Source organism: Endozoicomonas numazuensis, from assembly GCF_000722635.1.
GTDB lineage: Bacteria > Pseudomonadota > Gammaproteobacteria > Pseudomonadales > Endozoicomonadaceae > Endozoicomonas_A > Endozoicomonas_A numazuensis.
Genome location: NZ_JOKH01000004.1, coordinates 244280 through 474965 on the forward strand (window position 1 = coordinate 244280; position 230686 = coordinate 474965).

At 47.2% G+C, this 230686-nt stretch carries 195 protein-coding genes, 3 tRNA genes, 2 other RNA genes, 1 pseudogene and 2 riboswitches; of the genes and pseudogenes, 110 read left to right on the plus strand and 91 right to left on the minus strand.

From position 1 onward, the window contains the following. Window positions 1-78: 78 nt before the first annotated feature. The 10 genes from ltrA to GZ78_RS17895 form a co-directional block, all read right to left on the minus strand. Entirely contained in the window at window positions 79-1437 is a 1359-nt protein-coding gene (ltrA, locus tag GZ78_RS17850; RefSeq protein WP_034839018.1) for a group II intron reverse transcriptase/maturase, read from the minus strand. Between the two features lie 675 nt (window positions 1438-2112). Continuing rightward, a complete protein-coding gene (lnt, locus tag GZ78_RS17855; RefSeq protein WP_034839021.1) occupies window positions 2113-3675 on the minus strand; it encodes an apolipoprotein N-acyltransferase in 1563 nt (520 codons plus the stop codon). A 28-nt stretch (window positions 3676-3703) separates the two neighbouring features. Further along, window positions 3704-3925: a hypothetical protein gene (locus GZ78_RS17860; protein ID WP_034839023.1), complete on the minus strand. Its 222-nt coding sequence runs from the start codon at window positions 3923-3925 to the stop codon at window positions 3704-3706. A 264-nt stretch (window positions 3926-4189) separates the two neighbouring features. Then, the gene (locus tag GZ78_RS17865; protein WP_034839026.1) at window positions 4190-5029 is read right to left on the minus strand and encodes an HlyC/CorC family transporter; all 840 of its coding nucleotides are present in this window, start codon (window positions 5027-5029) and stop codon (window positions 4190-4192) included. 62 nt (window positions 5030-5091) lie between these two features. Continuing rightward, window positions 5092-5565 carry an rRNA maturation RNase YbeY gene (gene ybeY / locus GZ78_RS17870; RefSeq protein ID WP_034839033.1) on the minus strand — a complete coding sequence of 158 codons (474 nt, stop codon included), beginning with the start codon at window positions 5563-5565 and terminating at the stop codon, window positions 5092-5094. Continuing rightward, a complete protein-coding gene (locus GZ78_RS17875; protein WP_236631614.1) occupies window positions 5565-6587 on the minus strand; it encodes a PhoH family protein in 1023 nt (340 codons plus the stop codon). Before GZ78_RS17875 ends, ybeY begins: the two co-directional genes overlap by 1 nt. A gap of 278 nt (window positions 6588-6865) precedes the next feature. Beyond that, window positions 6866-7603 (minus strand): 4-hydroxy-tetrahydrodipicolinate reductase, encoded by a 738-nt coding sequence (gene dapB, locus GZ78_RS17880; RefSeq protein ID WP_034839035.1) that lies wholly within the window; start codon window positions 7601-7603, stop codon window positions 6866-6868. A gap of 76 nt (window positions 7604-7679) precedes the next feature. Further along, entirely contained in the window at window positions 7680-9263 is a 1584-nt protein-coding gene (locus GZ78_RS17885) for a hypothetical protein (protein ID WP_152558811.1), read from the minus strand. Window positions 9264-9534: 271 nt separating this feature from the next. Continuing rightward, a complete protein-coding gene (gene miaB, locus GZ78_RS17890) occupies window positions 9535-10890 on the minus strand; it encodes a tRNA (N6-isopentenyl adenosine(37)-C2)-methylthiotransferase MiaB (protein ID WP_034839587.1) in 1356 nt (451 codons plus the stop codon). Between the two features lie 270 nt (window positions 10891-11160). Further along, the gene (locus GZ78_RS17895; protein WP_034839039.1) at window positions 11161-12336 is read right to left on the minus strand and encodes a hypothetical protein; all 1176 of its coding nucleotides are present in this window, start codon (window positions 12334-12336) and stop codon (window positions 11161-11163) included. Between the two features lie 439 nt (window positions 12337-12775). Between GZ78_RS17895 and GZ78_RS17900 the strand changes: the two genes are divergently transcribed. Next, the gene (locus GZ78_RS17900) at window positions 12776-13087 is read left to right on the plus strand and encodes a DUF1820 family protein (protein WP_034839040.1); all 312 of its coding nucleotides are present in this window, start codon (window positions 12776-12778) and stop codon (window positions 13085-13087) included. A gap of 21 nt (window positions 13088-13108) precedes the next feature. Here GZ78_RS17900 and GZ78_RS17905 read toward each other — a convergent pair whose 3' ends face one another. The 5 genes from GZ78_RS17905 to thiE all read right to left on the minus strand — a co-directional run bounded on the left by GZ78_RS17905 (window position 13109) and on the right by thiE (window position 18388). Continuing rightward, window positions 13109-13675 carry a hypothetical protein gene (locus tag GZ78_RS17905; RefSeq protein WP_034839043.1) on the minus strand — a complete coding sequence of 189 codons (567 nt, stop codon included), beginning with the start codon at window positions 13673-13675 and terminating at the stop codon, window positions 13109-13111. A gap of 12 nt (window positions 13676-13687) precedes the next feature. Next, complete coding sequence (locus GZ78_RS17910; protein ID WP_034839046.1) at window positions 13688-15712, minus strand: hypothetical protein; 2025 nt, start codon at window positions 15710-15712, stop codon at window positions 13688-13690. Window positions 15713-15798: 86 nt separating this feature from the next. Continuing rightward, window positions 15799-16446 carry a hypothetical protein gene (locus GZ78_RS17915; protein ID WP_034839049.1) on the minus strand — a complete coding sequence of 216 codons (648 nt, stop codon included), beginning with the start codon at window positions 16444-16446 and terminating at the stop codon, window positions 15799-15801. Between the two features lie 13 nt (window positions 16447-16459). Next, entirely contained in the window at window positions 16460-17761 is a 1302-nt protein-coding gene (gene hemL / locus GZ78_RS17920) for a glutamate-1-semialdehyde 2,1-aminomutase (protein ID WP_034839052.1), read from the minus strand. A 3-nt stretch (window positions 17762-17764) separates the two neighbouring features. Then, the gene (gene thiE / locus GZ78_RS17925; RefSeq protein WP_034839054.1) at window positions 17765-18388 is read right to left on the minus strand and encodes a thiamine phosphate synthase; all 624 of its coding nucleotides are present in this window, start codon (window positions 18386-18388) and stop codon (window positions 17765-17767) included. Between the two features lie 312 nt (window positions 18389-18700). Here thiE and GZ78_RS17930 point away from each other — a divergent pair, with 312 nt between their 5' ends. Continuing rightward, the gene (locus GZ78_RS17930; protein WP_034839057.1) at window positions 18701-19609 is read left to right on the plus strand and encodes a hypothetical protein; all 909 of its coding nucleotides are present in this window, start codon (window positions 18701-18703) and stop codon (window positions 19607-19609) included. Here the strand turns inward: GZ78_RS17930 and radA are convergent. Continuing rightward, window positions 19602-20975 carry a DNA repair protein RadA gene (gene radA, locus GZ78_RS17935; RefSeq protein WP_034839059.1) on the minus strand — a complete coding sequence of 458 codons (1374 nt, stop codon included), beginning with the start codon at window positions 20973-20975 and terminating at the stop codon, window positions 19602-19604. The two genes, GZ78_RS17930 and radA, sit on opposite strands and share 8 nt — an antisense overlap. Before the next feature lie 840 nt (window positions 20976-21815). Here radA and GZ78_RS17940 point away from each other — a divergent pair. Then, entirely contained in the window at window positions 21816-23102 is a 1287-nt protein-coding gene (locus tag GZ78_RS17940) for a dicarboxylate/amino acid:cation symporter (protein WP_034839064.1), read from the plus strand. 581 nt (window positions 23103-23683) lie between these two features. On the opposite strand, the gene hmpA is transcribed toward GZ78_RS17940, so the two are convergent. Next, window positions 23684-24886, minus strand: a complete 1203-nt coding sequence (gene hmpA, locus GZ78_RS17950) for an NO-inducible flavohemoprotein (RefSeq protein WP_034839068.1) — start codon at window positions 24884-24886, stop codon at window positions 23684-23686. 100 nt (window positions 24887-24986) lie between these two features. Between hmpA and GZ78_RS17955 the strand changes: the two genes are divergently transcribed. Beyond that, a complete protein-coding gene (locus tag GZ78_RS17955) occupies window positions 24987-25415 on the plus strand; it encodes an Rrf2 family transcriptional regulator (RefSeq protein ID WP_034839070.1) in 429 nt (142 codons plus the stop codon). Window positions 25416-25418: 3 nt separating this feature from the next. Here the strand turns inward: GZ78_RS17955 and GZ78_RS17960 are convergent, their stop codons facing one another. Both GZ78_RS17960 and GZ78_RS17965 read right to left on the minus strand, forming a co-directional pair. Continuing rightward, window positions 25419-26180, minus strand: coding sequence for a class I SAM-dependent methyltransferase (locus tag GZ78_RS17960; protein WP_034839072.1), 762 nt, complete (start codon window positions 26178-26180; stop codon window positions 25419-25421). A 3-nt stretch (window positions 26181-26183) separates the two neighbouring features. After that, window positions 26184-26948: a class I SAM-dependent methyltransferase gene (locus GZ78_RS17965; protein WP_034839075.1), complete on the minus strand. Its 765-nt coding sequence runs from the start codon at window positions 26946-26948 to the stop codon at window positions 26184-26186. A gap of 425 nt (window positions 26949-27373) precedes the next feature. Between GZ78_RS17965 and GZ78_RS17970 the strand changes: the two genes are divergently transcribed. Continuing rightward, window positions 27374-28885, plus strand: a complete 1512-nt coding sequence (locus tag GZ78_RS17970) for a pyridoxal-dependent decarboxylase (RefSeq protein ID WP_034839078.1) — start codon at window positions 27374-27376, stop codon at window positions 28883-28885. 52 nt (window positions 28886-28937) lie between these two features. Here the strand turns inward: GZ78_RS17970 and ydiJ are convergent, their stop codons facing one another. Beyond that, the gene (gene ydiJ, locus GZ78_RS17975; protein WP_034839080.1) at window positions 28938-32018 is read right to left on the minus strand and encodes a D-2-hydroxyglutarate dehydrogenase YdiJ; all 3081 of its coding nucleotides are present in this window, start codon (window positions 32016-32018) and stop codon (window positions 28938-28940) included. A 503-nt stretch (window positions 32019-32521) separates the two neighbouring features. Continuing rightward, window positions 32522-34189 (minus strand): energy-dependent translational throttle protein EttA, encoded by a 1668-nt coding sequence (ettA, locus tag GZ78_RS17980; protein WP_034839081.1) that lies wholly within the window; start codon window positions 34187-34189, stop codon window positions 32522-32524. A 334-nt stretch (window positions 34190-34523) separates the two neighbouring features. Between ettA and glyA the strand changes: the two genes are divergently transcribed. Beyond that, a complete protein-coding gene (gene glyA / locus GZ78_RS17985) occupies window positions 34524-35777 on the plus strand; it encodes a serine hydroxymethyltransferase (protein ID WP_034839082.1) in 1254 nt (417 codons plus the stop codon). Between the two features lie 296 nt (window positions 35778-36073). Next, window positions 36074-36538: a transcriptional regulator NrdR gene (nrdR, locus tag GZ78_RS17990; RefSeq protein ID WP_034839083.1), complete on the plus strand. Its 465-nt coding sequence runs from the start codon at window positions 36074-36076 to the stop codon at window positions 36536-36538. Window positions 36539-36875: 337 nt separating this feature from the next. On the opposite strand, the gene GZ78_RS17995 is transcribed toward nrdR, so the two are convergent. Then, a complete protein-coding gene (locus GZ78_RS17995; protein ID WP_081869923.1) occupies window positions 36876-37919 on the minus strand; it encodes a calcium/sodium antiporter in 1044 nt (347 codons plus the stop codon). A 25-nt stretch (window positions 37920-37944) separates the two neighbouring features. Then, window positions 37945-38081, minus strand: a riboswitch (yybP-ykoY riboswitch). Window positions 38082-38191: 110 nt separating this feature from the next. On the opposite strand from GZ78_RS17995, the gene GZ78_RS18000 reads away from it, so the two are divergent. Both GZ78_RS18000 and GZ78_RS30385 read left to right on the plus strand, forming a co-directional pair. Continuing rightward, window positions 38192-38737: an acyl-CoA thioesterase gene (locus GZ78_RS18000; protein WP_034839094.1), complete on the plus strand. Its 546-nt coding sequence runs from the start codon at window positions 38192-38194 to the stop codon at window positions 38735-38737. Between the two features lie 85 nt (window positions 38738-38822). Beyond that, window positions 38823-39761 (plus strand): DUF1186 domain-containing protein, encoded by a 939-nt coding sequence (locus GZ78_RS30385; RefSeq protein WP_034839096.1) that lies wholly within the window; start codon window positions 38823-38825, stop codon window positions 39759-39761. 32 nt (window positions 39762-39793) lie between these two features. On the opposite strand, the gene GZ78_RS18010 is transcribed toward GZ78_RS30385, so the two are convergent. From GZ78_RS18010 to GZ78_RS30690, 3 genes are read right to left on the minus strand one after another with little or no spacing between them, the layout of a single operon-like run. Continuing rightward, window positions 39794-40486, minus strand: a complete 693-nt coding sequence (locus GZ78_RS18010) for a hypothetical protein (RefSeq protein ID WP_034839097.1) — start codon at window positions 40484-40486, stop codon at window positions 39794-39796. Between the two features lie 60 nt (window positions 40487-40546). After that, entirely contained in the window at window positions 40547-40786 is a 240-nt protein-coding gene (locus GZ78_RS18015) for a VOC family protein (RefSeq protein ID WP_201772751.1), read from the minus strand. Further along, the gene (locus GZ78_RS30690) at window positions 40787-40921 is read right to left on the minus strand and encodes a hypothetical protein (protein ID WP_269078777.1); all 135 of its coding nucleotides are present in this window, start codon (window positions 40919-40921) and stop codon (window positions 40787-40789) included. It abuts the gene before it with no gap. A gap of 61 nt (window positions 40922-40982) precedes the next feature. On the opposite strand from GZ78_RS30690, the gene GZ78_RS18020 reads away from it, so the two are divergent. The 8 genes from GZ78_RS18020 to GZ78_RS18055 all read left to right on the plus strand — a co-directional run bounded on the left by GZ78_RS18020 (window position 40983) and on the right by GZ78_RS18055 (window position 47731). Continuing rightward, window positions 40983-41537 (plus strand): RBBP9/YdeN family alpha/beta hydrolase, encoded by a 555-nt coding sequence (locus GZ78_RS18020; RefSeq protein ID WP_034839099.1) that lies wholly within the window; start codon window positions 40983-40985, stop codon window positions 41535-41537. Between the two features lie 90 nt (window positions 41538-41627). Beyond that, window positions 41628-42755: a bifunctional diaminohydroxyphosphoribosylaminopyrimidine deaminase/5-amino-6-(5-phosphoribosylamino)uracil reductase RibD gene (ribD, locus tag GZ78_RS18025; protein WP_034839100.1), complete on the plus strand. Its 1128-nt coding sequence runs from the start codon at window positions 41628-41630 to the stop codon at window positions 42753-42755. A gap of 23 nt (window positions 42756-42778) precedes the next feature. Continuing rightward, window positions 42779-43444: a riboflavin synthase gene (locus tag GZ78_RS18030; RefSeq protein WP_034839101.1), complete on the plus strand. Its 666-nt coding sequence runs from the start codon at window positions 42779-42781 to the stop codon at window positions 43442-43444. A gap of 80 nt (window positions 43445-43524) precedes the next feature. Next, window positions 43525-44637, plus strand: a complete 1113-nt coding sequence (gene ribBA, locus GZ78_RS18035) for a bifunctional 3,4-dihydroxy-2-butanone-4-phosphate synthase/GTP cyclohydrolase II (RefSeq protein ID WP_034839592.1) — start codon at window positions 43525-43527, stop codon at window positions 44635-44637. Window positions 44638-44841: 204 nt separating this feature from the next. Further along, window positions 44842-45315: a 6,7-dimethyl-8-ribityllumazine synthase gene (gene ribH / locus GZ78_RS18040; RefSeq protein WP_034839594.1), complete on the plus strand. Its 474-nt coding sequence runs from the start codon at window positions 44842-44844 to the stop codon at window positions 45313-45315. Between the two features lies 1 nt (window position 45316). Continuing rightward, window positions 45317-45799 (plus strand): transcription antitermination factor NusB, encoded by a 483-nt coding sequence (gene nusB / locus GZ78_RS18045; RefSeq protein ID WP_034839104.1) that lies wholly within the window; start codon window positions 45317-45319, stop codon window positions 45797-45799. A gap of 423 nt (window positions 45800-46222) precedes the next feature. Beyond that, window positions 46223-47191 carry a thiamine-phosphate kinase gene (gene thiL / locus GZ78_RS18050; protein WP_034839106.1) on the plus strand — a complete coding sequence of 323 codons (969 nt, stop codon included), beginning with the start codon at window positions 46223-46225 and terminating at the stop codon, window positions 47189-47191. A 51-nt stretch (window positions 47192-47242) separates the two neighbouring features. Beyond that, entirely contained in the window at window positions 47243-47731 is a 489-nt protein-coding gene (locus GZ78_RS18055; RefSeq protein WP_034839108.1) for a phosphatidylglycerophosphatase A family protein, read from the plus strand. Between the two features lie 367 nt (window positions 47732-48098). Here GZ78_RS18055 and GZ78_RS18060 read toward each other — a convergent pair whose 3' ends face one another. Continuing rightward, the gene (locus tag GZ78_RS18060; protein WP_034839110.1) at window positions 48099-48347 is read right to left on the minus strand and encodes a hypothetical protein; all 249 of its coding nucleotides are present in this window, start codon (window positions 48345-48347) and stop codon (window positions 48099-48101) included. A gap of 677 nt (window positions 48348-49024) precedes the next feature. On the opposite strand from GZ78_RS18060, the gene GZ78_RS18070 reads away from it, so the two are divergent. Together GZ78_RS18070 and ribA are read left to right on the plus strand one after the other, a co-directional pair. Further along, window positions 49025-49672 (plus strand): retropepsin-like aspartic protease family protein, encoded by a 648-nt coding sequence (locus tag GZ78_RS18070; protein ID WP_051786318.1) that lies wholly within the window; start codon window positions 49025-49027, stop codon window positions 49670-49672. A gap of 61 nt (window positions 49673-49733) precedes the next feature. Then, window positions 49734-50327, plus strand: coding sequence for a GTP cyclohydrolase II (gene ribA, locus GZ78_RS18075; protein WP_034839115.1), 594 nt, complete (start codon window positions 49734-49736; stop codon window positions 50325-50327). 328 nt (window positions 50328-50655) lie between these two features. Here ribA and dxs read toward each other — a convergent pair whose 3' ends face one another. From dxs to GZ78_RS18090, 3 genes are all read right to left on the minus strand, one after another. Continuing rightward, window positions 50656-52581: a 1-deoxy-D-xylulose-5-phosphate synthase gene (gene dxs / locus GZ78_RS18080; protein ID WP_034839123.1), complete on the minus strand. Its 1926-nt coding sequence runs from the start codon at window positions 52579-52581 to the stop codon at window positions 50656-50658. A 517-nt stretch (window positions 52582-53098) separates the two neighbouring features. Beyond that, a complete protein-coding gene (gene ispA / locus GZ78_RS18085) occupies window positions 53099-53986 on the minus strand; it encodes a (2E,6E)-farnesyl diphosphate synthase (protein WP_034839125.1) in 888 nt (295 codons plus the stop codon). 3 nt (window positions 53987-53989) lie between these two features. After that, window positions 53990-54232 (minus strand): exodeoxyribonuclease VII small subunit, encoded by a 243-nt coding sequence (locus tag GZ78_RS18090; protein WP_034839128.1) that lies wholly within the window; start codon window positions 54230-54232, stop codon window positions 53990-53992. A gap of 152 nt (window positions 54233-54384) precedes the next feature. Here GZ78_RS18090 and GZ78_RS18095 point away from each other — a divergent pair, with 152 nt between their 5' ends. Further along, the gene (locus GZ78_RS18095; protein ID WP_034839130.1) at window positions 54385-54993 is read left to right on the plus strand and encodes a hypothetical protein; all 609 of its coding nucleotides are present in this window, start codon (window positions 54385-54387) and stop codon (window positions 54991-54993) included. A 53-nt stretch (window positions 54994-55046) separates the two neighbouring features. On the opposite strand, the gene GZ78_RS18100 is transcribed toward GZ78_RS18095, so the two are convergent. Both GZ78_RS18100 and GZ78_RS18105 read right to left on the minus strand, forming a co-directional pair. Continuing rightward, a complete protein-coding gene (locus tag GZ78_RS18100; RefSeq protein WP_034839133.1) occupies window positions 55047-56519 on the minus strand; it encodes an alanine/glycine:cation symporter family protein in 1473 nt (490 codons plus the stop codon). A 332-nt stretch (window positions 56520-56851) separates the two neighbouring features. After that, window positions 56852-58342, minus strand: coding sequence for an alanine/glycine:cation symporter family protein (locus GZ78_RS18105; RefSeq protein ID WP_051786319.1), 1491 nt, complete (start codon window positions 58340-58342; stop codon window positions 56852-56854). 226 nt (window positions 58343-58568) lie between these two features. On the opposite strand from GZ78_RS18105, the gene GZ78_RS18110 reads away from it, so the two are divergent. The 10 genes from GZ78_RS18110 to GZ78_RS18155 all read left to right on the plus strand — a co-directional run bounded on the left by GZ78_RS18110 (window position 58569) and on the right by GZ78_RS18155 (window position 72256). After that, window positions 58569-59999, plus strand: a complete 1431-nt coding sequence (locus GZ78_RS18110) for a carbon starvation CstA family protein (protein ID WP_034839602.1) — start codon at window positions 58569-58571, stop codon at window positions 59997-59999. Window positions 60000-60169: 170 nt separating this feature from the next. Continuing rightward, entirely contained in the window at window positions 60170-61954 is a 1785-nt protein-coding gene (locus GZ78_RS18115) for a hypothetical protein (RefSeq protein ID WP_152558813.1), read from the plus strand. A 380-nt stretch (window positions 61955-62334) separates the two neighbouring features. Then, on the plus strand, window positions 62335-63765 hold the full coding sequence (locus GZ78_RS18120) for a carbon starvation CstA family protein (protein ID WP_034839604.1): 1431 nt from the start codon (window positions 62335-62337) through the stop codon (window positions 63763-63765). A 331-nt stretch (window positions 63766-64096) separates the two neighbouring features. Beyond that, entirely contained in the window at window positions 64097-65005 is a 909-nt protein-coding gene (locus tag GZ78_RS18125; protein WP_034839138.1) for a class I SAM-dependent methyltransferase, read from the plus strand. Window positions 65006-65284: 279 nt separating this feature from the next. Next, the gene (locus GZ78_RS18130) at window positions 65285-65884 is read left to right on the plus strand and encodes an ANTAR domain-containing response regulator (protein ID WP_051786320.1); all 600 of its coding nucleotides are present in this window, start codon (window positions 65285-65287) and stop codon (window positions 65882-65884) included. A gap of 384 nt (window positions 65885-66268) precedes the next feature. Beyond that, entirely contained in the window at window positions 66269-67612 is a 1344-nt protein-coding gene (locus GZ78_RS18135; RefSeq protein WP_407919812.1) for a CmpA/NrtA family ABC transporter substrate-binding protein, read from the plus strand. Between the two features lie 68 nt (window positions 67613-67680). Beyond that, window positions 67681-68679, plus strand: a complete 999-nt coding sequence (locus tag GZ78_RS18140) for an ABC transporter permease (protein WP_034839609.1) — start codon at window positions 67681-67683, stop codon at window positions 68677-68679. 21 nt (window positions 68680-68700) lie between these two features. Beyond that, window positions 68701-69552: an ABC transporter ATP-binding protein gene (locus tag GZ78_RS18145; RefSeq protein ID WP_034839143.1), complete on the plus strand. Its 852-nt coding sequence runs from the start codon at window positions 68701-68703 to the stop codon at window positions 69550-69552. Between the two features lie 57 nt (window positions 69553-69609). Continuing rightward, a complete protein-coding gene (locus GZ78_RS18150) occupies window positions 69610-70821 on the plus strand; it encodes an alginate export family protein (protein WP_201772752.1) in 1212 nt (403 codons plus the stop codon). A gap of 220 nt (window positions 70822-71041) precedes the next feature. Then, entirely contained in the window at window positions 71042-72256 is a 1215-nt protein-coding gene (locus GZ78_RS18155; protein WP_201772753.1) for an alginate export family protein, read from the plus strand. Window positions 72257-72471: 215 nt separating this feature from the next. Here the strand turns inward: GZ78_RS18155 and GZ78_RS29865 are convergent, their stop codons facing one another. The 3 genes from GZ78_RS29865 to GZ78_RS18160 form a co-directional block, all read right to left on the minus strand. After that, window positions 72472-72612: a hypothetical protein gene (locus GZ78_RS29865; RefSeq protein ID WP_169741424.1), complete on the minus strand. Its 141-nt coding sequence runs from the start codon at window positions 72610-72612 to the stop codon at window positions 72472-72474. Next, window positions 72591-72785 (minus strand): M15 family metallopeptidase, encoded by a 195-nt coding sequence (locus tag GZ78_RS31030; protein ID WP_081869924.1) that lies wholly within the window; start codon window positions 72783-72785, stop codon window positions 72591-72593. The genes GZ78_RS29865 and GZ78_RS31030 overlap by 22 nt, the downstream gene beginning before the upstream one ends. Window positions 72786-72986: 201 nt before the next feature. Then, entirely contained in the window at window positions 72987-73526 is a 540-nt protein-coding gene (locus GZ78_RS18160; protein ID WP_034839151.1) for a GNAT family N-acetyltransferase, read from the minus strand. Between the two features lie 109 nt (window positions 73527-73635). On the opposite strand from GZ78_RS18160, the gene GZ78_RS18165 reads away from it, so the two are divergent. Both GZ78_RS18165 and GZ78_RS18170 read left to right on the plus strand, forming a co-directional pair. Further along, window positions 73636-75276, plus strand: coding sequence for a hypothetical protein (locus GZ78_RS18165; protein WP_034839154.1), 1641 nt, complete (start codon window positions 73636-73638; stop codon window positions 75274-75276). A 103-nt stretch (window positions 75277-75379) separates the two neighbouring features. After that, window positions 75380-76225: a hypothetical protein gene (locus tag GZ78_RS18170; protein WP_034839156.1), complete on the plus strand. Its 846-nt coding sequence runs from the start codon at window positions 75380-75382 to the stop codon at window positions 76223-76225. Here the strand turns inward: GZ78_RS18170 and GZ78_RS18175 are convergent. The 5 genes from GZ78_RS18175 to GZ78_RS18195 all read right to left on the minus strand — a co-directional run bounded on the left by GZ78_RS18175 (window position 76204) and on the right by GZ78_RS18195 (window position 78752). Then, on the minus strand, window positions 76204-76659 hold the full coding sequence (locus GZ78_RS18175; protein WP_161787420.1) for a GNAT family N-acetyltransferase: 456 nt from the start codon (window positions 76657-76659) through the stop codon (window positions 76204-76206). The genes GZ78_RS18170 and GZ78_RS18175 overlap by 22 nt on opposite strands. A gap of 76 nt (window positions 76660-76735) precedes the next feature. Beyond that, window positions 76736-77197 (minus strand): GNAT family N-acetyltransferase, encoded by a 462-nt coding sequence (locus GZ78_RS18180; RefSeq protein WP_034839159.1) that lies wholly within the window; start codon window positions 77195-77197, stop codon window positions 76736-76738. Then, complete coding sequence (locus GZ78_RS18185; protein ID WP_201772762.1) at window positions 77169-77840, minus strand: nucleotidyltransferase family protein; 672 nt, start codon at window positions 77838-77840, stop codon at window positions 77169-77171. Before GZ78_RS18185 ends, GZ78_RS18180 begins: the two co-directional genes overlap by 29 nt. Before the next feature lie 15 nt (window positions 77841-77855). Continuing rightward, window positions 77856-78125, minus strand: coding sequence for a hypothetical protein (locus tag GZ78_RS30040; protein ID WP_034839161.1), 270 nt, complete (start codon window positions 78123-78125; stop codon window positions 77856-77858). Between the two features lie 30 nt (window positions 78126-78155). Further along, a complete protein-coding gene (locus GZ78_RS18195; RefSeq protein WP_034839163.1) occupies window positions 78156-78752 on the minus strand; it encodes a DJ-1/PfpI family protein in 597 nt (198 codons plus the stop codon). Between the two features lie 223 nt (window positions 78753-78975). Here GZ78_RS18195 and GZ78_RS18200 point away from each other — a divergent pair, with 223 nt between their 5' ends. The 3 genes from GZ78_RS18200 to GZ78_RS18210 all read left to right on the plus strand — a co-directional run bounded on the left by GZ78_RS18200 (window position 78976) and on the right by GZ78_RS18210 (window position 81458). Further along, window positions 78976-79704: a hypothetical protein gene (locus GZ78_RS18200; protein WP_034839165.1), complete on the plus strand. Its 729-nt coding sequence runs from the start codon at window positions 78976-78978 to the stop codon at window positions 79702-79704. Between the two features lie 168 nt (window positions 79705-79872). Further along, complete coding sequence (locus GZ78_RS18205; RefSeq protein ID WP_034839167.1) at window positions 79873-80196, plus strand: helix-turn-helix transcriptional regulator; 324 nt, start codon at window positions 79873-79875, stop codon at window positions 80194-80196. Next, a complete protein-coding gene (locus tag GZ78_RS18210) occupies window positions 80193-81458 on the plus strand; it encodes a type II toxin-antitoxin system HipA family toxin (protein WP_034839170.1) in 1266 nt (421 codons plus the stop codon). Before GZ78_RS18205 ends, GZ78_RS18210 begins: the two co-directional genes overlap by 4 nt. Window positions 81459-81680: 222 nt before the next feature. Here GZ78_RS18210 and GZ78_RS18215 read toward each other — a convergent pair whose 3' ends face one another. Then, complete coding sequence (locus GZ78_RS18215) at window positions 81681-82940, minus strand: DEAD/DEAH box helicase (protein WP_034839172.1); 1260 nt, start codon at window positions 82938-82940, stop codon at window positions 81681-81683. A 760-nt stretch (window positions 82941-83700) separates the two neighbouring features. Here GZ78_RS18215 and GZ78_RS18220 point away from each other — a divergent pair. Next, a complete protein-coding gene (locus GZ78_RS18220) occupies window positions 83701-83928 on the plus strand; it encodes a hypothetical protein (protein ID WP_236631616.1) in 228 nt (75 codons plus the stop codon). A 48-nt stretch (window positions 83929-83976) separates the two neighbouring features. Here the strand turns inward: GZ78_RS18220 and GZ78_RS27670 are convergent, their stop codons facing one another. From GZ78_RS27670 to GZ78_RS18235, 3 genes are all read right to left on the minus strand, one after another. Then, window positions 83977-84558, minus strand: a complete 582-nt coding sequence (locus tag GZ78_RS27670; RefSeq protein ID WP_051786323.1) for a hypothetical protein — start codon at window positions 84556-84558, stop codon at window positions 83977-83979. After that, window positions 84555-84944, minus strand: a complete 390-nt coding sequence (locus GZ78_RS31035; protein WP_051786324.1) for an AHH domain-containing protein — start codon at window positions 84942-84944, stop codon at window positions 84555-84557. Before GZ78_RS31035 ends, GZ78_RS27670 begins: the two co-directional genes overlap by 4 nt. Window positions 84945-85410: 466 nt before the next feature. Then, window positions 85411-86391, minus strand: coding sequence for a transposase (locus tag GZ78_RS18235; RefSeq protein WP_034839177.1), 981 nt, complete (start codon window positions 86389-86391; stop codon window positions 85411-85413). Between the two features lie 79 nt (window positions 86392-86470). On the opposite strand from GZ78_RS18235, the gene GZ78_RS30695 reads away from it, so the two are divergent. From GZ78_RS30695 to GZ78_RS18245, 4 genes are all read left to right on the plus strand, one after another. Then, complete coding sequence (locus tag GZ78_RS30695) at window positions 86471-86695, plus strand: efflux RND transporter permease subunit (RefSeq protein WP_081869929.1); 225 nt, start codon at window positions 86471-86473, stop codon at window positions 86693-86695. A gap of 78 nt (window positions 86696-86773) precedes the next feature. Next, complete coding sequence (locus tag GZ78_RS27675; protein WP_081869930.1) at window positions 86774-88342, plus strand: hypothetical protein; 1569 nt, start codon at window positions 86774-86776, stop codon at window positions 88340-88342. 90 nt (window positions 88343-88432) lie between these two features. Next, on the plus strand, window positions 88433-88774 hold the full coding sequence (locus GZ78_RS18240; RefSeq protein WP_034839180.1) for a helix-turn-helix domain-containing protein: 342 nt from the start codon (window positions 88433-88435) through the stop codon (window positions 88772-88774). 26 nt (window positions 88775-88800) lie between these two features. Beyond that, window positions 88801-89829, plus strand: a complete 1029-nt coding sequence (locus tag GZ78_RS18245; protein WP_051786326.1) for a phage integrase — start codon at window positions 88801-88803, stop codon at window positions 89827-89829. A 110-nt stretch (window positions 89830-89939) separates the two neighbouring features. On the opposite strand, the gene ssrA (GZ78_RS28450) is transcribed toward GZ78_RS18245, so the two are convergent. From ssrA (GZ78_RS28450) to GZ78_RS18255, 3 genes are all read right to left on the minus strand, one after another. After that, window positions 89940-90352, minus strand: a transfer-messenger RNA (tmRNA) gene (ssrA, locus tag GZ78_RS28450). Window positions 90353-90553: 201 nt separating this feature from the next. After that, window positions 90554-91156, minus strand: a complete 603-nt coding sequence (locus tag GZ78_RS18250; RefSeq protein ID WP_034839183.1) for a pentapeptide repeat-containing protein — start codon at window positions 91154-91156, stop codon at window positions 90554-90556. A 131-nt stretch (window positions 91157-91287) separates the two neighbouring features. Then, the gene (locus GZ78_RS18255; protein WP_034839185.1) at window positions 91288-92598 is read right to left on the minus strand and encodes an ATP-binding protein; all 1311 of its coding nucleotides are present in this window, start codon (window positions 92596-92598) and stop codon (window positions 91288-91290) included. 337 nt (window positions 92599-92935) lie between these two features. Between GZ78_RS18255 and GZ78_RS18260 the strand changes: the two genes are divergently transcribed. The 3 genes from GZ78_RS18260 to GZ78_RS18270 are packed head-to-tail and all read left to right on the plus strand — an operon-like array spanning window position 92936 to window position 94080. Next, on the plus strand, window positions 92936-93136 hold the full coding sequence (locus tag GZ78_RS18260; RefSeq protein WP_034839188.1) for a hypothetical protein: 201 nt from the start codon (window positions 92936-92938) through the stop codon (window positions 93134-93136). A gap of 42 nt (window positions 93137-93178) precedes the next feature. Beyond that, on the plus strand, window positions 93179-93547 hold the full coding sequence (locus tag GZ78_RS28455) for an AHH domain-containing protein (protein ID WP_081869931.1): 369 nt from the start codon (window positions 93179-93181) through the stop codon (window positions 93545-93547). Continuing rightward, entirely contained in the window at window positions 93532-94080 is a 549-nt protein-coding gene (locus tag GZ78_RS18270) for an imm11 family protein (protein WP_152558814.1), read from the plus strand. The genes GZ78_RS28455 and GZ78_RS18270 overlap by 16 nt, the downstream gene beginning before the upstream one ends. Before the next feature lie 19 nt (window positions 94081-94099). On the opposite strand, the gene GZ78_RS27680 is transcribed toward GZ78_RS18270, so the two are convergent. From GZ78_RS27680 to smpB, 5 genes are all read right to left on the minus strand, one after another. Further along, a complete protein-coding gene (locus GZ78_RS27680) occupies window positions 94100-94918 on the minus strand; it encodes an HNH endonuclease (RefSeq protein WP_161787422.1) in 819 nt (272 codons plus the stop codon). A 240-nt stretch (window positions 94919-95158) separates the two neighbouring features. Next, window positions 95159-96367, minus strand: a complete 1209-nt coding sequence (locus tag GZ78_RS27685; protein ID WP_152558815.1) for a restriction endonuclease — start codon at window positions 96365-96367, stop codon at window positions 95159-95161. Between the two features lie 571 nt (window positions 96368-96938). Then, window positions 96939-97304: a transfer-messenger RNA gene (ssrA, locus tag GZ78_RS28460) on the minus strand. Window positions 97305-97391: 87 nt separating this feature from the next. After that, window positions 97392-98474 (minus strand): hypothetical protein, encoded by a 1083-nt coding sequence (locus tag GZ78_RS18285; RefSeq protein WP_034839195.1) that lies wholly within the window; start codon window positions 98472-98474, stop codon window positions 97392-97394. A 130-nt stretch (window positions 98475-98604) separates the two neighbouring features. Then, window positions 98605-99084, minus strand: a complete 480-nt coding sequence (gene smpB / locus GZ78_RS18290; RefSeq protein ID WP_034839198.1) for an SsrA-binding protein SmpB — start codon at window positions 99082-99084, stop codon at window positions 98605-98607. Window positions 99085-99577: 493 nt separating this feature from the next. Here smpB and GZ78_RS18295 point away from each other — a divergent pair, with 493 nt between their 5' ends. From GZ78_RS18295 to GZ78_RS18310, 3 genes are all read left to right on the plus strand, one after another. Then, the gene (locus GZ78_RS18295; protein WP_034839200.1) at window positions 99578-100936 is read left to right on the plus strand and encodes a sodium-dependent transporter; all 1359 of its coding nucleotides are present in this window, start codon (window positions 99578-99580) and stop codon (window positions 100934-100936) included. 1161 nt (window positions 100937-102097) lie between these two features. Beyond that, entirely contained in the window at window positions 102098-102529 is a 432-nt protein-coding gene (locus GZ78_RS18305; RefSeq protein ID WP_034839627.1) for a type II toxin-antitoxin system RatA family toxin, read from the plus strand. Then, complete coding sequence (locus tag GZ78_RS18310) at window positions 102522-102869, plus strand: RnfH family protein (RefSeq protein ID WP_034839206.1); 348 nt, start codon at window positions 102522-102524, stop codon at window positions 102867-102869. The genes GZ78_RS18305 and GZ78_RS18310 overlap by 8 nt, the downstream gene beginning before the upstream one ends. A 34-nt stretch (window positions 102870-102903) precedes the next feature. Here the strand turns inward: GZ78_RS18310 and GZ78_RS18315 are convergent, their stop codons facing one another. Further along, window positions 102904-103281: an outer membrane protein assembly factor BamE gene (locus GZ78_RS18315; RefSeq protein ID WP_034839209.1), complete on the minus strand. Its 378-nt coding sequence runs from the start codon at window positions 103279-103281 to the stop codon at window positions 102904-102906. 102 nt (window positions 103282-103383) lie between these two features. Here GZ78_RS18315 and fur point away from each other — a divergent pair, with 102 nt between their 5' ends. Continuing rightward, window positions 103384-103791 carry a ferric iron uptake transcriptional regulator gene (fur, locus tag GZ78_RS18320; RefSeq protein ID WP_081869942.1) on the plus strand — a complete coding sequence of 136 codons (408 nt, stop codon included), beginning with the start codon at window positions 103384-103386 and terminating at the stop codon, window positions 103789-103791. A 305-nt stretch (window positions 103792-104096) separates the two neighbouring features. Here the strand turns inward: fur and recN are convergent, their stop codons facing one another. The 3 genes from recN to GZ78_RS18335 form a co-directional block, all read right to left on the minus strand. Further along, entirely contained in the window at window positions 104097-105782 is a 1686-nt protein-coding gene (gene recN, locus GZ78_RS18325) for a DNA repair protein RecN (RefSeq protein ID WP_034839214.1), read from the minus strand. Between the two features lie 139 nt (window positions 105783-105921). Continuing rightward, window positions 105922-106806, minus strand: coding sequence for a DMT family transporter (locus GZ78_RS18330; protein WP_034839216.1), 885 nt, complete (start codon window positions 106804-106806; stop codon window positions 105922-105924). A gap of 129 nt (window positions 106807-106935) precedes the next feature. Then, window positions 106936-108279, minus strand: coding sequence for an NAD(P)-binding domain-containing protein (locus GZ78_RS18335; protein ID WP_034839218.1), 1344 nt, complete (start codon window positions 108277-108279; stop codon window positions 106936-106938). Between the two features lie 272 nt (window positions 108280-108551). On the opposite strand from GZ78_RS18335, the gene grpE reads away from it, so the two are divergent. From grpE to greA, 11 genes are all read left to right on the plus strand, one after another. Beyond that, a complete protein-coding gene (gene grpE, locus GZ78_RS18340; protein WP_034839220.1) occupies window positions 108552-109133 on the plus strand; it encodes a nucleotide exchange factor GrpE in 582 nt (193 codons plus the stop codon). A 258-nt stretch (window positions 109134-109391) separates the two neighbouring features. After that, on the plus strand, window positions 109392-111311 hold the full coding sequence (gene dnaK, locus GZ78_RS18345) for a molecular chaperone DnaK (protein ID WP_034839222.1): 1920 nt from the start codon (window positions 109392-109394) through the stop codon (window positions 111309-111311). Window positions 111312-111594: 283 nt separating this feature from the next. After that, window positions 111595-112749 (plus strand): molecular chaperone DnaJ, encoded by a 1155-nt coding sequence (gene dnaJ / locus GZ78_RS18350; protein ID WP_034839225.1) that lies wholly within the window; start codon window positions 111595-111597, stop codon window positions 112747-112749. A gap of 234 nt (window positions 112750-112983) precedes the next feature. After that, window positions 112984-114078 (plus strand): calcium:proton antiporter, encoded by a 1095-nt coding sequence (locus GZ78_RS18355; protein WP_034839228.1) that lies wholly within the window; start codon window positions 112984-112986, stop codon window positions 114076-114078. Window positions 114079-114188: 110 nt separating this feature from the next. Then, on the plus strand, window positions 114189-114665 hold the full coding sequence (locus tag GZ78_RS18360) for a hypothetical protein (protein ID WP_034839229.1): 477 nt from the start codon (window positions 114189-114191) through the stop codon (window positions 114663-114665). A gap of 28 nt (window positions 114666-114693) precedes the next feature. After that, complete coding sequence (locus GZ78_RS18365; RefSeq protein ID WP_034839232.1) at window positions 114694-115134, plus strand: hypothetical protein; 441 nt, start codon at window positions 114694-114696, stop codon at window positions 115132-115134. Then, entirely contained in the window at window positions 115135-115596 is a 462-nt protein-coding gene (locus GZ78_RS18370; protein WP_034839234.1) for a hypothetical protein, read from the plus strand. It abuts the gene before it with no gap. A gap of 24 nt (window positions 115597-115620) precedes the next feature. Beyond that, window positions 115621-116364, plus strand: coding sequence for a hypothetical protein (locus tag GZ78_RS18375; RefSeq protein ID WP_152558816.1), 744 nt, complete (start codon window positions 115621-115623; stop codon window positions 116362-116364). A 370-nt stretch (window positions 116365-116734) separates the two neighbouring features. Beyond that, on the plus strand, window positions 116735-117889 hold the full coding sequence (carA, locus tag GZ78_RS18380) for a glutamine-hydrolyzing carbamoyl-phosphate synthase small subunit (protein WP_034839629.1): 1155 nt from the start codon (window positions 116735-116737) through the stop codon (window positions 117887-117889). A gap of 94 nt (window positions 117890-117983) precedes the next feature. After that, window positions 117984-121205 carry a carbamoyl-phosphate synthase large subunit gene (carB, locus tag GZ78_RS18385; protein ID WP_034839238.1) on the plus strand — a complete coding sequence of 1074 codons (3222 nt, stop codon included), beginning with the start codon at window positions 117984-117986 and terminating at the stop codon, window positions 121203-121205. After that, a complete protein-coding gene (gene greA / locus GZ78_RS18390) occupies window positions 121202-121678 on the plus strand; it encodes a transcription elongation factor GreA (RefSeq protein ID WP_034839240.1) in 477 nt (158 codons plus the stop codon). The genes carB and greA overlap by 4 nt, the downstream gene beginning before the upstream one ends. Window positions 121679-121724: 46 nt before the next feature. On the opposite strand, the gene GZ78_RS18395 is transcribed toward greA, so the two are convergent. Continuing rightward, window positions 121725-123137, minus strand: coding sequence for a hypothetical protein (locus GZ78_RS18395; protein WP_034839243.1), 1413 nt, complete (start codon window positions 123135-123137; stop codon window positions 121725-121727). Window positions 123138-123321: 184 nt separating this feature from the next. On the opposite strand from GZ78_RS18395, the gene GZ78_RS18400 reads away from it, so the two are divergent. Then, on the plus strand, window positions 123322-123660 hold the full coding sequence (locus GZ78_RS18400; protein WP_034839245.1) for a class I SAM-dependent methyltransferase: 339 nt from the start codon (window positions 123322-123324) through the stop codon (window positions 123658-123660). A 47-nt stretch (window positions 123661-123707) separates the two neighbouring features. On the opposite strand, the gene yhbY is transcribed toward GZ78_RS18400, so the two are convergent. Beyond that, window positions 123708-124013, minus strand: a complete 306-nt coding sequence (gene yhbY, locus GZ78_RS18405) for a ribosome assembly RNA-binding protein YhbY (RefSeq protein ID WP_034839631.1) — start codon at window positions 124011-124013, stop codon at window positions 123708-123710. Window positions 124014-124379: 366 nt separating this feature from the next. On the opposite strand from yhbY, the gene rlmE reads away from it, so the two are divergent. From rlmE to GZ78_RS18515, 21 genes and pseudogenes are all read left to right on the plus strand, one after another. Then, on the plus strand, window positions 124380-125000 hold the full coding sequence (gene rlmE / locus GZ78_RS18410; protein WP_034839247.1) for a 23S rRNA (uridine(2552)-2'-O)-methyltransferase RlmE: 621 nt from the start codon (window positions 124380-124382) through the stop codon (window positions 124998-125000). Between the two features lie 360 nt (window positions 125001-125360). Continuing rightward, complete coding sequence (ftsH, locus tag GZ78_RS18420) at window positions 125361-127334, plus strand: ATP-dependent zinc metalloprotease FtsH (protein ID WP_034839634.1); 1974 nt, start codon at window positions 125361-125363, stop codon at window positions 127332-127334. A 558-nt stretch (window positions 127335-127892) separates the two neighbouring features. Then, complete coding sequence (locus GZ78_RS18425) at window positions 127893-128846, plus strand: reverse transcriptase domain-containing protein (RefSeq protein WP_152558817.1); 954 nt, start codon at window positions 127893-127895, stop codon at window positions 128844-128846. Continuing rightward, window positions 128839-130194 (plus strand): AAA family ATPase, encoded by a 1356-nt coding sequence (locus GZ78_RS18430; RefSeq protein ID WP_034839253.1) that lies wholly within the window; start codon window positions 128839-128841, stop codon window positions 130192-130194. Before GZ78_RS18425 ends, GZ78_RS18430 begins: the two co-directional genes overlap by 8 nt. A gap of 58 nt (window positions 130195-130252) precedes the next feature. After that, window positions 130253-131095 carry a dihydropteroate synthase gene (folP, locus tag GZ78_RS18435; protein ID WP_034839255.1) on the plus strand — a complete coding sequence of 281 codons (843 nt, stop codon included), beginning with the start codon at window positions 130253-130255 and terminating at the stop codon, window positions 131093-131095. A 327-nt stretch (window positions 131096-131422) separates the two neighbouring features. Next, complete coding sequence (gene glmM / locus GZ78_RS18440) at window positions 131423-132760, plus strand: phosphoglucosamine mutase (protein ID WP_034839258.1); 1338 nt, start codon at window positions 131423-131425, stop codon at window positions 132758-132760. 287 nt (window positions 132761-133047) lie between these two features. Beyond that, complete coding sequence (locus GZ78_RS18450) at window positions 133048-133965, plus strand: TAXI family TRAP transporter solute-binding subunit (protein WP_034839261.1); 918 nt, start codon at window positions 133048-133050, stop codon at window positions 133963-133965. Between the two features lie 398 nt (window positions 133966-134363). Beyond that, a pseudogene (locus GZ78_RS30700) lies at window positions 134364-134726 on the plus strand (TRAP transporter large permease subunit); the annotation flags it as partial. A gap of 106 nt (window positions 134727-134832) precedes the next feature. Further along, complete coding sequence (locus GZ78_RS18455) at window positions 134833-135858, plus strand: TRAP transporter permease (RefSeq protein ID WP_269078778.1); 1026 nt, start codon at window positions 134833-134835, stop codon at window positions 135856-135858. A gap of 245 nt (window positions 135859-136103) precedes the next feature. After that, on the plus strand, window positions 136104-136850 hold the full coding sequence (gene tpiA / locus GZ78_RS18460) for a triose-phosphate isomerase (RefSeq protein ID WP_034839263.1): 747 nt from the start codon (window positions 136104-136106) through the stop codon (window positions 136848-136850). A 2-nt stretch (window positions 136851-136852) separates the two neighbouring features. Next, window positions 136853-137272 carry a preprotein translocase subunit SecG gene (secG, locus tag GZ78_RS18465; protein WP_051786330.1) on the plus strand — a complete coding sequence of 140 codons (420 nt, stop codon included), beginning with the start codon at window positions 136853-136855 and terminating at the stop codon, window positions 137270-137272. Window positions 137273-137307: 35 nt separating this feature from the next. Then, window positions 137308-137394: transfer RNA gene (locus GZ78_RS18470), tRNA-Leu, on the plus strand. A gap of 130 nt (window positions 137395-137524) precedes the next feature. Then, a tRNA-Met gene (locus tag GZ78_RS18475) sits at window positions 137525-137601 on the plus strand. Between the two features lie 220 nt (window positions 137602-137821). Beyond that, window positions 137822-138289, plus strand: a complete 468-nt coding sequence (gene rimP, locus GZ78_RS18480) for a ribosome maturation factor RimP (RefSeq protein WP_034839642.1) — start codon at window positions 137822-137824, stop codon at window positions 138287-138289. A 172-nt stretch (window positions 138290-138461) separates the two neighbouring features. Further along, window positions 138462-139955 carry a transcription termination factor NusA gene (gene nusA, locus GZ78_RS18485; protein ID WP_034839276.1) on the plus strand — a complete coding sequence of 498 codons (1494 nt, stop codon included), beginning with the start codon at window positions 138462-138464 and terminating at the stop codon, window positions 139953-139955. A gap of 26 nt (window positions 139956-139981) precedes the next feature. After that, complete coding sequence (gene infB / locus GZ78_RS18490; RefSeq protein ID WP_034839279.1) at window positions 139982-142633, plus strand: translation initiation factor IF-2; 2652 nt, start codon at window positions 139982-139984, stop codon at window positions 142631-142633. Window positions 142634-142858: 225 nt separating this feature from the next. Further along, window positions 142859-143239: a 30S ribosome-binding factor RbfA gene (rbfA, locus tag GZ78_RS18495; protein WP_034839282.1), complete on the plus strand. Its 381-nt coding sequence runs from the start codon at window positions 142859-142861 to the stop codon at window positions 143237-143239. Between the two features lie 51 nt (window positions 143240-143290). Continuing rightward, the gene (gene truB, locus GZ78_RS18500; protein WP_034839284.1) at window positions 143291-144247 is read left to right on the plus strand and encodes a tRNA pseudouridine(55) synthase TruB; all 957 of its coding nucleotides are present in this window, start codon (window positions 143291-143293) and stop codon (window positions 144245-144247) included. 176 nt (window positions 144248-144423) lie between these two features. Continuing rightward, entirely contained in the window at window positions 144424-144693 is a 270-nt protein-coding gene (gene rpsO, locus GZ78_RS18505; RefSeq protein ID WP_034839286.1) for a 30S ribosomal protein S15, read from the plus strand. A gap of 553 nt (window positions 144694-145246) precedes the next feature. Then, window positions 145247-147346 (plus strand): polyribonucleotide nucleotidyltransferase, encoded by a 2100-nt coding sequence (gene pnp, locus GZ78_RS18510; protein ID WP_034839288.1) that lies wholly within the window; start codon window positions 145247-145249, stop codon window positions 147344-147346. 211 nt (window positions 147347-147557) lie between these two features. Beyond that, window positions 147558-148982 carry a tetratricopeptide repeat protein gene (locus GZ78_RS18515; protein ID WP_152558818.1) on the plus strand — a complete coding sequence of 475 codons (1425 nt, stop codon included), beginning with the start codon at window positions 147558-147560 and terminating at the stop codon, window positions 148980-148982. Here GZ78_RS18515 and GZ78_RS18520 read toward each other — a convergent pair. From GZ78_RS18520 to rpsU, 5 genes are all read right to left on the minus strand, one after another. After that, the gene (locus GZ78_RS18520) at window positions 148948-150339 is read right to left on the minus strand and encodes a rhomboid family intramembrane serine protease (RefSeq protein ID WP_051786331.1); all 1392 of its coding nucleotides are present in this window, start codon (window positions 150337-150339) and stop codon (window positions 148948-148950) included. The genes GZ78_RS18515 and GZ78_RS18520 overlap by 35 nt on opposite strands. Before the next feature lie 236 nt (window positions 150340-150575). Further along, window positions 150576-152399: an RNA polymerase sigma factor RpoD gene (gene rpoD, locus GZ78_RS18525; RefSeq protein WP_034839293.1), complete on the minus strand. Its 1824-nt coding sequence runs from the start codon at window positions 152397-152399 to the stop codon at window positions 150576-150578. A 460-nt stretch (window positions 152400-152859) separates the two neighbouring features. Next, window positions 152860-154812: a DNA primase gene (gene dnaG / locus GZ78_RS18530; protein ID WP_034839295.1), complete on the minus strand. Its 1953-nt coding sequence runs from the start codon at window positions 154810-154812 to the stop codon at window positions 152860-152862. A 159-nt stretch (window positions 154813-154971) separates the two neighbouring features. Next, window positions 154972-155421, minus strand: a complete 450-nt coding sequence (locus GZ78_RS18535; RefSeq protein ID WP_034839297.1) for a GatB/YqeY domain-containing protein — start codon at window positions 155419-155421, stop codon at window positions 154972-154974. Window positions 155422-155507: 86 nt separating this feature from the next. Further along, window positions 155508-155723, minus strand: a complete 216-nt coding sequence (gene rpsU, locus GZ78_RS18540) for a 30S ribosomal protein S21 (RefSeq protein WP_034839300.1) — start codon at window positions 155721-155723, stop codon at window positions 155508-155510. A 651-nt stretch (window positions 155724-156374) separates the two neighbouring features. Here rpsU and tsaD point away from each other — a divergent pair. From tsaD to GZ78_RS18555, 3 genes are read left to right on the plus strand one after another with little or no spacing between them, the layout of a single operon-like run. Further along, window positions 156375-157430: a tRNA (adenosine(37)-N6)-threonylcarbamoyltransferase complex transferase subunit TsaD gene (gene tsaD, locus GZ78_RS18545; protein ID WP_034839303.1), complete on the plus strand. Its 1056-nt coding sequence runs from the start codon at window positions 156375-156377 to the stop codon at window positions 157428-157430. Further along, window positions 157423-157788 (plus strand): dihydroneopterin aldolase, encoded by a 366-nt coding sequence (gene folB / locus GZ78_RS18550; protein WP_034839305.1) that lies wholly within the window; start codon window positions 157423-157425, stop codon window positions 157786-157788. Before tsaD ends, folB begins: the two co-directional genes overlap by 8 nt. Further along, window positions 157785-158267, plus strand: coding sequence for a 2-amino-4-hydroxy-6-hydroxymethyldihydropteridine diphosphokinase (locus GZ78_RS18555; protein WP_034839308.1), 483 nt, complete (start codon window positions 157785-157787; stop codon window positions 158265-158267). The genes folB and GZ78_RS18555 overlap by 4 nt, the downstream gene beginning before the upstream one ends. Before the next feature lie 138 nt (window positions 158268-158405). Here the strand turns inward: GZ78_RS18555 and GZ78_RS18560 are convergent, their stop codons facing one another. Beyond that, window positions 158406-159539 (minus strand): multifunctional CCA addition/repair protein, encoded by a 1134-nt coding sequence (locus tag GZ78_RS18560; protein WP_034839309.1) that lies wholly within the window; start codon window positions 159537-159539, stop codon window positions 158406-158408. A gap of 774 nt (window positions 159540-160313) precedes the next feature. On the opposite strand from GZ78_RS18560, the gene putA reads away from it, so the two are divergent. Together putA and putP are read left to right on the plus strand one after the other, a co-directional pair. Continuing rightward, window positions 160314-163502: a bifunctional proline dehydrogenase/L-glutamate gamma-semialdehyde dehydrogenase PutA gene (gene putA, locus GZ78_RS18570; RefSeq protein WP_034839313.1), complete on the plus strand. Its 3189-nt coding sequence runs from the start codon at window positions 160314-160316 to the stop codon at window positions 163500-163502. 270 nt (window positions 163503-163772) lie between these two features. Further along, window positions 163773-165263, plus strand: a complete 1491-nt coding sequence (gene putP / locus GZ78_RS18575) for a sodium/proline symporter PutP (protein WP_201772755.1) — start codon at window positions 163773-163775, stop codon at window positions 165261-165263. A 125-nt stretch (window positions 165264-165388) separates the two neighbouring features. On the opposite strand, the gene GZ78_RS18580 is transcribed toward putP, so the two are convergent. From GZ78_RS18580 to GZ78_RS18605, 6 genes are all read right to left on the minus strand, one after another. Further along, window positions 165389-165464 (minus strand) — tRNA-Thr (locus GZ78_RS18580). Window positions 165465-165782: 318 nt separating this feature from the next. Beyond that, window positions 165783-167486 (minus strand): type IV-A pilus assembly ATPase PilB, encoded by a 1704-nt coding sequence (gene pilB, locus GZ78_RS18585; RefSeq protein WP_034839316.1) that lies wholly within the window; start codon window positions 167484-167486, stop codon window positions 165783-165785. A gap of 319 nt (window positions 167487-167805) precedes the next feature. Then, entirely contained in the window at window positions 167806-169419 is a 1614-nt protein-coding gene (locus GZ78_RS18590) for a hypothetical protein (RefSeq protein ID WP_152558819.1), read from the minus strand. Window positions 169420-169631: 212 nt separating this feature from the next. Further along, on the minus strand, window positions 169632-170525 hold the full coding sequence (locus GZ78_RS18595) for a DMT family transporter (RefSeq protein WP_034839321.1): 894 nt from the start codon (window positions 170523-170525) through the stop codon (window positions 169632-169634). A gap of 113 nt (window positions 170526-170638) precedes the next feature. Continuing rightward, window positions 170639-171310 (minus strand): hypothetical protein, encoded by a 672-nt coding sequence (locus GZ78_RS18600; protein WP_201772756.1) that lies wholly within the window; start codon window positions 171308-171310, stop codon window positions 170639-170641. Window positions 171311-171466: 156 nt separating this feature from the next. Then, window positions 171467-173515 carry an alkyl/aryl-sulfatase gene (locus tag GZ78_RS18605; RefSeq protein WP_051786340.1) on the minus strand — a complete coding sequence of 683 codons (2049 nt, stop codon included), beginning with the start codon at window positions 173513-173515 and terminating at the stop codon, window positions 171467-171469. A gap of 124 nt (window positions 173516-173639) precedes the next feature. Between GZ78_RS18605 and GZ78_RS18610 the strand changes: the two genes are divergently transcribed. Next, window positions 173640-174533, plus strand: coding sequence for a LysR family transcriptional regulator (locus tag GZ78_RS18610; protein ID WP_034839322.1), 894 nt, complete (start codon window positions 173640-173642; stop codon window positions 174531-174533). On the opposite strand, the gene GZ78_RS18615 is transcribed toward GZ78_RS18610, so the two are convergent. The 4 genes from GZ78_RS18615 to mobB all read right to left on the minus strand — a co-directional run bounded on the left by GZ78_RS18615 (window position 174530) and on the right by mobB (window position 178488). Next, on the minus strand, window positions 174530-175279 hold the full coding sequence (locus GZ78_RS18615) for a TonB family protein (RefSeq protein WP_081869933.1): 750 nt from the start codon (window positions 175277-175279) through the stop codon (window positions 174530-174532). The genes GZ78_RS18610 and GZ78_RS18615 overlap by 4 nt on opposite strands. Before the next feature lie 85 nt (window positions 175280-175364). Next, entirely contained in the window at window positions 175365-176534 is a 1170-nt protein-coding gene (locus tag GZ78_RS18620) for a Na/Pi symporter (RefSeq protein WP_034839657.1), read from the minus strand. 161 nt (window positions 176535-176695) lie between these two features. Continuing rightward, a complete protein-coding gene (moeA, locus tag GZ78_RS18625; protein WP_034839327.1) occupies window positions 176696-177934 on the minus strand; it encodes a molybdopterin molybdotransferase MoeA in 1239 nt (412 codons plus the stop codon). Further along, window positions 177931-178488, minus strand: a complete 558-nt coding sequence (mobB, locus tag GZ78_RS18630; RefSeq protein WP_034839331.1) for a molybdopterin-guanine dinucleotide biosynthesis protein B — start codon at window positions 178486-178488, stop codon at window positions 177931-177933. Before mobB ends, moeA begins: the two co-directional genes overlap by 4 nt. Before the next feature lie 232 nt (window positions 178489-178720). Further along, a riboswitch (molybdenum cofactor riboswitch) is annotated at window positions 178721-178886 on the plus strand. On the opposite strand from mobB, the gene moaA reads away from it, so the two are divergent. From moaA to GZ78_RS18660, 6 genes are all read left to right on the plus strand, one after another. Continuing rightward, a complete protein-coding gene (gene moaA, locus GZ78_RS18635; RefSeq protein ID WP_034839334.1) occupies window positions 178875-179855 on the plus strand; it encodes a GTP 3',8-cyclase MoaA in 981 nt (326 codons plus the stop codon). (Overlaps the previous riboswitch by 12 nt.) 221 nt (window positions 179856-180076) lie before the next feature. After that, window positions 180077-180652: a lysophospholipid acyltransferase family protein gene (locus tag GZ78_RS18640; protein ID WP_034839345.1), complete on the plus strand. Its 576-nt coding sequence runs from the start codon at window positions 180077-180079 to the stop codon at window positions 180650-180652. Window positions 180653-181335: 683 nt separating this feature from the next. Next, entirely contained in the window at window positions 181336-183165 is a 1830-nt protein-coding gene (locus GZ78_RS18645; RefSeq protein WP_051786342.1) for a DEAD/DEAH box helicase, read from the plus strand. A gap of 178 nt (window positions 183166-183343) precedes the next feature. Continuing rightward, window positions 183344-183724, plus strand: coding sequence for an SET domain-containing protein (locus tag GZ78_RS18650; protein WP_034839347.1), 381 nt, complete (start codon window positions 183344-183346; stop codon window positions 183722-183724). Window positions 183725-183921: 197 nt separating this feature from the next. Then, window positions 183922-185259: an IS1380 family transposase gene (locus GZ78_RS18655; RefSeq protein ID WP_034831824.1), complete on the plus strand. Its 1338-nt coding sequence runs from the start codon at window positions 183922-183924 to the stop codon at window positions 185257-185259. Between the two features lie 1000 nt (window positions 185260-186259). Further along, window positions 186260-187009 carry an META domain-containing protein gene (locus GZ78_RS18660; protein ID WP_034839350.1) on the plus strand — a complete coding sequence of 250 codons (750 nt, stop codon included), beginning with the start codon at window positions 186260-186262 and terminating at the stop codon, window positions 187007-187009. Here GZ78_RS18660 and GZ78_RS18665 read toward each other — a convergent pair whose 3' ends face one another. Continuing rightward, window positions 187010-187390 carry a phospholipase C/P1 nuclease family protein gene (locus tag GZ78_RS18665; RefSeq protein ID WP_034839353.1) on the minus strand — a complete coding sequence of 127 codons (381 nt, stop codon included), beginning with the start codon at window positions 187388-187390 and terminating at the stop codon, window positions 187010-187012. 216 nt (window positions 187391-187606) lie between these two features. On the opposite strand from GZ78_RS18665, the gene hisA reads away from it, so the two are divergent. Continuing rightward, window positions 187607-188365: a phosphoribosylformimino-5-aminoimidazole carboxamide ribotide isomerase gene (hisA, locus tag GZ78_RS18670; protein ID WP_034839355.1), complete on the plus strand. Its 759-nt coding sequence runs from the start codon at window positions 187607-187609 to the stop codon at window positions 188363-188365. Between the two features lie 367 nt (window positions 188366-188732). Here the strand turns inward: hisA and GZ78_RS18675 are convergent, their stop codons facing one another. Further along, the gene (locus GZ78_RS18675; RefSeq protein WP_034839358.1) at window positions 188733-189089 is read right to left on the minus strand and encodes a 5-carboxymethyl-2-hydroxymuconate Delta-isomerase; all 357 of its coding nucleotides are present in this window, start codon (window positions 189087-189089) and stop codon (window positions 188733-188735) included. A gap of 141 nt (window positions 189090-189230) precedes the next feature. Between GZ78_RS18675 and GZ78_RS18680 the strand changes: the two genes are divergently transcribed. Then, window positions 189231-190442: an aromatic amino acid transport family protein gene (locus tag GZ78_RS18680; protein ID WP_034839361.1), complete on the plus strand. Its 1212-nt coding sequence runs from the start codon at window positions 189231-189233 to the stop codon at window positions 190440-190442. Here the strand turns inward: GZ78_RS18680 and GZ78_RS18685 are convergent, their stop codons facing one another. Both GZ78_RS18685 and GZ78_RS18690 read right to left on the minus strand, forming a co-directional pair. Then, a complete protein-coding gene (locus GZ78_RS18685) occupies window positions 190443-191606 on the minus strand; it encodes a hypothetical protein (RefSeq protein WP_034839363.1) in 1164 nt (387 codons plus the stop codon). A 60-nt stretch (window positions 191607-191666) separates the two neighbouring features. Then, entirely contained in the window at window positions 191667-193637 is a 1971-nt protein-coding gene (locus tag GZ78_RS18690) for an NERD domain-containing protein (RefSeq protein ID WP_034839366.1), read from the minus strand. Window positions 193638-193830: 193 nt separating this feature from the next. On the opposite strand from GZ78_RS18690, the gene GZ78_RS18695 reads away from it, so the two are divergent. Next, a complete protein-coding gene (locus GZ78_RS18695; protein WP_034839368.1) occupies window positions 193831-194262 on the plus strand; it encodes a DUF2147 domain-containing protein in 432 nt (143 codons plus the stop codon). Window positions 194263-194303: 41 nt separating this feature from the next. On the opposite strand, the gene gntU is transcribed toward GZ78_RS18695, so the two are convergent. Then, entirely contained in the window at window positions 194304-195650 is a 1347-nt protein-coding gene (gntU, locus tag GZ78_RS18700; protein WP_034839371.1) for a gluconate transporter, read from the minus strand. Between the two features lie 130 nt (window positions 195651-195780). Between gntU and GZ78_RS18705 the strand changes: the two genes are divergently transcribed. Genes GZ78_RS18705 through GZ78_RS18715 form a run of 3 tightly spaced genes read left to right on the plus strand, consistent with a single transcriptional unit; the run spans window position 195781 to window position 198763 of the window. Then, entirely contained in the window at window positions 195781-196308 is a 528-nt protein-coding gene (locus GZ78_RS18705; protein WP_034839373.1) for a gluconokinase, read from the plus strand. After that, window positions 196305-198113 carry a phosphogluconate dehydratase gene (gene edd / locus GZ78_RS18710; protein ID WP_034839376.1) on the plus strand — a complete coding sequence of 603 codons (1809 nt, stop codon included), beginning with the start codon at window positions 196305-196307 and terminating at the stop codon, window positions 198111-198113. Before GZ78_RS18705 ends, edd begins: the two co-directional genes overlap by 4 nt. Continuing rightward, window positions 198110-198763 carry a bifunctional 4-hydroxy-2-oxoglutarate aldolase/2-dehydro-3-deoxy-phosphogluconate aldolase gene (locus tag GZ78_RS18715; protein ID WP_034839378.1) on the plus strand — a complete coding sequence of 218 codons (654 nt, stop codon included), beginning with the start codon at window positions 198110-198112 and terminating at the stop codon, window positions 198761-198763. The genes edd and GZ78_RS18715 overlap by 4 nt, the downstream gene beginning before the upstream one ends. Window positions 198764-198804: 41 nt before the next feature. Here GZ78_RS18715 and GZ78_RS18720 read toward each other — a convergent pair whose 3' ends face one another. Next, window positions 198805-199806, minus strand: a complete 1002-nt coding sequence (locus GZ78_RS18720; RefSeq protein WP_034839381.1) for a substrate-binding domain-containing protein — start codon at window positions 199804-199806, stop codon at window positions 198805-198807. A gap of 126 nt (window positions 199807-199932) precedes the next feature. Then, window positions 199933-201285 carry a hypothetical protein gene (locus GZ78_RS18725; protein WP_034839383.1) on the minus strand — a complete coding sequence of 451 codons (1353 nt, stop codon included), beginning with the start codon at window positions 201283-201285 and terminating at the stop codon, window positions 199933-199935. 188 nt (window positions 201286-201473) lie between these two features. Between GZ78_RS18725 and GZ78_RS18730 the strand changes: the two genes are divergently transcribed. The 4 genes from GZ78_RS18730 (at window position 201474) to GZ78_RS18745 (ending at window position 206825) form a co-directional block, all read left to right on the plus strand. Further along, a complete protein-coding gene (locus GZ78_RS18730) occupies window positions 201474-201854 on the plus strand; it encodes a YybH family protein (protein WP_034839386.1) in 381 nt (126 codons plus the stop codon). Window positions 201855-201985: 131 nt separating this feature from the next. Then, entirely contained in the window at window positions 201986-203968 is a 1983-nt protein-coding gene (locus GZ78_RS18735) for a hypothetical protein (RefSeq protein ID WP_034839389.1), read from the plus strand. Window positions 203969-204241: 273 nt separating this feature from the next. After that, entirely contained in the window at window positions 204242-205546 is a 1305-nt protein-coding gene (locus GZ78_RS18740; RefSeq protein WP_034839391.1) for a hypothetical protein, read from the plus strand. A 73-nt stretch (window positions 205547-205619) separates the two neighbouring features. Beyond that, window positions 205620-206825: a hypothetical protein gene (locus GZ78_RS18745; RefSeq protein WP_034839394.1), complete on the plus strand. Its 1206-nt coding sequence runs from the start codon at window positions 205620-205622 to the stop codon at window positions 206823-206825. A gap of 147 nt (window positions 206826-206972) precedes the next feature. Here the strand turns inward: GZ78_RS18745 and GZ78_RS18750 are convergent, their stop codons facing one another. From GZ78_RS18750 to GZ78_RS18765, 4 genes are all read right to left on the minus strand, one after another. Further along, window positions 206973-208409 (minus strand): aldehyde dehydrogenase family protein, encoded by a 1437-nt coding sequence (locus GZ78_RS18750; protein WP_051786332.1) that lies wholly within the window; start codon window positions 208407-208409, stop codon window positions 206973-206975. A gap of 95 nt (window positions 208410-208504) precedes the next feature. Beyond that, entirely contained in the window at window positions 208505-210154 is a 1650-nt protein-coding gene (locus tag GZ78_RS18755) for an acetolactate synthase large subunit (RefSeq protein WP_034839395.1), read from the minus strand. A gap of 204 nt (window positions 210155-210358) precedes the next feature. Next, window positions 210359-211714, minus strand: a complete 1356-nt coding sequence (pgtP, locus tag GZ78_RS18760; RefSeq protein ID WP_034839397.1) for a phosphoglycerate transporter protein PgtP — start codon at window positions 211712-211714, stop codon at window positions 210359-210361. Window positions 211715-212149: 435 nt separating this feature from the next. Then, a complete protein-coding gene (locus GZ78_RS18765; protein WP_034839400.1) occupies window positions 212150-212887 on the minus strand; it encodes a substrate-binding periplasmic protein in 738 nt (245 codons plus the stop codon). A gap of 461 nt (window positions 212888-213348) precedes the next feature. Here GZ78_RS18765 and GZ78_RS18770 point away from each other — a divergent pair, with 461 nt between their 5' ends. Together GZ78_RS18770 and GZ78_RS18775 are read left to right on the plus strand one after the other, a co-directional pair. Beyond that, window positions 213349-213795: a host attachment protein gene (locus GZ78_RS18770; protein ID WP_034839402.1), complete on the plus strand. Its 447-nt coding sequence runs from the start codon at window positions 213349-213351 to the stop codon at window positions 213793-213795. A gap of 110 nt (window positions 213796-213905) precedes the next feature. Beyond that, window positions 213906-214208, plus strand: coding sequence for a GIY-YIG nuclease family protein (locus GZ78_RS18775; RefSeq protein ID WP_034839405.1), 303 nt, complete (start codon window positions 213906-213908; stop codon window positions 214206-214208). Window positions 214209-214263: 55 nt separating this feature from the next. On the opposite strand, the gene GZ78_RS18780 is transcribed toward GZ78_RS18775, so the two are convergent. Both GZ78_RS18780 and GZ78_RS18785 read right to left on the minus strand, forming a co-directional pair. Beyond that, window positions 214264-215724, minus strand: coding sequence for an SMP-30/gluconolactonase/LRE family protein (locus tag GZ78_RS18780; RefSeq protein ID WP_034839407.1), 1461 nt, complete (start codon window positions 215722-215724; stop codon window positions 214264-214266). Between the two features lie 102 nt (window positions 215725-215826). Further along, window positions 215827-218025: a molybdopterin-dependent oxidoreductase gene (locus GZ78_RS18785; protein ID WP_034839410.1), complete on the minus strand. Its 2199-nt coding sequence runs from the start codon at window positions 218023-218025 to the stop codon at window positions 215827-215829. A gap of 144 nt (window positions 218026-218169) precedes the next feature. Between GZ78_RS18785 and GZ78_RS18790 the strand changes: the two genes are divergently transcribed. Beyond that, complete coding sequence (locus GZ78_RS18790) at window positions 218170-219666, plus strand: hypothetical protein (RefSeq protein WP_034839412.1); 1497 nt, start codon at window positions 218170-218172, stop codon at window positions 219664-219666. A 6-nt stretch (window positions 219667-219672) separates the two neighbouring features. On the opposite strand, the gene GZ78_RS18795 is transcribed toward GZ78_RS18790, so the two are convergent. Both GZ78_RS18795 and GZ78_RS18800 read right to left on the minus strand, forming a co-directional pair. After that, window positions 219673-220023 carry a hypothetical protein gene (locus GZ78_RS18795; protein WP_051786333.1) on the minus strand — a complete coding sequence of 117 codons (351 nt, stop codon included), beginning with the start codon at window positions 220021-220023 and terminating at the stop codon, window positions 219673-219675. Window positions 220024-220041: 18 nt separating this feature from the next. Further along, window positions 220042-220662, minus strand: coding sequence for a TetR/AcrR family transcriptional regulator (locus tag GZ78_RS18800; RefSeq protein WP_161787429.1), 621 nt, complete (start codon window positions 220660-220662; stop codon window positions 220042-220044). 187 nt (window positions 220663-220849) lie between these two features. Between GZ78_RS18800 and GZ78_RS27690 the strand changes: the two genes are divergently transcribed. The 5 genes from GZ78_RS27690 (at window position 220850) to GZ78_RS18825 (ending at window position 226119) form a co-directional block, all read left to right on the plus strand. Continuing rightward, window positions 220850-221509, plus strand: a complete 660-nt coding sequence (locus GZ78_RS27690) for a TetR/AcrR family transcriptional regulator (RefSeq protein WP_051786334.1) — start codon at window positions 220850-220852, stop codon at window positions 221507-221509. A 110-nt stretch (window positions 221510-221619) separates the two neighbouring features. Next, window positions 221620-222339 carry a hypothetical protein gene (locus GZ78_RS18810; protein WP_152558821.1) on the plus strand — a complete coding sequence of 240 codons (720 nt, stop codon included), beginning with the start codon at window positions 221620-221622 and terminating at the stop codon, window positions 222337-222339. Window positions 222340-222573: 234 nt separating this feature from the next. Then, complete coding sequence (locus tag GZ78_RS18815; protein WP_034839421.1) at window positions 222574-224286, plus strand: AMP-binding protein; 1713 nt, start codon at window positions 222574-222576, stop codon at window positions 224284-224286. Window positions 224287-224627: 341 nt separating this feature from the next. Then, window positions 224628-225320 carry an MBL fold metallo-hydrolase gene (locus tag GZ78_RS18820; RefSeq protein WP_034839424.1) on the plus strand — a complete coding sequence of 231 codons (693 nt, stop codon included), beginning with the start codon at window positions 224628-224630 and terminating at the stop codon, window positions 225318-225320. A 373-nt stretch (window positions 225321-225693) separates the two neighbouring features. Beyond that, a complete protein-coding gene (locus GZ78_RS18825) occupies window positions 225694-226119 on the plus strand; it encodes an H-NS family histone-like protein (RefSeq protein WP_034839427.1) in 426 nt (141 codons plus the stop codon). A gap of 373 nt (window positions 226120-226492) precedes the next feature. Here GZ78_RS18825 and GZ78_RS18830 read toward each other — a convergent pair whose 3' ends face one another. The 3 genes from GZ78_RS18830 to GZ78_RS18840 all read right to left on the minus strand — a co-directional run bounded on the left by GZ78_RS18830 (window position 226493) and on the right by GZ78_RS18840 (window position 230478). After that, on the minus strand, window positions 226493-227212 hold the full coding sequence (locus tag GZ78_RS18830) for a DsbA family protein (RefSeq protein WP_034839667.1): 720 nt from the start codon (window positions 227210-227212) through the stop codon (window positions 226493-226495). A gap of 313 nt (window positions 227213-227525) precedes the next feature. Then, window positions 227526-228254, minus strand: a complete 729-nt coding sequence (locus tag GZ78_RS18835; RefSeq protein WP_051786335.1) for a DsbA family protein — start codon at window positions 228252-228254, stop codon at window positions 227526-227528. A gap of 124 nt (window positions 228255-228378) precedes the next feature. After that, window positions 228379-230478: a protein-disulfide reductase DsbD family protein gene (locus tag GZ78_RS18840; RefSeq protein ID WP_051786336.1), complete on the minus strand. Its 2100-nt coding sequence runs from the start codon at window positions 230476-230478 to the stop codon at window positions 228379-228381. Window positions 230479-230686 lie beyond the last annotated feature (208 nt).

A 230686-nucleotide genomic window follows, 5' to 3' on the forward strand; every position in this document is an offset into this window, starting at 1 on the left:
AGGTGAGTAGACCGAGGGAACTTCCCCCTCAGCCTCTCGCAAAACGGAACGTGAACCTCTCGATTCATTCCGCTTCCATCAAGCAAACGTTCTTGCTGATCCGAATCGCCAATGGGCGAAGAGTCCGGGACATCGCAACGACAACTGATCAAACAGCCCTATCGCACGACTTTTGTGCCTCTTTAGCGTTTTGAATTTCCTTCTTGCCCAACGCACCAGAGTTTTATTGAAGTGCCTGAATACCGGATCAAGTGCTGAACGACGATACTGTCCATAATAACTTATCCACCCATGAAGGACCGGATTCAACCACCTTGCAAGTTCTTCCAAGCTATAGCCGGTCTTATGTCTAACCTTCAGCTCTCTAATTGTCCGCCTCATGTCTTTCATCGCAGCTTGGCTTACCGCAGGAGTAAAACTGACAAAGAATGTGTTATCCGACGCTCTTTTGCAGCGCCGTCGCCTGAAGGTATACCCCAGAAAATCAAAACTCATGTGAGCGGCATACTGCCCTTTTCTTTTGTCATCCTTGCAATACGCAATCTTTGTTTTCTCTGGATGTATTTCCAGTCCACATTCCTCAAAACGCCGTTTTATCTCTCTATGCAGATATTCTGCCTTGCCTTGGTTTCTAGCATGAATCAGACCATCATCAGCATATCGACACCATGGGTTCTCCGGAAACTGCTTTTGCATCCACTTATCGAACACGTAATGCAAAAACAGATTGGCCAATAACGGACTGACGACACCACCTTGTGGTGTCCCACGATTCCGCTCCAACACACTTCCGTTACCCTGCTGTAATGGCGCAACTAACCATCGCCTGATATAGAGTTTGATCCAGCTGAGATTCTGCCCAAGCACTTTCTCACCTATGGCAACATGCTTTTCAATAGCGATCATCAACAGGTCGTGTCGTATATTGTCAAACAGCCCTTTAATATCGAACTCCAGAACCCAGTCGTATTTCCAGCACCGCTGCCTTGTAACCCCAATGGCTTGAGTGGCTGATTTAGCCGGTCTGTAACCATAAGAGTCCTCAAGAAAACAAGGCTCTAACATAAGCTCCAGACGTTCTTTAACGACCATCTGTGCTATACGATCACTTATCGTTGGAATGCCCAGTATTCTCTCGCCGCCCGATTTCTTCGGTATACTGACTGCTTTCACCGGAGGTGGAAAATAAGAACCTGACGATAAGCGATTCCATATCTTGTATAGGTTGTTCTTCAGATCTTGCTCGAAGACCTCAATCGTTACACCATCAATACCAGCACCACCACGATTGGCTTTTACCTTCTCGTAAGCGGCATGCACATCCCATTTTGAAATCGCAAACTGTTTTGCCTGAGCGCATAACGTCCTCCTGTCACAAGGTGACAGTTGTGAAATGCCTTCAGGCTGCTTGACGCAACCCCTTCGCTCCACACTCATTACAAATGCTTCCTCACTACTACGAGTTGCTCCGCCCCAGTATCATGCATCGGTACTCTCAAGCTCATAATTTCAGTTATTCGCCTTTCTCCCTTAACATCATGATGACTGGTTCCCGTGGTTCCCGTGGTTCCCGTGGTTCCCGTGGTTCCCGTGGTTCCCATAAAGAGCCTAATACGCCGAACACCGCACACCCAGCATTCGGAATACGCCGGTGTACTTGTCCCGAGATAACGAAACGATCTCGGTTTTGATGTTAATGAAAGATTACGACGCGTCCACACAGGTTCGGAGTTACTCATCTCCTTACATCACACCTCGCCAGAATTTCATTCTGATTTTCCTTCAACGCTTCCGACCATCACTCTTAATAACAGCCGTTTGAAGGTGGTTTAAAACCGACTTCCGACAGCAGACTTTGGAGGACCTACCTCCATCTCTTCATGAGCTTATGCTCATTCACTGACTGTTTTCCTAACAGGCCAGCTTCAGTACCCACGGCACACTCTCATTAGACTTGCTATCGACTTTATACTGCCCGAGACTGATACCTGCTTCTGTGGACCANAAGCTGGAGCTTGGATATGTTTAACCGGACAGCAGTGACTGAATTTACTTAAATAGGTCAACTATTCGCACAAATTCAGTGAAAAAGCTGACTCGTTCTACTGAATTTTATGCTCGGACGCTATTCTCGGTCAGCCTCCTAGAGGCAGATCTTCTGGCGCTGAAACCTGCCACTACGATCATTAGCAGGCTCAAAAATATAACAGGCCAGGATCCAAGTAACATAAAGGGTGTATTGCCTTTCATCACTTCTGCGGTGCCTCTGAGAACGCCCGGCTTAAATCGTTCAATGCTTTCAATAACCTGACCTTTGTCGTCTATCAGGGCACTGATGCCGTCATTAGTAGCACGGATCATGTATCGACCTGTTTCCAGCGAACGCATACGAGCCATCTGAAAGTGCTGTTCTGGACCAATGGATTTGCCGAACCAGGTGTCATTACTGATGGTTATTAACAAACCACTGTCTTTTGCCTGGCGAGCAGCAAAATCAGGGTAAACTACTTCGTAACAAATATAGGTTGTGATCACTGCATTAGGGATGCGCAGTTTTTCCTGACTGCTATTTCCAGCGCTAAACGCAGACATGGGCAGATTAAAAAAGCTGATCAGGCCACGCAAAGTGGACTCAAGAGGCACATACTCGCCAAAAGGAACCAGTTTCTGCTTGTAGTAACGGCCCTCTCCCAGTCCCTTGGCTACTATGCCGTTGTAATATTTTTCGTCCACTAAAGAGTGAGTGCTTTTAGAACGTTCATCAATGGGTAACCCGAGAATCAGTGCGCTGTTATTTTCTGCGGCTTTTCTGTCAAGTCGGTTGAGAACTGATCTGGCCTGACTGTAGAAAAGAGGTATGGCATTCTCAGGCCAGATAATCAGTTCCTGACTCCACTCTTTTTCAGACAGGGTGTAGTAAGTGTTTAGCGTTTCCTGGACATAGTCAGGATCCCATTTCAAAAGCTGGGGAATATTACCCTGCACGGCACTGAAGCTGATTTCCCCAGTGGGTTGGGTCCACTGTATTTTTCCAAGCGGTACTGAGGCTATCCAAAACAACAAGGTGATGGAGAGGGCAATCAGTGGTGGGTTTCGTTTGGCTCTCTCTGTCACTATTGCTGCAGTCATTAATGCTGCGGTCGTCGCCATCAACAGGCTCAGTCCAAATACACCGACGACAGGTGCCCATGACTGAATGGGGGTGTCCAACAATGAATAGCCTTGAAGAAGCCATGGAAAGCCTGTCAAAAGCCAGCTGCGAACCCATTCAAAGAGAGTCCATAAGCCTGCGAAAAGGAGTGCCTGCTGCCAGGGAGTCTGAATGCTGAAGCGATTCTTTAATTTTGCATAAAGATAGAAAAGCGGCATGACCAACAGGCTGGCCAGGAGCATCACAAACAGAGCGGTCAGCAGACCTGCAAGAGGGACTGACGCTGCGCCAAAATTATGAATACTGACATAGACCCAGGAAGTCCCTGTGCCAAAGAGACCGAACCCAAATAACAGACCTCGAACTGTGGCTGTTTTTACGGTTTCACAGCGGGTAAGAGCAAAGCCTGCAGCAGTAGCAACAATCAGGGCAGGCCAGATGTTGAATGGGCTAAAGCCCAATGGAAACAGGCTTCCGGCCAACAGCGTAGCAAGGTGTCCATGGTAGAGCGTTTTTTTGTTCATAAAGTCATTACGCGAACGTCAGGTTTCCTCAGCGATGGCTGACCAGTGCAAGTCTGAGTCCAAAGCCGATCATCAATAATCCTCCCAGCCATTTCGCCAGACTCTGAACCATTGCGTTCTGACCTGCTTTTTTGGCAAGTTTTCCTGCCATAAAGACCAGTGAAACGTAATAGATGGCTGTCAGGATAGAGAAGGCGGTACCCAATACCAGTGAGGCGGTTAAATAAGCCAGCCATTGATCCAGAGTCATCAGGTTCTCACTATTCTAATACGGCATTCCAGAACAGGCAGAGCGGTACTGTGCACCGAATGGCGATGTCTGCTTTTGCTAAAAAATGGTCATGGAAGACAACACCTGTTTTCATGGCATATGAAGAAGGTGTTTGTAGAAGCCTGCCAGAGTTTATTTCGAAAAATTAGCCTGACAAGCCCCTGAAGGGTTAGAGTTTGAACCAGGAGCCCGCAGGACTCAAGACAATTTCATTCTCTAAATCTATGGTACAACCGTCGTCTTCTAGATTGAACTGACTCGCAGTAGCCTGATTCTTCGGCCATCGGAATTCAGAACATCAAAGCGGAACCCGTTAATTTCTACAAATTCATTTCGTTTGGGCATGTGTCCAAATTCTTGCAGGACAATACCGCCGATAGTATCGAACTCTTCATCACTGAACCGTGATTCAAAGTGTTCATTAAAGTCATCTATGGGAGTCAGGGCTTTGACAATAAAAGTCCGCGCCTGTTCCTCAACCGGTTTGATGAAACTGTCTTCATCAACATCGTGTTCGTCTTCTATATCGCCGACGATCTGTTCGAGAACGTCTTCGATAGTCACTAACCCTGCCACGCCACCAAACTCATCAATGACAATGGCCATATGATTTCGGTTGGTTCTGAATTCTTTAAGAAGAACATTCAGGCGTTTGCTCTCAGGAATAAAAGTGGCAGGACGAAGGTGATCCTTGATATTGAATTTGCCATTCTGAAGAATCAGGGGGAGGAGGTCCTTGGCCAGGAGAATACCGATAATCTCGTCTTTGGTATCGCCGATGACAGGAAAGCGGGAGTGGGCAGACTCAATAACTTTGGGTAGAAAATCCCTGGGCTCCTGGTCTTCATCTACACAGACCATTTGAGAGCGGGGGATCATAATTTCCCTGACTTGCATGTCAGCTACTTGAACAGCCCCTTCAATGATGCTGAGAGCTTCATGGTCAATAATACCCCTGAGCCCGGCATCGTTGAGCAGAGTCAGCAAGTCACTCCGGTTCTGAGGGTCCTGGCTGAAGAGGGCCGTCAGTTTGTCTTTCCAAGTGGATGCGGGCGAGTCGCCCGGCGCTGTGTCGTCGTTCATTACCTTGTATTACCGTGAGGGCCAGCTCATAGAAAACGTGAGTTGGCCAGTCTCTCCTGTGATTATGATCCGCTTTTTTCAGACTGGTACGGATCGGGAAAACCAAGATCTTGAAGAATCGTTGTTTCCAGCGATTCCATAGCCTCAGCTTCGTCATCTTCAATATGGTCATAACCCAGCAGGTGCAGTGTGCCATGAACCATCATGTGAGCCCAGTGCGCCTGAAGAGTTTTATCTTGCTCTCTGGCTTCACGTTCAACAACCGGAGCACAGATGACCAGGTCGCCAAGCAGTGGCAGATTCAGCGACTCAGGTAAATCAGATGGAAATGACAGAACGTTCGTTGGTCCTGTTTTCTGGCGCCATTGCTGGTTAAGCTCTGTCCCTTCTTCGATGTCAACAATTCGCAGACTGATCTCAGCTTCCTCACGGTGAGATCCTACGGCCGCCATGGCCCATTGCTGGAAATCTGTTTCCGAGGGGAGTGAAGAGCTCTCGCTGGCTATTTGTATGTCAACATACACGTCTGAAGACATTACTGACCCTCTGAAGACGACTTGTTTTGACCAGCCCGATCAAAACGATCATAGGCTTGAACAATTCTCTGGACAATCGGGTGTCGTACTACATCTTTAGCGCTGAACCAGGTAAAGCCAATGCCTTCAACACCTTTCAGGACATCAACGGAATGAGCCAGACCCGAACGGGTGCCTTTGGGCAAGTCGACCTGGGTAATATCCCCGGTAATCACCGCTGTTGATCCAAAGCCGATACGAGTCAGGAACATTTTCATCTGTTCGGGTGTGGTGTTCTGTGCTTCATCGAGAATAATGTATGAATTGTTCAGGGTGCGGCCACGCATATACGCCAGTGGTGCAACCTCAATGACATTTTTCTCGATCAGCTTGTCCACTCGCTCGAATCCAAGCATCTCATAAAGAGCATCGTAGAGCGGGCGCAGATAAGGGTCGATCTTCTGTGACAGGTCACCCGGAAGAAATCCCAGTTTTTCACCGGCTTCTACAGCGGGTCTGACCAGAAGGATTCGACGGATTTCTTCTTCTTCCAGAGCTTGAACCGCAGCAGCTACTGCCAGATAGGTTTTACCGGTACCTGCCGGGCCAATGCCAAAATTGATGTCATGGTCCAGTATGGAACGAACATATCTCTGCTGGTTCTCACCCCGTGGCGTAATTGTACCTTTTCGGGTACGCAGGGTAATCAGGTTGTCAGACTTGGGTTCGTGAACCCATTCAACGGCTGACTCCTGAAGGTAAAGGTGAACGATCTCAGCAGTCAGGTGATCTGTTTTACCCGTTTCCCTGTACAAGCGCTTGAGTATCTCAGTCGCAGCCTGAGCGTTTTTGTCTTCGCCCTTGACCGTGAACTGGTTACCACGATAACGGATATCAACGCCAAGGCGCTGTTCTATCTGTTTGAGATGCTGGTTGAATTGTCCGCAAAGCTCTGCGAATCGACGCGGGTCGTCCGGTTCCAGGAGGAATTGGCAGGTTTTGCCTGCATTTTTTGTCTGTGGTGCTTGGATCTGGGTATTCAAGTCGAGAGTTCAGCTCTTACTGCGATACATATAGTTAAGCATACACTGTAGTCTGATTCTTGCCGTACTTTATTGACTATGGACGACACTTAAAAAGTGTTCATAGATAGAAAATGAAGGGAGAATCAAACTAAAGCAGGCCTGATTTTACCGAAGGTTTTAACAATGTCATCTGTTAAATAACTTCAGCCTTTGTTAATGATGAAATGCAGTCCACGGGTTCTGCAGGTATTTTCATACTTCAGAGTGAACTGCAGTTTCAGATCATGGTTTTTTGATCAGAGTATATGCTCCAGACCGTAAACCAGTTCAGCCTTGTCATGGATGTATTCACTGGCCATCAGGATACCAGGCATATAGCTGGTACGTTCAATGGAGTCATGGCGGATTGTCATGTACTGGCCACTGTCACCCAGAATGACTTCCTGTGATGCAACAAAGCCGGGCATACGCACTGCGTGAAGTTTGATGCCTTTGTAGTCTCCGCCTCTGGAGCCTTCAATGTTGGCAACCTGATCATTAGTACCAATATTGAATTTTTCACGCTCTTCACTCATGAGTTCAGCGGTTTTTACTGCTGTACCAGAAGGGAAGTCGACTTTTTGCTGATGATGGTACTCAATGATTTCAGCGTATTCATAATAACGGGCGGCCTGCTTGGCAAATTGCTGCATCAGAACGTTACCCACAATAAAATTGGGGGCAATGAAGCAACCCTTGCCGGTCTCTTTGATCCAGCCTTTGATAGTGTCCAGATCTTCAGGGGTAAAGCCGGTTGTACCGACTACGGCAGATGCACCTGAGAACAGGGTGCTCTTTACCGTTTCCATGCGGACTTCCGGACGGGTGAAGTCGACCACAATATCGGCAGAGTTGTTTTTGACTTCTGCTGCCAGGTCGTCTCCCAGGTCAATAGCCGCGGCCAGTTCCAGGCTGCTGTGGTTTTGAACAAACTCGACGACTGTCTGTCCCATTTTGCCCTTGGCTCCGTTCACAGCGACTCTCAAAACTGACATGGTATGCTCCGTTGCAATTGGGTTATCAGGAGCTGACTCTAACGAATCTCATTGGGCTGTCAATAGTCAGTGTCTATCATGCAACGGGAGCTGAAAGGCAGTTGGTGGGTGGTTTAACGCCTTTGGGATAAATGATGTAGCCAGCATTTTCTTCATATTCTGAAATTTGAGTGATGAGTCTTAGTTTAGGTGTTTTAGTGGATAAATCCTGAATATAAACATCAAAGGGCTGGTGATTTTGAAGGTAATGAATGACGGTTGCTTTAGTCATTGTTTTTGATTGTTCATCCAGAATAAATTCTCCCCAGTGATGAGTTTTATCCAAGGAATAGAGGGCTTCCATCGTGGTTGATGATAATGTTTTTATATAGGTGTTTAGAGCATCAGCTGTTTGGTCACAGAGATTCCCGGTCGCTCCAAGAATTGCGTATTCAAGTGCTCTGATATTTAAAATGTGTTGATGTAAAGTTTCTTTATTGGACGTGGTATCAAGAGCGGAAAGATCAAGAGAATAAAGCAGATCAGAGGCGCTCTCCGGTGTCTTTAAGCCATTTACGAGCAGGGATGACATTAGGCCAAAAATCAGAAGAGTTTGAATAGTATTAGGATAACAGCCGTTGATCAATGTTTCATAGTCAATCATCGCGAGCTGTTCTGGTTTGTCAGATAACGTAATTGGACCATCAGGGTTGTCATTTGGAGAGAGGTCAAACGCAGCCCCCCACTGTTTATGAGTAATAATGGAGTCGAGCTCTTTTTTATTGAGTGAGTTTAACGACGCAGAAAGTAGCACCTGTATTTGGTGAGTAAATGGCCCGTGGGTAAGGTTCCCAGAGGCTGGGTGATCAAGGAACATGGTTTGTTTGAAAATTTCATCGGCAATTATTGGCTCAACATACCCAATAAATAGTGGTGTCTGGTTAAAATTAAAGGGCAGGTTGGCTGCTTTTGCACTAGCGGTAAAAGTAGATCGTAGTATGGGTAACCAATCTATGTCAGGGAGAGACTCTTCTCGACAGGGGATCGGATCACTGAATTTGCATACTGATTCGACTTTTTCTACAGAGTAGTCCTTTTTTTCTACCCATCCATGTTTATCCAGATAGTCAGTAAATGATTCAAATTGTGTGTCTTGTTTATCTTCCAGAATCTCAGACTTCTTTGCTGTAACCGGTAGTGGCTTCTGCAAAAAACAAGTATCAATACCAGAAGTTTCGAGGTGTTGTCTGATCAAAGATCCCAACTCTGAAAAGAACTTTGGTAATCGACGGAGATCTAATAAAGGTGAAGAAATTGCTTCAGTGACCTCAGGGTAGCTTGGGATTGTGGCGTTCATTGCTTTGGTTTTGGAGACATTTTCTTGCGTTGCCGAGTAGTAAGCAGATAGAGGTAACAGGATCTCCGGGCACCAGAACAGATCTCTTGTTTGCTTATCACAAACGACTTCTTTAAAGTTGAATACACGAAGAGAAGCCTTGGAATGTGCCGTTACTCGTTCTGCTATTTTTACGGATTTCTTGGCAAAATCAGCAATCAGAGAGTCTGGTAGCATCTTTTGGAATGAAGTAACGACGTCAGGCCTGATGCGAGAAGATACTTCGTCAGATTGGTAAAGGGCCTGAGTCTGAAACCCTGATGTGTGTTGCGTTGCGTCCAGCATTGAAAAGTCTCCAAAGTCCTTAGGAATAGTCTCGGAATAACTTCCGGGTTTCCGTCATTCCCGCGAAGGTGGGAATTCATCACTAACAGTGGATCCCCGTCTTCGCGGGAATGACGAGTTGGAACTGAAGAGTCGGGAAGTTATTTCGGGACTATTCCTTAGTCAACTTATAAAGAGAAAGGTTCCTTAATGGTTCAATCAGGCTGGTTAGTATGGTTAACAAAAAAACCAACTCATACGGTGGGCTTTTTGTTAACCAGAAAGGTGGGGATCAGATAACAACACCTAACTCGGAGTCTATCAGTGAGCCACGCAAGCTGTGAGGGAACGCCTCAACAACTTCGACATCGGCAAATCGACCAATGAGTCTCGGTTCTGCACACTTGAAGTTAACTACACGGTTGCATTCTGTTCTTCCGCTCAGCTCACCAGGGTCTTTCTTGGAGTAACCTGTCACCAAAATCTTCTGGGTGGTTCCCACCAGACGGCGGCTGATCTGCATGGCCTGCTGATTGATACGATCCTGCAGTATTTTAAGGCGCTGCTTTTTTGTTGAATCAGAAACATCATCTGGCATGTCAGAAGCGGGAGTTCCGGGACGCTTGCTGTATATGAAGCTGAAAGATGCATCGAAACCAATTTCGTTAATCAGGTTCATGGTGTCTTCAAAGTCTTCATCGGTTTCACCCGGAAAGCCAACGATAAAATCAGAGGACAAACTCAGGTTGGGGCGATGTTCTCTCAGTTGACGGATCTTTTCCCGATACATCTCCACTTCATGATTACGTTTCATCATGGAGAGAATACGGTTGGAGCCAGCCTGGACGGGCAAGTGCAGATGACTCACGAGCTCAGGAACTTCAGCGTACACATCGATCAGGCTCTGAGAGAACTCTTTCGGGTGGGAGGTCGTGAAACGAATACGATCAATACCATCAATAGCAGCAACAATAGTAATCAGTTCCGCCAGATCACAAAGAGTTCCATCGTCTTTATCACCCTGATAGGCGTTAACGTTTTGCCCAAGCAGGTTGATTTCACGTACCCCTTTTTCTGCCAGACCCACGCACTCTGCAATCACGTCATCCATAGGGCGGCTGACTTCCTCACCACGAGTGTAAGGGACAATACAGAATGTACAGTATTTGCTGCAGCCTTCCATGATGGAAACAAATGCCGTAGGGCCTTCTACAGAGGGCTCGGGAAGACGGTCGAATTTTTCAATCTCGGGGAATGTGACGTCTACGACAGGAATATGATTACTTTGGGTCGCGTCGATCATTTCTGGCAGTCGGTGCAGGGTTTGTGGTCCAAATACCACGTCTACCTGAGGAGCCCTTTTACGGATGGCTTCTCCTTCCTGGCTGGCGACACAGCCACCCACACCAATCACCAGGTCGGGATTGGCGTCTTTGAGTTTTTTCCAGCGGCCTAACTGGTGAAACAGCTTTTCCTGGGCTTTTTCCCTTACAGAACAGGTGTTCACCAACACAACATCGGCTTCTTCCGGGTTGTCTGTCAACTCCAGGGTATGGGTTTCTCCGAGCAGGTCAGCCATTCGAGCTGAGTCGTACTCGTTCATCTGGCAACCGTGGGTCTTGATATAAAGCTTTTTTGTTGGGCTCATGCTTTCGCTTTCTGGGCTCAAGTCTGTCTTGGTCATTTCAGACGGCAAAACCGGATTCCTGTCTGCTGTTTAACGGGTCTGAGGCTTAGAAGCCATGATATTCAGGCTTCAGGTGACTCAGAATAGCAAAACCAGTTAGGAGGCTGGCCGAGTCATGTGTTCGGTCAGTCTCCTGATGTAAAAGGTCGTCATTATAACGGCAGTGATCACCGGAAGGTAGTGAGCAATATTTCTGACCCTGTATGCAGGGATTACGTGATCTTAATAGGACTACAGTTCATTCTTTAGTCCAGTCTTGGGAGTGTAGTCATGCTTTAGTGTCATTTTTACAACCCCTTGTTTCATGGGAATGTAAGTGTCTGTGTGGGTTCTTTGGAGGCGAATAGTATCCAGCAGATCGTCGGCATTCATCCGTTCCAGAGCATCGTAGAAGTCTGGCTCCTCAGATGATGAACGGTTTCTGAGGTCACCAAGTGCTGTCTGGATTTGTCCTATTTCAGGGTGGCTGGCACTGGCCAGCTGTAATCCCAAACCGACAGCCTTGCTAAGAATCTTGCCAATCAACCTGAAAGGAATTTCCCAGTCATTTTCGAGCAGGGTCAGCTGCACAGAGTCTGCATTCAGCCAGATGATCAGCTCTGTTTTGCCTTGATTGAAGCCTTTTTCTTTTGCCCATGGAATTTCAATGGTGTCTTCGCGAATGGGCTGGTCTCCATTGTAATAAGTAATATGTGCATAGATTTCGGGTTTGCTGAAATATTCACCGACTTTTTGCAGATCCAGTTCCAATAAATAAGCCCGTTCGGGCAAACGTTTGGAAGCCGCCGTTTTTGGATCGAAGACAGGTTTGTAATGAATGACTGGAGTACTTAATCGAGCAGGACGATGAACCAGTAAAATGACATCTTTGTCGAGATCGTCCACATTGATCTCTGTGAATACGCATCTCTTGTCGTAGCAGGTATCCTTGCTGGTTACTTTTACTTTTCGGGGCTGGTCGGTTTTTTTTGGCAGGAGAAAGCCTATATAGGGGTTATCCGTTGCTTTCACTTTACGGTAGCGCAGCTTCATTAATGCGTCTTTGTTGCGTTTACCATGGTGAAAACAGTCTGCTATTCTGTCGAGCTTTTCTATCTGGTCAGTGAAACCGTGCAAAATGGTTTTAGGTACACTGGGATAACGTTTTTCTATGATGCCAGGAAAGCTTTGTAGGGGAAGGTCTCCTATCTCATCCAGCAGAGCAGGGTCGGTAGCCAGCTCGCGAATCTGATCAAGGTGCTCTGAAGGCTTCATGGTACCGATGAAGCTTTCTTTCATGTCCATAAACGTTTGTGTCTGCTTATCCATTGGCAGAGTGGAGATGTCCTGGCATTCTTTTACGGCATGTGCAGAAGGAAAAATGAAAAACAGCAATAGGGTGATGATCAGAGGAGGACGTATATTCATGGCGGGCCCGGGAATGTTTGCGGAACAAATATGCAATGAGTTGTAAGAACGGTAGGTGACATATACCCATCGCCTTTCAAGATGCTACGTTGTTGCCAGCGTTCGCTCACCCTGATCACCTACTACTTGTAGGCTCACAGGGCTTCGCTCACTCGTCGCCTGGTAGCATCTTGAAATCCAATGGGTATAGAGTAATTAGATAAAGTCGTCGAATCTGTCAAAGTCCGTTGTGAAATATCGGAATCAGTCGGTATCAACTGTGGTATGTCATCCCTCTATCCTCGTTTTTCGTTAGCTCATGGCCGTTCAGATTGTGGTATGCTAGCCGCCTTTTTTATTACATGCCCGAAACAGCCAGGGCGGCCAAACTCATGTTCGTCGCTATGGGCAATGAAAGGTTTTTCATTAAAAGTTACGGTGTTACAGGTGTTTGGAGTCAATGTCGAAATCCCAGGTTTTTCGCGTTATTTTTCAGAATGAATCTGAAGTCTTTGAAGTTTATGCTCGACAGATTTTTCAGAGTGAACTCTGGGGATTTATTGAAGTGGAAGAGTTTGCTTTTGGTGAGCGAAGTCAGCTGCTGGTGGATCCTAGTGAAGAAAAACTGAAAAGCACTTTTGAAGGAGTTAAACGAAGCTATATTCCACTGACGTCTATTATTCGCATTGATGAAGTAGAGAAAGAAGGGTCTGCCAAGGTTTCTGAAGCCAAGGGTAGTAACGTTAAGCCGTTCCCGATGCCTCCTGCATAAATCTTTCTGTCTGAGCCCTGATCAGTGCATTCTTTTTGCCAGCCAGTTGCTGGCATCCAACAGGGCGTCCTCAGCGTCTTTCCAGTCAATAGGATGCCCCGGCCTGGGCTGAATCCCCCAGAAGGGGTGTCGATAGGTGGGGCGCACAATAACCAGTCGACTCTCTTCAGCCATTTGACCTTTCTCTTTGGCTTGTGCTGTCGCCACCGCAATGATGGCCATCAGGTCATACTGGTCAGATAGACTTTCTTCCAGTTCCGGATTGGATGGACTGATCATCTGGCTCTGGTGGAAAAAGGCAATATCCTCTTCAACCAGGTAGAAGTGGGTGGCAGAGGATTCCTGGCCATGCCCATCAATGCCAATCATCACGTAACTTTGAGGGTTGCCGTATTCTACTTCTTCAAGGAACCAACCCAGACTCCAGGGGCCAGGTGTGTTGGTCCGGGATGTGAAGTAGTTGGTATCTTGTGGCCTGAAGAGTTTCTCTGAGATGCCTTTGGGTATGGGAGGCATTGGCAGGCCTGCATCCCGTATCAGATGTCTGGCAGCTTCAAACTGTTCGGGTGTGGTCATGGGTTCATTCATTACTGTCACCTTTTATAAGCTTGAAGGCGTTCTGGGCTTAGGTTTTTTGGGTGTCAGTTGAGATGCTGACTCAGTGGTTCGAAGGGCTGGAATGGCATTGAGATAGGCGCTCTGACTGCCGTGACGTTTTATGAAGTCAATAGCGCTCAGTGGCGGTTGGGTTTTGCTTTTCCAAGTCTCCCAGTCATCGACGACCAGTCCTTGTTCTTCCAGAACTTCAGCGTGCTCTTTGAGTTCTTCCAGACGGCTGATGGTGGCTTTAATTTCTGAGGGTTCAAGCAATCCGGTCAATCTTGCGGTTATGTCATCTACGGTTATGGCATTGAGTTTATTCAGGACTTCCCGGTCTATGAGAGCGGGCGGACCAGGCCACGGAGATAACCAGCCCGAGGCACCTGCTCTTACCTCGGAGCGGTCGATCGATGACTGTCCTGGATAAAATGAATGATCATTGTCGACCAGGGTGACCTGACCCGTTGAAGGATCTATCAGATAATTTCCGGTATTTCTGTCCTGCTGACCACAAAAACAATCCAACCACTCGGCACTGTTAAGGTTCTTGGCGATTTCTGCTGCTACTTTCGGATTTTCCTTTGAGTCAAAGGGAATATCTTTGGCACTACCATTTCTGGCGGTGAAAGGCTGCTTTCCCTTAGCAACATCCATCAGAAGCCCGACCTTGCCGTTGTGAACGGTCAATTCTGTTTTCGGTAACAGTTTCAGTCCAAGAGCATCCTGAAGGCTCTGGCTGGCGAGGTTTCTTGCGGCAAACCTGGGTCGCTGGCTATTCAGATAACTGCCTTTAGCGGTGTGGTCTTTAAAGTGACTGGTATCCACAGCGTCTTCAGATTTGAAGACCTTTTCTATTGTTTCTGAGCCTTCTTCAAAACTGAGTTTAGTGACAGTATGAGCTTTGCCTGATCCCAGAGCTTCTTCTGATTTGGCTGCTTTGCCCTGATATTCACTCAAATGCTGGGTCACATCATGAGTGAGGTCGTATCCGAGTCGCTTGAATTCAGTAGCGGCCTGCCAGTCCAGTTTTTCTCCAGCCGCACTGGCTCCGTCTTGTCTCAGAACCTGAAGTACCAGAGAGCGTTCACTGTTCAGTTGCTGGCGCATATCTTTCAGTATCTCTACTTCTTCCTCAGGAAAGTAGTGAACGCCGGTTTTGAAAATAGTATCTATTCTCTGCATACCTTCTTCGAGTGAATCGATCATTTTCTTGCCCTGCGCTTTGATTGAGGCATCGTCAGCAGGCAGTTTTTCAGTCAATTTTTCCTGGTGTCCTTTGACGATGTCATTCAGGCGCTGGTAATCAAAAGATTTACGTTTGGCAACGGCTGAGTCCAGAGTATTCGGGAAGCGTTCTGAGCGGCCAAGCTCTCGCTTAGAAAGAGTTTCCAGCTGGCCTACCTGGTCCTCTGACATATGAAATCGTTCGGTCACTCTGGACTGGTCAATCTGTTTGCAAACGGCCTCATCCTGATAAATATGGGCAAAAACCGGCTTGGCAGGCTGGGGAGGCGGTGCTGGAGGATGTTGGTATATCGGTGGGAAATTAAAGGGTGTCTGAGGAAAAGTCAGAGGTTGTTGTAGCTGCAATACCCCAAGGCCCGGTACCTGAAGTTGAAAAGGATTTCCTTGATAGGGCTGTGGCTGAAAATGTTGAACGCGGGTGTGCGGAGTATTGCTGGAGACTGTCGTGTTGGGGTTATTTGTCCAGACATTCAGGTTCGGACTGTTGGTGTATACCTGATAGTTTTGCCCGCCTGCTCGAACATTGGCATTGTATTGGTATTTGGGAGGAGTGGACTTGATTGAAAAGAAGTCTTTGAAGCTTTTTTTGACTTTGGCTTTACGACTTTCTTTTGACGGATCAGACAGTTTTTTTTCCACCTTATCGCCATCAAGAGCAGTGACTGCATGGCGGTCAAGCTTGCCTTTCTGTGGGTCTTTGAGCTGACTGAGCCCTGATGTATGAGATGGGGCTGGCTGAGAGGAGTTTACGACTCCAGTGGATGAAGGAGGATTGGCCACGTTTGCTTCCCTGCAAATGTTCTGAATACCAAGCAGTATAGAACCCGTATCCCTTGTGTATGCTGTGCAATGGGAGGTGTGGCCGTTTATTCCTGATTTGTGCCCGCTTGTTCAGTCATCTTGTTCTGATTCTTCAACAACATGAATAAACCGGTACCCAACAGCAGGCTTCCCAAGGCAATCATATATCGAAAAAGGTTAACTCTGAGGTACCCACCCAGGGTGCCTTCATTACCGATGACCAGCCCGCCAATAAAGAAGCTGATAAAAGCAATGAGCAATAATCCTTTGGGGCCCGATTCAACCTGAGCTTTGAGAACCCTGTAAAGAGCGATCAGCAGGCTGATTGCCAGCAGTGCATCTCTGTAGAGTGTTTCAACTCCGTACCAACGGGTGATTTCATAAGCCAGACACAGTCCAAGAATCATCCTCCCCCAAGCGGGTTTACTCCACTCTCTGTTGGACAGTAGCAGCGCAATCGCTGTGCCGATGAGAGGAGGTGAGAGATAAGTGGCGGCATTGTTTAAAAAGAGATAAACATCTGTCCAGATATCTGAAAACCCGAACTTCAAGGTGCCCGCTACCGCTGCCAGAGCAATCAGCAGAAAGCCCAGAAGTGCCCCCTTGGTGGCCGTTCTGTGAATTTGGGCGAATGCCTGTTGCTGGCAGAGCAGAAAGACAGCGAAGGCGCTGGCAGCTGCCAGCACCGCATCCGAAAGAGCCAATGAACTCATAGTGTAAAAAGTGTTACCTCATGGAAAGCTTTTGGAAAGCACGATCTGCAGCTTCTATGGTTTTCTGGATCTCCAGATCGCCATGGGCGTCAGAAATAAAGCCGGCTTCAAACGCAGACGGTGCCAGATAGATTCCTTCGTCCAGCATGGCATGGAAGAAACGGCCATAAAATTCGCCATCACAAGTCATCACCTGATCAAAACGGTCGACACGTGGCTGATCGGTAAAGAACAGGCCAAACATGGCTCCAACCTGAGAAGTTTGCAGGGAGATTCCGTGCTCTGACGCTTTCTCTTTAAAACCTGTCAGCAGTTTTGCTGCTTTTTCGGTGAGTTCTGCGTGGAAGCCGGGACGACTCAGATTCTTCAGGGTCGCCAGACCTGCCGCCATAGCCAGAGGGTTACCTGACAGGGTGCCTGCCTGATAAACCGGCCCCAGAGGAGCCAAGTGTTCCATGACGTCTTTTCGTCCACCAAAAGCACCTACTGGCAGGCCACCACCGATAATTTTGCCTAATGTGGTCAGATCAGGCTTAACGCCATAGTGAGCTTGTGCTCCGCCCAGAGAAACACGGAATCCAGTCATCACTTCATCAAAAATTAACAGAGCGCCGTGTTCGTCACACACCTCTCTCAGGCCTTCGAGGAAGCCTTTGACGGGAGGGATGCAGTTCATGTTACCTGCTACCGGCTCAACGATAATGCAGGCGACTTCATTGCCTACCTCTGAAAATGCCTGTTTGACGGATTCCAGATCATTGTAAGTCAGGGTGATGGTACTTTCTGCCAGAGCCTCAGGAACGCCTGGGGAGCTAGGAACACCCAGGGTCAGTGCGCCGGAGCCAGCTTTAACCAGCAATGAGTCAGAATGACCGTGGTAATTGCCTTCAAACTTCACAATCTTGTCACGGTGGGTAAAGCCACGCGCCAGACGAATAGCGCTCATGGTTGCTTCGGTACCCGAGTTCACCATTCTGAGCAGTTCCATGGATGGAAAAATCTCACGGACTTTCAGAGCCAGTTCCGTCTCCAGAGCGGTTGGCGCACCAAAACTCAGACCGTCCAGAGCTTGATCGCGAACGGCGCTGACGACGTCGGGGTGGTTATGACCAAGAATCATGGGTCCCCAGGAACCTACGTAGTCAATCAGGCTATTACCGTCGACATCCTGAACATAGGCCCCTTTGGCACTTTTAAAGAAGACCGGTTTGCCTCCTACCCCCTTGAATGCTCTTACCGGTGAGTTTACACCTCCCGGAATAACAGTCTGGGCTTCAGTAAACAGAGTGCTTGAGCGTTCATGGGATAGGGACATGATCTATTCCTGATTAAACAATTCAGTAAAGTGACGGGCACGACTCTGGATATCTGTGGAAGCAAACAGGCTATGGACCACTGCGACCATATCAACACCCGCTTCAATAAGTTGTGAGGCATTATCCACAGTAATCCCACCAATGGCTACAACAGGGACTTTGAAGGCCTCTTTGGCAGAAGGTAAAAGTGACAGTTCGGCGGGCTTGGCATCGGGTTTGGTGCGAGAAGGAAAGAATCGTCCAAAGGCAATGTAATTGGCTCCTTCATCCACAGCCATCTGAGCCTGATCGAGAGAGCCTTCACAGCTGACACCAATGATGGCGTATTCTCCCAGTCTTTTACGGGCGGATGCTACAGATTCATCCTGTTGCCCCAGGTGTACACCGTCCGCTTCTGATTCGGCTGCCAGTTCAATGTCGTCATTAATAAGAAAAAGAGCACCGTATTTATGGCAGAGTACTCGCAGAGTACTGGCCTGACGTAGCCGTTTGTTGTGATCCAGACTTTTGTCCCGGTACTGTAGTACTTTCATGCCTCCCATCAAAGCCTGTTCAACCGCTTCCATCAGAATACGATCGTCAGGGAGAAGCTGGCTGTCGGTTACACCGTAAAGACCTTTGAGCATGTTTTGACCTGATTTCAAAAGTAGCTATGAGCGAAGAAAAGCATTTTGCGTCACCCTTAAACATGAAAAACATGAAAAACATGAAAAACATGAAAAACATGAAAAACATGAAAAACATGAAAAACATGAAAAATGACTCAGCAAAGTGTTTTTCACAAACAACGTGGCCGCGAAGTATAACAGCATGAATGCTGACCCGGATAATTCATAAAAACTGCATCTATCTTTAAAGCAGGAAAACATAAAATTCTGTCTGGCTTTTGAGAGCCTGGAAGGGAATTCAGGAGAGTAAGAAGCAATGAGTGATTAGAAATGTGCAGACCTCTGGTTTATTTCATAACTTATCTATTCGGCATGCTGCTGACTTTCAAGGTTTTGGCACTGAATATTCTGAATAGTCAATTCAAAATGAAAGTCACTGAAAAGGAGCATTATTCGGTATCCCTGACTCAGGAAGCTGAAGGGTTTATGGTGGCTATTGTTCCAGAAAGTGGTAATGAGGGCTTTCAAGCTCCGTTTTCCGGTCATTTGAATTTTCTCAGTTCACACGGATTATCGCTTTCATACGGAGTATCAGGCAGGAAGCTGATCTACATATACAGGGTAATAGGGGGGGGCGTTGTGGCAAGGATCTCCTACAACCTTCCTGAGCAGGTATTGGCAGGAGGTTTTCATCTTCTGGTTCAAACAGAGATGATTGCAGGTCAGCAGATTCTTGATCCGCTTCAGCCCGATATACTAGTGGCAAATGCTGGAATGATTACCGGGACTTTACCTGCTCCTTATATCGTTACAGCAATGATAGATGTGTCGGGAGATTTCCAGCTGAATTTCCCAGAGCAACCTCTGGAGTCAGAAGAACTTGATGAAGGGGGGTTGATTGTACAGCAGATCCATCACGTAGAGCATATACACCTCACTCAAGGTCCTGGTGGCGGTTCTGCCATCACGGGTGTAACGATGAATCATGGACAACCCGGTCAGGCGGTCAGCACCGACTTAACGTTAGGTGATTTTGCGAATGAAAGCTTGCAGCATCATTTTCAGACAATAGTTCCCGGATTTGTTGCAATTCCGGCACAAAGAAACCATTGGCAGGATGCTCCAATGATTAGCAGGCACCTGCTTGATGCCTTGAGAGCAGCAGAAGTGCAGCTCTCATTTTCCATCGTGGTCACTGTATATATGCTGTGGTTGCTTTCTGTTGCAGGGCTTAAATAGCCTCAAGAGCCTCAGACAGTTTATGAACACCGACTACGGTTAAACCTTCAATAGGTTTTCTGGGCTTGTTTGCTGTAGGCACTATTGCTCTTCTGAAACCATGTTTAGCCGCTTCAATCAAACGCTCTTGCCCGTTGGCGACGGGTCTGATTTCGCCGGCAAGACCCACTTCTCCAAAGGCAAAGAGATCCTGAGGCAGGGCACTGTCACGCAGACTGGAGACAACCGCCAGCAGGCTTGCAAGGTCTGCACTGGTTTCTGTGACTTTGACTCCTCCCACCACATTAAGAAAGACATCCTGGTCACTGGTGAAAATACCGCCATGTCGAGTGAGTATTGCAAGCAGCATAGCCAGCCTGTTTTGGTCCAGACCCACTGTGACACGTCTTGGGTTGCCTAGCTGAGAATCCACGACCAGAGCCTGAATTTCGACCAGCAGAGGACGCGTACCCTCCCAGAGAACACTGATAATGCTGCCAGAAGTTGGTTCTGGGGTTCGGGACAGGAAAATGGCCGAAGGATTTTTGACTTCTTTCATCCCTCTCTCGGTCATGGCAAAAATGCCCAGCTCATTAACCTGACCAAATCGGTTCTTAGTCGCGCGCATCACTCTGAAACGAGAGTCGTCGGTGTTCCCAAGCATGATCTGAGTGTCGATAATATGCGACAGGGTCATGGGACCAGCCAGAGAATTATCTTTGGTGACATGACCTACCAGTAACAAAACGGTTCCCGTCTGTTTGGCATATCGGGTCAGGAAGGCTGCAGACTCCTTAACCTGGGCAACCCCTCCGGGCGCTGCATCCACTCCGTTCATATACATGACCTGAATGGAGTCGATAACAATAATCCCCGGTTTCTCCTGTTCAGCGACGGCCACAATATTTTCGGCGGATGTTTCTGCCAGCATTTTCAGGCGATCGGTAGGCAGACCAAGGCGTTTGGCTCGAGCGGCAATCTGTTGAAGAGATTCTTCTCCGGAGACATACAGGGCATTCATACTTTGGGCTACATGACACAGCACCTGAAGCAATATGGTGCTCTTACCTGCACCAGGATGGCCGCCAATGAGAACCGCACTGCCTTTAACAAACCCACCACCGAGAACACGATCGAATTCTGACGTACCACTGCTGAATCGGGGAGCCTCTGCAACATCGACTTCATTCAGGGTTTGAAGACCACTGAGCGTGCCAGCAAAACCGGACTTATTGGTAGCACCGATGGAAGGAGAAGCAGCAGGCCCCAGATTAACTTCTTTGAACGTATTCCAAGCTTTGCAGTCTGGGCATTGCCCCTGCCATTTGGCGGACTCGCTGCCACATTCTGTGCAGACATAGGCTTTTCTGGATTTTGCTTTGGCCATTAGAACGTTTCAGACAAAACCCTATGGTAGCTTGTAGGCGTGTGAGCTCCAAATGTTCTGCAAAAACTTAATCAACAAAAGAGGCTTTATAGTTTGTGTCGATGTTAGAAAGAAGGTGGTCGATGCAGGTCAACAGAGAGTTGTATAAATGGTTTCTTTGATCATGCGAAGCCATTTGGCAGCTCAAGGAAAATCAATAATAAATGACACTGCACTATTTAACAGAATTGAAGGGGACAAATTAACAGAATTGAAGGGGACAAAAAAAGCTTTGATCGTTCTAATGATTTATACATTTTAATTCAACGAAATTGCTTTGATTTTTAGTAGAATCCGAGAGGTTGTTTCGATAACTACCTGTTAGTGAAAATAGTATCTATTGTGTTCTTTGCTGATCAGGCCGTTAATTTGGAGTGTATAATGCATTCAGATTAAGTTTTGCTGAACGTCTCTACTTATAAGGTGTGTAGAAAAAAATAAGGAATTTTCACATTTCTTTAAAATTGACGCAGATCAACACTCTGTTTTTCGTTGATTGCAATGTTTCACAAATGTTGTCATTTTTCGCTCCGTCGTAAATAAGGGTAGTGGATCAATTTGATTCAGCAGTAGTTTGTTTCAAGTCTTTCTTACACGCTACCCATCAGTCAAGTCGATAATATTAATCAGCCAGTTATGTAATAACCACTAGTTGAGAGGGTGTTTAATATTGAAAACATTCCTGTCCAGGGTATTTGACGAATCATAACCCAGTTATCTCACAGGTTTTTATTTAGCGCCTGTTGGTTAAAGTCTGCCCCTCATTACTGACTGCATTAAAGCTTTCTATCTGGAGAGAATATGAGATCAAAGGATCAGAAAAACGGTCTTTATCAGAAGTGGAAGAATATTCCCCTCTGGAAGAAAATCATGACAGGCATGGTGCTGGGTCTGGCCACCGGTTTCACCATGGGCCCTGACGCAGTTATGTTCAAGCCTTTGGGCGACCTGTTTCTTAATGCCATCAAAATGCTTATTGTGCCTCTGGTCTTCTGCTCACTGGTGAGTGGTGTGACTTCGATGAACGACTCCAGCAAAATGGGGCGTGTAGCACTGAAGAGTATTGCTCTGTATCTGACTACCGGTGCAGTTGCGATCACTATTGGTCTGTTGATTGGTAATTTCTTTGCTCCGGGTGAAGGCTTGAATCTGGTGGCACCTGTTGTCAACGAAGTTAAAGATTCCCCTTCCATGATTGATACCCTGGTAGCGACGATTCCTGCTAACCCAATCATGTCTATGGCGAATGGCGAAATTCTGCAGATTATCGTATTTGCCCTGTTTGTCGGTATTGCTATCAGCACGCTGGGCAAGAAAGCCGAGCCCATGCAGAAGCTGATCGAGTCCGGTGCTGAAATCATGTACCAGCTGACCGGCATTGTTATGAGCTTTGCGCCATTCGGTATTTTTGGTTTGATGGCAGCTGTAGCCGGGCAGAACGGTATTGATGTATTGCTGCCATTGGCTAAGGTGATTGGATCGGTATACTTTGGTTGTGCTTTCCTGGTTTATGGCCTTTACAGCATCTTCCTGAAAGCCAATGGCCTGAGCCCACGCAAATTCCTGAAAGCGACCATGAACGTACAGACGGTTTCTTTCAGTACTTCAAGCAGCTCCGGTACTCTGCCTGTTAGCCTGCAGACCGGTGAGAAAAAACTGGGTTTGTCCAAGAGCATTTGCAGTTTTGTGATGCCTCTGGGAGCTACTGTCAATATGAATGGTACGGCTCTGTATCAGGGTGTGTGTGCCCTGTTTATTGCTCAGGCCTACGGTATTGACCTGACCATGGCTAACTATGCCACCATCATCTTCACATCTACTCTTGCTGCTGTGGGTACAGCCGGTGTGCCAGGCGCAGGTCTGATCATGCTGAGTCTGGTACTGACCAGTGTTGGGCTGCCTATTGAGGGTGTCGCGTTGATTGCTGCAATCGATCGTATTCTGGATATGGCCAGAACCTGGGTCAATGTGCAGGGTGATATGATGGTAACCAGCGTCATTGCCAAGAGTGAAGGCGAGCTGGATAAGACTATCTATGACGATGAAACAGCAGGCGAAGGCCTGAAACCTCAGGTAGCCACTGCCTGATTTTATTTACGACGCCGGGCTGCTCAGGCCCGGCGTTGTATAAGCATCCTGCTGAAGATGATGAACCCTGATATTCAGCTGACATTTACCATTTGTAAAAACAATACTGGTTTTTCTTAATACTGGCTTTTCTTAATAGTGGCCGGTTTCTATCATGTCCTTTTAACGTCTGGAGCATCTCCTCTTCCTGTTGGACCCGTTTCAAGAGCGGGGAGTCTGCAACTCTCTGTTCCAGCTCGGTTGTTAATTCCTGGGTAATATCCTTGTTCGTAGGCAGGTTGTGCAGCTCCATAAAAGCAAGTCGTCGCTTTATTTCCGGGTGTGGACTGTTTTTTATCAACCTGAGTCAGGTCGGAAAAAACCTTGAAACAGTTCCAACTTTTTCTTTTTTACCGTAAAAACGGCTTCAACAATATCCGACTGGGAGAAAATTGATCTTTTGCGTAGTCATCCTGTCAGGCGTCCAGAAGTGGCAAATCAATCGGCTTCCGATGGGCGTGGTTTGATAGCAGAGAGTAAAAGAAGGAGGCAACATAAAAGAGTCAAAAGGAGAGAGCCACGGGGGCTCTCTCCGGAAGGTTTTAGATGTCCTTATGAGGACCAAATACTTCGTAGTGAATATTTTCTGATGGCACACCCCAGCCCTGGAGTGTTTCGTTGACCATAGTCATGTAACCCAGAGGACCACAGAAATAATAATGAGCGCCAGGGATTTCGATTTCTTCACGAATCAGGCTCAAGTCTGTACGGCCAACGTGATCATAATCCTGATCGCTTTCTGCAGGCTTATCGTAGAAGACAACCTTTTCAACATTGTCACACTTTTCGGCCAGAGCATTTACATGATCTGAAAATGCATGAACACTGCCGTTCATCGCACTGTGAACAAAGCGGATAGGCTCTGATTTATTCAGGGCTGTCAGAGTATTCAGCATGCTGAGTACGGGAGTAACGCCCACTCCACCGCTGAGCAGTACTACAGGGCTATCATTGTTGGTATCCAGGAAGAAGTCACCGGCAGGAGGGCTCAGTTCTACCACATCACCTTCCTGTGCATGGTCATGTAGATAGTTAGAGATCATACCCAGAGTATCGCCAGCGCCTTCACGTTTTACAGAGATTCTGTAGCTGTTGCCGTTAGCTGCATCAGACAAACTGTACTGGCGGATACAACGGTTCTCACTGTTTTCAGGAGTAATGTAAATACCAATGTATTGTCCTGGCTTGAAATCAGCAACAGGTTTTCCGTCAACAGGTTCAAAATAGAAAGATGTAATCAGCTCACTCTCTTTTACTTTACTGGCTACCCTGAATTCACGGGTACCACGCCAGCCACCTTGATGGCTCTCGCTCTCTTTATAAATGCCTTCTTCTACTTCGATGAAGATGCTGGCCAGGAACTGATAGGCCTCTCCCCATGCATCAATAATCTCATCGGTCGCCGCATCACCCAAAACGTGAGCGACTGCTGCCAGCAAGTTTTCACCAACGATAGGGTAGTGTTCAGGTTTTACATTGAAACTGGCGTGTTTATGAGCGATACGCTGAACGGCCTCGCTCAACGCTCCGAGATCATCAATATGAGCAGCATAGCCATAAACAGCAGCTGCCAGAGCGGCCTGTTGACGCCCCGTCTTCTGATTGGTCGCATTAAAGATATTCAGCAGTTCAGGATTGTTGTTGAACATACGCTGGTAGAAGTAACGGGTGATCGCCTCACCATGTTCAGCCAACACTGGGGCAGTGGCTTTGACGATACTGATTGTCTTTTCACTCAGGCTCATGGGGGGATGACTCCAAATGGTTTTTTTATAAAGATGTATTTGTAATGCATCTTTGTTAGGTGCATCCTATATGCATCTTTAAAAGAAGTCTATAGCTCGCATGAAATTGACCAGGCACACCGATTACGCACTGAGGATATTGATCTATTCGGCTCTGCAACCACAGAGCCGCCTGATCTCTATCCAGGAGGTCACTGACGTATATGACCTCTCTCGAAATCACGTTATGAAAATTGTCCAGCGGCTTGGGCAGGAAGGTTACCTGTCAACGATTAGGGGAAAAGGTGGGGGTTTCCGGATCGGACTTTCAGCTGAGGACATTAATCTTGGTGTCGTGGTGAGAATGATGGAGTCTACAACGGTTCTGATAGATTGTGATGAGCCTGTATGTCGTATATCGCCGAGCTGTCGTCTTAAAGGCATACTGGCTGATGCCATGTCTGCCTTTATGGCGGTTCTGGACAGTTACACGCTGGCTGATCTGATTGAAAACAGGAAAGAATTGGCAGGCTTGCTGGCTGTGGGTTAGGTCTCATGTTGGTTTTCTTGCTAGCAGCCGGACCTGATCATGTGCTCCATGTTCCCAAACAGGGTAATAAGGAGCAGGGCCTGAGTCAGCCTTCTCGATAATAAATCCAGCTTTTTCAAACAACCCGGCCAGCTGCTCCGGGTTGAAGAAATTGATATTGGCTGGAACATGGACCCTGTGTAGTTCGATCAAGTGTTGAGTATTCGGGTCTGAGAATCGTGCAGCTGATTTTTCAAACCAGTCCAGGGGTTGCTGCAAAGCGATCAGGCGATCGGGTGATTCTTGTCTTTGTTTGATCTTCAGGTCTTTAAACCCCAGGGCCTGAAAAGGAGCAAAATCTTCGCAGACAGCGGTTACTGCTATTTTTCCTTCTGTGACCAGAGCCTGATACAGAGACTTCACAGATTGGACCAGCTCGTCATGATCAAGAAAATGAAGGATTTCTGAACAAAGAATGCCAGACAGGCTTTGTTTCGGAAAAGGCAGTGAGCATGGCAGCTTTAACTGTATGAAGCTCAAGTGTTCTTGTTGAGCGTGGGCGTGTTTTACCTTTTCCAGTGAATCCTCATACACTTCAGTGGCTACAACATTGGCCCCGGACTCAATACCCTTAATGGCGTTCAGGCAATTCCCGCAGCCGATATCCAGTAATGGATGAGCCCCATCCCAACAACGAATCCACTCATTAATCAGTGGGTTTACAGAGCCGAATGTAAACCCGGAAACGTGTCCTGCAGGCGCAAAATCTGGCTGTGAAGAGAGCATATATTATTCCTTAACTGCGATGAGACGAACCTGGTCGTGATCACCGTGTTCCCACAGTGGGTAATACGGAGCAGGCCCTGTTTCGGCTAATGTTATTGAGAAGCCTTTATCTCTGAAAGCTTCAGCCAACTGACCAGGGTGGAAAAAATTGAAGTAGTTATTGCGGTAAGTGTGCTGATGCAACTGAATCAGTTCCCAGGCAAAGTGATTCTCTGGTTTTAATTGGCAAGCTTGTTCCAGTAGTTCCAGATGGTGATGATAGGCTCTCAATAACTGAGGAAAAGCTTCTCTCTGTGAGCGTCTGATCTGTTTGAGTCCGACCTGACTCAGCATGGCAATGTCTTCGCTGGCACAGGTGAGGATAACTTTACCACCGACCTTCAGTACCCGATGAAACTCAAGGATAGAAGCAATGATTTCTTCATGATCCAGAAAATGAAAGACTTCAGAGCAGAGTAAGCCTGAAATACTCTCATTTTTACAGGGAATTTTGCCGGGAAGTTCAAGGTAGGCAAAGTGCAGACTTTGATGATGTGAATACTTTTCTTGTAACTGTTGAAGAGAATCTCTGTCCAGTTCAGTTGCTACCACTGCTGCTTCGGCCTGAATGCCCTTCAATGTGTTAATGCAATTACCACAGCCAATATCCAGCAGGGGTTCTGTGTCATTCCAGCAACGAATCCATTCTTCAATCAGTGGGTTACAGGCATGAAAAGCAAAGCCTGCTGTATGCGGCAGAGGTTCAAAAAGAAATTCTGATTGTGGCATAACATTTTGGTACGGTTTAAAGGTGTCTAGCCAGTATAGGACTCATTTTCCAACCTGCTGCCTATGGTCCGTGTAGTTGTTATTCGCGCTCGGCACTAGCTGAGGCATTCAGGTCCTGATGAAGGGGATCTGGGTTTAGATTATTTCAACAAGCAGGCTCTTGGAGTTTTCTAATGAGAGGCTGATTTAAGATTTTTATTAATGATGACTTTATTGCCTTTTTAGCGTTGGAGGTGGACGGGTCTGATTGATTCAACGAATCTTCTCTAAACTACCATGCTCTAAGAAGTATATTTATCGATACCTTTTAATAAGAGGCAGGACAGCTAAGCTAAATGCTCTCACAGTAATCAAAGAATCAATGTGAGTTTCATTTTTTCTTAGAGTTACACCGGTAACTCTTTTTTTTACATCAGGTGTCGTCAATGGATGCAAAAAAAGATGCAGGTGTCAGGTTGCTGGCCCCCCAAAAAGTAAAAAGTTTTGAATTTCTGAATCATTTTATCTCTGAAAACCCCGGCAGTATTCCAAAAGCCAGTTGCGATAGTAATTCTGTCAAAAAACTGATCAAAAACGACATACTGTTTGATGTGAAGCCTGAGCTTAATACTTCATCTTACGTCAATGTTTCGTATGAACGTGAAGAGGAAGAAATAGCGCTGATGGGGCTTAAGGTGAATCTGGCTGATCAGACCGTTTATCCGTACTCGTACAAGATGCACGACAAACTGATTAATATGATCGCCAGGCTCTGGAATTGTCCTGACAGCGATAATTTCCGTGAGACAGGCGTTCATGCCGGTGCGGGCACAGTAGGTTCCACCGAAGCCTGTCTGTTAGCAGGTCTGGCTTTGAAGTTTCGTTGGAGAGCGTGGTACAAAGCTCGAAGTGGATTAACTCAGAGCGAAGTGCTCAGGGAGTTACCCAATATCGTGATATCTACCTGCTATCAGGCGGCTTGGGAAAAGCTGATTAAGTATATGGATATAGACTGCAAGTTCATCAAGCCATCGGTGAATTCATTTACGTTAGAGCCAGAAGCGATTCGTGATGCCATTGATGATCATACCATTGGTGTTGTTTGTATCATGGGTAATCATTATGCAGGTCAATACGATCCTGTATGGGAAATCAATCAAACTGTTGAAGCAGTGAACAGAGAAAGAGGCTTTCAGGTAGGCATTCATGTGGATGCCGCATCGGGTGGGTTCATTGCTCCATTTCAAAAAGAAGTTAAGCCTTGGGACTTCAGGCTGAATAATGTTCTGTCTATTTCAGCCAGTGGTCACAAATACGGTGCGTCATCTTGCGGAACAGGCTGGGTGATCTGGAGAGAGAGGAAAGATTTGAGTGAGCATGTTGCCATTTCAGTGAGCTATCTGGGTGGGCAAGCTGATTCTTATACTTTGAACTTCTCACGTCCGGCTACGGGTATCTATGTGCAGTATTACAAGTTTCTGAGATACGGGATGGATGGTTATCAGTTCTGTTGTGATGAAATGATGGAACATGCCAGATTGCTCAGAGAAGGTCTTATGGCAATGACATACAACAGCATACCCAGATTTATATTGCTGGATGCGGGAAACAAAGGGTGTTTACCCGTTGTGGCAGCCAAACTCAATAAAACCTGTAATCTGATGTATAACGATACTGACCTTCAAAAAGTGTTGTCCCAGCATTCATGGTATGTCGGAGCTTACAAGATGCAGTTCCTGAATCCTGTTACAGAAGAGAAAACCGCTTTATTTTATGATCATGATCAAAATGAGACGATGTTCAGAGTCGTTATCAAAGGGAACATATCCCTGCTAATGGTTGAAAACTTATTACATGCCATCGAAGATTCCTTGAAATACCTTGATAATATTTCTGATATGAGAACGCTGACCCACCTGCGTGATATGGATCAGCATGTCATGAGTAATCACTGTTGATCACTTTGTTAGTGAGACTGCTGGTCGTTAAAAAAACAGCAGTCTCAACCCGTTACCCATTCATCAGAGCCAGGAGTTTTGAAACCGGGTGCGGAATTTGGGTATTGCCAAGGCGCTTAATCTGACTGCGACAGGAGTAACCAGTAGCGACGAGTTGTCCCTGATTCTCTGGATTCTCAATTACAGGTTTCCAGCTCATGTCGTATAGTTTTTTGGAGGTATCCTGATTGCGAGTTTCATGCCCATAGATGCCAGCCATGCCACAGCAACCAGTAGCCTGATAAGTCAGCTTTAGACCACAGGCAGAGAAGAGCTTTTGCCACTGTGCCGGTGCAGCAGGAGCATTGGTGGTCTCGGTGCAGTGCCCCAGCAGCTTGAAATCACCACTGAGATTTAACTGAAGTTCACGGATGGTATCAGCCTGACTGGCAAACCATTCCGAGAGTAAATGCACTTCAGGAGCCTCTTCTCCCATAATCTCTTTGTATTCATCCCGATACGTCAGGGTCACGGCTGCATCAATGCCCATCAGGGCGACGCCCTTGTCAGCCAGTTTTTTAAGCTCCAGGGCGTTGGTTTTTGCGACTTTTTCAAAGCGTCCAAGAAAGCCATAAACATGCAAAACTTTTCCGTTGGGTTTATAAGGCGCAACGAGAGGGCGATACCCGAGTCTGACCAGCAGTTCGACCAGGTCGGTCAGTACAGGGGTTTCAAAGAAACTGGTGAAGGCGTCCTGAACAATGACCACCGTGCGAGCCAGTTCCTTTTCTGTCATAGAAGCCAGCAGACTGTCAGAAGCCACTGATGCACCAGAACGACAGCTGTCTTCCAGGGGAGATGAGCTGGTAATCGATGGTAGATCCTGAAGTCCTGATGTTTTTGCAGAGACCTTGTTCATTAGGCTTGAACTGGCCACCAGGTTGTAGACCGACTTGGCTTTGGCCAGGCTGGGAAGCATCGGTTCCAGCATGGCTGCTGCATGATGTTTGGCAGGTCGCAGATAGCGAGTGTGATAGAGCTCGAAATACCGGGATCTCAAATCAGGAACATTGACTTGAATGGGGCATTGACCCGCACAGGACTTACAGCTCATACAGCTGTCCAGAGCTTCATAAACATCATGGCTGAAATCTTTTTTGCCACGCAGTTTGTCTATGGTATTGCGGGTTTTATCCATGGCGTTGTAAAAAAGCCCGGATTGTCGTGCCTTACCCATCTCCTCAGAAATATTGCTGCCCGCAGCACTTTGTAATCTCAACCATTCACGCACCAGGCCTGAACGGCCTTTTGGTGACTGAGTTCTGTCCAGGGTAGCTTTCCAGGTGGGGCACATGGCGCTGTTGGGGCTGTAGTTGAAGCAGGCACCGTTGCCGTTGCAATACATGCCACTGGTAAAGGCATCAAATGCCTTTCTTTCAATGGTTCTGTCGAGTTGACCACGGGTTTGAACCCCATCAATTTTCAACAGATTCTCTGATGCCAGGGTTGATGGTGTTGCTATTTTTCCAGGGTTAAGCTGGTTATGAGGATCGAAAGCGCTTTTGATGTTTTGCAGCACCGGGTAAAGGTCCTGGAAAAAGTCAGGTGCGTATTCAGAGCGTACCCCTTTGCCGTGTTCACCCCAAAGGACACCGCCGTATTCTTTGGCCAGAGCAGAAACCTCATCACTGATAGTTCTGACCAGCACTTCCTGCTGAACATCTTTCATATCAATTGCGGGACGAACATGGAGAACACCGGCATCGACATGACCAAACATGCCATAAGACAGATTATGGCTATCCAGTAGTGCCCTGAAGCGAGCGATGAAAGGAGCCAGGTTTTCTGGCGGCACGGCCACATCTTCTACAAATGGTATAGGGCGAGCGTCGCCTTCCATGTTGCCTAGCAGTCCGACAGACTGCTTGCGCATATTCCAGATTTTTTTAACGTTGGGGGTTCCGGGCACAATACTATGGCCCACCCGTTGGATTTCCGAAGGCTTGTCCAGCTCTGCTTGCAAACGCTCGATCCCCTCCTGAATTTCCGCTTCCGAGTGGCCGGTGTATTCAACAAAATTAATGCCGTCAATCAGATGAATATCGTCAGGGAAATAAGTTTTGACACTTTCCCAGACACTGTCTGCTTTGGCAAGAGACAGGACTTTGGAGTCGATGGTTTCGACGGAGCTGGGGGTCGCCTTCATAAGCGATTGAGCGTCTCGCAGTGACTCTTGAAAGCTGGAGTAGAACACCAGCACCAACGCAGAAGTTTCAGGTATAGGCAGCAGGTTGACCTTGATCTCACTGATCATGGCCAGTGTCCCTTCAGAGCCACAGAGAATGGCATTAAGGTCAAACTTGCCAATGTCTTCAGGGTTTACAGGATCTTTTCTGCGAATATTGGCCAGATCATAGCCCGTCAGATTGCGGTTGAGTTTGGGAAAAACTTCATTCACTCGATCTTTGTTTTGCTCATAAGATTCAACCACCGTCTTGTGAATCTGCCCTGCACGGTCTTCACGTTGACAGATCTCGGTCAACGCCTGTTCTTCCAGAGGTGATGAGTTCCATACGGTGCCATCAGCGAATACCGACGTTAGCTCAAGGACATGATGGCGGGTTTTGCCATAAACGACAGATCCCTGGCCACTGGCATCAGTGTTAACCATACCGCCTACGGTTGCCCGGTTACTGGTGGATAATTCCGGAGCGAAAAAGAGTCCATGTTTTGCCGCTAGTTCATTCAGGTAGTCTTTGACGGTGCCGCTCTGAACCTTTGCCCAGCGCTCTTCAGGGTTGATCTCCAGGACCCGGTTCATATGGCGGCTGGTGTCTACCATAAACCCTGACGTCAAAGACTGACCATTAGTGCCAGTCCCCCCTCCTCTGGGGGAAAGCACTACGGCTTGAAAGGAAGATTTATTAGCCAGTGAGAGAATTTTGCTCAAATCTTCAGTGCCTTTGGGGTACAAAACACCTTCCGGATAAACCTGATAGATCGAGTTGTCAGTGGCCAGCACGGTCCGCTCTGCATACCCCAGTTCTATATCTCCCTGGAATCCGGAGCTAGCCAGCCGATCTGCAAAATTTTGATACAGAGCCCCTCTTGCGCTATTGGCATGAGTAGCCTGTTGGTCCAGTTTACTGATCACTGTCCTTCTCCCGGGCTTTATCGTTTTATGGTTATGACTGCGAAGCGAAAGCGACGTCTTAGAGCTTGCGTATTGTACGTAATGAGGGCTCTGGAGTCAGCGGGGATTTCTGCTCTTTTAGTTCTTGGGTCATTTAAATACCAATGTAAGCTTCTTCCGCATTGAATGCTCAAACCCGGTAGGCCAGCGTCACTGAAAGAACTGACCCCGGCATTTTGATTCTTCACCATACAGTTCGAAGAATTGAGTCAGGTTCAACCTCTTCTGAAACTGGATCTTATTCCTGATCATGACGCGCATTGTAGAAGTATGTAGAAGTATGTAGAAGTATGTAGAAGTATGTAGAAGTATGTAGAAGTATGTAACCTCTGTCGTTAGTTTGGACGGTGATTTGTCTTTTGGCAGGCTTGGGTAAGATGGCAATCAGGTAGATTTTTGAATCAGAAAAATAGTTTAAAAGATTGAAAGAGAGAAACTCTCTTTCAATCTTTTAAACAAAAGCATTAAGCGTCAATACGCTTGTACTTGATACGGTGAGGGCCGGCGGCCTCTTCACCCAGGCGTTCTTTACGATCGGCCTCGTACTCGGTGTAGTTACCTTCAAAGAAGGTCACCTTGGAGTCGCCTTCGTAGGCCAGAATGTGTGTCGCCACACGATCCAGGAACCAACGGTCGTGGGAAATGACCATGGCACAGCCAGGGAACGCCAGCAGTGCATCTTCAAGCGCACGCAGGGTTTCAACATCGAGGTCGTTGGAAGGTTCGTCGAGCAGCAGTACGTTACCCCCTTCTTTTAGTGTGGCCGCCAGTTGTAGTCGTCCACGCTCACCACCAGAAAGTTCGCCAACGCGTTTCTGCTGATCACCGCCTTTGAAATTGAAGCGGCCGATGTATTTACGGGACTGCATTTCATAGCCGTTAATACGCAGAATTTCCTGGCCTTCTGAAATGGCTTCAAAGACGGTTTTGTCGTCTTTCAGTTCATCACGCATCTGCTGAACGTTGGAGATTTTGATACTCTCGCCACGCTCAATGGTACCGGAATCCGGCTGCTCATCACCCATGATCATTTTGAACAGTGTGGTTTTACCCGCACCGTTACCACCAATGATGCCGACAATCGCACCCTTTGGCACACTGAAACTCAGATCATCAATCAGCAGGCGGTCGCCAAAACCTTTAGTGACATTATTGAAGTCCAGTACTTTGTCGCCCAGGCGAGGACCGGGTGGGATGTAAATTTCGTTGGTTTCGTTACGAGTCTGGAATTCTTGAGACTGCATTTCTTCAAAGCGAGCCAGACGAGCCTTGGACTTGGACTGACGACCTTTGGCGTTAGAACGGGACCATTCCAGTTCCTGCTGCATTGCTTTGCGGTGAGCGTCCTGCTGTTTGCTCTCTTGCGCCAGACGGGCGTCTTTCTGTTCCAGCCAGTCACTGTAGTTGCCTTCCCATGGAATACCATGACCACGGTCCAGTTCCAGAATCCAGCCAGCGGCATTATCCAGGAAGTAACGATCGTGGGTAATCGCTACCACAGTACCAGGGTATTCAACCAGGAAACGTTCCAGCCAGGCAACGGACTCGGCATCCAGGTGGTTGGTCGGTTCGTCCAGCAAAAGCATTTCGGGACTGGAGAGTAACAGACGACACAGGGCTACACGACGGCGTTCACCACCGGACAGGTTATCCACTGTGGCATCCCATTCGGGCAGACGCAGGGCATCGGCAGCGACTTCAAGCTTGCGCTCCAGATTATGAGCGTCTGCCGCCTGAATAATGTTTTCGAGCTTGGCCTGTTCTGCGGCCAGGGCATCAAAATCGGCATCGGGTTCAGCGTAAGCCGCATACACTGCATCCAGTTTGACCTGGGCTTCTTTGATTTCACCCAGCGCTTCTTCCACGACTTCACGGACTGTTTTGCCCGCTGTCAGCTGAGGTTCCTGAGGCAGGTAACCGACATTCAGGTTAGGCTGTGGACGGGCTTCACCGTCAAACTCCTGGTCAACACCGGCCATGATACGCAACAGTGTGGATTTACCCGCACCGTTCAGACCCAGAACACCGATTTTGGCTCCAGGGAAAAAGGAGAGAGAGATATCTTTAAGAATCTGGCGTTTCGGGGGAACGACTTTGCTCACCCGGTTCATTGTGTACACATACTGTGACATTTTGAGGGTGTCTCTGTATCAGGTGGATTTAAACGCGCGAAGATACTTTAACCCTATAGGCTTGGCAATGGTTTGCAAAGACAAATTGGTGACAAGGCTTCAGTCAACCGCGTCGGGTGAATGATTGAATCGTTCAGGTTCGGTGAGAAGGGGTAGACGATAACCTATGAGTGACTGAATTTGGTGCAGTTTTTCTACGATTTGGCATTAAAGTCCAGGTTAATGAACGTCACTCAAACGAACATGAAGTTTTTTCGATACGAAATCCTGAACAGGTGTATTAGAATAGCCGCCGAAAAACCTCATTAACAGGCAACATCCCGAGGAATCATTAATGTTCAGAAAGGACATGTCCATCGCTGAGTTCGATCCGGAACTCAAGGCTGCCATCGATGCTGAGGCGGTTCGCCAGGAAGAGCACATTGAGCTGATTGCTTCCGAAAACTACACCAGTCCCAGGGTGATGGAAGCACAAGGGTCTGTCCTGACCAATAAATACGCTGAAGGTTACCCAGGCAAACGCTACTACGGTGGTTGCGAGCATGTTGACGTAACAGAGCAGCTGGCTATTGATCGTGCCAAAGCGCTTTTTGGTGCTGGCTATGCGAATGTTCAGCCGCATTCTGGTTCTCAGGCAAACGCTGCTGTTTATATGGCTCTGGTTAAGCCAGGAGACAAGGTTCTGGGTATGAGCCTGGCTCATGGTGGTCACCTGACTCACGGCGCCAAGGTCAGCTTTTCTGGTCGTATCTATGAAGCGATTCAATATGGTCTGAACCCTGAAACGGGCGAGATCGACTACGAAGAAGTTGAGCGTCTGGCTGATGAACACAAACCAAAAATGATTGTGGCTGGTTTCTCTGCTTATTCCCGTGTTGTGGACTGGCAGCGTTTCCGTGATATCGCTGACAAGATCGGTGCTTACCTGTTTGTCGACATGGCTCATGTGGCCGGACTGATTGCTGCAGGTGTTTACCCCTCTCCGGTTGGCATTGCTGATGTTGTTACCACTACGACTCACAAAACTCTGGGTGGCCCTCGTGGTGGTCTGATCCTGGCAAACGATGATGAAGAGCTGAACAAAAAGTTCAACTTTGCGGTATTCCCTGAATCCCAGGGTGGTCCTCTGTGTCACGTGATTGCTGCCAAGGCCGTTTGTTTCAAGGAAGCCATGTCTGGCGACTTCAAGACTTATCAGCAACAGGTAGTGAAGAACGCTCAGGCCATGACAGGTGTCATGCTTGAGCGCGGTATCAATGTTGTTTCTGGCGGTACTGACGATCACCTGTTCCTGATGGATCTGATCGGTAAAGAATACACCGGTAAAGACGCTGAAGCGGCACTGGGTGCAGCCAACATTACCGTAAACAAGAACGCTGTTCCCAATGACCCACGCTCTCCATTTGTGACCAGTGGTCTGCGTATCGGTACTCCAGCCATTACCCGTCGTGGTTTCAATGAAGAAGACTCTGCGGCTCTGGCGGGCTGGATCTGTGACGTACTGGAAAACATCGGTAACGAGCAGGTAGTAGCAGACGTGAAGGCGAAAGTTCTGGAAATCTGCAATCGTCTGCCTGTTTACAGCTGATGATATAAAACTACTTTCTTAATGAAGGTGGTGATAGACCGCTGACCTTGATCAGGTCAGCGGTTTTTATTTATAAGGACATTGAGTTTTTTTGGTTCTAGTGATCTTATCAATGTTCAATATAATCGATTTCGAATCCATTCAAATCCAATCTGTTTGAAACGGCTTGTAACGTCAGTATGACGAGCCCATTCCTTCCCTGGTGTCATATAAAGGTTTAATGCTGCAAAGTGTTGGTAATTGCACAAGGGTGAATTATGATGGAGGACTTACTCTGAAAAGCGTTTCTCTTACCCATGCACTGCCCTTTTTGCAACGCTATTGACACTAAAGTCATTGATTCCCGCCTGGTGGCAGATGGTAACCAGGTTCGCCGTCGTCGTGAATGTTTGACCTGCAGTGAACGGTTTACGACCTATGAAATGGCTGAGTTGCTGATACCCAGATTGGTCAAAAGGGACGGTTCCCGTGAGCCTTTCAATGAGGACAAACTCCGCGCCGGTATGACTCGTGCTCTGGAGAAGCGTCCCGTCAGTGTGGAACAGGTGGAAGAGTCCATTAACCGCATTAAGCATCGTTTACGAGCCACAGGTGAGCGGGAGGTTCAGTCTCTGATCTTGGGTGAAGAAGTGATGCGTGAATTACAGAGTCTGGATGAAATAGCCTATATACGTTTTGCATCGGTTTATCGTCATTTCACTGACTTGAATGAGTTCAGAGAAGAGATTGAGCGACTGGAAACGGTTGAGAAAGAGCCCTGAAGAGCAGACAGCAACGGCGACAGCATCTATAACCAGCTATGTTGCATGGATGCAGGAGGTAGGGCAACGCAGGAGCAGTTGTCGAGAGTGTCTGAGCAATGAGTCAGGAAATATGATTTCATAGGGTTGGGTACTTATACACCGCGGCAGCATGTGCAGTATATGTTGCTGACAAAATCCGCTAAAAGAGATGTTGCTGCATATCAGGCGGTCAAAGACGCTTTTTCTGTTTGGGGTATTTCTGCAGAAGAGCCCGACCTTATTAAGGACTTACTTCGCTAAGCCATCCTTTAATGTATCAATGCAGGAGAACTTGTCCCCTGCATTGATACAAGAGTCAGGCTAGAGCACTGATTCCCAAAATAGTCATGTACCCTGCAAAGCAGGCCAGCAGAATGGCACTCTTATAGCGAGGGATATAGCTGCAGGCAGCTCTTCGGAGGCTAAGAGTTGAGCCTGAAGCCTTGTCAGTATTACCCATAGATAAACTGCTCACCACAATGATGGCCAGTGCAGCGGTCAGCCCTGCCATGGCCAGTCCATCCCTTTGTATAACAAGGGAATCTATTTTCAAACCACCACTGAGAATCCCGGGGAAAGCCAGCACACCCAATAAATTAAATATATTGGAGCCAATGACGGTTGCCATCACCAGATCAAACAAGCCTTTTCGGGCGCTGGCCAAGGCTGCAGCCATTTCTGGAAGGCTGGTGCCAAAGGCAATGACGGTCAAGCCAATGATAACTTCACTGATACCGAAAGAACGTGCCAGTTCACTGGCTCCCCATACCAGCAACTTGGAGCTGCCCATAAGTAAGGCTAACAGCACCAGGCTTTCCACAACGGCGCGAGCGGTAGAGATGGAAAGAATAACCACCTCTTCGTCGTCTTCACTGTCACCGCCAGAATGTCTTGCCAGATAGTAGCAATAGGCAACCAGCGCTCCGGCCAGGATAAATCCATCTGTCTGGCTCAGGTCGCCATCCAGCATCAGGGCCAGCGAGAAAGCGACGACCAGCCCTAGCAGGGGGAGTTCACGAGTGATAATACGACGGCTGACTACCAGTGGGTAAATGACACCACACAGAGCAAGAACAAGGCCAATATTGATGATATTGGAGCCCAGAGCATTACCTATGGCGATACCGGCAGAGCCATCCAGAGCCGCTACAGAAGATACCAGTAGTTCTGGTGCTGAAGTACCGAAAGCTACAATGGTCATACCAATAGTGAGGATGGACATACCCAGCCGTGAGGCAAGAGTAGAAGCCACTTCGATCAATCGATCTGCGCTCCAGGACAATATTACAAAGCCCACGGCAATGGCGGCAACAAAGGAAAGGATTTCAATCATATCAACAGACGAGAGGGCTTTTGACACAGGTAACAGTCACCAGGCCCTCAATAACCAGTGCTATCACCCGAGTCTCGCCAAGAAGTGTATTCACTACACTGCCGTATACGCCACAGTCGAATGACCAATGATGTTGACGTATACACCTGTTGTTTACCAGGCAGGCTACTCCCCCGAATTGCCGTTAGTCTATTGACTTCGGTCTCTTATATCCAGAGGGATTACCGAAGCGGGAGTGTAGTTTCTTTCTCTTTTTTGAATGGCTATGATGCTCGCCAGTATTACAAGAAGATTTGAATATGTATCCTTTCATCCGACTTCTGTCGACGATTCGTAAAGCCAATAAAGCGCCTGCTATTCAGGCTCATGCCATCAGTGAAAACAGTTTTCGCTGCATGCCCTGGGATTTGGATCTATTCATGGAAATGAATAATGGTCGTGTTTTGACGCTTTATGACCTGGGTCGGTTTACTCTTTCTATTCAAACAGGGTTGGCCCGTGTCCTCAAAAGAGAAAACTGGGGGCTGGTGGTTGCTGGCAGCACTACCCGTTATCGTAAGCGGGTCAGAATGTTCGACACAGTGACTATGTATACTCAGGTGGCAGCAATGGATGAACGGTGGATTTATATTGTTCAGTCCATGTGGGTAAAAGGTGAACCCGCTTCTTCCGTTTTGTTAAGGACGGCCATTACGGAAAAAGGCAGGATGATTGCCACTGAGCGAGTCAGAAAAGCGATGGGGCGTGAAGATTGGCACCCCCAGCCAGAAGGCTGGGTAAAAGCCTGGATAGAGAGTGAAGAGACTCGTCCATGGCCTCCTTTGAATAGAGAACAGGCTGACTAATCTTGGTCTGTTGACTTCCCGTGATGAGGTCTGCTCAGTATTCATAATCATCATATTTAGATATTAAAAGGCAAGGGCCGTAAGTATGACTGACCTCAATCAGGCTATTGAAACCCTCTCTCATCATGAAGAGGGCGTATTTCCCAGGAAGGCTTTGGAAACACTGCTGGACAATCAGGAAGCAGTTAATCCACAGTTGCTGGATTATCTGGAGTCGGTCGCAATTGACCCCACAGGGACGATAGAGAGCTGGCAAACCGACTTTCTGGTGGTTGCTTTGTTTTTACTGGCCCAGTTTCGAGACGTTCGAGCTTATCAGCCGCTGATCAAGTTGTTGAACAAGCTGGATTCTGAGACTGACTGGATTCTGGGCGAAGAAGGTTTAAGTCGCATTCTGGCGTCTGTCTGTGATGGTGACGTGACACCGCTTCAGGCTTTGGCTGAAAACCCTGAAATCGCTGAATATATCCGTTCCGAAGCGTTCTATGCTCTGTTAACCCTGGTGTGTCGCGGACAGTGGGATAAATCTGCGCTCCATGATTACTGTCGTCGTATGTTAGAAGGTGGCCTGAATTATGAAGGGGGATACCTTCGTATCAGTCTGACACATATCTGCGAAATGATGATGTTCTCAGACCTTCTTGAAACCATCAGGAACTGTTATCAGAAATGGCCTGAGATGTCAGAATTCATCCGCTTTGATGAAGTGGAAGAAAGTCTGCAATCCGGGGAGGCGGATGAATTTGGTTTATCGTTTCACCGAGATTATATTACCGATGCAATAGCCGACCTGGAAAAACATGCCTGCTTTGTGGCCGGTGATGGGGCTGAGGGTGACGATCTTGATGGTTTTGATCTTAGCGAACTTTTTGGCTCACCTGATGATGTGGCAAGCGAAGTTGAAGGCTTCTTTGCAAACGCTGAAACACAAGAAACCTTTGTGAGAGACTTGCCTAAAGTGGGGCGTAATGACCCTTGCCCCTGTGGCAGTGGTAAAAAATTCAAGAAATGCTGTGGTAAGTGACTCTGGCTAAAATGAGTCTTCAAGGGTTGAGGTCAACACTCTCCATTTTTTTGTGCCCAGATTTCTGATGCCTTCAGGTAGCACTCATGGCCCTTGGTCATTTCAGCCTCGACCTCTAGCCGCTTTTGCTGACCATTAATGCATTCGATGTCGTCCAGTACATCGGTTTCTTTGATGTCACCCGCAAGAAGGGCAACAACGCCTTGGCTCTCTGTTAGCCATTGAGCCACTTCCGGTTGCTCAGCAACCACTTTTAGTCCTCGAACAAGGCAGGCTCGGACTTCTTGCTGGAGCTCGTCCAGGAGGTCAAGCCGTTCCCGGTCTGAGTGGGTAGTGCAGGTTTCATCATCGAGGCTGTAATAAATATCGTCCAGCAGGTATTCCACCTTGCTACGGTATTGATCCAGCGCTCCAAACTCTTCTTCTGCTTCGTGATAGGGCGAGTCACAGGGGCTCCATCGTAGAGAGAGTTTCTGTTCGTCTCGGCTAAGCACTGAGTCTTTCATGTAGTAATCGGTGACATGGTTCAGTCCTCTTTCAGTCGAAAAAGTAGAAAGAAGGTAACCGACGTATTCACCGTTGTGGTACACCCCCAGGCAGTAAAGTCCGTCTTTTTGATATCGCTGAATAATACGACTAAAAACAGGTAGTACTTCTCTGATCAGAGCCTGCTCCAGTTCCGTTACAGCTTGTTTGAATTGTTCGATCCTGTCCTGATATTGCATGACAACTTCCTTATAGGGTGCAGTGTCAGCTTAATGATTTTTATCGTATAAGTCAGTGCTCTAAATTCTGAATTTCTCGGGGTGCGGCCAAAGCTCGCTTTCTGGTCGATCAAACTGAATCAGTTCAACCAGAGTTCTGCCATCTTTTATGAAAGCGACAGTGACATGTTCTGCAGGACTCCGTGGTGACAGAACCACTTCTTTGCCCTCCAGTGCGGCTTCCAGGTCATCTACCTCAAAGGCGATGTGTGGGGTTGTTTTAATAATGTCTGGAAGCGTACTGTCTTCGTCAAAGTTCATTCATTCGACAGCGTAGGGTGTTTCAAAGTAACCCGTTGCGTGCAGCTTCAGTTTTTCGTTGTAACAGTCATCGGGAAGCTTTTCCCGGGTGGGGATACCGACGTGATGAAAGCGGAGTTCCTGCACTTTGGCCATGTCCTCTGATCTATAGTTCAAACGTTGCGTTTTTGCTGGACAGTATAGAGGGCACTGAAGAGTGAAGATTATCCTGATTCATGGCAACGGTGGTTGTACTGCCGACATGCACTGGTACTTTTATGTGGAAAAGGAACTAACTGCCCGAGGGTATCGGGTTGTGAGAAAAACGCTGCCTGATAATCAGGTGGCTCATGAGTCTATTTGGATTCCCTATATCAGAGATGTACTGGAAGCGGGTCAGGAAGATGTCCTGGTCGGCCATTCATCGGGCGCTATTGCAGCGATGCGTTTTGCAGAGCAATACTCTCTGGCAGGCATGGTGCTGGTCAGTGCTTATATTTCCGATCTGGGGAATGAGAATGAAAAAGCCGGTGGCTGGTTCGATCGTCCCTGGCAGTGGGAAAAAATATGCAATCATCTGCCTTGGGTGATTCAGTTTGCTTCAGTTGATGACCCTTGGATTCCCATTGATGAAGCTCGATGGGTTCGCTCCCATTTAAAGTCAGAATACTATGAGTATTCCGATCGGGGTCATTTTACCGGTGAGCCTGACACTACGGAGTTTCCTGAGTTGGTAGAAGCCCTGGATCGAAAGTTGTCGAATAGACCGTAAGCATTTATCGGGTTTGCTCACCAGTGAGTGATGAAAAACGTAAATCCATATAAACTAGCCCCTTTTCTGACTTGACCCGGAGCGCGTCCCATGGCGTCAGCCATCGATCATGAAATGATGTCCCGTGCCCTGCAACTGGCACGAAAAGGTTTATTCACCACAATGCCTAATCCCAGGGTAGGGTGCGTGATCATGAAAGATGGAGTTATTGTCGGCGAGGGCTTTCATGAGCGCTCAGGCGAGCCCCATGCTGAAGTGTATGCCCTGAAAATGGCGGGTGACAAGGCAGAGGGTGCGACGGCTTATGTCACCCTTGAGCCTTGCAGTCATTTCGGAAAAACACCTCCTTGTGCAGAAGCGTTGATCAAGGCAAAAGTAGCCCGGGTGGTGGCAGCCATGGAAGACCCCAATCCTCTGGTGTCTGGCCGTGGTATGAAAATGCTGAGTAAAGCTGGCATTGAGGTTGAGTCGGGTGTTCTTGAGGCCGAAGCCAGAGCATTAAATCCCGGATTCATCAAAAAGATGGTGAGCAATCAGCCTTATGTCCGGTTGAAGCTGGCCATGAGTCTGGACGGCAGAACTGCGATGGAAAGTGGTGAGTCCCAGTGGATCACCGGGCCCGATGCCCGCAGCGAAGTTCAAAAGTTGCGGGCTCAGAGCTGTGCGGTTATTTCTGGCGTGGGCTCGATTCTTCAGGATAATGCTTCGTTGACGGTCAGAGCCGAAGAGCTGGGTCTTCCTAATGCCCAGACACTGGCTCAGAGACAGCCACTAAGAGTGGTGCTGGATTCATCCCTGCAAACCCCTGTTGATGCAAAAGTCATAACCGGACCCGGACAAGTTCTGATGGTATGTACTGATCAGGCAGGGCAAGACAAGCAGGCAAAGCTGGAAGCTGCTGGGGCAGAAGTGGTGAAGCTGAATGGCAGCAATGGCCAGGTTGACCTGAAAGAGTTAATGACTCTTTTGTCCAGTAAAGGTTGCCAGGAAGTCTTGTTGGAAACGGGGGCCACTTTGGCCGGTGCTGCTGTCAATGAAGCGCTGGTGGATGAATTGATTGTATTTATGGCTCCGACGCTCATGGGGGCTGCTGCCAGGCCATTGCTAAAACTGCCCTTCCAGTCCATGTCAGAAAAGCTTGATCTTAATGTCTCTGATATCCGGGCTATCGGTAATGACTGGAAAATCACGGCGACTTTCAAAGATAAAACTGACTAATGATTACCGGGAATTGATCCTATATGTTTACAGGCATTATCGAGGCTGTTGGCAGCCTGCAGAAAGTAGAATCCCGCTCTGGTGATTTGAGATTGACGGTGAACACCGGTCAATTGGATCTTTCTGATGTCAAACTGGGCGACAGTATTGCCACCAATGGTGTTTGCCTGACCGTGGTCGAATTGACCGGGCAGGGCTATGTTGCCGACGTTTCGCTGGAAACTCTGGAGTACTCAACACTCTCGGGTCTGGCTGTTGGCTCTGCTCTGAATCTGGAAAAGGCGCTGACGCCTTCAAGCCGGCTGGGTGGACACCTGGTGAGTGGTCATGTTGATGGTGTGGGTAAAATTGTCTCCATTGAACCTTCAGGCCGGTCTACCGTCTACTGGGTCGAAGCACCTGCCAGTCTGGCCCGGTATATCGCTCATAAGGGGTCTGTCACCATTGATGGTGTCAGTCTTACCGTAAACAAGGTGGATGGTTGCCGGTTTGCTCTGAATATCGTGCCCCATACCCAGCAGGGAACCATTATTACCGGTTACCGGGCAGGGACAGAAATCAATCTGGAGGTGGATGTACTGGCCCGATATCTGGAAAGGTTGATGGACCCGAGTCTCAGAGAAGAGAGCGAATCAGCCCCTTCCAGCCTGACGGCCGGTTTTCTTGCCGAACATGGCTTTATGAAGTGATAGCTTCCAGCTTGGGAATGAAACCGTTAGAATAGGGCGGTTTCGCATGCCGGATGTATAAAAACACACACGGGGGTGTTATGCAGCTTAACTCCATCGAAGAGATTATTGAGGATATTCGCCTCGGAAAACCTGTCATTCTGATGGATGATGAGGATCGTGAAAACGAAGGTGACCTGATAATCGCTGCTGAGAAGATCACTCCTGAGATCGTGAATTTCATGGCCCGGGAAGCCAGAGGGCTGCTTTGCCTGACTCTGACCGGAGAGCGTTGTGACTTTTTGGGACTGCCTCCCATGGTAGGGGCGGAAGATAACTCATCGGGTTTTGGTACTCCTTTTACCGTTTCCATTGAAGCGGCGGAAGGTGTGACCACAGGTATTTCTGCCCATGACCGGGCCAGAACCATTCGGGCAGCAGTGGATCCACTGTCCCGTCCCGGTGATATTGTTCAGCCCGGTCATGTGTTCCCGCTGAGAGCTCAACCAGGCGGAGTGTTGAGTCGTGCCGGCCATACTGAAGCCGGTTGTGATCTGGCTCGTCTGGCAGGTCTGACACCTGCGGCAGCCATTATCGAAATCATGAATGAAGATGGCACCATGGCTCGCCGTCCCGATCTGGAAGTGTTTGCCAAAGAACATGACCTGAAAATCGGCACCATTGCTGATCTGATCAACTATCGGATCCTGAATGAAAAAACGGTCGAAAAGGTTGAACAGCGTAGGCTGGATACCGATTTTGGCCAGTTTGATATGACGGCCTATAAGGATTCTATCAGTGGTGCCACGCATATAGCGCTGACCAAGGGCTATATTACACCGAACTCGCCTGCCCTGGTTCGGGTTCATGCCATGGAGCCTTTCCGTGATCTGCTGTCAGCGCATCCGGAAAAAAGCAAACCCAGCTGGTCTTTGCATAAGGCTTTGGCCCGGGTGGCCAGCGAAGGGCGTGGTGTGATTGTGCTGCTGGACTCTGAATCGAGACTTGATCTGGGCGGAGCCCTGGAACGATTCTCGGAAGGTAAAAGTGGTAGCAGCGGTATGTCCGGAGCTTACCTGACCATAGGCACCGGCTCACAGATTCTGCGTGATCTGGGAGTGGGAAAAATGCGTCTGCTCAGCTCACCGGTTCGCTTTGGCGCCTTGTCCGGATTTGATCTGGAAATTGTTGAATACATCCCGTGTGATGACTGACCACACTTTATGACTGGAAAGCAGCCTGTTTCAGGCTGTTTTTTTTCAGTAACCAGTGCAGCTATTCGCTAAACAAAATTCTGTTCGCACTGAGCCTCAGGATGAACGGAATATGTATGAGCAATAACGCTTGGCTGCACAAGTCAGAGCACAGGCACTTCGTCTTAAGTGCATCAGACACAAAGATTTATTGAGGAAAATGCTATGTCTTTGAAAACCATCGAAGGCTCTTTGCAGGCTAATGGTGGCAAATACGCGATCGTGGTTGGTCGTTGGAATGCTTTTGTTGTCGAAAGTCTGCTCAATGGTGCTGTGGACAGTCTCACCCGTCACGGTGTTGCGGAAGAAGATATCACTATCGTTCGCTGCCCAGGCGCGTTCGAAATTCCACTGACTGTTAAGAAAGTTGCCAAAACCCAACGCTTCGACGCTATTATTGCTCTGGGTGCTGTCATTCGTGGTGGCACACCTCACTTTGAATTCGTAGCTAACGAATGTGTGAAGGGCTTGTCCCAGGTGAATCTGGACGAAGAGATCCCGGTGAGTTTCGGTGTTCTGACCGTAGACACCATCGAGCAGGCTATCGAGCGTTCCGGTACCAAGGCTGGTAACAAGGGTGAAGAGGCTGCTATGGCAGCTTTCGAAATGGTGTCCCTGCTCAAGAAACTGGAGGCCTGAGTTGTCCACTGAGAAGCAGGAAGCCGGGCAGAAATCTGCCCCGCGTCCAAAACCGTCTGCCCGTCGTCGTGCACGTCAACTGGCGCTCCAAGCGTTGTACCAGTGGCAGATGTCCCAGTCGTCTATCACCCAGATTGAAATGCAGTTCCGTGCGGACAACGATTTCAATAAGGTTGATGATGGCTATTTTCACGTACTGCTGACCGGGATTGCCCGTGAAGCCAGCCGACTGGATGATGCCATGTCGCCATTGCTGGATCGTCCAATTTCACAATTGGATCCCGTAGAAATGTCGGCTCTGCGCATTGGCTGTTATGAACTGATGAACCGTTCTGATGTTCCTTATCGAGTGGTCATCAACGAAGCTATTGAGCTCGTTAAGCGGTTTGGCGCTCAGGATTCTCACCGTTACATCAACGGTATCCTGGACAAGCTGGCACCGCGTGTTCGTCCGGACGAAGTGCGTAACTTCCGTAAAAAGTAAGTTGACAGATAACCGTTAACAGTAAGAAGTTTTCAGCTAACAGTAGTAAGTGGCCAGCGCTGCTTAGGGTTGTTTTTGAAATAACTTCCTGATTTACCTCTGATGCCGTTCACTCTGAGCTTGTCGAAGGGTGGTGGTATTGGGCTTCGACAGGCTCAGCCCAAACGGGTTTTGAGAGTGTTCGAGAAAGGGCATTAATTTCAGAGAACTCATAGCGTTAAATGCTAAACACACCCCGTTCATCACTTGTCTGTCGCAGGATGCTGTTGATGCACTTCGACAGGCTCAGTGCGAACGGTGTGGGTATTAACGCCTGGTAGAACCAGATCAGTAGATCTGTTTGCTTTCTTCCCGGAACGGCTAACTGTACTCTTTATACTGTTAACGTTATCCTCTGAACCAACCGTATCTGTGGGCTTGACTATGGCTCTTGGCGAATTTGACCTGATTCGCAGTTTCTTTGATCGTCCGGGTCTTCGATCTCATTTCGATGATGTCGTTGGTATAGGCGACGATTGTGCTCTTCTGTCCCTTCAATCGAATCAGCAACTGGCTCAGTCTCTGGATACGCTGGTTGAAGGTGTTCACTTCCCAAAAAACTGTGATCCTTGTCTTCTGGGTTACCGGGCTCTGGCTGTTAACCTCAGTGATCTTGCTGCTATGGGGGCAGAGCCACACAGTTTTACCCTTGGTCTGACCCTGCCTGATTCCGATGATGCCTGGCTTCAGTCATTTTCTGATGGTTTAGCAGAGCTGGCATCTGCTCATCAAATTGGGCTGATTGGCGGGGATACTACTCGCGGGCCTTTGACGATCTCAATACAAGTTCAGGGAACATTGCCCAAAGGCAGTGCACTGCGGCGAAATGGCGCCAACATTGGGGATTTGATTTATATCAGCGGTTATCTTGGCGATGCGGCTGGTGCATTACCCGATGTGCTTCGAGGTGAAAATCCGAAGAGTGTTAGCACCATAGAGCAGCGCTATTTACTCGACCGTTACTATCGACCGACACCCAGAATTGCGCTGGGTCAGTGGTTGCGGGAAAATGGTGCAACTGCTGCTCTGGATGTTTCGGATGGTTTGCTGGGCGACCTTGGGCATATTCTCAAAGCCAGCCAGGTCGGTGCTGAACTGAACATTTCATCGGTCCCCGTTTCCAAAGAACTGGAAAGTTTGCTGGGGTCAGAGAAAGCCAGGGAGCTGGCGCTGACCGGAGGTGATGATTATGAGCTGTGCTTTACCTGGCCTGTTCAAAAAAAGTTACAGCTTCCTGAGAGTTTGACGGAAGATCATCATATAACCTGTGTTGGTCGTATAGCTTCATCTCCTGGGCTGGTGGATGCAGAGACAGGTCAACCACTTTCTCCCCAGGCTTATCAGCACTTTTAGTGAGTTCTCTATTATGAAAAAACAATTTTTCATGGGCTATAGGCACGTTTTATGAGCCATAGGCATGTGAGCAAAACACCCTCAGTTTGGAAAAACCCGGTTCACTTTTTTGCCTTTGGTCTTGGCAGTGGCTTATCTCCTGTGGCACCAGGGACGTTTGGTACCCTGGCGGCTATTCCTTTTTATCTGGTTTTTCAGTATCTGCCGCTCTGGAACTACCTGTTGGTCCTGGCGGTCAGTATTGTTCTTGGTATCTGGCTCTGTGGTAAAACGTCCAAAGATCTTGGCGTGCATGACCACCCGGGTATTGTCTGGGATGAATTTGTTGGTTATTGGATTACTATGCTGGTGGCTCCCAGTGGCTGGGAGTGGGTACTGACAGGATTTATTTTGTTCCGAATATTCGATATCTGGAAGCCTTGGCCTATCGGATGGCTGGATCAGAAAGTGCATGGTGGTTTGGGTATTATGATAGACGACATAATAGCCGGTATTTTTGCACTTATTTCGCTTCAGGTTATTGCACACCTGCTCCTTTGAGCAGGTGTTGAGTTTCGTTTCTATTCCTCAATGTCTGACACTACTGATTCACACCGCACTTTATAGTCGTAGCAGCCACTGAGTCTGGCGTAAGAATCGCTGCCCAGAAGGCCAAACTTTACAAGCAGGGTTGATACTTTGTTTTGATGCAGATTGCTTTGCAGATCGGCCAATGTGCACTGATCTATTTTATGTCTTGGGGCTCTCTGACAATGTGGTAAACCAGTCATTATCATATTCCCTACATCCGTTGTTGTTGTTGTTGTTGTTGTTGTTGTTGCGTTTATAGCGCCCTCTTTGAGAGAGTGTATATCCAACTGACTGGAAATAGTTTGCCTAAGTACGGTCTCTTCTCCAAAAGAAAGACTTATCTCATTGCCCATGGGAATAGGGGGGCTATGAACTCGGCACTGATTCTGGACAGTGAAAACCGACAGTACTCAGGGCTTTCCATACATGAATACTCGGTTCTAATGGTTTTCAGGTCGGCTCTCGAATAGGCAGACCAGGCATGGCTGGGTTGCAGATGGAAAATGGCAAGACTGTCATTGGGAGTCAGTTCTATTTCAAAGTCACGGTAGCGATCATCGTTAATTCTATAGACACAGCTGATCATTTCCAGAGCATATACCCATCGCCTGTCAAGATGCTACGTTGTTGCCAGCGTTCGCTCACCCTGACCACCTACTACTTGTAGGCTTACAGGGCTTCGCTCACTTGTCGCCTAGTAGCATCTTGAAATCCAATGGGTATAGTTGGCCCAGAAAATGCGGGACTTATTCAGTGACTTGGTGATATGAGCACTTTCAAAAGTCAGCGGCAGATCCAGGTCAAACCGAGGGGTTATTTCAAGGGGGAGATCTGATTCTCCGGGCGGGTGTGCTTTTTGGCGATACTGGAATTTGAGGTGATTCCATACCTTTGGCATTCCGGGTTGCAACGGAATTATACCGGTTCTTGCGGCCTCTGCTGATGAAATGCTGTCTGGCTGAGGGCAGGTAAACGACTCAACTTTTTTGGTTCTCCAGCAAACAGAGCAGTGCTAAGCAAGCCCATTCCAAGCGTTAGAATTACTTCGGTTTTTTTAATCATGGGTCACCCAAGGTAAATCGTAAGTCCTTTTCTATTTATGTAAGTTGTTAAACAGCTCTTGAGTTTAGTCCACCGACTTGACCCTGATGCCTGCGGCACGGAAGATAGAACCCAAATGGAATCGAGTCATAATCAGCCATGGGTGATCAAGTGTTCTTGAGCCGCTTTTGCTGATGACAGACTTCTTACGGTATAAAAATAATGAATTCAGTTGTCCCTTTCGGGTTGTTTGCCAGCCTGTTGCTTTCCTTTTCTTCGTTGTCCCATGCTGTCAATGTCAGGGTGGTGGCTTTGTTTCCTGAAAAAGCTCTGGTCTTTATTGATGGTGAGCGACAATTTCTTGAGGTGGGTCAGCAGCCTGTAAAAGGTGTCAGATTGATCGATTCCAGTAGTCGAAAAGCCAGAGTTGAAGTGAATGGCGTGGTCAACGATTATTTTCTTAGCCGCGATATGGGTGACGGTATCCAATCTCCCGAGTTACTCTCATTTCGAATTAATAGAACGAATGAAGGTCAGTACCTGGCTCAGAGCGTTATCAACAATAGATCGGCACAGGTATTAGTGGACACTGGAGCTAATGTTGTAGCGATTAATGCAGCCACGGCTGAACGTCTTGGAATTAACTACAAAGATGGCGATACGGTAAGAGTAGAAACCGCCAGTGGCGTGGTCAGAGGGTTTCAGGTCATGTTGGATTTCGTGTCAGTGGGCGGCATACGTGTGCCTAATGTAGAAGCGACAGTGATTGAAGGCAATAGCCCTGAAACGGTATTGCTGGGTATGAGCTATCTGAAGAATATCCGATTCAGTGAGGAAGGCGGGGTAATGACACTGCAGGCTCGTTATTAACTCGCCTGTAACATCCTGTACTGTTACAATCTCACCGCACGACTGTCTTGAGGAGTAGTGAGTGTCTGTTCGTTACGTTGCAGAGTCTCGCTTGCCCACCCCTTTCGGTGAGTTCATTATGCATGGATTTGAAGAGAGTGGCACTGGCAAGGAGCACCTGGCTCTCACCATGGGGGATTTAAGCCAGGGTGGTCCCGTTCTGGCACGGGTTCATTCAGAGTGTCTGACCGGAGATGCTCTTTTCAGCATGCGCTGTGACTGTGGTCCTCAGCTTGAGGCCGCTATGCGCAAGATTGCCGAGGCCGGTCGCGGAGTCATCCTATATCTGCGTCAGGAAGGCCGTGGCATTGGCCTGTTGAATAAAGTCCGTGCTTACCAGCTTCAGGATACTGGCTTGGATACTGTTGAGGCTAATGAAGAGCTGGGCTTTGCCGCAGACTTGCGTAAATATGATATGTGCAAGACGATGCTGGATCATCTTGGGGTTCAGAAGTTGGTACTAATGACCAATAACCCTAAGAAAGTAGAAGCCTTGACCCGTCAGGGTATTGATGTGGTTCAACGTCAGCCCCATCAGACCGGACAGAATCCTCACAATGAGAAGTACCTGACCACCAAGGTCTGGAAGCTTGGGCACTTGTACGATACGGCCTGAGGCTATTGAGGGAGAGCCAGATGCAATCTGTTTCTGGCTCTTTATAGAAGGCTGCTAGGTTTCAGGCATTAAATCATCAAAATTGAGCTCTGTTTCCTTCTCCAGATCGTTTTCGAATGAGTTCAGTAAATACTCGAAATCGGCTTTGAATCCATCCTCATCTTTATAATTTCCAGTGAGCTTTTCTCGCCATTGAGTGCCTGCTTTGTAGTCCAGTCCGCAGCTTTCAAGGCCCGGATCAAATCGGAAGAATACATCAGGTTGTTCAGACGTTTTAGCTTGGGAGGAGGTTCAGCCTCCTTGGGGCAGGAGGCTGTTTTAAGTCGTATCAGGCTTGAGTGACCTGAGCGATTTTAATAGCACTTTTCAGGTTTCGGCCCATGCGTTTGATAATGGACTGCTTGATACCTTCTGAGTCCAGGCCACACTCAGCCAGTTGCTGCTTGTGGCTGGCCGCTTCTATGTATTCGTCCGGGATACCCAAATGCAGAACAGGCGTGTTTATGCCTTGTTCGCTCAGGAACTCGGAAACCGCTGAGCCTGCGCCACCGGCAATACAGCCTTCTTCCAATGTGACCAGAAGCTCATGCTCTTTGGCCAGTTGCAGAATAAGCTCTTTATCCAGCGGTTTAACAAAGCGCATATTAGCAACGGTTACATCCAGTTCATCACCTGCAGCCAAAGCATTCTGAAGCAATGTACCAAACGACAGAATGGCAACCTGTTGTCCCTGACGACGAATCTCGCCTTTTCCAATAGTCATGGTTTCCAGGTTTTCGCTGATCATTACTCCAGGTCCGGTTCCCCTGGGGTATCGGACAGATGCAGATCCCTGATAGTGATAACCTGTAGAGAGCATACGACGAGTTTCGTCTTCATCCGAGGGTGTCATGACCAGCATGTCCGGAACGCATCGCAAGTAGGCAATATCGTAGCAGCCACCGTGAGTGGGACCGTCTTCCCCGACCATTCCAGCTCTGTCGATGGCGAAAAGAACATCCAGTTTCTGTACGGCAACATCATGGATCAATTGATCGTAGGCTCTTTGTAGAAAGGTTGAGTATATCGCTACGACAGGCTTCATCCCTTCACAAGCCATGCCGGCAGCCAGGGTTACTGCATGTTGTTCTGCAATGGCAACATCAAAGTAGCGATCAGGATAATGATCGGCAAAGCGAATCAGGTCCGAGCCTTCACACATAGCTGGAGTGATGCCTACCAGCTTGCTGTCTTCTGTCGCCATATCGCAGAGCCATTGACCAAAAATATTGCAGTATTTGGGCTTTTTGGGAAGCTTGGGTTTTTCTTCCCCGGCTTTTGGATTGGGTTCCAGTTTGGTGACGGCGTGATAACCAATGGGGTCTTTTTCGGCAGGTATGAAGCCTTTACCTTTACGGGTAACAACGTGCAGAAACTGAGGGCCGTCCAGATCCTTAAGGTTCTCAAGAGTATGGAGCAGCATGGGCAAATCATGGCCATCGATAGGGCCAAAATAGTTGAAGCCCATTTCCTCGAACAATGTACCGGGAATAATCATTCCCTTCATGTGTTCTTCCGTTCTGCGAGCCAGCTCCCAGGCATGGGGGATGACGTTCAGGACTTTCTTACTGCCCTCGCGAATATGGTGATAGGTTTTACTGGATAATACCTTGGTCAGATAGTTGGACAGACCGCCAACGCTCTTGGAAATCGACATGTCGTTGTCGTTTAAAATGACCAGCATGTTAGCTTTAAGATCTGCCGCATGATTCATGGCTTCATAAGCCATGCCTGCGGTCATGGAACCATCACCTATCACTGCCACTGTGCGTCGTTTTTCACCTTTCAGGCGAGCGCTGGTCGCCATGCCGAGTGCGGCACTGATAGAAGTACTGGAGTGACCTACCCCAAAGGTATCAAACTCACTTTCATCCCTTTTGGGAAAAGCCGCCAGGCCATCTTTCTGGCGCAGGGTATCCATTCTGTCCTTACGACCGGTCAGAATTTTATGAGGATAGGTCTGATGACCAACATCCCAGACCAGCCGGTCATAGGGAGTTTCGAACAGATAGTGCAGGGCGATAGTCAGCTCAACAACACCCAGCCCGGCACCAAAATGCCCGCCTACCTGACCGACCGAGTAGAGCAGAAATTCTCTCAGCTCATGGGCCAGCTGGGGCAGGTCAGTTTTTTCAAATTGGCGAAGCTGGTCGGGTGTATCTACCCGGTCCAGCAAAGGGGTATCAGGCTTTGTCTTGGGTATTTCGTGAAACATGTTTGCTTGCGATCCAGGCCTCTCAGCCATAAAAAGCGACTCTTGAAGACAAACGCTCAATCAGTCGTTCAGTCTTCCAGAAATCAAGTCGAGCACTGCTCTCAGTTTGACTTCCAGTCCCAAGTCACTTTTCGAAAATTCGACGTAGTTCCTCATTCACCATAACCTGTATGGGATGGGAAGGGGAAGCTTTTGGGCTTCCGGCAGCATGATGCCTGACCTGTGAATAACAGATGTAAGGCGGACCTCTAGGAGCCTGACCGAGAATAGGCAGGTCGGCCTAAAATCCAGAAAGAACGGCCCATTTTTCCGATAAATTTGATTGAATAGGCCCACTATTCGCACAAATTTATCGAAAAAATGGCCTCGTTCTACTGAATTTTATGCTCGGACGCTATTCTCGGTCAGCCTCCTAGGGATTTGTAACCAGTAAACTATAGGATTGTACCTGAACAGGAGGTTTTTACTATGGAAATACTGTTTTTACTCCTGAATCAGGCACTTGCGTGGGTCTGCGTCAGTGCGAACGCTGAATCACGTACTCTGCCATCTGCCTGAGAATCTTAGCTCTGTCTCCAAAGCTTTCAAGGGAATGAATCGCCTGCTGGCAAAGAGAGCCTGCTAATTCTCTAGCGCCGTCTAAACCCATGAGAGAAACGTATGTTGGCTTATCCAGGGCAAGGTCAGCGCCTTGCTGCTTACCCAGCACTTCAGTATCGGCGGTGACATCCAGAATGTCATCCTGCACCTGAAAGGCCAGACCTATAGCATCAGCATACCGGGTCAGATGAGTCAGTTGTTTGCTCTCAACATGGCCACTTGAAAGTGCTCCCATGATGACACTGGCTCGGATCAGAGTTCCCGTCTTGTGGCTGTGCATTAACTGCAGTTGTTCCTGGTTCAGTGGGCTGCCTACTGAGTTCAGGTCCATGGATTGACCACCGCACATGCCGGCATAACCTGAAGCCTGTGCCAGTTCTCTAACCAGTTTCAGGCGGACAGGATCCGGCAAGTCATGATCAGCAGACGTCAATGCTTCAAAAGCCAAAGTTTGCAGGGCATCACCAGCGAGGATAGCGGTCGCTTCGTCAAAGGCCTTATGGCATGTAGGCTTGCCTCTGCGAAGGTCGTCGTCATCCATTGCCGGCAGGTCATCATGAACCAGAGAATAGGCGTGGATAAGTTCCACTGAACAGGCGGCAGGGTCAGCCTGGGCTGGCTGGCCACCTACGGCTTCAGAAGCGGCGTAGACCAGAATCGGTCGAATGCGTTTGCCACCGTTAAAGACGGAATAGGACATAGCCTCAACCAGTCTGACACTGACCTGGCTGTTGTCGGGGAGAATGCTTTTGAGCTGCTCATCAACGCGGTTTCGACAACCCTTGATGTATTCCAGCAGTGTCATGGACTATTCGCCTTCTGTCGGGTCGAACGGACGGGTTTCAAGCTGACCCTGATTTTCCAGCAATTGCTGGACTCTCTGTTCCGCTTCGGTCAGAGCCTTTTGACATTCGCGTGTCAGTTTCACACCTTGCTCAAAGGCTTTCAGGGACTCTTCCAGTGACATGTCACCAGATTCCAATTTCTGAACCAGTGTATCCAGGTCAGAAAGTGACTGTTCAAAGGCAAAGCCCTGCTTTTTTTCCGGCATGCTCAGAAACCTTTTCCATTTGCAGTAAGAAGGGGAATACCTGCCTTTGGGAAGACCGTGACAGCCAGAGTTTTTGGATCATGGCTGGGATTGGCCGATAACCAGACAAGGAGCCAGACTCCTGTACGAATGGCAAAAAGGACGGTACCCGCATGGATAATTTAAAACGGGCTCAAGCATATCACAAATCCAGATTAGGACAGATTCTGGTAATCCGGGGGTACGTCACAGAAGAAAAAATAAGAGAGGCTGTTCACATTCAGAAAAATACAGACGAGAAGTTAGGGGAGATACTTCTTCAGAAAAAATGGGTTTCACGCTGGCAGCTGAGAAGAGCTCTGTCTAACCAGACGCGAATGCGTTTCTCAGCTTCTCTTGCTGTCGTTTTATTAGGTTCTCTGGAATCTGTTTCTGAAGCCAGTGAGGCCAAGGAGGCCAGCATAAAAGATGAAAGAGTCAGGTTGTTGTCGACACTGAAAAGTTCTTTGCCTGAAGGGGAAAGTATTCATCAGTTCTCTTATGATGCAGAAAAGGCCCGGGCAGACATTAGAATCACTGGTGAGGTCAGTCTCAAAGTCCCCTGTTCTGCGGGAGAACTGCGTATTGATCATTTACTTCTGAAGCGAAGTGCTGCGGGAGATATGGAAACACTGGAGCTGGCAGATATCGATCTGAGTAATATGAAAGTCAGTATACGAAGTGTATTCAGGGGAAAAGAGGGCCAAGCGGATGACTCGGCCCTGGGAGCCTGCCGGACTTAAGGCTCGAAAGCTTAATCCGAAAGTTTCAGGCTCCAGTCCAACAGGTTGGAAGTTTATTCAGTCGCGAGTCTTGCTTTGACTTGCTCAACAGAGGCAGGCTGAGCGTCGCCTGTGTTGTGTTCCTGCCACACATCCTTATCCATGGTTCTATCCAGGAATGGGAACTTTTTGCGGTTAAACACCGGTATCACACCGTCAGCAATCTGCTCGTCAAAGTCTTTCAGAACCTGAACTACGATACCGGACAACAGCAGAATGGCTGCAATGTTGATCAGAGCCATAGTGCCCATGGAAAGATCTGCAAAAGCCCACACAGTTGGCAGGTTGCCAATAGCTCCCCAGAAAACCATGCCCAGCACTGCCAGACGATACACCATCAGCAGTGGTTTGCTGTTTTTGATGAACAGCAGGTTAGACTCACCGTAGTAGTAATTGGCAATGATGGAAGTGAAAGCAAACAGCAGGATGGCGAGGGCCACAAAGTGTCCACCTAGTGGGCCAATCTCGTTGGAGAGTGCAGCCTGAGTTAATTCGACACCGGTCAGACCACTGCCGGGCTCTAACATGCCTGACATCAGGATAATGGCCGCAGTTGCTGTGCATACGACGATGGTATCGAGGAATACACCCAGCATTCCCATCATGCCCTGATTAACCGGGTGAGTAGAGTGAGCCGTAGCAGCAGCATTTGGAGCACTACCCATACCGGCCTCATTGGAGAACAGACCACGCTTGATACCCTGCATCATAGCCTGAGAAACCATGTAACCAACGCCACCACCCATGGCCGTTTCAAGACCGAAAGCGCTCTTGAAAACCAGAGAGAATATGGCAGGCAATTCAGAAATGTTCATGGCTACAACCACGAGAGCTACAGCCAGATAGCTCAGTGCCATGATGGGCACGATCATTTCAGCAACTTTTGAAATGGAACGAATACCACCAAAAATGATGACACCGCTGACCAGAGCTAACCCAATACCAATATACTCAGGGGCGATACCGTAACCCGCGAATGCAGCCGCAATGGAGTTAGACTGCACGCTGTTGAACGCAAAACCGAAAGCAATAATCAGGGAAATAGAGAAGGCAATGCCCATCCAGCGCTGTCCCAATGCTTTCTGCATATAGTAAGCGGGGCCTCCACGGTAAGTTCCATCGCCATTATTAGTTTTGTAAATTTGGGCGAGAATGTTTTCTGCGAAGCTGGTGGCCATACCCAATAAGGCAATCAGCCACATCCAGAAGATAGCTCCGGGTCCACCCAGGTAGATTGCAACGGCAACACCTGCCATGTTGCCAGTACCGATACGGGCGGCGAGGCTGGTGCAGAAAGCCTGGAATGCAGAAATCTGGCGGTCAGACGTAGTGGCTCGGCTGCCCATCATGGTTTTGGCAGCCAGACCGAAACGGCGAAACTGGACGAATCGGGTACGAATAGTGAAGAAAATACCGGCTCCGAGAAGCAGGTAAATCAGGACGCTTCCCCAGAGAATATTGTTTGATGCAGCAATAAAGTCGTTCATAGCGCTTCCGGATTATTTATATGTCCGGAAGTTTGTTTGTAATCAGTTTTATATAATATAAGTGAATAAACTGTGGGTGGTAGGTGTATATACTCATCTCCTGGGTCAGTAAAAAGTAAAGGAGCATTTGCCAGTTAGTAGCTGCTATCCGTTGTAGGAGACTCTGAATGGTAATGGAGGGTAGTCTGGCTTTTAGGTATTGACGTCTTCCCTGTTAAGGGTTTTTATCTAGATAATCCATCCTCATTAATCTTGAATAATGGTTTTCATTATTTGTCTGGTGATTGTTTCCATGGCTGAAAACAATCACCAGACAATCAGCTGCAGTGGATTTATAACCTTTCAGCTTCAGGGAAGTCAGAAGCGGGTGCGCCATTTTCATCGTCGTCCGCATCATCAGGTTCAGCAGGCTGTACCCATACATTGGCGTCCATGGTCTGATTCAGGAAAGGGAATCGTTCACGGTAAAAAACAGGCGTTTTGCCCTTTCTCAATTGTCGGTCATAATCCTTCAAAACCATCAGTGCGGGTCCCGATAGCAGCACGATGACAATCAAGTTGATCAGAGCCATCAAACCCATAGCAAGATCAGCGACAATCCAGACAGCCTCAAGACTGCTGACAGCTCCCAGATAGACCAGCAAGATCACGACACATCGATAAATCAGCAGTAATTGCGAACTGTTTTTCATGAAAAGCAGGTTAGATTCGCCGTAATAATAATTAGCGACCACTGAAGTGAAACCAAAGAAAAGCACAGCGCCCATGATAAACCATTCACCCCAGGTACCAACCAGATCCCCGAGGGCTGCCTGAGTCAATTGAATACCGTTCAGAGTATTGGCACTTTCCAGTTGGCCTGAAAGAATGACGATGGCAGCTGTTGCGGTACAGATAATAATGGTGTCTATAAAGACACTGGTCATGGAGATTATGCCCTGAGCTGCAGGGTGGTGAGGCCAGGGGGTGGCCGTTGCTGCTGCATTAGGACCACTGCCCATACCGGCTTCGTTGGAAAAAAGGCCTCTCTTTACTCCTTGCATAATGGCCTGGGCTACCGAGTAGCCTATGCCCCCGCCTACAGCTTGTTCAAGACCAAAGGCATGATTAAAAATCAGGGCAATGACAGCGGGCATTTCATCAATTCGACTGATGACTACGTACAGGGCAATAACCAGATAAGTCAAAGCCATCAGAGGAACGACCATTTCAGCAAACCGGGTAATGGTCTTGATACCCCGGAATATGATCAGGCCAGTGATAATGGCCATAGCCAGACCAATTTGCTCAGGGCTTAAACTGGTGCTGGCGGTTAAGGAGGCAGAAACAGAGTTGGCGTGGACGGCATTGAAAACAAAGCCAAAAGCAATCAGCAGCAGGCTGGAGAAAATGACTCCAAGCCAGCGAAGGCCAAGTGCCTTCTCTATATAATACGCAGGTCCACCTCGAAAGGTACCGTCATTATTATTGGTTTTATAAAGCTGAGCCAGTGTGTTCTCTATGTAGCTGGACGACATACCCAGCACCGCAACCACCCACATCCAGAAAATAGCTCCGGGCCCACCAATGAAAATGGCGATAGCAACACCCGCGAGATTGCCCGTTCCTACATGAGCAGCCAGTGAAGTACACAGTGCCTGAAACGAGGAAATCTCATTTTTAGAGGTGTTCCTGGAACTGAACATGATTTTCCAGGCATGAAAGAAGTGGCGAATCTGGACAAATCGGCTGCGAATCGTGAAATAGACGCCTGCGCCCAGCAATAAATATATGAGTATGTACTCCCAAAGCACACGGGTAGCGAGATCAATCAGGCTGCTCATACGATGTTCCGAAGCGGTAATGTCCAGAAAGCTTAGCAGAAGGTATTTGAGTGCATGTTCAAATGTAGAGACTAATGAATTACCGAACCTCTTAAGTATTTGTTGCTTCAAGTCAATTTACAGAATCTTTAAGTTGTTAGAGTGGCCCGGACTCTGAACAATTTATGAACATTTAGGTCTCTTCCTGCTTATCCCAAAGCTGACAAAAGAGACTGAGGGTATGGGGATGACCAGCTTTATCACAGCACTTCTGGCTCTGGTGGCCGGATATTTTATTTATGGGCGGGTGGTTGACCGTCTTTTTGGTGTTGAGCCTGATCGCAAGACGCCCGCTTTGACCAAAACTGACGGCGTCGATTTTGTACCGTTACCATGGTACAAAATCTTCCTGATTCAGTTTCTGAATATTGCCGGCCTGGGCCCCATTTTTGGTGCGATTATGGGCGCTCTTTATGGTCCTTCTGCCTTTCTGTGGATTGTTTTTGGTTGCATCTTTGCCGGTGGTGTTCACGATTACCTGTCCGGTATGCTTTCCATTCGCCATGGTGGTCAGTCCATTCCTGAAATTGTGGGTATCTATCTGGGGGAAGGCTTTCGCAAGTTCATGCGAGGCTTTTCTGTCATCCTTCTGGTGCTGGTCGGCGTAGTCTTCATGATGGGACCTGCCGGTCTTCTGGCGAATCTTGGTGGCGAAGGTTTACTGGCGAAAAGTGGCTTCTGGCTGGCGGTTATTCTGGCTTATTACTTTATCGCGACCATCCTGCCGGTGGATAAACTCATCTCAAAAGTTTATCCGCTCTTCGGCGCCACCCTTTTGATTATGGCGGTGGGTGTAGGTGGTATGCTGATTGTAAATGGTATACCCATTCCTGAAATCGGAACTGAAACCTCTCATCCAGCAGGTTTGCCAATGTGGCCCATGCTGTTTGTAACCATCGCTTGTGGTGCAATCAGTGGATTCCACGCAACCCAGTCACCCATGATGGCTCGTTGTCTGCCTACTGAAACGTATGGCCGACGTGTCTTTTATGGGGCAATGATTGCTGAAGGTGTGGTTGCCCTGATCTGGGCTGCAGCAGCCATGGCGTTCTTCCCTAATGGTATTGAGGGACTGAATGACGTTCTGGCCCAGGGAGGCGCGGGTCTGGTCGTTAAGGAAATTTCTGTAGGTCTGATGGGAACCTTTGGCGGATTGTTGGCCATATTGGGTGTTATTGCCTGCCCTATTACTTCTGGCGATACGGCCTTTCGTAGTGTCAGATTAATCATCGCTGATGCTCTTGGTCTGGAGCAAACATCTACACGTAGTCGTCTTATTCTGGCTATTCCGGTATTTGCTATTGGTTTTGCTCTGACCTTTGTTGATTTCAATATCATCTGGCGCTACTTCGCTTTTTCTAACCAGCTATTGGCTACCATTGTTCTTTGGGCAGCTTCCATGTATCTGGTACAGAATGGCAAATGGCACTGGATGACCACAGTACCAGGGGTATTCATGACAGCCGTGTGTGCAACGTACATTGTCATGGCTCCCGAAGGTCTGGGGCTGTCAACCGCTGTGGCGTACCCGGCAGGTATCGTTGTGGCACTCTTAAGTTTTGCTCTCTTTATTGTTCGCGCTCGTCGTCTTTCTGTCAGCACAGCAGTGGCTGCCTGATCAGATAGATTATTTCAGTCATATATCCAGAGGGATATGTGACTGAAAACTCACGTTTGTTCTTTTCTTTGGCGAGCCCACAAGCTTTTAACTATCATCTCTTAGCACGCCTTCACAGATAAATGTGATCCCTCTTCCCCACAAGCTTTTTTCAGTTCATGGAGACCCCCATGAGAGATCTGACTCGTGCTGTTTTCTTTGTACTTATTTTCCTGCCGTCATCGCTTATTGCTGATGATTCGGAGTCAAGCCAGCTGGATCTTGGCATGGGCTATTCCTCAGATGAGGGTCGAGTGCTGGGAGTCAGCTGTTTGAAAGCCGGTACGATCAGCCATATTGGCAGTGATGTAGGAACTGTCCAATTTGGCAGGCAGGTTTCATCCAGTGATGTTCAGTTAAATTTAGGCGTCAATCTGGATGGTTCAGCCAGTTACGACATTTTCACGGGCAGTGCCAAGGTGAAATATGCACTGGAAACTGAAGAAGACAAGAGGGTAGAAACCTATACCTTTGTTGAGTCAGTGGTATCAGGTGCCAGCAGCATGAGCACTACCGGAGTGGCTGAAGATGCTCTGAACGAATTAGGGCAGTCTGCCTACGCAAAAGGGCCGGAGCAGTTTCGTGCCGCCTGTGGTGACCAGTTTGTAGAGTCAGCCAATACCGGAGGGAGATTGCTGGTGTCTTTCCGGGTCAAGTTCGACAGTGAATATCAAAAGCACAATTTTGAAGAAGAGTCTTCTGCAAAATTTACAGCTATCGGTAATCTGATGGACTCATTGAAAGTCGCTCATGAGAGAACCCGTGTGCACGGACATGTCGAAATTATGGCCATGCAATTGGGAGGGACACCTCAGTCGCTGGCAAAGTTGTTCATAGGCAAAGATAAGGATGAAAAATATTTTGTCACTTCCTGTCAGCTGAAAGATCTGGATAAGTGTAAAGAACTGGTGGGACAGATTCTGGAATATGCTGCTAATGACTTTTCTACCCAGATCACAGAAGCAGAAGCGAACGGCAGTAACCCTGTGCAGTACAGTTACCGTTCTTACAACGATGTTGGTCTGAAAGTGGGGCCGAGTCTGGTCACTGAAGATGTGCAGAATGCCAGGGTCGAGCTGGAAAAGCGCTATAAAGAAACCCGAAACGTATTACACAGAGCGAGTCGTACACTTAACGCACCTTATGAAAAACTTCTGGTGAGTACTGTTTCAGCGAAACTGCGTGAAGCAAAGGATGCAGCAGAATTCAATATGTCTCAGTTAATGAGTCTTAGAGGCGGCATAAAAACTTGTTTTATTGATATCTCAAGCTGTAAGGAAGCGTCCGAAGTCATACTGAAAAGCTGGAAGAAGGTTGACCCTGAACTGTTAAGTGATATGTCCGATGCCTGGTATTTCCACGACGAGAGTGGGGCTGATGTATATGCCTTGCCCATTGGTGATGATCTGTATGTATTAGGTTTTCCTGAAGAAACCCACAATAGCTACGTTTATATCGTTGAAGTAGAGAAAAATCAGGATGGCAGTCTGTCACTTAACAGCACGAGTGAGGAACTGTCTTTGAAGGGGGAGCTGGCATTGGGTAGTCATTCCGATGTTTATACCGGTCCCATTACATTTCTGGATAGAACGTATACCGTCAGCCTCCGTAAGGTAGAAAACCCTATTTATATTGGTGGTTCTGAAAACAGTTGTCACAGAGTTTTGGTGGAATCAGGTTCGATTGGTTGTGTGCTGCATGTCTATACCAAGGATAATCCCAGCATTTGTGGGGGAAATGAAGATGAAAGCCTGGTCATAGGCACCAGCAAAGCGCTGTCTATCAGTGAAGGCGTTAAATTAAACCTGGGTTGTAAGCTGATGCCAGGTCATAAGGAACTAAATGTCCTTCGAAGTGGTCATATCCATTGCTCAGGTGTTGATAAGCCTCATCCTGACTGCGACTGGGTGAAATAACCAAGTCTACTCATTCTCGGTCAGCCTTTTAGGAGGCTGACCGAGAATAGACAGCCCGGCCTAAAATCCAGAAAGAACGGCCATCTTTTCCACTGAATTTGCTTAAATAGGTCAACTATTCGCACAAATTCAGTGAAAAAGCTGACTCGTTCTACTGAATTTTATGCTCGGACGCTATTCTCGGTCAGCCTCCTAGGATGCTAGTTAAATAGCGATTTACATAATTAAATCGTATAAACGGTGGGCCGGGAATGACTATGATTTCTAGCTTGAAAGTTGAATAACTGCTCAAAATCATAAAAAAGAAATTGGATTTACCATAGAAGGGCCGGTATGAGCGTATCCGTGTCTTCAGCATTGTATCGATGGAGATATGGATTATGAACAGTTTTATACTGGCGCTGGTCGCACTGATTGCAGGTTACTTCCTTTACAGCCAATTTGTTGAGCGCTGTTTTGGTATCGATACCCAAAGGCCAACGCCTGCGATAGAAAGAGCCGATGGTGTCGATTATGTTGTCCTGCCCTGGTACAAGATTTTCCTCATCCAGTTTCTGAATATCGCCGGTCTCGGACCTATCTTTGGCGCAATTCTTGGCGCGCTTTATGGGCCGGTGGCCTTTGTCTGGATTGTTTTTGGCTGTATCTTCGCGGGCTCTGTGCACGATTATTTTTCCGGGATGATGTCAGTGAGACATCAGGGGCAGAGTATTCCTGAAATTGTGGGTTTTTACCTGGGGCCCCGTGTTTGCCAGTTTATGCGACTGTTGTCGATTGTTTTGTTATTGCTGGTGGGCACTGTCTTTATGGTTGGGCCTGCCTCGTTGCTCAGCAATCTTGGTTTTACCGGTGTGTTTGCTGACAAGACATTCTGGTTAATGATCATTCTTGCCTACTATTTTCTGGCCACCATTCTGCCTATCGATAAAGTGATTGCCCGTATATACCCTCTTTTTGCCGTTGCTCTGTTGTTCATGGCATTGGGTATTGGTGGCATGCTGATATTCAAAGGGCTTCCTGTTCCTGAAATCGGAACGCCCTCTGAGCATCCTGATGGTCTGGCTGTGTGGCCAATGCTTTGTATTACGATTGCCTGTGGAGCCATCAGTGGCTTTCATGCCACTCAGTCACCGTTGATGGCTCGCTGTATTCCCAATGAAGTTTATGGGCGTCGAGTATTTTATGGCGCTATGGTAGCCGAAGGTGTGGTGACTCTGATCTGGGCCGCTGCGGCCATGGCATTTTTCCCCAATGGGATAGAAGGACTGTCTGACGTGCTTGGTCAGGGCGGACCGTCGCTGGTGGTGAATGAAATCGCCATTGGTTTGATGGGGTCACTGGGGGGGATGTTAGCCATCCTTGGTGTCATCGCTTGTCCCATTACTTCAGGGGATACTGCGTTCAGAAGTCTGCGTCTTATTTTTGCCGATATGTTCGGAATCAAGCAGACCAGTATGGTGCGCAGATTGATGCTGGCGGTTCCGGTCTTTCTTGCAGGTTACCTGTTAACGCTGGTCGACTTCTCAATCATCTGGCGCTATTTTGCATTCTCAAATCAGGCTCTGGCCACCATTGTGCTTTGGACAGCTGCCGTTTATATGGCGAGCCAAATGCGTAACTTCTGGATAGTCCTGATTCCTGCAGGTTTTATGACGGGCGTGTGCTCCACGTATATTATGATGGCACCGGAAGGCTTTGCGCTTTCGCCTGATATAGCCTGGCCCACAGGCCTTGTTCTGGCGCTGTCCTCAATACTGGCTTTTGCGGTTAAAGCTACGATTAAAGATGAAAATGATGAAGAGCTGGTTTGATACGGAAAACCTATAAAGCCGCTATGACTGGCGAGAAGTTCAATATTTTCCGAAACAGGTGAGTTAAGAACTTTCAAATCAAAAACATCGAAGTTGGCCTCTGGTAATAGAAGATGGACCTCTCTATTATCAAGTGGCTGTTACAGAGTTATTGCAATGACAAGTGCATATCCCCATCGTCTTTCAGGATTCTACGTTGTTGTCAGCGTTCACTCACCCCGGTCACCTACTACTCGTAGGCTCACGGGGCTTCGCTCACTTGACGCCTGGTAGCATCTTGAAATCCAATGGGTATACAGACTTATCCAAGGGAAATAATAATTTTTTATCTATGACCATTTTCGCATTTCTTTCAGGCGTCCTGCTCACCTGGCTGGTGATGTCGGGTTTGTTATCCCAACTGATCAGTTTAATCATCAGTATCTGGTGGCCTTCTTCCAAAAGAGAGCGGGGTATGCTGGCTGATCAATGGCTCCTGAACAGTGGGGTTTCAACATCTTCCGGCTGGAGACTTATTGGTTATTGGCGTGATACCTCCGACTATGGTCAGGCTTGCTCAGAACTGGCGGGGCTTCTTGCAGACAAAGCCTGTCTCTCCAATCAGGATAAGGTTCTGGATGTTGGGTTCTCCAGTTATGACCAGCTTCTGGTTTGGCTGGATTACTATCAGGTCGAGTCATTGACCGCACTGGCAGAAACTGAGCAGCTACTGGCAGGTGCACAGGATCAGTGCGATCACTATGATCAGTTGAAACTGGAAAGAGGCAACGAACTGGAACTGGCTAAGTTCGATGCAGACTCTTTTGACAAACTGTTGGCTCTCGACTGTGCCTACCACTTTGAAAACAAACCTCAGTTCTTTCAGAACGCCAGAAAAGTAATAAAGACAGGTGGATGTCTTACCTTGACCGACATGGTTCTTAGCCGTCCCTACAAAGATCGTATGGAACAAAGGATGGTGAACCTGCTGGCACGCTCTTGTGGTATTTCTGTGAAAGGTTTAATGGTTCACCAAAAATATGAATCGACTCTGAAAGAAGCAGGCTATGAGAACGTAGAGTTTGTGGATATCAGTCAGGATGTCCTCTCCGGCTTCTGTTTCTGGTTCTCTCAGCACTACCGTCAACTGTCGCCTGTTACCCGATCTAAAGTCTGGATTCGGTTAAGGTTGCTGGTTTGGTTTATCCGCTGGATGCAGCATCGTGGATTACTAGAATACCACGTGATTTCAGCACGATGATGACAACTTTATTTCATTATCCACAATAACTGTGGATAACCTTGTGACTTCTTTTTGGATACATCTCAAACCCCCATTAAATGGGGGTTTTTTATGAACTGGTTAAAAAGTGATCAGTTCTTTTTGTGAGTGTTTTAAGGATGTCGTCTAGTTTCGGTTATCGAAAAGTAAATGGGTGTGGATAAGTATTTATTCTAGCGCTGCTGCTTCTTTCTTAATGCTCTGGTACAGGCTTTGCTTAAAAACAGCCTGTGAATAGTTTTCAGAAAAGGGAAGAGAGTGGCTCAGGTTATGAATTCAGTGTTGTTGATAGGAACCCGTTCATCTCGTATGTCAGTATTGAACCGGGCACTGAATGAGTTTGGTTATGAAGTGATGGATCGACAAGAGCTGGCTGAAGATCTGGTAACCGTTGTGACCAGTCTATCACCCGATATCCTCGTGATTGGTTTGGATAAACCAGCCCCCTCACTTCTGGAAAAGCTTTCATTGATCAGCAAGAGTGCTCCGCTCCCTGTTGTTATGTTTGTAGAACAAACGACCGACAACATTGTCCAGCAGGCCATAAGATCGGGTGTTAATGCTTATATTGTGGCTGACCTCCAACCCCAGCGACTCAAAACCATCATAGATATAGCCGTGGCACGTTTTCAGGAATACCAGTCATTGAGAGATGAGCTTGAGCAGACCCGCAATCGCCTGGAAGATCGAAAGCTACTGGACAAGGCCAAGGGCTTATTGATGTCCAGGCAGGGTATTAGTGAAGATCAGGCTTATAAAAAGCTGAGAAAGATGGCGATGGATAAAGGTGAAACTCTGGCGGCTGTGGCCAGGAATGTGATTGATGTTTTCAACATGCTGGAAGAAAAAGCGTCATGACCGGAAGAATGATCGCTGTTGGTGCATGTTTTCAGTGCGGTGCACCAAACTGAAATAAAATGAGAGAAAATTCACAAAATAAGCATAGTTAGATATAGGAAATAGTTGGCACGCAGAATGCTTTAGATATATCGAGACAGAGTTACAACATTAAAACTATTCCTGCCAAGGGCGGCAGGAATAGACATTCACAGCAAAGGCGCTGTGAAGACGAGCAAAGACGCTCATCGCTTTCGGGAAGTAATTCCAGGCAGCGGTGGGCGTTTTTTTTGTTCATGGAAAGACTGGCTGTTGCGAGCTCTTCCCCTCAAGAAAAGAGAGCAACAGAAATGGATAGATTGGGAGTGGTGAATGAAGTGGTTTAAACCCTTAAAGTCGGTTGCAATGAGCGCCCTGATTAGCGTCAGTGGTTTTGCATCGATGCAGGCACAGGCTGAGCTGGGTTATCCGGAAAAAGAAGAGCTGAAGTTTGGTTTCATCAAACTGACGGACATGGCTCCCATAGCCATCGCGTACGAAAAAGGCTACTTCGAAGATGAAGGTCTCTACGTCACGATAGAAGCTCAGGCAAACTGGAAAGTATTGCTGGATGGTGTGATCGATGGACGGCTCGATGGCGCGCACATGTTGGCAGGTCAGCCTATTGCAGCCACCATGGGCTATGGCACCAAAGCGGAAATAATCACTCCGTTTTCCATGGACTTAAACGGTAATGGTATTACTGTTTCCAACGAAATTTGGAAACAGATGAAGCCGAATATTCCCAAGCGGGCAGATGGCAAGCCACAACACCCCATTAAAGCCGATGCTCTGAAGCCTGTAGTGGAAAAGTACAAAGAGGATGGCAAGCCCTTCAAAATGGGCATGGTCTTCCCGGTTTCTACCCATAACTATGAATTAAGATACTGGCTCGCTGCGGGTGGTATTCACCCTGGTTACTATGCACCTCATAAAGGCGATACTTCAGGTCAGATTGATGCTGATGCACTGCTTTCCGTAACACCGCCACCACAGATGCCAGCCACAATGGAAGCAGGCACTATCTATGGCTATTGCGTGGGTGAGCCCTGGAATCAGCAGGCTGTTTTCAAAAACATTGGTGTTCCGGTAGTGACTGATTACGAAATCTGGAAAGACAACCCGGAGAAAGTATTCGGTATTACCAAAACCTTTGCTGAGAAATACCCCAATACCACGGTTCGTCTGACCCGTGCGCTGATCCGTGCTGCAAAATGGCTGGACGAAAACAACAACGCCAACCGTCCTGAAGCTGTGAAAATTCTTTCCCAGTCGAACTATGTAGGCGCTGACTACGAAGTGATTGCCAATAGCATGACCGGCACATTCGAGTACGAGAAAGGCGACAAGCGTGAAGTACCTGATTTCAATGTCTTCTTCCGCTACAACGCAACTTACCCCTATTACTCTGATGCCATCTGGTATTTGACGCAGATGCGTCGTTGGGGACAGATCTCTGAAGATAAACCGGATGCCTGGTACGTGGACATTGCGAAGAAAGTTTATCGTCCGGACATCTATGAAACAGCGGCCAAATCCTTGATTAAAGACAAGCTGGCAAAAGTCAGTGATTTTCCAGACTTTGCTCAGGAAGACGGATATAGAAGCCCGCAGACTCACTTTATTGACGGCATCGTCTACAACGGCAAAAAACCAAATGAATACATCAACAAGTTCAGTATCGGTCTGAAGCAGGGCGACAAGATTTGATTTTGTCGTGAATGGATCATCCAGGTGATCCATTCAATACTCAGATCTGTTTGGGGGAGAGAACAAACATGACAACTGAAACTGCGTTGGCCAATAACAATATTAATAAGCCAATTATTTCTGAAAGTCTTAAAACATTATTAACAACCACTTTTAAAACCCTGTTGATTCCTTTTGTAGGCATCCTGGTCTTTCTGATGCTCTGGTCAGGAGCCGCCAGCAAAATAGATACTTCACTGGGTAAATTTCCCGGACCATCAGCCGTCTGGGAGCAAATGGGGTCGCTCTATGAAGAACACAGCGCCGAACGAGTAAAAGAGCAGGCCTTCTACGAACGACAACAGAAGCGTAATGAAGCCAGACTGGCCAAGGACCCGGATTATGTACCCAAAATCCGCGCCTACACCGGTAAGGAAACGTTTCTGGACCAGATCTTCACCAGCCTAATCACGGTGCTGAGTGGATTTGTCCTGGCGGCGGTTATCGCCATACCCCTGGGGATCGCCATAGGACTCAATAAAACCCTGAATGCCGCAGTAAATCCTGTCATTCAGATTTTTAAACCGGTTTCTCCCCTGGCTTGGTTACCTTTGGTGACTATGGTTGTCAGTGCTGTTTATGCCAGCCCTGATCCTCTGGTAGCCAAGTCCTTTTTAAATTCCATGATTACCGTCACGCTCTGCTGTCTGTGGCCCATGGTAATCAACACTTCAGTGGGCGTTGCTTCTATTGAGAAAGATCTGGTGAATGTCAGTCGTGTGCTGAGACTGCCCGCTCTGAAGCATGTGCAGAAAATAGTATTGCCCGCTTCCATACCGATGATTTTTACGGGTATGAGGTTGTCCTTAGGTGTCGCCTGGATGGTTCTCATTGCTGCAGAAATGCTGGCCCAGAACCCCGGCCTTGGAAAGTTCGTCTGGGATGAGTTCCAGAATGGCAGCTCCAACTCTCTGGCCCGGATTATGGTCGCCATTATTGTTATCGGGTTTATCGGTTATTTGCTGGATCGAACCATGCTTCAGTTGCAACGCTTTGTCTCATGGGACAAAGCCGGCACAGCCAGTTAATTCAACACGGAGGTGAACGACATGAGCACAATATTAGACATCAGCCACATCGATATGGTGTTTGAAACCCCGAAAGGGCCTTTCACGGCGCTGAAAGGGGTGGATCTGAAAATCAGCAAAGGTGAATTTGTTTCGCTGATTGGCCACTCAGGTTGCGGTAAATCAACAGTGCTGAACATTGTTGCCGGGCTGTATCAGGCCACTACCGGAGGTGTGGTTCTCAATGGTAAGGAAGTGAGTGAACCCGGACCAGAAAGAGCGGTGGTGTTCCAGAACCATTCTCTACTGCCCTGGCTGACGTCTTATCAAAACGTTGAGCTGGCGGTAAAACAAGTATTTGGACGCTCAAAAAGCAAGTCTGAAACCAAAGAGTGGATAGAGCATAACCTTGAGCTGGTGCACATGGAGCACGCCATGCACAAACGCCCTGATGAGATCTCGGGGGGAATGAAGCAGCGTGTAGGGATTGCCAGAGCGCTCTCCATGCAACCGGAAATCCTGTTGATGGATGAACCTTTTGGCGCATTGGATGCCCTGACCCGGGCTCATATGCAGGACTCTTTGATGGAGATCCAGCAGGAACTGAACAACACCGTCATTATGATTACCCATGATGTAGATGAAGCGGTGTTGCTGTCAGATCGCATCGTCATGATGACCAATGGCCCGGAAGCCACAATTGGTGAAATTCTGGATATCAACCTTGAGCGTCCCAGAGATCGGCTGGCTCTGGCAGAAGATCCAGAGTACACCCACCTGCGTTCAGAAGTATTGAAGTTCCTCTACGAGAAACAGCGCAAGGTAGAAAGCATCAGTAAACATAAAACCAAGAAAGAATCTTCCAGCAGTAAGGAAAGCGTTCAGGCTGCGTAGTGTCTGGGGGGATAAAACGCAGCTAAATCAGCAAGAATAAAAACGGAGTTGAAGTCTTTGAAACACACAAAGGTAACAGTACTGGCAGCGGCAATTGCGGGGGCAGCCGCTGTCTCAACGACACAGGTTCATGCCGATGAGTTCATTGAAGCCCTTACCGGAGGGGAAGCGTTTGGTGATTTCAGACTGAGATACGAATCCGTTGATCAGGACAATGATCTGAAAGACGGAAAAGCTCTGATGCTGCGTTCGCGACTGGGCTACAAGACAGGGGACTACTACGGTTTTTCCGGTCTGCTGGAGTTTGAAGATTCCCGATCCATAGCCGGTATTGATAACTACAACGATACCGTGGGCAATGGCACAGATTATTCGGTCATTGCTGATCCGGAAGTCACAGAAATCGATCAGGCCTTTATTCAATATAAAATGGAAGGGCTGACAGCAAAACTCGGCAGACAGGTCATCGCTTATGATAATCAACGGTTTGTGGGGCATGTGGGCTGGCGACAGGATCGACAAACCTTTAACGCCCTTACCGCCGATTATCTGCCTGTTGAAGGACTGTCACTGAAATACGCTTACATCAACAAGCGCAATCGGATTTTTGCAGAAGAAAAAGATCTGAGATCCAAGGATCATCTACTCAATGCTTCCTATGCGACACCGATAGGAAAGCTGACCGGTTATGCGTACTTGCTTGAGCTGGATAATGATACCGACAACAGTTTGGACACTTATGGAGTGCGGCTCTCAGGTTCGACAGAAGCCAGTGATCTGAAGTTCCTCTACACCGGGGAGTACGCTACACAAAAGAATGAAGCAGGCTCAAATAAATACGATGCCGACTACTACTTTGTAGAAGGTGGCGTTGTGATCTCTGGCATTACCGCCAAAGTGGGTTATGAAGTGCTGGGTTCCGATGATGGCCAGTATGGCTTCTCAACACCTTTGGCCACTGCACACAAGTTCAATGGTTGGACCGATCAGTTCCTGGGAACGCCGGCTCAGGGTCTTAAAGATCTTTATGCCTCAGTAGGCGGTAAGCTCTTTGGAGGTAAGTGGTCGGTGACCTATCACGATTTCAGTGCTGATGAAGATACCCCGGCTATTGATGATCTGGGTAAAGAGGTCGATCTGGTCTACAGCAAGAAGTTTGGTAAGCACTACAACGCCGGTGTTAAATATGCGACTTACTCTGCAGGCGATAAGGCAGCGGGTAAGGTTGATACTGATAAGCTCTGGTTGTGGGTTGGATTAAGTTTCTGATAGTAAAAAAGGGAGGTTTCGGCTTCCCTTTTTCTAAAGAACTTCTGAACCCGTATTTGACCTGCAAAATACATTTCTACCTGTTAATACCGAAGCAAAGCCTTCTTTCATATTCATTCCTCGGATGCATAACTCAATAATTGCTTACATTAACCTGCTGGAGTCTGGTCTGGAGTCGTCTATTTTTTAATCGGTCAACTATTAAATGGAGCAGACGACTTTGAAGCACACAAAGGTAACATTATTGTCTGCGGCTATTTCGGGGATGGTCGCTGTCTCACCCATAATGACTCAGGCAGATGAGTTTATTGATGCTATCAAGGAAGGGGAGGTCTCGGGTGATTTTCGACTGAGGTATGAGACGGTAGATCAGGACAATAACCTGAAAGATGCCAAGGCCCTTACACTTCGCTCGCGTCTGGGTTATCAGACAGGAGACTTTTTTGGCTTTTCGGGAATGCTGGAGTTTGAGGATGTAAGGTCAGTGTTCGGTGTTAATAAATACAACGATTCTGTGGGGAATGGCACCGAGTATTCAATCATACCTGATCCGGCAGTCACTGAGCTCGACCAGGCTTTTCTTCAATTTAAAATGGAAGAGGAGGTGACAGCCAGGCTCGGCAGGCAAGTGATCAACTATGATAATCAACGGTTTATTGGCGACGTGGGATGGCGTCAGGATCGACAAACGTTCGATGCTTTTACAGTCGATTACATGCCGGTTAAAGGGCTGTCATTACAATACGGCTTCATCAATAAGCGCAACCGTGTTTTTGCTGAAGACAAGGATCTGGACTCCAAAGATCATCTGTTCAACGCATCTTATTTGACACCAGTAGGTAAGCTCACGGGCTATGCCTATTTGCTGGAAATGGATAACCATACAAACAACAGCCTGGATACTTACGGTATTCGTTTTGCCGGATCAACTGATGCCAGCGATCTTAAGTTCCTATACACAGCAGAATACGCCAGTCAGAAGAATAAGTCTGACATAGCTAAGTACGATGCCAGTTACTACTTTGCAGAAGGTGGAGTGGATATTTATGGCATTACCGTCAAGGTGGGTTATGAAGTGCTGGGTTCCGATGACGGTAAGTATGGTTTCTCAACACCTTTGGCAACAGCGCATAAATTCAATGGTTGGGCGGATCAGTTTCTGGACACCCCGGTACAGGGCTTGAAAGATCTGTATGGCTCACTGGGAGGCGATCTTTTCGCTGGGCAGTGGTCAGCGGTTTATCACGATTTCAAGGCCGATGAAGATACCCCGGCGATTAAAGATCTGGGTAAAGAAATTGATTTGCTGTATAGCAGAAAGTTTGGCAAGCACTATAACGCAGGTATTAAATATGCGCGTTATTCTGCAGGCGACAAAGCTTCCGGTAAGGTAGACACAAACAAGTTCTGGCTCTGGGTAGGGCTGACTTTTTGATGCGTTGAGCTGAGAGTGCAGGAGGCAGCCATTCTGCCTCTCTTGCACTCTTGAGGTATTGAAGAGTGTTCTGATTAGCACAATCGATATGTGCCCCTCGTTGGCAAGTTTCATCAGTATTTCCTCCACAACTGTGCCAAACAGTTGGGTGGCACGCGCCTTAAGTATTGGTATTAATAGTCAGTGAAATCAATAATTCGTCTTATGCTGCTATGTTATTGACATCCGATCGACTTTTCATCAAATCCCATATCTATTTGCTGACTAAGCATACTTGGGGAGGCTTGATAATAGCTTGAAAGTGTTTGTCCCCCTGCAAAAGAAAGCTTGGCTTTCAGGTAATCAACATAATCCATGTATTTCTTCTCACGCCATTGAGAAGGGCAGGTTTGTTTGAAACCTTGTATCCAGCCTGAGTTCCATTCGAGGGTTTATAGGAAGCTATACCGGGAGTGTTTTCATCAAAACTGACGTAGGGGGTTTGCATTGGATTAATATCAATGGCGGTACCGTAAGCATGAAGAGACAGTCATTTGTTACCTCCGGTCATTTTTCGATTGTTAAAGGCGAAGTATTGTTGTCGTCCATTGATTCGTCGTCGTTTCCCTTGTAATCATTCTTTGATACCGCTTCTATGGAAAGGACTCTACCAGATAGCGGGATACATTTTTGTTGTTGGCATTGCGAACGAGAGGTTCGATATCTGACTCAATAAACTCCCTGAGCTCAATCATTTTTCTTCTTTTCTCCATTGATAGCTAAAGCAATCTACCCATTGGTTGCCCTTGTTGGGGTTTTGATAATGACGTTTCAGTAGACCTGTTGACTGAAAGCCAACCTTTTCCAGTACTCTCTGGGCTGCTTTGTGGTTACAGTCACAATAGGTCATTAGTCGGTTGTTGTTTGCCAACTCTGATTCGACCAAACCTGCTAACAACTCTGATACATAGCCCTGACCTGAATAGTCATGGCTGATACCAAAATGAAATTCAAGGTGTTGAGGCTTGTTGAACAAGGTGAGCTGCCCGATGGCTTGTCGATTTTTCTTGTCTTCAATGACCAAAATTACCCGATTGTGCTCCACCCATGATTGTGGGTTAGACCATTCACTTAACTTCAATAGGGTTTCGGCTACAGATGAATGAGGGAGCCGAGCCAGGTACTGGGACTCTGCAATTCGCCCGGTATAAGATTCAAAAAGATTCTTGCTGTCGTTTGTTTTAAAAAAACTGGTTGCCAGTCGCAGGGTGTCCACTTCAAGTTTCTGCATGTGAGCTATTATTTGTCCTTTAGTAGTGATGGGGCATAAACGAATAAATATCTGGGCTGCATTTATTTCTGTTTAATTGAGTCAGCTCGGCCTAAAAAGAGGCTTTATTATGAAGGCTATAACCAGAGCGTTGTCGACTATATTGTTGGCTTGTTCTGCGATATCCTGGTCATACGGTCAGTTTAATCAGGTGATTGATTGCAGTTCGCTGTCGCAATTTTCTGACCAACGTCTGCGACAGACCTATACCGAGCTCAGCCAGAATAATCTCATTAATCATTGTGCTGTACTGGTACCAAACTGGCCACATGAGAACATCAGCAAGCTGTTTAATAGCTTGCCGGAAAATACCCTGATTCTGTTTTTCGATGGCGAGAGCAGTTTTGCATCATCATCCATTTTACCTTCCTCTTCCATCGCGGCTTCGGCCAGCACAGCTAATAATGCTACTACTACGCCAAAGGCGACGCCATGTCTAGAGGGTGTGTTGAATGATGATAATGGGACTAACTCAACCGATGGCTCTGGCTGTGCGCCCAGTAATGTTATACCTGTTGACCCCACACTGCCGCCTGACCCTTGTCTCGACTTGCTCAATCCGGGGGGCTTCTGCACCTCAGGTATTATGGGGTTGAAGCGGGGACAAATAATAGTGGGTATCGGCAATGGTACTGAAGAGGTGGTATTAAGAAGTTCACCCATAATAGATGGGGCTGCCAGTTTCAAGGGCGGACATATGCTGGAAGTGGGCAGCCGCAGTGGGTTTGTCAATCAGCAGACCAATATTATTCAGAATATGGCCTTTTATCCGGATATTGACCACAACAATAAAAGCATTGATTCCATTATTTTTGCTGCCTGTTTTGATGGCGATCTGATTATTTCAGGTAACCGATTCAAACTGGATACCCGGGCTGCGATGTACAGCTATTGTGAACGTGAGACCAGCGATAATGGCATTGCTCCCCATGTACAATTCAGAGGCAACCATGTGGAAGGCTCTTTGGGAGAGATTCCGCAGGAAGGCATCTTATTCAGTATGCCCTATGTCAGGAATATTCCGGGGCTGATTAATATCAGTGACAATACGTTTACCTGCCCTATGGAAGCGGCTATAGAATTGCGTCTGGGAGCCAACTCTACGTCGGTTGTTCGGAATAATCAGATCCAGCACGCCCGTATTCGCAGTGGCATTCTGTTGGAAGCGGAAGAGTCTGATGACGGTGTAAACCATCCTTATTACGAAGTAGAGGGTAATCTGATCAATGTAGAGGATGAGAATTATCTGAACGATGGCATTGTCTTTAGAGGCGGGATGGATGTGAAAATGTCCGATAATACTATTAACGGCCATCGAATTCTGGTTCAAAAAAGCATTTCTTCTGATAACTCAGATATTGGTCGTGTCGATTTCAGAGTGACCTCTGCCGAGAATAGTTCTTCTCACGGAGCGCCTTGCTCAGACCTGTTCTACTTTACCGGTTCTGTAACATTTACAGGAATAGAGCCTTGTGTTGGGCAACCCCTGACCACCGACTTGCCTGACACTACGATAGGGTCAACCACGACGGTATTACAGTCTCATAAAACCTTAGTGCCATATAAAACCTTGGTGCCAGCTCAAACCTCAGTGCCAGCTCAAACCTCAGTGCCAGCTCAATCACCGAATGAAAATTCCGCTACCGTGATAACCACCGTTAGCCTGATAACCATCCTATCTCTGGTTATGGGTAGCGCTGTACTACAATAGTTCTTTGCATTAAGGGCGCTGGCGGTTTGAAGTCGCTGCTCTGAAAGGATTCAGCCTTTACGGCAGGGACGTTTGAAACAAAATAACAATGTGTTCAGTTTGTATGTTTAAACACTTGCCTGACTACCTGCTGGTTTTTATTTTTGGTGTATTTTTTACCTCACTCTCTGGAGCGGCTGCTCTAGAGCGTGGCATGCTCTACTCTGGCCTTTATGATGACCATAAAGGTTTTATAAAAATTATATCCGGAGGAAACGGCAGGCCTTTTGTCAAAGGAGTTAAGCAAAATCATAAAGCCTATGCCTGTTTTCGAAATTATGCTTATCGATATTTCCCTATAAAAGGTTATGAGCAAGAGCTGGGTGAGTTGCGCCCACATTGGCTAAAAGTGTTGGTCATCAGAGAAGAGCTCAATTCGGGAACGCTTCAGGATGGCAGTTGGCTGATTTGGCTGGATGATGACCTCTTCATTAGAGATTTTGAAGGCCCCACCTCTATTTTTGAAAAATATATACAGACATTTTCCAATCTCGATACCGTGCTGATTGCAACAGGGGATTGTGACCCCTTCATCATGCTGAACTCCGGGATTCTGATCTTCAAGGTAGGAGATAGAAGTCGGGAAATGGTCGAAGAATGGTGGGATTCCAGACCCAGGCAGGGCAACTGTCACCATGATGACCAGAGCCGATTGATAGATTTGATACAGTCAGGGTATGAACCCTATGTAGCGGTTGTTCCCCAAAGGTTGGATAACCTTAGTCTTAATACCTTCTTACTCTTCTTTCCCTCAGGAGGGGAAGACAATGATTGCTATGCCCAGAAAGGAGATTTTGCCATGCAACCTGCTGGTGCAACGGAAGAAGATAAAGAACATATCCTCAAGCAGCTTTTGAATCAGATTTATTATTTTAAGATTCAGTATTTTCAAAGTGCCTGTAATTTATAGTAGCGACTTGGAGCAAGATCTTTCTTCATTAGCTGCCCACGCTGTTCCGTTGGTTCTCCCTCTTTAGCCCAGCCGTTCTTGAGGTAGAAAGCTTCAGCTCGATGATTGCCTGGAATATATCGCAGAAAAGCCTGTGTGCAGCTATTGTTTGCAAGCTGGCTGAGGGTGTAGTCGTGCAGTTTTTGCCCCATGCCTTTGCCACGCCAGTGTGGCACCAGGTAGAACAGGTTGATATAGCCTTCGATCTTTCCGGAGTCGGCTTGAAGCCGACTTCGAAACTCCAGTTGACCGATAATCTCACCTTGATAGAGCACCATTAGAAAACCTTCAGGCGCTTTTTCTGCCAGAAACTGAAACCATTCTCTGGTTTCAGAGGCGCTGAAACCTTCCAGATGACCATGACTGACCTGCCAGGCATCTTTACGAAACTGCATACAAAGCTTCATGTCTTGCTTAAGATTGACTGTCCGTACGGAAAAGGTCATTGATCGGCACCTAAATGCTTTGAATTCAGAGACTTTTGGCCATGGGTATGCAGTCCAGCTGGAGCCCTCTGGGTGAGTGATAAGTCGAAACTTTATCACCCACAAAGCCACAGCGACGGTAAAATGCAGCTGCATTCAGTGTAGAGTCCAGCTTCATTTGAGAGAGTCCCGCTGCTCTCGCAATTTGCTCCAGATGAGTCATCATCTTTCGGGCAACGCCTTTCCCCATAAACTGAGTATCAACAAAAATAGCATCAACCATACCGTTCTCGGTATTAATCATTCCCGTACCGGCCACTTCCCCTTCCAACATCACAACATGAAACTTTTGCTCAACGGTATCCATAAATTGTTCTGAGGCTTTACCGTCGGTCCACATAGTCAGGGCTTCATCACTGTAATGGCCTTTGCATTCAGAACGGATTGCCAGAGTACGAAGCTCAAAAGCTCTCTGAGCATCACTGCGTTGTGCTTTTCTTATTTTCATGGTTATCAGGGGTCTCCTGCTGTGTTTTTCTTCGCTCATAGCTGTCTGTAACATGCTCGGATAGAGCCGTTAAGGCAGCCAGATTTGTCGGCTGTTGATAGCAGTCCTTAAAAAGGTTGAAGCCTGTCCGGTCATTCTCACTTAACCAGCTGAGACTTTTCTTGGGGCCGAAATACCAGAGCCTTCTGAGTTGAAAGTAAATCTCCAGCAGATCGGTTTGCAGCCAGGTTCTTCGGTACATACCTTCCAGATCATCCTGTTCGATACGTTTGAGCATTTTCCGGATCCACTCTACGGTGTGTAGCTGGTCCTCACAGCTCATCGGTTCCGGCCCTTCATGAATACGTTGTCGAATCTGTTTCAGAAAGCGTCCACCCAGTTCACGAGTGTCCAGAGCGCAGAAACCATCGCCTAATTTCAGGAACTCATCCCTGTCGGCTTGCATGTCTTCTGTCTGATAAATCCAGGCATCCAAAAAAATACCCTGAAAATCTCGGGCATCTTTTGCCACCTCTGTTTCATCACAGAAACAGGCAATATCAATATCGCTGGTGGCCGTTGCATCATTCCTGGCCCGGGAGCCGTAAACGATAATGGTATGGGGTTGGTATTTTTCATCCAGCTCCCTGACTGCAGCCTCGATCTATTTGTCCATTATTCAATTCTTCTTTGCTATCACAAGTCCATGATTGCTGGAGCCCAGGAGAGACGGTTCCCTGCATACGGAAAAGTGATGCTCCAGCCAGTGCTGGTAGGTGACTTCGCCAAAACTACCCGTTGCTGCACCAACCTCGGTGATCTGTGTTCCCTGTGGAATGTACTTTTCCATCAGATGGATGGTGGTGTCGAATTCCATCCGGGCGATGTTCTGCCTGATTAATCGCAGATCTTCATCAGTATCAGTGTAATGAGCTATTAAATCGTCCATGGTGTTCGTACTTATTCTTTTATTCGTATTTCAGTCGCTTACCGGGCCTGACAATGACCAATCTCTTTGGTGAATGCCTTTGTAATACTGTTGCCATTGGGTTTTCTGGTTTTTATCCTCGAAAACTCCCATCAACCACCCAGTTTCAGCGGCGAAGTCGATATGGGCTTCTGGCAAAGCCGTGACAATATTCTGATCAATCACGACCTGCTCACGAACAAGTTGTGACTCATCCCAGACATGAGCCATCTCAGCGGGATAAAATGCCGCATTGGTCTGCTTTCGACCTTTCAGAATACCAGCTATAGCCAATAGCAATGGCCCTGCGCAGACGGCTCCAATAATGCTCCCAGATTGGCTGGCATTCTTGAGAAGTTGACTGAGAGCCTGATTTTCAACAACTGAGCCGGGATCCCCTCCAGGTACCAGCAGGCAATCGAAATTTTCTTTAAGAGCCTCTTCAAAGCTCATGTTGATCTGATACAGCAAGCCAGAAGAGCCATGCAGAGTGCCTTTTTCAGGGGCTACTGCATAGATTTCACATTGATTGGCAAGAAGTTCCAGTGCTGCTTTGATTTCGAATTCAATACAGCCAGGGTAAAGCAGTACCAGTACTTTTTTCTTCACTTCTATGCTTCCTGCACTTTTGACCGCTTTTAAAACGAATCAATGACTTCAGAAAAATGTTTTAAACGACAATTGATGTTTTTACAGCAACGATGCTCGTTTGTATATACAAGATCTATGGGCAATATGGGGCTTATGAGGTCTGCTAATTTGTACGTTAGCACCTTCTAATTTTGCGCTTTCTATACTTCGTTTCAGAATTTAAAAGCAAGAAGGCTAAAAGATGTATAAATATTCGATCATAGCAGGGGGTTGCTGGTTGCTGATGGTGTTGCTAAACCCAGCCCAGGCGCATGAATGCAGAGAGCTGGAGCCTCATGAATACCAGCAAACCATGTATCAACATATCTATCAGGGAATGAAAGGTATCAGTGAAGAGCTTATGGAGCGGTATGCCAAGTATACCTCTGGGCCATTAAGCACAGAGAAGTTCAGTGCGGCAGAGCTGAAACTGCTCAACTTGATGGGGTTAACCTATATTACCCACTATGAGCAGCCTGCTGGTGCAGAAAAAGAGAAGAGCTATTTCTCCCTCGGAGATACCTTGGAAAATGCCATCTACAAATTATCGGGAGAGGGGGATGAAAGTGACGAGGTCACCGGTTTGCTGGAAGACCTGTTGGCCTGCTATGAGCAGTTTGACGGCTTCAACCTGTTGCCAAGAATCTCCCCGTTAATCTACCTGAATACCTTTCGAATACAGGGAGATAGAATCTTCGACTTCTACAGAGACCTCTGTGATAGAAACCAGCTATGTGTCCTGGAAGTACTCTATCTGGTTAATTTGGGCATGATCAGCAGCGAAGAATTAAATCGTCAGATTGATAAAGGAAAAATGTCTGTATCGGTGAAGAGTCACTTTGGTCAGGCTAAAAAAGCGGTTAAGAAGATAGTGATTGGTGTTCAGGGTGGGAAGATTGCGCCCATTGGGGCTCGGGCTTTGATGGAGTGAGAGTTATTTCGATTGTTTCATCTGTGGATTTTTAAAAAGCAATATATATGTTGCTTTGTTGTTGAGACAGGTCAGTTATTACTGTAAAGCAACTTATAAATTGCTTTCTTTCAATAAAGCAACTAATATGTTTCATTATATGAAAAAGAAACTTATACGTTTACATTTATGAGATCATTACTCCAGCAGTTCAAAAAGCGACGTTTAGCTCTCGGCCTGAAGCAAAGCGATATGATGTTGCGGGTAGGGGTATCCCGGCAGCAGTATCAATTTATTGAGTCGAAAGGAAACCCCAGGCTCGACACGCTCGATCTTATTGCCAAAGGTTTGAACAGTGAAATTGTTCTGGTACCTAAAGATAAGCTGGATCAGGTCAGAGCTTTGCTTGAGAGCAAGGATATTGATCGGGAGAAAACGTCTGAGTCTGAAAATACGGCCAGCAAAGCTTTGTCTGATGACCCATGGAAAGGACTGCTGGAGGACAACGGTTGAGTATTCATCAGGTCGATGAGGTTGGCGTACTTAAGCTTTTGTTGCATGGCAGGCTTATAGGCTATCTCACCAGTCATCGTAGCGGAAGAAATGCCTTAAGTTTTGTTGATGAGTTTAAGGAAGATAGGAGCCGTCCCACCTTCACTTTAACGACACATCCAGACTTTCCCCGTTCAGATATTCTGTTAAACGAGTCTTGGACAAGAAGTCATCGTCTGCATCCTGTTCTGTCCAATCTTTTACCGGAGGGCGCATTAAGGGAATTGATTGCTCAGGGGCTGAAGGTTCATATAGATAATGAGTTTCAAGTTCTATCGTACCTGGGGGAGGACCTGCCGGGCGCATTAATTGTTCAACCCGTTGATCCTGAAGAGGTGCCCGAAAATATTTTATCGAGTCATGAAAAGGCTAAAGCTGTAAAGATAGAGAGCTCTGTCCGGGAAAATAAATTCTCTCTGGCAGGTGTGCAGATGAAGTTTTCCATGAAAGAGAAGGAAGGGCGTTATAACTTATCCAGAGGGGGGGCTCTGGGTGACTGGATAATCAAAACTCCGTCAACCATGCATCAATATGTCCCGCTGAATGAATTTACAGCTATGTCTCTGGCCTCGATAGTGGGTGTTGATATACCTGATATAAAGCTGGTGGAGCTGGACAGACTTGATAACCTGCCACAAGTTAACTTGCCAGATGAAAAAGTAGCATTTGCAATCAGGCGGTTTGATCGTCACGACGGCACCAGAGTCCATATGGAAGACTTTGCTCAGGTATTAGTGAAGTATCCCCATGAGAAATACCGATTCGGTAACTATGAGCAAATAGGGAAGATCCTTTATCAATACTCTGGCGATGGTATACACGACATTCAGCAATTAGCTCGACGCCTGCTGGTGAACATTCTTCTGGCAAATGGTGATGCACATTTGAAAAACTGGAGTCTGCTTTACTCCGATCAGGTAACTCCCAGGCTCTCACCAGCGTACGACATTCTTACGACCAGCGTTTATATAGAGGATGAAAAACAGTTTGCTCTCAATTTAGGGAAAACCAAAAACTGGTATGAAGTCTCTTATGAGCATTTCCAATTATGGTCCAAAAAAGCAGATATACCCTGGAGAGTCATTAAACCTCATCTTGATGATGTTCTGGATAAAGCAAGAACTCTATGGCCCGAAAAACTGCAGGAGTTACCCATGCTTGAAGAGCACAAAATCAAACTAAAAGAGCACTGGAAAAAACTGTCTAGAGACTTCCGGGTTTGAGATTAATGTTTTATTTGAAGAATGTTCCAGACGATTTGTGACCCCGTGTCTGCCGACTCTTAGCCTTCGGCTCTCCATGCTTAGATCCGCCTTTAGCTACGATTAACCTGCAAAGCGAGCTGACCGAAGTCAGCGTCGTTAGGAGCCCCTGGGAGCGGTATCGGTTTTTAGCGCATGCATGATCAGTTTTTCAGGGGCGATTCAGATATTTTTTGTCAGATATCAGGAAGGGCGTCGGCGGCGGTTACCGGTCTTCTTGCCAAAAGCTCGATCTTTTGCCCGTTGTTTCTGGGCCGTGCGTGAGTTCTTTTTATTACTGGGTATCGGTTTGGTCAGGTCGGGTTCATAGCCGGGGTACCAAGACTGAGGCAGACGATTATCCAGAATAGCCTCTATCTCTTCCAGTAAATACTCTTCGCCAAGACTGATCATGGATATAGCCAGACCATGACTGCCTGCCCGGCCGGTGCGTCCGATACGATGAATGTAGTCTTCGGCAATATAAGGCAGCTCATAGTTAACAACGTATTGCAGTTGTTGAATGTCCAGGCCCCGGGAAGCAACATCCGTGGCGATTAAAGCGCGGATCTTGCCTTCCTTGAATTCAGCCAGCCCTCGCTCTCTGGCTCCCTGTGACTTATCGCCATGAATGGCAACGGCTTCAATACCGTCTTTCTTCATCTCTTTTGCCAGAGCATCAGCACCTTGTTTGGTCCGGACAAATATGAGTACCTGATGCCAGTTTTTTGAGCCAATCATATACGAGAGAAGCTCTCGCTTTCGATCTTCGTCAACCACATACACCATTTGCTCGACACTAGTGGCAGCCGTGTTGCGGGCGTCCACCTCAATAAGTTCGGGCTGTTTCAACAGTGTTTTGCTGAGGCTGAACACTTCATCATTGAAGGTGGCTGAAAATAATAAGGTTTGGCGATCAGACGGGATTTTTTTCATGATGCGCTGAATGTCAGTGATGAACCCCATATCCAGCATTCGATCGGCTTCATCAAAAATGAGATGCTGAAGTGTCGAGAGATCAACGGCCTTTTTCTGCATTAAGTCCAGTAAACGCCCGGGTGTGGCTACAAGAATGTCTGCGCCAGACTGCAATGCCTTGAGCTGAGGGTTCAGGCTGACCCCACCATAAGCAAGAGCTGTCGTTAAAGAGGAATCTCCCCGGTAGGTTTCAAAGCTACGGTGCACTTGTTGAGCCAGCTCTCTGGTGGGAGTGAGTACAAGAGCCTTAACGGCTTTAACCGGAGATGTTTCTGAGTCAGGGTTTGTGCTGTTCATCAGTTGTTGTAAAACAGGCAGGGCAAAGGCCGCTGTTTTCCCGGTACCGGTTTGAGCGCCAGCCATAACGTCTTTTCCTGCCAACACAGCAGGAATAGCTGCCTGCTGAATAGGAGTGGGCTGTTCATAGCCGTGTTCATTCAATGCATGAATAAGAGAGGGAAGAAGACCCAGTGAAGAAAAGCCCATAACAGCACATGCCTATAAAGTAGTTGGCAGGATTTTATCGTAGTTGTCTTGGCAAAGGCAGCAAGAGTCTCAGAAAGGCAGGTCGTAGAGATCTGAAGAGCAGTATCCTGCCGTTACTGGCTCTTACGAAAGATTCTGAGTTTGATACCGTTCTGGTGAAGGATAAAAGCCACAGATTTTTTAATCCTTACGGATAGATGAAGGTGGGGAAAGTTCTGGACAGAGGTTCTGCTTCTTGGTTTGCCAATAAGTGTGATTAATGTGCGTGGTACTCTTTTAGACATTCCCATTCGACCAATAAAAAACCCCATATCTTGCGATATGAGGTTTTGTTTTGGTGGAGGCGGCGGGAATTGAATTCTATGGTTATGGGATTTTTATTATTTAAAATCAATAAGTTGTAGGTATATCAACAAGTTGCATGGGAATAAATGTGCCATTGATAGCAGCTGTTTGCGGCTGTATGCAGTTTTCTTCGACACCCCTTTCAGTCTGTATACGACAGGTGATTGTCAAAAAATGATCAAGACTCAGGCTATCCGCATTGCGCCTATGAGTGCTAAATGAGCGATATCTCTCTTGGTACTGATCTTATCCCGTATCTCACGAAGCAGAGCAGTTGTCATTGAGTAGCTTTCAGGCTTACCTCCCTCTGAACGAATGTAATTCTGAACAACCAGACTCTTCAGCGTCAACAGAGCTGTGGACGCAGATTCTGCCCGTTCCTGTACAAGTTACATTCATCAAGAGGTAAGCCGTTATGAAAAATTCAATGACAAACTCTATGCTTTGCACCCTGATCCATCTGATAAAGAATCAGTTGGAACTAAAGAGAAGCGAGATAGCCAACCTGTCTCAGTACACCACTAAAGTCATCAGGGAAACCTACAACGACGAAGTGGATGAACTGGTTGTCATCAAACATATGCTAGAGGCTGAGCTTAAAGGTGAGAGCCTTGAGCGGCAGTTACCACTCAAGTCGAAGTAAAGGGGTCTTCCCCTTTACTTCAATTGTATACAAGGTGGGTTTGACAGTTCAAAACTCTGAAACTAGGTCATCATTGAAAACGATGCCCTTGAACTGTTCTTTTTCAATGAGGATCTTCAGAGAGGCAAGACTAAAGAGACTAGAACACCGATTATATTCAGTCTTGAAAATGAGCTTTTCAGCGATATCAATTTCATTGAAAGCAAGCTTCTTTACTCCCATGAAAACACCGTCTTGAATGTCTTGCTGGCTGTTAATTTCGTCTGCCAGTCCAAGTGTAAGACAGTTAAAAATATAGTACTCCTGAGAACCATAATGAACAGGAAGAAATTCTCCAAAGGGCTCAAGCTTGCTAGACAAAATTTTGTGAGCGTCAGAGGAGAGAACTAGCGTAAAGCCCCTCCATAGACAGATATCGGGGATAGAAGCGTTTGAGAAACCTTCAGCAGCCCTAAACTGGACTCGAAGTGGTTTCCACCACGAAGACATAGGAAGGTTATTCGAGTGAAACTTCATCACGTCTTGGGTACTGACGGGCTCAGGTGCTGCATCTATCAAATCTGTTATTGGTAGGCAAAATTCCTGGAACTTAAATCCATCGTTCCGTACAGCATATACATTTGACATCATGCATTCCAAGAGTCGTTAGGAGGCATTGTTACTTCTGGTGGTTGATTACCATCTTGAAGAAGCTTACCTATAAGGTTGAGAGCCATCTCAGCCTCCCTTCTGTCATCAGCTAACACTAACCGATTAAATACCCACTTTTCATAGTTATGAGTGTGTATTTCTAGATGTGCATGAGAGTTTGGCATACTCCAGTGCGGCTTGTATTCCTTCTTACGGAGCATCCAGACTCCATTATAGGGATCATTTATCCGAATGCCATGTAGGTGCATCTCAATACGAGCATCGGCTGCAAACTGCGTTTTACCTTTCCCTGGAACTATGTGGTGAGCTGTGTGCTTTGGGCTAGGCTTTGGTTTTCCATGTGCTCTCAAGTGCTGTTCCAGCACATCGGTAGGATGATGCTTTTCTTTCAGTAATTCAGACTGGCTAAGTTTGGTTGCTCTATATTTGTCTAATCTTGCCTGTACACTGATTCGATTCTTAGCGGCTATTGCTTCATGCTTGAGATGAGTCAGTTCAGTTTGTCGATCAGCTAAACGAGCTTTCCTTTCTTCTTGAGTTTCAGAGCCTGAATTCTTGGCTTTTAAGTACTGATTTTGATGAAAAGCACGTGCTTTCTTTTGGAAACCATGGATGATTTTTTCGTACAGAGGACATCCATATATTGACTAAAACGGAAGTACCTTAAAGACAAAAAGCACAAGCTTTGATCATGCTGAACTCTCTGATTGTTGCAAACTCAATCAGTTTTCAGCCATAGAACGCACGTTATGGAAAACACCGCAGGCAGAACCCTTCTGGCAATCATGACAGAAGCTTCAAAATGTCAGAAAAATGAAAAGTGATAACACTCTATTGCAGATACAGGCTTTGGCTACCGCTCACTCCATGCACCCACTGTCTTCCAGTCTTTTCTGCATAGGCTTTCAAGGAGGCCAGCTTACCCACCGCCCTTCGAAATCGGTTATTCCAGCACATGGCTTTCAACCACTCATCAGGGTCAATCTTCAGCCTTTCGAGAATCGGCGGAATATCTGCCGGAATGCGGCCTTTCTTATCCTGCCGGACTATGCGACCCGACCAGTCTACCAGCTCAAGGTAGCTGCTCAGGGCAAAAGGAATCGCCTGATCCGGTTTTTGTCCTTGTGAGCGAAGCGATTTGAGACGGGGAACCTGCTTTGTGGCGGCATTGCCACGGGCTTGAATTGCTCGCTCTTTTACCGAGGTGTAGTCTGAAGTTTCAGGCGTTCTTGCCATTTTTGCCCTGACGGGGTTCAGGTCTACATACGCCATACAGGTCAGTAATGCCGCTTCATCCAGCAATGCCTGGCTTTTGTAACGGCCTTCCCAGAAGCGACCTTTGCAACCGTCTTCTTTGTTGGCCTCCCTCGCAAGATACTCATTCAGACAGCGCATAAACCAGCTGATGTCGAGAAGACGACGGCGGTATTCTTCAGCAAACGCTTCCACTCGCTGTAACTCTGCTTTCCCCAGCTTATCGTTGGCAAGAAACCGCTGTACCAGTAGATGGCCGGAGAATAGCCTTGTCCAGCGTTCAAGAACCTCCCGATCTCCCCACTGTTCGCACTGCTTACGGTTAATATGCAGCACCACATGATAATGATTCGACATGACCGCATAAGCACAGATTTCAATGGCAAACACTTCTGACAGTTCTTTCAAACGGTCAATAACCCACTGTCGGCGATGTTCATAATTTTTGCCGGAAAAGTCGTCTTTACCGCACAGAAACGCTCGACGGACACAGCGTGCCATACAGTGGTAGTAAGGCGTACTGGCTGGGTCAATGAGGTTTTTGCGGGCTGCGGTCATTATGGCTCCGGCGTTTTTTCGGAATGTGTTGTTGCCGACATAAAGGTAGATGAATTGGCCTGATGGTCAAATTTAATTTTTGGGTGTCCTATTTATATTTATTTATACTTTTTCTCTCTATTTATACTTTTTCTCTATTTATATATCTATTTATATAATTATTGGCGGGCTGTTGCCGTTAACATTGTCCGGTTCCGTTATGTGGGTACCTATGGGCTGGGCAATTATTGGCGGACTGGTCGCCTCGACGATTCTTACGTTGATTGTGGTGCCTGTGCTTTATGTCATATTGAGTAATGAGTGAGCGGAGCATCCAGATATTTTCAATGGCTGACGTCAAAACGATCTAGAATGGGATAACTAAATATTCGAGACGGCTAGAATGAGTATTTCAAGTCTCATAAAAATTGACTCAACACGGGTTAAAAACTGCCTGAGTAAAAACCGTTTCGACCGGAAGCTCTTGCATAGCATCGCAGTTCTCAAAGTTTCTTATTCCTTTTTCGTAACTTTATTTCTTTTCAGCTCTTCAGTTTTAAGCAACGAGCCACCCACCTATTCACTACCAGCTTATCTCGTAACGAGAGCAATGGAAAAACTCCAGATGCCTGACGATACCCAGAGACTGCTTGTTGCTGGTTATACCTTCGGAAGTGCTCATTTCGTTATGATGCGACTGCATACCAACGGAACATTTGATGAACAGTTCGGGCATCATGGACGACAGCATTCTCCTTTCAAAAGGCGCAGCCCTGTGTACGCTTTGTTAGTAGCCTCAATAGGAGAGAGCGATCAAAGGATATATGCCGCAGGAGAACTTGATGGGCAATTTATGGTAACTCGTCACTTTCTGAACGGAACTTTCGATACCGATTTTGGCAACAACGGTTACTTTAAAACTCAACCTGAGGATGGATGTGAATCAGCAAGAGCTATGATTTTAATTCCATCAAATACTAACGCCCCTGAAGATCAACGCATAGCCGTTGCTGGAAAGGGCAAGTACGATGCCCTCCGTATACTATTACTAAGCCCCGATGGTCTGGCATATGTAGTATCTAAGGGAGCAGTGCCCCAACCATCTACCTGGTTCTACAGCAAATCAACTATCTCCGGTCTTACACTGGTAGAGAATGAAGAAGGTGAAAAATACATATACGCAGGAGCACTGCGGGGGTTTATCTCCCGCTGTCACCTTAACGGCACCTTTGATGGTACATTTGGCAATCGATTTATCAAGGTTGACAAATCGACCGGCATCAAGTCACTAAGTATTAATGTTATCCATGCGATCAAGGATGAACAGGGATTATCATTGGTTATCACAGGCTATGTTGGTAAAGACACCAAAGCAGAGAAACCCGGCAACGATATCATGGTTGCAAAACTATATGAAAACACCACAGCTTTCCGCGATTTCGGGAGTAACGGGTTTTTCTTTCATGATTACAACAATGTTTGGAATTTTGCAGAAGATATAGAAGTCATTGAATTTGAAGTAGGTAACAAATTTTATATTCTGAGCCAGCAATGGGGTGATGCTTTATTATTAAGGCTGCTCCCCTCTGGTGAACTGGATGGCCAGTTCGGTGAGAATGGTCAGAAGCCCATAGATAAGTTAGTTGCTTTTTCTTCCATTGTCTTACCACCGGCAAGTGATTCCAGTCAAATCGTTCTTGGAGGGTATACCCGGTATCCCATACGCGGGCTTGGAATAGTTGCCGTTGATGAGAATGGAATGATTGATTACCAGTTTGGTATACAGCCATCTTCCCCTTCGTCTTCCCCTTCGTCTTCCCCTTCGTCTTCGCCTTCGTCTTCGCCTTCGTCTTCGCCTTCGTCTTCGCCTTCATCTTCTCCAACCCTCACCCAAAACTCTGGAGCAGAGCAATCAGGCTCTTGGCAGACTCTTCTTATCGTTACAGTATTTATCTTCTCTATTATTCTGTAAAAGCTATCTTTTGGGCTATGTTCGAGTAAACAGTTGGATGCCTGTAGCCCCTGTATTTACGCACGAATATAGAGAGTGTTTGGTTAAAAAATGGACAAAAAAGATAAAAATGGTTTGACCATCGCAGGAAGAATGGAGCTTGTAAGGCGCTTGCTTGACCTAACTCGCAAGCAATGGGCTGAAGCATTGGGAATTAATGCACACATAATTGCAAATATTGAATATGGAAAACAAAGGCCAACCAGTGAAATTCTTGAAGCTATTTCAGACCAATATCCTTTTATTCTGAATTACATTATTACTGGCGAAGCGGAAATAACTTTTACAAGAGAGGAGAAGAATTTCTTAAAAGAACTAGAACATTATGATGAAGATGAAGTAAAGGAAATACTCAATTCAAAACCCAAAAAAACGCTATTGAATAAGGGATAACTAAAATAAAAGACAAAGGTTATTTAATGAAAATTACGAAAAATAATAAAACAGGGAAATGGAAGCTAGATGTTGAAATAAGCAGAAATAGAAGATTTAGAAAAACCTGCAAAACAAAAACCGAGTGCATGGAATTTTACCAGCAGCTCAAAAAAGAAATAGAAGAACAGGAGGAAAGACCAGACGATGATGATCACCGCACATTAAGCGATATTATCAACCTCTGGTATGAGGGAACGGGTTGTGAACTGAGTGATCATGTTCGATTAAAAAGGATGCTGAACAGCATGGCTCAACAGATGGGCAATATTGAGGCTCGCAAGCTGACTATCGCCCACTTCAACAAGTATAAGAAGATCAAGAGGGAGGAGCAGTACCAAGGGCGTACCATATCGGATAACACCCTGAACAAGCATCTTGGTTACCTGACAACGGTCTACAACTATCTGATTGATATTGGTGAGATCAACTACCCTAATCCGCTCAAAAAAGCCAAGAAGATCAAGCTCGAAGAAAGAGAACTATCGTTCCTTACTCTGAAAGAGGTTGAGCTGCTTCTGAAGCAGATCAAGGCGACTTCAACTAATCCCCATGTTTTGCTGATGACCAAGCTTTGCCTGGCAACTGGTGCACGCTGGGGAGAGATTGAGAGCAGGAAAGCCAAGCATTTCCATAATAACCGTGTGGAGTTCACCCGAACTAAAGGAAAGAAAACTCGAAATGTTCCCATACCGGAAGAGCTTTACAGGGAAGTGAGGGAGCATTTCGCCATTCATGGTGGCTTTTCTCCTTCCATGTCAGCCTTTGGGCGGGCATTGAAAGCGTCGGGTATAGAGCTTCCTAGAGGCCAGAGAAGCCATGTACTCAGGCATACCTTCGCCAGCCACTTTATGATGAACAAGGGGAATATTTTGGTCTTGCAGCGTATTCTCGGACATTCTGATCTGAAGATGACCATGAAATACGCCAAGTTCGACCCTGATCACTTCAAGGAAGCAGCCCTGCTAAACCCTTTAACCAGTCTTACACGACAAAATGCGGATATTAGAATTTAATGAATATTCTGCACCGACATTTCACCGACACTTTTCCGACACCCTTGGATACTGGTTTCTTACAGGCATTAAAAAAGCCCTGTAAATCAATGATCTACAGGGCTTAGTATTGGTGGAGGCGGCGGGAATTGAACCCGCGTCCGCCGATTCTTAGCCTTCGGCTCTACATGCTTAGATCCGCCTTTAAATTTAACTCAATAACGACCCAGCGGTCGGGGTTCTATCAAGCGATCCTGTTAAGTTTTAGCTGGCCAGTCACAGGCATACTGGGCCTCGCGAGTCTACTTACGATGACAGTCCGAAAACCGGCCAGTAGACGAGCCGGACAGACTGGGAAACTCGTAGGGTTTAGCTACGATTAAGCTGCAAAAGCAAACTCTTCTTCGAAGAGTTCGTTAGGAGCGTCTCCAAGAGCTACCAAGTTGGCAACTATAAGGTTTGTAGTGTTTTGATTAACGAGAACCACTACGTCCTCGGCATGCACCTAAGGTTTCGATACCGTCGTCGAATCCAGATCGCCCCCGGTTCAAAACTTCTGGGATCATTTAGTTATAGGCTATCTAAGGAATTAAGACAATTTTTTATATAACTGTCTGAATGAAGGGGCACTAGTGCAGCCAAGTGTTAATTGCAATCCCCGTTCATCCTGAGCCTGTTGAAGGATGGTGTTGATGCACTTCGACAGGCTCAGCGCGACCGGAGCGGATAACAATGCTCAGCTGTACTAGTCAACCAGTTCAATGCCAAGGTAACTCAATAGTCTTGCTGCTTCATAACGTGTGAATTTCGCACCCTGAACTCGATTGTTGTTGATATCAATGTCATATTCGGTGGCTTCAGTGAAATCTGAGCTTTCCAAATTGGTTCGGGTAAAAGTGCTTCCGGTAAAATCTGAATAGCAGAATTCACCGTGGTTAAGGTCTGCGTCGGTGAAGTCGGCATTATAAATCTTGCATTCTTTCAGAAGAATCTCAGCCAGATGTAAGCCAAAGAAACTGGAGTCATTGAGTATGCATTGATCAAAACTGACAGGGGAGGCAAGAGCCAGGTTTGGCCAGTCTGCTTTCGTCCAGTCAATCCCTACGAGCTTACACTCTTTGAAAGAGACATCACTGAATCGACAGTAATTAAACTGAGCAAGGCTGAGATTGCACTTCTGGAACTGGCAATCGATAAATCGACATTTATCAAAGGCTGTTTCGCTGAAGTCGCATCCAGTGAAAGTACAGTCGTCGAATTCTGTACCCTGGAGTTGCTGGCTGGACAGATTTAGTCCGTCGAAGGTTTGGGAGAGGAACTCTTTGGTGTTGATATCGAATGGCGTCATTGAGAGTTCCTGATTTTTTACTGGATTGTTGGGATTGCTACTCAGGGTTAGTATAAAGGCAAGAAGATTTTTTGTATCCGCCTCTCATTGTTTCGGCAACACTTCGTGCGCAGAGAACTAGATCTCGAAAATCAACCCAGAACATCTTTGATTTTTGAAATGTAATAAAGAGGAAGTACCTTGGCAGCTGGGTCATCCAGTGAACCTGTTGATCCAATGAGCTTGAACGTTGCAGTTGGGCTATAGCGTTGAACATAAGTCTGCAGCGACTTTGCCCGAGTCCTTTTACCGCTTTTCACTTCTACAGGAATGATGTCTCCTGCTTCGGTCTTGTATAAAAATTCTATTTCACTTCGGGCGTATTCCCACGAATAAGTTGGTCTGCCAATCAGGGTGATGAGTTCGTTCTGTATGAAGTTCTCTGCGACAAAACCCTTGTAATGATACTTCTGGTCTCGATGCTCCTTGTAGCTGATCCCCAGCATATGTCCCAGTAAACCAACATCGAATAAAAACAGTTTAAAAATATTGTCTTTAGCCAGTGGTTTAAGTGGTGAGTCAGGTTTGCAGTCTATAGGGTGGCACTTGGAAATCAGTTTGCAATTTTCCAGCCAGTTGATGGGACCTGCCAGTTCTTTGTAGCGACTCTTTTTCTCTATGACGTCTTTGAATTTAAAGCGTTTAACAGAGTCGTCCATCATATTCGATAACTGAACAGGCACGTTTTCAAAGACTGCTTGTATATGTTGTGCAGAAAGCTTATCGGAATACTTTCCGAAATCGCGTTCATAACCTGAGATCAGTGCCGCATGTATTTGTTGAACTCTCCGGGTTCTTTCAATGATGTCTTGTTTGCTCTGAAACCAGGCTTTAACTGCTTCAGGCATTCCTCCGACAAAGTAATACTCAATGAGTAAACCGAAGAGCTTTTCATGGGCTACCTTGCCTAAGTTCATCTGCTCAAAAGCTTTAGCCAGAGGTGGTTGGTCAGAGGCCCAGAGGAATTCCTCAAATGTCAGTGGGTAGAGTTCCAGCCATTCCACTTTCCCAACGGGGAATGAATCCAGAAGACCAATATTGGACCCTGATGCGCAGACATGCATTTGGGAGCATTGTTCAGCAAAAAACTTAAGAGAGTGAAGGGCAGGCAAGCATTCGCCAACCTCATCGAAAATGATGAGATCCTGCTGCCTGTCGATGCTGATGTTCAGCTCCAGCTCAATATTGGTGATGATATCGTCTGGCTTGAGAGAGTCAGCGAACAGATTGCCTAAACTGGGTTGTTCTAGAAAATCGAGGCGTATTACCTGCTCATAGTGTGCACCGAACAGGGTCTCAAGTAGAAATGACTTGCCTGTTTGCCTTGCACCATCAAGCAGTACAGGCTTTCTTGATGGGCTCTGCTTCCAATCAAGCAGTTTTTGCAGCAACAATCTTTTCATGGGTTAAGCCAGTTTTTTGATCATTCTTGGGTAAAGTCTAGGCTTAAACACTTTTATGCGCAATAAAATGTATGTGTATTACAATTTTATGCGCATAAAAGTGTTGTTCTTTTGCTGTTTTTCATACGTGAAAAAGTTTCTTAATCTTTGAGGGCATGAGGGTAACGTGAGCAGTATGACTGATTTTCTTAAGCTTTTTCAGATGAAGAATTCATAAAGGTGAAAGTGATCGACAGATATAAAGTTCATTCTGTTTGAGCTGTGCAAATTACATGAGATAGAATTCAGAGGCCATTAGCTTTCAAGTTTGAATAAGTATAAAAATGGATTGGGATGTATGGATACACAAAGTGATATTGAAGTTGAACTGATTGAAGAGCATGAGTTGAGAATCGATCTTGAGTTTCTTCTCAGAGAGACGAAGAGCAGGCAAAGCATTGATCAACTCATAGAAGAAACCAAGACCAGAAGTCTATTTTTGGCTTTGTCTCAGTACCGCAAAGAGTCATTTTCTATGACACCAAGTCAGCTGAGATGAGAGAAACACAGCTCCTCTACTTTAGGTCAGCATCTTCGAGCTATTGGCCAAGACAAACCCTGTCAAGACTTTGAAGCGCACCATGTAATCGTAGGTGGTTCAAAGAGAGCACGAAGAGCAAGGAAACTCTTAGCTAATTTGGGGATAAGAATTGATGATCCAATCAATGGCGCTTGGCTTCCAAACTTCAGACGCAATACGCCCCACCCGAAAATGCCTGAAGCCTATGCCCACCGACCCATTCATACCAAGTGTTATTATCTGAATATTGAAAATATTTTGTCACAGACTATGAATAGAAAACAGGCACACTGGGTGTTGCAAAAGATAGCCAGAGAGCTCCAGCAAGGTATTTTTCCTGTGGATAAAACGATGTCAGCCCAAGAAGTTGAAATGTGGATGAGAGTGTAGAAATGAAGATGTATGTTTTATCAGCAGATACCAACCACTATGCCACTTTTGTCCCAGTCGATGAGGATTATGATGAAGTCTTCGGTGACCTATGGTGCAAAGGTGAGGAGCTATCAGCTAACTGGCCCAAACCATTGGAGATAGAGCTTGATGAAGAGGATGAAAATAAGCCAGTAGGCGACTTTGGATTTCTTTTTTCTGGGTCGTTAGTGTTGAGTAATCGTGCTAAGGAATTACTGTCAGGCATGTTGAGTGCTCAGGATGAACTGATGCAGTTGAGCTTGGCAGGTGAAGACTATTGGCTTCTAAATATTAGAAATATACTCAATGCACTTAATGCCGAAGCTACTGAATTCAATGAAGTGGGTCTTCTGGTGAAAAGAGTTTTTGACTCCCGGTTGGTGAGCTCTTCAGACTTTTTCAAGATAGAGGAAGATAACAAGACTTATATTTACTGCTCGGAAAGGGCTGTAGATGTGATGAAGGCTTCGGGCCTTACAGGTCTTGTCTTTGAGGAAGTTGATGTAGTTTGAGTTTAAAGTTTTGCTTGCTTCAAAAGTTACCTCTTTCCCTATGTCGGGCAAGTAACGATCTATTAGGCTCATACTGCTTTGGTAGCAGAATGGGCTGACCTTCCTTCCTCAAAAAGTATTCGGTCACACTCTGACTATTAAAATGCTCTTTGATGTCTTTTGAGAGGATGATTCTGTAGTCATCATCAAGGCTTATCAGATTTTTGTCGAAAGCGGCATCATAAGTGGCAGACAAGCATAAGCCGTTGCTTGGATTCATTCTGTTCGCTTTGTCTTCAGACCAGGGTACGATATGGCTTGCCCGGTTTACAGTGGGTATATTCAGTCCAGTAATACAGCAGCTCTGGTCGTATATCTCCAGAATTATCTTTCGAAAAACATTCTGGTTTCTCCTCACCGTGACAGATTGGACAACATCTGTACCTTCTAGGTTTCTGTAATCTAGCTGCAAGTATTCTGGGATGTGAACTTCTTGATCTAATCTTTCAGCTAAATCTGAACTACTTCCAGAGTGCTGATGAAATTCATTGAGAAGATGCTGTTCATGGAAATGTTCCACTAGAAATCGTTGGTAGCTTCTCAAAGCTGCAGAACAATAGCCACTGGTTAAGTAGCTTTTAGGGATGCCATGAAGATTCCAGACGCTGACTTTTCCTTTCTTCTGTTCTTCCAGTACCTTTAAGCGAAGCGCTTCCAATCGATCAGTAGATGATACATTCCAGATATCAGTGCAGTCAGCAAAGCCTTGAGGTTTCTCAAGTATCATCTGTCCAAGGAGATCAAGGGCTCTCACATAGGATGAAGCTTTACCACTCCCATCAATGTTTGAGTCATTCATGTGGTTTTCGTAGGCGCTTCTATTCATCATTTGTTCGAGATGCATTGCAATGATTAGCGGATATTACTGATTACAGCTGTTTCGTACAATTTTGAGGCTCTCTATCATCAGCCTCTTCCTCAAAGATCTTTTTAGGATCTCCAACTGATTGAGGCTCATCTTCATGGGGTCCGTCTGAAAACAGTTCTTTAGATCGCTCTCTGATTCTTTTCAAACGTTCTTTCAGTGTTTCGTTCATAATTACTCATTCTGTTGATTGGAAAATTTACCTTCAGCCCAGAGCTTTTCAAACTCTTCTTTGGCTCTCATCCGTCGATTTACGCACTCAACCATATTTTCATTAGCTCGTATGCCTTCGCATTCCCAGGGAGTGTGGTACCAGGTATCAAAAGCGGTATCTTTTCTCTGCTCTTCTTGCTGCTGCCTGCGTATCTCTTCAAGAATGCGCCTATTTTCTGCCGCTTCGGCTTTAGCTTTTTGCAGAGCTTTCTCCTGTTGCGTATGAATATCTGGAGCTTTTGGAAGGGGCTTAAGGCTGATCACACTATGCTCTTGGGCTTGTTCTGAATTCTGATCAGGCTTCCCTTGAGACAGGATTGATTTCTCCAGATAAGAGAATGTCCAAGAGGTAGCAGTCTTGATTGTGAATATCGTGAATAGGACAAAAACTACTATAAGCGATAACTTCAGAGCAAAGAGCTTCAGAGGGTTGGCTGTGTTGCTTTTATGATTTGACCTCTTTCTTGCTCTAAGGACATCTTCTACATAAGGGTCTTCGTTGTTTAGATTCGATCTTTTGGCAGACAGTGCCGAATAAATTCTCTGTTTTTCTGTTTCTTTACCTTTGTTAGAGGATGGCTTGAGGTGGAGCACTTGGCGACACTTCGGGTAGTTCATGCAGCCCCAGAACTTTTCTCCCTTGTTTTTACCTTTGGAGCTTGTTCGAAGTGTCATTTTTCTATCACATGAAGGGCAGGTGGGTGTTTTGAAGTCTCCAGAAAGAGCTTTTTGATAGATGTGAAGGCGATTTTCTTCTGGAAGCTGTTCGATAAGCCTCAGAAGTTTTGTGCCCGATATGAGAAGAATTTTATTGTTGTTTGCGAAAGCTTTAGCGTCATCCGTGAAGTCAGTTGAAGCTATAAATACGCCCTTCTGAACTTTATCAGCGGTGACTACGCCATAGAACTCTCGAATAGCTTTAACGCCTATTTTTTGATTTGACCAAGCCTTACACTGGACATAGACACTTGCTTTGGTAACAGCATCTGGTCGACTGATGATGATATCTACACCACCGTCAGAACCAATATCGGTTAGCTTTGCGTCAAAACCTTTTGCTTGAAAGTAGTCTATGCATAAGATTTCAAACCGCTTCCAGTCCATCTCCTTGAGATGAGATAGATTCAGATTATTAGCGCTTGAGCTTCCTGCTGAATGAGATGGTTCCAAAACTCCTCCCTAAGAATCAGATTTGCTGAACATATATTATTCAGCTGATTCTCTGACCAACTTTCCTTGATGTATGCGACATTGTTCTTATTCTTCTCTCTAATCCTACCTATGGGTGCTTTTAAGTGCCATCAATTCCTTTATCAGATCCTATAGATAGCTCTGCGAGGTTGCTGGGGTTGTCCAGGATGTACTTAGGGTTTGTCTCAAAATAAATTCCCTATTAGAGCATGGGCTCCGTTCACCCTGAGCCTGTCGAAGGGTGGTGGCTCTGGGCTTCGACAGGCTCAGCCTGAACGGGTTTGTTCAAATACGGAAGTTATTTCAGGACTATTCCTTAGAGCTTTTTGAGCTAGATATGGGGGGATGAGTGAAGATTGAAGTGTGCTGGCAGCCCAGCGGCGGGAATTGTGAACTACTGTCCTGTAGTTCACCCTGCGGGCCAGCCTAAAGGCTGTCCAAAAATGTTCCAGACATTTTTGTGAACCCGCTACGCGATCTTGCAATTCGCTGCTTCATGTATATACGAAAAAGGCCCGGTATTTTTCGATACCGGGCCTTTTTCGTATATTGGTGGAGGCGGCGGGAATTGAACCCGCGTCCGCCGATCTTACGCCTTCGGCTCTACATGTTTAGAATCCGTTTTTAAGTTAACGTAGAACGACCCAACGGGCAGGGTGACACTACGCGATCCTGAATAAGTTTAACCAGTCAGCCTCAGGCATGCAGCTTGGCGATCCCGTTTGCAATTGCGATCAGTACCAACCAACAGGCAAGTCAGAGTGATCGGGAGCTGGCAGGGTTTAAGCTGCCAGAGCTCCTTGGTAGTTGTCTTCATTAGCAACTAAAAGGTTGTAGTGATTTGATTTACGAGCACCACTACGTGCTCGACATGCACCTTAGGTTTCAGTACCGTCGTCGAATCCAGATCGCCCCCGGTGAAACCAGAGGCTATTTATTTCAAGAAATGCTAAAGAAGTCAACTGGTTATTTGTACTTAGGATAATTGAAGAGACGACGTTTGTCATAGAATAGTGCAGCTGGAGCTGTTGCCAGACGGGTCATCTTCTGGAGGTTCCTGGCCATCGTCTGATGATTCGTCATCGGTTTCTTCGCCAATAAAATAGGAATCATCTTCTTCAATGTCCACTTCTATGGGAGAGGAGATGGTTTCTTCCGATGTGCCCCTTGAAATCTGACTGACAGACGTTGAGGGGCTGTCCAAAGTATCCAGCGACGGGGTTTCTTCTCTTTCTTTAGCAGCAATCAGCCAGTCATCTTCATGGCCAGAGGTGCCGACTTTAGGATTAATGCTTCTGGCAAGCTGAAGCAGAGCTGATTTCTGTTCAGGCAGGAGTTGCTCTGCTGGGCAATCGTCCATTTTTTCAAAGTCGACGTTCTGGGCTTCCGGGGCGTAATCCAGAAACAGCTCGGTGTCAGGGCCGATGTCCTGATTAGCCAGTGCCACGACTTCTATACAGTCTTTCATGGAAGCAGAGGGTTTCATGAAGTAGTGCTCTTCTCCCTCTTTGGTGCTTTCCTGGACAGTTCCAGTCTTGATGTAGGGCTTGGCTCTGACGTTCGCTATAGCTTTGTCATAGTTAATGAATTTTAGAAGTCCTTCTACATGTATGCCGTATTTCAGGCTGGCAGCAGGCTGGTCTTTCTGAGGGAATTCTTTGGTGATGTTCGAGGTCCAGATTAAATGGGTTGCAGAACTGAGAAGTCTTACCCGATTGCCTTCCAGGGTAAACATGCAGACATCCTGTCCGGCCACTTCCATGGCATAAACGGCTCGACCCTGAAAACAGCCGATGAGTTCGTTTTGTCTGAAGCTTCGTTTGGTGAAGGCCCCCATTCCAGCAGCGGGTATGCGGCTTTGCCGATTTGTAATCCGCATGTTGACCGGGCCAATCTCTTTGCTCTTGGCTTTGATGGCAGGAAAGCCGGTCTGCTTGTTAACAATGTAACCGTTTGAGTGTCGCTTGGGACGGCGGACACTGACTTCTTTTCCCTTTGGTGTTTTGCCACTGTTGGTATGCACAGGACTGCGCTTTTTTCGATGGGGGGGCGGTGTTTTTGAAGTGTGACCTTTAATCCTTGTCATCAGGCTGTTTCCAAGCTTTTTCTTCAGTATGGCAAACCTTCAGGATTAGTCAGGGGAGTGGTTGAGGAGAGTTTATTAAGGGGGAGTATAAGAAGTTGTGGCAGGTAGAGTACCTGCCACAGAGTTAGAGTCAGCCTCGGTGCATAACCCGCTGCTTTTCAATATTCCATTCACGCTCTTTGGTGGCGGCTCGCTTATCGAATTCTTTTTTGCCTCGGGCGAGCGCTACCTGACATTTGATCAGGTGACCTTTCCAGTAAAGCTTGATAGCAATACAGGTGTGACCTTTCTGCTGGGTTTCCGAGAACAGCTTGGCCAGCTCTCTTCTGTGCAGCAATAATTTTCGGTCACGCAGGGGGTCTGCCACCACATGAGTAGATGCCGTGTCTAATGGTGTAATCTGGGCGCCAATCAACCAGGCTTCGCCATCTTTGAGTAAGACATAGCTGTCGACCAGCTGTACTTTACCCATGCGAAGACTTTTAACTTCCCAGCCTGCCAGTGAAAGCCCTGCCTCAAATGACTCATCTATGTGGTAGTCATGACGGGCTTTTTTGTTGACGACAATTGATGAGTCGCCTTTACCGCTTTTTTTCGATCTCTTAGCCATACGCGGATTATAACGCGGATACACTATAAAACCAGTCGTTGCTTATGACAGTTTTTTATTCATCTTTATGTACTGGAGATAGTGGTTTTTTCGTATTTATCTAGGGTGGTTGGTTTTTTAGTTGGAAGATCTGGGTTTGTGGTTTTGTTTGGTAGATCTTTCTTATTTTGGGGTGAATAGAGGAAAAAGTGGTTGAGGTCAGAAATTAAACGGATACAATGCTCAGCGTCGCCCTCATGCTCCAGTTAAAACGTTATATTAACGGTTTTTCTGGTGTTCGATGGGCTGTCATTTGTGCCCCTGGCTGTTAGTAATGACTCTCTCTCTGCTTCAGGCTGGTTATCGTTTGAGTTCCTTTTCCTGATTGTCTATTTCGAGACCCAATAGCCCGGGCGGCTTTCAATTTAACGCAGCGTTGCTCGATTCATTATTGCAGTACTCTGCGTGAAAGTGTCACTCAATAAGTTTTAGTTGTACATCATTGAGGAGTCTCATGTCAGGACAAAACCCTGCCGCCTCGCGCAAGACCTGGAATAACCGATGGACATTTATGCTGGCTGCGGCTGGTTCTGCCATTGGTCTGGGTAATATCTGGAAATTCCCTTACATCGCTGGCCAGTATGGTGGTGGTGCCTTTGTTATGGTTTATCTGCTGTGCATCGCACTGGTAGGTGTTCCATTGCTGATGGCTGAAACCGCTATCGGTCGTTCAACCCGTCTGAGTCCGCTGAATGCCATGCGTAAGCTGACCAGTGACGCGGGTGTGTTCCGTGGCTGGGAAGTCATTGGCTGGATGGGGATGCTTACCGGTTTCATCATTCTGACCTTTTACAGTGTGGTCGCGGGTTGGGCGCTTTCTTATGCCTGGGATCTGCTGACTGGAGTATTCACAGGTATGAATGCTGATCAGGTCGGTGGAGAATTTGAAGCTCTGACTGCGTCAGCACCCAGACAGATTCTGTGGCACACCCTGTTTATGGCCATTACCGTCTTTATTACGGCTCGTGGTGTCCATAAAGGCCTGGAGAAAGGTCTGCAGGTCATGATGCCAACTCTGTTCGTCCTGTTGTTTGTCATGCTGGGTTACAGCATGCTGGCTACCGGTGAGTTTATGCGCGGTTTCCACTTCATGTTTGATGTGGATTTCAGCAAGATTACCGGCGAAGCCGTAGTAGCTGCTATGGGGCAGGCATTCTTTACCTTGAGTCTGGGTATGTGTGCTCTGATGGCATACGGTGCTTACATGCCAGCTAACAACTCTATTCCCCGTACTGCTCTGAACGTAGCTTTCCTGGATACTCTGATGGCCATCATTTCTGGCTTGATTGTATTCCCGATCGTTTACGCTCACGGTCTGGAGCCCTCTGCCGGACCCGGTCTGCTGTTTGTATCTCTGACATCGGCATTCGCTAACATGACAGGCGGAGCCATTCTGGGCTTCATGTTCTTTGCTCTGGTAGGTATTGCTGCTCTGAGTTCTGCTATTTCCCTGATTGAGCCATCTCTGGCTTGGGTTACAGAGCGCTTTGGTATCAACCGTGTGCTGGCAACCTGCATGATCGGTGGTGCTATCTGGTTGGTAGGTCTGGGCTCCGTGTTCTCATTCAACATCTGGGCTGACGTCAAGTTCTTCGATAAGACTATCTTTGACCTGGCGGGTTACATGACCGACGTCTTCCTGCTGCCACTGGGTGGAGCACTGACAGCGATCTTTGCAGGCTGGATGCTTAAACGTTCTGTTATGTCTAACGAACTGGCCATGAGTGTTGGTATGTTCAATGTATGGCGCTTTGCGATCCGTATCATTGTGCCAGCTGCAGTAGCTTTGATTCTGTACACAGCATTGAAGTGATTTGAACTTTTTATAAGTGATGAATCGATGAGAGCCGGATGCTATTGCATCCGGCTTTTTTTTGTATCAGAAGGATCTTTTGATCAGGCCTTCCAGTTTTGTTTGTGCTTCCGGTAGGTCCAGCCGCTTCGCTGGGTCCGGGTGCAGCATGCCTTTGAGCAGGATGACCATCTCTGGAGAAAAGCAGGCAATATGCTTTTTGAAGAAACGAACAATACAGTGTAGGTAGTCGATATCGGTAGGTTTTTTTAGCTGTCATGATCTCGGTGAAACAGGCTGCAAGGCTCCAGGCAGTCGACTTAGAGAGATTGACTGAGCCTTCGACACCCAGCCATGGTTTGTTAATAACACAGGATTCAAGTTCGGGAGCGTTGTATTGAGGGGGGCTAGGAGGCTGACCGAGAATAAACAGCCCGGCCTAAAATCCAGAAAGAACGGCCATCTTTTCCACTGAATTTGCTTAAATAGGTCAACTATTCGCACAAATTCAGTGAAAAAGCTGACTCGTTCTACTGAATTTTATGCTCGGACGCTATTCTCGGTCAGCCTCCTGGTTCGATCGGATCCAGTAAAGCCTTTTCTTCAGGGGCAAACTCGCACACCGAAACAAAGTCTGCAAATTTTGGTTTTCCATTCAGTCAATGCTGTCCCCGGAGAAAGCTCTGATGATGTTTGGGTGGTTCAATTTACTGAGCACTCGGGCTTCTATTTGCATATTTGTCAGTCGCTGCTCAGGGGTTATGCAGGGATCTGTTGCATTTTTACGGGCTACTTCCTGCTCCTGGGATTCTCCTGGATGAACATGACCTTCGCTGCTTGATCTCAACAGTTTTTTAATGAAAAACAGCTTCAGGGGTTTGATCTATGCAGGTTCGAGCCCCACCAGTCTTCTCGCAACGTTAACGGGTTTTATCAACAGGTATTTGTAAAGTGCATTCAGAACTTGATAGGTGACGCTGGGTTTAACAGGGCCTTGTCCTTCGGGTGGTGTCGAGTTGTTTATCTGCATGGATGAGGTCCCAAAGGCAGATATTCAGTGCCCAATATCGGCTCATACCCTTGACTCTGAAGCAGGGAAACGAAGCCTTTCTCCCTGAAAGCAATAGCTTTAACAATATGGTATGCTCGCTGGCCCTTGTTTTTTTATATTTGCAATGCGTCATGCCAAGAGTCTCCCGTTCAGCCCTGATTATGCAGCCGGTAGAAAAGATGTATCCACTGGTGGCTGATGTTGAAGGTTATCCTGAGTTTTTGCCCTGGTGTTCAGGGGCCAGAATACTTAAGCAGGAAGGAGAGGTTATTGAAGCCGTTCTTGAGCTGTCCAAGGGGAGCCTGGGTTATGAATTTTCCACAAGGAACCGAATGGTTGAAAACCAGTCTATTGAGATGTCGTTGCTGAAAGGGCCGTTCTCAAAGTTGAATGGAGTTTGGACTTTCAAGCCTTTAGGGAATGAGGGTTGTAAGGTGTCTTTGGAGCTGGACTTTGAAATATCCAACCCACTCTTGAGAGCAACTGTTGGAGCCGTATTCAACAAGGCAATGAACAAAATGGTTGATGCCTTTTGTCAGAGAGCGGAGCAGCTTTATGGCTGAAAACAATAACCGGCTAGAGTCGGGTGAAGAGTTCAGGGTGAGTATCGAAATCGCCTACGCTAAACCGGATGATTATCGGATACTGACCTTGGAGGTTGGGGAAGGTACAACTGTACTAGATGCTGCCAGGCAGTCCGGCATGCAGTCGTTCTTTTCAGAAATTGATTGGGACTCTGTGAAGTTGGGTATCTTTGGAAAATCGGTCATCAGACCAGCAGAACAGGCTGTGAAAGAGGGTGACCGAATAGAAATTTATCGGCCACTGATCGCAGATCCGAAAGAAGTTCGCAAGAAGCGAGCAGAACAAGCAAAGCTCAAAAAAGAAGCAGCAGCATCCTGAGATGAGCTGCTTTTAGTCAGTGGCGCTATTGTTTTTAGGGTGCTTCACCAGCATCGGGACGAAGGTCTCCCTCAACGGAAGAGAGCTTGTCGTCCTTGAAGAAGATGGTCAGGGTTTGCTGGGTGCGTTTTTCGCCACCAGACTGCATGCTGGAGACATAATCCCAGCGGTCCCGATTAAAGGCGTCCTCCAAAAGAGGGGTGCCCATAACATATTGAACCTGGTTGCGTGTCATGCCAGGACGAAGCTGGTCGACCATTTCCTGGGTAATTACATTACCCTGCTGGATGTCTATCTTGTAGACACCAGGAAAGCTGATGAGTTTTGAGCCGCTGTCTGTAGAGCTGGCGCATCCAGCCAGAAGAGCAGCGGCAGTGAGGACAACTGTGGTCAGAGCTGGACGTTTTTGCATCGGTTTCAGACTTCCACTATCTTCTTCGAAAATGAATTTGCGACTTAAAAATGAGATAATAGCAGGGATTACCTGCTAATTGCTAAGGGTTAGGGAAACGTGTTGGAAAATCAAGAGTTGCGCAAAGCGGGTCTGAAGGTCACGCTGCCTCGTGTCAAAATCCTCCAGATTCTTGAGAGCTCCCAGGGCCGTCATATGAGCGCTGAAGATGTTTACAAGGCTCTTCTGGATGCACAGGAAGATGTGGGTCTGGCCACTGTTTACCGGGTTTTGACCCAGTTTGAAGGAGCGGGCCTGGTGGTCAGGCATAACTTTGACAGTGGACACTCAGTTTTTGAGCTGGCTACCGGTGAACACCATGATCATATGGTTTGCATGGAAAGTGGTGAGATTATTGAGTTTATGGATGAAGAAATTGAGCGCCGCCAAAAGGAAATTGCTGATAAGCATGGCTATGAGATTGTCGATCACAATCTGGTGCTGTACGTAAAACCAAAACAAAAATCCTGATTCTTGCTACGAAACACGTCCCGTTACAAGAGGCCGGTCTGGCTGGGCCGGCTTTTTTTATGGGGTGCATTTATTTGATGAGACTGCCTCATCCCTGTCTATACCCATCGCCTTTCAAGATGCTACGTTGTTGCCAGCGTTCGCTCACCCTGATCACCTACTACTTGTAGGCTCACAGGGCTTCGCTCACTTGTCGCCTAGTAGCATCTTGAAATCCAATGGGTATGCACGTAATCGCCCCTGTGAAGGCGATTGAAGTGAGCTGAAAGCCGAAGCACTCCACTTTGAAGTGCTTTGCTGCAAGTTCAGGCTGCAGACTTGGGGCTGCTCAGGTTAAGCATCTCTTTGGCGTGATTGAGTGTGGATTCGGTCATTTCCAGTCCGCCCAGCATTCGGGCTACTTCTTTAATGCGACGCTCACCTTTCAATCCTGCTATTTCGGTGGATGTTTTGGCATTACGGACTTTCTTGCTGACATGTAGATGCTGATGCCCCTGAGAGGCGACCTGGGGTTGGTGTGTCACGCAAAGAACCTGACTCTTTTCTCCTAACTCTCTCAACATAGAGCCAACCGTCTCGGCAGTGCCGCCGCCAATACCGACATCCACTTCATCAAAAACCATGCTGGGAATATGAGAGGTTTGGGCAGTGATGACCTGAATGGCCAGACTGATTCTGGATAACTCACCCCCTGAGGCGACTTTGGCCAGCGCTCTGGGCGGTTGTCCCGGGTTGGTAGTGACCAGAAATTCAATGTCTTCAGCACCATTCGGTGACAGTGTACTGGCCTCTATAGGCGTCAGGGCAATAGTAAGCTGGCCGTGTGGCAGACCTAATAAAGCTAAACGTTTGGTGACTTTCTTCTCAAGCTGTCGGGCTGCAGTTTGACGTTTTTTCGACAGCTTTTTACATTGACTTTGAAAGTCTGATTTCAGTTCGATCAGTTTTTTCTGAAGCTCTTCAGCGCGTTCATCGCTGAACTGTATGCTCTCCAGTTCATTGCTGAGAGTATGCTGTTTCTCCAGTAATTCTTCAGGCTGAACCCTGTGCTTTCTTGCCAGTTCATAAATAGCGCTGAGACGCTCATCCACTTCCTGCATTCTTGCCGGATCGGCATCAAAATGATCAATGAAATGATTAAGCTCTCCTACAGCTTCTTCAATCTGGATCTGAGCAGAGGAAATCATTTCCAGAGTGTTGTTGATCGCGGAGTGGTCTGTTTGCAGATCACCTATGCGCTGCATGCAGAGGGTGAGTTGCTGGAGAATATTGCCGGCTTCGTTCTCGGAACAGATATCGTTGACCTGATGGCATACTGAGAGTGTGCTCTCTGCGCTTGTCAGTTGTTTGAGTTCTTTCTCAAGTTGTTCAAGCTCACCTTCCTGAATTGAAAGCTGTTCGAGCTCCTGAAGCTGATAACTGAGCAGTTGAATACGTTCATCCTGCTCTTTGCGGTTATTGGTCAGCCTGTCCAGTTCATGGTGGGTCTGGTTAAACTCATGGGCTATTCGAGCGACAGCAGAAGCTAGCTTTTGAGTGCAGGAAAAATCATCCAGCAGCAGTCGGTGACTGGTCTTTTTGAGTAGTGACTGACTTTCGTGCTGACCATGAATATCAATCAGCAGTTCGCCAATGGCGCGAAGATCGGCAAGAGGGGACAGTGTTCCATTGATATAGGCCCGGGAGCGCCCTTCTTTTGTGATGACCCTGCGCAGAATACATTCATCGTCACTGGACAGTTCTTTTTGTTCCAGCCATTTTTTAGCGGCAGTGCATTGGTTGATATCAAAAGAAGCATGAATTTCCGCTTTATCTGAGTCCTGCCGAACGCAATGGCTGTCGGTTCTGTCACCTGTGGCGAGGCCCAGGGCATCGAGCATGATGGACTTGCCGGCACCGGTCTCACCGGTAATGACAGTCATTCCAGAATTGATGTCCAGGTCCAGTTGGTCAACGATGGCAAAGTTGCTGATGGACAATTGGGTCAGCATGATAAACACCGGTTACTGTAGCGTTACTGTTTATATATACAGTAACCTGAAGTGGCAAATTCGTAAAGTCAGAGACAAAAAAAATCCCCTGATCTCGATTGGAAGAGAGCAGGGGATTATAGGTATCGAGCAGTAGAAATCAGGCTGTGGCTTTGGGAGAAGGCTTCTCAAATAACTGATTGATTGCCAGAGCTGTCACGATAATGCCAAGAGACAGCCACGCGGTGGATGGCAGAATTTCATGGTTAACCAGTGCGCCCAGAAGTACACCAATAAGAGGTACCAGGTAGTTGTTCATGGAGGCAAATACGGGGCCGGCCTGAGCAATCAGAGCCATATAGAGGAAATAAACAACACCTGCACACATGACTCCCAGGTACAGGATCGATGTGGCGCTGGCGGAGGTTAGTTCAAGAGTCCACGGTGCCTGAAATAGACATGCAACAATCAGTAGTTGGATCGATGAACAGGTTAAAACATTGCGGGCAACAATGATGGGGTGCTCATTATTGATCTTTTTAAGCATCAATAAGCCGGTTGCGAAACAGCCAGAAGCGATGACCACCGCCAGCGCTGCCAGGAGGCTGGTGTGCCCAGAGCCATTGGAAAGCTGAGGGTAGAACAACAACAGCAGGCCGCAGAAACCAATGACGACACTTACCATGCCTGCTGGTGTGATTCGGGAGCCTCTGAGTACCAGAGGAGAAAGGATGATTGTGAAGAAGGGAATGGTTCCCATCAAGATGGCCGTGACAGCCGTATCCAGGTATTGCTGGCCCCAGGCGATCAACACAAAAGGAATGGTCGCTTCCAGCAGGGCGATGAAGTTGAATGTGCTCAGGCGTCGCCCCTGACCTTTCATGCCAAACAGTGCCGTCAGAATAATCAGGGTGAGTGCCCCTACGGTAGCTCGACCCGCTCCTACCCATACCGGTGGCAAATCATTGACAGCAGCTTGTTGAAACAGGAATTGAGATCCCCAAATCAGGCCAATGGCCAGTAGGTAAAAATATTTCTTTATCATGCTGCTCAGTATAGGTATTCAAATGTGTGGGGCATTCTATGTGGGTTGTGTTTGAGTGAAAAACGAAACATCTTCATTCAATCTTCGATTTCTTTGAATTAAGTATCTGGAGTTTGCTGTGCCTGGAATTTAGTCGGGCACACTTTTGGATTTTATGGTCTCTGCTGCCTGAACGGATTGGCCTAAAATGAAGCGCTGGAACCAGTCTCCGCTGCATGAGCCAGCGATATATAGGTTGGTAAATCCATTGACTTCCATAGTGTTATGATCGAAGCACAGTGTCGACTCATGCTCTGATTGACCTTCAATGAAAGAAAAGTCCGGATGACTGCCTGTAAGCGTGGCTACATGATGAGGTGTTAGCTTTTTTGATTCCTGAGTCTTGCTATGGGTGACGATACAAGAGCCATCGCTGCACACTTTTGTCAGCTTGTAGTCAATGAGTTGCTCATAGGCTTTTTCAGAAGCCGGGTTCAGCATTGCCCCTGTTACCCGGTTGTGTCTGGGGTATTCCTTATCTAGACCTTGCAGGATCATAAGTATTTTGGAAGAGGACGTGCTTTTGTAGTTTGCTTTTTCCTTAATGAGTTCAGCAGGTACTAAATGCGTTACTTTAAGCTTGTGATCCCATGCGTGAGAGATGGTGTCTGCAGCAGACAAGCCAGTACCCACAATCAGAACATTTGAGCCAGGCGGTAGTTTTTTAAAGGCTGCAAGCGAATCTGCAGTTGAATGAGTGACATGTTTCCCGTTTTCGCCCTGAATATTTAACCGGTTTGGAGCCTGCTTGCCTACGGCTAAAAGAAGGTGTTCACAGCTCATATTATGGTGATGGCTTTCGGAAGAAAAATGAAGGTGCCAGAGGCTGTCTTTATAGCTTGCTGAAGTTAATGTGTAGCCTATATGGATCGCTTCTGCAGGCAGTTGTTGTTGGTAGTTTTGATAGTAATTTCTGAGTGAAGAGGCGTCAGTTTTAGTGCGTTGAGGGTTGACACATTCATAGTGTTTTACGTCAGTAATAGGCAGTCCGGGAATTTCCATCCAGGCGTAGGGGCTGATGGTTAACTGGTCGTTATTGTATCGATGCCAGCTGCCTCCGGCCGGGCTGGAAGAAAACAATTGCCAGTCTACTTTTCGGTCCGGGTTATTCTCAAAGGTCAGGCAGTGAATGGGGTTGTTGGCTTGATCGTAACAAAAAGAGTCAAACCATTGACCGGCGGGTGTTTGACCTCTTCGGCCTTCGAAGGTTGCGGGCAAGTCTGTTCGATAAATGGGTTGTCGCTCACCTAAATGTTTGTGCATCCCGTCAGAGCATTTCTGAGCGTGTAAAAATGTTCTGCCTTCAAGAACACTGGCCGCCAGCAGTCCGGCAGGACCTGCTCCAATAATAACAGCAGTGGCTTTGTGTTTGTGTGCAGGCTCAGGGCTAGAGGTGAGCGAGTGGGGGCTGCGCGTGAGGCTGAGTGTATCCATTTTCTGTTAATTGTCCTTATCTCGTTTGTGACCTGAAGTATTTCGTTTTCTTGCTGACCCGGTATCCATTGAGTGAGTGTCAAGAAATAAGATTTATCTATTACGGGATCTATAGACACATTTCGGAGCCGGTGGTTCCAGAAGTCATAGGGACAAAGAAGGGCTGCCTTCTGAAATTTTAAAAATAATGCTTTTTCAGGGTTGAACCTTGCTTTTGATGTCCCCATATATCTCGTCAGTATATTATTCGCCTCCCGGTCGGAGATTCTGGAATGACAGTAGAAAACAACAAGCCTGAAGAGCAGGTAGAAGAAGTAGTAGAGCAGCAGGCAGAAGAAAGCCTGCTGAACGAAGACGGTGGTGTTGAACTGGACAGTGAAAGTGATCTGACCGATGGTCTTGAGAACCAGTTGGAAGCTCTGAATGAAGAACTGGCTAAAGCGAAAGACCAGACTCTGCGCGCCACTGCTGAAATGCAGAACATCAAGCGCCGTGCTGAGCAGGACGTAGAAAAAGCGCACAAGTTTGCTCTGGAGAAGTTTGTTGACGCTCTGATTCCGGTTGTGGATAGCCTGGAAAAAGGTATTGAAAGTGCCGAGCAGGCAGAAGGCGCTCATGAAGCCCTGGTAGAAGGTATGAACCTGACTCTGAAGCAGTTCCTGGGTGCACTGGGACGTTTCTCTGTGGAGCAGGAAGACCCTAATGGTCAGCCTTTTGATCCCAATTTCCATCAGGCCATGTCCATGGTGCCTAATCCGGATGTAGAAACCAACACAGTGATTGATGTTTTCCAGAAAGGCTACAAGCTGAATGGCCGACTGATTCGTCCTGCCATGGTTGTGGTGTCCAAATAAGTGATTCTGCTGAGGAATGTTCGAAAAAAGAATGTTTTACCGGCCTTGAAATCAAATCGATTGATCCCATATTGATTTCAAAGGCCAAAAACAGCCGCTCCCCATTACTTGGAAAGCGGCCCTCAGCTGAAGAATTGAATGGTTAAAAAACCGTGAGATGTAGAAGTTAGCTTTCGTCATCATTAAAGATGAAAGGCTTTCCACGGTAAAAAATTTAAAGAATTTCGCTCTGCATGCAGGGCAACGGAGAGATTAATAATGGGTAAAATAATCGGTATTGACCTGGGTACAACCAACTCCTGTGTATCCATTCTGGACGGCGAAAAAGCCAAAGTTCTGGAAAATGCTGAAGGTGGTCGTACGACTCCATCTATCGTTGCATTCACTGACGACGGTGAAATTCTGGTAGGTCAGCCAGCCAAGCGTCAGGCTGTAACCAACCCTGATAATACCCTGTTCGCCATTAAGCGTCTGATTGGTCGTCGTTTTAAAGATGATGTTGTTCAGAAAGACATCACTATGGTTCCTTACAAAATCATCGAAGCAGACAACGGTGATGCGTGGGTAGAAGCCAAGGGCGACAAAAAAGCACCCCCTCAGGTTTCTGCTGAAATCCTGAAGAAGATGAAGAAAACGGCTGAAGACTATCTGGGTGAGTCTGTTACTGAAGCTGTTGTTACCGTACCTGCTTACTTCAACGACGCTCAGCGTCAGGCGACCAAAGATGCTGGCCGTATCGCGGGTCTGGACGTAAAACGTATTATCAACGAGCCTACTGCTGCTGCACTGGCTTACGGTATGGATCGCAAGTCTGGCGATCAGACCATCGCAGTATACGATCTGGGTGGTGGTACCTTTGACGTATCCATTATTGAAATTGCCGATGTAGACGGCGAGCACCAGTTCGAAGTACTGGCCACGAACGGTGATACGTTCCTGGGTGGTGAAGACTTCGACATGCGCATGATCGATTACCTGGCTGAAGAGTTTAAGAAAGACCAGGGTATTGATCTGAAAGGTGACCCACTGGCCATGCAGCGTCTGAAAGAAGCTGCTGAAAAAGCCAAGATCGAACTGTCTTCTGCTCAGCAGACCGATGTAAACCTGCCTTACATCACTGCTGATGCTACAGGTCCTAAGCACTTGAATGTTAAAGTCACCCGTTCCAAGCTGGAGTCTCTGGTAGAAGAGCTGGTAGTGCGTTCTCTGGAACCATGCCGCTTGGCGATGAAAGATTCCGATCTGGATCTGTCTGACATCGACGAAGTGATTCTGGTGGGTGGTCAAACCCGTATGCCAATGGTTCAGGAAAAAGTAGCTGAATTCTTTGGTAAAGAGCCACGTAAAGACGTAAACCCTGACGAAGCGGTTGCCATGGGTGCTTCCATTCAGGGCGCAGTTCTGGCCGGTGACGTGAAAGACGTGCTGCTGCTGGACGTGACACCACTGACTCTGGGTATCGAAACCATGGGTGGCGTAATGACTGCCCTGATCGAAAAGAACACCACTATCCCGACTAAAAAGTCCCAGGTGTTCTCTACTGCAGACGACAACCAGAATGCAGTGACCATTCACGTTTGTCAGGGTGAGCGCAAGCAAGCTTCTGTCAACAAGTCTCTGGGTCGTTTCGATCTGTCTGACATTCCACCGGCTCCACGTGGCATGCCTCAGATTGAAGTCAGCTTCGACCTGGATGCTAACGGTATTCTGAACGTGTCAGCCAAAGATAAGGCGACAGGTAAAGAGCAGTCCATCGTCATCAAGGCTTCTTCCGGTCTGTCTGACGATGAAATCGATCAAATGGTTCAGGACGCAGAAGCTAATGCGGCTGAAGACAAGAAGTTCGAAGAACTGGCTGCTGCCCGTAACACAGGTGATGGCCTCGTTCATGCCACTCGCAAGACTCTCGAAGAAGCCGGTGATAAGGCAACTGAAGAAGAGAAAAATGCGATTAACGAAGCTCTGGCCGCTTTGGAAGAAGCGCTGAAGGGTGACGACAAGGATCTGATCGAAGAAAAGTCCAAGGCTCTGTCTGAAGCTTCTTCCGGTCTGGTTCAGAAAATGTATGCTGAAGCTCAGCAGCCTGGTGCTGAAGGCGCTCAGGAAGCTGACTCTTCTGCCGCTGCGGACGACGCTGTTGATGCCGAGTTCGAAGAAGTGAAAGAAGACAAGAAATAAACCCATTCCGCGCTGCGGTATGAGTTGATCAGGCGGCGCGGGAGTACATACTCCCGCGCTGTTTGTTTGAGAGGCTGTCTGAAAAACCCCATAGTTTTTCAAATAGTTTCTTTTGTGAAGAATTAGTTGAGTGGCTCATGTTAAGTCGATGAGGCGCGTAAACGGTTTTTCATTCGCTATGGGCATTTGTATTCAATAAATCGGGGTATTTCCCGATGTATGAAAGCGATTTGGATTATTTCGGTCAGGTGATCTGACAGAGCCTGACCACAGGGTGTTACTGATGGCAAAACGTGATTTTTATGAAGTACTGGGCGTAGAAAAAGGGGCCTCTGACAAAGAGATCAAGAAGGCCTATCGCCGTATGGCTATGAAATTTCACCCTGACCGTAACCCTGATGACACGGATGCGGAAGAAAATTTCAAAGAAGTGAACGAAGCCTTTGAAATTCTTTCCGATGATCAGAAGCGTGCCGCTTATGATCAGTATGGTCATGCCGGTGTTGATCCCAGTATGGGAGGCATGGGTGGAGCCGGAGGGTTTGGCGGTGCAGGTGCCGGTGGCTTCGGTGACATCTTTGGTGATGTGTTTGGTGATATTTTTGGCGGTGGTGGCCACGGTCATTCCCGCAGTTCAGTTCAGCGTGGGGCTGACTTGCGCTATCAGCTGGAACTGAGCCTGGAAGAAGCGGTTAAAGGCACCACTAAGAAAATCAAAATTCCTTCCCTGGTGGGCTGTAATTCCTGTGATGGTTCTGGTGCCAAGAAAGGTACTTCGCCTGTTACCTGTACAACCTGTGGTGGTATGGGGCAGGTGCGTATGCAGCAGGGTTTTTTCTCTGTTCAGCAGGCCTGCCCGGATTGTCACGGTACGGGCAAAATGATCAAAGACCCATGTCGTGAATGTCATGGTGAGGGGCGTGTTCAGGAATACAAAACGCTGTCTGTTAAGATCCCTTCAGGTGTGGATACAGGTGACCGTATTCGTCTCGCGGGTGAGGGTGAAGCCGGATTTAATGGTGGTCCAGCAGGTGACCTTTACGTTCAGGTCAGCGTGGCTGATCATCCGATCTTCCAGCGTGATGGCAAGCACCTTTACTGTGAAGTGCCTATTACTTTTGTTGATGCGGCATTAGGGGGGGAGCTTGAAGTTCCGACTCTGGATGGTCGTGTAAAACTGAAGATTCCAAAAGAGACTCAAACTGGCAAGTTATTCCGTCTGCGTGATAAAGGTGTGACGCCTGTTCGTGGCGGTGGTCGTGGTGACCTGATGTGTCGTGTGGTTGTGGAAACTCCGGTTCATCTGACTGAACGTCAGAGAGAGCTGATGAATGAGTTGAAAGATACATTTGCAGCTGAAGGTGAAGACCGTCAGTCACCTAGAAAAACTTCATTCTTTGAAGGCGTGAAAAAGTTCTTCGACGATATGGCGTCCTGAGTATCTTCTGATGTTTCTATCCTGCAGCAATGTCTTGTTGCTGCAGGTCTTTATTCTTTTCTTCTGGCCCGATGGCTCTAGTCTCAAACCTCAACTATCTTGTAGATGCCTTTCTATGGGCGCTTCCATACGCTGAAACATGGAAGTGGTCTCACTGTTTTTTTATTGAATATCCAGTGAGATAACTCAGTCGGATTTTATTCTGACAATGAAGCCTTTTTTGCGGTAAAGAGAATGAAGCTCCCTTCGGTTTTAACATCAGAGCCGGGTCTGTATGCAGGTATTGCTGCATCGGTGTATTTCTATTCATTATGCACTCGCTATCTGACGACGGGTTCGTCGGCGTGGGTCAGCCTGTGTCTGTTTCTTTTGCTCTTTGTTGCCATGCTCTGGTCTTCGTTTGGCGTGGTGCGTCATGCTGACGGGCTTGCTGCGCAGTTAGGGGAGCCTTATGGCACTCTGATTTTGACGCTCTCCGTAATTAGCATTGAAGTTATTATGATTTCTGCAGTGATGCTGACGGGAGATCATAATCCGACGTTGGGTCGGGATGTTATGTTCTCAGTGTTGATGATTGTACTGAATGGGTTGGTGGGTCTCTCATTACTACTGGGGGGTATACGACATGTTGAGCAGACCTTTAATTTACAGGGAGCAAACTCATTTCTTGGAATTCTGATCCCGCTTTCTGTACTGGGTTTGATTTTACCCAACTTTACCGAATCAACGCGTGCAGGGACTTTCTCTCTTGAGCAGGTTGTCTTTCTCGTGGTTATGAATGTGGTGCTTTATGTTGCTTTTCTGGGAATGCAAACCATGCGGCATCGCAACTATTTTGTCGGGGAGAATACTGAGCCGAATCATAACTGTGAAAAGAAACTGTCAGTGTTAACACATACCCTGCTGTTGATCTGCTACATGATCCCCATCGTGCTTTTGTCTAAAAAGCTGGCTGTTCTAGTGGATTATGGTATTTCCGAGCTGGGCGCTCCGGCGGATCTTGGTGGTTTGATTGTGGCAATACTGGTGCTGTCCCCTGAAGGTATGGCGGCTATTAAAGCGGCTAGAGTCAACAATCTTCAGCGCTCTATTAATATTTGCCTGGGTTCTGCGCTGGCTACCATAGGGATGACAATCCCGGCCGTTCTGATGATTGGTGTTCTTACCTCAAAAACCATTGTCTTAGGGTTGAATAATGTTGAGGCGCTGTTGCTGATGCTGACCCTTCTGGTCTCCATGGTTAACTTCTCATCGGCGAAAAGTAACCTTTTTCAGGGGGTGCCCCATCTAACACTTTTCTGCTGTTTCATTATTCTGATTTTTGATTGACGGAAAAAGGGGAGAAGCTTTTTCTTGAGTGGTTCATTTGTGAACTACTTTTTAGGCCATAAATTAATAAATCTAATGAGCTATTTATAGCTGCTCGCATCTTTTTTGCGTTGGGTCCCATTGTTTTTTTTGCCGGGTTTCTTTCCTCTGCTGTCAGTGCGGGCATGTTGCAGGAAGGCTTGTTGTGGGGTGGTGCTCCAAAGGTTTTTTCGCAATACCGTGGTATTCCAGCGCTCTTTTCTTCTGATTTGAATCCAAATGATTTGATACTCCAGTACTCCACTCATGACTCTGTGGCCATTGAAAACTATCAGCTTTCTTGCGAGCAGGGGGTATGTGACTCCACTGGAGAGTTCTGTCAAAACAAGTGCGTAAGGGAGAATGGAGTTGTCGGGAATGAAGTAGAGCGTTTCGACGAAGATTCACATCCAGGGGGAGAGGTTATCCGCCCAAATGAATTTCTTCGTCTGAAGAATAGAGAGTTTTTCGTACAGATTTATGATCACGATGTCAGAGTGATTGAGTTGTCTGAATCAAGCGAGATGGAGGATTTTCTGCCTGATGGTCAGCCTCCTAGTGCATCCTGAGCCAGGTTAGCAGTCGCGAATTCTCAGGGTGGGTTCCGACGATGTCTGGCAGGAACAGGAATATTCAGTCAGTCCCTATGCATCCATCGAGGGTGCCTACTGGGTTTATCGTGACTCTGAAGGCGTGCTCTGGCTGTTCAAGCGCGTAGGTGGTCAGCTGGGAAGGATAAGGCTGGACTTTGCGTTGGCAGCTGAAGCTTTTGAAAGGGTATTTGAAAACTATCGACGATGGCAAAGAGTGGGAGGTAAGCCAGTCGACCCGGCTTATGCTTCTGTAACGCCTCGACAGACACCGGGAAAAAGGAAGCAGGAGCAGGGCGGGGGTCAGCAAAAGAAGCCAAAAGTAGAAGAGCAAAACCCTTCTTCAGAGGAAGACGATAGTCCTCACCGTGTTGTGGTTGAGGCGGGTAATAAAAGAGTTCGAGTAGTTTCTGAGAAGTTGCAAGCCTCCAAAGAGTCTTCAAGATAAATGGCAAAGGCTACTCGTGGAAAGAAAGATAAGGTGTTGGAGAAAGGGAGTCGGTTTGGTATTCCATCCATGATTGTGCATTTGGATCAGGTTGAGAAGGTCGGCGTTGATGGGCAGGAGAAATGGGAGAAGAAGTACAAGGAGGCTGAGAAAAAGAAGCAGAAAGAGGCTGAAAGTCTCAGAAAAAAATGGTTGTGGAGTAGAGTGGCCTGGCGTATTTACGAGACGGGCGATTGGGATGGTTTCATTATGAAGCTTTACCTGTCGCCGCAAAAGTCACTGAGACTGGTTTCTGAGTTAGAGTCCAGATTCATTATAAGGTGGAAGGATCTGACCGCTATCAAGCCTGCCGATGAAGCCGTTTTGGCTGATTTGGAAAAGAATCAAATCACTGATGTGTTGATCAATATACCCATTGGATTTCAAGATGCTACTAGGCGACAAGTGAGCGAAGCCCTGTGAGCCTGCAAGTAGTAGGTGATCAGGGTGAGCGAACGCTGGCAACAACGTAGCATCTTGAAAGGCGATGGGTATAAGTTACTGGCACTTTGGGTTGAAGAGGTTCTGTCCACAAAGCATGTTACACCGGACTGGAAAAAGGTGCAGTCCATTGAGGTGGTTGATGGGGTGGGGTTGGAAGAAGAACCGTTTGAAGATGATGAGGGGTCGGAAGTGGCGGACTCCCCGGTAATTGAGGCGTCAGTTGGAGAGAAACGGAAGAGAAAAAGGAAAGCGGGTCAGGCTGATGCTGTTAAAAAGAGCAAGTTGAACCCGTTGCAAACAGGGCCAGGAGGAGCCGGGCAGGATTTTGAAGGCTATCGTATTTTTGGTCTGAGCTGTATTAGTTCCAGTGTTCCCAGTTTTTTGGCGGTAACTTTATGTGATAACTGTGGCGCTGAAAAAGTGGAGCCTCTTCAAGAGGTGAAAGTTCCTCCATCCAGTAATGTTGCTCAGATGGTTGATCAATCGACCCAAACCCAAGTCCAAACCTTGCCTTCAGTTCCTTCTTCATCTACTCCTCATGTTGATGGTGGACAGATCAGCGTACAGGAGCTGGTTAGTTCTCTGACTCGTTTTCAGCAGCAGGCTTCTTTGACAGGAGGGGGCTGGAAGGCGCTCTTAGTTGATCATTTGCAGGAGAATTTACAGGCATGTTTGCTTGTAGCTCTGACAAAAAGAATGACCGATGCTACAAAAGACTTGGTTAAACAGTCGGAGTCAAAGAAGTGATAGGGGTAGTACTTTCTCGAATGGGTTAGGTGGGGGTGCTTGTGATGTAGGGCCTTTACCCGATTTCGGGGTGAAGGTTGTAGGTATTGTCTACTAGAAAAATCTTGTTCGATCAAAATTATTGTGTTTAAATGCGAAAAATTTGCATTAGATTTGTTGAGGCAGACGGTGTGCCCCAGACGTTCCTGATAAAAGTCAGATAAGAAAGCGAGACGGTGATTTAGTTTACCTCTCGCTTTTTTTGAGCGCGCTCCGTATGGAAACAGGGCACATATGTACTGGCTGTCTCGCAAGCTGGCGTGAGCATCGCCTGATCAGATTGTTATTCTTTGGATTTGATCAGGAACAGGTCGAAGTGTGGGAGGAATCATTGAGTAAGTCAGCCGTACTGGCTCTGGAAGACGGAAGTCTATTTCGGGGCATTGCCATTGGATCCGATGGGGAAACCAGTGGTGAGGTAGTTTTCAATACAGCCATGACAGGCTATCAGGAAATTCTCACCGACCCTTCTTATTCCCGTCAAATAGTGACTCTCACCTATCCCCATATTGGTAATACCGGCATTACTCCTATAGATGAAGAGTCTACAGAAGTTCATGCAGCCGGCCTTGTGATTCGTGACCTTCCTCTTCTTGCCAGCAATTGGCGAAATAAAATGCCTCTTGATGAGTATCTTCGTACTAACAATATCGTAGCGATCGCTGATATTGATACTCGTCGTCTGACCCGGATTTTGCGTGAAAAAGGGGCTCAGAATGGCTGTATTATGGTAGCCGATGAAAACGGTCATATCGATGAGGCGCTTGCACTGGAGAAGGCTCGTGCTTTCCCGGGTCTGAAAGGTATGGACCTGGCTAAGGAAGTGACCGTTAGTGAGTCCTATGAGTGGAAAGAAGGTGTTTGGGCGTTGGAGTCTGATGAACACCAGTCGGTTGACGAGCAGCCTTTCCATGTTGTGGCTTACGATTTTGGTGTAAAGCGCAACATTCTAAGGATGTTGGCTCAGCGTGGTTGTCGGCTGACAGTCGTGCCGGCAGAGACTCCCGCTGAAGAGGTTCTGGCCATGAACCCCGATGGTGTTTTCCTGTCTAATGGTCCCGGTGATCCAGAGCCTTGTGTCTATGCTATCAAGGCTATTCAGGACATCCTCGAAACCCGTATCCCGGTCTTTGGTATCTGTCTGGGGCATCAGTTGTTGGGGCTAGCCAGTGGCGCTACCACCATGAAGATGAAGTTCGGTCACCACGGCGCCAACCATCCCGTTCAGGATCTGGACTCTGGTGTAGTGATGATTACCAGTCAAAATCATGGTTTTGCAGTGTCTGAAGAAAATCTGCCCGGGCATATTCGTGTGACTCACAAATCCCTGTTTGATGGCAGTCTTCAGGGTATTGAGTTGACAGACCGACCCGCTTTCAGCTTCCAGGGACACCCTGAAGCCAGTCCGGGGCCACACGATGTGGCGGTGCTGTTTGACCGATTTATCAGCCTGCTGGAAGAGCATGCAGCGACTTCCCAGTCCTGATCAGGTCACTTGAAAAAGAGACATACAGTACAGAATCAACAGGTTTCCGTGAGTGAAAAACTCCGGAAGCCTGAGATAAGCTACGAGAGCTACGATGCCGAAACGTACAGATATTGAAAGCATCCTGATCCTGGGTGCGGGTCCCATCATCATTGGTCAGGCCTGTGAATTTGACTATTCCGGAGCCCAGGCCTGTAAAGCCCTGAAAGAAGAGGGCTATCGCGTCATTCTGGTGAATTCCAATCCGGCCACCATTATGACCGACCCCAGCATGGCAGATGCTACATACATTGAGCCTATTCGTTGGGAAACGGTAGAAAAAATCATTGAGAAAGAACGGCCAGATGCTGTTCTGCCGACCATGGGTGGCCAGACTGCGCTGAACTGTGCCCTGGATCTTTTCCATAAAGGTGTGCTGGAAAAGTATGGCGTGCAGATGATTGGTGCCAGTCGGGATGCCATCGACAAGGCCGAAGATCGTGAAATGTTCGATAAGGCCATGAAAAATATTGGCCTGGAAACACCTCGTTCCGGCATTGCTCACACTATGGAAGAAGCCCATGCTGTTCTGGATCAGTTAGGCTTCCCCTGCATCATCCGTCCTTCTTTCACTATGGGTGGTTCAGGTGGTGGTATTGCCTACAACAAGGATGAATTTGAAGAAATCTGCAAGCGCGGTCTGGATCTTTCTCCTACCAATGAGCTGCTGATCGATGAGTCCCTGATCGGCTGGAAAGAGTACGAGATGGAAGTGGTGCGTGATCGCAATGACAATTGCATCATTGTCTGCTCTATCGAGAACTTTGACCCTATGGGTGTTCACACTGGTGACTCTATCACCGTAGCGCCCTCCCAAACGCTGACTGATAAAGAATATCAGATCATGCGTAACGCCTCTGTTGCTGTACTGCGTGAGATTGGCGTAGAAACCGGTGGTTCCAATGTTCAGTTCGGTATTTGCCCGGGCACCGGTCGTATGGTTGTGATCGAGATGAACCCCCGTGTATCCCGCTCCTCGGCACTGGCTTCCAAGGCTACCGGCTTCCCGATTGCCAAAGTAGCGGCCAAGTTGGCTGTGGGTTACACCCTGGACGAGCTGCGTAACGAAATTACCGGTGGTGTAGTACCGGCTTCTTTCGAGCCTACTATCGATTACGTGGTCACCAAGATTCCTCGTTTTGCCTTTGAGAAATTCCCTCAGGCTGACGACCGCCTGACCACACAGATGAAGTCTGTGGGTGAGGTGATGGCGATTGGTCGTACCTTCCAGGAATCCATGCAGAAAGCCCTGCGTGGTCTGGAAACAGGTGCTACCGGCTTTAATCCGATGCTGGATGCTCGAGCTGAAGGTGCTATTGACAAGATCAAGGCTGAGCTGGTTGTTCCCAAGGAGGATCGTCCTTACTACGTGGCGGATGCTTTCCGTGCTGGTATGACCCGTGATGAAGTCTTTAACAGTTGCATGATCGATCACTGGTTCCTGGTGCAGATCGAAGACATTGTTCTGGAAGAGCAGAAACTGGCTGGCAAGGGTCTTGATGATCTTACTGCTGAAGTGCTGTTCCGTCTGAAGCGTAAAGGCTTCAGTGATGCACGTCTGGCAGAGGTGATGGAACTTTCTGAGGCGGAAATTCGTAACCATCGTCGTCAGTTGAATATCAAGCCAGTCTTCAAGCGCGTGGACACCTGTGCGGCCGAGTTTGCCTCTACGACAGCGTACATGTACTCCACCTATGAAGAAGAGTGTGAAGCTGCACCTACCGATAATGAAAAAATTCTGGTTATTGGTGGTGGGCCTAACCGTATTGGGCAGGGGATCGAGTTCGATTACTGTTGTGTGCATGCTGCTATGGCAGCGCGTGAAGACGGTTACGAAACCATTATGGTTAATTGTAACCCGGAAACAGTATCGACCGATTATGACACCTCCGATCGACTCTACTTTGAGCCTGTAACTCTGGAAGATGTGCTGGCAGTTATCGATGTAGAAAAGCCCAAAGGCGTTATTGTTCACTACGGTGGCCAGACTCCTCTGAAACTCGCTCGTGCATTGGAAGCAGAGGGTGTGCCTATTATCGGTACCAGTCCTGATGCTATTGATCAGGCTGAAGATCGTGAGCGGTTCCAGAGCATGATTCAAAAGCTGGGTCTTCTGCAGCCGGCTAATGCTACTGTTCGCAGTGCTGAAGAAGCCGTTGCCAGGGCGACTGAGATTGGTTATCCGTTGGTTGTACGTCCTTCCTATGTATTGGGTGGTCGTGCGATGGAAATTGTAGCTGGCGAAGAAGAGCTGCAAAAGTACATGAAGGAAGCGGTGCAGGTTTCCAATGACAGTCCGGTTCTGTTGGATCTGTTCTTGAATCGCGCGGTTGAAGTTGATGTTGATGCAGTATGCGACGGTGAGCGTGTGGTGATCGGTGCCATTATGCAACACATTGAGCAGGCGGGTATTCACTCTGGTGACTCCGGTTGTTCTCTGCCTCCATACAGCTTGAGTCCTCGCATCCAGGATCAGATTCGTGAGCAGGTGAAAGCCATGGCCATGGAATTGGGTGTTGTTGGACTGATGAATGTTCAGATGGCATTGCAGGATGGTGAGCTCTACGTGATTGAGGTGAATCCTCGGGCTTCTCGTACAGTACCTTTTGTGTCCAAGTGTATTGGTCACTCTCTTGCCAAGGTTGCAGCTCGTGTCATGATGGGTAAAACGTTGCAGGAGCTGGAGTTTACCAAAGAGATTGTGCCTCCTTACTACTGCGTGAAGGAAGCTATTTTCCCATTCAACAAATTCCCGGGTGTTGATCCGATTCTCGGCCCTGAGATGAAGTCGACCGGTGAAGTGATGGGGGTAGGTGCTTCTTTCCCTGAGGCTTATTATAAGGCTCAGTTGGCTGAGAATATGGCATTGCCAGAAGGCGGTCGAGTCATTCTCAGTGTTCGTGACCAGGATAAGCACATGGTTCCTGGTATTGCTCGCCTGTTAATGGATACCGGTTTTGAGTTGATGGCGACTGGCGGTACTGCTCAGGTCATTGAAGATGCAGGTCTACCGGTGACACGGGTCAAAAAGGTGATGGAAGGTCGACCAAATATGGTGGACAGCATCGTCAATGGTGATATAGCCTTTGTCGTCAACACCACCGAAGGTCGTCAGGCCATTGCGGACTCCTATACAATCCGTCGATCTTCCCTGACCAACAAGGTTCTCTACACCACCACTATGGCGGGTGCGGAAGCCATTGCCCGGGCCATTGCCTTTGGCTCGGAAAAGACAGTCAGAAGACTTCAGGATTTGCACGAAGGTAAGACTGGATGAATCGATTTCCAATGACAGTGGAGGGCGAAAAAGCCCTCCGTGAAGAATTGACTCAACTGAAAACAGTTGATCGACCACGTATTTCCCAGGCGATTGCTGAAGCCCGGGAGTTGGGGGATTTGAAAGAAAATGCAGAGTATCATGCCGCTCGTGAGCAGCAGAGCTTTGCTGAAGGTCGTATTAATGATATCGAGGGTAAGTTGTCCAATGCCCAGGTTATCGATATTACTACGATCAATAAAACCGGAAAGGTTCTTTTTGGTACTACTGTAGTGCTGGTAAACCTGGATACGGACGATGAGGTTGAGTACAAGATCGTGGGCGATGACGAAGCCGACATCAAGGACAACAAAATCTCGGTTAATTCACCTATTGCCCGTGCCTTGGTTGGTAAGGAAGAGGGTGATGTTGTTGTCGTTAACACGCCTTCTGGCAGTGTTGAATATGAGATTGATGAGGTTAAACACATCTGATTGATCTCAAGTCTCTGCACGGGTCTATATGACCTGTGCAGAGAAATTACTTCCCAGGTTTCTTTCTTCTACTCTCTCTTGTCGTTTTTCTGTCTTTGGTTGCTTCGTTTATATATTGCTCTGCAATGCTTTTCGCTTCCTCGTAGAAATGTTGATCTTTAGTATCTTTAAAGCTAAGTTGCTGCTCTCTGATTGAAGTGAGAACGTTATTTAGTCTGGTTGAAAATTTGTCTCTATTGGCTCTAGTGACTCTATTGGTCGGGTTATTGTTTTTGAAGAGTGTTTTTAAGTGCCAGGCATTAGATATCGCTAAGCCTGCAAATCCTCTGTCGTAATATTCAGAAGGGCGTTTATGTTTATCTGACACTTTCGGATTTTTTGAATAACCGGATAATTGATAGCAATGTCTCGAAGGAATTTCCCAGCGATTTTGATCTTTTTCCCTGATATAACCAGCCAGTACCATAAAGTGAGAACTGGCTTCATTCAGCTGATCTCTGTGCAGCATTAAGTGGCCTATTTCAAGGTGTAGCTTGAGTAGTTCCTGTTTGTAGTTTTCAGATCGCTTCTGTTGTTCGAATTGAGAGTAGGCTTCGCATAGTAGTGCGTTGATAGCATCAAGGTTTTCTTCATTGCTGGCGCTGTCCAGTTTTGCATCGTGCAGCGCGGCTAGCTTCTCTTGTGATAGCTTCAAGTATCTATATTCGTAAATCCTTTCAGGTAGATCTATTGTGCTCTCAGGCTTACTGTTCTGAACAGAGGTTTCCAAAAACTGAGGGGCTTCAACGCTTGTATCCGCTTTCTGTAGATAGGCTTCCGGGCCCCAGGATATACCTAGCTGAAAAGGTGAGGTGTACATATAAGTTGTTTCAGGTGAGGGTGCTGGTTTTTCCTGAACAGGTGAGGATCTTTCAGGCTCAACTAAAGGCTGAGGGGCTTGAACGCTTGTATCCGCTGATTTCTTAATCTTCTGTAGATAGGCTTCCAGGCTCCAGGATATACCTAGCTGAAAAGGTGAGGTGTACATATAAGTTGTTTCAGGTGAGGGTGCTGGTTTTTCCTGAACAGGTGAGGATCTTTCAGGCTCAACTAAAGGCTGAGGGGCTTGAACGCTTGTATCCGCTGATTTCTTAATCTTCTGTAGATGGGCTTCCAGGCTACAGGGTATACCTAGCTGAAAAGGTGAGGTGTACATATAAGTTGTTTCAGGTAAGGGTGCTGGTTTTTCCTGAACAGGTGAGGATCTTTCAGGCTCAACTTCAACGACAGTTCGGGATGGGTTGGTGGTTTGATGTTGACGAGATGCAGGAGGGTTCGCTTTGTAAGCGTAGCTGGTCTTGTCTACAGTCTTACCGAAGCTGCTTGCTGGTTGTTCTGCACCTCTAGGAGCGTCCTTTATATAGCCCGGAGCCTTATAATAAGTGTTGTCTTGTGATTTGCTGTTTATTGGGATCGCCATTTTTATAACTTTCTGTCATTTAAATTCTTGTACTTGGACTGTGTTTGGTTTGATGGGTTCCCTGATTTTTTCATTTTTTCATTTTTTTAGGGTGAAAACGGCTTAATACCGAGTTTTTGCTAGTCTGCATCTGCGAAGATGATGTCATTATCCTGTTTGGTCAAATCTCTCTGCTGAAGTATCTATGGTCTCCTATAACGGCAAAATGTATGACGAAGTCGCCAGTGGCGATATCTGTTATCTGTATTTGCGGGATGCTCCTGATCTATTGCAAAAATATCCGCCGCCTGGAAATAAGGTGCTGGATTATGCTTGTGGTTCTGGCATTCGGGTTCCCTTTTGGCAGGGGCTTGGCTATGAGGTGGAAGGTGTTGATATTCAGCCAGAGATGCTGGAGTTGGCCAGAAAAAGCAACCCTCTCTTTCCATTCAGGTTCATTAAATCCGCTGAGGTAGCCGTTCCGGATAATCAGTTTGACCTGGTTTTCTATTGCTATGTGTTGCGGAAGCCGTGGGTTTATTGAATTAAAGGGCGTGAGAAGAGTGCCTGAAGCTCAGGCACTCAAAAATGTCAGAAGCTTTTGACATTAGACAAGTTAGGTTTGGCCTCCTTGTTCTCTTTGTAGATAAGAGCAATGTTGCCAATGGTCTGAATTAGCTCAGCCTGAGTCTGGTTACACAGCTCGGCAATGGCTTCTTTCTTGACTTCACGATCGCCAACGGCAAACTTCACCTTAATCAGCTCGTGGTCGTGCAGGGCACGCAAGGTTTCTTCAACAACTCCATCGCTCAGACCATTGCCTGCCACCATAACAACAGGTTTCAGTTTGTGACCGAGGGAGCGGTAATGTCTCTTCTTTTCAGAACTAATGCTCATGATTTCAGAATCCTGAGGCTGAGTGTCCAGTAAGCCGATTGCATACAGCCATGACAATCGGGCAACAGGTTCCTGGTGAGCGAATAAACGAGACGATGAAGGACTTTTGTACCGACATGCGTCTGAATCGAGGGCTCGCTTCTCGGTTTTTGTGAGATAGGGAAAAACCGGGTTGGAAACTGCTGATCAAAAGTTCATTATTCTACTTTATTCTCTATGGCTCACAAATGCCCATAGTGAAAAAATATTTTAGTGCCATTCTTTAGCGATCAACCTTTAGCGATCAACCTTTAGCGATCAAAAAGGAGGGCAAAATATTTTTCAAAAGTAAGCAAGAGTCATGAAAAAACGCTTTTAAGGTATAGAATGGCCAGATCCAAAAGCAGTGCTCGCTGGCTACAGGAGCACTTTGAAGATGAATATGTAAAACGCTCACAGGAAGATGGCTATCGTTCCCGTGCCAGCTACAAACTGATCGAGATTCAGGAAAAAGACAAGTTGATCAGGCCGGGCATGAAAATAGTAGATCTTGGCGCGGCTCCTGGTGGGTGGTCTCAAGTTGCTATTGAAATGGTGGGAGATAACGGTCGAGTGGTGGCGTCAGACATTCTTCCCATGGATCCCATTGCCGGAGTTGACTTTGTTCAGGGTGACTTTACAGAAGACTCTGTGCTGGAAAAAATCCTGGAAACGATAGGAAGTGACAAAGTAGACCTTGTAATTTCAGATATGGCCCCCAATATGAGTGGTACACTGGCAGTAGATCAGCCCAAGGCCATGTACCTGGCCGAGCTGGCTTTGGATTTGTCCAGACAGGTGCTGAAGAAAAATGGCGCTTTCCTGACAAAAACATTCCAGGGTGAGGGGTATCAGGAATTTCACAAGGATATGAAAACTTCATTCCAAAAAGTGATTACCCGCAAGCCGGGCTCATCAAGAGCTAGGTCCAGAGAAGTCTTTCTGTTAGCCAGAAACTTTATATCCTGAATAAGCATTTCACTTGGAGGCAAAATGGGTCACTTCCTGTTAGCCTCTGGGGCGGGGTATTGAAATGTGCGCTGTTTAAAGCTGTGATGGTTAAGGACTATCGTATCTTGACACAGACCTGACAAAAGTCTGGAAAAACCCTGAAACCGCGTCGCAGCAAAGTATAGAGCAGACTTGCCGGAATCATTGATTCTTTCTATCTGCCCAATAGCCAGCTGATGACTGTCACCCTTTCGACCATTCGTGTATGGTAGGGGGTGCGAATTAACCATAAGAGAGAGCAGAGCCGGTAATTATGCCCTTTAACACCGTTCGCTACAGGCTTCAGTACGCTCAAGTGAGGGTAGCCCTTTGAATGATATGGCAAAAAACTTGATTTTATGGGTCATCATTGCCCTTGTGCTGTTGACCGTATTCAAAAACTTCGATGGCATGCAGTCTTCTACCCAGAAGCTCAGTTATTCTGACTTCGTCAGTGCGGTAGAAAATCGTCAGGTCAGCAAGGTAATGATTGACGGGTTTACCATTACTGGACTCATGAGCAGCAGTGAACGCTTTGAGACCAATCTGCCCCCGGCAGTACCCGACAATCAGCTGATGGACGAATTGCTGCGCGCTAATGTCCAAATCGAATCTAAACCTATTGAAAAGCAAAGCATCTGGACTCAGTTGCTGGTTGCCAGTTTTCCGATCCTGGTGATTCTTGCTGTCTTTATGTTCTTTATGCGACAGATGCAGGGTGGCGGCGGTGGCCGTGGTGGCCCTATGAGCTTTGGCAAGAGTAAGGCCAGGCTGCTGTCGGAAGATCAGATCAAAACGACTTTTGCAGATGTTGCTGGTGTTGAAGAAGCCAAGGAAGATGTGCAGGAGCTGGTCGACTTCCTGAAAGATCCGGGCAAGTTCCAGCGTCTGGGCGGACGTATTCCGCGCGGAGTCCTGATGGTAGGACCTCCGGGTACGGGTAAAACCCTGCTGGCCAAGGCTATTGCAGGTGAAGCCAAGGTGCCGTTCTTCACCATTTCTGGCTCCGACTTTGTTGAAATGTTTGTGGGCGTGGGTGCTTCCCGTGTCCGTGATATGTTTGAACAGGCCAAGAAGCAAGCACCTTGCATTATCTTCATTGATGAGATTGATGCGGTAGGTCGTCACCGTGGTGCTGGTATGGGTGGTGGTCACGATGAGCGTGAGCAGACACTTAACCAGTTGCTGGTGGAAATGGACGGTTTTGAAGCAAACGACGGTATTATCGTTATTGCTGCAACCAACCGTCCGGATGTTTTGGATCCTGCGCTGCTGCGTCCTGGCCGTTTTGACCGTCAGGTAGTGGTAGGGTTGCCAGACATTCGTGGTCGTGAGCAGATCCTGAAAGTACACATGCGCAAGGTGCCGATTGCTGACGACGTGGAGCCAGCTGTTATTGCCCGTGGTACTCCAGGCTTTTCCGGTGCGGATCTTTCCAACCTGGTGAACGAAGCTGCGTTGTTCTCTGCCCGTGCTAATAGACGCATGGTAGGCATGCACGAATTTGATCTCGCCAAAGATAAAATCATGATGGGTGCTGAGCGCAAGTCCATGGTGATGAGCGAGAAAGAGAAGCGTAACACTGCTTATCACGAAGCGGGTCACGCCATTGTTGGTCGTCTGGTACCTGACCATGATCCGGTATACAAGGTCAGTATCATTCCACGTGGTCGTGCGTTGGGTGTAACCATGTTCCTGCCTGAGGAAGATCGTTACAGTCAGAGTAAGGAGGCCCTGTTAAGTCAGATCTGTTCACTCTTCGGTGGTCGTATTGCTGAAGAAATGACGCTGGGCAAGGCGGGCGTAACCACGGGTGCTTCCAACGATATCCAGCGTGCGACCCAGATTGCCAGAAACATGGTGACCAAATGGGGTCTGTCAGAAAAGCTTGGACCGCTTCAGTATGATGATGAAGACGGGGAAGTTTTCCTGGGTAAGAACTATGGCAGTGGTGGCGGAAAGATGAATGTTTCCGGTGAAACTGCAAGACTGATTGATGAAGAAGTTCGTAGCTTTATAGATGAGTGTTACTCCACTGCAGAACGTCTTCTAGAGGAAAATCGCAGTAAGCTGGATATGATGGCTGATGCTCTGATGCAGTATGAAACCATAGATGCTGATCAGATTGATGACATCATGGAAGGTAAAAAGCCGCGTCCGCCTAAAGAATCTTCTGATTCTTCTTCAAATGGCGATGGCGATGCAGGTATTAAGGCTGAAGAGGCTCCTGAAGAGTCTGAATCATCCGGTGATACCGACGGCGATAATGATGAGAAGAAAGGACCTATTGGTGGGCCAGCTGGCGAACACTGATTCTTTCTGATCAAAGAAAAAGGCAGGATGAGAATCCTGCCTTTTTTTATATATCAATAGAAAAGAGATTATGTGCCTCTGGCTGGTTTATGCTGAGTTTGTTGTCTCTTGGCTGAAAAGTAACAAGAAGGCTTGAAATTCCTGTAGATTGACCTAAAACGAGCATTGAAGCTATACTTGTTTTTACCAGTGACTAGGAGTAGCTCCAGTCGTAAAGCTGGTCCCTAGTGGCCTACATGTCATTTCTTCTACGACCCTCTTCAGAGGGTCAGTGGTTGAAAACTCTTTTACTAGCTTTTGGTTTTTTGGTTTTCTTATCTACCCTTATTATGTGCAGTCAAGCACTAGTGCCTATATATACTCCGTTCATCCAGGGTTTATCGAAGGATGCTGGTCGAACACTTCAGCAGGCTCATTGCGAACGGTCTGGGGTATGGCGCCTCAAGTATCATTGTCCTCTTTTGAAATAGGTCACTTTGTATATATATCAATGTTGATATGTTGTAGCTTATTGGGAGCGAGGTAGTATGTATTCTGTACATATTGTTGGGAGGTTGTGTGAGTAAAAGAACACTAGAACAGGCATTTAATGCGGTGTTTCACGAGAAAGAATCTTTCAATGACTTTTGTGCAATGAATCATAGTCAAGAGGTGCTGTCTTTTTCAGCGAACTCTCGAGATCTTTTCCATCCGTCGCCTAAGCTCAAAAAGTACCTCAGATTCATCGATAAAGTTATCTTGAGATATCTTGAGAGAGATGATGTTGTTGTCCATTCATATATCAAAGGTAAAAGTGCTCTTACGGCGGTCGAGGCTCATGCTGGGAGTTCGCATTTTTTTATGACGGATATTAAGGCTTTCTTCTCAAATATTACTGATGTTGATGTCAGAGAAATATTAACTAGAAATGAAGGTAATGTGCCCATATCAGATATAAAAGAGCATATATCTCTATTGGTGGAAATGATGACATGGCAGGGATCTCTACCAGTGGGGTTTCCTACCTCGCCGCAACTAAGTAATGCTTTCTTGTTAAGATTTGATCAAAAGTTGCACCGTTATTGTGAAGGCAGAGGTTATACCTATACTCGCTACTCTGATGATATTGTTATCTCAGCAAAGTCGTTCGATGGCTTTGAACACTTATCTGAAACTATCCAGCTTCTATTAAATACTGCTGTGTCACCGTTGTTAAGGTTGAGTGATGATAAAACACGTTACACGCATACAGGGAATAAAGTAAAAATTTTAGGGCTTGTTGTGACTCAGGGCGGGAAAGTTACAATAGATTCTAAGTATAAAAGGCAGCTAGAAACATTGTTGCACTTTTATGTGACCGATAGAGAGCGGTTTGGCCGAGTTGTAGATGAAACATTGGCGGGGAAAGAGCATTCTTTATTCGGTTTATTGCACTATGCCCGATCCATTGATCCGAGTTATCTTGAAAAATTACAAAGAAAATATGGTGCTTATGCCTTACGTTCTCTAATGGAGGATAAGTGGCATGGCTGATGTTGTTGTAATTCGAAAGATTAAAGGTGTATCAGAATTACGAGTTGTTTTTGAGTTTCCTGACTCGAATATGATTGTTGTTACTGGAAAGAATGGTGTAGGGAAAACAACTCTGGTTAAAGCATTTCATGCGATTGTAAACCCAAAGGTTTTTGAAAGTTCTACCGTTCATAAAACAGTAGGTGAAGGCAGTGAGATTTATTTTGAGCTAGATGGCTTTTCGCCCTTCTCGTATACCTATCATAGTAGGCTAGGTGCGATTGATACTAAAGATGAGTTACCTGGTGAAGGAGCGGTTTTAGCTGAATTGCCTATTCCAAGCGGGCAAAGATTTCAGCACTTTTCAGATATTGCAGCTCAGAACTCGGAAATATCTGCTCGCAATGCTGCACAAGATTATGAGAGGGCTGATGAGTTAATCGCATTTCTTCATGAGGTTTATGGCGGGAATAAGTTTGATGACCTGAAAATGGTTCATATAGGAAAAGAGAATTATTATTTTATTCCTAAGAGTGATGCTACTTATATACGAGAAGATCACTTAAGCTCTGGAGAGTATTTCCTGATCCAGATATTCCGGCTCGTAACATCAAAGGCGAAACTAATTATTGTCGATGAGTTGGATGTGGCTTTAGATGCAGCTGCGCAGGTGAAGTTATTCAATGCTTTAAAGCCTTTACTACGACAATATGGCTCGCGCTTGATTGTTGTTTCCCATTCGTTAGCCTTTATGAATACTGTCGATGATGGAGGGTTGTACTACCTTGAAGATCACCATGATCAAGTGAGTCTGGAACAGCGTTCATTTGGGTATGTCAAAGCCGATCTGTACGGTTTTAAAGGGTTTGAGCGTTATATCTTAACGGAAGATCCTGTATTAGAAGGTTTTATAGAGTTTGTTATCAGGCATTTCTCAATAATGCCCTATTATCAGCATAAAACGATTGGTGTGGGTGGTATAAACCAGCTACGTATGATTGTTGATAAGAATGATTTGGATCAGTTGTTTTCAGATCCAGGGGGGGTTATGGCAATTGCCGATGGGGATACATACTCAGATCTTTGTAGGGGATATGAAGGTCAGACAGGAATGTTTTGTTCTCCGGTTCAGGATCTGGAATTATATATCTTTCAAAATCGAGAAGTGTTACTGCCAGATGTTGAGCGCCCCTCCTATCGAGAGTCAGATCAAGCTAAGAAAGCTTCAAAATCGTATTGGAAGTATTTGACAGTAGATAAAGGTATGAACGCAAATAAGCTATACGGTTTGATCGTCGAGCATAATGAAAGAGAAGCCAGGCAATTGGCTGACGAAATTAAGCGGTTCCTGAGTTTGGAGGATGTTTAGGGTTTTGAAAAAGAAAACATTAGCCCTATTTGGTATTCGTAGTTTGGGTATATGAAAAATGAAGAAATTGAAGTGTGCCGGGAAAACGCTGACCTTTGATCGCACTCTCGTTATGGGGATTCTTAATGTTACCCCTGACTCTTTCTTTGAAGGCAGTCGTTATCAGAGTCTGGATCGGGTGCTGAAGGTAGCCGAGCAGATGGTAGCTGATGGTGTCGATATTCTGGATGTAGGGGGTGAGTCTACTCGTCCGGGGGCGAGCGGTGCTGTTACGTGTGAACAGGAGCTTGAAAGAGTTGTTCCTGTTGTTGAGGCGCTCAATAAAAATTTTGATCAGGTGATTTCGCTGGATACAAGCTCTGCGCTTGTTATTGCAGAGGGGGCCGGGGCTGGAGCGGGTATGATTAATGATGTGCGTGCTCTCAAGCGAAAGGGCGCTTTAGAGGCGGCTGCGGCAACGGATCTTCCTGTTGTTTTGATGCATTCTTTAGTTGATCAGCCAGAGCCTGGCTTCGAACCTCATTATGATGATGTTGCGGGTGAGGTGAATGACTATTTGCTTGAGCGCGTTCATGCTTGTGAGGCAGCAGGTATTGATAGGGAAAGACTGGTGTTAGATCCGGGCTTTGGGGGCGGGATGTTTGGCAAAAAACCGACTTATGATTTGCAGTTGCTCAAGCATCTTGACCGTATTGTGGCGCAGGGTTTCCCTGTGTTGGCAGGTATGTCCAGAAAGTCATTTATAGCAGCTGTGCTCGATAAGCCTGCTGAAGAACGTCTAAATGCCAGTCTGGCTGTTGCTGTTATGGCAGCGCAGGCGGGTGCTCAAATTATTCGGGTGCATGATGTGGCTGAAACCGTCGATGCGGTTCGAATGGTGGACGCTGTTCGCAGAGCTTGAAGCTGATTTGTTCTCGGGTGCCGTTCACCCTGAGTTTGTCGAAGGAGGGGGAGTTGAGCTTCGGCAGCTCAGCCAGATCGGGTTTTGAGGGGAGCAAAGAAGTTGATTCCTTTCTTTGTCATTTGTAAGACAATCATTTCTATTAAGTCTTTATGACAGTCATGTAATAATTTATGGCATATCTTCAGTATTTTTTCTGTTCTGCCGCTCTATTGTGAGTAGGTTGAACATCATCTGTCTTCACCTGTCGCTCCTTTTTGTCTTTTGGTTTGAGAGTGCTGTCTGACTGCTGATTCAGGCATCAGGTTAATGAATAAGGGTTAGTTTATGAGTCGCAAATTTTTCGGCACCGATGGTATTCGTGGCAAGGTGGGTGAGTTTCCGATTACACCGGATTTCGTGCTCAAGCTGGGCTGGGCTGCCGGAAAAGTTCTGGCGGCAGAAGGTGAAGGTAAGGTAGTCATTGGCAAGGATACCCGTATCTCTGGCTATATGTTTGAGTCTGCTCTTGAGGCGGGCTTGTCAGCCGCAGGAATAGATGTATGCCTCACTGGTCCTATGCCAACACCTGCCATTGCTTATCTGACTCGCACTTTTAATGGTCAGGCCGGTATTGTTATCAGTGCGTCTCATAACCCTTTTTACGACAACGGTATTAAGTTCTTTGCAGGTAATGGTACCAAGTTGTCGGACGATGTTGAGGCTAAAATCGAAGCTCTGATGGAAGGTGAGATTGAAGTCGTTAACTCCGATGAGTTGGGCAAGGTGACTCGATTGGATGATGCTTCCGGTCGTTATATTGAATACTGCAAAGCCAGTACGGCTCATCATCTCGATTTGCGTGGCATGAGTATTGTGATTGATGCTGGTCACGGTGCTACCTATCAGGTGGGTCCTGCTGTTTTCAGAGAGCTGGGCGCTGATGTTCACTCCATTGGAATCACGCCGGATGGTCTGAATATCAATGAAGGTTGTGGTTCTACCCAGCCTGATAAGCTGGCTGAGATCGTCAAAGATCGTGGTGCGGATCTGGGCATTGCCTTCGATGGTGATGGCGATCGCGTCATCATGGTGGACGACAAGGGTGAAATTGTTGATGGCGATGAGTTGCTGTTTGTTATCGCGTTGGATCGTCGTCAGCATAGTGAGTTGAAGGGGGGGGTTGTCGGTACTCTGATGACTAATCTGGGGATGGAGAAAGCTCTGGAAGCTCAAGATATCCCTTTTGCTCGTGCCAAGGTCGGTGATCGTTATGTGAACGAGTTGCTGCTGAAGAATGACTGGCAGATTGGTGGTGAGTCATCGGGGCACATTATTTGCAGGGATGTCTCTACCACAGGGGATGGTATTGTTTCAGCACTGCAAGTGCTTAAAGCTATGGTTCGCTCAGGTAAAAAGCTGTCTGAGCTTCGTGGTGGGATGAGTAAGTATCCTCAGACCATGATCAATGTCCGGGTTAAAGAGAAAAAAGATACTGATAATGTGCCGGGTATTGTTGCAGCGGTTCAGCAGTCTGAAGCAGAGCTGGCTGGGCGAGGTCGTGTATTGCTGAGAGCTTCGGGTACTGAACCTGTGATTCGTGTCATGGTAGAGGGTGAGAATGCCGAAGAAGTGCGTGCTCATACTGAGAGGCTGGCAAAGGTAGTTGAGCAGGAAATGTCCTGATTATCACTTCTATAGACTGGCTGGATGATTTCCAGTCAGTCTGTTCAGTACTGCAGACATTCATTATTGAGCTATGTCAGCTTGGAGTAATCTCTTGCTTCTCTAAATTGTTCCCCTTAGGTAGAATCCGAAACCGGCGTGTCAAATTAGTGATATAAATCACGCTGAGGCCTGACAACTGTCGTTCGACAGAAACAGTCGTGAATACATGAATCGTTTTTATCACCTTGGGTGGTGGAATGTGTTTGCGATAAAAAATATAAAAAAACTTTTTTAGGGGAATCATTATGCGTCTTGTCGCTGCATTCTTTGCGTTGATCCTGCCTGCGCTCTCCTTTGCACAGAATTATTCCATTGGTACGGGTGGTCAGAGTGGTATTTATTATCCATTAGGAGGGGCTCTGGCAAAGGTTTGGTCCGATAAGGTTGAAGGGGTTAATGTTAAAGCAGAGGTTACAGCGGCCTCTGTTGAAAATACTATTAAAGTGGTTCGTGGCGATATGCTTGCTGGCATCGCGATGGGGAATGTTGTGCTGGATGCTTATGAGGGGGCAGGTCAGTTTCCGGGTGAAATGCCGGTAAAGGTGCTTTTTGCACTGTATCCGAACCTGGTGCATGCCCTGACGCTTCAGAATTCAGGTATCACTCAGCTTGCTGACCTAAAGGGTAAAAGGGTTTCTCTGGGGGCTCCGGGTTCGGGTACTGCTGTGACATCAGCTGCGCTCCTGAAAAGTATTGGAATTGATCCCAAAAAAGACATTCGCGCTGTTTATTTAAATTACTCAGAAACAACCAATGCTCTCGCAAATGGTCAGGTTGATGCCGGCTTTATTGTGGGTGGTCAGGGAGTGGGTGCTGTGACTCAGGTGGCTCTTACGCACAAAGTTCGTGTTCTGCCTGTCTCAGAAAAGGATCGTTCGAAGTTTATTGCTGAGAATCCAGCCTATAGCAGCTACACAATTCCGGGGGATGTCTATAACGGCGTAGGTCAGGTTGATACGTTGAGTATTTGGAATGTTCTGGTTGTGCGTGCAGATATGTCTGACGATATGGCGTTTAATTTGACCAAAGCTGCATTTGAAAACATGGGTGATGTTCGTAAGGTGGTTAAAGTCGTTGAAGCAACGACCAAGGCTAATGCCAGTCGTCTGTCGGGTGTGCCGTTGCATCCGGGTGCTGAAAAATACCTGAACTCAATTAACTGAGTTTGCGGGTGGCATGAATGAATAAAGTCGCAATTAAAACGCTGGGCTACCTGGTCCTCGTCTGTGCAGTTCTCCTGTCAGTGTTTCAGATCTGGCAAGGGATTACCTCGACAATTTCTGCCACCTATTTCAGGCCAGTGCATCTGGCCTGGGTCATGGTGCTGATATTCCTTCATTATCCTCTTCTGAAAAACGAAGAAAGTCGTTTTTTTGCACCTGTCAAATTGTTCGATCTGATGCTCGCTGTCGCAACCGTTGTAGCGGGCTTCCGAATTATTAATTTTGACTACAACGATATTAATTACCTTCTCTATGGTCTTTCTGATTATGATCTTTATGCTGGTGTCGTCTATGTGGGGCTGATGCTGGAGGCTTGTCGTCGGGCAGTAGGTTGGGTGATGGTGCTGATTGCTCTGTTGTTTCTGGCTTATAGTGGTTTTGGTGATCTGTTGCCAGGGGCGTTGGCTACCAAGAGTTACAGTATTCAGGAGTTGGTTCAGTTTCAGGTTTTCTCCAGCAATGGTGTGTTTGGTTCTGCCTTGGGGATTGCCGCGACCACAGTGTTTATCTTTGTACTCTTTGGTGCATTCCTTGAAGTGACCGGTGCGGGTAAGTTTTTTATCGATCTGGCCTTTGCTATTGCCGGTAAATATCGGGGAGGGCCTGCAAAGGCGGCTGTGATTGCATCGGCGGGACTGGGCTCTATCTCTGGTTCGGCCATTGCCAATACGGTGACCACAGGTTCCATTACTATACCAATGATGAAAAAGCTGGGTTATAAGCCTGAGCAAGCAGCAGGGATTGAAGCGGCTGCATCGACGGGGGGGGCAGATTATGCCGCCAATAATGGGGGCGGGTGCCTTCGTTATGGCTCAGTTTACCGGTGTGCCTTACAGCGACATTATGATTGCTTCTATTGCGCCCGCCATACTCTACTTCTTTTGTACCCTGTTATATGTGCACATCATGGCATGCAAGTTGGAGTTGCCAACAGTCAGCCGAACTGAAGCGGTCTGGAGTGTTATGAAGCAGGGGGCTCATTTTCTGATTCCGCTGATATTAATTACTGCACTGCTGATGATGGGGTATTCACCGCTGTTAGTGGGCGTGGCAGGTTGCGCCGCTATTTTGCTAACGGCTGCAATAAGAAGTCATAGTCGTGTAGGTGTCAGAAAGATTATTGAAGGTCTTAAATCCGGTGCGCTGCTGGCCTTGCCTATCTCAGTGGCTTGTGCAGCGGCGGGGATTATCGTGGGTGTGGTTGGTCAGACTGGCATTGGTTTGCAATTTACTCAGTTTGTTGTGGCGCTCTCAGGAGGTTATCTGTTTACTGCTCTGATTATGATCAGTCTTGTGGCGCTGGTGCTGGGAATGGGGTTGCCGGTCACGGCTGCTTATATTGTACTTGCGGTGATGGCGGTGCCTCTGCTGGGTGATTTTGGGCTGCCATTATTGACGTCCCATCTGATTGTTTTCTGGTTGTCTCAGACTTCAAACGTCACGCCGCCTATTGCGCTGGCTGCATTTGCAGGTGCGGGTGTTGCTAATGCCAGTCCCATGAAATCGTCAGTTGAAGCTTTTAAACTGGCAGCGGGGTTGTTTCTGATTCCTGTCATGATGGCTTATACGGGATTAATAAATACGGAAGGTGACTTTGCAGGGTTGGCTATAGCCGTTGTTCAGACTGTAGCCATTATTATTGCCATGGCTGTTGCTATAGAAGGGTATCTGATCAAGCGGTTATCTCTGCTGGAGAGGGGGGTAGCGTTTATCAGCTTGCCTATATTGCTTTTCAATCCTGCTGGCTTTGGTTTTGTCGGGGTTGCTGTTGTATCGGTGTTGTTATTTATGCAATGGCGAGGCGTGAGTAAGGGGTATTCCCGGGCTGCTTGAGTGAGGCGGGCGTGGCCCGCTTTTTCTGTCTTTTTGCTGTGCCAGATGGGTTGTAAAAGTGTTGGGGTGGTCGTTATTGTTATGGCTGAGGGTGTACTTGAATACTTGTCTACGTGCTTGATTGATCATGAATTTGTTGATTTTTAACAGGTGGTTGAAAATTGGCAGCAACAGAGCCCCGTACGGTTGTATAATAACGGCACCTGGGTTAGTATGCCGACCTCGCGAATGTTGAGGTGAGCAGTATGCGTCAGCCACTTGTTGCCGGTAATTGGAAGATGAACGGATCTCTCAAAGAGAATCGTAAATTGCTGGATGAGCTTGTTTCGGGCCTTAATACTAAAGCTGAAGTGCTGGTTTGTCCTCCTTCGGTTTACGCTCAAAGCATTTGTGAGCAGTTGGCTGGTAGTGCTATTAAGGTTGGTTTGCAGAATGTTTCTGACAAAACTTCCGGTGCATATACTGGCGAGGTTTCGCCTCTGATGGCTAAAGATCTCGGAATTGAATACGTGGTCATTGGTCATTCTGAGCGTCGCTCTCTGTTTAACGAGAGTGATGAGGAGGTTGCTGCGAAATTCTGTGCTCTGACTGATCAGAAGTTGGTACCTATTCTTTGTGTAGGTGAAACTCTGGAAGAGCGAGAAGCTGGCGACACCATGAATGTGGTGACGGCTCAGGTTGAGGCTGTGCTGCGGACTGCTGGTCCGGAGCGTCTGGCAAACTTTGTGATCGCTTATGAGCCTGTATGGGCTATTGGAACTGGGCTAACTGCAACGCCGGAACAGGCGCAGGAAGTACACGCTGTGATTCGCGGTTTGCTGGCAAAGCATGATCAGGCTATGGCTGACAGAACTCGTATTCTGTACGGTGGTAGCATGAAAGCAGCTAACGCTGCCGACCTGATTGCTTTGCCTGATGTTGACGGCGGTCTTGTGGGGGGAGCCTCATTGATTGCTGAAGAGTTCCAGGCGATCTGTCACGCTGCGGGATAGTGATGGAAACCATAATTCTTATTGTTCATGTTCTTGCCTCTGCTGCCGTAATCGGTTTGATTTTGTTGCAGCAAGGTAAGGGTGCAGAGACTGGTGCCAGTTTTGGAACCGGTGCGTCACAAACAGTGTTTGGTAGTCAGGGTACTGGCTCGTTCATGAGTCGCACGACAGCGATTCTGGCAGCAGTGTTTTTTGTGACCAGTTTTGCGTTGGCTATGGTAGCCAGGCAAAAGGCAGATAGCGTCGGTGACGCGGGTGTACCAGCGATTGTTGTTGAGGAATCAGTTCCGGCCGGAGACGCGCCGATTGCTCCGGAAACAGCGTCAGAAAAGAGTGTCGAGAGCGATGCTCCTGTGATAGAATCGCAACCCGTCGAAAGTGACGAGCAGAATAAAGAATCGTCTCTGCCTCCAGCCCAGTAGGGCTTAGCTTAAAGCAGGATGCAGTGATGATGTTTGCCCAGGTGGTGGAATTGGTAGACACGCCGTCTTGAGGGGGCGGTGGCCTAACGGCCGTGCGGGTTCAAGTCCCGCTCTGGGCACCAAATTACCATTAACTTTTTTAGTAAATGGAAGAGAAGTATCTGGTATATTGTTGTAAGGATTAAAAGACGTATCTACAGTTATGGCTTGTGATGCAAGTTCTTAGCTGGCAGTATACTGGAATAGGTTTGATGCGGGGTGGAGCAGCCTGGTAGCTCGTCGGGCTCATAACCCGAAGGTCGTCAGTTCGAATCTGGCCCCCGCTACCAAATGATTAAACCCCATTATGGGGTTTTTTATTAGGTGCGTCAGAGTCTTTCTCAGGGCTTGAAATGTTAGCCTTGATGAGATTCTAGGAGTTTGTTGAATTCATGCTCGATAGCGTGTCTTCGGCAGGCTCCTTAGTTGCGTCCAGCTGGAAAACTGGGTGCATAGAAGAGACAGGGCTTTTAAGCCCTTTTTTTGTTTTTGCAGACAGGTGTTTCCAACGTGGCAGGTAAGCAGTCGCAGCTGGAAGCATTGATCAGGCCCGTGATTGAATCCCTTGGCTATCAGCTTTGGGGGATTGAGTTTAAATCCCAGGGCAAGAACTCAATGCTTCGCATTTATATCGATACTCTTGAAAAAGACAAGGGTATTCAACTGGAAGACTGTGAAGTCGTCAGTCGCCAGATTAGTGGGGTTCTCGATGTGGAAGATCCCATCACGGAAGAGTATACCCTTGAAGTTTCTTCGCCCGGTGTGGACAGGCAGCTGTTTTCGCTTGAGCAGTATGTCGCATGGGCAGGAGCAGAAGTTAATGTGCGTTTGAGGATCCCTTTTGAGGGACGCCGCAGGTACAAGGGTATTGTTAAAGGGGTAGAAGACCAGGACGTGGTATTAATCGTAGATGACCATGAGCTGCTTCTTCCCATTGAGAGCATAGACAAGGCTCAGGTGATACCGAGATTCGACTAACTTCAGGCTCACAACTGGCAATGACCAGAAAAAGAGTGAGTACAAGGTTCAGGCCGGGTTGTTAGCCATTGTCTGCAACACAAAAGTTGATTACAGGCAAGGGCCTTCCCGGTTAACGGCCAGGGAAGTGTTGGCAAAGGCATGGACTGGTTCAGCATAGGCGAGGCAGAGCATGAGTAAAGAAATTCTGTTGGTCGTTGAGTCCGTTTCCAACGAGAAGGGCGTTCCACCCGAAGTAATCTTCGAAGCTATGGAGATTGCACTGGCGACAGCGACTAAAAAGCGTTACGAAACAGAAGTGGATATTCGGGTAGCGATTGACCGCAGTAGTGGTGAATACGATACCTTCCGTCGTTGGGCCGTGGTTGCGGACGAAGACTTCGAGTTTCCGGGCATGCACTTTACTCTGGATGAGGGTAAAGAAAAGGATGAGTCCCTGGAAATTGGTGGTGTCTGGGAAGAGCAGGTTGAATCTGTCGCATTTGGACGGATTGCTGCTCAGACTGCTAAGCAGGTCATTGTTCAGAAAGTGCGCGAAGCAGAACGAGCTCAAATGGTTGAGCAGTATCGTGACAAGCTGGGCGACCTGGTTAACGGAACCGTAAAGAAAACGACTCGCGACAGTATTATTGTTGATCTGGGCAATAATGCAGAAGCAGTAATGCGCAAAGACAGCGCGCTGCCTCGTGAAAACTTCCGTATGGGAAGTCATGTTCGAGCTCTGCTGAATGAGATTTCCACGGAAGGTCGTGGGCCTCAGTTGATGCTGTCCCGAACTGTGCCTGAAATGCTGATTGAATTGTTCCGCATTGAAGTGCCAGAAATTGCTGAAGAAGTTCTGGAGATAAAGGCTGCTGCCCGTGATCCAGGCTCCAGAGCAAAAATTGCCGTTAAAACAAACGACGGCCGCATTGATCCAGTGGGTGCCTGCGTAGGAATGCGTGGTGCTCGTGTACAGGCAGTATCCGGCGAGCTGGGTAATGAGCGTATCGACATTGTTCTGTACGACGAAAATTCTGTGCAATATGTGATCAATGCCATGCAGCCTGCAGAGGTTGCCTCCATCATCGTTGACGAAGATTCCGGAACCATGGATATCGCTGTCAGCGAAGATAATCTGGCCCAGGCCATTGGTCGTAGTGGTCAGAACGTTCGACTAGCCAGTGAATTGACAGGCTGGAAATTGAACGTCATGACAGAATCTGAAGCCGCTGCCAAGCAAGAAAAGGAAGCGGACAAGTTTAAACAGAGTTTTATTGATCTGCTCGATATCGATGAAGAACTGGCGCAGTTGCTGGTCGACGAAGGATTCACCACTGTTGAAGAAATTGCCTATGTCCCTCTGGAAGAGATGGTGGCGATTGAAGGCATGGATGAAGAGATCGTGGAACAGCTTCGCACTCGTGCGAAAGACAAGCTGCTGACCCAGGCCATTGCTCGAGAAGAAAAGTTAGATGGCGCACAGCCAGCTGAAGACCTCCTGACTATGGACGGTATGGATGAGGAGTTGGCACTGGAGCTGGCCAGCCGGGGTGTCATTACTATGGAAGATCTGGCGGAGCAGTCCATAGACGACCTTCTTGTTATCGAAGGTATGGACGAGACGCGTGCGGGTGAATTGATTATGACGGCGCGTGCTCCCTGGTTCGAGGAAGCTGGTAACTGAGCGGGCCACTGAGAGGAGAAGTGTTAATGGCAGAAGTAACCGTAGAACAACTCGCGAAGGTGGTCGGCGCTCCGGTCGAAAGGTTGCTGCAGCAGATGCAGGATGCTGGCCTGAAGCAGACCAAAGCTTCAGAAGCTGTATCGGATGCAGAAAAGAAGCAGTTGCTGGCTCACCTTAAAGGCGTTCATGGTGATCACACAGGTACGGCTGAGCCTACCAAGATCACTCTCAAGCGTAAAACTGTCAGTCAGATGAAAGTATCTGGCGGCGGTGGCGCTGGCAAGAAAAAAGTTGTTAACGTAGAAGTTCGTAAAAAGCGTACCTACGTCAAGAACGAAAAGGCTGAAGATCAAAAGCCGGAAGAAAGACAAGCACGCAGTGACTCTCGTCGTGATGGCGATCGTCCACAGCAGCGTCGTGATGGAGATCGTCCGCCTCGCCGTGACGGGGATCGCCCTCAGCAGCCTCGCCGTGATGGCGATCGTCCGCAGCAGCGTCGTGATGGAGATCGTCCACCACGTCGTGACGGAGATCGTCCACAACAGCCTCGTCGTGAGGGTGACCGTCCTCAGCAGCGTCGTGATGGAGATCGTCCACCGCGTCGTGACGGAGATCGTCCACAGCAGCCTCGTCGTGATGGAGATCGTCCACCACGTCGTGATGGTCCGTCGGCACCTAACTTTGACCCGACTGCAGCACCTATTCCTGCTCCAGAAGGTGAAAAGCGAGGCCGCAGCCGTAAGGCTAAAGATCGTCGTGATGAGCCTCGTGAAGAGCGTGGTCGTCGTGGTGAGAAACGTGGCGGACGTAACACTGGTCGCAGGGATGACCGTCGTGGAGGCGGCCGTAAGGCAGCTCGCACTATCACGCCAGAATCTATGGCAGCTCACGGCTTTACCAAGCCAACAGCGCCTGTGATTCGTGAAGTGTCCATTCCTGAGACGATCACTGTTGCTGAGCTGGCTCAGAAGATGGCCATCAAAGCTGCTGACGTCATCAAGGTGATGTTCAAGATGGGCTCCATGGTGACCATCAACCAGGTGATTGATCAGGACACCGCTTCCATTGTTGTGGAAGAGATGGGCCATACCTTCAAGTTGGCCAAAGCTGACAGCATTGAAGACTCTCTGACTGAAAGTCAGGAAGGCGAAGTTGTTGAGTTTGAAGGTAAGCCTCGTGCGCCGGTTGTGACTGTAATGGGTCACGTTGACCACGGTAAGACCTCTCTGCTGGACTACATTCGTAAGAGTCGTGTGCAGGCCGGTGAAGCCGGTGGTATTACCCAGCACATTGGTGCTTACCATGTGGATACGCCACGCGGTATGGTTTCTTTCCTTGATACTCCTGGACACGCAGCGTTTACTGCTATGCGTGCTCGTGGTGCCAAGGCAACCGATATTGTTATTCTGGTTGTTGCTGCGGATGATGGTGTTATGCCGCAGACTGAAGAAGCTGTTCAGCATGCTAAGGCTGCAGGTGTACCTCTGGTTGTTGCAGTTAACAAGATGGATAAAGAGGGTGCCGACCCTGATCGTGTGAAGAATGAATTGTCTGCACACGGTGTTATTCCTGAAGACTGGGGTGGTGATACTCAGTTCATGCATGTTTCTGCACTGACCGGTGAAGGCATCGACGACCTGCTGGAAGCCGTTGTTCTTCAGGCGGAAGTTCTGGAATTGTCAGCACCTGATGAAGGTCCTGGTAAGGGTGTTGTTGTTGAATCTCGTCTTGATAAAGGACGTGGTCCAGTAGCTACGGTTCTGGTTCAGTCTGGTGATCTGCAGCAGGGTGATAATATCCTGGTAGGTCAGCAGTACGGTCGTGTTCGTGCGATGCTGGACGAGAATGGTAAGGCGATTAAGAATGCCGGTCCTTCTATTCCTGTTGAGATTCTGGGTCTGGATGGTACTCCGGATGCAGGTGACGAACTGATTGTGGTTAAGGATGAGCGTAAAGCTCGTGAAATCGCACTGTTCCGTCAAGGTAAGTACCGTGAAGTTAAGCTGGCTCGTCAGCAGGCTTCCAAGCTGGAAAATATCTTCTCCAGCATGGGTACCGAAGAGAAGAAGACGCTCAATATTGTTCTGAAAGCAGACGTGCGTGGTTCTCTTGAAGCTTTGACTACCTCTCTGGAAGAGCAGGGTAACGACGAAGTTCAGGTTAAGGTTATTTCCGGTGGTGTCGGTGGTATCACTGAGACTGACGCGAACCTGGCGTTGGCTTCCAATGCAGTGATTGTCGGCTTTAACGTGCGTGCAGATGCTTCTGCCCGTAAGGTTATTGAGACAGAAGAGCTGGATCTGCGCTACTACAGTGTTATCTACGACATCATTGAAGATGTGAAGAAAGCGCTGAACGGTATGCTGGGCTCTGATACCCGCGAACAGATCGTAGGTACTGCAGAAGTTCGTGATGTCTTCCGTTCACCGAAGTTTGGTGCGGTGGCTGGTTGTATGGTGGTTGAAGGTACTGTTTACCGTAACGATCGTATCCGTGTACTGCGTGACAACGTGGTTATCTTTGAAGGTGAGCTGGAATCCCTGCGTCGCTTCAAGGATGACATGCAGGATGTTCGCGAAGGTATGGAATGTGGTATCGCGGTGAAGTCCTACAACGACGTTAAGCCAGGCGACAAGATCGAAGTGTACAAGACTGTTGAAGTCAAGCGTACCCTTTAATGAGGCACGGCCGATCTGATCAAGCTCAGTCGGTTCCTAAACATAAAAGCCCGCAGCTGAGACTGCGGGCTTTCTCATATCAGCAGGATGCCAGATGCGTGGGCAGTATGTGAATGCTGGACCAGACCTTATCTCTGAATAGGGGTGATAGGTTATTTGGGAGAGCACCTGGCGTTCCCGAATGAAAGGCAGTATTTTTGACTGCCTTGCAGGATTTAATCCCCAATGGCTAAAGAATACAGTCGAACCCAGCGAGTTGCGGACCAGATTCAGAAAGAACTGGCTCAGCTGATTCAGCTGGAGATGAAAGATCCCCGTTTAGGTATGGTGACCGTCAGCGCAGTAGAGGTTTCCCGCGACTTGGCATTTGCCGACGTGTTTGTTTCTTTCCTGGGTGTTGATGACCAGGAAAATGTTGATGAGAATCTTGAGGTGATGCAGAGTGCTGCCGGATTTCTGCGCAGCCAGCTAGCCCGTTCCATCAAATTGCGTACTATTCCGCAGTTGCGTTTCCGTTATGACAACAGTCTGCGACGTGGTGCGTATTTGAGTGAGCTGATTGCAAAAGCTCGTTCTGGTGACAGTGATCATCAGGAGTCTGACTAAGGATAGCGATCTGTCTATTCTTGGTCAGACTCCTAGTCTGAGGAGTAATTGATGTCCAAGCGCAGGCGTAACCGTGGCCGCAAGGTTGACGGTATTATTGTTGTGAATAAGCCTAAGGGCGGCAGTTCCAACGATGTTCTGCAACGCGTCAAGCGGCTTTATGGCGCAGCCAAGGCTGGTCATACCGGGAGTCTTGATCCGCTGGCAACCGGTGTTTTGCCTGTTTGTCTGGGTGAGGCGACGAAGTTTTCACAGTATTTGCTTGAGTCCGACAAATCCTACAGAACGGAAGTAAAGCTGGGTATCCAGACTGAAACGGGTGACCGGGAAGGCGAAATTGTTGAACAGCGCCCGGTTAATGTAACCCGTTCGGATGTTGAAGCCATACTTGATCGTTTTCGTGGAGAAGTTGATCAGGTTCCCAGCATGTATTCCGCTCTGAAGCACAATGGTGAGCCACTTTATAAGCTGGCACGTCAGGGGATTGTTGTTGAGAGGCCGTCGCGTCGAATCACTATTTATCGCCTTGAACTGCTTGATTTCGAAGGTGACCGGCTGATTCTTGAAGTGGATTGTTCCAAAGGTACCTACATTCGCACTTTGGCTGAAGATATTGGTGCGGCTCTGGGGTGTCTTGGTCATGTTGCTGAGCTTCATAGAGTCAAAGCGGGTCCGTATACGGAACATCAGTCTCATACGCTGGAAGAGCTCGAAGAAATTCGTGATAGTGGTGGGCACAAGGCGCTGGATGACCTGCTGCTGCCACTGGATACTTCTGTGAGTGACTGGCCTCAGATTCGTCTGGGCGCTACAAGCAGTTATTACATCAGTCAGGGGCAGCCGGTTCAGGTACCTCAGGCTCCAACCAGTGGTAGTGTTCGTATCTACGGTCAGGAGCAGGTTGAGGGGCAGGTTGAGGGGCAGAAAGTGCTTCGATTCCTTGGGATTGGTGAAATTGATGAAGATGGCCTGGTGGCACCTAAGCGATTAATCAATTCTGGAAATTGATTAAGGTGGGGTTATTGGGCTCTGCTTCGTGGGGTTTTAACAGACTGGCTTCCATCTTGAAGTTGGTGTTAGAATGCGCCACTTGGTTGACAGTTGCTGCTGTCAGACGTAAAGGCTGGCTGTAAATATGCACGGTCGTGCCTGTTTTTAATGCATATTATCTGGAGTATAAAGCAATGGCTTTGACTGCTGAAAAGAAAGCGGAAATCATCAAGGATTTTGGTCGCACTGAAGGCGACAGTGGTAGCCCTGAAGTACAGGTTGCGCTGCTGACTGCAAACATCGAAGGTTTGCAGGGTCACTTCAAGGCGAACCATAAGGATCACCACTCCCGTCGTGGTCTGATTCGTATGGTAAACCAGCGTCGTAGCATGCTGACCTACCTGAAAGGCAAAGACGTTGAGCGCTATCGCTCTCTGATCGAGCGCCTGGGTCTGCGTCGCTGATGTCTATAGCGTTATAGATTTAGACGCAGGAGCATACTTTGGGTTGTACCGCAATGTTCAACTCAGGGTTGTGCAGAAATGCATTGAGTAGCCTTGAGCCCAATAAATGTGTTTCTGTGCAACAAAGCACCGCCGGCTTCCTTTGTGAGGCAGGCGGTGTTTTGCATTATTGGTGGTGAGAAAACTGAGAACTCATGAAACATCATTGCTGTTGATGTCTTGAGTTTTTTTGCCGCCGGCGGCCGTGAGAGAAGAAAATGATTTTGTCGTCCTTGGGAAGGAAATTATTCTCAGGATAAAGTGTATAATGAAGTCTTCACTTTTCTTGTGGTTAAAAAAACCATAAATGCAGCAATGTTTTATGGTTTCAAAGAATGAGGACAGCTCATTCTGAATTGATGCATCAGCACTCCGGTTGTCAGTAGGGGGTGCAATTCCAAGTCTGTCTGGGTAGGCAGAGTCTGTACATTATCCAGAAGGTTTAGAATTGCATCTGTCACACCGCTATGACCGGGTACTGTATTTCTTTATTCACACTTAATAGGAAAACGTTGTGAATCCGGTAATTAAAACATTTCAGTTTGGTGGCCAGACCGTAACTCTGGAAACCGGCCGTATTGCTCGTCAAGCTTCAGGTGCTGTCCTGGCTAAGATGGGTGATATCGCTGTTCTGGCAGCCGTAGTAGGTGCCAAGCAGGCCAAAGAAGGTCAAGATTTCTTCCCTCTCTCTGTGCATTATCAGGAAAAAACTTACGCTGCTGGTAAGATTCCTGGTGGCTTCCTGAAGCGTGAGTCGCGCCCAAGCGAAAAAGAAACTCTGACTTCTCGTTTGATTGATCGTCCAATCCGCCCACTGTTTCCAAAAGGTTTCATGAATGAAGTGCAGGTTGTCTGTACTGTCATGTCTACCGACAAGCAAAATGATCCTGATATTGTTGCTATGGTTGCTACTTCAGCGGCTCTGGCTATTTCAGGTGTTCCATTTGACGGGCCGATCGGTGCCGCTCGTGTAGGTTTCACTGAAGAAGAAGGCTACCTGATAAACCCAAGCTATGAAGTGCTGAAGGGTTCTGAGCTGGATATGGTTGTAGCTGGTACCAGCGACGCTGTACTGATGGTTGAGTCAGAAGCTAAAGAGCTGACCGAAGATGAAATGCTGGGTGCAGTACTGTTTGCTCATCAGGAGTATCAGTCAGTCATTCAGGCGGTTCAGGAATTGGCTGCAGAAGTTGCCAAGCCTCGTTGGGATTGGGAAGCGCCCGCTGAAAATGTGCAGCTGAAAGAACAGGTTGCGGCTTTTGAAGGTAAGATGCGTGAAGCGTATCAGATCACCATCAAGCAGGATCGTCAGGCTGCAATCAATACACTGCGTCAGGAAATGCTGGAATCTCTGGCAGGTGAAGGCAGTGCTTTTGACACTTCGGATGTTGAGAAGTCGTTCAGTAAGCTCGAAAAAAATGTTGTTCGTGGCAATATCATTAATGGTATGCCTCGTATCGATGGTCGTGATACCAAGACTGTTCGTGGTATTGATGTTGAGGTGGGTGTTCTGCAGAAGACTCATGGTTCTGCTTTGTTTACCCGTGGTGAAACTCAGGCCATTGTTGCTGCAACTCTGGGTACAACCCGTGATGCTCAGATCGTAGATAACCTCGAAGGTGAAATCAAAGATCCCTTCATGCTGCACTACAACTTCCCTTCCTACTCTGTAGGTGAGTGTGGTCGTATGGGTGCGCCAGGTCGTCGTGAAATCGGTCATGGTCGTCTGGCTCGTCGTGGTGTTCAGGCTGTTCTGCCTACACTGGAAGAGTTTCCGTACACTGTTCGTGTTGTTTCCGAAATTACTGAATCCAATGGTTCCAGCTCCATGGCTTCTGTCTGTGGTTCTTCTCTGGCACTGATGGACGCAGGTGTGCCACTGAAGGCGCCGGTTGCTGGTATTGCAATGGGTCTGGTTAAAGAAGGTGAGAAGTTCGCCGTTCTGACTGACATTCTGGGTGACGAAGATCACTTGGGTGATATGGACTTTAAAGTCGCGGGTACTTCTGAAGGTATCACTGCTCTGCAGATGGATATCAAGATTGCCGGTATCACTGAGGAAATCATGGAAATTGCTCTTGAGCAAGCCATGGAAGCTCGTTTGCACATCCTGGGTGAAATGAACAAAGTAATCGGTACAGCTCGTACAGAACTGAATCCGAATGCACCTATGACCATGTCACTGAAAATTGATCCAGACAAGATTCGTGACGTTATTGGTAAGGGCGGTTCTACTATTCGCGGTATCTGCGATAAAACCGGTGCTTCTGTTGATATCGACGACAGTGGTATGGTTCAGATCTTTGCTGAAAACAGTGAAAAAGCTCAAGCTGCTTTCGATATGGTGCACGGCATTACTGCCGAAGCTGAAATTGGTAAAATTTACACCGGTGAAGTGACCCGTATTCTTGATTTCGGTGCCTTCGTCAGTGTTCTGCCAGGAAAAGATGGTCTTGTGCATATTTCCCAGATCGCTAATGAGCGGGTTGAGAATGTGACAGATTACCTGAAGGTTGGTCAGACGGTTGATGTTGTTGTTCTGGATATTGACTCCCGTGGTCGTATCAAGCTGAGCATGAAAGAAGTAGAGCGTGCGAGAGAACAGCAGAGCTGATTCTGAACGTATAGCTTTATAAAAAAACAGGAGCCATTGGCTCCTGTTTTTTTATGTCTTAAGACAACTGAGCGTGGCTGTTTTTAGTGGGAAAGAGGTAGAATACAAAAGCTTTTTCAACGGTTTGAAGCCAGTTAAGTATTTGATGTTTGCAAAATTTATTTAAAAAACACTGGCAGTCCAAGAATAATAAAATGACAAGGTGTATGGGATGGCTGAGGCGGTCAATTGCCAGTATCACAAGAGTAATCCGGCGGTATGGCATTGTGGAAGTTGTCAGAAGCATTATGGTGAGTGTTGTGTTCCAGTGGTGCCAGAAGGTTATGACCAGCCGCTTTGCACGCTCTGTAATCATGAGATGATTTATCTTGGGGCGGCTCACTCTGCCGAGCCATTCTGGCTGAAGATTAACGATTTCTTTTTATATCCTGTCAGGATCTCCAGTATGGCCTTTCTGGCCGTCTGTATACTGATTGGTTTTGTGATGCCTTATACCGGTCCTTTCATACTGCCTTTAAGTATTCTGTTGATGTGTGTTTTGACTAAATACTCATTACAGATCATTGAGTCAGTCAGTTTGGGGGATTGGGAGCCGCCCAATTTATCAGAAGCTTTTTCCAGTGAAGGTATGAGTCTGTTTTTCAAGCAGATGGGGGTTTTCCTGGTGGCGGGACTGGCTTTGTATTTCTTGAGTTCACTGGGCGTGTTCGTTGTTTTAGGTGCTGTGGCTTTAATGCTGTTGGGCTTGCCTGCTTCCATGATGATTCTTGCCAGAGAACATACTCTGACTGCGGCAGTTAATCCTATCAAGATTGCTTTTGTTGTTTCAGCCATTGGCTGGCCTTACCTGCTGCTCTATTTTTTTCTAATCGTTCTCTATGGTGGGCCGGGTTATTTTATAGGTGGTCAGGAAGAGGTTTCGTCTCTATTTGCTGCGGCCTCGTCGTTGTTGGGAGGGTACTTCTCCTTTGTGATGTGCGCCATGATGGGGTATTGCCTGTATCAGTATCAGTCTGAGCTGGGTTATGCGGCAGAAATGGAGAGCGAAGAAGGCATTTCGGAAGAAGAGTATCAGAGTAAAAAAGCGCTGTCTGACGGTTTGATATTCATGCGTGAAGGTCGCGAAGAAGAGGCTTTGAAGATTACCAAGCAGGCTTTGGAGCGTGACCGTTCAGATATTCAACTGAATAAGCGCTTTTTTAGGCTATTACTGCTCTCGGCGCCAGATCAGGCTTTGATTAAGTTTGGTGAAAAATACATTCAGCGTCTACTGATTCTACGCCGAGATCATGAAGCTGCAGATGTTTATCTGGATATGAAGGGGAGGATGAAATCCTATTTGTCACCGGTTCCGGGTGAGCGGTATCGCCTGGCTGAAGCATTGGCCCAAAAAGGAAAAGTCAGGGAGGCTGTAGGATTGCTGTTTAATCTTCATAAACTGTTTCCAGATTATCAGCAGCTTCCAGAAGCCTATATGCTGATCGCCAGGTTGCTCAGTGAAAACATGAATAATGATGAGCAGGCCAATAAGTATCTGGAGTTCATTATTCAGAAATTTCCTGACCACCGTATTGCTAAAGAAGCCTGGGAGTACAGGAAGGTTATTGAGTCGTTGTCAGCGACGACAGAAGCTTGATCAGATTCTGATAGCGCTGGTCATTCTTGCCGCGATAGTGGCTGGCCAGTTCATCAATACAGGGTATCAGGTTCTCTTTGTCGTCTGTGATTGCAAAGGCTGTCTGAATGACTTGGTAGGCCTCTGAATAATAGCTGGACTTAATTAACCGATTGATCCAGAAAGCGCTGAGTTTCCCGTTTTTAAGCAGTGTGGGTGACTCGCAGTATGAAGGCGTTATTGAGGCGATAAGAGCGTTGTTTGCCTCTGTTCTGGGTAGTTTGATAATTGATAATACCAGCTGATGGAAGCTTTTATTGCGGTTTCTCTTTTTCAGTGAGTAGAGTCTTTCCAGAATATCAGGATTACCCGGGTGATCCTGGTTCAGTTTTTCGGCCAGTTGCATCGCTTTGTCATGCTGTAGCTGATTGATTAAATCATCAATCGCCATAATAGGGTCAAAGGTTTTCGTTTTTGTATTTTCCTCCAGCTTTGTTTCAACCAGATTTAACCAGGGGCGTGCAGCTAGAGTAATGATGACGCCGCTGATGAGTCCTCCCATGTGGGCCCAGTAATTGATGTTAGTGTTGCCAAATACTTGTCCAATGACTTCTTTTCCCAGCCAGAATGGGAAGATAATTAATGCCGGTGCTTTCATGAAGTTGAAGTAAGGGCCAATCCAATAGAAAAACTGAATTCTACGAACCTGGTAGGCGCCCAGGTAAGCGCCCATTAGGCCAGCGATAGCGCCTGATGCTCCTACTCCAAAACCTTGTTCGCCCCATTGCATGGCCCAGTAAAGACCGGTGGCTGCAAAACCGGTTGCTAGATAGGTGGCAAGGTAGGCGAGTCGGCCCATAACAGCTTCTAGGGCAAAGCCGAAAATAAAAAGAAAAATCATATTGCCCAGCAGGTGGCCAAAGTCGCCGTGGAGAAACATGGATACAAAGGCATCGATCAATGAAGGTTGAGCAGGGTTAAAGCCGAAGTCTATATAGCTCAGCTGATTTCGAAGCTGTTCAAACGACTCTCTGTCGTCTTTCCACTGGCTGCCTGTGAGCTCGGGCTGTGTTCTCAGGTGTTCTTCAAACTCCATATCATGCATCAACTGCATGGTGAGGATCATATTTGCGTCTTCGCTGTCCAGGGGGATTCTGGCCCAGTCTTCAGGCTTATTCTGACTAAGGTATTCAGAATATAGAGTCTTCTCTGTCTCTGAATGAGGCATCTTCTCATAGGTTTCCATTAGCTCAGGGTAGATCGATTGGTCTTTGAGTTGGTAACCAAAAAAGACAACGCAGTTGATAATGATCAGTAGTAGGGTGATAAGAGGTGGGTCTCGCCAGTCCAGCTTTCTCTCGGCGGGAATAATCAGCATTGTGCATCCTGCAGCAGTTCTATTTTTATTGTGGGGTATTTTTATAGTGTCGTATTGTATATCAGAGCTTTTGGCGGGTATAGCTATAGGGGGGCTTCTACAGGCTCGGCCCGAACGGATTTGACAGGGTTTATACTTTTTGTTGGTTGCTGTCGTTTATAGGGGGGTGTGTTTTCTGGCAAGCATAAAAAAACCGTGCCTAAGCACGGTTTTTTGCACTCGAGAATCTGGAGGTGTTACTCGTCCAGGAAGCTTCTCAGGTGATCTGAGCGCGTTGGGTGACGCAGCTTTCTTAAAGCTTTGGCTTCAATCTGACGGATACGCTCACGGGTAACGTCGAACTGCTTGCCCACTTCTTCCAGAGTGTGGTCAGTGTTCATGTCGATACCAAAACGCATGCGCAGAACCTTCGCTTCACGAGCTGTCAGTCCAGACAGTACGTTGCGGGTAGATTCTTTCAAGCCAGTGCCTGTAGCGCGATCGATAGGTGACTGAATAGTCGCGTCTTCGATAAAGTCGCCCAGATGGGAATCTTCATCGTCACCGATTGGAGTCTCCATGGAAATCGGTTCCTTGGAGATCTTCAGTACCTTGCGGATCTTGTCTTCTGGCATTTCCATGCGAATAGCCAGCTCTTCAGGAGTAGGTTCGCGACCCATCTCCTGCAGCATCTGTCTGGAAATACGGTTCAGCTTGTTGATGGTCTCAATCATGTGAACCGGGATACGAATGGTTCTGGCCTGGTCCGCAATAGAGCGGGTGATGGCCTGACGAATCCACCAGGTGGCATAGGTCGAGAACTTGTATCCACGACGGTATTCGAACTTGTCTACCGCTTTCATCAAGCCGATGTTGCCTTCCTGAATCAGATCCAGGAATTGCAGGCCTCGGTTGGTGTATTTCTTGGCAATAGAAATAACCAGACGCAAGTTGGCTTCAACCATCTCTTTCTTGGCGCGACGAGCTCTGGCTTCACCCAGAGACATTCGACGGTTGATGTCCTTGATCTGTACCAGTGTGCAGCCAAACTCTTTTTCAATCGTGATCAGCTTCTTCTGGGAGCGAACAATTTCATCCCGATAGTTATTGATGGCGTCAGAATATCCAGCGCTACCGGAGGTGACGTCATCAATCCATTTAAGACTGGTTTCATTTCCCGGGAATGTGCTCAGGAAAATCTTGCGAGGCATTTTCGCACGACGAACACAGAACTGCATGATGGCACGTTCGTTTCGACGAATGATATCCAGAGTGTTTCTGATGCGGAAGACCAGCATATCAAAGATACGAGGTACCAGCTTCAGAGGCATGAAGGCTTCAGTCAGTTCCTCCATGGCCGCTTTGGCTTCTTTAGAGCCAAAATCATGCTTTTCCAGAGTGCTCAGAACTTTTTCGTGTCCGGCACGAAGTGCGCCGAAACGTTCTGCAGCTTCTTCCGGGTCCAGGCCGCCAGCATCTTCATCGTCATCATCATCGTCATCGGAATCGTCGTTATCAAACTTTTCCTGGATGGTTTCAACAACAGGTGGGGCTGGGACGGGATCGGAATCAGGGTCGATGTAGCCACTGATCAGGTCGGTCAGACGGCCTTCTTCTTCTATGATTCGATCGTATTCGTCCAGAACAATCTGAACGGATCCTGGGAATTTAGCCAGGGCTGACATGACTTCACGCAGCCCTTCTTCAATCCGTTTGGCGATTTGAATTTCGCCTTCACGGGTAAGCAGTTCAACCGTGCCCATTTCACGCATGTACATGCGGACTGGGTCTGTGGTTCTGCCTGCTTCCTGTTCAACAGCTGCTAGAGCTGCCGCTGCTTCTTCGGCAGCGGCCTCATCGGTATCGGCTTCTGCCAACAACAGGGTATCGGCGTCCGGCGCTGTTTCGTAGACGGTGATACCCATGTCATTGATCATGCGAATGATATCTTCAACCTGATCAGGATCAGAGATGTCTTCAGGAAGATGGTCATTCACTTCAGCGTAAGTCAGGTATCCCTGTTCCTTACCGCGAGAGATAAGCTCTTTCAGTCGGGATTGTTGTTGCGAGTTAGCTGACATATCAACCCTTTAACAGCGAAAGTGGAGTGCCGGACGAAAAAAACGTAAGCTGGCAATTATAGCTCAAAAACATGAGGTTTTCCACAAGGAAGCGCAAGAGAGCGCACTTTCGTGGAGCTGCACGATGTTCAGTGGACGAGGCACCGGAAATACGGTCCATGAAAAACTACACATGGTGAGGGTCCCCTTCCGTGGCTTTTTACCGTAAAAGCACCTGCTCACAATAAGTGAATCTATAAGATGCTTTTTTCGCTCATGGCTGTTTCAGACCGGATTCAGAATCAGGTGTGTGGTCAATAACGGCTTCCCACATAGCACAGTGAAGTTCAAGTATACCTAAAAATACGTGCGTCGCCATAAATAAACCGATAAAAAAACAATTTACACTATGCTTACAGGTGGCGGGAAAAAAGGGCTTTTGTCGTTCAATTTGGGGTTTTTTATTGTTTCAGGTTTGTGCTTATTTGGAGGTGTTGGTTGAGGGTTTAATGCCGAGCTTTTTCTTTTTCTTCTCAAGTAATGCTTCAAGAACGCTGCGCTGAGCTGAGTCAATCTGCCCTGGTTTTTTTTGAGAAAAGGTTTGTTTCAGAGAGTGTGCTGCCTGTTTGTGTTCAAGTTCCCTGACGGTATCCCTGATGCGTTCTATTGCTTCGTGGAACTCTTCGTCATTGGGTTGGTGTCCCAGCTCCAGTGAGGCGATCTCTTGCAATCGGATGCCGTGTTGGGTTCCATGCCATTGTGCAATTAAGGCGATGGTAGGAAGTTTGGGTTGTTCCTGAAGTGTTTTGATCAGGGCGATGAGTAGTTGTGTGTCGGGGTGTTCGTCACCTTCCAGTTCATTAATGGCTTTAACGGCAGTTGCCAGTTCCGGGTTACATAGCAGGTGTCGGATGGCGTAGATAGATCGGCCTACCTTGAGTGGGGCTGGTGCGACAGGTTGCTCATTCTTTTCCTTGAAACCCTTTTTGAAAGGTTTGCGCTCAAAGGTGCGTTCCTGGGGTTGGAAGTTGTGACTGATATCCGGCTCGTAATGAGCTTCGGAGTAATAATCTGCCTCGGCGGGTACTGAGTAGTTGTCGTATGTGGGTTTTTCTATTACCGGCTCAGGGTCGTTCTTCTTGTTCAGGTAGGTTTCAAGTGTGTCGGTATTCAGTCCGGTGATTTCTGACAGTCGTTGCATCAGCATCTGCTTGAACAGGCCGTCGGGAATTTTGTGCAGATGTGGTTGGGCATCGGTTGCCAGTCTTGACCGACCATCCATAGTGTTGAGGTCAATTCCGTCGCTGAGTTCTTTGAACAGAAATGTATCAAGACTCAGTGCGGTGCTTTTGATTCGCTCAAGAAAGGCGTCAGAGCCTTCTTGTCTAACCATGCTGTCCGGATCTTCTCCCTGAGGTAAAAACAGAAAGCGAGCTTGTTTTCCGTCTTCCATATAAGGAAGGGTTGACTCAAGGGCTCGCCATGCCGCTCGCCTGCCAGCGTCATCGCCATCAAAGCAGAATACGATTTCCGATACGGTTTTGAAAAGTCTCTGCATATGATCCAGCGTTGTGGCTGTACCCAGAGTGGCAACTGCGTTGTTGATTCCCTGTTGAGCGAGAGCAACGACATCCATATAGCCTTCAACCACCAGGATTCTTTCCAGGTGTCGATTGTGCTTTTTGGCTTCATACAGGCCGTAAAGTTCCCGTCCTTTGTGAAAGATGGGAGACTCGGGAGAGTTGAGGTATTTGGGTTTTGCGTCGCCCAGTACTCGGCCACCAAAGGCAATAATCCGTCCCCGGGTGTCATGAATCGGAAACATGATGCGATCGCGAAAGCGGTCATATCGGCTTTTGGTTTCTTCTTTTTCGACCAGCATGCCAGTAGTGACCAGTTGGTCTTCTTTTTCCTGATTCTCGGACAGGTGGTTCTGGAGGTTGTTCCAGCCAGGAGGGGCAAAGCCTATTCCGAAGCGTTTGCATGTCTGGCCATCCAGGCCTCTCTGTTTCAGGTATTGAATGGCTCTGGGAGCATCCTGAGCTTTTCTTAGCTGCTCATTGTAAAAATGGTTGGCCTTGTTCATCAGCTCATAAAGCGGGCTGTGGTCAGGTCCTCTTTTTTGGTTGCTCTGCTCTCTGGGGACTTCCAGGCCGGCCAGACTGGCCAGTGAATCCACTGCTGCAGGAAAGTCGAGATGGTCGAAATCCATAACAAAACCCATGGCATTACCGCTGGCACCACAGCCAAAACAGTAATAAAACTGTTTTTCCGGGCTGACAGTAAATGAAGGGGTTTTTTCCTGGTGAAAGGGGCAGCAGGCGGAGTAGTTGCGACCGGTTTTCTTGAGTTTTACCCGGCTATCAACAATATCTACAATATCCAGGCGGTTCAGCAGATCGTCAATAAATGTTTGGGGGATGCGTCCGGCCATAAATGCCCACAGGGGTAGCAAGTGCCAGCCCCAGCTATGGAATGAAAAAGCTGGTGCCAGAAATTCTGATAGAGGTTCGATGTTATCATCGTCACTGGACGATTGTCAGTGATTGTTGCAAGCGCAAGCTGAAGATGTGCGCCGGGCTGGCTCAGTTGATCAGTTGAGTAGTTGTTTTACAGTCTGACTGACCTGGTTCATGTCTGCTCTGCCCTGAACCTTGGGCTTGATAATACCCATAACTTTACCCATGTCACGCATGCTCTCGGCTCCGCTCTCGCGAATAGCCTCTGACACTAGTTGACTGATTTCTTCGGCACTGAGCTGAGAAGGGAGAAAGTCATGAAGAACGGCCAGTTCCCGTTTTTCCTGGTCGACCAGATCGGTGCGCCCTGCAGACTCGAACTGACTGATGGCATCGCGGCGTTGCTTGGCCATCTTGTCGAGTGCTGCAAGGGCACGGGTGTCGTCGATCGACTTTTCGTCTACTTCGATTCGTTTAAGCTCGGAAAGAGCCATACGAATAGTCCCCAGTCGAACCTTATCGCGATTGCGCATGGCATCCTTCATTGCAGCAGTCAATACTTCCATGACCTGGCATTCGCTCATGTTCTTACCTCAATACGATCCCTTCCCGAAAGAAAGGTTCGAGCTGATGAATGGGTGTCGAAGCTATTAAAATCGGAAACCTGATCTTAATACAGACGCTCGCGACGACGCTGTTCGCGCTGCAGTTTTTTCAAATGACGCTTGACGGCAGCAGCAGCCTTACGCTTGCGAACGGAGGTTGGCTTTTCGTAGTGTTCACGACGACGTACTTCAGCCAGTACACCAGCCTTTTCGCAGGAGCGCTTAAAACGGCGCAGTGCTACATCAAACGGTTCATTTTCTTTAACTTTAACAGCAGGCATGCAGAGATCACCTTCCTATAAAAAATAGTGAGTACATTAATAAAGGTTTGCAGCCCGGCATAATAACATCTGCTTTTGGTACCTCCTACTCTATTTAGAAAATGCTTCCCGGTTATTCCCTGGCCAAAAAGGACAGAGCAAGGATTTATTTTCAGTTTTGGCAATTTTCAAAAATATTGAAGCCTGCCAAATCAAGAGTAAATGGTTGAGCATTCACACTTTTTTCAGAGCTCAGCTGGGCTGAAACCCTTGAAGGCCGTGCGAAGAAGCTAATTCCGACCCGCAAAATAAGTCTAAACAAATGTCCAGACTAGCCGCGTATTTTCAGGGGTGCGAATTTTATAGACTATTTTCAGTAAATGCAAAAACAGGCATGCTTTTGTCGTTTAGGGAGCCTCAGGGGTTGCGGTCTCTGGGATTTCCTGCAAAGGCCGGTTTGCAGTATCATCCCAGACCCTGCAGCAGGTACTGAACATTAACGTTGTACGTTGGTTCTTAATATCCGCTCCCTTGCTATTTGTGCTGAGGGTGATGGATTGGAAGCCTGCCTGAATGATGGTAATCCACAGGGTCTGTGAGTATAAGCACCTTTGCCGGTACTTATAGGCAGGCTGATGTTAACCGCTCGAAGCTTTTGATGGGTTCTAACAGATGATAGTGCTCGGGATTGAAACATCCTGTGATGAGTCAGGCATTGCGCTCTATGACAGTCAAAAAGGGCTGATGGCGGACGCCTTATACAGCCAGATTGAGATGCATACTGAATATGGTGGTGTAGTGCCTGAACTGGCCTCCAGGGATCATATTCAGCGGGTTCTTCCCCTGATTAATCAGGTGTTAGAGAAAGCGGGTATCACCCGAAAAGAGATTGATGCGGTTGCCTACACAAAAGGGCCGGGTTTGATAGGAGCCCTGATGGTGGGTGCCTGTATCGGACGTTCCATGGCCTGGGCTCTGGGGGTGCCTTCAGTAGGGGTGCACCATATGGAAGGTCATTTGCTGGCTCCCATGCTGGAAGAGAATCCTCCTGAATTTCCGTTTCTTGCCCTTCTGGTGTCTGGCGGTCATACCCAGCTGGTTAGAGTGGATGGTATTGGACAATATGAGTTGCTTGGCGAATCTGTAGATGATGCTGCAGGTGAAGCTTTTGACAAGGTGGCAGCCATGCTTGAGCTGGGTTACCCCGGTGGACCCAAGGTGTCCAAACTTGCGCAGTCTGGCACCGAAGGACGTTTTCGTTTTCCCAGACCCATGTGTGACCGTCCGGGTTTGGACTTCAGTTTTAGTGGTTTGAAAACCTTCACACTCAATACCGTAGCCGCCTGTAAAAAAGAGGGTGATCTGACAGAGCAGGATAGAGCTGATATTGCCTGGGCTTTTGAAGATGCAGTGGTCGATACTCTGGCTTTAAAATGTCGTCGGGCTCTCAGGCAAACCGGGTTGAAGCAGCTGGTCATTGCGGGTGGAGTGAGTGCGAACCGTCGTCTGAGGCATCAGCTTGAAGCCATGGCGGTTAAAGAAGGTGGCAGTCTTCGCTACGCCAGACCAGAGTTTTGCACCGACAATGGAGCCATGATTGCCTATGCTGGCTGTCAGCGACTTCTTGCAGGTCAGAATGAACCTCTTGAAGTGGCGCCTATGCCACGTTGGAACATGGAAACACTGGAAGCCGTTAATTCTGAATCAGAGGGTAAGGTGAATGGATAGGGTTCGTATTGAACAGCTTGAGACTCAGGCTGTCATTGGTGTTTACGAATTTGAGCATGAAGCGCCCCAGCCTCTGATTATTGATCTTGAGCTGGAAGCTGATTTTTCCCGGGCTTTTCGTTCTGACGATCTGAGCGATGCACTGGATTATGATGCGATCAGCCAGGCGGTTCGTGCCTATTGTGAAGCATCTCGATATGCCTTGCTGGAAGCCTTGGCGGGAGGCATTATTAAGTTAATCCAGGCGAATTTCAGTGTTGACCGGGTCGGGGTATTGATCCGAAAACCACAGGCATTGAAAGGTGCAGTAGCCTCCGTGTGGTGCGAACGAACCAGGGAAGAGATGCGCCAGCTATGACACTTTTTTACATTGGGGTCGGATCCAATGATGAAGCTGAAAACAATTGTCAGCAGATGATACAGGCGCTTCGGCAGCAGTTTGGAACGGTTCTGGTGAGCAGCCTGATTCAAACCACGGCTGAAGGTGTTGATGCCGCTGATTATTACAATTCTGTCGTTTGCTTTGAGAGCGAAGCGTCTTCGATAGCGATCAATCAGTGGTGCAAGCAGGTTGAAGACCGCCTGGGTCGAATAAGAGGTAGTCTTCAGTGCCGGGCTGATCTCGATATTCTGCAGGCGGTTGAGGATGTTCGTGATGTAAAAGTCAGCGCTATAGAAGAGATTTACTATCGTCCTCTGGTGAAACAGTTGTGGCATTTCCAGACAGGCAAGCCAGTTCAAGTATTTACTGATGCGGTATGCATGACGTTTGAGTCTGGCGTACAACTGAGTAATCAGCCTCGTTTATTACCTGAACTGGAGTTTGAGGCGGTCTGACTTCTATGTGTAGCCAACTGTAATACCCGATACCCGATACCCGTTCGCACTGAGCCTGTTGAAGTGCTTTACCTGCATCATTCGACAAACTCAGGATGAACGGAATGTTTATGGCTGTTAACACTGGGTTGCACAGGCTTATTGGCTAAGCTGTTCCTGCATTCTCAAGACTCTTGTTTTTCTCAATTGCTCACCCACCGCTTTGCCCTTAAAACCCTGAGCAACAATTTCTTTGGCATTCATTGACAGGCAGAGAGCGAGAAGCGCTTTCAGCATCTCCTGGCGGTTTTTGGGGAGAGGCTTTTCTTGGGCCTCGGCGATGCAGCTGCAGGCTTTCAAAAATGCTTCAAAGCGTTCTGTCCGTCTGAATGCGTCTGTTTTTTCAAACAGAGTCATCCAGCGCTCTGGTTCTCTGTCTGCAGAGTGTTCAATTAAGTCACCGCTGTACTGAAACGTCAGGTTAGCCATCTCCGAAAACTGAGAAGGTGTTTTCAGTCGCTTGACCAGTGCCTTGATCATTTCTTGATTGAGTTCTAGTTCATTGGCAAAGGTTGCAGCGAATCTGACTTCAGGAGACTCCTGTCTGGATGCTGCAACCTGAAGCGATTTCATACCTGTTGAGTCTTTCTTCAGAAACGGTGTCCATTCAGGCATCACCACACTCATGGCATTACAAGCTGAGAGCACTTTAAAAAAGATTTCAGGGTTGGGTTCGCAAAGTGCCCTTGAGGTTTCCTGCCAGACTCGTTCGGCAACAAGATATGAGGCTTCGCCGCTATCAACCATAGAGCGCATCAGCTTCATCGTTTCAGGTGCAACACTGAACCCCAGGTGGTGAAATCGGGCTGCAAACCGGGCTACCCGAAGAATGCGTAAGGGGTCTTCCTGAAAGGCAGGTGAGACATGACGAAGTAACTTTTGCTTGAGGTCTGTCTGGCCATTATAGGGATCATGTATATTTCCCTGTTCATCCTCTGCTATAGCATTAATGGTCAGGTCTCTTCGGATCAGGTCTTCTTCCAGAGTGACATCAGGTGCTGTATGAAAAACAAAGCCGTTGTAACCATGGCCTGACTTTCTCTCAGTACGGGCCAATGCGTACTCTTCTTTGGTTTCAGGGTGGAGAAAAACCGGGAAATCCTGGCCAACTGGTTGAAAGCCCTGATCGATCATTTGCTGTGGACTGCTGCCAACGACTACCCAGTCGTGATCCTTAACCGGAAGGTTCAGTAACTTGTCTCGAACGGCACCGCCGACCAGAAAAATGTTCATGTCATCTCTATCTAAACCGTTGATTAAATCATCTTAACTTCCTGACTGTGAGCTGTGAACAGGAAGTCTATCAACAAAAAAAGCAGAAAAAGCCTGATTTTGAGTTTATATGGCTTTACCGAAGAATGTGATTATGGGGAGGACTGTTCAGCCAGAGCTTGCCCTGTTCCATCGCAATAGTCTTCAAAGGGGGCTTGAGCATACATTGAGATCTTTAGTAAAACGTGGCGTATCATTTTTTTTCATAGGCCGTTTTGCTGTACATGGGCAAACAACTCGTTATATGGGATTGAATGCATGAAGGCTTAGGGAAGGTAGGCCTTAGCCCCACAAGATTTATTCGTCCCTTCCCTGAACAATCAAAAGGGGATGAAAAAAGAAAATGTTAATTGGCAAAATTGGCCACGAATGATTAAAAAAATCTGCCCCCTGGATCTGGGAATTCTTATGGATTTTGTGCATGATTGCGAACGGGCCAAAAGCCTTTGTCAATGGAGATTGGCAATGGAGATTGGCAATTATAAGTTATCAAAAAGGGTTTAAGGAGCTTAGTCCCTCCCGGCTGGCTGATGTCGGAAACCTTTTTGTGTTTACAAAACAAACCGATTTGAGTGGAAATGTCGTCGGCTTTAAATCAAACCAGCCGAGAATCAGTGAATCGTGTTTTGTCACCTTGGAGGGAGGCAATATGATCCATAAATGTCAGGCATTTCCCGATTAGATATAACGGCATGGGTCAAGGATTACGTTTGCCGACACTGGGGGAGACACCAAATGTTTGAGGCCAATGCCGTATTTAATTCTGACTTTGTCCAGGGAGGGGCAGCTAAGCTTTGGAAGGCTATTTCTCCACTCTACAGCGTAGATGAGTCAGCCTGGCTTGCTCAGCTGGTCGATCTGGCCAGACCAGAACCGCAGCGATTAGCTGCAGTAACTCGACGAGCCACTGACCTGGTGGAACAGGTTCGAGTTCGTGAAGATTCCATCCACATGATTGACTCCATGCTGTTGCAATACAGCCTGGATACCCGCGAAGGTATTCTGCTGATGTGTCTGGCAGAAGCCCTGATGAGAGTGCCTGATTCTGAAACAGCCGATGCTCTGATTCGTGACAAGCTCAGTGTGGCTGAATGGGAAAGACACCTTAAGAAAAGTGATTCCTTGCTGGTGAACGCTTCCACCTGGGGACTGATGTTGACCGGTAAAGTGGTAACATTGGATAAGACTGAAGACGGTCGCCCAATAAGTGTAATTGGTCGTCTGGTTAAGAAAATGGGTGAACCTGTGATTCGTCAGGCTGTGAATCAGGCGATGAAGATTATGGGCGAGCATTTTGTGCTGGGTCGCACTATTGAAGAAGCACTCAAGAACGGTCGTAAACCAAGGGAAAAAGGTTATACGTATTCGTTTGATATGTTGGGTGAAGCGGCTCTGACAGCCAAGGATGCAGAGAAATATCTGGCATCTTACATAGCTGCTGTTAAGTCCGTTGGGCAGGAGAAGAGTGACGGATTTAAAGGCCCAAGTCCTACTGTTTCTATTAAATTGTCTGCGTTGCATCCCCGTTATGAAGTGGCCAATGAAGCTCGAGTTCTTACCGAACTGTTCGACAGCGTACTGGGTTTGATTCGAACTGCCAGAAGTTTGAATGTTGGCATCACTATTGATGCAGAAGAGCAGGATCGCCTTGAATTGTCGTTGAAACTGTTCGAAAAGCTTTATCGTCATCCGGACTGTCAGGGCTGGGGTGATTTTGGTCTGGTGGTTCAGGCTTACGGTAAGAGAGCGTTGCCTGTTCTGGCCTGGTTGGCTGCACTGGCAAAAGAGCAGGGCGATCAAATTCCTGTGCGTTTGGTTAAAGGTGCCTATTGGGACAGTGAAATCAAGTTGTGCCAACAGTCCGGGCATTCAGGATACCCTGTTTATACTCGTAAAGAATCCACTGATGTTGCTTATCTGGTCTGTGCCCGCTTCCTGTTGAGTGAGCCTGTTAAAGGGGCTATTTATCCTCAGTTTGCTACACATAATGCTCATACTGTGGCCAGTATTCTGAGCATGGCAGAGCACGAACACTTTGAATTCCAGCGTTTGCACGGAATGGGAGATGCTCTCTACAACACGGTGTTGGAGAAGGAAAAGTCTCACGTCCGGATTTATGCGCCGGTAGGCAGTCACAAAGATTTGCTGCCTTACCTGGTGCGTCGACTGCTGGAAAACGGTGCTAACTCATCTTTTGTTCATCGTCTGGTAGATGCCAAGACTCCCGTTGTGGATCTGGTTCACCATCCGGTCTCAGTGCTTGAGAAGCATAGCTCTCTGGCTAATGACCGAATTCCCTTACCTGTAGATATTTTTCGTTCGCTACCGGCATTTGGAGAGAATAGAGCTAACTCCATGGGTGTCAATATCGATATTGAGTCTCAGTGGCAGCCGTTTTCTGAATCGGTTCAGAAATTTATGACCAAAACGTGGCATAAGGGTCCTGTCATTTCTGGTCAGCAGGTAGAAACTGAAAAAACGGTGAATGTGCACTGCCCATACCAGCTCAGTGAGTTGGCGGGCTGTCTGCATTACGCCGGAGAAAAAGAAGTGGATCAGGCTATTGCAGTCGCTCACAAGGCCTTTGACAGCTGGAATCAGACGCCGGTTGAAACTCGTGCCCAAAGCCTGGAAAAACTGGCAGATTTGCTGGAATCTAATCTCGAAGAGCTGGTGGCCCTGTGTCATAAAGAAGCAGGAAAAACGATTCACGACAGTATTGATGAAGTGCGTGAAGCGGTTGATTTCTGTCGTTACTATGCCAATCAGGCTCGTAAGAAATTCTCTGCACCACAGATTATGCCTGGACCTACCGGTGAGTCGAACGAGCTCTACCTGACTGGTCGTGGTGTATTCCTGTGCATCAGTCCATGGAACTTCCCTCTGGCTATCTTCCTGGGGCAGGTGGTCGCCGCTCTGGCTTCCGGTAATACCGTTGTGGCCAAACCTGCTGAGCAGACCACTCTAATTGCTGCTCGTGCGGTTGGTATGATGCTGGAAGCAGGCATTCCCGGGGAGGCCATCCAGTTAGTGCCGGGTGAAGGTAAGGATATCGGTCATCAGTTGACCTCTGATCTTCGTATTGCAGGCGTAGCTTTTACAGGGTCAACCCAGACAGCGCGTTTGATTAACCAGACTTTGGCAACACGTGAAGGGGCTATTGTGCCTCTGATTGCTGAAACCGGGGGTCAGAATGCCATGATCGTAGACTCCACGGCGCTGCCAGAGCAGGTAGTGACCGATGTCGTTCAATCTGCTTTCGCCAGTGCCGGGCAGCGTTGTTCCGCCCTGCGTGTTCTTTATGTTCAGGAAGATATTGCTGATCGTATTGAAGACCTGCTGGTAGGTGCCATGGCTGAACTGAAAGTGGGTAATCCTTCTCTGCATGAAACGGATCTGGGTCCTGTAATCAGTGAAGTGGCTCAGAAAGGACTGCAGGCCCACATTGATCGCATGAAGCAGGAAGCACGCCTTATTGGGCAAGTTGATCTGGGTGCAGAATGCAATGAAGGTTACTTTATTGCTCCGGTCGCTTTTGAGATTGAAAGCATCAGTCAGTTGGACAAAGAACAGTTTGGTCCCATTCTGCACGTGATTCGTTACAAGGCCTCTGAGCTGGATAAGGTTATCCGGGAAATCAATGGCACAGGCTATGGTTTGACACTGGGTGTGCACAGCCGGAATGAAGCGACATCCTCTTACATCGAGCAGAGTCTGAAAGTAGGAAATGCTTATATCAATCGAAACCAGATTGGTGCGGTTGTAGGTGTTCAGCCTTTTGGTGGTCAAGGTCTTTCCGGCACAGGACCAAAAGCAGGCGGCCCACACTATCTGTATCGTTTTGCAACCGAACGTACCCGCAGTATTAATACGACAGCGGTTGGAGGTAATGCCACGTTGCTGTCTTTGGGAGCAGGTCACTAATCATCTAAAACCCGGGTTCCCATGCTCCTGCGTAGGAACCCATATCTCTCATAGTGCATTGTCCGGTTGTTCTGGAGGGCATGCGTTCCCACGCTCAGCGTGGGAAAGAGGGGTTTTATAGCGGCTATTCAATCCATGTTTTTGATATGGATGAACACCTGACAAAGAGCCCGTCGCTCTGATAACAAATTTTGCCTGAGTTTTTTTGGGGAGTCGGATAAACCTTTATCTGGCAGTGCTCAGGACAAATTATAAATAACGGAAAGAATAATGATTACGAATACTTTTGCGACAATAGTGACATTTGTCGTGTATCTGGCCATGATGTTGATGATTGGCCTGTGGGCCTGGAAACGTACTGCAAATTCAGAAGATTATTTCCTCGGTGGGCGGAGTCTGGGGCCCTGGCCTGCAGCTCTGAGTGCGGGTGCTTCTGATATGAGCGGGTGGCTTTTACTGGGTCTGCCTGGTTATGCCTTTGCTTCAGGTGTTGAAGCTTTCTGGCTGGCAGGAGGCCTGCTGATAGGCACCTGGCTGAACTGGTTGTTGCTGGCTCGCCGTCTGCGAGTTTACAGTGAAGCATCAGGCAATGCGCTGACTCTGCCAGAGTTCTTTACCAACCGCTTCCGAGATACCTCTAAAATGCTGCAGGTGGTATCCGCTTTCTTCATCCTGTTGTTTTTCCTTTTCTATACCAGCTCTGGTCTGGTTGCGGGTGGCAAACTGTTTGAAACGGTTTTCGGACTGGATTACACCTGGGCGGTTATCATAGGCACCCTGTGTGTGATCTCCTACACGCTGTTCGGGGGCTTTCTCGCTGTATCCTGGACGGATCTGGTTCAAGGTCTGTTGATGGCAGCAGCTATGGTGATTGTACCGGTTATTGCACTGCAAACCGGAAATACCGATACTTCTTTGTTTGAGCAATTACGCGTTCACAATGCAGAACTGTTGAACCCATTTACAACCTCTTCTGGCGAAGCTCTGGGCTGGATGGCTATTGTTTCTCTGATGACCTGGGGTCTGGGGTACTTTGGACAGCCACACATTCTGGCTCGTTTTGCAGGCATTCGCTCTGAAAAAGATGTACCTACAGCTCGTCGTATAGCAGTTGGCTGGAGTGCAATCTCTATGCTGGGTGCCATTATGGTGGGCCTGATTGGTTTACTCTATATCAATGAAATGGATCTGTCTCTGGGAGACGGTGAAACTATTTTCATGGTTATGGTTAATGCACTGTTCCACCCAGTAGTCGCCGGTATTCTGCTGGCGGCTATTCTGGCTGCGATTATGAGTACTGCAGATTCTCAGTTACTGGTCTCTTCTTCTGCTCTGGCAGAAGACTTCTACAAGGCCGTTCTTCGTAAAGACGCTGATCAGAAAGAAGTTCTGATGGTGGGCCGACTGGCTGTCATTCTCATTGCACTGGTTGCTCTGACTCTGGCCATGTCACCTGACAGTTCTGTTCTGGGACTGGTTTCTTATGCCTGGGCTGGATTTGGTGCTGCGTTCGGTCCAGCGTTGCTCATGAGTCTATATTGGAAGCGTATGAACCGAAATGGTGCTCTTGCTGGAATTATTGTGGGTGGTGTCACTGTCGTTCTGTGGAAGCAGGTGTCGGGCGGTATTTTCGATCTTTACGAAATTGTTCCGGGCATGCTGTTTGCCTTTATCGCTATCGTGGGTGTCAGCCTGAATTCCTCTGAGCCGAAAGCTGAAATCATTGAAGAGTTTGATGAAGTGGAAAAAGCTCTGGCTTGATTGCTATGAGTGATTGATATTAAAAACAAGTGGCTGTGAAGTAGCAGTCACTTGTCCGATAGCCTCCTACTTGTCCGACAGCCTCCTGGACAGAAGATAAGGTTGAGAAAGCATTCTGTTTAAAATGGTGCCGATGAGAGGACTTGAACCTCCAACCTTCGCATTACGAATGCGCTGCACTACCAGTTGTGCTACATCGGCAAAACAATCTGGAATTCAGGAACTTTCAATATTAGGTAGCGTTTCTGAAATGACCAAGAATGTAGATCTATTTTTTTATAATAAAAGCAAAGCTGTTGAGGCCTTGCTAAGGATTTGTCTTGAAATAACTTCCCGATTAAAACATGAACTGCGTTCACCCTGAGCCTGTCGAAGGTTGGTGGCTCTGGGCTTCGACAGGCTCAGCCCGAACGGGGGGGCAAAAAGGAAGTTATTTACGGACTATTCCTAACCGGCCGGTCTGGAGAGTGACCCAGTAATGAGGCCACTTCCCTGATTATAAGTTCATCTCTTTTCGACTTACTCCAGAGTTACCCGGTTGGCTTCTTCAAGACTGGTCACCCCCTGCAAAACTTTTAACAGTCCGGACTGGCGCAAGTTGTTGAAACCTTCCTTTTGGGCTGTCTCAGCAATCTGAAGGGAGTTGCCTTCTTCCATAATGATTTGTTGCAGGGCAGGTGTTATTTTAACGACTTCATAAATACCTACCCGGCCTTTGTAACCCTTACTGCACTGATCACATCCTTTCGGGCCAAAAATAATAGCGCCCTTGATCTGCTCATCACTGAAACCCTCTTCCAGCAGGGCTTCTCTGGGAATGTTCTTCTCTTCTTTGCAGTGACTGCATAATCGTCTGGCCAGACGCTGGGCAATGATCAGGCTTACAGAGGTAGCAATGTTAAAGGAGGGGACGCCCATGTTCTGCAGACGAGTCAGGGTTTCTGGAGCGCTGTTGGTGTGCAGTGTCGACATAACCATGTGGCCTGTCTGGGCTGCTTTGATGGCAATGTTGGCCGTTTCGATGTCTCGAATCTCACCCACCATGATGATATCGGGATCCTGACGCAGGAAGGCGCGTAAAGCCTGGGAGAAATCCATCCCCTGTTTTGGATTGACGTTGACCTGATTTATGCCTTCAAGGTTTATTTCTACCGGGTCCTCCGCTGTGGATATGTTCCTTTCTGCGGTATTCAGAATATTCAGACCGGTATAGAGAGAAACCGTCTTGCCGGAGCCGGTGGGGCCAGTAACAAGAATCATTCCCTGGGGTTGATGCAGGGCATCCATATACATGTCTTTTTGGGCTTCCTCATAACCCAGAGCGTCAATACCCATTTTGGCGCTGGAAGGGTCGAGAATTCGTAATACAATTTTTTCCCCCCAGAGTGTGGGCAGCGTGTTGACTCGAAAGTCGATAGACTTGCTTTTAGACAGACGCATCTTGATACGACCATCCTGAGGTTTACGGCGTTCTGAAATATCCATCGCGGACATAATCTTCAGGCGGGAGGCGATTCTTGGAGCCAGTCCGGAAGGAGGCTTGGCCGCCTCATGAAGAACACCATCCGTTCGGAAACGGACCCTGTAGGTTTTTTCATAGGGTTCAAAGTGAAGGTCAGATGCGCCAGTTTTGATCGCCGTCAGCAGCATTTTATTGACGAATTTAACGACTGGAGCGTCATCATCGGTTCCAGATTCTTCATCGTCCGATTCTTCAACGGCACCTACTTCCAGATCTTCGAGGTTACCAAATTCGTCGTCATCAAAATTCGATAGCGCATCTTCACCTCCATCAAGCAACCGGTCTATAAAGTTTTCCAGTTTGTTTTCTTCGATGAGAACGGAGTCCACCATGAGACCGGTACTGAATCGAATTTCATCGATCGCAGTATGATCGCTGGGATCAACAATTCCGACAAATAATCGGGTACCCCGCTTCATTAAAGGGATCAGTTTGTGTTTACGGATCAGTTTTTCAGGGATCAGGTCTTTCGGCGCGGCTTCCGGGTCATAGGCATTTAAGTCCAGTACCGGCATACCGAATTCTTCTGCAGTAGCCAAAGCAATATCTTTGGCATTGAGCAGATTTTCATGAATCAGATAGCTGGAAAGCGTTTGTTTTGCTTTTTCTGCCTGAGAGAGTGCGGAGCGGAGCGTCTCTTCATCAATCAGCTGGTCGACAACCAGTCGAGCAGCGAGTCCTGTCAGAGGTTTATCGGCCATGCCTTATTTATCCGTTTGTTTTTCTTGTTTCTGTTCGCTGATTTCTACTATATCAGCACTAAGACAAGAGCTTAAACAGGATATTTCAGAAAGTGTCGACGAACACGTATACAGCTATGTAAAGGAGTTGTTCTGGGAGAGGCTAATGGGGTGAACAAGGCTGTGGCGTTGATTCTGATAATAAAAAGCCATTATCCTGAGATAATGGCTTTTCAGGTTGGTAAATTTCAGCGATTAATCCACGTTGTCAGGTCTACCCGTGGAAAGCCTCTGGTCTGATAATTACCAGAAAGGCTTTACCTGGCGGGCGTTTCAGCTTTTATTGACGTGCTGGCAGGGTGAAATGCATAAGACGAGTTTGTGAATTCCAACCTTTGGGTTTCCCATCATCATAGCTGACCAACATAAAGGTTTTTTCGCCCAGTATCGTATCAGGACCTAGGGCAATGGCATCGTAACCAGTCTGATGAATATTAAAGTCCGGGTTGTTAGGTATCAGCCTTAATGAATCCGGGTGCTCGCTGTCAAATACCAAAGTTCTGGACAAAAAATCTCCAGGTGTCTTGTGGAATATGTTGTTTAGCTCGTCGCCTTCAAACGTTGTTTTGCCCCTGAAGTCCTTCCCACTGCTCAGGTCTACCAGAAAGACCCGGTTTACAAAACGTGGTAGAGCTCCCGAATAAGGCAATTCCGTTTTTTCCAGGAATAAGGCTTGCTTGTTGTTCAGAATGGCTATGTCACTCACTGTGCGAATCGGGTCGCCCTTGAGCTGTTTTCTAAGACGAGGCACCACTTCATAATATGAAAAATTATAGAGCTTTTCAGAGAGTGTTGAGACTTCTCCTCTAGGGGGCAGTCCGTTACTGTTCTGATGTTTTTCGGACAGAAGCTTGTCTTCGATAGCCAGCTGTTCAGTCGTAAAGGTGACCACCCTGGCTGGCGGAGGGGTGCCTCTGACGGTCCATTTAGTCGCATCTTGAACCAACGCGCCAGCCGTAACAGAGACGTAGTTATTGCTGCCTGGTACATGGTCAAGGCTTTTCACACCGAGCCCTTGTTGAATACCGCTTAAACCTTTATGGAATGGAATCCAGTTAGTGTTTTCGTAATGCTTCGGTAACCTGAAGGCGCTATCAACCTGACCCGATTTTACATCGTCGCTGTTGGTCAGAAGGAATTTCGATGTCAGACCAACGTCGTACCAGTGCGAACCTCTAGAGACCTGTTTGGGCATTTCCCAGAAAAGATAAACAAACGCTGCGGGAATGGCTTCAACGATTGGTACAGGAAAGTAATCATGAACAGTGTCCATGGCTTTCATGAAGCCCGTGTTACGGGTGTCCGGATCCGTTGAGTGACGATTGGCGTGTTTATACCCAAGACCTATATGAGCGGGAATATCGAAAACTCTGTAGTCCAGGGTACTGGTAAAATCTCTTTCGCTCTGGCTGGAGGATATCAGCAACTTGCCGTCTTTGGTCGTAGTGATGCCACTGGGGGCAATGTGACCATCGTTCAGCCATAGAGGATTGGTTACAGCGTGTTTGCCTTCTACTAGCTTGTGTTCAGACACTTCACTGGGAGATAGGTCATGGTCGCTGGGGTCCCGTGGATCCAGTGTTACTCTGCTCATATCCAGTTTGTAATACCGGGGCTTTGAAAATTCTGCTAAGCCATTACTACCGGTGAAGCCCGCTCCGGCATCACCCGAGAGCAGGTAAAGCGCTCCTGTTGAATCATTTTCGGCAGGGACGAAATGAGCGCCTGTAATATGCGTGACCTTTTTTTGATTGTCAGAGGGCACGACAAGGCTTCCTAAATATTTAACACCTTTGAGGGGTGCTACTTTTCCTGGGGTTTCTGCAGACCAGCCGGGAGCCGCTAGAATGAAGCAAAGCGCTGAACCAGTCAGGGCACTTCTTCTTTTCATCATTGATAACAACACCTGAAATGAAACAACCCCATAAAGATAGCCATAATTTTTCATTGCGGATGTATTTTTGACTGATCCTGGCTTGAAGCTTGTCTTGAAGTGAAAAAGGTAGAAAGAAAGTATTTAAAAAACGGGTAGTTAGGATCATATATGGTCGATTTTAGGGGGGCTGGCTAACGCGACCTAATGTTCCATTTACAGGCATTTTAAAACTAAACCCGTAGACTGCTTCCAGTTCGTCTGGTCTGTCGCTTTATCAACTGCCAGCGACTGACTACCAGGGAAGCAAGAATCAATATACAGCCAACTAGTGCCTGCTTATCCATGGATTCTCCCAGCCAGTAAAGGCTCATCATTGCTGTCCAGAGGGGTTCAAGTGTCATGATCAGGGCAGCACTTCCTGCAGTGGAGTTTTTTATGCCCCAAGTTTGCAGGGTATAGCGAAAACCTGTGGCTAGCAAAATTGCAGCCAGCAGCCAGCCCCAGGCTGATGAGTCGACGGTCTTCGGCCAGGATTCGGTGAAAAAGGAAACCAATGCTGCCAACCCTCCTACTACCGCCACCTGGATGGCAGTAAAAGGAAGAGAAGGAAGGTTCTGGCCAAAATAGTTGGTCAGATTGATATGAAGGGCAAACCCGAAGGCCGAAACGAGAAACAGCAGCTGTGCCGATTCAAGTTGCCAGTTGCCATCCAATGCCAACAAGGCCATACCAGCTAATGCCAGAGGCAGGGCGAATAGAGTCTCTCGTTTCAGGTGACTGCTGAAAAACAGCCAGGCAATAATCGGAGCAATAATAGTCAGCATGCTGGTAATGAATGCCCCCTCGCTGACCTGGTCTGCACTGTTTAGCGCCAAAATCCAGACCATCATACTGATACCCTGAACCAGCCCTGCGAATACTGCATAGCGCCACTGTTTCAGGTTCAACCTGAATAGTGAATACCAGCAGAAGAGAATCAATAACAGAAAAGAACCCAGGAATCGTAATGCCAAAAAAGCGATGGGAGGGAGATCTTCAAGAGCCAGCTTGGTGAATATCCAGCCACTGGCTGCCAGTATCGTCACCAGCAGCATTACAGCGTCGGCCTGGAGAGATCGAGACATGTTGAAGTAGAGTCCTGAGTTAAAAACAGCCTGATTGTATAACTGGCACATCAGCTTTGTAATGAGGAGTTATCAAGCTGTTTATTTCTTCCTTTTTTAAATCGAGAAAGCGCTCAAAACTGATGGTTGAATTCGACTCTCCAGTTCCAGTCGTCATTGACTTCAATGGCAGAGTAGTTACCAAACACTCTTACGTTCTGATAGGGGGTGATCTGATAACTGGCAACGATTTCATGATGCAGGCCGTCCATTCGGTCTGACATGTAGTCATTGTCGTTGAACGTAGTGATATACATGGGGTTATAGTTCAACCAGATTTTGTCGGTCAGAGTGATTTTTGCATAGGTGCCAATCACACCATACGTGGACGGTATAGCGTAGCCTACACTGCCAATCTCATTTTTCTGTCCTCTGATATCCGCAGAGTCGCTGACGGTCAAACCAATACCAGCCAGTGGATAGAATTGAACAGAGCCCATTGCAGGCAAAGCCTGAATAAAGCTGTAAGAAGCATTACCGGTGCCGCTATCAAAATTCCAGTTGATATCGATCTGGGCACCACGGCCATTGGTCGTATCCAGCTTGAAGTTCCGAAACCGCAGGCTGTCGACGGAATCATCACCCTTAAGCCCCAGCAGATCGGCCCCCATGCCTTTTATTTCAATAATATTCATGGCCATGCTCTCTACAGAGCCAGTGTCGTAGGCTTGGCCAATCTTGATATTAAGGCCTTTGTTGGTGACGCCTGCACCGGCCTGGGTGTAAACAGCGAGAGGATCAGACATATCCTGAACTCCTTTGGCCGTTGATGAGAATGAAGCAAGGCAGCAGACAGCAAGCACTGCGCCTGAAAATTCAGATTTCTTGTAATTCATGGTCTTTGATGCAACAGGGTGACTCCCATTGCAAGGCATGGGAGTCACAGAGATTATTGTTAAAAATCAGTTATAGAGGTGGGCGTCGACGGTTTGTCTGTGCTCAGGGCGGGGGACAATTTCGAAGGCCGGGTTAAAGCTAACCATTGAGCTTTGAAGCTTGCTGATGGTGGTCTTGTCGCCCTCAATCCCTGCCAGCTTTTTGTCGAAGAGTTCTTTCAGGGTCGTTTTCTTCAGTACTATGTCGGTGACATCGCTCTTGTTGATATAGAGCGTGGAGTCAGACTGTCGTGCGTCTTTCACCAGACCGTTGTTCAGGTTGCCATTAGACATTTCCACGAAGTAAGTTTCTTCAATGTCAGGAAGAATGACATTCATTGTGAACGACTTATGCTGAGCAACGGTGGAATCTACTTTAACAGCCATGTAGTCCAGCAAACTGCCCATCGTCATCTCTGCCAGTACATCGGGAGAAGCCGTTTTTGGAATGCCCGGCTGTGAGCCAATGCGCAGTTCCTGGGCTCCGGAAAGATAAGTATTACGCCAGCCCATGGTTTCAGACTGATAACCCAGTTGTTCATAGGTATCCGCCAGAAGCTGACGAGCAATCTGGTTGCCAGGCTCCGCTTTAACCGCTTTATTCAGAACCGTGGCCACGAAGCGATACTCGCCTTTATCAAAGTCTTTTTGAGCTTTGGCAACGATGGACTCAATGCCTCCCATGTATTCTACAAACTTGACGGACTCCTCTGCTGTAGGCAGTGGGTTCAAGTTGGCCGGGTTCATATCGAAATAGCCTAGGTACATGTTATAGACGGCTTTAGCGTTATGACTGTAAGAGCCATGATAGCCATTGGTGTGCCAGGCTTTCTGGATGGAATCTGGCAGAGCGTTAACCACCGCATCACCAATGTCCTGTAAAACAACACCATTATTAGCCAGTCTTAGAGTCTGGTTGTGAACAAAACCGTAGTTATCACGCTGCAGTTTCATGAAGTCGTTAACGGTTTTGTTACCCCAGACTGGTGAAGAGTGAGATCCAAAGAGCACCTCAATATCAGAGCCCCAGGCATTGATCATGGTATTAATGTCCTTGGACCACTTGAGTGTATCCCTGACCTTGGCTCCTCGCAGGGTATAGATGTTATGCATACCGTGATACATCATTTCGCCTGTCCACAGAGCCTGTTTCGATGGAATATAAGTAGCCATGCCCGCAGGCGCTTCTGTCCCGGCGGTATCGATGAAAATCATTTCTACGCCATCGATGGTCAGGGTTTCGAACTTACTGTCTTTATTCAGGTTGTAGTCCGGCTCAACAAAGGTAATGTCGCCTTTGCCATATTCGCTGGAGCTGGTGGACATGGCCTTACCCAGACCGGCATCGACCAGGCCACGCTTACTGGGAGTCAGAGTGGATCCATACTGGTAAGCAGCTCTACGAGACATGGCATTACCGGCCAGAACGTTCTCATCGACTGTCTCTTTGGTCATGTTACTGGGAGCGTAGACCTTGATGTTGGGAAACAGGTTCTTGATTGCTCTGGAGCCACCAAAGTGGTCGGCATGACTGTGTGAATAAATCATGGCGACAATGGGGAGATCACCACCTTCAGGTACACTGTTCAGGAAGAAGCGGGTTGAAATTTCTGCGGCCTGACGTGTCAGTAGAACGTCATAAGCGATCCAGCCACTTTCTCCCCGTATAAAGGTGATGTTGGAAAGGTCAGTACCTCGTACCTGATAGATACCATCAGTCACTTGATAGAGGCCAGCTGCCGTATTGTTTAACTGAGCCTGACGGTAAAGCGATGGATTGACGGTGTCGGCTATGGAATCCTGCTTAATAAAGTCATAGTCATTGCGCATGATGTTGGCGGCAGTCCAGGACAGGGGCTTGATCAGTCTGGTCTGATTTCGTTTGAAGGCATCACGGTCCTGCCAGTTAAGCATTTTGCTATATGCTCTATTGATCTCAATGGTTTGTTGAGTGGCTGGTTTACCTTTGGCATGCAGGGTCATCTCTTCGTGATGACCCGCTGTAGCCTGGGTCGATATGGCCAGCAGGGTGGCCAGGGCAATCAGTTTCTTTCGGGTTGTTGAGGGGGATTTCATTCGGCGCTCCTGAGAATATTTAGAGTGGTTCATATCAGTGAGCAGCAGTTTATGAAGATCCTGGTGAGGGAAAAATAAAGGGAAATTGATTTCATTCATTACGTCAGATTATGAGTGCAGGGTAATGGACAAAAAGTTTGATCTGAAAATGCTGGAAGTTTTTCTGGAGGTGTATCAGCTGGGTTCTATTACTCAGGCGGCGGATGCTCTTGATATGACTCAGCCAGGTGTCAGTGGTGTTCTGAAACGATTACAGGAACAGTTGGGTGTTGAGTTGTTTGTCAGGGAAGGAAGAGGCATTACTGCCACCCATCATGCGATGCGGTTGGCTGATGAAATAGAGCCGGCTTTCGGCAGTGTTTATTCAGCCCTTGAGAATCTCAAGACATTTGACGTGCAATCACCCCATCAATTCAAAGTTTTTGCAAATGAGCCCATGTTACAGAGGTTGTTACCTCGGGTAGAGAGTGACCTTTCTATGGGGCAGTGCCGTATAGAGTTTCATTTAACGCCTAATGATGAAGAGCAACTGCTTCAGCAGCTGAGCCTGCAAAAAGCTGACCTGGCCATAGATGTGGGTGGACTGAGCAGCCACTCCTATGAGTCAAAACCTTTTTTTCTGGACCAGCTGGTGCTGGTCTGCTCGAGACATCATCCCAGAGTGCAGGGAGAGATCACAGAGCAACAATATTATGCCGAGAAGCATATAGCGATACAGCTCAGGCGTTCACATCAATACCTTGCGGACTATATCGCTATAGAAAATCTGGAGCAGAGAAGCATTGCTGGCGAATGTAATTCCCTGCTATCGATGATGGCCTTGTTAGCCAAGAGTGAGTGTCTTGGGGCGACTACCATGTCGCTGGCAGAAGAGTATGCCAGGAGTTTTGATCTTCAGATACTGACACCGCCTTTTTCTTTTGAACCTGTGACCCACCGGATGCTATGGCATAAACGCAGTAATGATCATGCTGCACACCAATGGTTGAGGCGGAAGCTTCAGGAGTTGGTCAGTTAGAGCAGTCGGTAATTGATAGAAAGAATCACCGTAACAGGTTTGTTGTGAGGTGTAGGCAACGGCAATGAGCGCTCAATAGCTCTCAGGCTGCTGGTTTCAAATGCTCTTTTGCCTGCCAGAACTCTGGCCTTTCCCAGAGTTCCGTCTGCGTTAATTTCAGCTTCGATTTTTACCTCACCTACCAGGCGTCTTCTTTTCGCCTGATAGGGATAGACTTTGTAGCGATTGATTCGGTACTGAAGTTGAGCCACCCATTTCTGAAACTCATCAGATTGAGTGCTTCTGGCTTGAGGGTTGGCAAGTTCTTCAACGGACTCTCCAGCAGTTTGCTGACTTACAGAAGGCGCTGGTGGTTGGGAGGGCTCAGTTTTTTTAAGGCTTTTTGTTTTGAGGGTGTCCGATTCTTTTTGAGTTTTCTTCTTTTCTGCTCTTGTCGTTATAACTTTCTTGCTTTCCGCATTTTTAGTTTCTTGTGTATTTTCAGTGTTTTCTTCTATCTTTTCGGGCGCTTTCTGTTCGGAATTGGTCTCTTCCTTTTGGGCGGGTGGAGTCTTTTCAGCAGCAGTCATCAAAGAAGGTTGATGGGAGACCAGTTTGATTTGAATGCCCGGTGCCTTGGGGGCAGCCACCCAGCTCCCCCCGGGAAAGCCCAGAAGAGAAGTGTGAAAAATCACTGAGAGGGTCAGGGGGATTAGGAGGTGCCTGATATCGGATTCCTGTTCCTTGATTCGCAACCCAGAGAGCATAGCAGCTCATTGAGAGGTTAAATGGCTCGGAATCAATAAAAAAGCCTTGGCGATACCAAGGCTTTATCAAAACATCAGGCAGGCTTTACTGGGCTATGAAGATCCCGAGACCGGGTATGAGGAAGAAGGCCAGTAGCAGATACAGGAATGCATAAGCTCGGTTTCTTACTGCAAGCTCGGACAGTTTTTCTGCTGCGTATAGAGGGATCTCACGCAGCCATTTGACGCCATAGATAAGAGCTACAGCAAAGAGGTTGAAGAACAAGTGTACCAAGGCTATCGTCATTGCGTGCGTGGCTTCGGCGCCGACAATAGCGGTTGCTGAAAGCAGAGCTGTGATAGTGGTTCCAATGTTAGCTCCCAGGGTTACGGGGTACATCTGACGTACGGTGAACACTCCACTGCCCACCAGAGGAACCATCAGGCTGGTGGTGGTAGAAGAGGATTGAACCATAACCGTCATAACGGTTCCGGAAGCTATGCCTGATATCGGGCCACGGCCAATGGACTTGTGCAGAACATCTTTGGCGCGACCTACCATTACCTTTTTCAATAGCTTACCCAGCCTTACAACCGAGCTGAAAATCAGGAAGATACCAATCGCGATCATAGACAGGCCGCCCAGAGTCGTATCAGGTAGCAGTCCTGCAAATCCTTTAACGATATTGACCGCAGGGGCTGTCAGAGGCTTGACGAAGTTCAGGCTGCCCATGTCAACCGCTGAACCACCGACCAGCATTGTGGCAACGTGCTGGGAAAGCCCGCTCAGGAAGCCCGTCATCAGCTCCAGAGGCAGCAGAATCAGTACGGCCAGATAGTTAAAGAAGTCGTGGACTGTCGAAGCAGCAAAAGCTCGCTTGAAGGACTTGTCACAACCCATATGACCGAGGCTGACCAGAGTATTGGTGATGGTCGTACCAATGTTGGCACCCATAATCATTGGGATAGCCATTTCAACCGGCAGGCCACCGGCTACCAGGCCAACGATAACAGACGTCACTGTACTGGATGATTGCACCAGTGCGGTGGCAAGAGTACCCGCTATGAGAGCCAGAACAGTATTGTTGGCAAAACTGAACAGCTCAGCAGCAGCTTCTGCTCCGCCCACAGCCATTTTAAAGCCGGAGCCAACGACGCTGACGGCAACCAGCAGGGCATAAATCCAGAGGATTACTCTCATCCAGATACGGCCATAGTGCTTACTGGTTAATTTGTAGTCAGCCTTGGCGCTGGCTTTACTTGTTGCTTCAGACATTTTCTGCACCTTGGTGCTGTGTGAATAAAGATGTTGGCGAAAATATAGGTCTTTTGTTTCAGTAATGTTACAGATATGACATTTTTCTGAAATATTCCCTAAAGACCTCCAGTTCTTGAGAAAAATTCTGGTCAAACAGATTTTTTCAAGAACTGGATTTATCACATAAGAGGTTTGTCGAACATCTGCACTTTGACTGTTTCTCCTGCTTCAACATTGCCCTGAGAGGCAGGCAAAACAATGTAACAGTTTGCCATGCTCATGGATCGGAGAATACCTGATCCCTGACTACCTGTTGTAACGACTTCTGCTTCTCCTCTCTCGTTGGTTGAGAGAATGCCCCGCTGAAATTCAAGGCGACCGGGTTGTTTCTTGAGGGGAGTGCAACAAGTTGCTGGTAGTTCAATGGCAGGAGGTCGCTTTGCTCCCATCATATGATGTAAAGCGGGGGCTGCCAGTTGTTGAAAGGTGACCGTAGCGGAAACCGGGTTTCCGGGCAGTCCAAAGAATACGCTGTTGGGTAGTTTGCCAAAGGCAAATGGCTTGCCGGGTTTGATCGCCAATTTCCAGAAAGAAGTATGGCCTATTTCATTGAGAATATCTTTGACAAAGTCAGCGTCACCTACAGAAACTCCACCCGAAGTTATGACTGCATCGGCCCGCTGGTCAGCTTCAAGAAATGCTTCCCGGATGGCGGAGCGATCATCTCTGATTTTGCCAAGATCAATAACCTCTGTACCCAGTCGTTTCAGCATGGCAGAGACCGCAAATCTATTGCTGTCGTATATGTCGCCGTGTCCGAGAGTTTCGCCGGGAAGCTTCAGTTCATCACCCGTAGAAAATAGCGCTACTTTAATTTTGCGCACAACGGGCACTTTGGCGACCCCTAGAGAAGCCAGCAGACCGATATCCTGAGCTTTGATGACATGACCTTTTCTGAATACCTGACAGCCTTCAGCAATATCTTCACCTGCCCGGCGAACATTATTACCCGGTTTCGACGGCTTTTTGGTAAAGGTAATGCCTTGATCTGAAGGCTCAGTCTGTTCCTGCATAATGACTGTATCGGTGCCTTCTGGAATAGACGCTCCCGTCATGATTCTGATGCAGTGACCTGAGGGCATGGTGCCCTGATAAGGGTGTCCTGCTAAAGACTGTCCTGCAAGTGGCAGAATTGAATGATGTTTCAGGTCACTGAATTGAAACGCATACCCGTCCATGGCTGAATTATCATGGGACGGGACATTGACCGGTGAAATGATATCGTCCGAAAGAACACGATCCAGACAATCTTCCAGCGCAACCGATTCTGATTCTGTGACAACAGGCGTTTCCGTGACCAGTTTTTCCAGCCCTTCATGTAAGGGCATTAGTCCGGGGGCGGCGCAGCAGTCTGTCATTGAGACGTCTCCTTGAAACTGTTTTTGACCCAAAAGCTATAAATGAATTCAGCAATCTGATCCGGATTGTTCAGGTTCAGCTGGGGAAGTCCTGGATTGTCGTTTAAAGGTTTATCCCAGGCTATTGCAATGATGTTGGGGTCTGAAGGGTAAAGCAAAGAGCGACCCAGATCCTGGCGATGCAGTTCAATTTTCGGAAAAGCCACATCCCTGAAGCCTTCAATAATGATCAGATCAAGACGGTTGCAGTCAAGTAACTGCAGTTCGTTCATCAACTGTGGGTCTGAGCGATCTGCTCTTTCGGTATAACAAATGGATCTTTCAGGTGTACTGAGAACCAGCTGACTGCTGCCAGCCAGCCTGAGACGATGGCTGTCTTTTCCTGGCGTATCGGGATCAACGCTGTGATGAGAAGCTTTAACAACCCCTATATTAAGTTCTTTTGCGCTAAGCAGAGGAATCAGTTTTTCCAGCAGGGTGGTTTTACCCGTGCCGCTGAAGGCTGCCAGCCCAATAACAGGTAAAGGGAAGGATTGCAGTGAGAGGGGAGGCATTTACATTCCCGATCATTCATTGAGTGCGCTGAAGTTTATTGAAGTATCTGTCGCTACTCAATCACTCTTTGCCATCAAGTAGAGTGATACTTCACATAAGAGTAACAGTAGGGGTAACTCGGTTGTATTTACTACGAAGTACTCTGTGGTTGACGGTATTTATGCCACTAAAAATCGTCTTTTTGGACATGGCTATTTAATGAGCTTGGCGTTACGATGTGAGCCAATTCAATTTTGAATTGAGCGCCGAGCTTCGCAGCCTAAACCTGAGTCAGGTAATAACCCTGAAGGTATGGTTGCCAGGCCGTAACCTGATGCGTGTTGTGCGCAGGTTGCCAGGGTTCATACAGAAATGTCTGGGCCTCCCGTATTTGGAAAGGTGTGAGATGCGACCATTACATGATCCCCAGGGACGAACGTTTCCCTATCTCAGGCTGTCTCTGACAGACCTGTGTAACTTTAGTTGTAACTATTGTTTGCCTGATGGCTGTGAAGAACACCATCACAAGCAGTCACTGGATGTTGCTGAAATTAGGCGGCTTGTGACTGCTTTCTCTGCGGTGGGCGTTGAGAAAATCCGCTTAACAGGTGGTGAGCCAACGTTACGCTCTGATTTTAACGACATTGTCAGTACGATCAAATCCATTCCAGGTATCAAGAAAGTGGCCATGACCACAAATGGTTACAAGATGGATCAGAGGGTGGAGTCCTGGTTGGCTTCCGGCCTTGATCAGCTGAATGTCAGTATTGATAGTCTTGACCCCAGAGCCTTTGAAGCCATTACTGGCCATGATCGACTTCAGGAAATACTGGCCGGTATTGAGAAAGCTTTTGCCTACGGTCTGCCTTCCATCAAGGTGAATGCGGTCTTGATGAAAGACGTCAATGATATCCAGTTGGGCGCGTTTCTCGACTGGATAAAGCATCAGCCAGTGACGATGCGCTTTATTGAACTGATGCAGACAGGCAACAATGGTAGTTTTTTCAATCAGTACCATGTGCCAGGTCAGCAAATCAGGGATCAGCTCTTGGAAAAAGGCTGGGTCAGGATGGCTCGAAAGAGAGATGCCGGTCCGGCTTATGAGTACTGTCACCCTGACTATCAGGGGCGTGTTGGTCTGATTACTCCTTATTCAAGAGACTTCTGCAAGGAATGTAACCGCCTGAGGGTAAGCAGTCAGGGGCATCTTCAGCTTTGTCTGTTTTCCGAGTCGGGTCATGACCTTCGTCGATTGCTGCAAGATGACAGTCAGCAGGATGAGCTGATTCAGGAAATTCGATCTGTGCTGCGTTTGAAAGTGGATGGTCATTTTCTGGATCAGGGCTACACCGGTGGGACTCAGAACCTGGCTCAGATTGGTGGTTAATTGCGTTTTAAATAAAAAGCATGGCTTGCCGCAGTGCTTTTTGTTTGAGGCTTGTTTAATTTTCGGATTTTATCTGAGGTGACAAACGGTCCCCCGGACAAAAATAGACACTGACGTATACATTCTGGTTAAGGTGGGTATAATGCCGCCCGAAGATTGGTCGGGGCGTTCTATGAGCGTTGGGTCAATCTTGATTCTGGCTGTCTGCGGTAACCTTCCTGATGACTCATACGATTTTTGATACTCCCCTTGTCAATACCCTCTTTCGCATTATCTCTACCCTGGGCTTGAAGCTGGCAGGCTGGAAGTTGTCAGGAAAAAAGCCCGATGCCAGAAAATATGTTGTTATTGCTGCTCCTCACACCAGTAACTGGGATTTTGTTCTGGTGATGGCTATCGCTTTCAAATTTGGTATCAAGATTTCCTGGATGGGTAAGAACAGCCTCTTTAAAGGCCCGATGGGACCTGTTATGCGATGGATGGGAGGGATTCCGGTAGAGCGCAGCCGAAATACAGGGTTGGTGCAGCAAGTCATTGACCGGTTTAATGTATCTGATGACCTTGTTGTCACTATTCCACCTGAAGGAACCCGCAGCAAGGTGGGTCAATGGAAAAGTGGCTTTTATCATGTCGCATCTGGGGCCGGTGTGCCTATCGCCCTGGGGTTTCTGGACTTCAAAACCAGGCAGGGGGGCTTTGGTCCGCTGTTTTACCCTACGGGTAACTACGAGAATGACCTGAAAGAAATTCAGCACTTCTATCAGGGGATGACCGGAAAAAGGCCGCATAAATTCTGAGAGTGCAGTCTGGCTGATTAATAAACAACATAACTGGCTGATTTCAAGCTGGATAATCACTTCTGATACGAAGCAGTAGCCATAAACCCTTGCCGCCCATCGGCCAAAAACAGTCTGTACGATTGAAATACAGCTATCTATGTTGAACGAATAGCGATAGAATGATCGGCCTTTTATGGGAGAGCCATTGAATTTGGTCTCCCGAGATGTCCTGGTACTCCGTTTACCTCGATCGGTTTGAATATTGAATTCTCATCGGATACCGATCCTGCCAGTTCTTTCGAGATCTTCAACGAAGTCATGGACACCAAACTGCCATGAGTGGAAAGGCCGCTACCTGTTATTGAACCCGGCGGTCAGAACATGGTCAAAACTCACTGCACGTAACGAAAAGGATCGTGTGGTGGATCAGTGTGCATGGGAGCTTGCTATAGCCTGCTCAGGTCGCCAGGTCCGGAAAGAACGGTCACCGATTTCACTAAATTATTTAAGTTAATCAATAGCTTGTCTGATTTTCTGAAACCTGTCCTGTTCTACTGAACATTACTACCGACTTTCTGCTTGCGACTGACCCCCGGATGATTGCTCACGGCTTAAGACCGGAATCTGCGATCCGGCTGCCAGTCAGAGTGTCTACAGGGATAGCACTGATCAAATCAATGCCTAATTTTTCGGAGCACTTGATGTCTGAGAACGACACAACCCCTACTGAACCCATGGTTACTTTCTCTGACCTGCCGCTTTCTCCTGCAGTGATCAAGGCGGTACAGGATGTTGGCTATGAAACGCCTTCTCCTATTCAGGCTCAGAGTATCCCCAAAATTCTTGAAGGCAGGGATCTGCTGGGACTGGCTCAGACCGGTACCGGTAAGACCGCTGCATTCGCCCTTCCTATGCTTTCCAGATTGGACATGAGTGTCAATGACCCTCAGGTTCTGGTTCTGACACCTACCCGTGAACTGGCTATTCAGGTTGCAGAAGCTTTTCAGCGTTATGCCCGTCACATGCCAGGTTTCCACGTACTGCCTGTTTATGGTGGTCAGGACATGCGTGGTCAGTTACGAGGCCTTAAGCGTGGAGCTCACGTTATTGTGGGTACACCGGGTCGTGTTATGGATCACCTGCGCAGAGAAAGTCTGAAACTGAACTCTCTGAAAGCGGTTGTGCTGGATGAAGCCGATGAGATGCTGCGCATGGGCTTTGTTGATGATATTGAGTGGATTATGGAGCAGACGCCTGATGAGCGTCAGGTGGCTCTGTTCTCTGCCACTATGCCCAGACAGATTCGCAAGATAGCTGACACGCACTTGAAGAATCCGGCTACGGTTGAAATCAAGGCCAAAACAGCAACAGTTGATACCATCACCCAGAAAGTCTGTATGGTCAGTGGTTTTCACAAGCTAGACGCTTTGACACGTATCCTGGAAGTTGAACCTTTTGATGCCATGATTATTTTCGTGCGCACCAAAACAGCGACCGTAGAGCTGGCTGAAAAGCTCGAAGCCAGAGGCTTTGCTGCTGCCGCACTGAATGGTGACATGAGTCAGGGTCTGCGTGAAAAAGTTGTTGAACGACTGAAAAAAGGCTCTCTGGATATTCTGATTGCTACTGATGTCGCAGCACGTGGTCTGGATGTAGAGCGTATGTCGCACGTTGTGAACTACGACATTCCTTACGACACTGAAGCTTATGTTCACCGTATTGGTCGTACTGGCCGTGCAGGTCGTCAGGGTGTAGCTATTCTGTTTGCTACACACCGTGAGCGTCGTATGTTGCGTTCGATTGAGCAGGCTACTCGCCAGCGCATCGAAACCATGAGTTTGCCATCCATGCGTGATGTTCGTGACATGCGTATCCGAGCCTTTAAGGAAGAAGTGGTGAAATCCATGGAAATGGGCGAAGAACTGGATGCGTTCCGTGAAATCATTGCTGAGCTGGAAACTGAACATGCTTTGAGTCATGAAGATATGTCTGCTGTCCTGTGCTTCATGGCCCAGAAAGATCGTCCATTCCCGGACGGTAAAGAGCCTGAGCGTTCACAGCGTGAGCGACGTGATCGTGATCGCGACCGTGGTGAAAGAGGAGGAGAGCGTGGAGAACGTGGAGCGCGCCCTCGTCGTGATCGCAAAGAAGATAATGAAGGCATGGTTCGTTACCGTGTGGGTGTAGGTCGTGATCAGGGTATAACGCCTGGAGACCTGGTAGGCGCTATTGCCAACGAGAGTAATATCTCTGGCAAGAATATTGGCCACATTCGTCTGTTCGATACGTGCTCGTCCATCTATCTGCCGGAAGGTGTTGATACTTCCACTCTGGACTCACTGAAGAACGTCAAGGTTCGAAACAAGGCTCTGGACTTGAAAGTCTGGGTGGATGATGGACGTCGTGATAGTCGTGATAACACCCGCCCTCGTCGTGGCCGTGGCCGTGATGGAGAAGGGTTTAGAAAAGATCGTGATAATCGCGGTGGAGAAAAAAGACAGGGTTCTCGCAGGCCTCGTCAAGAAGCATAAGCTTCGTCCCATCTTTTGATGTTGAAAAAGCAGAAGTCTGAGACTTTTGCTTTTTTTTTATCTTGAAAAAAGTTGAAATCTCTCAAAAAAAATTATGCAAGCTAGCCCAAAAAGGGTATTAACAGACCATGAGAGCATGGTTAGACTGTTTTATAAGAATAAAAATGAGGCTTAGCTTATGTTGTATGTGTCATTTTCCGGTTCGAAAGGGCGGGGAGTTTTCACCAGTAAAAAAATCGAGAGCAATACCGTTATTGAGCGTTGTCCTGTTCTGGAATTGCCTCCTCAGGATTTAAAACACATTGATCAGACCGAAGTATATAACTACTACTTTTCCTGGGGAGAAAAGATGGATGCAGCGGCTATTGCATTAGGTCTGGGTTCTATTTACAACCACTCCTATAGCCCTAATGCTCTTTATCGATTTGATATGGAAGATAGGGTGATTGAGTTTATTTCCATCAAAAAGATTCGTCCTAATGAAGAAGTCACTATTAATTACAATGGATCACCCAATGATCAATCACCCCTTTGGGATGGCATTCAATGGGAACCCTGAAAATACAATTTAAACTAATGCTTGTTCAATATTTTAGATAAACACTTGTTGATTTTATTATTTATTTAATGGTTTGTTTTTTTCAGTTCCTGAATCCGTGACTTCATCAGCAATAAAAAAGCCTTAAAGCCATCCACCGAAAGGGGTGTAGGCTAAAATACGACCTACTCGTTTTTTCACTGAATAGGTGAATTTTTGTGGAACTCCATTTTGAGCAGTCTGATACGGAATTCTATACACCATTTGCTGGCCTTGCCTTTATTGGTCACGCCCTCAATAAAAAAACATCCCTCAAAAAATCACTCCGTAAGATTAAGAAGCGACATGGAATCGCCAATATTGATTTAGTGCGTGCTTATGTTGGCTTGCTGGCCCTCGGCAAAAATGACTTTGACGCCATTGACACCCTTCGCCATGACGATTGGTTCCAGCAATGCATGGGAATAAAACAGATGCCATCTGCCAGTCGATTGCGCCAGCGCTTTAATGAAGATGCTACCCAGCTTATTCCGCTGATTGAGGAAAGTCTTGCTGAGTTGCTTATAGAACTTGATGCTCCGCTTACACCACTTCCAAAAGAACTTGATCGCCAACAGCATATACCATTAGATATGGATGTCACGCCTCAAGACAATAGCAACTCCAAGAAAGAAGGAGTGAGTTGGACATATAAACACTTTTTCGGCTACTCCCCCATTATGGCTTACCTTGGGCAAGAAGGCTGGTGCATGGGGTGTGAGTTGCGACCAGGTTCGCAACACTCGCAAAATGATTTCATCCCATTCCTGGGTGCCGTTTTACAGAGAGTACGTCGTATAACGCAACAGCCGATATTGCTTCGGCTCGATAGTGCTCACGATGCTGAAGATACCCGCATGGCCGTTGCTCAACATGCTAACGTTGACCACATAATTAAATTGAATCCTCGCCAACAGTACACCTCCAAGGCCTGGCTACCTAAGTTTGAAGCAGCGAAGGTAGAGTGGCATGAGCTACGAGCAGGTAAGCACTATGCGACTTTGACTATTAACCATGAAGCTCACTATGGTCATCAGCGACTGATTATCAAAATGGTCAGACGAACGTCAGATGCCGTTGGTCAGATGTTTCTAACTCCAGACTACGAGCTGGAAGGTTGGTGGACAACATTGAATGAAGAAGAATACAGCGATAACGACGTTATTCTGCTGTATGAGAATCACGCCACCAGTGAGCAATTTCACAGTGAATTAAAAACCGATATGGATCTGGAAAGGCTTCCTTCTGGAAAGTTCGATACTAATGATTTAGTAATGTGTCTGGGCGCATTAACTTATAATATGCTGCGTTACATGGGGCAATCTTGTTTGCTGGGGCCGCAGTCACCTGTTCGTCATCAGGCAGCAAGGAGAAGAATAAAAACCGTCATGCAGGAGTTGATTTATCAGGCTGCCCGCTTTTTGGAGGCAGGCCGTCGCAAAATACTACGATTTGGCCGATATAGCCCGGCACTCCAGGTGTTTATGGGGCTTTATCCAGAAAAAATGCTTTGTTAGCCATCAATATTATTCTGTCTTTCTGAAATGAATGCCAGGTCTTGGTAGGTGATGCATCGCCTGAATTTCAAAATAATGACAAAAACAGCTGGGGTCTTTGCTGGATTGTTCTGTTATTTCCTGATCAAAGTAGTAATAAAGTGATTTGCGGTAAGGTTGGAGCTTAAATTACACGATTTTCTCGAGATTAATTAAGAACTCACTGATTCAGGTCAGTTGTATTACTAATCTCCTCTGAATGCGTTGTGGGAAATAGTAATGAGCTGAATACTCAATTATCTTTGATTTTATTGTTATCTTTGGAAGCTTTTTCTATGGGTATTCATTCTGAAGAAAAAAATAAATAAAGAAGAGTATGATACATTGATGGCTGCACTCCATGTACTCTGCCTATTTTATTCCTGTTGCAGTGGCTGCAACACCTGTTACTCAAGCCGCGAAAACTCTCCTTGTCTATAAAGTTTGTCAAAATTTAGCTGAACCATTGAACGAAGGCTTTACTCGCACGGTGAAGGAGTAAGAAGACAATTTCTTCCAGAGATGTTAGGAGGAACCATCGGCACCAGCAGGTCTGCAAGATGCCACAAGAGAATTGCATGAAGTTGATTTGGCTGATTGGGATATGGATGAAGAGTGGGACAACCGAATAAAGCATACTTTGATTAAGCCTTAGCTAACTCTCTACCGACTTCGTTAATATTACTAATCATTTGGCTGCTACACTTACTGATGTTTTATCAGGAGATATGTAGCAGGTGACTATAAGTCGATGTTCTTTTACTTATTATTATTTTGTCGTTTATAGGTAAGATTGAACGAGGCTAAGTCCGACAGGCTCTAAGGTGACCTGCATTATTTTTTTGTGTCTGAATTTTTAGAGTCAGACCTTGGTAATAAGGGGGTCTGGCGGTTTTTAATGAGTGGTTTAAAGGTTTATGCTCTGACCATTCTGCAGGGGCAGAAACCTGGAACAGTCTCACGTGAGGTATAAGGTAAGATCATGAGGACCATGGGCCGATTTGTTCTGGTACTGGCTGCAGGAAGCCTTCTTGCTGCCTGTAGTTCATCAGATAAGAAGTTGGTGGTGTCACCCACCGAAGTGGAAGGTAAAACCTGGGTACTGAGTTCCCTGGATGGCAAACCACCGGTAGATGGAAAAAGAATCACCCTTGAATTCCAGTCTGCCTCTGATAAAGAAGGTAAAGTCAGTGGCAAGGGCCCCTGCAATGGTTATTTTGGAAGTTACACCATGCAGCAGGATGAGTTGCAATTTGGCAGGGTTGGCTCAACCATGATGGCCTGTCCGGAGCCCGTCATGAAACAGGAAATGGCCTTTTTCTCTGCGTTTCAGCAAGTAGATACCATGGTATCTAAAGGAGATATGCTGGTTCTGAAGAGCCGTCATAGCAAGGAAGAGCTGAAGTTTGTAGCTGAGACAGCAGAAGTCAAAGGTGTAGTAAAATCGGCTAGCGGCTATTTCCCCGCTGATTCCGATGTTCGAATCCAGCTCACGGATATTAGCAAGCAAGATGCCCGATCCAACTTGATCGGAGAGAAGAAAGTTAAGCTGAAGTATGAGCTTGATGCACCGTTGAACTTCCAGATTCCTTATTCACCCTCACTCATACAACCGAACCATACTTATTCGGTTTCTGTAGAAGTCAGGCATAAAGGCAAGCTGGTTTCCCGCAGCACCTCCAGCAATATTGTTGATCTTTCCAGACCTCTGGATATGAAAGCAGGTCAGTGATTACTGGTTGAGCACCTGGTTCAGAGTTTGTGACAGTCGATAGCCTGAAGTTACAATCCTTTCTCGTGAAATAATTTGTCCTCTCAGCAGGTATTTCTTGCTGAGAGGTACCTCTGGTTCTATCTGATTAAAGACTACGGCTCTTTGTACATTAATACGTTTACGAGCCCGGTTTTCGGGGTGGGTGTCTTTCTGGTCACTGACTGTATGCCAGTAACGAGTCACTGCCAGACCTTCTTTTTTAATCGAATCCATCCAGGTGGAAGCAATTACAAAGCTGTGAGTCTTGGGTTCGGCTTCCTTTAAAATATCCAATAATTCCTGAGCCCTCTGCCGGGCTGTTGGTGTCATGTTCTGCCAGGCAATCCAGCTGCTGATCATATGCCCCGAGTCAAATCAGGAGTACGCAGGGCTGAAAAACAGGGCTGCCATCAAGAATAATAGGCCTCTACCCATGGTGCCTCCTCTCAAGAGTTCTAAGATCAAGTATTATCGACAGAGCACAGTAAGGCTAGAAACGCTCTCACACGATACAGTGACTGTGTTAGATTTAGGGCCTTCGTAACACTCGCAAAAAAATAGAAAGGAGTTTTCGCTATGCAGTTTCGTCCCTGTATTGACCTGCATGAAGGCAAGGTGAAACAGATAGTGGGAAGCTCTCTGCGCGATGGTGACAATTCTGCTCAGGTAAACTTTGAAAGTGACCGATCAGCTGCGGATTTTGCCGAGCTTTATCGTAAAGAGCAGCTAACGGGTGGTCATGTTATAAAATTAGGTCCCGGCAATGATGCCGCAGCGGCTTCTGCCTTGTCAGGCTGGCCCGGGGGGCTTCAGATCGGTGGCGGTATCACGGCAGAAAATGCCACTCATTACCTGGATATGGGTGCTTCCCATGTCATTGTCACATCCTATGTATTCAAGGATGGTCAGGTGAACTTTGAAAATCTGGAGAAACTGCTGGCTGCAGTGGGCCGGGACCGGTTGGTATTGGATCTGTCTTGCAAGAAAAAGGACGGTGACTATTTTATCGTCACCGATCGCTGGCAGAAATTTACGGACACTCGAATTAATGCAGAAACACTGAAAAAGTTAGCAAGCTATTGTGATGAGTTTCTTGTTCATGCTGCCTCGGTAGAAGGTTTGATGGCAGGGCCTGATTTAGAACTGGTTTCTCTTTTGGCTGAATACTCGCCGGTTCCTGTAACGTATGCTGGGGGCATTGCTACCCTGGAAGACATTGAGGCCGTTAGAAAAGCCGGTGACAATCAGGTGCACATTACCATAGGCAGTGCTCTGGATATTTTTGGTGGTTCTCTGGCGTTTAGAGAGGTAGTGGCGTGCTGTAAAGCTGATTAAGCCTGTCAGGGGCCGTCCGGGGTTCCATGATACTGTCACAGGAGCCCCAGAGAGTAAGGCTTAGCGGGCAGTATCGTACCGGGTTCTGTACGGATAGATTTTGGACTGGCTGTTGGTTGAAAATTTTACTTCCTGAGAGTGAGCGATCTTAAACCAAATCCGCCCATACTGATTGGTTTGTCCTGCTGTAATCAGTTTTCCTTTGCTGTTGAAGACTTCAGCGAGAGTGTTACCTTCAGTAATTAAAGTGCGCCTGTCGATTCTGCTCGGTAACGATTGACCACTGCTGCAGACTATCCAGTTTTGTAAGAAGAATTTTAATCGAGCCCTTTAGAGGGGGGCAGTGTTTAAATCGAGTATCAGAAACTTATTCGCACTGTTTCCGGACAACCCGCTTTGAATAGCTGTCTGTATCAATATCAAGAATTTCAACGGTCAGTATGTTTACGTCAGGGATGATCTGTTCAGCTGCACTGAGTACTTTCTGGCTTAATCCTTTCTTCTGGGCAGGCGTTCGGCCTTTCATAATTCTGACCGTGACGTGGACAAAAGATTGGTCAGGCGCGGCTGTTTGAAAGTACTCACAGGGGAAAGCTCGTGACTTGATGTCTTCGGCTCTGAATAAACCTGATTCCAAAGCACCCTGATGAATGCCTGAGACGAGCTCTTTGATTGAGTACTTTTGTTCGATATCAGCAGAGTACTCGATAATGCAATGAGGCATAAACGGCCATCTTGGATAAGTTGATAAAGGAAGCAGAAGCCTAGCAAAAGCAGTTTAAAGGCAAAAGGGTAAGAGAGGAGGGTCACTTCAGAAATTCTTGTCTACTCTTTGATATCTGAGAAGTGTACGATGAATTAATACATGAATAGTCAAACACTGGGAAGTTCCCTGCTGGTTGCAGGTACATCAATAGGGGCAGGCATGCTGGCTTTGCCTCTGGTCTCTGCCGCAACAGGAATCTGGTCGGGTTTATTCCTGATGATGTTGATGGCAGGGCTGGCCTGTTATGGGGGATTACTGATAGCAGAGGCCTGCCGAGCTGTTCCTGAAGCCGACAACCTTCATGGTGTCGTAGGGAGGCTATTAGGTAAATCCGGACAGGGTATAGCGATTCTGGCTATGCTGTTTCTCTACTTTTCACTCAGTTCAGCTTATATTTCAGCAGGGGCAGGGCAGTTGGCCTCTGCCTCTGAGCAATTTGGATCAGCGCTTGGTTTTTCTCAGTCTGCCATTGTGGTGGCAGTGTTCATTGCTATTTTAGTGGTGGTTGGCACAGTAGTGGTGGACTATGCCAATCGGATGATGTTCTTTCTGATGATCGCTTTATTGATGTTCATCATGATGTTGTTACTTCCGGAAGTTGAAGTAGACAATCTGACACTTCAGCCTGGTGAGCCCAGCATGCTCTTTGCAGCCCTTCCTGTTCTTTACACCTCATTTGGTTATCACTGTGCGGTACCGACCGTTGTTCGATATGTGAAAGGCAATCCAAGGGATTTTCGTCGGGCGTTGGTTTTGGGCAGTGCATTGCCTTTTCTGGTTTATGCTCTTTGGCAGATAGCGACCAATGGGACTTTGTCATCGTTACTGATTACGAACCTTCAATCCAGTCCTGATGCAGTGGGACAGCTTATTCTCAGGATTGGAGAGGTCAGTAGTTATTCAGGCTTCAATCATCTCATCAGTGTGTTCACTGCCTGTGCATTGGGTACTTCGTTTTTAGGGGTGGCGATCGGCTTGTTCGACTATCTGGCAGAGGTTAGTCATAGGTCAGATACCATCATGGGTCGTATTCAGACTGTTTTTTTGACTCTGGGGCTCCCACTGGCTGTTGCGGTTTTATTCCCGGGCAGTTTTGTAACCACTCTGGGTTATGCCGCTGTAGCCCTGGTTATTCTGGCCGTATTCATTCCTGTCATGCTGGTGTGGGAAGCACGCAAGAAGCACCTGGAAGAGCCTTATCAGGTTGCCGGAGGTAACCTGCTGCTGGTGATAATGTGCCTGATCGGAGTGGCTGTGATTCTTGCCCAGGTTGGCATAGTTGCTGGCTGGCTGCCTGCACTGGACTCCTGATCAGTGATAAAGGTCAGGGTTATCGGGGTCTGCTATGCCTGAGTCCTGATGTGAGAGTGGGGGAGGTGTATCTTTAGAGTCTTGCACGGGAGAATATGGGTATCGATTGGCTTCCACCTTAGCCGCCACAGCAGCAATCTCTTCTTCAGTTCTTGGTTTTTGAATGCTTTGCTTACCGCCGTTTGCCTGGAATTCGAAGTATTTTTTTGCGAAATACTCCAGCAAGGTTCCAACACTGCCACTGGCCAAAAGGAGTTCCGAGCTGACCTTTTCGGTTTCAAGTCCTCTGGCTCTGCCTTTGGCATCAACCAGTCGCACATCCGATCTGGCAGCTTCCAGACAGGGAGAAAATTCTGCCTGATATTTCTGGCTGATCTCACTCGTGTGTGAATTTAATTTTTTTAATGAGGGTTCCAAAAGCGTTAACCGTTGTGCCAGTACATCATCATAGTTTTTCTGGAGTTCTTTATTTCTGGCACTTTCTTGCCGCTGTCTTTTGATCAAAGCTTTTTCACGGCTATTGGGTTTGTATTTTCCTTTGCCCTGACTGACTCTATTGAGAATCATTAATGTATCTGAGTTCAGAGTTTCCAGTGCTTCGTTGGAAGCATTGAGATCCTCTTTTGAATAGGGGTATAGAGATGTACATGCTGAGATCATATCCAGGGTTTCTTTTGCTGCTTTCTCTGCTTTTAGCCACTCTTCCTTGCAATCGATAACGGCTAACTGTTTGTGCAGACTCTCGCGTTCTTCAAGGAGTCTGGCTGAGTCCCCTTTAACGGATGGCTTGCCAACCATGACAGACATGGCATGGAGTGCATTATCGGGTCTGTCGGATGAGTTATAGTCAGCCAGCAATGTAGTGAATCGCTGCAGCATACGTACTATTTTTTGGCCTTTCTCATAAAGCTTTTTAGTTTCTTCAGGCCATCCAGTACCGACTTCTGTAGCGCGATAAAAACCCTGAATGTCTCTTTCGCCAAGTGATTTATAACTACTCACACTTGCCTGTTTGGCTTCGGGCGACTCCTCAGTCTTTTTATCGGGACTAAAGGCATGAATTTGTTTATTGAAAGATCGGCCAGTACTCTCGGGTGATTTTTTTTTAAGTGAGCCAAAGCCGCTGTCCTGGCTGGTCACACTATCTTCTCTTGGTATATCCATTTTTTTAGTCTCTTACTTCCCACAACCCCAATATAGAAGGCTCGAATGTATGGGGTTTCTTCAAAGAGAGGATGGGTCCAGACCAAATTGAGTCAGGTAACTTTCTGATAAATCAGGAGAAAAATTGAATGAAAGCACTCTTTGGCAGGATTCAAAGAGGGACTGCCCTACAAGGTTGGGGTCAATAGCATCCAGAGCTTTTATGATGAAGTCTCGTGATCGTTGGTTATTCAGACTAATCGGTGTCAAAACATCGACAAAGCTGGCCACAAGGCCATACAGATCTTTTTCTATGTCATTTTCTTCGGCCCAAAGATTGGGGTCAGCATACTGTTGAGAGTAAGATTCTGCGGCAATATCGAGTCCCACGCCAAAATTAACCAATACAGCCCGTACCGGATTACAAATGATGTTTCGGGGACAAACAGCGCCATGAAAAATATTCATTCTGTGAAGGTATTGGAGTCCGGTCAGCAATTGGGCAAACCACATTTGGGGTTGCTGTTCTTCGTAGTGAATAAGTTCATTCAGTGAGCAGCCTTTTAACCAATACCGGGCGATAAATAAGTCCTGGCTGGCCGGGAGTTGGCCAAAAGCGATAACCCGTTCGATGTGAGGGTGAAAGAGGTGAGAAAGGCTACGATACAAACAGCTGAGCTCTGGCCAGTGTTCGTCTATACATTGGTAGATAGAGATGCCACAGTTGTATTGCCCCTGTAAATGCTTAGCTCGCCAGAGTTGACTGGTCTCGCTGGTCTGAATACATTCTTCCAGCTGGAAATGATGATCAATGATGGCCCCTTTCTTGAGAGAGATTGCTTTCTGCTCGCCATCACATATACCCATTTCAATCAGTGCAGACAGATCACAGCAGAGCCAGTCCAGATCCAGATTCCGTCCCAAAGCGGCTTGCTCATACCATTGATAGATACGGGGCTGGTGGGTTTGTTTTGCCAGAGAACAGAACAGAGTCGCATAGTTTTTAATGTCTTCATCGAGTGTTGAACCATTGATGATGTCAATATATTCAATATCGCCATCATCGGTGATAAAAACACAATTCTCGGACCAGTTACCTACCGTATAACCTCGGCGATGAATCTGTTGCAGAGCCAGTGCTGAATGCTTCAGGGCTTCCAATAATTGGTACGTGGTGTGTTCTTGGGGTTTGAAGGCGCTCAATGGAACACCTCGGGGCATTTTTATGGGAAGAACCAATTGCTCACCATCCTGTATGAGGGGAGCACTGTAGGGTACACCATTACAGCCTGATAGTTTCTGAAGCCTCATAAACTCGTCTCTGAGTTTCTGCTCCTGAGTGTACTGCATCTCCTCATTTTCAAAGCCCGTTGAAACCAGAATCTTTAAAAGCCAGGGAGCAGACCAGTCACCGGGTTGATAATCAGCTTGCCAGATCTCCAGACCGTGCTGAATGAACAGACACTTCACTTTATGGAAGTCTTGAATGCGGTTGTTACGACGTTCAACCACTGAGACTTGACCCAGTGTTTCAAGCACGTGTTCTTTTTGCTTTTCTGTGACAGGAAATTTTTTCGGAGCCGTGAGACCCCATTGGTGAGTGAGAGCTGAAACAATCTGTTGAGGGGTGTATATACTGAGTGATCCGTCGTCTTTTTCAAGGGATATGCCTTCGCCTTTTCTGCCAGTGACAAAGACCATCCCCTGACACCAGGGGGCATAGACGCCTACTGGAATCTTGTGTTTGATTTTACCGGCCAGCACTCTGGCAACGTAATTGGCTTTGGCCAGGCAGTTATCGACATCTCGTCCATCCAGGGACCAGGCATGCTGACCGGCATTAAGCCGGCCTATGTAGCCTTTTATATCAACTACATAGATACCCCACTCTCCAATAATCAAGGCGTCTACCTCCATGGCCTGGCCAGTATGTACAGGTATTTCAATATTGGTCAGGAGGAGATAATTTTGTGGTAACTCATTCGATAATAATTTGAAGGCCCAGCGTTCAGCATCATTTACAGCGTTACCAAAACTGATTTGTTTGGCCATGGTTAACTTCCGTACGGTCAATTCTTGCAGGGGAGTGTTTCTTGAGTAGGAAGTGAGGGTGAATTCCAATCAAGACTGTCAGAGTAGTTTAGCTGGCTGTTTAACTTTGATCCGATTAGTATCGGATCATCAAAGGAATGTGTAGAAATGATGGATTCAAACCATCTATAACAATAAGAAGAGTGAGTGCTTTATGTTGCGAAAAGTTCTACTGACAGCATCTATTCTGATCATGCCAGCCATTTCATTTGCCAATGGTTATGTCGGCCAATGGCATACAGTCAATGAAGATACCAAGAAGGCTGAGTCATTGGTCACGATCTGGGAAGAGGGTGATGAATTGAAGGGGAAAATAGAGCGCATTCTTGATCCTGAAGCCAGAGATATGGTGTGTGAAAAGTGTGAGGGTGATAAGAAAAATAAAAAACTGGAGGGGCTAACGTTTATTTGGGGAATGGAAAAAGAAGGCTCTCAATACGACGACGGGAAGATACTTGATCCAACCTCCGGAAAAATCTACAGCGCCAGCATGAAGCTTATTGAAAAGGGTGAAAAGCTGGAAGTCAGGGGGTATCTGGGTTTTGCAATGTTAGGAAGAACTCAGGTCTGGGTGAAGGCTGAGTGATTGTGAAAAGTGGGCAGACCCAAGTCTGCCCACTCCGTCTGTTACAGGAACAGAGAAAAGCCCATAGCTACCACGGCACCAGTGGTACCTATAATGGTTTCCATGACTGTCCAGGTTTGTAGAGTCTGTTTCTCTGTCAGTCCCAGGTAGCGGTTTGCCAGCCAGAAACCAGAGTCGTTTACGTGTGACAGAACAATGGAACCACCACCAATCGCTACCGTAATTGCTGCCAGTTGAGCACCGGACAAGCTCATAGGTTCCAGCATTGGAAGGATCAGACCACAGGCGGTCAACATAGCCACTGTGGCAGAGCCCTGAATCACACGAACGGCTGCTGCGAGAATAAATGCCAGAGCTACGATGGGCAGTCCGCTACCCGCCAGCATATTCCCCAGTGCCTGACCCACACCAGAGTCCACCAGAACCTGCTTGAAGACACCGCCAGCACCGGTGACCAGAATGATGACACCGGCAGGCTGCAGGGCAGACCCACAAATATTCATAACCTCATCTTTGTCATAGCCACGCTTGATACCCAGTAGATAGCAGGCAGCCAGACAGGCCACCATGATGGCTGTGAAAGGGTGGCCAATGAAGGTCAGCCAACCGTGCAGAGAAGAGTTCTCAGCAACAAAGCGGGCTCCAATAGTCTGAAGTCCAATCATCAGTAGAGGTAAAATGATCAAGCCGAAGGCCAGGCCAAAAGAAGGCAGCTCACCACCGCGCTCCTTGAATTCTTCACTGGCTTTGGCGTGTGCAGGCAGAGGCACATCCACTATTTTGCTGATAAATGAGCCGAACATAGGGCCAGCCAGAATCATTGCAGGAATAGAAGCTGTCAGACCGATCAAAATCATATAGCCAAAGTCTGCTCCCAGTTGTGAGGCTACCAGAATAGGGCCGGGAGCCGGAATCAGGAAGGCCTGACAGGTTGCAATACCTGCCAGCAGAGCTATACCCATTTTTACGACACTGTCCTTGCTTTTACGAACAATGGCAAAGACCACTCCAATCAAAAGTACCACTGCCACGTCAAAGAACAAAGGCAGGGCACAGATGAAACCGGTAATGGTAATGGCCCAGTTTGCACGCTCTGAACCAAAACGGTTCAAAAGGGTCTGGGCTATGCGATCCAGGGCACCTGTCGTTTCCATGACTTTACCGAACATGGCACCCAGTGCCACCACTACGGCTACAAAGCCCAGTGTGCCACCCATACCTTTCTGGATAGTTGCGGCGATGTCGGTGGGGTTCATACCGGTAGCGATCCCGGCAACCATGGAGACAAGAATCAAGGACACGACTGCGTGAAGCCTGGCTTTCATCACCAGAAACAGCAACAGGATGATGGATCCTGCTGCAGTAAAGATCAGAGACAAATCGGACATTGGCTGTAATTCTCGAATGTATTAATTACTTTTCATGATGTGTTGTTACCGGTAACATGTTACCGATAACATTTTAAGTGAAGAAGTTAATTTTCTGACTTTTTTGGTAATTATTGATTGAGATCAAATAATGGCTGGTAAGGTTTTCGTGGTGATGGGCGTTTGTGGCTCCGGTAAGTCCACAGTCGGTGAAGCATTGAGTCATGAGATGGGTGCCAAGTTTATTGACGGTGACGATCTGCATCCGAGAAAGAACATTGAAAAGATGGCCGGGGGTTCGCCTTTAAACGACGAAGACCGTCAGCCGTGGCTCGAGCGAATCAGAGATGTTGCCTACAGTGTAGAGGCCAAGAATGAAGTTGCAGTGGTTGTTTGTTCTGCCCTGAAATTGAAATACCGGGACACTATTCGTGAAGGCAATAAGCGGGTTTATTTTTTGCATATGGATGGCAGTTTCAATCTTATCCTTGAGCGAATGAAAGCGCGCAAGGGACATTTTATGCGTGAAACTATGCTTCAGAGCCAATTCGGTACTCTGGAAGCTCCTGAAGATAATGAATCAGGCGTCGTGCGTATTGATATCTCTGGAGATATTAAGCAGGTGGTTGCTGCCTGTTCACAAGCGGTGGTTGATTTAAGCGGAGAAATTGCAGCATGAATTCGGTGATAGAGAAAGTAACCCGGAGAATTGCCGAGCGTAGCCGGAAAATTCGGCAAAGTTATATTCAGAGGATGAAGCAACAGGCCAGCAATGGCAAAGTCAGAACCTCGTTGAGCTGCGGTAATCTGGCTCATGCTGTAGCCGCTTGTGGCAGTGAACAGAAAGATCGAATTCTGAACTTCACAACGGCCAATGTCGCCATTGTATCGGCCTACAATGATATGTTGAGTGCTCACGAGCCTTACCGTGAGTACCCGACAAAAATCAAACAGGCACTGAATGCAATGGGACACAGTGCTCAGGTCGCGGGTGGAGTTCCTGCCATGTGCGATGGTGTGACTCAGGGGCAGCCGGGCATGGACCTGTCTCTTTATTCCAGAGACGTTATTGCACAGAGCGTTGCCGTCAGCTTAAGCCACAATACTTTTGATGCCACTTTATTGCTGGGAGTCTGCGACAAAATTGCGCCTGGACAGCTTATAGGGGCGCTGTCGTTTGGTCATTTGCCAACAGCTTTTATTCCTTCTGGGCCCATGCCTACAGGCATTACCAATGATGAAAAGGTGAAGGTTCGTCAACAGTATGTGGCGGGCGAAGTCGGTCAGGAAGCGCTGCAGAAAATGGAGTGCAATGCTTATCACTCACCGGGAACCTGCACTTTCTACGGTACTGCCAATACGAACCAGCTGGTTTTTGAATCCATGGGGTTGATGCTGCCTGGCTCGGCATTCATTCCGCCTGGGAGTGCACTTCGAGATGCTCTTATTGCTGAAGCATCTGTTTCTATAGCGTCACAAACTACCGATGCACCGGCTTACAGACCACTCTGGCAAGTGGTTGATGAGCGAAGTCTGGTCAATGGTCTGGTTGCGCTTCTGGCTTCTGGTGGCAGTACCAACCACTCCATTCATATGATTGCTGTGGCAAGAGCGGCAGGGCTTATTTTGACTTGGGATGATTTCGAAGAACTTTCTCAGGCTGTTCCCCTGCTGACCCGTGTCTATCCGAATGGCAAAGCCGATATTAATCAGTTCCAGCAAGCAGGAGGTGTACCGGTATTATTATCAGAACTCGCTAAACGGGGCCTTCTCAATATGGACGCGATTCCCTGTTATGGAACTATGGAGAACTATCTGCAGTCGCCTGAGCTGGTGGACGGTAAACTGATTTGGCAAGACTCAGGTGTTTCTCGTGATGCTGAGGTAATTGTGTCACCAGGTCAGGTGTTTGCTAAAACCGGCGGGCTGAAAGTGCTTAGCGGTAATTTGGGGCGTGCGGTCATCAAGATCAGTGCTGTGGCTGAAGAACACTGGGTGACGACTGCTCCGGCAATAGTATTTGATTCACAATATGATGTTGCCGACGCTTATAAACGTGGCGAGCTGAATAAAGACGCTATCATAGTGGTTCGTTTTAACGGCCCCAGTGCCAATGGGATGCCAGAGTTGCACATGTTGATGCCCATTCTGGGTAATCTTCAGAAAGCCGGACATCAAGTCGCGCTGGTAACAGATGGTCGTCTATCCGGAGCTTCAGGTAAAATTCCTGCGGCGATTCATGTTACTCCTGAGGCGGCCAAAGGCGGTGCATTGGCATTCATTGAAAATGGTGATTTGATTACCGTAGACGCCAGAGAAGGTAGCATCTCTGTCGATACGGTTCTTTCTGAGCGTAATGGCAGTCACCCTGATCTGACACTTCAACATTTCGGGTGTGGTCGTGAATTGTTTAATGGTTTCCGTCAGCTAATCTCCAGTGCTGAGCAGGGAGCATCCATTCTCTTTCCAGGAGACCATCAATGAGTAATTGGGCCATTGAACCCTCCCTTGTATTCTCTTCTTCACCAGTTGTACCTGTGATGGTCATCGATAAGGTTGAAGATGCACTCCCTATGGCTCAGGCATTGAGTGAAGGGGGGATTAAAGTATTTGAGATTACGTTGAGAACGGATGCTGCACTGGACGCCATTCGTACCATCAGCAATACCATGCCGGATGCCATGGTAGGTGCCGGTACTGTGATTAACGAGGCGCAATATGATGCAGCTGTGGCTGCTGGTGCCAGGTTTGTCATTTCTCCGGGCATTACAACGGGTTTGCTTGAACATGCCCGCCAGGGAACCGCACCTTTGATTCCGGGTTGTGCTACGCCTTCAGAGGTGATGACGGCTCTGGCTCACGGATATGATCATCTTAAGTTCTTCCCTGCCGAAGTGAATGGCGGTGTTAAAGCGCTTAAAGCGATTTCTGCCCCTCTGCCACAAATTAGATTCTGTCCGACAGGCGGCATCAGTCCGGTAAATATGAATGACTACCTTGCTCTGGCATGTGTGGCAACGATTGGTGGCTCATGGATGTTACCCGCAGATCTGATAAAGGCGGGTGACTGGTCGTCTATTACTCAGTTGTCAGCCGAGGCTGTTGCTATGGCCAAGGGGCTTCAGACAGCTTGATTAACGAAAGAGCCTGATCTTCGTCAGGCTCAAAGCTGTCTTTAAATGCTGTTTCCTTCAAAGATTGAAAATCCAAGGTCAATGACCTTGTCTTCAATATCCTTTCCTGCGAGCTTATCCAGGAGCATTTGTGCAGCAGTCTCTCCAATTGCCTTTCGAGGCGTTGAAATGCTGGCTAGATTGGGGTGAATAGCCCGGCCAATATCCAGAGCATTGAAGCCTGCAATAGCTATCTGATCCGGGATGGTTATATTTCGCCGCTGACATTCGAGAATAGCACCTATTCCCAGGTCATCATTACAGCAAAAGACACCATCCAGTGTCGGGTATTGACTGAGTGCCTGCATCATCAATGTTTTCCCCAGTGTGAAGGACGAGTGTTCTTCTGTGGACAGAATCACAGGCTCAGCACCTAACTCACTCATAACAGCCTGATACCCTGCCAGACGTTGACGAACTCTTACGTCCATTCGGGCTGCAAAGAAAACAATCCTGTGTTTGCCTCTGCTGATCATTTTTTTCAGCATGGCTTCGCTGGCTGCCTGATGGTCCAGGCCGACGGCCAGGTCGATGGGAGGGAGGCAAGCGTCCATCACTTCCACCACGGGAATGCCGGCATTGGCAATCATCCGTAAAGACTTTTCTGTATGATCACACTCGGAGAGAATCAGCCCGTCAACGTGGTAGGAAAGCATGGACTCAATTCGCTTTTCTTCCACTTCTCTGTCATAGCCGTAGTGCGCAATCATAGTCTGGTATCCTGCAGGTTCGGTAATATTTTCAATCCCCTGAACTACTGCAGAAAAAACCTGATTGGAAAGAGAAGGAACAACAATGCCAATGGCCTTGCTGGTGGCATTGGAGAGAATGTCGGGCACACGACTGGAGACATAGCCGACTTCATCAATGACCTTCTGGATTCGCTCGCCCGTCGTTTTGGATACCTGGTCAGGGCCTCTCAGATAACGGCTGACGGTCATTTTTGTCACACCCACCTGGTCAGCAATGTCCTGGAGGGCAAGTCGTTTGTTTTTGGCTTTCATTCAATACCGGAGCAGTAGACATGTCAGAAACCGATCTGCTTCTGAATATGGCAGAATTTACCGGAAAAAAGCTAAATTGTTAACGGTGAGAGTAAAAGGAGCTGAGTGATCAGCCCCTTATTGCTATCAGGCCTTTCCTTCAATATCACTGGAGGAATCAGAGTCGGTACCTGCCGATGAGGATATACCTGAGTCATGGTTATAATCAGCCATGAGAGTATTCGCTTTTTCCAGCAATCCGATCAATTGATCCAGGGTATTACCCAGAGTCCAACCCTGCCTGGACAGCGCCATACCGTATGACTTGTTCAGCAGGAACTCAGTGCTATTGTCGACATAGTCAGCATCAAATTCTTCCAGAAAATCTTCTATGTCTGTCTGGGTATCAACAAAGCTCTGCGGAATATCGTCCATGACTGCAGCTATAAACTTTCTTTGTTCTGTTTCGTAGTACTGAGGGTCTTCAAGCATCCTTTCCAGATTGACTTTTAACTCTGGCTCAGCTTTCTTCTTAAAGTTTTCGAACTTTGCAGCACATTTCTCCTGAAGCTCACCGTAACTTCCCCAGTGTTTTAGGGGGATGCCGCGCACTTTGGTTTCCAGGAGAGCTTTCACTTCGTCAGGGGCTGCGTCTCCCAGGTTATTTAACTCTTTTAAGGGCGCTATCAACAGACGAGGCAGTGTGCTGATTAAGCCTAATTTAGCGGGCTCTGCACCCCAGTCCACTACTCGGGTTTCCCCTTCAAGTTCATTAAGAGAATAGGTAGTGCCTTCACGAAGCTTTTCTTCCGGCTGAGGCTTAATCCCTTCAGGTCGTTTGAAGTTGACTTTAATTTCACCCACGCTTGCGTGCTTCTGTCGGTATTCAGTAAGTTTGGATACACTGTCCTCAACCTTTTGTTGGAACGTTTTACCTTTTCCTTCAACCTGATCTTTTAACAATTGTTCGATTTCAGGCAGAGTCAGTTGTTCTCCATAAAACGGGTGCTTGACCTGATCCCAGGGAGTATCAGGCGCTGTCTCTGGTATTTTGTGAGGCTGACCCTTGGTTGATCTGTGAGAAGGAATCATAGACTCCGGTGGTACAGCAGAAAGGCCCGTTATGACTGCAAGAGGGTCTCTATCAATACCTTCCAGCAATTTCGTAAGTTGCTCATGCTGAACCGGTGCTTGATATTTTCTGTGCGGACCTTTTGCAGCAGGCTTTCGAGTGCTTTGCATTTGATAAGAATGTTGAACCTGCCTTTGAGGGGACTGGCTGTACTGACCACCTGAAGGTTTGGTTTGATTCTGTAAGTACCCACCAGGTTGAGCCACTCGGGTGTTTCTACTCGGATGCTGGGGGTTACTGATAGGTGAGTAATGACCAGGCTTTCTTTTGCTACGGCGTCTGTTACCACCTGGCTTCTGATGAGAGCGCTCTTGGTGCGTGGAATGTATTCCCTGATGGTGTGGCTGATAACCCTGTGATCCATACATAATAACTGTCCCTCTAACTTCTCTGGCGATAAATTCAGGCTAGGCAGAGTAATTCAATAAATAAAGGGAGTTAGGACTAATGTCTATATGATAAGCCCATAGAAAACCCAATCTTTCATTGTGAGTTTGAGACATTGCAAATAGACTGTGTTTCCACAGAGATTCCCTGAAGTTACAAGGTTTTTTCCATGGCTGTAAAAGAGATAGAAGCCTTTTTCGAAGGTCACAAAGCCTGTTTTGAGCATCAGAATGTCCAAGGTATCATGTCCAATCATCTGGATGCCTCCCTGTTCTGGGATCAGGGAGGAGGAAGCCTCAAGGGGCGAAATGAAATCAGGGGCTGGTTCAGCATGATGTTTGGACTGTGGACCATTAACCGGGCTGATTATGAGCTGGCTATGATTCGTGGTGATGAAAAATCGGCCAGTTGTGCGGTGTTCTGGCAGCTGGAAGGACACGAAAAAGATAATCCTGAAGCTGTGAAAAAAGCACGAATGAGAGTTACGTACTGTCTGGAAAAAACAGAAGAGGGCTGGAAAATCTGGCACGCTCATAGCAGTGAGTGCTGATCAAGGCGCTGCAATACTGCCTGTGATATAAAATAGTGGTCTAAATAGACAGACTTTCTTGAAAGAGGTCTGTCTTATTCTATGCTTGATGATCTTTGAAGATTAATAAAAAATCAGTCATCAGGTTTAGCATGAAACGGACTAGCGCTTTCGTACTGCTCATTATTGTAGGAACCCATTTCACCCATCTGGCTGTTGCACAACCTCCGGTCGTTTCATCACTTTTATCTAATTCTGTTCCAGTCTTTTCTGGTATTTACTGGGCGAGCTCTTTTATGCCGATGGTTCGAGATGGATTAGTGGCTCTCTTTCCTGCTCAGGAAGAGCCAGCTTTTCCCCTTTCTATGGAATGGGAAAAACTGAAACAAAAGTGGTCTTTTGATTTGTTTCCGGATTTGCCTGAAAAAATTGATATTAGTTCGTCTGATGACACCCCGGAAACAAGGCTTAAGCCAATTCTGACTCAAAGTTCTAAACCAGATATATCACTTGAACCCGCTCAGGCGGACAGGGCAGGTCATGCTTCAATGGCAGTCGTTTTAAACGGGTTAAAGGATGAGACTAAGTCGGAGTCTTATTGGCATCTTTTTGAACAAGATCTTGATGAAGATATGGATCAGACCTTGTTGCCTCTCTACATGAAGATAAACGGTATCTCATCTACCTCGATTGAAGGTCAATCGTATTATCTCTGGAACTCTGGAGGACAGGTTATATACCTGACCAGGAAAGAGTTGTATCAAATGTATTTGAGATGGCTGCGTCAAATTCGGCAGGCCGCATTTGAGCGAATGTTGGAATGGTTAGAGTGTTTTGGCTCGAATATCAGGACTGTGACGGGGGGGGAGGGTAGAAAGAAGCGTGGCCTCAAACGGCCTCCTCCTGAAAAGGAAGAAAAGCAAGATGAAGATTCTGAGGTTAAACGGAAAAAGAATGAACCTGATGAAGATTCTCCACAGCAGGCCAGCACTCTTCCCGGCACAAGCAAAGAAAAACAGGATGGAGCGACAGAAGAAAAGAAGAAGAACCGGGCTCTTCATTTCAGGGAAAAACCTTTGGAAAAGAGGGCTGTCATCAAACGAGTGGAGGAGAAAGGTGGGCAGAAAAACGATCTGACTCACTTTGAAGCAAGAGTAGGGAAGTTCAGCCGGATTATGGCCAATGCCCTCAACAACTGGGGAAACGTTCTTATTGATCTGAGAAATTCCGGGATGGCTGAACCTCCCCAGACAGGTGAGGAGCTGGCAAGAGCAATTAGAGACAGGCTCAAGTACAGCAAAGAATCTCAATATCTGGCCAGAATGATACGGTATTTTCAGGTCATGAGATTACCTGCTGACCATGAGCACTCAGCACTATTGGCCAGATATCAGAGGGTTCTGAACGATTTGCTTCAGTACATAGCCATTCACCGTAACCACTGGTTGTTGTCAGAAGAGTTAATAGAGCAGTGGCTGCATTTTGAAGATCTGGAATGGCTCAAAATATTTGCTGATTTTCCTGATCGACAGGAATGGGTCAGGGTTCAGCCTTCAACTATTGAGATTCCTGAATTACTAAGACATGTAGGCCCTGGTGTTACCGCAGAGCTAGAGCGTTATATTATGGCTATCAGAGGATACCTATCATCAGCGGAAGGTGAAGTAGAAACTGATCCAAATGCCGGGATTTTTTATCACTATGTGCCTGTGAGTGATCAGAGTTATGTGGTGTCTTTATTCTTTACTATGGTACTGCTGGCTGATGATAGCAATATGAGAGGTCTGCTGCTGGGCTGGATGAGGGCAGTCGATGCTCACTTTCAGATAGAAACCGCTTTTTTCCGGTACGCTTGTCAGGATTTGGGGGGATTGATGCTTTTTACTATTCCACAGAATCTAAGAGAAGCTCTTTTGGAAATGTCGCAGGCACACGGGGCACTCCTGCCAGACCCATTGCTGGCGGGCTTTGATTTTATGGCTCTGGATGCTAAGGTCGTCGATGCCCTTTCGACTTTCAGTGACGACTTTAATCCTCATCCTGCTCCCCAGCCTGAACCTGAGGCTCTGCCTCAGCCGCAACCTGAGCAGGAGCCGCCCGAAGAGATGGAGCACGAACAGGCTGAAGATTCGTGAGAGCTACTCAGCTTTTCTGAGGAAAGCCGATTTAATCTAGGAGCCTGTCGGACTTAAGGCAATTTCGGCCTGAAATCCAGAAAGAGCGGCCATCTTTTTCGTTGAATTTGCTTAAATAGGCCAACTATTCGCACAAATCCAACGAAAAAGCTGACTTGCTCTACTGAATTTCATGCTCGAAAGCTTAAGTCCGACAGCCTCCTAGAAGCTGGCAGGTTTATTCAATTTATCCTGCCGGCTTCTGGCAAACAGATCGACTCAGAGGCTGGGGACATGTCATCTTCTTCGGTACCACCATCAGGTTCAGGCAAAGCTTCGGGTAGCCCGATAACCACTTCTGCGCCTTCAGAGCGAGAAAAAGCCAGGAGTGGTCCGGCTTCCGAAATCCCCAGAAAACGAAGAAGGCCTGACTTTCAGGACAGTCAGGTAAGTGATCGGGAAGTTTCTGCACTGGCTCCTTCGAAGCTAAAAAAAATAAAACAGGCTCAGGAATATGATGCCGGAAGTGGTATCTCAAGCGGTATCTCATCGCCCTCCAGCTCGCTCTCTCCATCCCGAAGCAACGAAGACAGTCTGGATTATGACGTTCACAGTGACAGCAATGATTCAGGCTGTGATGCAGAAGCACAGGTATCGAGTCAGATAAGTTCGGAAGAAGAGCTGGATATTCAGGATTTTACCGATGTCATTGTTCCTCCCTCAGATGCATTAAAGTTTTTCCTGTCTGAACTGGGTATGAGCGTGGGTCGTTCTGTCGACATGGAGATGGCTTATCAGAGAATGGTTGAGTCGACTCTGGCTCATACCGATAAAGTCCGGGAGCCATTGTCTCTCAGTTTTCCCTCAGAGCGGATAGAAGAACTTTCCGAAGAACTGTTTGAACATATTCGCTCCCTGAAAATAGAAGAGCCGACACATGCCCGTGATAATCGCTGGCCTGGTGATGTTCCGGCGTCCGAACGGACAGAGTCTGACCGTAAGTACATGCATGAGATAAACCCTCTCCTTAATCTCTGTTTCCAAATGGCCTATCACCAGGAAAAGACCCCCCTGACTCAGGAACAGCAGAATCATCTTTATTGTCAGCTAATCTCCTTTGTTATTCAGAATATGCAACTGGCTAAGTGCGGGGATTTTTCTCATGTGGCTACAGACTTTCTATTACCCAAATTGGCCGAGGAAGGGCTGCCAGTGAAACTGGCCATGATGAACATTGATTGCCATGTCTGGGTGAATCAAGAGGAGGAAAGCGACAGTGACAGTCACTCGGACTATGAGCCGGATTTTGTTCAGTACAAAGAAGTAGAAAGAGACTTTAATCAGGGTTTGGAAAGCGGTAAAACCAAAGAAGATGAAACTTACTTAATGGGTAATCACATTGCTCTGGTGTTACATCCTCTGGCCAGTAACAGCGAAGAAAACCTTTTAGTTGCTCCAGAAGCGGTGATCATCGATCCTATGTTTCAGCTTCGGTTTAAAGCCAGCGAAACGAGTAACCATTACATCAGAACAGTAGAAGCCAATCTGGGCTACCCCAAATCAGATTTTCTGGATTTCAATTATACGTATTTTGATTAAGTCAATGTGGACTGCAACAAGCAGGCCTGATTCAGGCCGTCCAGCAATAAAGTAGACAAGGGCAGAGGACAATATGTCATCACCTGTACCACCCAGGGGAAGCGGTGTCGGAGCACACGTCCCTTCTTTTGAACGCCCAGAGGACAAAGAGCATGAGGCCACAGTCGAACCGGTATTACCCAGAAAACGCTTAACATCAGATGATGTCCCTCCGGTTAAGCACCGCCGGGTTTCAGTCGAGGAGGCCTCAATCAGACAGCGGAGCCGTTCAGACTCTTTTACAGGTATGTGCTCCCGTCTTCCTTCCGTTCTAATGGAAGTTCCACCCATCTTGTTAGATCATGATGAATCGGAAGAGGAGGACTTGATGGACTTTTACAGTCCGGCCTCCAGCGAAGACGGTCCATTGCCTGAAGTGCTTAAAGCTTACTATCCCAAAATCAGAAAGGAGTATTCTGCTGAAAGGGAACAGCCTACAGAATTTCTCAAATACGTTCTCAACACTATTGATGCGGATATGTCGACCAATGGCGAATTTCTGGATGTCTATGAAGACATAATGGAAGAGACGCTCACTCATCGTGCCTATTTACCTGCTGCTAAAAGCGGAGAATGGGTTGAAAGAGATGTGGTGAAACTGGGGAAGAAAACCATTGGGCATATAAAAACACTGGGCATTAAAGAACCGACTCATTCAAGAGATACAAGATGGCCTTACATGCTGCCCTACGGAGTGACAACTGAAGATGACAGAAGATATATACACAAACTGAACCCTGTTTTGAATCTCTGTGATCATGTTGCCTTCCATGAAGAGAAAACACTTCTGACGGATAAACAGAGAAACCATCTTTATTCACAACTGGTTTCTTACATAGTCAGCAAAGAAAAATTGGCCAAGTGTGGTGACTTTTCCCATGTTGCCGCTACTTATCTATTGCCTAAGCTCGCCGAGAGAATGATTCCAGCCCGTCTGGCCATGATGAATATGGAGTTCAGTGGCAAGAAGTCCCTCAATGATAAAAATGAGAACGTCTTTGAAGGGAATCATATCACCCTCCTTCTGGTTCCGGTTGATGACGACTTTGACGGTGACATGTTAGACCATCCGGATGCGCTCATTATTGATCCAATGCTTGGCACTATTCGCAAGAACAATGAAAAAGCCAAAGGCTATGCTCGTTATGTTGAAGCGAAACTGAATTTTCCTCCAACCGATAAAGTCGAATTTTCATACGTGTTCTTTGATGGTGATGACTTTTCAAATCAGCCGGATTAACTCTCTTAGGATTTGTCTTGAAATAACTTCCCGATTAAAACATGAACTCCGTTCACCCTGAGCCTGTCGAAGGATGGTGGCTCTGGGCTTCGGCAGGCTCAGCCCGAACGGGGGGGGCAAATAAGGAAGTTATTTACGGACTATTCCTTATAGTTCTTTACTGTGCATCACCAGCATCTTTTCAATTTGCATATCCCTGAAAGTATGATGGATGCCCCCCACCCCCAATCCTGATTCTCCCAAGCCGGCAAAAGGCATACCATCGGTTCTGAATGCAGTATGTTGATTAACCATGACGGCAGAGGCATTCAGGCGTTTATAAGCCCTTAAAATAGTATCCTGATTTTTGGAGAAGATCGCGGCCTGAAAGGCCAGTGGCAGACTGTTAGCGCGATCAATGGCTTCATCCATATCGCTAAATTCATAAATACAGGCAACCGGCCCAAATATTTCATTCTGGCTGACTTTACTGGTCTTGGGAGGATTTAATAGTAAGGTGGGTGCAAGACAGGTCTGGCGAATTTTTTGCCCTCCACATACGACGGTTGCTCCCTGTCCTCTGGCCTCGTTTACCCAATCCATGACACGGGAAGCTTCGCCGGGACGAATGAGAGGCCCCACTTCTGTTTTTTCATCAGTGGGGTCACCTACGACCAGTTTATTGGCGGCTTGGGACAAACCTTTCAGAAAAGCTTTGCAAAGGTTTTTGTGCACATAAATTCTTTGAGTGGATACACACACTTGACCGGCGTGATAAAAAGCACCTTTTGCGAGCAATGTGATGGCCTGATCAAGGTCAGCATCTTCAGCGATGATCACTGGAGCTGCTCCTCCATGCTCCAGTGCACACCGGGTACCTGGTGCCAGTTTTGAACGGAGCATCCAACCGATCCGGGCACTGCCAATAAATGAAAAAAAGCTGACTCTTTGAGCGGTCACCAGATGCTCTGCCACAGGAATACTGCCTGTTATCGCGACCTGTAACCAGGCTTCAGGTAGACCCGCCTGATGAAAAATGCTGGCCAGTTTCAGGCAGGAAAGCGGTGTATCGGCTGAAGGTTTGACTATAACGGGACAGCCAGCGGCGAGAGCCGGCCCCACCTGGTGTACGATAAGATTGAAGGGGTGATTAAAGGCACTGACGGCAACCACCACGCCAATGGGTTCCAGTGTGGTAAAGGCAAGGTGCTGTCGTGTAGCTGAAGTACTGTTAACAACAGGCATGGACCCATTGTCTGCACGCATACAATCAATACAGAGTTTAAGTCCATCAATGGCACGATTGATTTCTACCCTGGAGTCCTGAAGAGGCTTACCCCCCTCTGAGGCTGCCAGCTGTGCCAACTCTTCTTTCTGTTTGGATACAAGGTGTATCACTTTACTGAATATTTCTATGCGCTGATCTACTGGCAGCCAGCCATCTTTGTTTGAAAACAAATTGTGAGCTGCAGTCAGGGCCTGCTCAATATGTCCACTGTTGCATGTAGCCACCTGAGCAATCACTGAAAGGTCATAAGGGTTATGAACATCCTGCCAGCCTGCCGGTTCATCACAATGAGGTATAAGCAGAGGATAACGATCCATGTTGAAGCTCCTGTTGACTATGAATATGCAGCTCAGTCAGTCCCCTCAGCTATTTTCATGTTTCGGGGTGAGCCGTATTTCCTGCTCATGGTTGTTTAAATCGGACAGGTGATATCACCCAGTCGTGAACTAAGTATCTGATTCTCTCGATAATCGATAGGAATCACTACAAGGCTGGGTCCATCTTCGTTCATGGCGATCGAAAGCACTGTTTCCAGTTCTCGGCTGTTCTCCACTTTGTGTCCCTGCCAGCCAAAGCTTTCTGCCAGTTTCAGCCAGTCCGGATTATCGAAACTTAATGGAGTATGGCTGCCAAAGTGATCGGTTTGTTTCCAGGCAATCAGGCCGTACTCTTTGTCTTCCCAGACCATGACAGTCAAATTGCAATGATAGCGACGGGCCGTTTCCATCTCCTGGACGTTCATCATGAATCCACCGTCGCCTGAAATGGCCAGTACTTTTCTGTCCGGTCGGAGCAGGCTGGCGGCTATCGCTCCAGGCAAGGCAAAACCCATGGAACAGAAACCATTGGGAATCAGACAGGTGTTGGGTTCATGGCAGTGAAAATGTCGTGCAATCCACATTTTGTGAGCACCGACATCGGAAAGCAGTAGCCCATCTGCGGGTAAAACAGCTCTGGCATCCCAAAGTGCTTTTTGTGGGCGAATGATTCCAACCGTGTCGTCATCCCGATAAGCTTCCAACTCGGCCGTCATATCTCTTCGCACAGCGTGTTGCTGTTTCAGGTCAAACTGGAAAGAAACCGTTGACAGTTTACGGGTCAGAGCGTCGAGAGCATGACCAATATCACCAATCAGCTCCAGATCTGGATGGTAGCAGTGGTCAACTTCTGCAGGCAGTGAGTCCAGGTGCAGAATGGCGTGATTCCCTTCGGGATTCCAGAGGTGTGGATGATACTCAACGAGGTCGTAGCCCAAAGTAATGATCAGATCTGAAGCGTCAACGGCGCAGGCTACAAGGTCTTTTCTTCCCAGACCAATGGTGTAAAGGCAGTTATCGTCATCCATATCGATACAACCTTTGGCCATGAAAGTACTGATGACTCCAATCCCGGTGAGGTTTGAGAAGCGACGAAGGCTGTCAGAAGCATCCATTCGAATCACGCCGTTGCCAGCAATGATAACGGGCCGCTTGGCTTGTCGTATCATTTCAAAAGCCTGGTTCAGACTTTCTTCTTCGGGCATTGGGCGAGGGTAGCGTTTCACGGTCAAGGGGCTGGCGTCAGAGTCCATGCAGGCAATATCTTCACACAGCTCAAGAAAGACAGCGCCTGGTTTTTCGGATCGGGCGAGTCTGACTGCTTTTCGAATCATCTCTGGAATATTATCGGGATGGCGAATCGTTTCAGACCATTTGGTGACCGGTCGAAACATGGATACAGCGTCCATGATTTGATGGGATTCTTTATGGAGACGCTGGGAAGAACCCTGTCCGGCCAAGACCAGCATGGGAGCACGGTCCATATTGCCATCGCCAACACCGGTTAACAGATTTGTAGCTCCAGGCCCTAGTGTTCCCAGACAGCCAGCAGGGTGTCCCGTCAGTCGGCCATAGACTTCAGCCATAAAAGCGGCACCCTGCTCGTGTCGGGTCAGAATAAAGCGGATTTTCCCGGACTGGTTCAGAGACATGATGAAATCAGCATTTTCTTCACCAGGTACTCCAAATATGTATTCAATACCTTCTTCTTCGAGGCATTTTACAAACAGGTCTGAGGCTTTCATGGCAGGCGAGCATCCTTGCTGTGATCAGAAGTAAACCGTTGTTTGTCAGTAAGTGCTGAGCCTGGGGGCAAACAGCACTTATTAAAAGTAACAGTCTCTATGTTGTCGACAAATCGGCAAGAAAACAAATAGCAATTGCTATCGATTGGTAGTCATGTGGCACCGTGAATACCCGGCAGTGGTTTTTACCGGGTAAAGCGTCGATCACTTATATTGATTAAACAATTCGGCTTTGTCTTCTTTCTCCTGTTTCAGAGTCATGGCCAGAAACAGAATGGCCATAAAACACGCGGCCAGAATGAGCATAAAGCCACCGCTCCAGCCCATTGAATCGACAATAACCCCCATGGCCAGATTGGCAAACAAGGCGCCGCCGAGGTAACCAAACAGCCCGGTAAGACCTGTCGCGGTTCCCGTTGCTTTCTTGGGAGCTGAGTCGGCTGCTTGTAGGCCGACCAGAACCACCGGGCCGTAAATGAGGAAGCCAACAAATATCAGACAGAGGTTGTCAATCATTGGGTAGCCGGCCGGGTTTTGCCAGTAAATGATAATCGCCACGCAGACAAAGGCCATCATCCACATACTGACAGGTGCCCTACAGCCTTTGAAGTAGCGATCGCTGGCCCAGCCACATAGAAGAATGCCGGGAATGCCCGCGAACTCATAAAGGAAGTAGGCCCAGCCACTTTGAGCCATTGAAAAACCTTTGACTTCTTTCAGGTAAGTGGGAGCCCAGTCCAGTACGCCGTAGCGAACCAGATAGACAAAGACGTTAGCCAGTGAGAGGTACCAGAGCAGTTTATTATTGAAAACGTATTTAAAGAAGATGTCTCGGGCTGACATCTCCTGCTCATGATGATGTTCATCATAGGATTTGAGCTTATCTCCACTCCAGGCTTCGATACTGGGCAGACCACAGGACTGGGGAGTATCTCTTAACAACGTCCAGGTAATGCCTGCCAGAACCAGTGCGACAACACCATGGAACCAGAGTTGTGATTGCCAGTCGCCAAACAGGTAGACAGCGAAAATAGCCATGGGGCCGACTAAACCGGCACCGAGGTTATGGGACGTGTTCCAGTACGCCCATTTAACGCCCCTTTCCCGCACGGAAAACCAGTGCGTCATAACCCGGCTGCCCGCCGGATAGCCCATGCCCTGGAACCAGCCGTTTAGAAACAACAGCGCAAACATTGAGGTCACTGAAGCGGTGGCAAAGGGGGCTATTCCCATAAATATCATGGTCAGGGCCGAGAGAATCAGGCCGATGCTCATGAACTTCCGGGCGTCACTACGATCAGACAAGTTACCCATCAGGAACTTGCTAAAGCCATAAGCAAAAGAAACGGCTGAAAGCGCAAGACCCAGCTCTGACTTGGTAAAGCCCTGCTCAATCAAGTTGGGCATGGCCAAAGAGAAATTCTTACGAATCAGGTAATAAGCGGCATAACCAACAATGACACCGAGTAGAACCTGAGTACGAAGTTTCTTATAGGTTTCATCGACTTCTTTTGACGCAATCTGCTCCTGGTGGGCAGGAGGACTGAGAAACCCCAGCATATGACGTGCTCCCGAACTGTTTTCGCTATAGCCATTTACCCGGAAGCAATCACGTTCAGTCTTTCGACTGAAAAAGTGTCGTCAGGGCAGCCAAATGTTACGGCGTAGATTCCTTGAGCCGGCATTAAGCTCCATGGCTGAATGATCTGGAACAGCTTCTCTCTTAATACTGTGAGTATCATTAATACCAAAGTACGACACAGTGATGCTCATAGTGCATGACTGCAAGAGAGAAAGTCTGCCTTATAAGTTCCACAAGGGGTGTGTTCAAACAATCCTGTGGACACTTAACCAGAACAATTCCAGTTCAGATCTACGATTTAGCAAGTCGAATGTTCAAAAAATACTGTCATGAGGAGAAAAGAACTGCGATAAGCCGACGAGCAATATGCGTTTTCTGAGTTAAGTGGAGCTATCGTTCATTTTTGTATAGTTTCAGATGTTATAGCTATCAATCATGGTCTGAATTTCACCGGACTGGTGCATTTTCTCCAGCGTCTTATTTAACTGATCAATCACTTTCTGATCGGTGTCTTTGTTCATGGCCAGCCAAAGATTACTTTTGTTAAAAGTATGGACAGGGGTCACAGGAACCTTGAAGTTTGCTGCTACATAAGGCGCGGTGAGAGAGCTGGATGCCCAGAACTGAATTTGCCCCAGCTTGAGGCGGACAACATTAACCGCATCGTTCTGTGCCGGTTCAATAGTGATGCCTTGCTCAACGAGATAGTCAGTAATTCCGTCAAATACAAATGAACCTACTTTGTAGTTGTGCAACTCCTTCAGCGTTTCGATTTTGATCTCATTATCAGCCGATGCCAGCAGGACCCAGTCTTCTTCATAAAGTGGCCCAACCCATTTGAACTGACTCTCTCGCTCAGGTGTTCGGAAAGTGGAGTAAACACCGGTGGACATTTCATTGATAGCGGTATCGTAGGCTTTGTCCCAGTCACTCATGAGAGTGAAACGAACGTTGTAGCCGTTCTCTTTAAACAGGCTTCTCATTATGTCAGTTGCGAATCCGGATACCCGATCATTACGGGCATAGGACGTGCCATTACTGGTCATGTTCAAAGGAGGGAAGTTTTCTGTTACCAGATGGAAGTCGGCGGCAACGATTGATTGGGAAAGCATCATGCCCAACAGAAGGGAAAGAATGTTTTTACGACTCATGACTATCAGGTCCTTTTCTATTTTCAGGTTTCAGCTTGGTAGTAAAACCTGACCATTTGTTCGAATTATTATTGCGAGCAGGATTATAAGGGAGAGTCTGTCAGGAAAGGAATGGTTAATAAGAAATTCAAAGCTGATTAGAGACCGGGTCGCAAAGCTTGCAAGCATGCTGATCCAAAACCTCATGGGGTGAAATCAGTCAGGGTCTGAATGGCCAGGTTCCTCAGGCTGTCAGGGAGAATTTGCTGGAGATCAAAATAAGCTCACTCAATGAAATATGGTTTTACAGAGGCCGAACGGAAAGATCTTGTTTACACTATTACTGTTAAAAGCAAGTCTAATGGAGTCGAAATTATGACTCATGGTTGTTCTTTTGTCCGGTTTTATATACGACACTCCTGTTACCTGTAAGTGCTATTCGTTAAGACATTCTTTGAATCCTCAAGGTAAGGTAGTTCGTAATGAAGAAATCCTGGGTACTGGTCGCTGATAACAGTCAGGCGCGTGTTTATGAGCTTTCGATTAAACCGGTTCAGCTCACACTGCTGGATCAGCATGATCATCCGGAAGGGAAGTGGCGAAATCAGGAGCTGGTATCAGACCGGGCAGGCAGTACGCCTTCAGCATTGGGAAAAATGGCTAATAGGGCAGTAGGTACTGATGTATCGCCCAAAGAAACAGAATCCTCCAATTTTGCCAGAGAACTGGCTGGGTCAATCAATCATGCCTATGACCTGAATCGCTTCAAATCACTGCAAATCTGCTCTCCACCCAAACTGTTGGGTGAGATACAGCCTAACTTGAAGAAAGGGATTACGATCGAGAAAAAGGTTAATAAAGATTTGGTCAGGGAAGATGAAGACGGGATTCTCAAGTACCTCTATACTTGCGAGTTTCCTGCAGACTGAATCGCACCCTCCTTAGGCAATGGCCCAAGGCTGGCCATTGCTGAAATCGCTCTGTTTCTCATCAGTTCATTCCAGTAGACTGCTATGGTTTATCCTTTGATGCAGGCTTTATGAACTGGTTCGTTTATATCATTCTGGCAAGTAACAATAGTCTGTACACCGGCATTACCACGAATGTTGAGCGTCGGTGGAAAGAGCATTCTGGTGAGAAAAAAGGTGGAGCCCGGTTTTTTTATGGTAAACGGCCTGTTGCTCTGATGTATGTGGAAGAAGGTCATGACCGTTCAACGGCAGGAAAGCGGGAAGTGGCTATTAAAAAAATGACTCGTGTTCAGAAAGAAGCACTGCTCAAGGAAAAAAAGAACAAGGCTTCGAACTATACAGAAGCCTTGCCAGTAGGGACTAAACTTTGAGTGCAAGAAAAACCTTTCATCATCGCGGGGATAAAAGATTTTTCTTGATCAATGGTTACTCTTTGTCGACTGCAGCTACCACTCCTGTTCGGATACCTACGTAAGCTGCGCCATTGGGTCCCAAGACCACTGGTGCTGTTACGCTGGAGAGTGTGTCCAGCATACCACCGGTTCCCGTGCCAATCAGGCGGTCAAACTTCTCTTCACCGGTGTTAAAGTCCAGAGCGGTGAGGTACCAGCCACCCAGACGGTCTTCTTCATTCTGCTTTTTGAAGGTATAAAAGTAGAGCAGACCGGTTGCGGTAGAAAGCCTTGGCAGAGATTGAGACAGCAGGTCAGATTCCCAGGTTACGTCACAGCCACTGCGATCTTCACGAACATCAATTCTTGTAACGCCAGGCGAAGTTTCCAGAGCATTGCCTGAATAAACATGTCCGTAGTCGTTTTGCACGACGATGGCATTTCCATGAACGAGCAGAGAATTCTCGGTCGCGCTTTTACCCGGTTTGAAAATGGGAATCTCACAAACCTGTCTATCGCCCTGAATCGTTTTATTTCGCTGATAGACCACTACATTGGTTGATGGGTAACCATCATCCGCAATGGTCACAAGGTCTTCTCCAATCAGTGTGGGCGAGGTACCTGAACCATGGGAGAGCGTACCGGGCTTTTGCTCTTCACCACGATTATACGGCTGACGCCAGGTGTATACGGGCTTGCGGGTTTTCTCATCAATCTGGAATTGATAGAGGGCATGAGTTGAAACGATATACACACCTTCTTCATCTACAGCGAAAGAGTTCTGGATAACTTCACCTTCCTCTTCCATCTTGTAGGTATAGAACTCGCCGGTCTTTTTATCCCGGTATCCCATATAGCCATTGCTGGTCACGAACCAGAGGTTACCCTGCCAGTCAGGCATAATGTCGTGAATGTTACTGCCTTCAGGCATTACCCCTTCCAGGCTGTATTCTTCTGCGACCACCCATTGAGCTTGTGTGCCTGATTCATCCAGTTCCAGAATCTTGATGGTGTCGTCTGCCGGCGCAAGAATCGGACGATCCTGATTATCAAGGTGGAAGTAACCACCTCCACTGTTGTCCCGGCTTCTCTTTCTTGGCATGTCGTAGCGGGCAATAGTTTCCAGAGTATCAGGGTCCAGAAGATGGAGCTCAACACCGGTAAATTTGATGCTGACGGTAATCAACCGGCCTTTGGAATCGAAAGAGATATTGGGTGCCACACCCAGAATACTACTGAAAACCCGGTGTGTAGCTTCAGTATTATTGCCCAGTGGTCCCGGATAAGTGCTCTGGTTTCGGTTGTAAGAGCCACCGTGCATACTGCTTCTTTCGGACTCTGCCAGCCAGGGATTATCAGGCTGCTGATCTTCTGCCAGTGGAGTGGCTTTAACCGCACTTCCCATGGTTGAAGGGACATCATTGGTACTGCATCCGGCAAGGATTACAGAAGCTGACAACACGGCACTGGCCAGTAATTTTTTCTGAATATCCATATTAACTGCTTTTTCTTGTTATTAATGCAATCCCCGGGAAGCTGGCAGACCTCTGTCCTTAACGGTTTTAGTCTGTCTGCTTCCCCGGGCTGAAAGATTTTCTCAGGAGGCTACTGCCACCCTTTTGAGTTCAACTTTTACAGGGACACCATGCACCACGGCATTACTTGTCAGTTCATCCACAACTTTTTCGTTAGTGATGTCGTTCAGACTTGCACCCGGGTGAGCCTCAGCCACTCTCTTACGTGTACCTTTACGGTTATGTCCCCAGGAGTGAGGCAGACTGACAACACCGGGCATGATGGTGTCAGTAATCTCAACAGGCACTTCTATGCTGCCTACAGCAGAAGTGACGGTCACCGTACTGTTCTGGTTAATACTGCGCTTTTCAGCGTCTTTCGGATGTATCAATAAAGTACAGGCGTGTTTTCCTTTTACCAGACGTTCACTGTTGTGCATCCAGCCCAGAGTACGATGAGTCAGTCGGCTGATGATGGTCATATCAAACTCGGTATCCTGGTCCATCTGTTCCTGGATTCCGCCATAGAAGCGATCGTAGAGCCTGGGTAAATCATCCAGATAAAAGTCCGGAGCCAGATCAATCTTTTTATCTTTAGTGAAAATTCTTTCAGGAAGGCTGCGTTGTAATGGCCCCAAATACACTCCGCCAGGGTTATCCTTCAGCTTTTTCAGCGTCAGGCCATCTTTAAACGGATTAAGACCAGGGCCATACGGACCAAATCTTAGGCCCAGGGCCACAATTCTATCCGGGGTCAAAGCAATATCCACAAGCTTGCTGACGGCTTTGACCTGAAGTTTTTCCTTAAATCCTGAAGCCCTTTTGGCAGCCACTCTTTTCAGCAATTCGCGGATGATTTCGAAATCGGTATAACCCTTGCCTTCAGGCTTGAAAAGTCGAGGCGAGTATTTAGACCAGTTTATGGTGTCGTATGTATGGTAGAACAGGTCATAATGACTTTTCTCAAATGGCCCAACCGGCGGCAGGATGATATCCGCGTGTTTAGTGGTTTCTGTCAGATAAAAATCAACAGAAATCATGAAATCAAGCTGGTCAAAAGCCTCTTCCAGCAGTTTTCCATTCGCCATTGACAGGACCGGGTTGCCAGAGAGCGCAATGAGTCCTCTGATCTGCCCTTCTCCCGGGGTCATTATTTCTTCTGCCATTACGCAGAGGGGTAATTCGCCTGCAAATTCAGGACGCTGACTGACCCGGCTGCGAAAAGCATTAAAAGTGAACTGTCCCTGTTTAGCTTGTAAGCCCACCGTATCAATTGCGTTCAGGGGGAACATCAATCCTCCTGGTTCATCCATATTGCCTGTGATGATATTGACGACTTGCATTAGCCAGTTACAAAGTCCACCGAACTCCACCATGGACAGTCCGGTTCTGCCATAGCAAATGGCTGATTCAGCGGTGGCCAGCTCAACGGCTATGCGTTGAATTTCTTCTGCCGCAATGCCAGTGATTTTCTCAATAGTCGCCATATCAAACGGCTTAAGTGCCGACACTACTTTATCCCAGCCTTTGATATGAGCTTCCAGGCGGCCAGGTGTGGCCAGGCCTTTTTCAAATATTGTATTAATAATGCCAATCAGAAAGAGGGCGTCGGTATTGGGCTTGATAAAGTGATGCTCGTCGACATAGTCGGCCGATTCATTTCTTCGAGGATCAATGAGAACGGTTTTACCGCCCCGGGCGCTGATCTCTTTGAACTTTTTCTGTGGGTTGGCGCCGGTAGACATCATGGCACCGTTAGAAATCTTGGGGTTTGTACCTAGCATCAAAAAGTAATGGGTTCTATCGATATCCGGTACGGTAGCAAAATAGGGATGCCCGAGCATGAACTGCCAGGCGTAGTTATGAGGAATTTGGTCGACAGTGGAGCCTGTGAAAATATTTTCTGTTTTCAACATTTCCCTGAGAGGTGCAATACCAATCAGTGAGCCCAGATTATGTGCAATGCTGCGACCCATGTAGGAGGCTACAGAGTTGTAACCATGTTTTTTCTGGGAGCTGACAATTTTTTCTGCAGCAAACTCAAACGCTTCTTCCCAGCTGACTTCCTGCCACTCACCATTCACTTTACGAATGGGGGCTTTCAAGCGATCCTGATCGGTATGAACATCTTGAAGACCCGTCGCTTTCGGACAGATATTCCCTTTGCTGAGAACATCGTTAGGGTCACCTTTGATGGAAAGGATCTTGTCTCCCTCATACTCAACGGCAATTCCACACATGGTTTCGCACAGGTGACAGGTTCGGAAGTGCGTCTTGCTCATGACAGCCTCTGCATATACGACTATTGTTGTTGTTATTATTTAATCACTGGGTATTAAGTTTGGAATATATAGGTATAGATACAGTTAATCAAATTTTTTTAAGTCTTTTCAGTATGAGTGAAGCGAAGACCTGAAGGCTTAACCATGAGAGTTGTTATCAAAGTGACAAATAATTCAGGTGAGAAGGAAGATTTTTTATCCAGCGACTATCTTGATGGGGGAAAACTTTTCATCGAATCAGAGAGCAGGGATGTCTCTCTATATAGTAGAGAGAGTCCCTTGTTGAATCGACATTGGCTTTTAGTGTTTTTGATGAGTTCTTGTATCAGTCTGGCAAGTGACCAGTCGCTCACTCTCCGATCTAACAGCTTCAGGCTGCTTGAGTTGTTTTTACTGTATTCCTACCTGGGTCAAGAGCGGTCTTATGACCCGATAGTTTCTACAGGCATGCCCGTTGATGAAATATCGTATAGCTGGGCATTGAGTCAGACGACATCGGAAGATTTGTTTGTGTATCTCTGTTCGACGAGTCAGTCACCCTTACATTTTCTTGAGATGAATGGGGTTGAGCAGACGATTATGGGTGAACTTGTTTTTTATAAGATCAGTGTGAATCAGGACGAAGAAGCCCTTTCCGGCCAGAAGAAATTATCGCTAATGAACCCTCAGGATTTACTTAGAGCATGCAGCGGTTTGAAAGTGGGGTCTCACACATTGCCTTTGGGAGTGGAGACCTCTGTATTGACTGATAATGTCTGGGATGAAGTTGATAAGGTCAGATTGAACATCAACAGGGATTACTGGCAGCTTAACAGTGCAGGTGGCTATCAGACAGTCATTGAAGCGCCCCTGAAATCTAAAAAAGGTCAACGTCGCGGTGACAAAGTGAGTTTATTGGCGGCGGAGGGGGGGGAAAGCTCTGAGCCTGAAAAGAAAGAGCGACCGAAAAAAAACAAGAAAGAAGCCAGCAAGAGTGGGGAAGACCCCAACCGCCCACCTCCTCGTGAGGATGAGGGAGAAAAAGCCGAGCTTTTGGTTAGTCTTGAAAGTCAGTTGTTTGATTTGCTCCAGCAGCCTGAGAATATCGAGTTTCTTGCCCAGCAATTGATGGCTGAGTTTTCTGTGCAACCTGAAGGTCTGGCTCTGTTTGTTCAGATGCATGGATTAGATGAGATTGTGGGGTTGAGTCAGGGGTACTCCATTGATGTATGGAGAAAACTCTTACTCTGGTTGAAAGATAATGGCAAAACAGTCGTAGGTAGCTTTCTCCGGCATTTTTATGTAGGAGAGCAGCCAGATGAAAGACTGAAGCGGGCTATTGTCAATGCAGTCAGTCAGGCTTCGGTATCAAACACCCAGGTTTTTACACATCCGGTTTCTGAGATCAGTAATGTTGCTATGGCTATGTTTCCTGGTGTTTTACCAGAATTTATTAATCAGTTTGCCGATCAGCAGCAGATTCCCTTGCCAGGTCACTACAGTGTTTTGACCTGGGTAGTGATTCTGCACTGGCTGCAAAGCCATCCGGGGGCAGTTGCCCAATGGATGTCAATCGCAACCATGAGAAATAGCCGGGGTAAGATGCAGAAGCTGAAGGATTATATACGGCCTTCCGAAAGGCCCAGAGAACCGGGCCCCTGAATAAGATTACTGAGTCTGGTTCTGTCCCTGGGCCTGCAGCTTTTTATCCAGGGCTTCGTTGGTATTTTTTAATGAACGGAGAAATAATCCAAGCCCGCCAAAACAAAGCACCAGAATAGTGACGAGCTCAAAGGCCGTCATGTTTCTGAGCACAAATTGAGTGGAGCTAATGACGCCAAACAGCATGGCCGTCAGAGAACCACAAGAGAGCAACCAGCCCAGAAAATTCCGGCTGTTATAGAACAGCATACCGATACCGAAGATAAAGGGAATCATGATCATGCCGCTGGTGATTCCCAGACGATAGCCCATGACACTGAGGCCAAATAATTGGCGCCCATTCCAAAATAATGACATTCGAAATCACAACGGCTTCTAAGCAACCTTGTGAGGCTGCATCAAGAGGTCCACGATGGCCTGGATAATAGTATGAAGATAGACTTCGCGGCTGACCTGATCACTGCAATCCTTGTATCGGGCCAGTCCATGAATCAGTAGGCTGTCAAAGAGTGGGCTGCAGGCAATCATTTTTTCTACGGGCTTTTCAGTCGCCAGAAATGGACGAATCATGGTCATGATTCTTATTTTCTCTTCCATGTATTCAGGGCGTTGAGCTCTGAGTTCCCGATACTGTTTCGAAACCATCAGTTGGCTATGGAGTTGTATAAACTCTTCTCCACCGTCCGGGTTTTCAAGTTGGGTGGCCATGGGAATGACAATTGCACGTATAACGTCGTATAGGGTGTGCGAGTCTCGATGCTCAAGTTCGTTCAACATTTCTGAACGTAATTTAGCAACGGATTCTGAATGTTTGTTTAGAACCGCGTTAATCAGCCCATGTTTGTCTTTGAAGTGATATTGCAGAGCGCTGCGGTTTTTCAGACCGGAAGCTTTGAACACATCGAACAGAGTGGTGCTTTCAACGCCTTTTTCAGCAAACAGCTTTTCAGCTGTATTGATCAACAGACTTCGGGTGGCAATAGTGTCCTTGCGCAATGGGGTCACCTAGAGTCGAACAGCCTTTGAGTAGATCAACCGCTTCAAATATGGGGAGTTAAGGGTAGCCTTTTATATCAGAAGGGGCGGAAATTGTCAGTCAAAACAGGCAGAAAAGCACCTGAACATCGACTGCTTCCTATTTTAAACTACTCACGACGTATTAAACAGCGCTCAGGTTCAGGTCATGCAGGACAGCAGGAAGCCGTATTCCAGAAAGCTGCCTACACAGCTGCGGTCAAAGAGGATTGTAGAGGCTATTATTCAGGCTTGTCGTAAAATCCTGAGGGAAGAAGGCCCCGAGGCTCTTAATACCAATTATATAGCTGAGGTTGCGGGTGTAAATATCGCTTCTCTCTATCGGTGGTTCGATAACAAGGAAAGCGTTGTCGCTCATACTTTTGAAGTGATGGTAGCGGATGAAATAGAAGGTTTAATGCCTTTGTTTGATGAATTGAATCATCAGGTTAAACCTGATGAAGCGATTACCGTTATTATCGATATTTTATTGACGGCACAACGGCGTTTTCTGGCTTTGCATCGTTATTTTTATCAAGCGCATCAAGCTGATTTTTATGTTGGCAGCAGGCCATTTATTGATGGTAATCAATCCTGGATGCAGGCAGCCAGTGGCTGGATCAGTATCATGATCAAAGAGAGTCATCCTGAGTGGTCTCAGGGTGATTGTGATTTCAAGGCGTTTATCATTACCCGGGCAATAGAAGGCATTATGCTGTCAGCGGTAACTGATAATCCTGATATTCTCGATCAGGATTTTTTCAGAGATGAGTTGATCAGCCTTGCAAGGCTGTATTTGCTGCAGAATGATCATCAGACACCTACCTGACAGCGCTTACATTAAGCTGTCTGTTTTAAGCAGGCTTGCAACTGATTCCTGCGGGGAATATATTGCGGCTACAACAATAAAAAACACAAGTTTGAATAAGGAAGTTGCTTATGACTCTCCGGAATAGCAAGGTTCAAAGAAGAGCACGCTTTCACCGCTTTCTTGCGCTGCTTACGTTCACTTTTTCTTCTTATAGCTGGTCAATTAGCCATACTGATGTAGCTCTATTGGGGCTAATGATCGATAGCTATAAAATCAAGATTGAAACTTGGGCTTCCATAGACGTCTATTCTGAAACGGGTCCCAATATTGACGTTTATCCTGTTGAACTATCGATGCAGCAGAGATTGTTCAATGTGGATGATCCTGAGGAAGTCCTTCTCAATGCTAAAGACAAGGTTCAGGAAAGTGCCCAGAATTTTGCTTTGAACTGGCAGAAACAAGGGGCTCCCAGCTGGGATTTTGGGGAAAGACTCGAAGGTTCGGTTGAGACATTGACGACTCTCATCAATGATCGAATGAGTGTTGAAACCGAAGCTGAAATCAGAGCCAGACAGCTGGAGCTGTTACTGCAGATTACCTCAATCTATGTCTTTATGGGTAACGAGGTTGCCACCACTTACGACATCACTCAGGATCTTAATGTAGAAGACATGGTCGCTGAATTAAGTGAGTCGATCAGGGTTACTCCCATATCGGATCACTCATTTGCTGCCAAGTGGCGCTACATCAAGCCGGTTATTTTAAAAATGGATTTCAGGGCACCTGATCTGGTTAAACGACATGCGCTTTCCATGGCTGTTATTCTTCAACGTTCTTTGGATAGCTGACCTTCCTTTCTATAGCAGCAGGTCCGGTGAGACCTGCTGTAGCACTGATTTCTCCGCATAAAATGGAGTCTTTTACAGACTCCGAAAACCTTCCAGAAATTAACAATATATTACAAAACTGATTCAAGAGCGCCAGGTAAGTGGGTATGATGCACTTGAGTTCCAGTTAATAAATTTGAATGTAACCGGTGGCACCCCGGACGACATCAACAACAATAAGACGAGGACCCCTCCATGGAAGTAGCATTTTGGGATGGTAAGCGCGCACCTGGTATATCGGATCATATTGATCTTAGAGCATTCTGTAATCTTGGAGATGTGATTGCAGACGCCGTTGAGAGACATGGAGACAAACCTGCTTTCACTGGCCTGGGATTAACACTCAGTTTTAAAGAAGTGGATCGGTTAAGCGATCAGTTTGCAGCCTATCTGCAGCACCATACAGGATTACAGCCTGGTGACCGAATCGCACTGCAAATGCCTAATATTCTTCAATACCCAGTGGTAGCATTTGGCGCGATCAAGGCGGGTTTGGTCATAGTTAATACCAACCCTCTGTACACCGCCAGAGAGATCAAACATCAGTTTAATGATTCAGGTGTGAAAGCCCTGGTTTGTGTCAATATCGTAGGGCATCTGATCGAGGAAGTGCTGCCTGAAACAGGTGTTGAGCACTTGATAGTGACCGATCTGGCTGACTTACTGCCCTGGCCAAAACGTTCCTTGTTGAATTTCGCGATCAAGCACGTCAAGAAAATGGTGCCAGCTTATAGCCTACCGAAAGCCATATCTTTCAGGCAGGCTATGGCGCAGGGGAGCAAAGAAACCTATAAACCACCCAAGCCCGCCAAGCGGGAAGATCTGGCTGCTCTGCAGTATACCGGGGGGACCACGGGTGTTGCCAAAGGAGCGATGTTGACTCATGAGAATCTGGTGAGCAATGTTCTGCAGACGGCTGAGTTGAGACGGCAGATAAACGCTGATGGTAGTCCGGTTTCCAATTCTGAGGGTGATATCGTCGTCGCTCCGTTACCTCTGTATCATATTTATGCTTTTACTGTTCACCTGTTGTCATATTTCTCGCTGGGTGGGCACAGTATATTTATCGCAAACCCCAGGGATATTGATACCTTTATCAAAACGATTAAGCCCTGGCGTATCAATACCTTTATTGGTCTCAACACTCTGTTTGTAGGCTTAATGAATCACCCTGAGTTCAAGAATATTGATTTTTCTGATTTGAGGGTCACCAACTCTGGTGGTACTGCACTTCAACAGGCAACTGCAGATCGCTGGTTTGAACTGACAGGATGCCGAATCGGTGAAGGGTACGGCCTGTCTGAAACATCGCCGGTTTTAACGGCTAATCCCGCCGGAGATTATGTTCAGGACGGCTCCGTGGGTATTGCAGTACCGGGAACGGCTCTGAAAGTTATTGATGATGAAGGTAACGAACTACCCTTCGGTGAAGCTGGAGAGCTTTGTGCAAAAGGTCCACAGGTGATGGCGGGTTACTGGCAGCGTCCCGAAGCCACTGCAGAAGTGTTGGATGATGAAGGCTGGTTCCGTACAGGGGATATTGCCATTATCCAGGAAGATGGTTATGTACGTATCGTTGATCGACTGAAAGATATGGTCTTGGTGTCGGGCTTTAATGTCTATCCCAATGAGATTGAAGGTGTAGTTACCCAGCACGATAAAGTTCTGAACTGTGCAGCTATTGGTGTGCCAGATGAGAAAACAGGAGAAGCTGTAAAGCTCTTTGTTATACCTCAGGATGAAAGCATTACTGAACAGGAATTAAAGGATTACTGTCGTAAAAATATGACAGCCTATAAGGTGCCCAGCCAAGTTGAGTTCAGAGAAGAGCTTCCAATGACACCTGTTGGAAAAGTGCTAAGAAAAGATCTACGAGCGGAAGAGCTTAAAAAGCTTGAATCTGTTTGACCGTTCTTGGTTAACGCAGGTGAACTTTTGAGTGTCTGCAAGTAAATTCATAGATTCATTCAGGCACATTGCTTGAATGGATCTATGAGTTTGTTTCCTTAACCTACCCATTCTGTACTCCCTTTTTCAGGTCTGATATTGATACAGCAATGGCAAGAAGACCTGCTGATAACGCTATAAATTACCTCTAAGTAATCTCAATTTATGATGTGCAGAGTAGATATATCGTAAGTCGAAATATTTATTAAATTCTTTGTGTCAATGAAAATCTATTATTGAATGGTCGTTCATGAATTCTGCCTCTATCCTTTCAATAAAGATTCTATGGGTGAGTTAAGGGAATGATTTTCAGGCAGCTATTAGAAGTAGAAACATATACATACAGTTATCTTCTGGGTGATGAAGAGAGCAAAGAAGCCCTATTAATTGATCCGGTCATAACAAAGGTTGATCAATATATTCAGTTGTTAAATGAGCTCAACCTGACTCTTAATGTGGTAGTAGATACTCATTTGCATGCAGATCATATTACCGGTACCGGCCATTTGAGTAGAGAGACAGGTTGTTCTATCTATCAGGGCTTGCCTGCAAGGTCATCCGGAGTCACCCATACGTTTCAGGACGGTGATATTATTACGGTTGGCCAGATTTCATTAAAGGCAATCTATACACCTGGACACACGGATGATTCCTACTGTTTTCTACTGGATCAGACTCAGCCTTACTGGCTCTTTACGGGTGATACATTACTCATAAGAGGGACGGGCAGAACGGATTTTCAGAATGGCTCATCCAGACAGCAATATAATAGTTTGTTTAAAAAGTTGTTGATCTTGCCTGACCATACTCAGGTGTTTCCCGGGCATGATTACAACGGAATGACAATGAGCACGCTTTGGGAAGAAAAGCGGTATAACCCCAGGCTTCAAGTGGCGGATTGCAGTGAATATGAAGATCTGATGTCTTCTCTGACGTTGGCGAAGCCCAGGTTTATGGATCAGGCAATTCCGGCTAATCTCAACTGTGGTCAATAATGATTGATAAGTACTAATGCCATTTTCTTTTACTTTGTTGTAGATATTTTCGAGTAAATAATTAATTTCTATAATTTGAGAATTATAATGGCTAAAAAAAATCGAGTTATAAGGGTATTGCAATAAACTGCGTGTCTTAAAATTGATTGGTCGTATGATTGGTTATTGACAAAGATGCTGAATTTTTATTTGTTATCTATGCATTATCGGAGTGAAAAGTTCTAAAAACTATTACACTAATAGTTGTTATTTTTCTTGAAGATTTAATTCTTGTTTTATTTTAGATCAGAATTTATGTACGACACTGTTTACAGTCAGTCATTGCAATGGTACTTTGGCGCTTGCCAAATAATGCCTATCCTGGTTTTTCCTAATGAACATTTTTGAAGAGTCCTTGAATATCCTGAAATCAAAAGTACAGTTGCGTAAACTGTTTCAGGATATGCATGTTGAAGATATACAGAACGTTATCAAACGCGTAGAAGCGATCCATGAAGAAAAAATGCGTGAGCATAACGAGCAGAAGGAACTAGAAGATCGCAAGAAAGAAGCTGTTGAAAGTATTCTTGGTCAGTTGCAGGAAAAAGGACTGACTCTTGATGATTTACAGTCTTCTGTTGTTGTCGAGAAAGTCAGGAAAGGAAAGCCAAGACAGCGCTATCAGTTTCAATATGAGAAAGAAGATGGCTCTGTGGTTAGCTGGGAAGGGGCTACTACCGGCCGTATTTCAGCAGAATTTACCGAATATCTGGCACGTACAGGAAAAGAGCGTAAAGACTGCATTATTGCAGAGCTTTAATCCTGGAGCAGGTAGAGCAAGAGATTATTGTTCAACCTGACAGACAACCAGGAAGTCAAATAAAAAAAACCGGATGATCCCGGTTTTTTTTATTTCTATGAAAAATAATCTGTTGCGTCGCTTTTGTTACTCAAGTGGTTACAGAATATTCTTCATGGGCTCTAAATGGGCTCTAAATGGGCTCTAAATGGGCTCTAAATGGGCTCTAAATGGGCTCTTAAGGAGTAGCCCTGAAATAATTTCCATATTTGACTAAACCCTGTTCACCCTTCGACAGGCTCAGGGTGAACGGAGCCTAAGTTTCAATGGGAGATTTAATACTAACAAATCCTAAGTATTAAATTCAGAAACCCTTTAATAACAGCCTGAGTCGTTACAGGCGCTTTTTAATCATCTCTTTCAGAGCAGCTTCTTCGGTGTAGCCTCTTAATACTTCATCAGGGAATACCAGTGCAGGTGTTCCGCGAATACCAAGATCCTGTGCCAGACGAAGGTTGTCATTAATCTGTCGGCTGACAGATTCGTCTACTTTCAACTTGTCTGAGTTAATCCCTTCTGCTTTCAATGCTGCTTTAATGGAACCGCTGGAATGTCGGCCGGGTTTGGACATCAGACGCTGGTTAACGGTCAGATATTTGCTTTTGTCCTGCTTGAAAGTAGCCAGGGCCATTTCAGCGGCTTCTCGGGACTCAGGGCCCAGGATGGGGAGTTCCTTGATGACGATTTTTACATCAGGGTTCTGTTCAACGATCTTTTTCAGAACGGGATCCTGGCGTTTGCAATAGCCGCAGTTGTAGTCACCGAAGTAGGCAATCGTCAGCTTGGCTTTTGGATTGCCGATGACCGGATTTTCAGGATTCTCAAAGAGATCCTTGTGACGAGATTTTAGCATTTTCTGGTCAGCGTTTTGCTGAGCGACTACTTCCTGCTTTCTTAGTTCGTTCATGGCTTCAACCAGGATGTCCGGGTTTTCTACCAGGGTTTTACGAACCAGCTCTCTGACTTCCTGCTTCTGTAGATCATCCAGAGGAGCTGCCTGAAGGTTAAGTGAGCTCATCAGTAAGGTTGTAGTTAAGATTAGAGTTTTTTTCATCGTGCTCATCTGTGAGTCAGTATGGGTGTCCTGAGCCATAATTTCAGCTCAGAACAGTGCGAATCGGAACAGGCAATGGCTGTCACTTTGTCATGATTTTATGGCAATGGCAAAGACTAATAGGCTGCGCTGTCAGCCTCCTGGACGGTTGGGTGTGAAATTACTTAATGATTACATTTTATTGAGATTGAATGAGTTGACACACTGTTCATTAATTAACAAAGCAGGCTGGAATTTGAGATAAGGCAGAGGAAAAGCGCACTTTTCCTGATCAGGAAGAGCGCGCTGATTAATAAATGGGCAGTGGGTAAGTTCAGGTACGTTCTTTGATCATTTCTTTCAGAGCAGACTCATCTGTGTAACCCCTTAACATTTCGTCCGGGAATACGATAGCCGGTGTGCCTCTCAGCCCCAGTTCCTGAAATAACTTCAGATTGTCATTAATCTGTTTGGCAACTGCTGCATTAATGTCCAGCTTATTGACGTCAATACCTTCAGCTTTAAAAGCGGCCTTTATGGAGCTACTGCTGTGTTTTCCTGGCTTTGACATCAGGCGGTGTCCAATTGCCGTATATTTATCTTTTTGCTGATTAAACGTCGCCAAAGAGTATTGTGTCGCTTCCGTTGATGCTGGGCCCAGGATAGGAGTTTCTTTTATGACGAATTTAACATTTGGATTGTCTTCTGCAATTTTTCTTAGAATGGGGTCCTGTCGTTTGCAGTACTGGCAGTTATAGTCTGTGAAATAGGCAATAGTTAATTTGGCTTTGGGGTTACCAATGACAGGATTGTCTGAGTTTTTAAAAAGATCATTGCTCTTGGCAGAGAGTATTTGCTGGTCTGATTTTTGCTGAACAGCTACCTCTTTTTTCCTCAGTTCATTCATGGCTTCCACCAGAATGTCAGGGTTTTCAACCAGCGTCTTACGAACCAGATCCTTTACTTCCTGTTTCTGAGTGTTATCCAGAGAAGCTGCCTGTAAATTAAATGAGCCCATCAGCAGTGCTGAAGTTAGAGTCAATGTCAGTGTTTTCTTCATCATGTACTTCTATGAGTCAGTTCAGAAACTCAGAGCCTCTCTGAAGCTTACACAAGGGCTCTGGTCGAATAATGAAAAGAACCCCATCAAGTTTGAGTGGCGTTCTTTTCACACGTATTTCATTGTTCTATCTGGAAGATGCCTGCTGGATAGCCGCTGCAACCGTCTCATGATCGAGAATCACTGGCAGTGGTAATCCTTCAGGCGCACCCGGGCCATAGACAATGTTGAAAGGCACTCCGAATCGGCCATTTTTTTGCAGATAGGCATTAATTTCTTCTGAAGGGCGAGTCCAGTCTCCCTTCATGGGAATGACATTCACTTGCTGTAGAAGGCTGTTGGTGGGATCACGGTCTATTACCCTGATCTTGTTGGCTTTACAGGTAACGCACCAGTCGGCAGTGACATCCACAAAGACCGTTTTACCTTCAGCGACCATGCGGGCAATTTCCTGTTCGTTCAGAGGCTGCCAGGCCAGGCTGTCAGATGTGGATTTTTCCGGTGTGAACAGGCCGGTTGACCAGGCTCCAAAGAGTACAATGGCCAGCGACAGGAACAGGGCAGGTAATAGCAGTAAACCTTTTCCGGAATGAGGCATCATACTGATCAACAGGCGATGGAGAATCAGTAGGGTAGGAATCAGGGCGATAACCAATAGCAGGTATACGGGCAGGTAAGCCTGAAGCAGGCTGGTAAGCCAGAGAGTGGTCGCCAGAAGCATAAGCGCTAGAATACGACGAAGGTTAATCATCCAGTGCCCTGGCTTTGGCATCCACTTCAAAAGAGCAGGCTTTGCTGCAATTAACAGATAAGGTAGAGCCAGTCCTACACCCAGCGCTGTGAAGATAGCGAATAGGTTGAAGCTGTTCGTAGACAGTGCGAAAGCTACGGCGGTTCCCAGAAATGGTGCAGAGCAGGGAGTTGCGAGAAGCGTAGCAAACATGCCTTGAACAAAGTGGCCGGCAGTACTGTTATCACCGGTGGTAGCCAGTCTGGTAGACAAAAAGGAAGGCAGGCGAATTTCAAACATATCCATCAGATTGGCTGCAAACAGTGCAGTGACTGCCACCATAAAGCCGATAAACCATGGATTTTGAAACTGGATACCCCAGCCAATACTGTTACCTGTCAGCTTGAGTGCCCACAGGAATATTGCCAGTAACCAGAAAGAGAAAATAATACCTGCTGCAGAGCTCAGAAACTGCTTGCGAGTCAAGCTGGTTTCTTGTCCTGATGCGTGTAATACAGAAGAAAGCTTCATACCCAATACAGGCAGAACACAAGGCATCAGATTGAGAATCAGGCCGCCCAGCAACGCTAGCCCAAGCAGCACGATCAGGCTGGTTGTTGTACTGTCATTTGTCAGTGAACTGACAGAACCTTTTTTTACCGACAGGGATTTTTCAAGAGCACTATCACCGTTAAGAAGAGTCACTGTGACTTTTTCTTCAGAGAGATCGTAATCACCCAGCCAGCTAGAAGCATCCATGACAGCCTGAAGCTGACTACCTTGAACTTTTATATCAGGGACGCTGAACGTAATGTCTTCCTGACCGTCGATGATGACATCAACCTCCTTTTCCCAACCGGTTTCGGAGTGAGCAGTAACAATGACTTTATTGCTTCCCTTGTCCCATACCACTGATTCTGTACTCAGTCCGGTATCCGGCATATAGGTTGGAACTTGTGAAAGCGCTTTATCGATCAGGAAAGAGGCTTCGGGATCTGACTCTAATTCTGAAGGCGTGAAGTCCAGTCGAATATCATAGTCTGTAAGAACACAAATCGTGGTACAGGAAGACAGTTGCAGTTTTGCATTAATGGACACGGGTTCACTCAGGTCTTCAACCTGAATCAGGAGCGGAAAAACAGTGCCATTTTTATAGCCAAAAGTATGCAGTCCCAGCATCTCGATGCGTTCTGGAACGGGCCAGAGCCACTCAACATTCTCTACATTACTGCTGCCCTGTTGTTGGTTGATGCGCCAATCGACTTCTGGAGGGATACCTGCTTCACCAGGTGATCGCCAGTAAGTTTTCCAGTCACCTGATAACTGAACTTCAAGTGCTGCTGAAAGTTGACGAGAGTCGGAATCCTCTTCTCCAGATAAATGCAGTCTGACCCGGGCTTCTGGTTGTTGTGGATTGATCAGCCAGTCTGTCGAAAGTGCATAGGCAGGTCGATTCAGAAACAACAGAGTCAACGCCAGACACAGGGTAAAGAACATGAGCAGGTAAGACTGCGATCTGTTCCTGAAAACGGTTGGAGCACAGTTTGTCGGTGAATGCGGGTAGAGCGGTCGTGTGTTCATGTATATCCCGATAAATTCAGGCAAAGCGATGTAAGTCGATGACATTCATGGTTGAAACAATGCAATAAAAAGCATGAATCTGTCTCGACTTTTCTGAATCTTTGCCTGAAAAAAGCATTGTCAG

Coding starts and splice junctions, on each gene's coding strand:
- ltrA (WP_034839018.1), bottom strand. CDS start 1,437: ATGAGTGTGGAGCGAAGGGGTTGCGTCAAGCAGCCTGAAGGCATTTCA.
- lnt (WP_034839021.1), bottom strand. CDS start 3,675: ATGAACAAAAAAACGCTCTACCATGGACACCTTGCTACGCTGTTGGCC.
- GZ78_RS17860 (WP_034839023.1), bottom strand. CDS start 3,925: ATGACTCTGGATCAATGGCTGGCTTATTTAACCGCCTCACTGGTATTG.
- GZ78_RS17865 (WP_034839026.1), bottom strand. CDS start 5,029: ATGAACGACGACACAGCGCCGGGCGACTCGCCCGCATCCACTTGGAAA.
- ybeY (WP_034839033.1), bottom strand. CDS start 5,565: ATGTCTTCAGACGTGTATGTTGACATACAAATAGCCAGCGAGAGCTCT.
- dapB (WP_034839035.1), bottom strand. CDS start 7,603: ATGTCAGTTTTGAGAGTCGCTGTGAACGGAGCCAAGGGCAAAATGGGA.
- GZ78_RS17885 (WP_152558811.1), bottom strand. CDS start 9,263: ATGCTGGACGCAACGCAACACACATCAGGGTTTCAGACTCAGGCCCTT.
- miaB (WP_034839587.1), bottom strand. CDS start 10,890: ATGAGCCCAACAAAAAAGCTTTATATCAAGACCCACGGTTGCCAGATG.
- GZ78_RS17895 (WP_034839039.1), bottom strand. CDS start 12,336: ATGAATATACGTCCTCCTCTGATCATCACCCTATTGCTGTTTTTCATT.
- GZ78_RS17900 (WP_034839040.1), top strand. CDS start 12,776: ATGTCGAAATCCCAGGTTTTTCGCGTTATTTTTCAGAATGAATCTGAA.
- GZ78_RS17905 (WP_034839043.1), bottom strand. CDS start 13,675: ATGAATGAACCCATGACCACACCCGAACAGTTTGAAGCTGCCAGACAT.
- GZ78_RS17915 (WP_034839049.1), bottom strand. CDS start 16,446: ATGAGTTCATTGGCTCTTTCGGATGCGGTGCTGGCAGCTGCCAGCGCC.
- hemL (WP_034839052.1), bottom strand. CDS start 17,761: ATGTCCCTATCCCATGAACGCTCAAGCACTCTGTTTACTGAAGCCCAG.
- thiE (WP_034839054.1), bottom strand. CDS start 18,388: ATGCTCAAAGGTCTTTACGGTGTAACCGACAGCCAGCTTCTCCCTGAC.
- GZ78_RS17930 (WP_034839057.1), top strand. CDS start 18,701: ATGTGCAGACCTCTGGTTTATTTCATAACTTATCTATTCGGCATGCTG.
- radA (WP_034839059.1), bottom strand. CDS start 20,975: ATGGCCAAAGCAAAATCCAGAAAAGCCTATGTCTGCACAGAATGTGGC.
- GZ78_RS17940 (WP_034839064.1), top strand. CDS start 21,816: ATGAGATCAAAGGATCAGAAAAACGGTCTTTATCAGAAGTGGAAGAAT.
- hmpA (WP_034839068.1), bottom strand. CDS start 24,886: ATGAGCCTGAGTGAAAAGACAATCAGTATCGTCAAAGCCACTGCCCCA.
- GZ78_RS17955 (WP_034839070.1), top strand. CDS start 24,987: ATGAAATTGACCAGGCACACCGATTACGCACTGAGGATATTGATCTAT.
- GZ78_RS17960 (WP_034839072.1), bottom strand. CDS start 26,180: ATGCTCTCTTCACAGCCAGATTTTGCGCCTGCAGGACACGTTTCCGGG.
- GZ78_RS17965 (WP_034839075.1), bottom strand. CDS start 26,948: ATGCCACAATCAGAATTTCTTTTTGAACCTCTGCCGCATACAGCAGGC.
- GZ78_RS17970 (WP_034839078.1), top strand. CDS start 27,374: ATGGATGCAAAAAAAGATGCAGGTGTCAGGTTGCTGGCCCCCCAAAAA.
- ettA (WP_034839081.1), bottom strand. CDS start 34,189: ATGTCACAGTATGTGTACACAATGAACCGGGTGAGCAAAGTCGTTCCC.
- glyA (WP_034839082.1), top strand. CDS start 34,524: ATGTTCAGAAAGGACATGTCCATCGCTGAGTTCGATCCGGAACTCAAG.
- nrdR (WP_034839083.1), top strand. CDS start 36,074: ATGCACTGCCCTTTTTGCAACGCTATTGACACTAAAGTCATTGATTCC.
- GZ78_RS18000 (WP_034839094.1), top strand. CDS start 38,192: ATGTATCCTTTCATCCGACTTCTGTCGACGATTCGTAAAGCCAATAAA.
- GZ78_RS30385 (WP_034839096.1), top strand. CDS start 38,823: ATGACTGACCTCAATCAGGCTATTGAAACCCTCTCTCATCATGAAGAG.
- GZ78_RS18010 (WP_034839097.1), bottom strand. CDS start 40,486: ATGCAATATCAGGACAGGATCGAACAATTCAAACAAGCTGTAACGGAA.
- GZ78_RS18015 (WP_201772751.1), bottom strand. CDS start 40,786: ATGAACTTTGACGAAGACAGTACGCTTCCAGACATTATTAAAACAACC.
- GZ78_RS30690 (WP_269078777.1), bottom strand. CDS start 40,921: ATGGCCAAAGTGCAGGAACTCCGCTTTCATCACGTCGGTATCCCCACC.
- ribD (WP_034839100.1), top strand. CDS start 41,628: ATGGCGTCAGCCATCGATCATGAAATGATGTCCCGTGCCCTGCAACTG.
- GZ78_RS18030 (WP_034839101.1), top strand. CDS start 42,779: ATGTTTACAGGCATTATCGAGGCTGTTGGCAGCCTGCAGAAAGTAGAA.
- ribBA (WP_034839592.1), top strand. CDS start 43,525: ATGCAGCTTAACTCCATCGAAGAGATTATTGAGGATATTCGCCTCGGA.
- ribH (WP_034839594.1), top strand. CDS start 44,842: ATGTCTTTGAAAACCATCGAAGGCTCTTTGCAGGCTAATGGTGGCAAA.
- thiL (WP_034839106.1), top strand. CDS start 46,223: ATGGCTCTTGGCGAATTTGACCTGATTCGCAGTTTCTTTGATCGTCCG.
- GZ78_RS18055 (WP_034839108.1), top strand. CDS start 47,243: ATGAGCCATAGGCATGTGAGCAAAACACCCTCAGTTTGGAAAAACCCG.
- GZ78_RS18060 (WP_034839110.1), bottom strand. CDS start 48,347: ATGATCAGCTGTGTCTATAGAATTAACGATGATCGCTACCGTGACTTT.
- GZ78_RS18070 (WP_051786318.1), top strand. CDS start 49,025: ATGAATTCAGTTGTCCCTTTCGGGTTGTTTGCCAGCCTGTTGCTTTCC.
- dxs (WP_034839123.1), bottom strand. CDS start 52,581: ATGTTTCACGAAATACCCAAGACAAAGCCTGATACCCCTTTGCTGGAC.
- ispA (WP_034839125.1), bottom strand. CDS start 53,986: ATGACACTGCTGGAATACATCAAGGGTTGTCGAAACCGCGTTGATGAG.
- GZ78_RS18090 (WP_034839128.1), bottom strand. CDS start 54,232: ATGCCGGAAAAAAAGCAGGGCTTTGCCTTTGAACAGTCACTTTCTGAC.
- GZ78_RS18095 (WP_034839130.1), top strand. CDS start 54,385: ATGGATAATTTAAAACGGGCTCAAGCATATCACAAATCCAGATTAGGA.
- GZ78_RS18100 (WP_034839133.1), bottom strand. CDS start 56,519: ATGAACGACTTTATTGCTGCATCAAACAATATTCTCTGGGGAAGCGTC.
- GZ78_RS18105 (WP_051786319.1), bottom strand. CDS start 58,342: ATGAGCAGCCTGATTGATCTCGCTACCCGTGTGCTTTGGGAGTACATA.
- GZ78_RS18110 (WP_034839602.1), top strand. CDS start 58,569: ATGACCAGCTTTATCACAGCACTTCTGGCTCTGGTGGCCGGATATTTT.
- GZ78_RS18115 (WP_152558813.1), top strand. CDS start 60,170: ATGAGAGATCTGACTCGTGCTGTTTTCTTTGTACTTATTTTCCTGCCG.
- GZ78_RS18120 (WP_034839604.1), top strand. CDS start 62,335: ATGAACAGTTTTATACTGGCGCTGGTCGCACTGATTGCAGGTTACTTC.
- GZ78_RS18125 (WP_034839138.1), top strand. CDS start 64,097: ATGACCATTTTCGCATTTCTTTCAGGCGTCCTGCTCACCTGGCTGGTG.
- GZ78_RS18135 (WP_407919812.1), top strand. CDS start 66,269: ATGAGCGCCCTGATTAGCGTCAGTGGTTTTGCATCGATGCAGGCACAG.
- GZ78_RS18140 (WP_034839609.1), top strand. CDS start 67,681: ATGACAACTGAAACTGCGTTGGCCAATAACAATATTAATAAGCCAATT.
- GZ78_RS18145 (WP_034839143.1), top strand. CDS start 68,701: ATGAGCACAATATTAGACATCAGCCACATCGATATGGTGTTTGAAACC.
- GZ78_RS29865 (WP_169741424.1), bottom strand. CDS start 72,612: ATGGATTATGTTGATTACCTGAAAGCCAAGCTTTCTTTTGCAGGGGGA.
- GZ78_RS18160 (WP_034839151.1), bottom strand. CDS start 73,526: ATGCAGAAACTTGAAGTGGACACCCTGCGACTGGCAACCAGTTTTTTT.
- GZ78_RS18165 (WP_034839154.1), top strand. CDS start 73,636: ATGAAGGCTATAACCAGAGCGTTGTCGACTATATTGTTGGCTTGTTCT.
- GZ78_RS18170 (WP_034839156.1), top strand. CDS start 75,380: ATGTTTAAACACTTGCCTGACTACCTGCTGGTTTTTATTTTTGGTGTA.
- GZ78_RS18175 (WP_161787420.1), bottom strand. CDS start 76,659: ATGCAGTTTCGTAAAGATGCCTGGCAGGTCAGTCATGGTCATCTGGAA.
- GZ78_RS18180 (WP_034839159.1), bottom strand. CDS start 77,197: ATGAAAATAAGAAAAGCACAACGCAGTGATGCTCAGAGAGCTTTTGAG.
- GZ78_RS30040 (WP_034839161.1), bottom strand. CDS start 78,125: ATGGACGATTTAATAGCTCATTACACTGATACTGATGAAGATCTGCGA.
- GZ78_RS18200 (WP_034839165.1), top strand. CDS start 78,976: ATGTATAAATATTCGATCATAGCAGGGGGTTGCTGGTTGCTGATGGTG.
- GZ78_RS18205 (WP_034839167.1), top strand. CDS start 79,873: ATGAGATCATTACTCCAGCAGTTCAAAAAGCGACGTTTAGCTCTCGGC.
- GZ78_RS18215 (WP_034839172.1), bottom strand. CDS start 82,940: ATGGGCTTTTCTTCACTGGGTCTTCTTCCCTCTCTTATTCATGCATTG.
- GZ78_RS18220 (WP_236631616.1), top strand. CDS start 83,701: ATGAAAAATTCAATGACAAACTCTATGCTTTGCACCCTGATCCATCTG.
- GZ78_RS27670 (WP_051786323.1), bottom strand. CDS start 84,558: ATGATGTCAAATGTATATGCTGTACGGAACGATGGATTTAAGTTCCAG.
- GZ78_RS18235 (WP_034839177.1), bottom strand. CDS start 86,391: ATGACCGCAGCCCGCAAAAACCTCATTGACCCAGCCAGTACGCCTTAC.
- GZ78_RS27675 (WP_081869930.1), top strand. CDS start 86,774: ATGAGTATTTCAAGTCTCATAAAAATTGACTCAACACGGGTTAAAAAC.
- GZ78_RS18240 (WP_034839180.1), top strand. CDS start 88,433: ATGGACAAAAAAGATAAAAATGGTTTGACCATCGCAGGAAGAATGGAG.
- GZ78_RS18245 (WP_051786326.1), top strand. CDS start 88,801: ATGAAAATTACGAAAAATAATAAAACAGGGAAATGGAAGCTAGATGTT.
- GZ78_RS18250 (WP_034839183.1), bottom strand. CDS start 91,156: ATGACGCCATTCGATATCAACACCAAAGAGTTCCTCTCCCAAACCTTC.
- GZ78_RS18255 (WP_034839185.1), bottom strand. CDS start 92,598: ATGAAAAGATTGTTGCTGCAAAAACTGCTTGATTGGAAGCAGAGCCCA.
- GZ78_RS18260 (WP_034839188.1), top strand. CDS start 92,936: ATGGATACACAAAGTGATATTGAAGTTGAACTGATTGAAGAGCATGAG.
- GZ78_RS27680 (WP_161787422.1), bottom strand. CDS start 94,918: ATGAATGACTCAAACATTGATGGGAGTGGTAAAGCTTCATCCTATGTG.
- GZ78_RS18285 (WP_034839195.1), bottom strand. CDS start 98,474: ATGACAAGGATTAAAGGTCACACTTCAAAAACACCGCCCCCCCATCGA.
- smpB (WP_034839198.1), bottom strand. CDS start 99,084: ATGGCTAAGAGATCGAAAAAAAGCGGTAAAGGCGACTCATCAATTGTC.
- GZ78_RS18295 (WP_034839200.1), top strand. CDS start 99,578: ATGTCAGGACAAAACCCTGCCGCCTCGCGCAAGACCTGGAATAACCGA.
- GZ78_RS18305 (WP_034839627.1), top strand. CDS start 102,098: ATGCCAAGAGTCTCCCGTTCAGCCCTGATTATGCAGCCGGTAGAAAAG.
- GZ78_RS18310 (WP_034839206.1), top strand. CDS start 102,522: ATGGCTGAAAACAATAACCGGCTAGAGTCGGGTGAAGAGTTCAGGGTG.
- GZ78_RS18315 (WP_034839209.1), bottom strand. CDS start 103,281: ATGCAAAAACGTCCAGCTCTGACCACAGTTGTCCTCACTGCCGCTGCT.
- recN (WP_034839214.1), bottom strand. CDS start 105,782: ATGCTGACCCAATTGTCCATCAGCAACTTTGCCATCGTTGACCAACTG.
- GZ78_RS18330 (WP_034839216.1), bottom strand. CDS start 106,806: ATGATAAAGAAATATTTTTACCTACTGGCCATTGGCCTGATTTGGGGA.
- GZ78_RS18335 (WP_034839218.1), bottom strand. CDS start 108,279: ATGGATACACTCAGCCTCACGCGCAGCCCCCACTCGCTCACCTCTAGC.
- grpE (WP_034839220.1), top strand. CDS start 108,552: ATGACAGTAGAAAACAACAAGCCTGAAGAGCAGGTAGAAGAAGTAGTA.
- dnaK (WP_034839222.1), top strand. CDS start 109,392: ATGGGTAAAATAATCGGTATTGACCTGGGTACAACCAACTCCTGTGTA.
- dnaJ (WP_034839225.1), top strand. CDS start 111,595: ATGGCAAAACGTGATTTTTATGAAGTACTGGGCGTAGAAAAAGGGGCC.
- GZ78_RS18355 (WP_034839228.1), top strand. CDS start 112,984: ATGAAGCTCCCTTCGGTTTTAACATCAGAGCCGGGTCTGTATGCAGGT.
- GZ78_RS18370 (WP_034839234.1), top strand. CDS start 115,135: ATGGCAAAGGCTACTCGTGGAAAGAAAGATAAGGTGTTGGAGAAAGGG.
- carB (WP_034839238.1), top strand. CDS start 117,984: ATGCCGAAACGTACAGATATTGAAAGCATCCTGATCCTGGGTGCGGGT.
- greA (WP_034839240.1), top strand. CDS start 121,202: ATGAATCGATTTCCAATGACAGTGGAGGGCGAAAAAGCCCTCCGTGAA.
- GZ78_RS18395 (WP_034839243.1), bottom strand. CDS start 123,137: ATGGCGATCCCAATAAACAGCAAATCACAAGACAACACTTATTATAAG.
- GZ78_RS18400 (WP_034839245.1), top strand. CDS start 123,322: ATGGTCTCCTATAACGGCAAAATGTATGACGAAGTCGCCAGTGGCGAT.
- yhbY (WP_034839631.1), bottom strand. CDS start 124,013: ATGAGCATTAGTTCTGAAAAGAAGAGACATTACCGCTCCCTCGGTCAC.
- rlmE (WP_034839247.1), top strand. CDS start 124,380: ATGGCCAGATCCAAAAGCAGTGCTCGCTGGCTACAGGAGCACTTTGAA.
- ftsH (WP_034839634.1), top strand. CDS start 125,361: ATGGCAAAAAACTTGATTTTATGGGTCATCATTGCCCTTGTGCTGTTG.
- GZ78_RS18430 (WP_034839253.1), top strand. CDS start 128,839: ATGGCTGATGTTGTTGTAATTCGAAAGATTAAAGGTGTATCAGAATTA.
- folP (WP_034839255.1), top strand. CDS start 130,253: ATGAAGAAATTGAAGTGTGCCGGGAAAACGCTGACCTTTGATCGCACT.
- glmM (WP_034839258.1), top strand. CDS start 131,423: ATGAGTCGCAAATTTTTCGGCACCGATGGTATTCGTGGCAAGGTGGGT.
- GZ78_RS18450 (WP_034839261.1), top strand. CDS start 133,048: ATGCGTCTTGTCGCTGCATTCTTTGCGTTGATCCTGCCTGCGCTCTCC.
- GZ78_RS18455 (WP_269078778.1), top strand. CDS start 134,833: ATGGCTCAGTTTACCGGTGTGCCTTACAGCGACATTATGATTGCTTCT.
- tpiA (WP_034839263.1), top strand. CDS start 136,104: ATGCGTCAGCCACTTGTTGCCGGTAATTGGAAGATGAACGGATCTCTC.
- secG (WP_051786330.1), top strand. CDS start 136,853: ATGGAAACCATAATTCTTATTGTTCATGTTCTTGCCTCTGCTGCCGTA.
- nusA (WP_034839276.1), top strand. CDS start 138,462: ATGAGTAAAGAAATTCTGTTGGTCGTTGAGTCCGTTTCCAACGAGAAG.
- infB (WP_034839279.1), top strand. CDS start 139,982: ATGGCAGAAGTAACCGTAGAACAACTCGCGAAGGTGGTCGGCGCTCCG.
- rbfA (WP_034839282.1), top strand. CDS start 142,859: ATGGCTAAAGAATACAGTCGAACCCAGCGAGTTGCGGACCAGATTCAG.
- truB (WP_034839284.1), top strand. CDS start 143,291: ATGTCCAAGCGCAGGCGTAACCGTGGCCGCAAGGTTGACGGTATTATT.
- rpsO (WP_034839286.1), top strand. CDS start 144,424: ATGGCTTTGACTGCTGAAAAGAAAGCGGAAATCATCAAGGATTTTGGT.
- GZ78_RS18515 (WP_152558818.1), top strand. CDS start 147,558: ATGGCTGAGGCGGTCAATTGCCAGTATCACAAGAGTAATCCGGCGGTA.
- GZ78_RS18520 (WP_051786331.1), bottom strand. CDS start 150,339: ATGCTGATTATTCCCGCCGAGAGAAAGCTGGACTGGCGAGACCCACCT.
- rpoD (WP_034839293.1), bottom strand. CDS start 152,399: ATGTCAGCTAACTCGCAACAACAATCCCGACTGAAAGAGCTTATCTCT.
- dnaG (WP_034839295.1), bottom strand. CDS start 154,812: ATGGCCGGACGCATCCCCCAAACATTTATTGACGATCTGCTGAACCGC.
- GZ78_RS18535 (WP_034839297.1), bottom strand. CDS start 155,421: ATGAGCGAATGCCAGGTCATGGAAGTATTGACTGCTGCAATGAAGGAT.
- rpsU (WP_034839300.1), bottom strand. CDS start 155,723: ATGCCTGCTGTTAAAGTTAAAGAAAATGAACCGTTTGATGTAGCACTG.
- tsaD (WP_034839303.1), top strand. CDS start 156,375: ATGATAGTGCTCGGGATTGAAACATCCTGTGATGAGTCAGGCATTGCG.
- folB (WP_034839305.1), top strand. CDS start 157,423: ATGGATAGGGTTCGTATTGAACAGCTTGAGACTCAGGCTGTCATTGGT.
- GZ78_RS18555 (WP_034839308.1), top strand. CDS start 157,785: ATGACACTTTTTTACATTGGGGTCGGATCCAATGATGAAGCTGAAAAC.
- GZ78_RS18560 (WP_034839309.1), bottom strand. CDS start 159,539: ATGAACATTTTTCTGGTCGGCGGTGCCGTTCGAGACAAGTTACTGAAC.
- putA (WP_034839313.1), top strand. CDS start 160,314: ATGTTTGAGGCCAATGCCGTATTTAATTCTGACTTTGTCCAGGGAGGG.
- putP (WP_201772755.1), top strand. CDS start 163,773: ATGATTACGAATACTTTTGCGACAATAGTGACATTTGTCGTGTATCTG.
- pilB (WP_034839316.1), bottom strand. CDS start 167,486: ATGGCCGATAAACCTCTGACAGGACTCGCTGCTCGACTGGTTGTCGAC.
- GZ78_RS18590 (WP_152558819.1), bottom strand. CDS start 169,419: ATGATGAAAAGAAGAAGTGCCCTGACTGGTTCAGCGCTTTGCTTCATT.
- GZ78_RS18595 (WP_034839321.1), bottom strand. CDS start 170,525: ATGTCTCGATCTCTCCAGGCCGACGCTGTAATGCTGCTGGTGACGATA.
- GZ78_RS18600 (WP_201772756.1), bottom strand. CDS start 171,310: ATGTCTGATCCTCTCGCTGTTTACACCCAGGCCGGTGCAGGCGTCACC.
- GZ78_RS18605 (WP_051786340.1), bottom strand. CDS start 173,515: ATGAAATCCCCCTCAACAACCCGAAAGAAACTGATTGCCCTGGCCACC.
- GZ78_RS18610 (WP_034839322.1), top strand. CDS start 173,640: ATGGACAAAAAGTTTGATCTGAAAATGCTGGAAGTTTTTCTGGAGGTG.
- GZ78_RS18615 (WP_081869933.1), bottom strand. CDS start 175,279: ATGCTCTCTGGGTTGCGAATCAAGGAACAGGAATCCGATATCAGGCAC.
- GZ78_RS18620 (WP_034839657.1), bottom strand. CDS start 176,534: ATGTCTGAAGCAACAAGTAAAGCCAGCGCCAAGGCTGACTACAAATTA.
- moeA (WP_034839327.1), bottom strand. CDS start 177,934: ATGACAGACTGCTGCGCCGCCCCCGGACTAATGCCCTTACATGAAGGG.
- mobB (WP_034839331.1), bottom strand. CDS start 178,488: ATGCCTCCCCTCTCACTGCAATCCTTCCCTTTACCTGTTATTGGGCTG.
- moaA (WP_034839334.1), top strand. CDS start 178,875: ATGCGACCATTACATGATCCCCAGGGACGAACGTTTCCCTATCTCAGG.
- GZ78_RS18640 (WP_034839345.1), top strand. CDS start 180,077: ATGACTCATACGATTTTTGATACTCCCCTTGTCAATACCCTCTTTCGC.
- GZ78_RS18645 (WP_051786342.1), top strand. CDS start 181,336: ATGTCTGAGAACGACACAACCCCTACTGAACCCATGGTTACTTTCTCT.
- GZ78_RS18650 (WP_034839347.1), top strand. CDS start 183,344: ATGTTGTATGTGTCATTTTCCGGTTCGAAAGGGCGGGGAGTTTTCACC.
- GZ78_RS18660 (WP_034839350.1), top strand. CDS start 186,260: ATGAGGACCATGGGCCGATTTGTTCTGGTACTGGCTGCAGGAAGCCTT.
- GZ78_RS18665 (WP_034839353.1), bottom strand. CDS start 187,390: ATGATCAGCAGCTGGATTGCCTGGCAGAACATGACACCAACAGCCCGG.
- hisA (WP_034839355.1), top strand. CDS start 187,607: ATGCAGTTTCGTCCCTGTATTGACCTGCATGAAGGCAAGGTGAAACAG.
- GZ78_RS18675 (WP_034839358.1), bottom strand. CDS start 189,089: ATGCCTCATTGCATTATCGAGTACTCTGCTGATATCGAACAAAAGTAC.
- GZ78_RS18680 (WP_034839361.1), top strand. CDS start 189,231: ATGAATAGTCAAACACTGGGAAGTTCCCTGCTGGTTGCAGGTACATCA.
- GZ78_RS18685 (WP_034839363.1), bottom strand. CDS start 191,606: ATGGATATACCAAGAGAAGATAGTGTGACCAGCCAGGACAGCGGCTTT.
- GZ78_RS18690 (WP_034839366.1), bottom strand. CDS start 193,637: ATGGCCAAACAAATCAGTTTTGGTAACGCTGTAAATGATGCTGAACGC.
- GZ78_RS18695 (WP_034839368.1), top strand. CDS start 193,831: ATGTTGCGAAAAGTTCTACTGACAGCATCTATTCTGATCATGCCAGCC.
- gntU (WP_034839371.1), bottom strand. CDS start 195,650: ATGTCCGATTTGTCTCTGATCTTTACTGCAGCAGGATCCATCATCCTG.
- GZ78_RS18705 (WP_034839373.1), top strand. CDS start 195,781: ATGGCTGGTAAGGTTTTCGTGGTGATGGGCGTTTGTGGCTCCGGTAAG.
- edd (WP_034839376.1), top strand. CDS start 196,305: ATGAATTCGGTGATAGAGAAAGTAACCCGGAGAATTGCCGAGCGTAGC.
- GZ78_RS18715 (WP_034839378.1), top strand. CDS start 198,110: ATGAGTAATTGGGCCATTGAACCCTCCCTTGTATTCTCTTCTTCACCA.
- GZ78_RS18720 (WP_034839381.1), bottom strand. CDS start 199,806: ATGAAAGCCAAAAACAAACGACTTGCCCTCCAGGACATTGCTGACCAG.
- GZ78_RS18725 (WP_034839383.1), bottom strand. CDS start 201,285: ATGTATGGATCACAGGGTTATCAGCCACACCATCAGGGAATACATTCC.
- GZ78_RS18730 (WP_034839386.1), top strand. CDS start 201,474: ATGGCTGTAAAAGAGATAGAAGCCTTTTTCGAAGGTCACAAAGCCTGT.
- GZ78_RS18735 (WP_034839389.1), top strand. CDS start 201,986: ATGAAACGGACTAGCGCTTTCGTACTGCTCATTATTGTAGGAACCCAT.
- GZ78_RS18740 (WP_034839391.1), top strand. CDS start 204,242: ATGTCATCTTCTTCGGTACCACCATCAGGTTCAGGCAAAGCTTCGGGT.
- GZ78_RS18745 (WP_034839394.1), top strand. CDS start 205,620: ATGTCATCACCTGTACCACCCAGGGGAAGCGGTGTCGGAGCACACGTC.
- GZ78_RS18750 (WP_051786332.1), bottom strand. CDS start 208,409: ATGGATCGTTATCCTCTGCTTATACCTCATTGTGATGAACCGGCAGGC.
- GZ78_RS18755 (WP_034839395.1), bottom strand. CDS start 210,154: ATGAAAGCCTCAGACCTGTTTGTAAAATGCCTCGAAGAAGAAGGTATT.
- pgtP (WP_034839397.1), bottom strand. CDS start 211,714: ATGCTGGGGTTTCTCAGTCCTCCTGCCCACCAGGAGCAGATTGCGTCA.
- GZ78_RS18765 (WP_034839400.1), bottom strand. CDS start 212,887: ATGAGTCGTAAAAACATTCTTTCCCTTCTGTTGGGCATGATGCTTTCC.
- GZ78_RS18770 (WP_034839402.1), top strand. CDS start 213,349: ATGAAGAAATCCTGGGTACTGGTCGCTGATAACAGTCAGGCGCGTGTT.
- GZ78_RS18775 (WP_034839405.1), top strand. CDS start 213,906: ATGAACTGGTTCGTTTATATCATTCTGGCAAGTAACAATAGTCTGTAC.
- GZ78_RS18780 (WP_034839407.1), bottom strand. CDS start 215,724: ATGGATATTCAGAAAAAATTACTGGCCAGTGCCGTGTTGTCAGCTTCT.
- GZ78_RS18785 (WP_034839410.1), bottom strand. CDS start 218,025: ATGAGCAAGACGCACTTCCGAACCTGTCACCTGTGCGAAACCATGTGT.
- GZ78_RS18790 (WP_034839412.1), top strand. CDS start 218,170: ATGAGAGTTGTTATCAAAGTGACAAATAATTCAGGTGAGAAGGAAGAT.
- GZ78_RS18795 (WP_051786333.1), bottom strand. CDS start 220,023: ATGTCATTATTTTGGAATGGGCGCCAATTATTTGGCCTCAGTGTCATG.
- GZ78_RS27690 (WP_051786334.1), top strand. CDS start 220,850: ATGCAGGACAGCAGGAAGCCGTATTCCAGAAAGCTGCCTACACAGCTG.
- GZ78_RS18810 (WP_152558821.1), top strand. CDS start 221,620: ATGACTCTCCGGAATAGCAAGGTTCAAAGAAGAGCACGCTTTCACCGC.
- GZ78_RS18815 (WP_034839421.1), top strand. CDS start 222,574: ATGGAAGTAGCATTTTGGGATGGTAAGCGCGCACCTGGTATATCGGAT.
- GZ78_RS18820 (WP_034839424.1), top strand. CDS start 224,628: ATGATTTTCAGGCAGCTATTAGAAGTAGAAACATATACATACAGTTAT.
- GZ78_RS18825 (WP_034839427.1), top strand. CDS start 225,694: ATGAACATTTTTGAAGAGTCCTTGAATATCCTGAAATCAAAAGTACAG.
- GZ78_RS18830 (WP_034839667.1), bottom strand. CDS start 227,212: ATGAAAAAAACTCTAATCTTAACTACAACCTTACTGATGAGCTCACTT.
- GZ78_RS18835 (WP_051786335.1), bottom strand. CDS start 228,254: ATGATGAAGAAAACACTGACATTGACTCTAACTTCAGCACTGCTGATG.
- GZ78_RS18840 (WP_051786336.1), bottom strand. CDS start 230,478: ATGTTCTTTACCCTGTGTCTGGCGTTGACTCTGTTGTTTCTGAATCGA.